Origin of the sequence: Lysinibacillus sp. FN11, from assembly GCF_024628845.1 — a bacterium.
Taxonomy (GTDB): Bacteria; Bacillota; Bacilli; order Bacillales_A; family Planococcaceae; genus Lysinibacillus; species Lysinibacillus capsici.
Genome location: NZ_CP102383.1, coordinates 865071 through 1095756, shown reverse-complemented (window position 1 = coordinate 1095756; position 230686 = coordinate 865071). Strand labels below are relative to the sequence as shown.

At 33.2% G+C, this 230686-nt stretch carries 302 protein-coding genes and 8 pseudogenes (2 of these 310 only partly in view); 79 read left to right on the top strand and 231 right to left on the bottom strand.

The window, feature by feature from the left end:
• The 41 genes from NP781_RS05685 to NP781_RS05485 all read right to left on the bottom strand — a co-directional run.
• Window positions 1-1043, bottom strand: the start of a protein-coding gene (locus NP781_RS05685; protein ID WP_257521703.1) for a tape measure protein. Its footprint begins 1141 nt before the window's first position; the window shows 1043 of its 2184 coding nt (coding positions 1-1043); the start codon lies at window positions 1041-1043; the stop codon falls past the left edge of the window.
• Window positions 1044-1090: 47 nt separating this feature from the next.
• Window positions 1091-1282, bottom strand: a complete 192-nt coding sequence (locus tag NP781_RS05680) for a hypothetical protein (protein ID WP_257521702.1) — start codon at window positions 1280-1282, stop codon at window positions 1091-1093.
• A gap of 77 nt (window positions 1283-1359) precedes the next feature.
• On the bottom strand, window positions 1360-1524 hold the full coding sequence (locus NP781_RS05675; protein ID WP_257521701.1) for a hypothetical protein: 165 nt from the start codon (window positions 1522-1524) through the stop codon (window positions 1360-1362).
• A 29-nt stretch (window positions 1525-1553) separates the two neighbouring features.
• Window positions 1554-1988: a phage tail assembly chaperone gene (locus NP781_RS05670; RefSeq protein WP_257521700.1), complete on the bottom strand. Its 435-nt coding sequence runs from the start codon at window positions 1986-1988 to the stop codon at window positions 1554-1556.
• Between the two features lie 43 nt (window positions 1989-2031).
• Window positions 2032-2841 (bottom strand): hypothetical protein, encoded by an 810-nt coding sequence (locus NP781_RS05665; protein ID WP_257521699.1) that lies wholly within the window; start codon window positions 2839-2841, stop codon window positions 2032-2034.
• A gap of 80 nt (window positions 2842-2921) precedes the next feature.
• On the bottom strand, window positions 2922-3437 hold the full coding sequence (locus NP781_RS05660) for a phage tail tube protein (RefSeq protein ID WP_257521698.1): 516 nt from the start codon (window positions 3435-3437) through the stop codon (window positions 2922-2924).
• Between the two features lie 13 nt (window positions 3438-3450).
• Window positions 3451-4779, bottom strand: a complete 1329-nt coding sequence (locus NP781_RS05655) for a phage tail sheath subtilisin-like domain-containing protein (protein WP_257521697.1) — start codon at window positions 4777-4779, stop codon at window positions 3451-3453.
• On the bottom strand, window positions 4779-4976 hold the full coding sequence (locus NP781_RS05650; protein WP_257521696.1) for a hypothetical protein: 198 nt from the start codon (window positions 4974-4976) through the stop codon (window positions 4779-4781). The genes NP781_RS05655 and NP781_RS05650 overlap by 1 nt, the downstream gene beginning before the upstream one ends.
• Entirely contained in the window at window positions 4963-5406 is a 444-nt protein-coding gene (locus NP781_RS05645; protein WP_257521695.1) for a phage tail terminator family protein, read from the bottom strand. The genes NP781_RS05650 and NP781_RS05645 overlap by 14 nt, the downstream gene beginning before the upstream one ends.
• Window positions 5396-5854, bottom strand: a complete 459-nt coding sequence (locus NP781_RS05640; RefSeq protein WP_257521694.1) for an HK97 gp10 family phage protein — start codon at window positions 5852-5854, stop codon at window positions 5396-5398. Before NP781_RS05640 ends, NP781_RS05645 begins: the two co-directional genes overlap by 11 nt.
• Complete coding sequence (locus NP781_RS05635) at window positions 5854-6219, bottom strand: hypothetical protein (protein WP_257521693.1); 366 nt, start codon at window positions 6217-6219, stop codon at window positions 5854-5856. The genes NP781_RS05640 and NP781_RS05635 overlap by 1 nt, the downstream gene beginning before the upstream one ends.
• Window positions 6213-6608 (bottom strand): hypothetical protein, encoded by a 396-nt coding sequence (locus NP781_RS05630; protein WP_257521692.1) that lies wholly within the window; start codon window positions 6606-6608, stop codon window positions 6213-6215. Before NP781_RS05630 ends, NP781_RS05635 begins: the two co-directional genes overlap by 7 nt.
• A 5-nt stretch (window positions 6609-6613) precedes the next feature.
• Entirely contained in the window at window positions 6614-6970 is a 357-nt protein-coding gene (locus NP781_RS05625; RefSeq protein ID WP_257521691.1) for a Rho termination factor N-terminal domain-containing protein, read from the bottom strand.
• A gap of 13 nt (window positions 6971-6983) precedes the next feature.
• On the bottom strand, window positions 6984-7937 hold the full coding sequence (locus NP781_RS05620; protein WP_257521690.1) for a major capsid protein: 954 nt from the start codon (window positions 7935-7937) through the stop codon (window positions 6984-6986).
• Window positions 7938-7959: 22 nt separating this feature from the next.
• Complete coding sequence (locus NP781_RS05615; RefSeq protein WP_257521689.1) at window positions 7960-8538, bottom strand: phage scaffolding protein; 579 nt, start codon at window positions 8536-8538, stop codon at window positions 7960-7962.
• Between the two features lie 101 nt (window positions 8539-8639).
• Window positions 8640-8972: a minor capsid protein gene (locus NP781_RS05610; RefSeq protein WP_257522499.1), complete on the bottom strand. Its 333-nt coding sequence runs from the start codon at window positions 8970-8972 to the stop codon at window positions 8640-8642.
• Window positions 8924-9688, bottom strand: coding sequence for a hypothetical protein (locus tag NP781_RS05605; protein ID WP_257521688.1), 765 nt, complete (start codon window positions 9686-9688; stop codon window positions 8924-8926). The genes NP781_RS05610 and NP781_RS05605 overlap by 49 nt, the downstream gene beginning before the upstream one ends.
• Window positions 9675-11180 carry a phage portal protein gene (locus NP781_RS05600; RefSeq protein ID WP_257521686.1) on the bottom strand — a complete coding sequence of 502 codons (1506 nt, stop codon included), beginning with the start codon at window positions 11178-11180 and terminating at the stop codon, window positions 9675-9677. Before NP781_RS05600 ends, NP781_RS05605 begins: the two co-directional genes overlap by 14 nt.
• 11 nt (window positions 11181-11191) lie before the next feature.
• Complete coding sequence (locus NP781_RS05595; protein ID WP_257521685.1) at window positions 11192-12442, bottom strand: PBSX family phage terminase large subunit; 1251 nt, start codon at window positions 12440-12442, stop codon at window positions 11192-11194.
• A complete protein-coding gene (locus NP781_RS05590; protein ID WP_257522498.1) occupies window positions 12435-12860 on the bottom strand; it encodes a terminase small subunit in 426 nt (141 codons plus the stop codon). The genes NP781_RS05595 and NP781_RS05590 overlap by 8 nt, the downstream gene beginning before the upstream one ends.
• A 179-nt stretch (window positions 12861-13039) precedes the next feature.
• Window positions 13040-13438, bottom strand: a complete 399-nt coding sequence (locus NP781_RS05585; RefSeq protein WP_257521683.1) for a sigma factor-like helix-turn-helix DNA-binding protein — start codon at window positions 13436-13438, stop codon at window positions 13040-13042.
• A 154-nt stretch (window positions 13439-13592) separates the two neighbouring features.
• Window positions 13593-14138, bottom strand: a complete 546-nt coding sequence (locus tag NP781_RS05580; RefSeq protein ID WP_257521682.1) for a site-specific integrase — start codon at window positions 14136-14138, stop codon at window positions 13593-13595.
• 6 nt (window positions 14139-14144) lie between these two features.
• A complete protein-coding gene (locus NP781_RS05575) occupies window positions 14145-14321 on the bottom strand; it encodes a hypothetical protein (RefSeq protein WP_257521680.1) in 177 nt (58 codons plus the stop codon).
• Window positions 14322-14455: 134 nt separating this feature from the next.
• Window positions 14456-14617 (bottom strand): hypothetical protein, encoded by a 162-nt coding sequence (locus NP781_RS05570; protein WP_257521679.1) that lies wholly within the window; start codon window positions 14615-14617, stop codon window positions 14456-14458.
• A 29-nt stretch (window positions 14618-14646) separates the two neighbouring features.
• The gene (locus tag NP781_RS05565; RefSeq protein ID WP_257521678.1) at window positions 14647-14829 is read right to left on the bottom strand and encodes a hypothetical protein; all 183 of its coding nucleotides are present in this window, start codon (window positions 14827-14829) and stop codon (window positions 14647-14649) included.
• Between the two features lie 46 nt (window positions 14830-14875).
• On the bottom strand, window positions 14876-15127 hold the full coding sequence (locus tag NP781_RS05560; protein WP_257521677.1) for a hypothetical protein: 252 nt from the start codon (window positions 15125-15127) through the stop codon (window positions 14876-14878).
• 33 nt (window positions 15128-15160) lie between these two features.
• The gene (locus NP781_RS05555; RefSeq protein ID WP_257521675.1) at window positions 15161-15544 is read right to left on the bottom strand and encodes a hypothetical protein; all 384 of its coding nucleotides are present in this window, start codon (window positions 15542-15544) and stop codon (window positions 15161-15163) included.
• A 28-nt stretch (window positions 15545-15572) separates the two neighbouring features.
• The gene (locus NP781_RS05550) at window positions 15573-15875 is read right to left on the bottom strand and encodes a hypothetical protein (protein ID WP_257521674.1); all 303 of its coding nucleotides are present in this window, start codon (window positions 15873-15875) and stop codon (window positions 15573-15575) included.
• Window positions 15876-15933: 58 nt separating this feature from the next.
• Window positions 15934-16335, bottom strand: a complete 402-nt coding sequence (locus NP781_RS05545; protein ID WP_257521673.1) for a hypothetical protein — start codon at window positions 16333-16335, stop codon at window positions 15934-15936.
• A 12-nt stretch (window positions 16336-16347) separates the two neighbouring features.
• The gene (locus NP781_RS05540; protein WP_257521672.1) at window positions 16348-16596 is read right to left on the bottom strand and encodes a DUF3310 domain-containing protein; all 249 of its coding nucleotides are present in this window, start codon (window positions 16594-16596) and stop codon (window positions 16348-16350) included.
• Between the two features lie 37 nt (window positions 16597-16633).
• A complete protein-coding gene (locus NP781_RS05535) occupies window positions 16634-16804 on the bottom strand; it encodes a hypothetical protein (protein WP_216486625.1) in 171 nt (56 codons plus the stop codon).
• 27 nt (window positions 16805-16831) lie between these two features.
• Window positions 16832-17008: a hypothetical protein gene (locus NP781_RS05530; protein ID WP_257521671.1), complete on the bottom strand. Its 177-nt coding sequence runs from the start codon at window positions 17006-17008 to the stop codon at window positions 16832-16834.
• A gap of 81 nt (window positions 17009-17089) precedes the next feature.
• Window positions 17090-17341, bottom strand: a complete 252-nt coding sequence (locus NP781_RS05525) for a hypothetical protein (RefSeq protein ID WP_257521670.1) — start codon at window positions 17339-17341, stop codon at window positions 17090-17092.
• A 32-nt stretch (window positions 17342-17373) separates the two neighbouring features.
• Window positions 17374-17514 (bottom strand): hypothetical protein, encoded by a 141-nt coding sequence (locus tag NP781_RS05520; protein ID WP_216486631.1) that lies wholly within the window; start codon window positions 17512-17514, stop codon window positions 17374-17376.
• A 2-nt stretch (window positions 17515-17516) separates the two neighbouring features.
• The gene (locus NP781_RS05515; RefSeq protein WP_257521669.1) at window positions 17517-17981 is read right to left on the bottom strand and encodes a hypothetical protein; all 465 of its coding nucleotides are present in this window, start codon (window positions 17979-17981) and stop codon (window positions 17517-17519) included.
• Window positions 17978-19264, bottom strand: coding sequence for a replicative DNA helicase (locus NP781_RS05510; protein WP_257521668.1), 1287 nt, complete (start codon window positions 19262-19264; stop codon window positions 17978-17980). Before NP781_RS05510 ends, NP781_RS05515 begins: the two co-directional genes overlap by 4 nt.
• Complete coding sequence (locus NP781_RS05505) at window positions 19261-19980, bottom strand: conserved phage C-terminal domain-containing protein (RefSeq protein ID WP_257521667.1); 720 nt, start codon at window positions 19978-19980, stop codon at window positions 19261-19263. Before NP781_RS05505 ends, NP781_RS05510 begins: the two co-directional genes overlap by 4 nt.
• A 3-nt stretch (window positions 19981-19983) precedes the next feature.
• Complete coding sequence (locus tag NP781_RS05500; RefSeq protein WP_257521666.1) at window positions 19984-20634, bottom strand: ORF6N domain-containing protein; 651 nt, start codon at window positions 20632-20634, stop codon at window positions 19984-19986.
• Window positions 20635-21189: 555 nt separating this feature from the next.
• Window positions 21190-21471: a helix-turn-helix domain-containing protein gene (locus tag NP781_RS05495; protein WP_257521665.1), complete on the bottom strand. Its 282-nt coding sequence runs from the start codon at window positions 21469-21471 to the stop codon at window positions 21190-21192.
• Between the two features lie 171 nt (window positions 21472-21642).
• Window positions 21643-21963 (bottom strand): hypothetical protein, encoded by a 321-nt coding sequence (locus tag NP781_RS05490; protein WP_257521664.1) that lies wholly within the window; start codon window positions 21961-21963, stop codon window positions 21643-21645.
• A 119-nt stretch (window positions 21964-22082) separates the two neighbouring features.
• A complete protein-coding gene (locus NP781_RS05485; protein ID WP_257521663.1) occupies window positions 22083-22289 on the bottom strand; it encodes a helix-turn-helix domain-containing protein in 207 nt (68 codons plus the stop codon).
• A gap of 176 nt (window positions 22290-22465) precedes the next feature.
• Here NP781_RS05485 and NP781_RS05480 point away from each other — a divergent pair, with 176 nt between their 5' ends.
• The 4 genes from NP781_RS05480 (at window position 22466) to NP781_RS05465 (ending at window position 25316) form a co-directional block, all read left to right on the top strand.
• Window positions 22466-22831 (top strand): helix-turn-helix domain-containing protein, encoded by a 366-nt coding sequence (locus NP781_RS05480; protein WP_257521662.1) that lies wholly within the window; start codon window positions 22466-22468, stop codon window positions 22829-22831.
• A gap of 103 nt (window positions 22832-22934) precedes the next feature.
• A complete protein-coding gene (locus NP781_RS05475; protein ID WP_257521661.1) occupies window positions 22935-23399 on the top strand; it encodes a hypothetical protein in 465 nt (154 codons plus the stop codon).
• A gap of 144 nt (window positions 23400-23543) precedes the next feature.
• Complete coding sequence (locus NP781_RS05470) at window positions 23544-24032, top strand: ImmA/IrrE family metallo-endopeptidase (protein WP_257521660.1); 489 nt, start codon at window positions 23544-23546, stop codon at window positions 24030-24032.
• Between the two features lie 105 nt (window positions 24033-24137).
• Window positions 24138-25316 (top strand): tyrosine-type recombinase/integrase, encoded by a 1179-nt coding sequence (locus NP781_RS05465; RefSeq protein WP_257521659.1) that lies wholly within the window; start codon window positions 24138-24140, stop codon window positions 25314-25316.
• A gap of 69 nt (window positions 25317-25385) precedes the next feature.
• Here the strand turns inward: NP781_RS05465 and NP781_RS05460 are convergent, their stop codons facing one another.
• A complete protein-coding gene (locus NP781_RS05460; RefSeq protein ID WP_373880538.1) occupies window positions 25386-25883 on the bottom strand; it encodes a CocE/NonD family hydrolase in 498 nt (165 codons plus the stop codon).
• A gap of 323 nt (window positions 25884-26206) precedes the next feature.
• Between NP781_RS05460 and NP781_RS05455 the strand changes: the two genes are divergently transcribed.
• Window positions 26207-26866 carry a TetR/AcrR family transcriptional regulator gene (locus NP781_RS05455; RefSeq protein WP_373880548.1) on the top strand — a complete coding sequence of 220 codons (660 nt, stop codon included), beginning with the start codon at window positions 26207-26209 and terminating at the stop codon, window positions 26864-26866.
• Window positions 26867-26937: 71 nt separating this feature from the next.
• Here the strand turns inward: NP781_RS05455 and dinG are convergent.
• From dinG to panB, 5 genes and pseudogenes are all read right to left on the bottom strand, one after another.
• Window positions 26938-29707: pseudogene (dinG, locus tag NP781_RS05450) on the bottom strand (ATP-dependent DNA helicase DinG).
• Between the two features lie 179 nt (window positions 29708-29886).
• On the bottom strand, window positions 29887-32013 hold the full coding sequence (locus tag NP781_RS05445) for a 5'-nucleotidase C-terminal domain-containing protein (RefSeq protein WP_257521656.1): 2127 nt from the start codon (window positions 32011-32013) through the stop codon (window positions 29887-29889).
• Window positions 32014-32240: 227 nt separating this feature from the next.
• Complete coding sequence (panD, locus tag NP781_RS05440; RefSeq protein WP_009370842.1) at window positions 32241-32624, bottom strand: aspartate 1-decarboxylase; 384 nt, start codon at window positions 32622-32624, stop codon at window positions 32241-32243.
• Between the two features lies 1 nt (window position 32625).
• Window positions 32626-33480 carry a pantoate--beta-alanine ligase gene (gene panC / locus NP781_RS05435; protein WP_221680878.1) on the bottom strand — a complete coding sequence of 285 codons (855 nt, stop codon included), beginning with the start codon at window positions 33478-33480 and terminating at the stop codon, window positions 32626-32628.
• A complete protein-coding gene (gene panB / locus NP781_RS05430; RefSeq protein ID WP_221680628.1) occupies window positions 33480-34316 on the bottom strand; it encodes a 3-methyl-2-oxobutanoate hydroxymethyltransferase in 837 nt (278 codons plus the stop codon). Before panB ends, panC begins: the two co-directional genes overlap by 1 nt.
• A 426-nt stretch (window positions 34317-34742) precedes the next feature.
• Here panB and NP781_RS05425 point away from each other — a divergent pair, with 426 nt between their 5' ends.
• From NP781_RS05425 to NP781_RS05415, 3 genes are read left to right on the top strand one after another with little or no spacing between them, the layout of a single operon-like run.
• The gene (locus NP781_RS05425; protein ID WP_004232706.1) at window positions 34743-35063 is read left to right on the top strand and encodes a PadR family transcriptional regulator; all 321 of its coding nucleotides are present in this window, start codon (window positions 34743-34745) and stop codon (window positions 35061-35063) included.
• Window positions 35056-35661 (top strand): DUF1700 domain-containing protein, encoded by a 606-nt coding sequence (locus NP781_RS05420; protein WP_066037628.1) that lies wholly within the window; start codon window positions 35056-35058, stop codon window positions 35659-35661. Before NP781_RS05425 ends, NP781_RS05420 begins: the two co-directional genes overlap by 8 nt.
• On the top strand, window positions 35662-36498 hold the full coding sequence (locus NP781_RS05415; RefSeq protein WP_257521655.1) for a DUF4097 family beta strand repeat-containing protein: 837 nt from the start codon (window positions 35662-35664) through the stop codon (window positions 36496-36498). It abuts the gene before it with no gap.
• Window positions 36499-37153: 655 nt separating this feature from the next.
• On the opposite strand, the pseudogene NP781_RS05410 reads toward NP781_RS05415, so the two are convergent.
• From NP781_RS05410 to NP781_RS05385, 6 genes and pseudogenes are all read right to left on the bottom strand, one after another.
• Window positions 37154-38136, bottom strand: a pseudogene (locus NP781_RS05410) (biotin--[acetyl-CoA-carboxylase] ligase).
• 155 nt (window positions 38137-38291) lie between these two features.
• The gene (locus NP781_RS05405) at window positions 38292-39464 is read right to left on the bottom strand and encodes a CCA tRNA nucleotidyltransferase (RefSeq protein ID WP_257521654.1); all 1173 of its coding nucleotides are present in this window, start codon (window positions 39462-39464) and stop codon (window positions 38292-38294) included.
• A complete protein-coding gene (bshA, locus tag NP781_RS05400) occupies window positions 39451-40596 on the bottom strand; it encodes an N-acetyl-alpha-D-glucosaminyl L-malate synthase BshA (protein ID WP_221680623.1) in 1146 nt (381 codons plus the stop codon). Before bshA ends, NP781_RS05405 begins: the two co-directional genes overlap by 14 nt.
• A gap of 33 nt (window positions 40597-40629) precedes the next feature.
• Window positions 40630-41034: a methylglyoxal synthase gene (gene mgsA, locus NP781_RS05395; protein ID WP_221680622.1), complete on the bottom strand. Its 405-nt coding sequence runs from the start codon at window positions 41032-41034 to the stop codon at window positions 40630-40632.
• 19 nt (window positions 41035-41053) lie between these two features.
• On the bottom strand, window positions 41054-41851 hold the full coding sequence (gene dapB, locus NP781_RS05390; protein WP_004232679.1) for a 4-hydroxy-tetrahydrodipicolinate reductase: 798 nt from the start codon (window positions 41849-41851) through the stop codon (window positions 41054-41056).
• Window positions 41851-42186, bottom strand: coding sequence for a nucleotide pyrophosphohydrolase (locus tag NP781_RS05385; RefSeq protein ID WP_054550714.1), 336 nt, complete (start codon window positions 42184-42186; stop codon window positions 41851-41853). Before NP781_RS05385 ends, dapB begins: the two co-directional genes overlap by 1 nt.
• A gap of 115 nt (window positions 42187-42301) precedes the next feature.
• Between NP781_RS05385 and NP781_RS05380 the strand changes: the two genes are divergently transcribed.
• On the top strand, window positions 42302-43171 hold the full coding sequence (locus NP781_RS05380) for a YitT family protein (protein WP_004232676.1): 870 nt from the start codon (window positions 42302-42304) through the stop codon (window positions 43169-43171).
• Window positions 43172-43226: 55 nt separating this feature from the next.
• Here the strand turns inward: NP781_RS05380 and NP781_RS05375 are convergent, their stop codons facing one another.
• From NP781_RS05375 to NP781_RS05220, 32 genes and pseudogenes are all read right to left on the bottom strand, one after another.
• Window positions 43227-43901, bottom strand: coding sequence for a zinc metallopeptidase (locus NP781_RS05375; RefSeq protein WP_036077718.1), 675 nt, complete (start codon window positions 43899-43901; stop codon window positions 43227-43229).
• Window positions 43902-43961: 60 nt separating this feature from the next.
• Window positions 43962-44558, bottom strand: coding sequence for a lipoprotein heptaprenylglyceryl N-acetyltransferase LhaT (locus NP781_RS05370; RefSeq protein ID WP_257521653.1), 597 nt, complete (start codon window positions 44556-44558; stop codon window positions 43962-43964).
• Window positions 44559-44826: 268 nt separating this feature from the next.
• A complete protein-coding gene (locus tag NP781_RS05365; RefSeq protein WP_004232669.1) occupies window positions 44827-45594 on the bottom strand; it encodes a menaquinol-cytochrome c reductase cytochrome b/c subunit in 768 nt (255 codons plus the stop codon).
• A 41-nt stretch (window positions 45595-45635) separates the two neighbouring features.
• On the bottom strand, window positions 45636-46310 hold the full coding sequence (qcrB, locus tag NP781_RS05360) for a menaquinol-cytochrome c reductase cytochrome b subunit (protein WP_004232663.1): 675 nt from the start codon (window positions 46308-46310) through the stop codon (window positions 45636-45638).
• A 19-nt stretch (window positions 46311-46329) separates the two neighbouring features.
• On the bottom strand, window positions 46330-46836 hold the full coding sequence (locus tag NP781_RS05355) for a QcrA and Rieske domain-containing protein (RefSeq protein WP_004232660.1): 507 nt from the start codon (window positions 46834-46836) through the stop codon (window positions 46330-46332).
• A 153-nt stretch (window positions 46837-46989) separates the two neighbouring features.
• On the bottom strand, window positions 46990-47439 hold the full coding sequence (locus NP781_RS05350) for a DUF2487 family protein (RefSeq protein ID WP_004232658.1): 450 nt from the start codon (window positions 47437-47439) through the stop codon (window positions 46990-46992).
• A gap of 141 nt (window positions 47440-47580) precedes the next feature.
• Window positions 47581-48138, bottom strand: coding sequence for a ReoY family proteolytic degradation factor (locus NP781_RS05345; RefSeq protein ID WP_004232655.1), 558 nt, complete (start codon window positions 48136-48138; stop codon window positions 47581-47583).
• Window positions 48139-48152: 14 nt separating this feature from the next.
• The gene (locus NP781_RS05340; RefSeq protein WP_004232654.1) at window positions 48153-49421 is read right to left on the bottom strand and encodes a tetratricopeptide repeat protein; all 1269 of its coding nucleotides are present in this window, start codon (window positions 49419-49421) and stop codon (window positions 48153-48155) included.
• Between the two features lie 96 nt (window positions 49422-49517).
• Window positions 49518-50804, bottom strand: a complete 1287-nt coding sequence (gene aroA, locus NP781_RS05335) for a 3-phosphoshikimate 1-carboxyvinyltransferase (RefSeq protein ID WP_257521652.1) — start codon at window positions 50802-50804, stop codon at window positions 49518-49520.
• 59 nt (window positions 50805-50863) lie between these two features.
• Window positions 50864-51961 (bottom strand): prephenate dehydrogenase, encoded by a 1098-nt coding sequence (locus NP781_RS05330; protein WP_257521651.1) that lies wholly within the window; start codon window positions 51959-51961, stop codon window positions 50864-50866.
• Window positions 51958-53058, bottom strand: a complete 1101-nt coding sequence (hisC, locus tag NP781_RS05325) for a histidinol-phosphate transaminase (protein ID WP_257521650.1) — start codon at window positions 53056-53058, stop codon at window positions 51958-51960. Before hisC ends, NP781_RS05330 begins: the two co-directional genes overlap by 4 nt.
• An 18-nt stretch (window positions 53059-53076) precedes the next feature.
• Complete coding sequence (gene aroH, locus NP781_RS05320) at window positions 53077-53445, bottom strand: chorismate mutase (protein WP_202341471.1); 369 nt, start codon at window positions 53443-53445, stop codon at window positions 53077-53079.
• Window positions 53442-54533: a 3-dehydroquinate synthase gene (aroB, locus tag NP781_RS05315; protein WP_257521649.1), complete on the bottom strand. Its 1092-nt coding sequence runs from the start codon at window positions 54531-54533 to the stop codon at window positions 53442-53444. The genes aroH and aroB overlap by 4 nt, the downstream gene beginning before the upstream one ends.
• Window positions 54534-54536: 3 nt before the next feature.
• Entirely contained in the window at window positions 54537-55718 is a 1182-nt protein-coding gene (gene aroC, locus NP781_RS05310; RefSeq protein ID WP_257521648.1) for a chorismate synthase, read from the bottom strand.
• Between the two features lie 281 nt (window positions 55719-55999).
• The gene (locus NP781_RS05305) at window positions 56000-56773 is read right to left on the bottom strand and encodes a CheR family methyltransferase (RefSeq protein WP_004232643.1); all 774 of its coding nucleotides are present in this window, start codon (window positions 56771-56773) and stop codon (window positions 56000-56002) included.
• A gap of 84 nt (window positions 56774-56857) precedes the next feature.
• On the bottom strand, window positions 56858-57088 hold the full coding sequence (locus NP781_RS05300) for a hypothetical protein (RefSeq protein WP_004232641.1): 231 nt from the start codon (window positions 57086-57088) through the stop codon (window positions 56858-56860).
• Between the two features lie 125 nt (window positions 57089-57213).
• Window positions 57214-58839, bottom strand: a complete 1626-nt coding sequence (locus NP781_RS05295) for a long-chain fatty acid--CoA ligase (RefSeq protein WP_257521647.1) — start codon at window positions 58837-58839, stop codon at window positions 57214-57216.
• 70 nt (window positions 58840-58909) lie between these two features.
• Window positions 58910-59677 (bottom strand): 3-hydroxyacyl-CoA dehydrogenase, encoded by a 768-nt coding sequence (locus NP781_RS05290; protein WP_257521646.1) that lies wholly within the window; start codon window positions 59675-59677, stop codon window positions 58910-58912.
• 15 nt (window positions 59678-59692) lie between these two features.
• The gene (locus tag NP781_RS05285; protein ID WP_257521645.1) at window positions 59693-60841 is read right to left on the bottom strand and encodes a thiolase family protein; all 1149 of its coding nucleotides are present in this window, start codon (window positions 60839-60841) and stop codon (window positions 59693-59695) included.
• Window positions 60842-61066: 225 nt separating this feature from the next.
• A pseudogene (locus NP781_RS25595) lies at window positions 61067-61189 on the bottom strand (nucleoside-diphosphate kinase); the annotation flags it as partial.
• A gap of 265 nt (window positions 61190-61454) precedes the next feature.
• Window positions 61455-62507 (bottom strand): HNH endonuclease domain-containing protein, encoded by a 1053-nt coding sequence (locus tag NP781_RS05275; protein WP_257521644.1) that lies wholly within the window; start codon window positions 62505-62507, stop codon window positions 61455-61457.
• A gap of 23 nt (window positions 62508-62530) precedes the next feature.
• Window positions 62531-62857 (bottom strand): nucleoside triphosphate pyrophosphohydrolase, encoded by a 327-nt coding sequence (locus tag NP781_RS05270; protein ID WP_257521643.1) that lies wholly within the window; start codon window positions 62855-62857, stop codon window positions 62531-62533.
• A 165-nt stretch (window positions 62858-63022) separates the two neighbouring features.
• Window positions 63023-63451 (bottom strand): hypothetical protein, encoded by a 429-nt coding sequence (locus NP781_RS05265; RefSeq protein ID WP_257521642.1) that lies wholly within the window; start codon window positions 63449-63451, stop codon window positions 63023-63025.
• A gap of 73 nt (window positions 63452-63524) precedes the next feature.
• Window positions 63525-65009: an FRG domain-containing protein gene (locus NP781_RS05260; RefSeq protein ID WP_257521641.1), complete on the bottom strand. Its 1485-nt coding sequence runs from the start codon at window positions 65007-65009 to the stop codon at window positions 63525-63527.
• Window positions 65010-65181: 172 nt separating this feature from the next.
• Complete coding sequence (locus tag NP781_RS05255) at window positions 65182-66102, bottom strand: HNH endonuclease (RefSeq protein ID WP_257521640.1); 921 nt, start codon at window positions 66100-66102, stop codon at window positions 65182-65184.
• Window positions 66103-66252: 150 nt separating this feature from the next.
• Window positions 66253-67173 carry a rhoptry family protein gene (locus NP781_RS05250; protein WP_257521639.1) on the bottom strand — a complete coding sequence of 307 codons (921 nt, stop codon included), beginning with the start codon at window positions 67171-67173 and terminating at the stop codon, window positions 66253-66255.
• Window positions 67174-67600: 427 nt separating this feature from the next.
• Entirely contained in the window at window positions 67601-68797 is a 1197-nt protein-coding gene (locus NP781_RS05245; RefSeq protein WP_257521638.1) for a hypothetical protein, read from the bottom strand.
• 932 nt (window positions 68798-69729) lie between these two features.
• Window positions 69730-70901, bottom strand: a pseudogene (locus tag NP781_RS05240) (IS256-like element IS256 family transposase).
• Window positions 70902-71360: 459 nt separating this feature from the next.
• Window positions 71361-71747 (bottom strand): toxin C-terminal domain-containing protein, encoded by a 387-nt coding sequence (locus tag NP781_RS05235; RefSeq protein WP_257521637.1) that lies wholly within the window; start codon window positions 71745-71747, stop codon window positions 71361-71363.
• 59 nt (window positions 71748-71806) lie between these two features.
• A complete protein-coding gene (locus tag NP781_RS05230) occupies window positions 71807-72682 on the bottom strand; it encodes a hypothetical protein (protein WP_257521636.1) in 876 nt (291 codons plus the stop codon).
• A gap of 496 nt (window positions 72683-73178) precedes the next feature.
• On the bottom strand, window positions 73179-73775 hold the full coding sequence (locus NP781_RS05225; protein WP_257521635.1) for a hypothetical protein: 597 nt from the start codon (window positions 73773-73775) through the stop codon (window positions 73179-73181).
• Between the two features lie 85 nt (window positions 73776-73860).
• Window positions 73861-74028, bottom strand: a complete 168-nt coding sequence (locus tag NP781_RS05220) for a hypothetical protein (protein ID WP_257521634.1) — start codon at window positions 74026-74028, stop codon at window positions 73861-73863.
• 136 nt (window positions 74029-74164) lie between these two features.
• On the opposite strand from NP781_RS05220, the gene NP781_RS05215 reads away from it, so the two are divergent.
• Window positions 74165-74509: a helix-turn-helix transcriptional regulator gene (locus NP781_RS05215; RefSeq protein WP_257521633.1), complete on the top strand. Its 345-nt coding sequence runs from the start codon at window positions 74165-74167 to the stop codon at window positions 74507-74509.
• Window positions 74510-74660: 151 nt separating this feature from the next.
• On the opposite strand, the gene NP781_RS05210 is transcribed toward NP781_RS05215, so the two are convergent.
• From NP781_RS05210 to prsW, 20 genes are all read right to left on the bottom strand, one after another.
• Entirely contained in the window at window positions 74661-75698 is a 1038-nt protein-coding gene (locus NP781_RS05210; protein WP_257521632.1) for a tyrosine-type recombinase/integrase, read from the bottom strand.
• 116 nt (window positions 75699-75814) lie between these two features.
• Window positions 75815-76231 (bottom strand): nucleoside-diphosphate kinase, encoded by a 417-nt coding sequence (gene ndk / locus NP781_RS05205; protein ID WP_004232627.1) that lies wholly within the window; start codon window positions 76229-76231, stop codon window positions 75815-75817.
• An 86-nt stretch (window positions 76232-76317) separates the two neighbouring features.
• A complete protein-coding gene (gene hepT / locus NP781_RS05200; RefSeq protein WP_221680600.1) occupies window positions 76318-77292 on the bottom strand; it encodes a heptaprenyl diphosphate synthase component II in 975 nt (324 codons plus the stop codon).
• Window positions 77293-77311: 19 nt separating this feature from the next.
• The gene (locus NP781_RS05195) at window positions 77312-78016 is read right to left on the bottom strand and encodes a demethylmenaquinone methyltransferase (RefSeq protein WP_004232623.1); all 705 of its coding nucleotides are present in this window, start codon (window positions 78014-78016) and stop codon (window positions 77312-77314) included.
• Between the two features lie 15 nt (window positions 78017-78031).
• A complete protein-coding gene (locus NP781_RS05190) occupies window positions 78032-78799 on the bottom strand; it encodes a heptaprenyl diphosphate synthase component 1 (RefSeq protein ID WP_221680599.1) in 768 nt (255 codons plus the stop codon).
• A gap of 263 nt (window positions 78800-79062) precedes the next feature.
• Entirely contained in the window at window positions 79063-79281 is a 219-nt protein-coding gene (gene mtrB / locus NP781_RS05185; protein WP_004232621.1) for a trp RNA-binding attenuation protein MtrB, read from the bottom strand.
• Between the two features lie 62 nt (window positions 79282-79343).
• Window positions 79344-79913: a GTP cyclohydrolase I FolE gene (gene folE, locus NP781_RS05180; protein ID WP_009370809.1), complete on the bottom strand. Its 570-nt coding sequence runs from the start codon at window positions 79911-79913 to the stop codon at window positions 79344-79346.
• A gap of 220 nt (window positions 79914-80133) precedes the next feature.
• Window positions 80134-80406 (bottom strand): HU family DNA-binding protein, encoded by a 273-nt coding sequence (locus tag NP781_RS05175; protein ID WP_004232618.1) that lies wholly within the window; start codon window positions 80404-80406, stop codon window positions 80134-80136.
• A gap of 198 nt (window positions 80407-80604) precedes the next feature.
• The gene (gene spoIVA / locus NP781_RS05170; protein ID WP_004232609.1) at window positions 80605-82083 is read right to left on the bottom strand and encodes a stage IV sporulation protein A; all 1479 of its coding nucleotides are present in this window, start codon (window positions 82081-82083) and stop codon (window positions 80605-80607) included.
• 92 nt (window positions 82084-82175) lie between these two features.
• Window positions 82176-82958, bottom strand: a complete 783-nt coding sequence (locus NP781_RS05165; RefSeq protein WP_257521631.1) for a YphF family lipoprotein — start codon at window positions 82956-82958, stop codon at window positions 82176-82178.
• Between the two features lie 22 nt (window positions 82959-82980).
• The gene (locus tag NP781_RS05160; RefSeq protein WP_004232605.1) at window positions 82981-83193 is read right to left on the bottom strand and encodes a DUF2768 domain-containing protein; all 213 of its coding nucleotides are present in this window, start codon (window positions 83191-83193) and stop codon (window positions 82981-82983) included.
• Between the two features lie 223 nt (window positions 83194-83416).
• Entirely contained in the window at window positions 83417-84433 is a 1017-nt protein-coding gene (locus tag NP781_RS05155) for an NAD(P)H-dependent glycerol-3-phosphate dehydrogenase (protein ID WP_009370805.1), read from the bottom strand.
• 110 nt (window positions 84434-84543) lie between these two features.
• Entirely contained in the window at window positions 84544-85854 is a 1311-nt protein-coding gene (der, locus tag NP781_RS05150) for a ribosome biogenesis GTPase Der (RefSeq protein WP_004232601.1), read from the bottom strand.
• A gap of 322 nt (window positions 85855-86176) precedes the next feature.
• Window positions 86177-86317 carry a hypothetical protein gene (locus NP781_RS05145; protein WP_257521630.1) on the bottom strand — a complete coding sequence of 47 codons (141 nt, stop codon included), beginning with the start codon at window positions 86315-86317 and terminating at the stop codon, window positions 86177-86179.
• Between the two features lie 97 nt (window positions 86318-86414).
• On the bottom strand, window positions 86415-87551 hold the full coding sequence (rpsA, locus tag NP781_RS05140) for a 30S ribosomal protein S1 (protein ID WP_048389803.1): 1137 nt from the start codon (window positions 87549-87551) through the stop codon (window positions 86415-86417).
• Between the two features lie 102 nt (window positions 87552-87653).
• The gene (gene cmk / locus NP781_RS05135; protein ID WP_004232599.1) at window positions 87654-88328 is read right to left on the bottom strand and encodes a (d)CMP kinase; all 675 of its coding nucleotides are present in this window, start codon (window positions 88326-88328) and stop codon (window positions 87654-87656) included.
• Between the two features lie 95 nt (window positions 88329-88423).
• A complete protein-coding gene (locus NP781_RS05130) occupies window positions 88424-89083 on the bottom strand; it encodes a flagellar brake protein (protein ID WP_066037612.1) in 660 nt (219 codons plus the stop codon).
• Between the two features lie 114 nt (window positions 89084-89197).
• Window positions 89198-90481 (bottom strand): PepSY1/2 domain-containing protein, encoded by a 1284-nt coding sequence (locus NP781_RS05125; protein WP_004232596.1) that lies wholly within the window; start codon window positions 90479-90481, stop codon window positions 89198-89200.
• A 15-nt stretch (window positions 90482-90496) separates the two neighbouring features.
• Window positions 90497-91312, bottom strand: coding sequence for a spore cortex-lytic enzyme (gene sleB, locus NP781_RS05120; protein WP_004232594.1), 816 nt, complete (start codon window positions 91310-91312; stop codon window positions 90497-90499).
• Window positions 91313-91408: 96 nt separating this feature from the next.
• Window positions 91409-92083, bottom strand: coding sequence for a glutamic-type intramembrane protease PrsW (gene prsW / locus NP781_RS05115; RefSeq protein ID WP_004232588.1), 675 nt, complete (start codon window positions 92081-92083; stop codon window positions 91409-91411).
• A gap of 83 nt (window positions 92084-92166) precedes the next feature.
• Between prsW and NP781_RS05110 the strand changes: the two are divergent.
• Window positions 92167-92667: pseudogene (locus NP781_RS05110) on the top strand (asparaginase domain-containing protein); the annotation flags it as partial.
• A 90-nt stretch (window positions 92668-92757) separates the two neighbouring features.
• On the opposite strand, the gene NP781_RS05105 reads toward NP781_RS05110, so the two are convergent.
• The 95 genes and pseudogenes from NP781_RS05105 to NP781_RS04635 form a co-directional block, all read right to left on the bottom strand.
• On the bottom strand, window positions 92758-94254 hold the full coding sequence (locus NP781_RS05105; protein ID WP_257521629.1) for a recombinase family protein: 1497 nt from the start codon (window positions 94252-94254) through the stop codon (window positions 92758-92760).
• Window positions 94255-94265: 11 nt separating this feature from the next.
• Complete coding sequence (locus NP781_RS05100; protein ID WP_257521628.1) at window positions 94266-94697, bottom strand: hypothetical protein; 432 nt, start codon at window positions 94695-94697, stop codon at window positions 94266-94268.
• An 87-nt stretch (window positions 94698-94784) separates the two neighbouring features.
• Window positions 94785-94946 carry a hypothetical protein gene (locus NP781_RS05095; RefSeq protein ID WP_257521627.1) on the bottom strand — a complete coding sequence of 54 codons (162 nt, stop codon included), beginning with the start codon at window positions 94944-94946 and terminating at the stop codon, window positions 94785-94787.
• Window positions 94946-95464: a dihydrofolate reductase gene (locus tag NP781_RS05090; RefSeq protein ID WP_257521626.1), complete on the bottom strand. Its 519-nt coding sequence runs from the start codon at window positions 95462-95464 to the stop codon at window positions 94946-94948. The genes NP781_RS05095 and NP781_RS05090 overlap by 1 nt, the downstream gene beginning before the upstream one ends.
• Before the next feature lie 146 nt (window positions 95465-95610).
• The gene (thyA, locus tag NP781_RS05085) at window positions 95611-96501 is read right to left on the bottom strand and encodes a thymidylate synthase (RefSeq protein ID WP_257521625.1); all 891 of its coding nucleotides are present in this window, start codon (window positions 96499-96501) and stop codon (window positions 95611-95613) included.
• Between the two features lie 70 nt (window positions 96502-96571).
• Window positions 96572-96715, bottom strand: a complete 144-nt coding sequence (locus tag NP781_RS05080; RefSeq protein ID WP_257521624.1) for a hypothetical protein — start codon at window positions 96713-96715, stop codon at window positions 96572-96574.
• Complete coding sequence (locus tag NP781_RS05075) at window positions 96690-96887, bottom strand: hypothetical protein (protein WP_257521622.1); 198 nt, start codon at window positions 96885-96887, stop codon at window positions 96690-96692. Before NP781_RS05075 ends, NP781_RS05080 begins: the two co-directional genes overlap by 26 nt.
• 122 nt (window positions 96888-97009) lie before the next feature.
• A complete protein-coding gene (locus tag NP781_RS05070; protein WP_373880537.1) occupies window positions 97010-97639 on the bottom strand; it encodes a hypothetical protein in 630 nt (209 codons plus the stop codon).
• A gap of 68 nt (window positions 97640-97707) precedes the next feature.
• Window positions 97708-99384: a ribonucleoside-diphosphate reductase subunit alpha gene (locus NP781_RS05065; protein ID WP_257521621.1), complete on the bottom strand. Its 1677-nt coding sequence runs from the start codon at window positions 99382-99384 to the stop codon at window positions 97708-97710.
• A gap of 69 nt (window positions 99385-99453) precedes the next feature.
• Window positions 99454-100725 (bottom strand): ribonucleotide-diphosphate reductase subunit beta, encoded by a 1272-nt coding sequence (locus NP781_RS05060; RefSeq protein WP_257521620.1) that lies wholly within the window; start codon window positions 100723-100725, stop codon window positions 99454-99456.
• Between the two features lie 58 nt (window positions 100726-100783).
• Entirely contained in the window at window positions 100784-101029 is a 246-nt protein-coding gene (locus tag NP781_RS05055) for a glutaredoxin family protein (protein ID WP_257521619.1), read from the bottom strand.
• 44 nt (window positions 101030-101073) lie between these two features.
• Window positions 101074-101355, bottom strand: coding sequence for a nucleoside/nucleotide kinase family protein (locus NP781_RS25490; RefSeq protein ID WP_306830444.1), 282 nt, complete (start codon window positions 101353-101355; stop codon window positions 101074-101076).
• Window positions 101356-101585: 230 nt separating this feature from the next.
• Window positions 101586-102008 (bottom strand): hypothetical protein, encoded by a 423-nt coding sequence (locus NP781_RS05045; protein WP_257521618.1) that lies wholly within the window; start codon window positions 102006-102008, stop codon window positions 101586-101588.
• Between the two features lie 209 nt (window positions 102009-102217).
• Complete coding sequence (locus NP781_RS05040) at window positions 102218-102598, bottom strand: hypothetical protein (RefSeq protein ID WP_257521617.1); 381 nt, start codon at window positions 102596-102598, stop codon at window positions 102218-102220.
• Between the two features lie 67 nt (window positions 102599-102665).
• The gene (locus tag NP781_RS05035; protein WP_257521616.1) at window positions 102666-103433 is read right to left on the bottom strand and encodes an RlpA-like double-psi beta-barrel domain-containing protein; all 768 of its coding nucleotides are present in this window, start codon (window positions 103431-103433) and stop codon (window positions 102666-102668) included.
• A 122-nt stretch (window positions 103434-103555) separates the two neighbouring features.
• Complete coding sequence (locus NP781_RS05030) at window positions 103556-103990, bottom strand: hypothetical protein (RefSeq protein WP_257521615.1); 435 nt, start codon at window positions 103988-103990, stop codon at window positions 103556-103558.
• A 44-nt stretch (window positions 103991-104034) separates the two neighbouring features.
• On the bottom strand, window positions 104035-104241 hold the full coding sequence (locus tag NP781_RS05025) for a hypothetical protein (protein WP_257521614.1): 207 nt from the start codon (window positions 104239-104241) through the stop codon (window positions 104035-104037).
• Window positions 104242-104325: 84 nt separating this feature from the next.
• A complete protein-coding gene (locus NP781_RS05020) occupies window positions 104326-104499 on the bottom strand; it encodes a hypothetical protein (RefSeq protein WP_257521613.1) in 174 nt (57 codons plus the stop codon).
• 106 nt (window positions 104500-104605) lie between these two features.
• Window positions 104606-105085, bottom strand: a complete 480-nt coding sequence (locus tag NP781_RS05015) for a hypothetical protein (protein ID WP_257521612.1) — start codon at window positions 105083-105085, stop codon at window positions 104606-104608.
• Between the two features lie 37 nt (window positions 105086-105122).
• Window positions 105123-105278, bottom strand: coding sequence for a hypothetical protein (locus NP781_RS05010; protein ID WP_257521611.1), 156 nt, complete (start codon window positions 105276-105278; stop codon window positions 105123-105125).
• Between the two features lie 13 nt (window positions 105279-105291).
• Window positions 105292-105501, bottom strand: coding sequence for a hypothetical protein (locus NP781_RS05005; protein ID WP_257521610.1), 210 nt, complete (start codon window positions 105499-105501; stop codon window positions 105292-105294).
• Window positions 105502-105601: 100 nt separating this feature from the next.
• Window positions 105602-105985, bottom strand: a complete 384-nt coding sequence (locus tag NP781_RS05000) for a hypothetical protein (protein ID WP_257521609.1) — start codon at window positions 105983-105985, stop codon at window positions 105602-105604.
• A gap of 379 nt (window positions 105986-106364) precedes the next feature.
• Complete coding sequence (locus NP781_RS04995) at window positions 106365-106649, bottom strand: hypothetical protein (protein WP_257521608.1); 285 nt, start codon at window positions 106647-106649, stop codon at window positions 106365-106367.
• 44 nt (window positions 106650-106693) lie between these two features.
• Window positions 106694-107197 (bottom strand): hypothetical protein, encoded by a 504-nt coding sequence (locus NP781_RS04990; RefSeq protein WP_257521607.1) that lies wholly within the window; start codon window positions 107195-107197, stop codon window positions 106694-106696.
• Between the two features lie 57 nt (window positions 107198-107254).
• The gene (locus NP781_RS04985; protein WP_257521606.1) at window positions 107255-107401 is read right to left on the bottom strand and encodes a hypothetical protein; all 147 of its coding nucleotides are present in this window, start codon (window positions 107399-107401) and stop codon (window positions 107255-107257) included.
• A gap of 31 nt (window positions 107402-107432) precedes the next feature.
• Complete coding sequence (locus tag NP781_RS04980; protein WP_257521605.1) at window positions 107433-107651, bottom strand: hypothetical protein; 219 nt, start codon at window positions 107649-107651, stop codon at window positions 107433-107435.
• Window positions 107652-107694: 43 nt separating this feature from the next.
• Window positions 107695-108486, bottom strand: coding sequence for a DNA adenine methylase (locus NP781_RS04975; RefSeq protein ID WP_257521604.1), 792 nt, complete (start codon window positions 108484-108486; stop codon window positions 107695-107697).
• 64 nt (window positions 108487-108550) lie between these two features.
• The gene (locus NP781_RS04970; protein WP_257521603.1) at window positions 108551-111829 is read right to left on the bottom strand and encodes a PHP domain-containing protein; all 3279 of its coding nucleotides are present in this window, start codon (window positions 111827-111829) and stop codon (window positions 108551-108553) included.
• A gap of 13 nt (window positions 111830-111842) precedes the next feature.
• Window positions 111843-113516: a DHH family phosphoesterase gene (locus tag NP781_RS04965; protein ID WP_257521602.1), complete on the bottom strand. Its 1674-nt coding sequence runs from the start codon at window positions 113514-113516 to the stop codon at window positions 111843-111845.
• Window positions 113517-114554 (bottom strand): hypothetical protein, encoded by a 1038-nt coding sequence (locus tag NP781_RS04960; RefSeq protein ID WP_257521601.1) that lies wholly within the window; start codon window positions 114552-114554, stop codon window positions 113517-113519.
• Window positions 114555-114580: 26 nt separating this feature from the next.
• On the bottom strand, window positions 114581-116035 hold the full coding sequence (locus NP781_RS04955) for a hypothetical protein (protein WP_257521600.1): 1455 nt from the start codon (window positions 116033-116035) through the stop codon (window positions 114581-114583).
• A gap of 10 nt (window positions 116036-116045) precedes the next feature.
• On the bottom strand, window positions 116046-116726 hold the full coding sequence (locus tag NP781_RS04950; RefSeq protein WP_257521599.1) for a hypothetical protein: 681 nt from the start codon (window positions 116724-116726) through the stop codon (window positions 116046-116048).
• A 66-nt stretch (window positions 116727-116792) separates the two neighbouring features.
• The gene (locus NP781_RS04945) at window positions 116793-117935 is read right to left on the bottom strand and encodes a P-loop NTPase family protein (protein ID WP_257521598.1); all 1143 of its coding nucleotides are present in this window, start codon (window positions 117933-117935) and stop codon (window positions 116793-116795) included.
• Window positions 117936-117986: 51 nt separating this feature from the next.
• Window positions 117987-118742 (bottom strand): hypothetical protein, encoded by a 756-nt coding sequence (locus tag NP781_RS04940; protein WP_257521597.1) that lies wholly within the window; start codon window positions 118740-118742, stop codon window positions 117987-117989.
• Window positions 118736-119755: a hypothetical protein gene (locus tag NP781_RS04935; RefSeq protein WP_257521596.1), complete on the bottom strand. Its 1020-nt coding sequence runs from the start codon at window positions 119753-119755 to the stop codon at window positions 118736-118738. The genes NP781_RS04940 and NP781_RS04935 overlap by 7 nt, the downstream gene beginning before the upstream one ends.
• A 217-nt stretch (window positions 119756-119972) precedes the next feature.
• Window positions 119973-120605: a hypothetical protein gene (locus NP781_RS04930; RefSeq protein WP_257521595.1), complete on the bottom strand. Its 633-nt coding sequence runs from the start codon at window positions 120603-120605 to the stop codon at window positions 119973-119975.
• Window positions 120602-121036: a hypothetical protein gene (locus NP781_RS04925; RefSeq protein ID WP_257521594.1), complete on the bottom strand. Its 435-nt coding sequence runs from the start codon at window positions 121034-121036 to the stop codon at window positions 120602-120604. The genes NP781_RS04930 and NP781_RS04925 overlap by 4 nt, the downstream gene beginning before the upstream one ends.
• 16 nt (window positions 121037-121052) lie before the next feature.
• Entirely contained in the window at window positions 121053-121229 is a 177-nt protein-coding gene (locus tag NP781_RS04920) for a hypothetical protein (protein ID WP_257521593.1), read from the bottom strand.
• 81 nt (window positions 121230-121310) lie between these two features.
• Entirely contained in the window at window positions 121311-121877 is a 567-nt protein-coding gene (locus NP781_RS04915) for a hypothetical protein (protein ID WP_257521592.1), read from the bottom strand.
• Window positions 121878-121984: 107 nt separating this feature from the next.
• A pseudogene (locus NP781_RS04910) lies at window positions 121985-123156 on the bottom strand (IS256-like element IS256 family transposase).
• Between the two features lie 99 nt (window positions 123157-123255).
• The gene (locus tag NP781_RS04905) at window positions 123256-123654 is read right to left on the bottom strand and encodes a hypothetical protein (RefSeq protein ID WP_257521591.1); all 399 of its coding nucleotides are present in this window, start codon (window positions 123652-123654) and stop codon (window positions 123256-123258) included.
• Between the two features lie 303 nt (window positions 123655-123957).
• Window positions 123958-125274, bottom strand: a complete 1317-nt coding sequence (locus tag NP781_RS04900; RefSeq protein ID WP_257521590.1) for a Gabija anti-defense Gad2 family protein — start codon at window positions 125272-125274, stop codon at window positions 123958-123960.
• 26 nt (window positions 125275-125300) lie between these two features.
• Entirely contained in the window at window positions 125301-125879 is a 579-nt protein-coding gene (locus tag NP781_RS04895; protein ID WP_257521589.1) for a hypothetical protein, read from the bottom strand.
• Between the two features lie 11 nt (window positions 125880-125890).
• Window positions 125891-126157 (bottom strand): hypothetical protein, encoded by a 267-nt coding sequence (locus tag NP781_RS04890; RefSeq protein ID WP_257521588.1) that lies wholly within the window; start codon window positions 126155-126157, stop codon window positions 125891-125893.
• A gap of 128 nt (window positions 126158-126285) precedes the next feature.
• The gene (locus NP781_RS04885; RefSeq protein ID WP_257521587.1) at window positions 126286-126456 is read right to left on the bottom strand and encodes a hypothetical protein; all 171 of its coding nucleotides are present in this window, start codon (window positions 126454-126456) and stop codon (window positions 126286-126288) included.
• A 58-nt stretch (window positions 126457-126514) separates the two neighbouring features.
• Entirely contained in the window at window positions 126515-127075 is a 561-nt protein-coding gene (locus NP781_RS04880) for an HNH endonuclease (RefSeq protein WP_257521586.1), read from the bottom strand.
• 115 nt (window positions 127076-127190) lie between these two features.
• A complete protein-coding gene (locus NP781_RS04875) occupies window positions 127191-127361 on the bottom strand; it encodes a hypothetical protein (RefSeq protein ID WP_257521585.1) in 171 nt (56 codons plus the stop codon).
• A 16-nt stretch (window positions 127362-127377) separates the two neighbouring features.
• On the bottom strand, window positions 127378-127608 hold the full coding sequence (locus tag NP781_RS04870; protein WP_257521584.1) for a hypothetical protein: 231 nt from the start codon (window positions 127606-127608) through the stop codon (window positions 127378-127380).
• Window positions 127609-127648: 40 nt separating this feature from the next.
• Window positions 127649-128275, bottom strand: a complete 627-nt coding sequence (locus NP781_RS04865; protein ID WP_257521583.1) for a sigma factor — start codon at window positions 128273-128275, stop codon at window positions 127649-127651.
• Window positions 128276-128288: 13 nt separating this feature from the next.
• Window positions 128289-129389 (bottom strand): DNA polymerase III subunit beta, encoded by a 1101-nt coding sequence (gene dnaN, locus NP781_RS04860; RefSeq protein ID WP_257521582.1) that lies wholly within the window; start codon window positions 129387-129389, stop codon window positions 128289-128291.
• Between the two features lie 48 nt (window positions 129390-129437).
• A complete protein-coding gene (locus NP781_RS04855) occupies window positions 129438-129707 on the bottom strand; it encodes a hypothetical protein (protein WP_257521581.1) in 270 nt (89 codons plus the stop codon).
• A gap of 2 nt (window positions 129708-129709) precedes the next feature.
• Complete coding sequence (locus NP781_RS04850; RefSeq protein ID WP_257521580.1) at window positions 129710-130267, bottom strand: hypothetical protein; 558 nt, start codon at window positions 130265-130267, stop codon at window positions 129710-129712.
• 4 nt (window positions 130268-130271) lie between these two features.
• Window positions 130272-130460, bottom strand: coding sequence for an antitoxin (locus NP781_RS04845; protein WP_257521579.1), 189 nt, complete (start codon window positions 130458-130460; stop codon window positions 130272-130274).
• A gap of 190 nt (window positions 130461-130650) precedes the next feature.
• On the bottom strand, window positions 130651-131289 hold the full coding sequence (locus NP781_RS04840; protein ID WP_257521578.1) for a hypothetical protein: 639 nt from the start codon (window positions 131287-131289) through the stop codon (window positions 130651-130653).
• 38 nt (window positions 131290-131327) lie between these two features.
• A complete protein-coding gene (locus NP781_RS04835; protein ID WP_257521577.1) occupies window positions 131328-131594 on the bottom strand; it encodes a Lar family restriction alleviation protein in 267 nt (88 codons plus the stop codon).
• A gap of 40 nt (window positions 131595-131634) precedes the next feature.
• Window positions 131635-131976, bottom strand: coding sequence for a hypothetical protein (locus NP781_RS04830; protein ID WP_257521576.1), 342 nt, complete (start codon window positions 131974-131976; stop codon window positions 131635-131637).
• Between the two features lie 40 nt (window positions 131977-132016).
• The gene (locus tag NP781_RS04825; protein ID WP_257521575.1) at window positions 132017-132190 is read right to left on the bottom strand and encodes a hypothetical protein; all 174 of its coding nucleotides are present in this window, start codon (window positions 132188-132190) and stop codon (window positions 132017-132019) included.
• 234 nt (window positions 132191-132424) lie between these two features.
• The gene (locus NP781_RS04820) at window positions 132425-132664 is read right to left on the bottom strand and encodes a hypothetical protein (RefSeq protein ID WP_257521574.1); all 240 of its coding nucleotides are present in this window, start codon (window positions 132662-132664) and stop codon (window positions 132425-132427) included.
• Between the two features lie 29 nt (window positions 132665-132693).
• A complete protein-coding gene (locus NP781_RS04815) occupies window positions 132694-133086 on the bottom strand; it encodes a ribonuclease H family protein (protein ID WP_257521573.1) in 393 nt (130 codons plus the stop codon).
• Between the two features lie 342 nt (window positions 133087-133428).
• On the bottom strand, window positions 133429-133878 hold the full coding sequence (locus tag NP781_RS04810; protein ID WP_257521572.1) for a hypothetical protein: 450 nt from the start codon (window positions 133876-133878) through the stop codon (window positions 133429-133431).
• A gap of 264 nt (window positions 133879-134142) precedes the next feature.
• Entirely contained in the window at window positions 134143-135126 is a 984-nt protein-coding gene (locus tag NP781_RS04805; RefSeq protein WP_257521571.1) for a phage lytic cycle repressor MrpR family protein, read from the bottom strand.
• A 2-nt stretch (window positions 135127-135128) separates the two neighbouring features.
• Window positions 135129-136469 (bottom strand): hypothetical protein, encoded by a 1341-nt coding sequence (locus NP781_RS04800; protein ID WP_257521570.1) that lies wholly within the window; start codon window positions 136467-136469, stop codon window positions 135129-135131.
• Window positions 136470-136532: 63 nt separating this feature from the next.
• Entirely contained in the window at window positions 136533-137597 is a 1065-nt protein-coding gene (locus NP781_RS04795; RefSeq protein ID WP_257521569.1) for a tyrosine-type recombinase/integrase, read from the bottom strand.
• Window positions 137598-137729: 132 nt separating this feature from the next.
• A complete protein-coding gene (locus NP781_RS04790; protein ID WP_257521568.1) occupies window positions 137730-137981 on the bottom strand; it encodes a hypothetical protein in 252 nt (83 codons plus the stop codon).
• 37 nt (window positions 137982-138018) lie between these two features.
• Complete coding sequence (locus tag NP781_RS04785) at window positions 138019-138501, bottom strand: hypothetical protein (protein ID WP_257521567.1); 483 nt, start codon at window positions 138499-138501, stop codon at window positions 138019-138021.
• Window positions 138502-138557: 56 nt separating this feature from the next.
• Window positions 138558-139253 (bottom strand): hypothetical protein, encoded by a 696-nt coding sequence (locus tag NP781_RS04780; RefSeq protein ID WP_257521566.1) that lies wholly within the window; start codon window positions 139251-139253, stop codon window positions 138558-138560.
• A 43-nt stretch (window positions 139254-139296) separates the two neighbouring features.
• A complete protein-coding gene (locus NP781_RS04775; RefSeq protein ID WP_257521565.1) occupies window positions 139297-139479 on the bottom strand; it encodes a hypothetical protein in 183 nt (60 codons plus the stop codon).
• A 157-nt stretch (window positions 139480-139636) separates the two neighbouring features.
• Window positions 139637-139999: a hypothetical protein gene (locus NP781_RS04770; RefSeq protein WP_257521564.1), complete on the bottom strand. Its 363-nt coding sequence runs from the start codon at window positions 139997-139999 to the stop codon at window positions 139637-139639.
• Window positions 140000-140055: 56 nt separating this feature from the next.
• The gene (locus NP781_RS04765; RefSeq protein ID WP_257521563.1) at window positions 140056-140262 is read right to left on the bottom strand and encodes a hypothetical protein; all 207 of its coding nucleotides are present in this window, start codon (window positions 140260-140262) and stop codon (window positions 140056-140058) included.
• 12 nt (window positions 140263-140274) lie between these two features.
• Complete coding sequence (locus NP781_RS04760; protein WP_257521562.1) at window positions 140275-140448, bottom strand: hypothetical protein; 174 nt, start codon at window positions 140446-140448, stop codon at window positions 140275-140277.
• A gap of 18 nt (window positions 140449-140466) precedes the next feature.
• Window positions 140467-140808: a hypothetical protein gene (locus tag NP781_RS04755; protein WP_257521561.1), complete on the bottom strand. Its 342-nt coding sequence runs from the start codon at window positions 140806-140808 to the stop codon at window positions 140467-140469.
• The gene (locus tag NP781_RS04750) at window positions 140808-141005 is read right to left on the bottom strand and encodes a hypothetical protein (protein ID WP_257521560.1); all 198 of its coding nucleotides are present in this window, start codon (window positions 141003-141005) and stop codon (window positions 140808-140810) included. Before NP781_RS04750 ends, NP781_RS04755 begins: the two co-directional genes overlap by 1 nt.
• 50 nt (window positions 141006-141055) lie before the next feature.
• A complete protein-coding gene (locus NP781_RS04745) occupies window positions 141056-141556 on the bottom strand; it encodes a hypothetical protein (protein WP_257521559.1) in 501 nt (166 codons plus the stop codon).
• Between the two features lie 50 nt (window positions 141557-141606).
• Window positions 141607-141858, bottom strand: a complete 252-nt coding sequence (locus NP781_RS04740) for a hypothetical protein (RefSeq protein WP_257521558.1) — start codon at window positions 141856-141858, stop codon at window positions 141607-141609.
• A gap of 20 nt (window positions 141859-141878) precedes the next feature.
• Entirely contained in the window at window positions 141879-142400 is a 522-nt protein-coding gene (locus tag NP781_RS04735; protein WP_257521557.1) for a transcriptional regulator, read from the bottom strand.
• 39 nt (window positions 142401-142439) lie between these two features.
• On the bottom strand, window positions 142440-143087 hold the full coding sequence (locus tag NP781_RS04730; protein ID WP_257521556.1) for an HNH endonuclease: 648 nt from the start codon (window positions 143085-143087) through the stop codon (window positions 142440-142442).
• Window positions 143088-143119: 32 nt separating this feature from the next.
• Window positions 143120-143434, bottom strand: coding sequence for a hypothetical protein (locus NP781_RS04725; protein WP_257521555.1), 315 nt, complete (start codon window positions 143432-143434; stop codon window positions 143120-143122).
• Window positions 143435-143486: 52 nt separating this feature from the next.
• On the bottom strand, window positions 143487-143666 hold the full coding sequence (locus NP781_RS04720; RefSeq protein WP_257521554.1) for a hypothetical protein: 180 nt from the start codon (window positions 143664-143666) through the stop codon (window positions 143487-143489).
• Window positions 143667-143707: 41 nt separating this feature from the next.
• Window positions 143708-143890: a hypothetical protein gene (locus NP781_RS04715; protein WP_257521553.1), complete on the bottom strand. Its 183-nt coding sequence runs from the start codon at window positions 143888-143890 to the stop codon at window positions 143708-143710.
• Window positions 143891-143926: 36 nt separating this feature from the next.
• Window positions 143927-144652 carry an HNH endonuclease gene (locus tag NP781_RS04710; RefSeq protein ID WP_257521552.1) on the bottom strand — a complete coding sequence of 242 codons (726 nt, stop codon included), beginning with the start codon at window positions 144650-144652 and terminating at the stop codon, window positions 143927-143929.
• Window positions 144653-144698: 46 nt separating this feature from the next.
• Entirely contained in the window at window positions 144699-144914 is a 216-nt protein-coding gene (locus NP781_RS04705; RefSeq protein WP_257521551.1) for a hypothetical protein, read from the bottom strand.
• Window positions 144915-144927: 13 nt separating this feature from the next.
• On the bottom strand, window positions 144928-145131 hold the full coding sequence (locus tag NP781_RS04700) for a hypothetical protein (RefSeq protein WP_257521550.1): 204 nt from the start codon (window positions 145129-145131) through the stop codon (window positions 144928-144930).
• 34 nt (window positions 145132-145165) lie between these two features.
• On the bottom strand, window positions 145166-145399 hold the full coding sequence (locus NP781_RS04695) for a hypothetical protein (protein WP_257521549.1): 234 nt from the start codon (window positions 145397-145399) through the stop codon (window positions 145166-145168).
• Window positions 145400-145677: 278 nt separating this feature from the next.
• Window positions 145678-146496 (bottom strand): BRO family protein, encoded by an 819-nt coding sequence (locus NP781_RS04690; protein ID WP_257521548.1) that lies wholly within the window; start codon window positions 146494-146496, stop codon window positions 145678-145680.
• A gap of 58 nt (window positions 146497-146554) precedes the next feature.
• On the bottom strand, window positions 146555-147124 hold the full coding sequence (locus NP781_RS04685) for a metallophosphoesterase family protein (protein WP_257521547.1): 570 nt from the start codon (window positions 147122-147124) through the stop codon (window positions 146555-146557).
• Between the two features lie 14 nt (window positions 147125-147138).
• Window positions 147139-147480, bottom strand: a complete 342-nt coding sequence (locus NP781_RS04680) for a hypothetical protein (RefSeq protein WP_257521546.1) — start codon at window positions 147478-147480, stop codon at window positions 147139-147141.
• 14 nt (window positions 147481-147494) lie between these two features.
• Entirely contained in the window at window positions 147495-147647 is a 153-nt protein-coding gene (locus NP781_RS04675) for a hypothetical protein (RefSeq protein ID WP_257521545.1), read from the bottom strand.
• A complete protein-coding gene (locus NP781_RS04670) occupies window positions 147647-147838 on the bottom strand; it encodes a hypothetical protein (RefSeq protein ID WP_257521544.1) in 192 nt (63 codons plus the stop codon). Before NP781_RS04670 ends, NP781_RS04675 begins: the two co-directional genes overlap by 1 nt.
• A 35-nt stretch (window positions 147839-147873) precedes the next feature.
• Window positions 147874-148152: a hypothetical protein gene (locus tag NP781_RS04665; RefSeq protein WP_257521543.1), complete on the bottom strand. Its 279-nt coding sequence runs from the start codon at window positions 148150-148152 to the stop codon at window positions 147874-147876.
• 36 nt (window positions 148153-148188) lie between these two features.
• Complete coding sequence (locus tag NP781_RS04660; RefSeq protein ID WP_257521542.1) at window positions 148189-148971, bottom strand: phage antirepressor KilAC domain-containing protein; 783 nt, start codon at window positions 148969-148971, stop codon at window positions 148189-148191.
• Between the two features lie 42 nt (window positions 148972-149013).
• A complete protein-coding gene (locus tag NP781_RS04655; protein WP_257521541.1) occupies window positions 149014-149238 on the bottom strand; it encodes a hypothetical protein in 225 nt (74 codons plus the stop codon).
• A 249-nt stretch (window positions 149239-149487) separates the two neighbouring features.
• A complete protein-coding gene (locus tag NP781_RS04650; RefSeq protein ID WP_257521540.1) occupies window positions 149488-150072 on the bottom strand; it encodes a hypothetical protein in 585 nt (194 codons plus the stop codon).
• 36 nt (window positions 150073-150108) lie between these two features.
• The gene (locus NP781_RS04645) at window positions 150109-150600 is read right to left on the bottom strand and encodes a hypothetical protein (RefSeq protein ID WP_257521539.1); all 492 of its coding nucleotides are present in this window, start codon (window positions 150598-150600) and stop codon (window positions 150109-150111) included.
• 21 nt (window positions 150601-150621) lie between these two features.
• The gene (locus tag NP781_RS04640) at window positions 150622-151443 is read right to left on the bottom strand and encodes a metallophosphoesterase family protein (RefSeq protein WP_257521538.1); all 822 of its coding nucleotides are present in this window, start codon (window positions 151441-151443) and stop codon (window positions 150622-150624) included.
• Between the two features lie 311 nt (window positions 151444-151754).
• Window positions 151755-151943, bottom strand: a complete 189-nt coding sequence (locus NP781_RS04635) for a hypothetical protein (RefSeq protein ID WP_257521537.1) — start codon at window positions 151941-151943, stop codon at window positions 151755-151757.
• A gap of 43 nt (window positions 151944-151986) precedes the next feature.
• On the opposite strand from NP781_RS04635, the gene NP781_RS04630 reads away from it, so the two are divergent.
• Window positions 151987-152313: a helix-turn-helix domain-containing protein gene (locus NP781_RS04630; protein WP_257521536.1), complete on the top strand. Its 327-nt coding sequence runs from the start codon at window positions 151987-151989 to the stop codon at window positions 152311-152313.
• Between the two features lie 597 nt (window positions 152314-152910).
• On the opposite strand, the gene NP781_RS04625 is transcribed toward NP781_RS04630, so the two are convergent.
• From NP781_RS04625 to NP781_RS04555, 15 genes are all read right to left on the bottom strand, one after another.
• A complete protein-coding gene (locus NP781_RS04625) occupies window positions 152911-153165 on the bottom strand; it encodes a hypothetical protein (RefSeq protein ID WP_257521535.1) in 255 nt (84 codons plus the stop codon).
• 37 nt (window positions 153166-153202) lie between these two features.
• Window positions 153203-153400, bottom strand: a complete 198-nt coding sequence (locus NP781_RS04620; protein WP_257521534.1) for a hypothetical protein — start codon at window positions 153398-153400, stop codon at window positions 153203-153205.
• Between the two features lie 129 nt (window positions 153401-153529).
• Complete coding sequence (locus NP781_RS04615) at window positions 153530-155065, bottom strand: DUF4942 domain-containing protein (RefSeq protein ID WP_257521533.1); 1536 nt, start codon at window positions 155063-155065, stop codon at window positions 153530-153532.
• A 44-nt stretch (window positions 155066-155109) separates the two neighbouring features.
• A complete protein-coding gene (locus tag NP781_RS04610; protein WP_257521532.1) occupies window positions 155110-155358 on the bottom strand; it encodes a hypothetical protein in 249 nt (82 codons plus the stop codon).
• Window positions 155359-155405: 47 nt separating this feature from the next.
• The gene (locus NP781_RS04605) at window positions 155406-155627 is read right to left on the bottom strand and encodes a hypothetical protein (protein ID WP_257521531.1); all 222 of its coding nucleotides are present in this window, start codon (window positions 155625-155627) and stop codon (window positions 155406-155408) included.
• Window positions 155620-156117, bottom strand: a complete 498-nt coding sequence (locus NP781_RS04600; RefSeq protein WP_257521530.1) for a hypothetical protein — start codon at window positions 156115-156117, stop codon at window positions 155620-155622. Before NP781_RS04600 ends, NP781_RS04605 begins: the two co-directional genes overlap by 8 nt.
• 61 nt (window positions 156118-156178) lie before the next feature.
• Window positions 156179-156559, bottom strand: coding sequence for a zinc-finger-containing protein (locus NP781_RS04595; RefSeq protein WP_257521529.1), 381 nt, complete (start codon window positions 156557-156559; stop codon window positions 156179-156181).
• Window positions 156560-156893: 334 nt separating this feature from the next.
• On the bottom strand, window positions 156894-157514 hold the full coding sequence (locus tag NP781_RS04590; RefSeq protein WP_257521528.1) for a hypothetical protein: 621 nt from the start codon (window positions 157512-157514) through the stop codon (window positions 156894-156896).
• A gap of 107 nt (window positions 157515-157621) precedes the next feature.
• Window positions 157622-157891 carry a stage V sporulation protein S gene (locus NP781_RS04585; protein ID WP_257521527.1) on the bottom strand — a complete coding sequence of 90 codons (270 nt, stop codon included), beginning with the start codon at window positions 157889-157891 and terminating at the stop codon, window positions 157622-157624.
• Between the two features lie 136 nt (window positions 157892-158027).
• Window positions 158028-158183, bottom strand: a complete 156-nt coding sequence (locus NP781_RS04580) for a hypothetical protein (protein ID WP_257521526.1) — start codon at window positions 158181-158183, stop codon at window positions 158028-158030.
• A gap of 112 nt (window positions 158184-158295) precedes the next feature.
• Window positions 158296-158514: a hypothetical protein gene (locus tag NP781_RS04575; protein WP_257521525.1), complete on the bottom strand. Its 219-nt coding sequence runs from the start codon at window positions 158512-158514 to the stop codon at window positions 158296-158298.
• A gap of 41 nt (window positions 158515-158555) precedes the next feature.
• A complete protein-coding gene (locus NP781_RS04570) occupies window positions 158556-158783 on the bottom strand; it encodes a hypothetical protein (RefSeq protein WP_257521524.1) in 228 nt (75 codons plus the stop codon).
• Between the two features lie 89 nt (window positions 158784-158872).
• Window positions 158873-159235, bottom strand: a complete 363-nt coding sequence (locus NP781_RS04565) for a hypothetical protein (protein WP_257521523.1) — start codon at window positions 159233-159235, stop codon at window positions 158873-158875.
• A gap of 47 nt (window positions 159236-159282) precedes the next feature.
• Window positions 159283-159516, bottom strand: coding sequence for a hypothetical protein (locus NP781_RS04560; RefSeq protein ID WP_257521522.1), 234 nt, complete (start codon window positions 159514-159516; stop codon window positions 159283-159285).
• Between the two features lie 590 nt (window positions 159517-160106).
• Window positions 160107-160433 (bottom strand): hypothetical protein, encoded by a 327-nt coding sequence (locus NP781_RS04555; protein ID WP_257521521.1) that lies wholly within the window; start codon window positions 160431-160433, stop codon window positions 160107-160109.
• 663 nt (window positions 160434-161096) lie between these two features.
• Between NP781_RS04555 and NP781_RS04550 the strand changes: the two genes are divergently transcribed.
• The 13 genes from NP781_RS04550 (at window position 161097) to NP781_RS04490 (ending at window position 167126) form a co-directional block, all read left to right on the top strand.
• Complete coding sequence (locus tag NP781_RS04550; RefSeq protein WP_257521520.1) at window positions 161097-161555, top strand: hypothetical protein; 459 nt, start codon at window positions 161097-161099, stop codon at window positions 161553-161555.
• Between the two features lie 46 nt (window positions 161556-161601).
• Window positions 161602-161850: a hypothetical protein gene (locus NP781_RS04545; RefSeq protein ID WP_257521519.1), complete on the top strand. Its 249-nt coding sequence runs from the start codon at window positions 161602-161604 to the stop codon at window positions 161848-161850.
• A gap of 36 nt (window positions 161851-161886) precedes the next feature.
• Window positions 161887-162048: a hypothetical protein gene (locus tag NP781_RS04540; RefSeq protein ID WP_257521518.1), complete on the top strand. Its 162-nt coding sequence runs from the start codon at window positions 161887-161889 to the stop codon at window positions 162046-162048.
• A gap of 84 nt (window positions 162049-162132) precedes the next feature.
• Window positions 162133-163227 (top strand): DNA polymerase III subunit beta, encoded by a 1095-nt coding sequence (gene dnaN / locus NP781_RS04535; protein ID WP_257521517.1) that lies wholly within the window; start codon window positions 162133-162135, stop codon window positions 163225-163227.
• 65 nt (window positions 163228-163292) lie between these two features.
• Window positions 163293-163658 carry a hypothetical protein gene (locus NP781_RS04530; protein WP_257521516.1) on the top strand — a complete coding sequence of 122 codons (366 nt, stop codon included), beginning with the start codon at window positions 163293-163295 and terminating at the stop codon, window positions 163656-163658.
• A gap of 53 nt (window positions 163659-163711) precedes the next feature.
• Complete coding sequence (locus NP781_RS04525; RefSeq protein ID WP_257521515.1) at window positions 163712-163861, top strand: hypothetical protein; 150 nt, start codon at window positions 163712-163714, stop codon at window positions 163859-163861.
• A 121-nt stretch (window positions 163862-163982) separates the two neighbouring features.
• Window positions 163983-164138 carry a hypothetical protein gene (locus NP781_RS04520; protein WP_257521514.1) on the top strand — a complete coding sequence of 52 codons (156 nt, stop codon included), beginning with the start codon at window positions 163983-163985 and terminating at the stop codon, window positions 164136-164138.
• 185 nt (window positions 164139-164323) lie between these two features.
• The gene (locus tag NP781_RS04515; protein WP_257521513.1) at window positions 164324-164803 is read left to right on the top strand and encodes a hypothetical protein; all 480 of its coding nucleotides are present in this window, start codon (window positions 164324-164326) and stop codon (window positions 164801-164803) included.
• A 93-nt stretch (window positions 164804-164896) separates the two neighbouring features.
• Window positions 164897-165289: a hypothetical protein gene (locus tag NP781_RS04510; protein ID WP_257521512.1), complete on the top strand. Its 393-nt coding sequence runs from the start codon at window positions 164897-164899 to the stop codon at window positions 165287-165289.
• Window positions 165290-165295: 6 nt separating this feature from the next.
• Entirely contained in the window at window positions 165296-165787 is a 492-nt protein-coding gene (locus tag NP781_RS04505) for a hypothetical protein (RefSeq protein ID WP_257521511.1), read from the top strand.
• Window positions 165788-165895: 108 nt separating this feature from the next.
• Complete coding sequence (locus NP781_RS04500; RefSeq protein WP_257521510.1) at window positions 165896-166441, top strand: hypothetical protein; 546 nt, start codon at window positions 165896-165898, stop codon at window positions 166439-166441.
• Between the two features lie 165 nt (window positions 166442-166606).
• The gene (locus NP781_RS04495; protein WP_257521509.1) at window positions 166607-166798 is read left to right on the top strand and encodes a hypothetical protein; all 192 of its coding nucleotides are present in this window, start codon (window positions 166607-166609) and stop codon (window positions 166796-166798) included.
• Between the two features lie 124 nt (window positions 166799-166922).
• On the top strand, window positions 166923-167126 hold the full coding sequence (locus NP781_RS04490) for a hypothetical protein (protein WP_257521508.1): 204 nt from the start codon (window positions 166923-166925) through the stop codon (window positions 167124-167126).
• On the opposite strand, the gene NP781_RS04485 is transcribed toward NP781_RS04490, so the two are convergent.
• Window positions 167123-167356 (bottom strand): DUF5983 family protein, encoded by a 234-nt coding sequence (locus NP781_RS04485; protein ID WP_257521507.1) that lies wholly within the window; start codon window positions 167354-167356, stop codon window positions 167123-167125. The two genes, NP781_RS04490 and NP781_RS04485, sit on opposite strands and share 4 nt — an antisense overlap.
• Window positions 167357-168011: 655 nt before the next feature.
• On the opposite strand from NP781_RS04485, the gene NP781_RS04480 reads away from it, so the two are divergent.
• Both NP781_RS04480 and NP781_RS04475 read left to right on the top strand, forming a co-directional pair.
• On the top strand, window positions 168012-169007 hold the full coding sequence (locus NP781_RS04480) for a hypothetical protein (protein WP_257521506.1): 996 nt from the start codon (window positions 168012-168014) through the stop codon (window positions 169005-169007).
• A gap of 123 nt (window positions 169008-169130) precedes the next feature.
• Window positions 169131-169814 (top strand): hypothetical protein, encoded by a 684-nt coding sequence (locus NP781_RS04475; protein WP_257521505.1) that lies wholly within the window; start codon window positions 169131-169133, stop codon window positions 169812-169814.
• 932 nt (window positions 169815-170746) lie between these two features.
• Here NP781_RS04475 and NP781_RS04470 read toward each other — a convergent pair.
• Window positions 170747-170947, bottom strand: a complete 201-nt coding sequence (locus tag NP781_RS04470) for a hypothetical protein (protein WP_257521504.1) — start codon at window positions 170945-170947, stop codon at window positions 170747-170749.
• Window positions 170948-171294: 347 nt separating this feature from the next.
• On the opposite strand from NP781_RS04470, the gene NP781_RS04465 reads away from it, so the two are divergent.
• The 22 genes and pseudogenes from NP781_RS04465 (at window position 171295) to NP781_RS04355 (ending at window position 191078) form a co-directional block, all read left to right on the top strand.
• Window positions 171295-171477, top strand: coding sequence for a hypothetical protein (locus NP781_RS04465; RefSeq protein WP_257521503.1), 183 nt, complete (start codon window positions 171295-171297; stop codon window positions 171475-171477).
• 52 nt (window positions 171478-171529) lie between these two features.
• A complete protein-coding gene (locus tag NP781_RS04460; protein ID WP_257521502.1) occupies window positions 171530-174085 on the top strand; it encodes an RNA dependent RNA polymerase in 2556 nt (851 codons plus the stop codon).
• Between the two features lie 220 nt (window positions 174086-174305).
• Entirely contained in the window at window positions 174306-174605 is a 300-nt protein-coding gene (locus tag NP781_RS04455) for an HU family DNA-binding protein (RefSeq protein ID WP_257521501.1), read from the top strand.
• A 128-nt stretch (window positions 174606-174733) separates the two neighbouring features.
• Entirely contained in the window at window positions 174734-174931 is a 198-nt protein-coding gene (locus NP781_RS04450; protein ID WP_257521500.1) for a YonK family protein, read from the top strand.
• Window positions 174932-174942: 11 nt separating this feature from the next.
• Window positions 174943-176127 (top strand): metallophosphoesterase, encoded by a 1185-nt coding sequence (locus tag NP781_RS04445; RefSeq protein WP_257521499.1) that lies wholly within the window; start codon window positions 174943-174945, stop codon window positions 176125-176127.
• 142 nt (window positions 176128-176269) lie between these two features.
• Window positions 176270-177199: a hypothetical protein gene (locus tag NP781_RS04440; RefSeq protein ID WP_257521498.1), complete on the top strand. Its 930-nt coding sequence runs from the start codon at window positions 176270-176272 to the stop codon at window positions 177197-177199.
• Window positions 177192-178982 (top strand): hypothetical protein, encoded by a 1791-nt coding sequence (locus NP781_RS04435; protein WP_257521497.1) that lies wholly within the window; start codon window positions 177192-177194, stop codon window positions 178980-178982. Before NP781_RS04440 ends, NP781_RS04435 begins: the two co-directional genes overlap by 8 nt.
• A 48-nt stretch (window positions 178983-179030) precedes the next feature.
• Window positions 179031-180553 (top strand): annotated as a pseudogene (locus NP781_RS04430) (hypothetical protein).
• Window positions 180554-180589: 36 nt separating this feature from the next.
• On the top strand, window positions 180590-182059 hold the full coding sequence (locus NP781_RS04420; protein WP_257521494.1) for a DUF8531 domain-containing protein: 1470 nt from the start codon (window positions 180590-180592) through the stop codon (window positions 182057-182059).
• Between the two features lie 31 nt (window positions 182060-182090).
• Window positions 182091-182627 carry a hypothetical protein gene (locus NP781_RS04415; RefSeq protein WP_257521493.1) on the top strand — a complete coding sequence of 179 codons (537 nt, stop codon included), beginning with the start codon at window positions 182091-182093 and terminating at the stop codon, window positions 182625-182627.
• A gap of 40 nt (window positions 182628-182667) precedes the next feature.
• Window positions 182668-183681: a hypothetical protein gene (locus NP781_RS04410; protein ID WP_257521492.1), complete on the top strand. Its 1014-nt coding sequence runs from the start codon at window positions 182668-182670 to the stop codon at window positions 183679-183681.
• A 77-nt stretch (window positions 183682-183758) separates the two neighbouring features.
• On the top strand, window positions 183759-184223 hold the full coding sequence (locus tag NP781_RS04405) for a hypothetical protein (protein WP_257521491.1): 465 nt from the start codon (window positions 183759-183761) through the stop codon (window positions 184221-184223).
• Between the two features lie 12 nt (window positions 184224-184235).
• Window positions 184236-184634: a hypothetical protein gene (locus NP781_RS04400; protein ID WP_257521490.1), complete on the top strand. Its 399-nt coding sequence runs from the start codon at window positions 184236-184238 to the stop codon at window positions 184632-184634.
• Window positions 184631-184885 (top strand): hypothetical protein, encoded by a 255-nt coding sequence (locus NP781_RS04395; RefSeq protein WP_257521489.1) that lies wholly within the window; start codon window positions 184631-184633, stop codon window positions 184883-184885. Before NP781_RS04400 ends, NP781_RS04395 begins: the two co-directional genes overlap by 4 nt.
• Window positions 184872-185528, top strand: coding sequence for a hypothetical protein (locus NP781_RS04390; RefSeq protein ID WP_257521488.1), 657 nt, complete (start codon window positions 184872-184874; stop codon window positions 185526-185528). Before NP781_RS04395 ends, NP781_RS04390 begins: the two co-directional genes overlap by 14 nt.
• On the top strand, window positions 185528-186049 hold the full coding sequence (locus NP781_RS04385) for a hypothetical protein (RefSeq protein ID WP_257521487.1): 522 nt from the start codon (window positions 185528-185530) through the stop codon (window positions 186047-186049). The genes NP781_RS04390 and NP781_RS04385 overlap by 1 nt, the downstream gene beginning before the upstream one ends.
• A gap of 12 nt (window positions 186050-186061) precedes the next feature.
• Window positions 186062-186820, top strand: coding sequence for a hypothetical protein (locus tag NP781_RS04380; RefSeq protein WP_257521486.1), 759 nt, complete (start codon window positions 186062-186064; stop codon window positions 186818-186820).
• Between the two features lie 32 nt (window positions 186821-186852).
• The gene (locus NP781_RS04375; protein ID WP_257521485.1) at window positions 186853-187818 is read left to right on the top strand and encodes a hypothetical protein; all 966 of its coding nucleotides are present in this window, start codon (window positions 186853-186855) and stop codon (window positions 187816-187818) included.
• Window positions 187819-187895: 77 nt separating this feature from the next.
• Entirely contained in the window at window positions 187896-188381 is a 486-nt protein-coding gene (locus NP781_RS04370) for a basic helix-loop-helix domain-containing protein (RefSeq protein WP_257521484.1), read from the top strand.
• Between the two features lie 2 nt (window positions 188382-188383).
• On the top strand, window positions 188384-188881 hold the full coding sequence (locus NP781_RS04365; protein WP_257521483.1) for a hypothetical protein: 498 nt from the start codon (window positions 188384-188386) through the stop codon (window positions 188879-188881).
• Window positions 188882-188955: 74 nt separating this feature from the next.
• Window positions 188956-189957 (top strand): tyrosine-type recombinase/integrase, encoded by a 1002-nt coding sequence (locus tag NP781_RS04360; RefSeq protein ID WP_257522495.1) that lies wholly within the window; start codon window positions 188956-188958, stop codon window positions 189955-189957.
• Between the two features lie 197 nt (window positions 189958-190154).
• Window positions 190155-191078 (top strand): phage antirepressor KilAC domain-containing protein, encoded by a 924-nt coding sequence (locus NP781_RS04355; protein WP_257521482.1) that lies wholly within the window; start codon window positions 190155-190157, stop codon window positions 191076-191078.
• A gap of 62 nt (window positions 191079-191140) precedes the next feature.
• Here the strand turns inward: NP781_RS04355 and NP781_RS04350 are convergent, their stop codons facing one another.
• Window positions 191141-191581, bottom strand: coding sequence for a hypothetical protein (locus NP781_RS04350; RefSeq protein WP_257521481.1), 441 nt, complete (start codon window positions 191579-191581; stop codon window positions 191141-191143).
• Window positions 191582-191735: 154 nt separating this feature from the next.
• On the opposite strand from NP781_RS04350, the gene NP781_RS04345 reads away from it, so the two are divergent.
• From NP781_RS04345 to NP781_RS04240, 22 genes are all read left to right on the top strand, one after another.
• Window positions 191736-191945, top strand: coding sequence for a helix-turn-helix domain-containing protein (locus tag NP781_RS04345; protein ID WP_257521480.1), 210 nt, complete (start codon window positions 191736-191738; stop codon window positions 191943-191945).
• A 228-nt stretch (window positions 191946-192173) separates the two neighbouring features.
• Window positions 192174-192401 carry a helix-turn-helix domain-containing protein gene (locus NP781_RS04340; protein WP_257521479.1) on the top strand — a complete coding sequence of 76 codons (228 nt, stop codon included), beginning with the start codon at window positions 192174-192176 and terminating at the stop codon, window positions 192399-192401.
• A gap of 136 nt (window positions 192402-192537) precedes the next feature.
• Window positions 192538-193227, top strand: coding sequence for a hypothetical protein (locus NP781_RS04335; RefSeq protein ID WP_257521478.1), 690 nt, complete (start codon window positions 192538-192540; stop codon window positions 193225-193227).
• 70 nt (window positions 193228-193297) lie between these two features.
• Complete coding sequence (locus NP781_RS04330) at window positions 193298-193825, top strand: hypothetical protein (RefSeq protein ID WP_257521477.1); 528 nt, start codon at window positions 193298-193300, stop codon at window positions 193823-193825.
• Window positions 193826-194015: 190 nt separating this feature from the next.
• Complete coding sequence (locus tag NP781_RS04325) at window positions 194016-195464, top strand: zinc-ribbon domain-containing protein (RefSeq protein ID WP_257521476.1); 1449 nt, start codon at window positions 194016-194018, stop codon at window positions 195462-195464.
• Between the two features lie 165 nt (window positions 195465-195629).
• Window positions 195630-195833: a hypothetical protein gene (locus NP781_RS04320; protein WP_257521475.1), complete on the top strand. Its 204-nt coding sequence runs from the start codon at window positions 195630-195632 to the stop codon at window positions 195831-195833.
• Window positions 195834-195840: 7 nt separating this feature from the next.
• Window positions 195841-196200: a type II toxin-antitoxin system PemK/MazF family toxin gene (locus NP781_RS04315; protein WP_257521474.1), complete on the top strand. Its 360-nt coding sequence runs from the start codon at window positions 195841-195843 to the stop codon at window positions 196198-196200.
• A 160-nt stretch (window positions 196201-196360) separates the two neighbouring features.
• Window positions 196361-202198 carry a phage tail tape measure protein gene (locus NP781_RS04310; RefSeq protein WP_257521473.1) on the top strand — a complete coding sequence of 1946 codons (5838 nt, stop codon included), beginning with the start codon at window positions 196361-196363 and terminating at the stop codon, window positions 202196-202198.
• A 1045-nt stretch (window positions 202199-203243) separates the two neighbouring features.
• The gene (locus NP781_RS04305) at window positions 203244-204011 is read left to right on the top strand and encodes a phage tail domain-containing protein (protein WP_257521472.1); all 768 of its coding nucleotides are present in this window, start codon (window positions 203244-203246) and stop codon (window positions 204009-204011) included.
• A 58-nt stretch (window positions 204012-204069) separates the two neighbouring features.
• Window positions 204070-206832 (top strand): phage tail spike protein, encoded by a 2763-nt coding sequence (locus NP781_RS04300; RefSeq protein WP_257521471.1) that lies wholly within the window; start codon window positions 204070-204072, stop codon window positions 206830-206832.
• A gap of 127 nt (window positions 206833-206959) precedes the next feature.
• The gene (locus NP781_RS04295; RefSeq protein ID WP_257521470.1) at window positions 206960-207133 is read left to right on the top strand and encodes a hypothetical protein; all 174 of its coding nucleotides are present in this window, start codon (window positions 206960-206962) and stop codon (window positions 207131-207133) included.
• 51 nt (window positions 207134-207184) lie between these two features.
• On the top strand, window positions 207185-209263 hold the full coding sequence (locus NP781_RS04290; protein ID WP_257521469.1) for a hypothetical protein: 2079 nt from the start codon (window positions 207185-207187) through the stop codon (window positions 209261-209263).
• 15 nt (window positions 209264-209278) lie between these two features.
• Window positions 209279-209548 carry a hypothetical protein gene (locus NP781_RS04285; protein WP_257520563.1) on the top strand — a complete coding sequence of 90 codons (270 nt, stop codon included), beginning with the start codon at window positions 209279-209281 and terminating at the stop codon, window positions 209546-209548.
• Complete coding sequence (locus NP781_RS04280; protein WP_257520562.1) at window positions 209548-209706, top strand: hypothetical protein; 159 nt, start codon at window positions 209548-209550, stop codon at window positions 209704-209706. The genes NP781_RS04285 and NP781_RS04280 overlap by 1 nt, the downstream gene beginning before the upstream one ends.
• A 100-nt stretch (window positions 209707-209806) precedes the next feature.
• Window positions 209807-210004: a hypothetical protein gene (locus tag NP781_RS04275; RefSeq protein WP_257521468.1), complete on the top strand. Its 198-nt coding sequence runs from the start codon at window positions 209807-209809 to the stop codon at window positions 210002-210004.
• A 32-nt stretch (window positions 210005-210036) separates the two neighbouring features.
• Window positions 210037-210396: a hypothetical protein gene (locus tag NP781_RS04270; protein WP_257521467.1), complete on the top strand. Its 360-nt coding sequence runs from the start codon at window positions 210037-210039 to the stop codon at window positions 210394-210396.
• Window positions 210397-210484: 88 nt separating this feature from the next.
• Window positions 210485-210697, top strand: coding sequence for a hypothetical protein (locus tag NP781_RS04265; RefSeq protein WP_257521466.1), 213 nt, complete (start codon window positions 210485-210487; stop codon window positions 210695-210697).
• Window positions 210698-210840: 143 nt separating this feature from the next.
• On the top strand, window positions 210841-211335 hold the full coding sequence (locus NP781_RS04260; protein ID WP_257521465.1) for a hypothetical protein: 495 nt from the start codon (window positions 210841-210843) through the stop codon (window positions 211333-211335).
• A gap of 27 nt (window positions 211336-211362) precedes the next feature.
• Window positions 211363-211548, top strand: a complete 186-nt coding sequence (locus tag NP781_RS04255) for a hypothetical protein (protein ID WP_257521464.1) — start codon at window positions 211363-211365, stop codon at window positions 211546-211548.
• Entirely contained in the window at window positions 211548-212300 is a 753-nt protein-coding gene (locus tag NP781_RS25485; RefSeq protein ID WP_306830293.1) for a peptidoglycan recognition protein family protein, read from the top strand. Before NP781_RS04255 ends, NP781_RS25485 begins: the two co-directional genes overlap by 1 nt.
• A gap of 96 nt (window positions 212301-212396) precedes the next feature.
• A complete protein-coding gene (locus NP781_RS04245; protein ID WP_257521463.1) occupies window positions 212397-212588 on the top strand; it encodes a hypothetical protein in 192 nt (63 codons plus the stop codon).
• Window positions 212589-212609: 21 nt separating this feature from the next.
• Window positions 212610-213518, top strand: a complete 909-nt coding sequence (locus NP781_RS04240; RefSeq protein ID WP_257521462.1) for a zinc-ribbon domain-containing protein — start codon at window positions 212610-212612, stop codon at window positions 213516-213518.
• 298 nt (window positions 213519-213816) lie between these two features.
• Here NP781_RS04240 and NP781_RS04235 read toward each other — a convergent pair whose 3' ends face one another.
• The 4 genes from NP781_RS04235 to NP781_RS04220 are packed head-to-tail and all read right to left on the bottom strand — an operon-like array spanning window position 213817 to window position 217757.
• Window positions 213817-216096, bottom strand: a complete 2280-nt coding sequence (locus NP781_RS04235; RefSeq protein ID WP_257521461.1) for an FtsK/SpoIIIE domain-containing protein — start codon at window positions 216094-216096, stop codon at window positions 213817-213819.
• The gene (locus NP781_RS04230; RefSeq protein ID WP_257521460.1) at window positions 216093-217106 is read right to left on the bottom strand and encodes a hypothetical protein; all 1014 of its coding nucleotides are present in this window, start codon (window positions 217104-217106) and stop codon (window positions 216093-216095) included. The genes NP781_RS04235 and NP781_RS04230 overlap by 4 nt, the downstream gene beginning before the upstream one ends.
• The gene (locus NP781_RS04225) at window positions 217106-217651 is read right to left on the bottom strand and encodes a hypothetical protein (protein ID WP_257521459.1); all 546 of its coding nucleotides are present in this window, start codon (window positions 217649-217651) and stop codon (window positions 217106-217108) included. The genes NP781_RS04230 and NP781_RS04225 overlap by 1 nt, the downstream gene beginning before the upstream one ends.
• Complete coding sequence (locus tag NP781_RS04220; RefSeq protein ID WP_257521458.1) at window positions 217620-217757, bottom strand: hypothetical protein; 138 nt, start codon at window positions 217755-217757, stop codon at window positions 217620-217622. The genes NP781_RS04225 and NP781_RS04220 overlap by 32 nt, the downstream gene beginning before the upstream one ends.
• An 80-nt stretch (window positions 217758-217837) precedes the next feature.
• Here NP781_RS04220 and NP781_RS04215 point away from each other — a divergent pair, with 80 nt between their 5' ends.
• The 4 genes from NP781_RS04215 to NP781_RS04200 all read left to right on the top strand — a co-directional run bounded on the left by NP781_RS04215 (window position 217838) and on the right by NP781_RS04200 (window position 219967).
• Window positions 217838-218014, top strand: a complete 177-nt coding sequence (locus NP781_RS04215) for a hypothetical protein (protein ID WP_257521457.1) — start codon at window positions 217838-217840, stop codon at window positions 218012-218014.
• 366 nt (window positions 218015-218380) lie between these two features.
• Entirely contained in the window at window positions 218381-218590 is a 210-nt protein-coding gene (locus tag NP781_RS04210; protein ID WP_257521456.1) for a hypothetical protein, read from the top strand.
• Between the two features lie 257 nt (window positions 218591-218847).
• On the top strand, window positions 218848-219684 hold the full coding sequence (locus NP781_RS04205) for a ParM/StbA family protein (RefSeq protein ID WP_257521455.1): 837 nt from the start codon (window positions 218848-218850) through the stop codon (window positions 219682-219684).
• Window positions 219671-219967, top strand: coding sequence for a hypothetical protein (locus tag NP781_RS04200; RefSeq protein ID WP_257521454.1), 297 nt, complete (start codon window positions 219671-219673; stop codon window positions 219965-219967). Before NP781_RS04205 ends, NP781_RS04200 begins: the two co-directional genes overlap by 14 nt.
• A 152-nt stretch (window positions 219968-220119) precedes the next feature.
• Here the strand turns inward: NP781_RS04200 and NP781_RS04195 are convergent, their stop codons facing one another.
• On the bottom strand, window positions 220120-221085 hold the full coding sequence (locus tag NP781_RS04195) for an asparaginase (protein WP_257521453.1): 966 nt from the start codon (window positions 221083-221085) through the stop codon (window positions 220120-220122).
• A gap of 174 nt (window positions 221086-221259) precedes the next feature.
• On the opposite strand from NP781_RS04195, the pseudogene NP781_RS04190 reads away from it, so the two are divergent.
• Window positions 221260-221739, top strand: a pseudogene (locus NP781_RS04190) (asparaginase); the annotation flags it as partial.
• Window positions 221740-221748: 9 nt separating this feature from the next.
• Here NP781_RS04190 and NP781_RS04185 read toward each other — a convergent pair.
• From NP781_RS04185 to NP781_RS04150, 8 genes are all read right to left on the bottom strand, one after another.
• Window positions 221749-223110: an aminotransferase class V-fold PLP-dependent enzyme gene (locus tag NP781_RS04185; protein ID WP_257521451.1), complete on the bottom strand. Its 1362-nt coding sequence runs from the start codon at window positions 223108-223110 to the stop codon at window positions 221749-221751.
• Between the two features lie 5 nt (window positions 223111-223115).
• On the bottom strand, window positions 223116-223289 hold the full coding sequence (locus NP781_RS04180) for a hypothetical protein (RefSeq protein WP_257521450.1): 174 nt from the start codon (window positions 223287-223289) through the stop codon (window positions 223116-223118).
• Window positions 223290-223294: 5 nt separating this feature from the next.
• The gene (locus tag NP781_RS04175; RefSeq protein ID WP_257521449.1) at window positions 223295-223855 is read right to left on the bottom strand and encodes a glycerol-3-phosphate acyltransferase; all 561 of its coding nucleotides are present in this window, start codon (window positions 223853-223855) and stop codon (window positions 223295-223297) included.
• Window positions 223856-223913: 58 nt separating this feature from the next.
• The gene (locus tag NP781_RS04170) at window positions 223914-224879 is read right to left on the bottom strand and encodes a YpdA family putative bacillithiol disulfide reductase (protein ID WP_257521448.1); all 966 of its coding nucleotides are present in this window, start codon (window positions 224877-224879) and stop codon (window positions 223914-223916) included.
• A gap of 113 nt (window positions 224880-224992) precedes the next feature.
• On the bottom strand, window positions 224993-225751 hold the full coding sequence (locus tag NP781_RS04165; RefSeq protein ID WP_257521447.1) for a metallophosphoesterase: 759 nt from the start codon (window positions 225749-225751) through the stop codon (window positions 224993-224995).
• A 144-nt stretch (window positions 225752-225895) separates the two neighbouring features.
• Window positions 225896-226627 (bottom strand): LysM peptidoglycan-binding domain-containing protein, encoded by a 732-nt coding sequence (locus NP781_RS04160; RefSeq protein WP_257521446.1) that lies wholly within the window; start codon window positions 226625-226627, stop codon window positions 225896-225898.
• A gap of 86 nt (window positions 226628-226713) precedes the next feature.
• Entirely contained in the window at window positions 226714-228156 is a 1443-nt protein-coding gene (locus tag NP781_RS04155; RefSeq protein ID WP_257521445.1) for a RecQ family ATP-dependent DNA helicase, read from the bottom strand.
• A complete protein-coding gene (locus NP781_RS04150; RefSeq protein WP_257521444.1) occupies window positions 228157-229188 on the bottom strand; it encodes a YpbB family protein in 1032 nt (343 codons plus the stop codon).
• A gap of 106 nt (window positions 229189-229294) precedes the next feature.
• Here NP781_RS04150 and NP781_RS04145 point away from each other — a divergent pair, with 106 nt between their 5' ends.
• The 3 genes from NP781_RS04145 to NP781_RS04135 form a co-directional block, all read left to right on the top strand.
• Complete coding sequence (locus tag NP781_RS04145) at window positions 229295-229543, top strand: ferredoxin (protein WP_004232564.1); 249 nt, start codon at window positions 229295-229297, stop codon at window positions 229541-229543.
• Window positions 229544-229679: 136 nt separating this feature from the next.
• The gene (locus NP781_RS04140) at window positions 229680-230273 is read left to right on the top strand and encodes a hypothetical protein (protein WP_221680589.1); all 594 of its coding nucleotides are present in this window, start codon (window positions 229680-229682) and stop codon (window positions 230271-230273) included.
• A gap of 164 nt (window positions 230274-230437) precedes the next feature.
• Window positions 230438-230686, top strand: the beginning of a protein-coding gene (locus NP781_RS04135; protein WP_004232559.1) for an enoyl-ACP reductase FabI. The gene runs 534 nt beyond the window's last position; the window shows 249 of its 783 coding nt (coding positions 1-249); its start codon is at window positions 230438-230440; the stop codon falls past the right edge of the window.

Here is a 230686-nt window from a genome sequence, read left to right as displayed (position 1 = left end):
ATAACTCCAGCTATTAAATACAAAGCTTGCGTTGCGCTAGAAACAAATTCTTTAAATCTCTCACTATTTGCAACGTCATTTATTTGTTTTAAGACTGGACCAAATGCACGCAAGGCTTCATTTTGAAAATAAGTCCACATTTGCGACCAAGTTACTGGCATACTGTCAAACTTTTTATTTATTTCATCAGTTGCCGCAAACATTGCATTTTTTACAATATCTGCTGTAATCATTCCATCTGCAGCTAAGTCCCGAATCGCCCCTAGAGGTTCACCCATATAGTCAGCGATAGTAGATATTAAGTTTGGTGCTTGTTCAAATATCGAGTTAAGTTCGTCACCACGTAAAACTCCCGAAGCTAAAGCTTGAGATAACTGAATAGTTGCATTACTTGCTTCAACTGCACTTGCTCCAGCAATACCAAATTGCTTTTGTACTAGCTCTGTAAATGCTACCACTTCACCCAAACTTCCAAATGAATCACGAGCATTAGTACCAATTCTCGAAACCATGTCAGCGGTATCCTTAAATGAAGAAAATGATCGTTGTGCGGCATCGTGTATTAGTTGCTGCGCAATTTCAATATCGCTCATATCTCCGAGGCCGAAATCGACTTTAGCTAATTGATCTGGAATTACAGGCATTTCCTCTACAAGTAGTTGCACACGTGCCTTGGTATTTGTCAATTCGTCAGAAATCTCAATTAATTGACCCAAACCACGTAAAGATAAATAAGCGCCTATTAAAGTCATCACTTTACTGAGTAAACCATTCATCGCATCTGTACCATCACGTATACGATTGTTTAGCCCACCTTGCGCGTTATTAGCTGCATGAATTTCTCGTTCAATCTGATTCATTGAGTTAGCTGCATTAGCTAAATTTCTTCGCATCAACTCAATAGAAGAACTATCGAACATATCGCCAGAAGCTACATTCATATGCTCCATTTGGTTAACCATCATTGAAATAGCATTATGCATAGCTCGAATGGGTTGGCTTAAACGATCTTCAATTTGAATTGCGGTACGTATTGTAGCCATAACTACACCTCTTTTCAGGCATAAGAAAAAGCACTCATAATTGAGTGCTACTCTTTCGTAATATATGTTCCATCTGGCTGTTTGTAATGCTTAGTATGACAGAATGGACATTTTACTTTATTACCAAGCATTTTGAATTTCTTACCGCATTTATGACATTCTGATGATTTTGACATCCCGACTTTTATTAATGCGAATAAAAACATAATTACCACCAAAATAATTATGAGTGCTAACATCTGTACCCCTCCTCCTACACAAATATACATAACAAAGAGGGATTTCACTATAGCTATTTAGCATAATTAGCTAATTCCTATCGCTTCTTTCCTTTTCTGGAACCTCGTTTTGCTTCACGCTCTTGCTTTTTATCTTCTTCAATCTTGATCTGTAGCGAAGCAATAACACAAGCCTTATCTGCTAAAGATAGAGACATATATTCGGACGGTAGGCGACGCATTTTATGAACCCACCAATGCATGATATTAGCGTCACCATCACCGTCCTCAATTAGTTTTTTACTTCTTCAACCATATCCTCCAAATCGGCTTCATAACCGTTGGCTTCTTGTGCCGCAGCTGATGCATCTGCAATTTCACCGATTGTCAGCATCTTACCAAGTAGTGCATCTGCACCCATTGCATTATAAGAATCTTGTAACTCTTTGTCGTTTAGATTTGGAAATACAATAGATTCAACTGTTAATAAACGTTGGTATTTAAAATGGTCAAAGTCCGTGTTAAATTGTCCTTTACGTTTTCCTTGTGTAATCATAGAACGTTTTGTACATTCAGACTTTAATTCAGCATCACGCTCTGGCGAAACTGGCGCAAACTCCCATTCAATAGGTTTCCCTTGTTCATCCACAAAACTTTTAGAAACAGCTCTCTTAATATTTCCATTTTGCTTTTTATTGTGTGCAAAGAATGCAGTTAAGTTTGTCATTTATAATCACCTTTTCCTTATTATTTTTGTAATAAAAAAGAGACTAGATTTTTCTAGTCTCGAAAGCTCTATCAATATCCCAACCTCTTTTTACTATTCTTCCGTATAAGGTTGAATATTTTATATTCAACTCTTCTGACCACTGCTTTAACGTTTTCTCTTGTCCTTTATAAACTATATTTAAATTGTTCCGTTTATTATTATTTTGTACTTTCATAGTAACCCAACGACAATTCAAAGGTTCATAGTCTCCATTGACATCAATCCGATCAATGGTTAGATGTTCTTCATAACCGTTGTTATAGGCCCAGTTTTTAAACTTTTCAAAAGTAGACCATATATCATGAATTTTGATTCCACGACCACCATAATACTGAAAGCTTTTACTATTAGGGTTGTCACATCGTTCCTTCATTTTAGCATATGCCTTGTATAAACGAGTATTTGTCATACCATGTGTAATCGTTCTTTTAGTAGTTAGTTCAATTGCTAAACATCCACAACTATTTGTATCACCTTTTGATAAAGCTGCTGTCGTAACAACCGAATAATTCCCGCAATCACATTGGCAATACCATAAATTATGACTGTATTTATTCTTACCATAATGATACTTTACTGTAAGCCTACCGCATCGTTCTCCTGTTAAATCTTTAAACCGTTTATTTGTACCCTTCCATCCGGGAGAACAACCACAATGTGGTACTTTAGTGTTCTTTAGATTCCCTTCGGCCCTAATAACTATATTTCCACATTCACAACGGCACAGCCATTGCTTTTTGCTATGTTTATTTCTTCCTTGAAATTCTACTATGGTTAACTTTCCGACCACTTCACCTACCGCAAATTTCATAGGCTTATCCCACTTTCTTCAAAGTATAATATTTCCAATATATCATTTCTGAAAAGTGAAGTATAGTTTACAAATATAAATTATAACATTTCTGGCAACATATTGAAGGAAGTAGGCATTTCGAATCGTTCGAAAGTGAAGTCGAAAGAATCCTCTAAATATTCGGCATCAGCATCCAATGCCGCAACAATGCCTCCATCTATATTGCAATCAATCAAAATAGTTGTTTGACTACCAGCTTGAGAGGAACCATCTTCATTTGTCACTTGAATGTCAAAATAAGTGTCTTCTCCAGTATCTTGATAGTGTTTCAGCATTTTTCTAAAGATCGATGTGTTGAAGTAAAATGTTGCACTACCTGTATATTCAATACCGGTAGCCTTATTCCCCTTTGCCACTTGTCCCATAATGGGAATTTGGGTTTTCGTTTTGTCTGCTCTAGCCTCTATATTGATCAATTGAGCGAATTTATAACGATTCCCATCGATTGTCACCCACGCTACCCCTTGAGCACCATGAATAGCATCACGAGCATGCATGGTAGCATCTGCAAAATATTGTAGATTTAAAGGAATTAATACTTTGTTTTTATCCAATTACTTCTCCTCCTTACGCTACCATCGTCGTCACGTAAAGTTGTGACATCGTTAGTGTATTTATTACTTCCTCTTGTACAACAACTGCTCGTTTCGATTCACCTTGTCCTACCAATAGCTTTTCTTTATCGTAATTTTGGATTGCTCGAATACGTTGCATTTCTCCACGATGTTTACCAATATCATTCCACAATGAAATACGGCCATCTGCATCATTTGGCACTTTACCAAGATAGCGAGTATTGAATAGATGAGCTGTATCGATTGCAAGCTGATCTAGAACCCGAATCGTTTGGTTATATGAGAAGTCCTCATTTTTATCTGTGCTGAATGATGTAAATGTATTTACATCTTCTAACACATTAAAGTCATCACCCACTCGATGGAAAACGTATTTTCCTGCATTAAGTAATAGTGTTAATTGTGGTTGAGTCTTTGTTTCTGACATATCAAGCTCATGTTCACCATCATACGTACGATTTGTATTTGATTGATTAACAGCTACTCCTGCTTGTACACCTGTAACCCAATATACAGCTCCAAAAACTTCCTCATCAGCTCCAATTGCATCGTTTTGAATATCTATAATACCTTCATGATCTGCTTTTCCAAGTTTATGTCCGATTAATTGGAACTTACCACCGACCTCATCTCGAATACGCTTTGTATACTCCATATATAGCGATTTAATTATTGAATCCTCTGATAGACAGCCCAGAGTGTTGAAACCATATGCCTCTAATTCATCTAAGGCCATTTGGTGAGGTGTCCCTGCTGTTAGTGCAGTTGCTCCGTTATTTCCGCCTGTTAGTTTTGTCCCTGCTGTTGCTGCTAGGGTAGCATCCTTTTTAAAATAAACGAAATCATTATTTTTTAAATCAGCAGCAGTTGAAACAGCATTTTGTTCATCAATTAATGTTCCATCAATAAGAGTTTTCACGTCCCACTTTGACGGTTCGTCAACATTTGCTTGAATAACGATTGTAATATCGTTTCCACGTTCACCTTTGTATTTCGCTGTAGCAAAAGCATTAGTTGCCTTTGCCCCTCCGAGGTTTAGTTTGCAGAAGAAAACTGTAAGGGCTCCTTTGAATAGATCTCTAATACCTTTTAGCTTTGGATGAGTGTAATCGTAGCCAAAGATTTTTAAAGAGTCTTTTTGCATGTCCTCCTTAGTGACAGTCATTACTGCATCGTCTACTCCCCAATCAAGAGCAATTGGCAATGCTGCATAACCTCGATCAGATAAATTGAGGAATGCTCGTGCCTTACTAATAAAATTGTGATACGTACCTGGTAACACTTTGTTTTGTGTTAACCAAAAGCCTCCACCTAATGCCATTAAGCTTTCCCTCCTTCTTCAAACTGTTTTAAAATGCCATCCACCTCGGCAAATGAGTATAATTTATTGTCCTCTAGCAACGCATTTAAAGCATCACGTCGATGAACATATTTTTTACTTTTAACTAGTTGTTCTTTTGTGAAAGTTGGCAAATCATTTTTTACAGCATCTTTTCCCTGTACTTTAGTTGTCGCCATTCGGAATCACCCTTTGCTTATTGATGTATTGCTCTAATGAGCCCATGAAAATCTTTTCTTCAACCTCCTGCAAGAAGAAATTGAAATGAATGAAGTTATGACCAATACCGTCAACAACTTCGCTGTTTGCTCCTGTACCAAGCATTAGAGAACCATTTAACAGCGTTATTTCTTTTATGGCTTGCTGTATTTTCAAAGTCATATTAGACGCCTCAGACAAGCCATTTTTAGGGAAATATTGAACATCAAATAATGTTGTTACTTTCCACCGTTTACCGATTTGTCTGATCTGTTCTAGGTTTAAAAATTGAATAAAAAAAGCAGGAGTCACGAACCCCTGCGGTACTTCATCTATATATTTTTTGTAATCTGCTCCAAAAGCATCGTGGAGCTTAACAGATATAGCTTTTTGAATATCATTAATCTCCATCAATAGCCTCCTTTAACATGTTGAATAGCTTTCGTTCAAGAATAGCTGGCGCCTGCTGTTCTAGCTCATCTGCCGAAATTGTCATCATGAATCGGCCATTAACCCACCCAATATTACCTTGCAATCGGTGTCCAAATTCAACATAAGATGAATATGAAACTGGATTGATAATCTCAATCTCATACATATTTCCAACAACTTTAATACTTAATTCTTCTGCAAAGCTTACAGCACTTTTTCTACCGCTAGATTCGGCCTCTTGTTCACTTTTAGAAGTCCATCCACGTCTTAAAACACCGTCGTCAACTGGTGTGCGTTTAATTACTTTAGCTAATAATCTAGCTGCAAGTTCTTTAGCGCATGCTTCGCAAAACTTTTGATAATCAGCAGTTGCTAATTTAGCTAACTTTCTCTCAAATCTTTTTAACTGTTGGTAATTAACGCTCATTATGCGTACCCCTTAAATAACTCTAGGACAATTTCTTGATGATCCATAAAGATACCAGGTTTGCCCGAACGAGTGTATTCTTCTGTTACATTATCTTGTGTCACGATAATTTTACATCCAGCAGGTATTTCAAATTCGTTACCTAAGGATAACTTGATTTGTTCAGATATTTTTGCTGGCCCATCATTTGTTGAAGCGCTCGTTAACTTTTCATGAGACAACTTACATTTAAGGTCATCCTCATACAGTGCTACTTCTTTATGCGTTGTGACATGGGTTATTGGGTCTTCTACTTCTTTCCACACCTTAACTGTGCAATTGCCCCTCCAAAGCCGTTCCAATGCCTTGCGTCTTGCACTTACCATGTCAGTACCCTGTATTTTATAAAATCAGTTTTGTCGTGACGTAAATACTCTACAAAGGCATTAAATTGAGCTTCTGGAGTAGTATCTGCTTCAATAGCAAATACAGTATTGGTATCGCCATCTTGTACCTGTTTAGAAATCAAATCAAAATCTAAAGTGTCTATAGATAGGGCACCCATTGACTTCTTAGCATATAAAAATTCCCCAACGACCATATCCACTGCAATTTCATGGAGTCCTAGGGGAATTTCAGATAGATTTGTTTGATTATTAATGTGGTTTGTTACTTTATTGATACAAAAAAACAGCATCATTTCATCAGGGCTGTTAGGTTCACTTGAAATACTAACACCGAGTGAATTCAAACGAGATTTCACATCTTCATTCATATAACTCACTCACTTTCTATCTCTTGTAAGGCTTCAATCAATTGAGGTCGAAGCATAGAACTGTAACCTTTAATTTTATGTTTTTTAGCTATTTCTTTTAATTCATCAACATTTAATCCATCGTATTTATTTGTTGATTCAGCAGCTGTTTCTTGTTCAGAAATACTATCAGTTGTTTCTTCAGAGATAGTGGTAATTTCCTCCTGTGGTGACTCTTCATCTTTTACTTCATCAACGTGGTACCCCTTACGAGTAAACCATTTAAGTAACTTTGGATTTTCTGTCTCGCCTTCGCCATTAATAAAGCGCACAGTGGCTGTAATACCATTGTACGCCTTATTAGGAGCATAAATCTTTGCCATGAAAAGCCCTCCCTTATTGCACTTTGATTTTACGCATTACACCTGCCGCCTTTGTAGCTTTTAATGCCACACCAGCAACCATTTCTACTTCGCCTGTTTTTACTGCACCTGCTGTTTTATAGTCAGGTAGCCACGTATTGACAGGCGATTGACCTGCCATTGAAATAGCATGGAAACCATCTAAGCCTAGACGGGCCACATACAAAGAAGTCGTGCCATCTGCTTCAATATCAACTACGTTGGCATTTGAACCAGGTTTTGCTCCAAAGTCTACTAAAGGAATACCGTTGTATGACTCAACGTTTTGCCCAAATTCATTTTGAACGATTTGATACATACCAGCACGTCTAGCAGCTGCACGAATCTTAGCGATTAGTTTCAAGTTACCACCAATAAAGTTTGGCTTACCATCTAAGCCCATAAGAAACTCATCTAATTCATCAAGGAATCTAGCATAGTTTGTTGTTACTAAATCAGATGTAGATAAATCGATAATGGATGATGGTTCATATTCTGTTGATGAACCTGTCAAAGCCTTTTCTAAACCATCGAAGCCATTCGCTTCAATGCCCGTGTCCCCATTAATAACAGTATCGTTGAATAAAGCAGATGCAGCCTTAATTTTTTGTTGCATTTGAAGTGTAACTTCATCAACAATCCCACCCATATTAGCAATAATGCGGTCAATTTTGAACGAACCACCGAATACAGCTAAATCCGTAGTGATACGCTCTTTCTCTACTTCACTTGAAGTGTATTCGCTGTTAACAGCACGGAATGCAGCTGTTGGTTGTGTTTTCAAACGTGTATATCCATAAGTAAGGGTTGCACCTCCACCAGTAGGAGAAACAACATCATCGAATGTTAGGGCATTGAATAGGAAATTTGATTTCGCAAATTCATCGATAACACCCATCTGTAAATCATCTTGTACGTTTAACTTGGCTTGAGCTAATGTTACTGCCATTTAAATTACCACCTTTTCATATTTATTGATTTTGTGTGAAATGAGACTGTACCGCATCAGCTAATGAAGTTGGCGCAGATTCCTGTCCACCTCTTTCGCCTTTTTCCCCTGGCTTAAAGCCTCTATACTGTTGCTGTTTATCATTTGTAGAACTTTCAAAAAGGAATTTAGAATCTTCTCCTTCTTGTAATGCTTTAATCTGATCTGCTAAGCCTTTTACATCTTCACCGTCTAATTCTGCATTCTCTAAATCTAACAATGCTTTAACGGCTTTGATATTTTTAGCTTTGGCACCTGTAAGAGCACGTTCAACAGCACTAGATAGTTTTAATTGTTTTACTTCGGCCTCATACTTTTCTTTTGCAGCTGTGTTTTCACCTTGTAACTTTTCTATCTCTGCTTTTAGGTCATCAGTGGCACCCGCAGATTTTTTAAGTTCTTCTAATTGTTCATCTCGATCAGCAACATCTTTTTCTAGTTGTTTCTTGGCATCGTTTACCTCATCAAAACGACTCTTCGGAATCATTGTTCCAAAACCTTCAATAATATTTGTTGCTTGTTCTTCACTTAATCCTAATGCCATTAATTGTTCTTTAGTCATCTTTATTCCTCCATTTCGCATTCTCGTAGTACGCACGATAGAGTGTTTGCTCTATTAGCTTTTTACGTCTGTTTGAGCATTTGACGAATTATTCTCAAGTTTTATTTTTGCTTAACACCATACACACGGAACCATTCTTCGTACTTCATATTCGAAGGAACATAGTAAACATCGTCAGGATCACTACTATTCCCTCTACTCGCTGCTCGTTCTCCATAATTGTCATCAAAGTAAGGAACTGTAACTGTCCTACACCAAGCATGAAATGGTGGTGCTGTAATGCCTGGTGCATAGTCACTCATAGTTAATACCTTGCCATCTAACTGTCTGCAAATAGCACTTGTACGATGATCTAATGCTGATACAATTTCATATTGTTCTACACCTAAATTCTTATAAGCCTGTTGTTGTCCAGCAGACGCAAAAAAGCTGATTCCGTCATTACTAGACGACCAGCTTTCTTAGTAGAAACATCAAATTGTTTACTTATTTTCGCAATTAAGTTATTGAGAGACTCACCACGGATAGTTGCTTGTGTAAGTTCTCTGTGTAGTACATTTACTAATTCATCTTTAGCACGCCATATACGAGTACTAAAGGTTGCTCCATCCGTTGTCCAAGGTTTTGACACCATTAACTTTAATTGATTAGCATCAATAGAATGCAAACTATAACCTACCCCATATCCAGCTTGTACTTCAAAAGCTGTGTGGTAATAGGCTGAATGATAAACCTCTTTAGCTAAGCGTTCAACACCTTCAATTTGGCTACCATATAGTGCTTCAATATGTTGTTGAGTTTGTAATTTTATAGCTTCTAATCTGGAAATATGAACGCGTGCAGAGGCATTTTCTAATTCTTTTGCCCAAGCTGCATTGATGCCGTATTCCTCACCTCGGCGAATATACTCATGGACATCCCACTTGAACTCTTCTAAATCAGCACCTTTAATCCACTTCTTAGCTTCGGTAAATGTTATTTCATTATTATCCGCAAATCGAAGATACCAATATGTTATGTCTTTTTCGATGGATTTTAATGTTTCTTTGTAAATACGTTCTAAATCCTTGTAATAAGCTTCACCTTTGCTCATTTCTGCATTTGCAAGCATTTCAAAACGTTTCTGCCAATAAGTTCTACTCTTTGCCATCTGTTTTACCACCTACCAATTGATTTGGGAAGTTTTTTCGGTAATCATCGTATTCTTGCTGCTCCTTTTGATACTCTTTTTCTTTACGTTCCATTTCAAGTTGTGGATTCTTTGTCCAAGGATGCTGTGCAATAATACTTTCCATCGATAAGATTGGCATGGAATCAACTGCATTCTTTATGGCTTCACTTTCATTGATTAAAATGTCACGATTGAATATGACATTGACTTGTTCATCTTCAAAATCACCTTTTCCATTATTAACAAGATGGACATTCACAAACCATAGTAAATCCTCAAAGCTTGCTTGATATTCGGTTTCTATTCCATTGGCATCTAGATCAATATCACTGTACATACTTTGAATATTCATCTGATTTGGATTATTACTCATTCGTTCATCCTTAGCATCGTATCCACGGCCATTTTCAATCATTGCCTTTTTAAATAGTGCAATGATTGCCTTATAGTTATCTGCGTTCACCTCGATTGTTAGTGTACGTAAATCCCCTCTGGAACCTTCTGAACTACGAACTTTTACCGCAGCATATTGCGCTAGATTTCGTCTAAACTCACCTAAGTTCTGACCATCATAGTTCTCTAATACAAGAATAGTATTATGTGCATTTTCTTGCATATTGTTTTCAAAATCAGAAAGCATAATGTTAATACCATCTTGAAGTGATTTAACACGTTTGATGAGTGGTATTTCTTTATTGTTATACTTAAAGCCAACCAACGGAACGCGTTCCCAATTGAATACTAATGTTTCACCAGTTTCTTCATCTGTAGTTGATATATAATTTGTCTTAATATGTTCAACGTCAGGAATAAGACTATTATTTTGCCAAATAAAATGTGCAATACCATCAGTGGTGTACATTTCGACTTTATGAATAATAACTTCTTTATCCCCTTCATAAGCAGAAACAGGATACAATCGAATAGCAAACTCTAATTCTGTATGGTCCGCATCCTTCCAAAAAGGTAATATTTCATATGGAGGGAAACGTTTAAATGCTAATTTCCCACGTTCATCATAAAAGATATATAACCACGCTATGCCTCCATTTAAAGAATCCTCACCAAGATTACGAAAGGTTCTATGGAATTTCGCGTTAAAAACCAAATTAAGTTCTTCAAGATATTTTTCATCCTGTGTTTCAAATGTTAAAGGTTTTGCTAAGAGATAATTTACCTTTTGATCTACTAATTTTGCATATTGATTATCAACTATCCTGTTATTAGGTAAATTTTCAACTTCAACTAATTTTCCATCATCACCTATAACCTCACGTTTGCGCTCTAATATCTCATGTTCACCTATATAATAGGCCTCACCTAATTGCATTAATTTACGTTTAGGAGAATCAAGCCATTTCTTTATTTCCTTCTCCAACACATTCTTATTGGATATAGCCGTCTTTGCTCCAGTCTCTATAATCTTCTTAAACCTCATTCGATCTGTTACTTCTCCTAGAAATTCAAACATCTACTCACATCCTAATCAAAGCTAAATAAATCGCCTTTTAATTCTTCTAATGCATATCTCATGGCATCCATCAAATGGTTAAAGTCATCAACTGGCTTATTGAGCTTCTTACCAAACTTGTCTTGGTCCCAAGTATAGTTAGTGATTTCTGTCAAAAAATTAACGCATGATGGATGAATAATGATTTTGTAGTCTTGAATAGTTTGGATGCCGTTATTTATACTATCAGGACCTTTACGTGCCTTTTTAATGTTATACATACCCATGTTATACAAATCATCTATGGACTTTGGTTCTGCACTATCTGCACGTATTCGCTCTTTAATATAGCCCTTGCGTTTCACTTCTTCAAAAATCATACTGTTACTCATTCCTGTTTGGTAAATCTCATCAAAAACGTATATTTCTTTCGCTGTTTCATCTACTAAGGCAGCAAAGAAAGCTGTAGGGTCGTTGGTATACCCAAAATCTAGACCAAACATAGCTTTTATCCTTGGACGGTCTTTAATAAGCTTGTCCTTATCAAAGGCACTCTCTATCCAATTTTCAAACACAAGGCCATCAACAATGCCCCAATTTCCTAATCCAGCAACTTGGTAACGACGTGGGTTATCACGTTTCATTCGTTCAAACACCCTTTTGTCTGCGTCATCTAAAAACTCATTACATAAGTAATTGGTTGACTTTGCTAAAATATCATCATCTCTTTTTGCATCAAAAAAACGCTTCTTTATCCAGTGGCGTTCATTCCACGGATTGAGCGTTAGAGTAATTTGTTTAAATAGGTGTCCTGGTGCTGAACCACGAATTGATTCGTCCAACATATTAAAATCATCCTCATTTAGCAACTCGTATGCCTCCTCTATCCACATCCAACATAAGACACCTGTTTTAACAGTAATGGATGTTACCTTTAATGGATCATCAAGACCCCGAAAGTAAATTTTCTGTCCAGTAGGTAAATAGGTTAACTCTAAAGGTGATTCTTTCACTTGCCAGTACTTTTCAACATCTAATTGCGTAATCGCCCACTGTAATTCAGCAAAGCAAGAATCTTTTAGTGTGCGGTATGTTTTACGTATAACTAATAGGTTTGCAGCTGGATGCTTCATTATTTGAGTAATAAAGTAAATAGCTGTAGTTTTGGACTTTTTAGAAGCACGCGAACCCTTACAAACTCGATAACGGCCTTTAAAATTCCAGTAGTCAGCATACCCTTTACCAATTAGCTTTTGGATAGATATACGCTTTGCTTTACTCACTTACATCATCCTCAATGATAATTGGAATAGCACCTTCATGCTTTAATTTATCTGTCCACATGCCGTAGCGCCTTCCTAGAAGTTCAGCAGCCTTTATCCTGTCTTTGGCACTTACATCAATATCATCAATCGTTTGAGCGCCTTCTCCAATACCACGAAGTACTTCTTCTTGCTGTTCACCTCGCATAATTGATGATAAATACTCTAATACTTCTTGCTGATTTGCAACACGTTCTGATTTCAGTTCTTCCATACGGTTTTCTATATATGTTTTTATGCCGACATTTGCCAACAATTTATAAGATTGGCCTCTAGCATACGCTTTACTGTAACCAGCTCGAAGTGCAGCTTCTTCTGCGTTTCCTAATTCAATAAAGTAATCTGCGAATTCCTGTTGTCTTGGATTTAATTTTCTCACTTTCAATGGCATCACCTCATTGTGCTAATTGCTATTAAATAATAAAAAACCACACCTCTATAGATGTGGCTTTGCTGTGTTGACGTATCCGCAAACGTCTATTTAGTTGTTTTTGCCTGTTACTTCATCTATGAATATATCTCAACGTGTCAATAAATAATGTGGCATCGGTGTGGCATTCAAATTATTGAAGCTTCTCTCTTCCTACTCTTACTGGCAACTCGACGAATATGATCATGGGTATAGCCTAGCTCATCGGCAATCTCTTGATAAGTCATACCATCAATAAATCGTAGTTTTGCAATTTTATATTCTAAGCCCTCCAACTTCTCAACGTTTTCACGAATCTCTTTTTCAATAGCTTGATAATGCTCTAATTTAGTTTCTAATGATGAAATACGACCATTTAAACGATCTGTTCTCTGCGATGCAACATCAAGTCCATATTTTTCGGCACCAATCGAAGCAAATGGCAATTGTTCATTCTTACCTAACCAATATTCTCTGTCTACTTCTAACATTTCAATCTCTGCTTTTACAATATCTATAATACGTAATAAATCTGCGTAATTTTTCATGATTTCCATACCTCTTTTTGCCCCTTTCAGTTCACTTCAATGCGTATTCTGTTGAACTCGCCAATATATTATTTGCCTAGTACTCACAAGGCTTTACGCTTTATTCATAAAATCAGTTCACCATTGTATTTTTAAAGAGAACTGATTAGAAAAGTTAAATTCTAAAGTCTTTCATTGCTTTATCTATTTGATCTTGGTTTATGCCGATATACCGCAATGTGATTTTAGGTGATGAATGATTTAATATTTCCTGTAATAATGCAACGTCCTTTGTCTGCTTGTAAAAATGATACCCAAATGTTTTACGTAAAGTATGTGTCCCTATATTTTCATCAAGGCCAACTTCTACTGCTGCTTTATTTAATATCTTGTAGGCAGAACTACGACTAATCGGTTTATTAACTCCTTCACGGCTCTTAAATAAGTATTCATATTCTTCTTTCCCCTCAACATACTGCTTTAATTCCCGTTTTAATTGTGGTGTCATTTCAATACGTCTAGGTTTTTTTGTTTTTTTCTCTTTAACATTGAAATAGTCTCGCTTAGTATCAGATACTTTAAGCTGGAGAATATCTGATATACGAAGTCCACTGTTAATACCAAGAATAAACAGCATGTAATTTCTATAATTCCAATCAAACAAATACTTCTTAATAGCACGAATGTATTCTGGATCACGAATAGGTTGAACAAAATTCACCTGCTATCATCCTTTCTGTCTATATGCACCTTTTACTCGTTTGTAGGTACTGCGATTGACTCCCATTAGTTCTTCTATTTCTCTTCGACTCATCTGTTTTTTAGGTTGACGTCTTTTTGACGTTTGCCCTTTTGTTTCTTTTCTTAACCCCTTTTGTACCAACTCAGTTTGTATTGTTCTCATATTCTCCACCCCTTTAATAAAATAAAAAGAGGCACCAACAAAACAGGCCATTATCCTGTCTGTTAGTGCCTCCGGTATTTTCCGTAAAGGCTGTTATTTATTTAAAAACTTAATCCTCATATTGTGCAGTACAATTACTCTTGATTACTTTCAAACAAATCTCTGCAAGCACTTTTGAATAAATCTATCGTGATGCAAAAGTCTTTGAATGATTCAGAAGCATAAAAACACTCTCCATGATTTACTTCTGCTGCTATATTCGCAAATAGTTCTTTCATTTCTTCTCTTGGACTCATTAACAACATTCCTTTCGTGTTCAAATTGTTCAGTAACCTTTTAGCTTTAAATAATTATCATAAGTTGTAGGTTTTGGACATTCTTCTTTAGGTTTTGCCCCTACGTTAATAACCTTTTCTACAGTTTTTTGCTCCACTTTATAGCCCAAGTCACAATGAAAATAACCCCTATTGTTCTCTAATGCTCGACAACCGTTGCATGTCCTTTTCATATATTCTCCCTCTCTGTGTTACTGCACAATATCTTTCGAATGTCTGCTAATTAATGATTTCAATTTCTTCTGCACTTACAAAGTCGTCTACATCAAAGTACGGTGAATAACCTGTCACATTCCCGTCTGAATGAAGCACACCGTCATATACTCGACCAGCTACAAAAACTCGTCTCATATGCCCCCAATCTTCCCAGTAGATGTTTTTCTTCGCTTTGAAACGAATTGGTTTATCTGAACGTTTTTCATCACCTAAAGCTCTATCGTTTGCATGTGAATCCGTTTGATAACGTGCCATTTCACTCGCTCCCTTCGTATTGAACAATATCTTTCAATTCTGTTCTTTCAATTTTTCTACCTTAGACCGTTCAACCCATTCGTCATTTCTTCTATGGCTAACTATCGGGAAATAAACAGAATTATCGTTTGCCAATAACTTTAAAACTTCTAAAAAGACATCTGTTTTTGTATTGCCGTAAACTACCCAACAATCCCAAGAACCTCTATAGTGCATTTTTTTACTTCCAACAGGGCAGTACTTCTTCGTGTCATGTTTGCAATAAGGATACTTGTCAAATCCTTCTTTGCTATGTTCAATTTTCAATTGGTGATTCCCTAATACTACTAAAACTAATTTCTCGATTTCCTTTTGAACTTCTGCTTTTAGTGTTTTGTCAGCAAACACTCTTGCTTTCCAATGGATGTTTTCACTCATAAGCTACCTCCTGTACAATATTTATCGACTATTCCTCGTCCTCTTCTGGATACTTAATAAAATCTTCTGCACCTTCGAATATTTCTTCAAATACTTGTTCAATTACTTCCATCATTGGGCTTTCTCCAGTATCAGGATTACTGCCATCAACCAAATGTTGAGCCAAGTATTTTGCAAAATCTTGCCTATAACCACGTTTTACCTTTACTTCATCAAAGTTGTTAGGGCTTGCCTCAAATCCCTTAACCAAATTAGAGATAGGAATTTCTACTTTTAATTTTTGTTTTGTTACAGTTGCTGTAAATCCTAATGATTCATATTTTTCAGGCATTATTTCTCATCCCTTCTGTACAATATCTTTCAATTACTAAATACTTTTCTCGGAATGATTAGTAATCTTTTTTTAGTAAAGACATATCATATCCCGATTCCACGAATTTAATTGTCAGTGTTCGATTCACACAATTCCCTATTGGACCATAAATCGTGTCCATATCTTCTCTAGTGAAATTCGTACCTAACAATCTATTAAAATGACGTAACACATTATTTGCTGCTCGTGGGTGTAACCCTTTGCATATCGGTCTTGATAACCATTCAAACATTTTGCACTTGAAGATTAGTTCCGATTCACATTCATCTAATCTAAAAAAGCAATTGTATTTTGGCACTAAAATAATTTCTTTCGAACGATTAATAAACGCTCCTGGGAATGTATTCAACGCTCGATTAATGATACTTTTCAAAGCGATTTCTTGATTAAGTTTTTCTAATTCTTGTACTTGCTCCATACAAGCTCCTCCTCAACAATTTCTTTCATTTCTGATTTCCTTCATTTCGGATTGGTTCAATTCGATTAGTTTTTGTATATAGGTAATTGCCTTTTCTAAATCTCGAACGTTATAGCCATTCTTTTTCCCATACCGAGTTAAATATTTAATAGCATTAATTCTGTGAAAACCGATACATTCATCTAACTTGAAGTTTTCATCAGCAAACGCCCACACATCAATTTTGCCTTCATGGTAGTGCTCTGAATCTGGTCTATTCATTTTGCTTTAACCCTCTTCCAATATTGAAAAGTACTTACTATAGACTTAAACGTTGTTCTTCTTTCTCATCAAAGCTTTCAATTTTATTAATAATGTGATGCCATTGCTTGATTTCTGTTGCGTTTAAAATTCGTATAAGTTCAGCATGTTGAATGATGGTCTTTTTGTTAGAGCGTGTCAGTACCCTATGTTTATTACGACTAGCCATACACATTCGCCTCCACTGTATAAAATCTTATTTTTTTTTGCCTACACGTCTACGTTTGCTTTCGCTTACTTCAAACACCTTGCCATGTTGCCACTGGATAGAGTCTTGTCCATACTCTTTAGGCTCTAGAACCTCTACAATTGCTCCTTGCTGAATGATGTAAACTCCATCTCCTAATGCCCCTAAATTAACTGTGTTGCTCATGTAAGCCCCTCCCTGTTATAATTGCTATAGTGTATTAAACAAGAAGGTTTAAATGTGTAGGGTTACGGTTGCAGCCGCACCCTACGCTATCCATTCCAATTCACAAGCCTCGCATGGAATGATTTCTCCACTAATTTGCACCATTATTGTATTACCTCTCACTTCAATGACCGTTCCCATTTTTCCGATGAGTTGTTCAAAATAATGTTTTCGATAATTATAGATTTCAAAGTTAAATGTTTCTTCTACAAGCTGTAGTTTTACTTTGTCATGAACTTGAAAAATATTATTCCTATGGACTAGATCATCAAAGAGTGTTAATTGTTCCTGCATACATTATTCAGTCCTTTCATGAACTAACTATCTCAGCTATAAATTGCTTTGCTCATTTGTTCGTCATAGACTAACCACAATTCAGCATCTGTCATATTTTCAAAAAAGGACTCTGCTTTCCCAGTCAGTAGGCTGCATGTAAAAATCAGTTCTGAACGTTCTACTTGGCTCATTTTCACACCCCCAATCGATACAGGACATTCTCTTTTGCCTTGGCATGTCCCAAATATGCAGGAAATTGAACTATCTTTTTTCTATACTCGAACAAGGTCATTTCTAACCCTGTATCTGCAAAGAGCATTTTGTTTGGTAAAAGTCGAGTAGCATTAATGACCTTTTCACATTTACCAAATTTGTCATTGTGAAGTATGGTTGCGTCAAGCGATTGTTCAGCTAAATAAAATGCATATAAATCAGAATTAGGCGCTTTGACGACAAACAACTTTATTCGTCCAATACCAAGTGTATTATTCGAAACTAATTCTTTAATTGCATCACTGTTCACAGGAATGTTTTTTAGCATATCTACATCATCTTGAAGCTTTATGCCTTGCTGTGTAATTGCCCACCATGCATGATGCGCTACACCACTCATATCGCATTCGACTGCCAAATCTAATAATTCTTTTACTGTTGTCACTTTGAACCCCCCTGCCCCCAAACTACATTAGCAAGTCGCCCTGTCTCTTTAATGTAAACAGCCATTACAGTACCAGTTGGACCATTTCTATGCTTTGCAATGATGAATTCTAGCATATTTTTACTCTCTGATTCTTTGTCATAGTAGTCATCTCTGTAGAGGAACATAATTACATCTGCATCTTGCTCGATATTCCCTGAATCACGTAAGTCACTCATCATCGGACGTTTATCTTGCCTAGCTTCAACACTCCGATTTAACTGTGATAAACATACAACTGGGCAATCAAATTCTTTTGCCATTTGCTTTAAATCCCAACTGATTTGCCCAATAATTTGTGTTTGATTATCTTTAGGATTCGCCCCACGAATTATTTGTAGATAGTCGATAAAAATGATTGGCTGTCTGTTTGGGTTGGCCTTTATAATCTTTCTAGCGCTTGCACGTATTTGTGCAACCGTTAATCCTGCTCGGTCATCGATTTCAATTTTTGTATTGCTTAAATGTGTCAATGTTGGTAGCCAATTATTCTTTTGTTCCTCTGAAAAATGCTCGTACGGATTACGCATTTTTAATCGGTTAAAGTTACCTGCTGCTGCTATTAATCTGTTAAGTAATGTTTCTCGGCTCATTTCTAACGAAAAGATAATTGGTAAGTACCCTGCCCATCCAGCTGCCATTGCAAAATGATCAAGTGTGTCCGTTTTCCCCATTGAAGGACGAGCAGCAACTATAGTTAACTCTTTTCGTTGAAACCCATTTAACATTTTGTCTAAATCACTTAATCCAGAAGTTACACCTTTTCTGACAGCACTTTTTTTATATGGGGTATCTCCTAGTTCAACGAGATCGATCATGATACTTGTGTTTTGCTCTGTATCACTTCCTTGAATATCATCTAGAGCTTTTTGAATGTTATCAATTGTCCAAGCTTCTTGTTGTGCTTGTTGAAGAATAAAGGCTTTTTTTCGCTCTCTCCAATGGGCTACTAGAATTTCACGATAATTATCAAACTTTACTGTATTTGCAAAGTTACTTAGTTCTGCTAGATAATTGGCTCCACCCAATTCCATTGGCTCACGCATCGTCATTAGCGTGATATAATCAATGGTTTTCCCTGCTGATGCTAGTTCTTGCATACAAGAAAAAATGTTACGGTGTATTTGACTTGTAAAATGTTCTGAATCTAAACCACTATCAGAAATTAAGTAGTTTTCTACTAGCATTATTCCTAGTAAGCTTTTTTCTGCTAATTCAATACTTAGCTCATGCGTGTGGATCATCCGAAATCTTCTCCTTCGTTAAAATTCAACTCCACTGGCTTTGCAACAGGTGTTGCTACTTTTTGTTTAGGTGAAGTATTTTCGTTCAGGTAGTTTTCAAAATTTTTCGGAGCAAATAAAGTGCTCGGTCTTAAGTAGGCATTCATATCTGGGTTGTTTAGCCATTGGGCAACCTTTATATCAATAACTCTCTTAAAGTCATCCACTGTATATCCTTCTGCCAATCGACCATTAATAAATTTTTTTGTAGAGCCAGTAGATGCCTTGAAGTTTTTAGAAGCACTGATGTTTAAATACTCGATGATTAACTCGATATTCTTTTTATCATTACTTAGTAAAGAATCAGTAATTAGTAGTGCTTCCTTTCGTACATCTTCATTACCTACTTGTACATTTTGGGAAAGTAGAGAGCCCTCTTGCGTTTGTGGTACTTCAAAAACTACAGTTTCCCAATGATCTATTTTTTTATCTTTGTAGACTGGAAATCGTTTAACATAACCATGTGTTTTCAACTCATTAAAGCCAGAACGAAAGGACTTTTCTCCGTCTGTAGAATGCTTCATAAGCTCATTCAAATGGAAAACCCAATTGTCTGGCATCGATAACATATACGCTATGATTCCTTTTGCTTTCCAACTAAGACGGGTATCCTTTAGTGCTGCTTTATGAAGGACTGTGTAGTTACTATTTTTCTCAACCCTAACTATTCCTTGCATTTTCTAGCCCTCCCATGTTGCAACAAACTTCAATGCATCCTGCAACTCATGCTGTTTAACGTCACGATAGGACCCTACTTGATAGCGCTCTTTAATAGCAGAATAGATTGCTCTGAACAACGCTGGACGTGCGCGTTTATCTTTCGCTAAAGCATGAACACGCTCTCCTACGGCTGCTCGTAATCGGCTTTGCTCACCTGAATGCAATGTAACCTGTTGTTTTAGCATGTCCTCCAATGTAGTCACCCTGCTTTCTAATTGCTGATAGGCTTCTAGAGTAATAGCCAATGGAGCTTGTCCCTGTTGCATAATTGGTTGTGGTGGTGCTTCTAGAATGCTGTAGTAGCTGTCCACAAGTGCTGTAAAGGCTTCTTTTGCACGTTTTCCTTTGAGAAAGCTAGAGTGAAGCCATGCACCTTTTTCTGTCCACAAATTCAATGAAGACGCAAATTTAAGGCTAGCGTCATCTGGACGCTCGGCTTTAAATGCCTTTAATGTCTCGCCAGACAGTTGAAAGTAATGTTCACCTTCAATAAATTGGTCTTGGTTTCGACTGAAATTCCGATTGATAATCTTGGCGTTTGTGTTGTAGGATTCTGCAAGTTGTACACTTGTTAGAACTCTTGTGCCGCCATGTACAATAAGTTTTGACATTCATTGACCTCCCTTGTCAGCAGACGTACTAATTGCTATAATTTTGGTAATGTATTTTTTCATGTAGCTTACTCGCATGCCAGTGCTTGTAAGCTTTTTTTGTATCCTGATAGGCTGACGTCTCACAGACGCTTACCTTCTGCCCTCCTTCCTAGTGTAGAACCACCAATCTATTTACAAAGTGGTCTTGGCAACTTGGGCCACAATAGGGCTGTCGCTCGCCCAAAAGGTCATGGCGTACTGTGCTCGGCTTTATAAATAGATTGCTAGTCCTATTAAATTGATAAACTCATGTTCTCATGATGTGAAAATAATTATGTATTAAATGAAGTCCCATCAAGCAGTTCACAACAGGCAAAGCGCACCGATAAGGGGAGGAACGGTAGTTGTAAACTGCTGGATGAGAGCGAGGTCTATCTCGCTCAAATTCCTACTTAATTTGACTTTTCTAGAATGATTGTCCATAATAAGGTGTATACTCAAATGTCCAGAACTGATCTCCGTCAAGATTAGTTCAGAAATGCAGGTGCTGATGCGCTTGCATTTTTTATTTTTCTACAGGCCATACAATCCTCCTATCCCCCACATGATAATCATGGGTACTGTTTGTAAAAATTGAATAGCAGCATCTGAACTAAATAATGTTGCTACTACTACATCTTGAGAATTAGTAATCGCTGCTGCCCTTGCTAAAAACTTTGCCTCTACTGCCACAATATTTTTCTCAATACGACTAATTGTCGATTGTGTAGTGTGCATCAAATCAGCAAACGCCTCTTGTGATAATTTAGCCTTCTTACGGCACTTCTTAATTAATCCGCCAATATTAATGTCCATTTTGATTCCCGCCTTTACTATGCAAATAGTGCATATTATGCATGGATTGCATAGTTAAAAATTTCATTTATTACTAAAATATAGATGAGGTTACTGCCCAACCTCTTAGCCCATAACTCTTGCTAATCTAAATTCCTAAAACATACCTGCCTGGTGTTTTGTTTTTAGTTTTTAGATGTCCCAGTTATTCATGATGTAATCAACCATGAATTTCGATGTTGGCTCATATAACCAGATTCTTTTTCCATTTGGCCCACTACGGCGCTGATATTGTCTCCAACGTGGGTCCTGTTTAATAATTTTCTCTTCAATGGTTTTTTCACAGAAAGGAATATATTGAGTCATTTCTTCTAGGTCCCAAAACAGTAATTTTCTACGAGCATGCTCTCTTATGAAATCGTCTAGCTTTTGAATAACAAATTCTTCGGTGATTCCTGCCATTTCAAAAAGTGTTTTAACTAGGGTGCTTTCATTAACTTGAGTAGGTATCATCATGAACCTCCTTTTTAAGTTTATATACATACAAAATAACGAAATAGAGACAAACAATAATAAAGAATTCAAAATCTCTGATTGCTCAGATTAAAATTGCCAAAACGGCAAATCATTGTTTAAAAAAGTTTATCAATTGGTACCGCTAGAATCGAAGATATTTTTGCTATATCTTCAGCACTCATTTTTCGTACACCATTTTCTTTATAGTAGTAACCTTGATAACCTTTATAGCCCATTGCTGTTGACATTTCTTCTATAGAAATATTCTTTTGATTTCTAATTTGTTTGATTAGATTAAGGTCAACTACTGGATGTTTGATCAATATAGACACCTCCTAAAGAATTACCTTTTCGGTAACTTTAATTAAAATATATATTACCATTAAGGCAAAGTCAATACTCAAATTACCTTTTTGGTAATTTATTTTTTACCGTTGTGGTAAATGACTATATAATGATAAAATTATTTAAATAAATACATAAAAGAAGGTGCATTTTGGTGGAGACGTTAGGAAAGCGAATTAAGTATTTAAGAGAAAGAAGCAAAATTTCTCAAATAGATTTTGCTAAAAAAATCGGCGTTTCCAATGCTGTGTTGTCTAGGTATGAATCAGGTGATAGAAAACCTGATTATGATACATTACAGTTAATAGCTGATTTTTTTGAAGTCAGCACCGACTACCTTCTAGGTCGCACAGATACTCCTCTTTCACCAGTAGAGCAAGATGAAGCTGATTTTCAAACTTTTAAAGATAATCCAAAGTTAAATGTATTTTATAAAGAATTACCTGAATCTGAAGAAGAAGCTGTAGAACGACTACGTGAGATTTGGGAAATTATCAAACATGACTACAAGAAGAAATAGGACATGCATAATTGCATGTCCTTATTAACATCCAGTATTGTAAATATAATGAATTAATGTATTATTACTATATAAAAAAGAAAATTAATGAAGGTGAAAACAGATGAAAAAAATTAAATATTTAGCCTTGGTTTTATTTGCATTTTTTTTAGTTGCCTGTAATGACACAGAATCTAGTGAACCAAAAAAGGCATCTAGTGAATCAGGTAATGAAGAAAAGACAGAAAAAGGATTACCTAACCCTTATTATTATGCTGATAAAATAAGAGGTACATGGGAAGGAGTTATTGTCGAACAAAATTCTGAAAATGGAGAACATAAAGATGAAGAAATACCAGGTATTATTGAATTTGATTTCGATTACATGACATTGAGCCCTGTAGAAAGTAACGATATGGAAGAAGAAATTGTAGAATACGGAATTGTTGATTTTTTATTTCGTGTAAAAGACGATGACTCTGACTATGCGTATTATGAGATCATCCTAAAAGGTGATAACAAATTCCATTTTAGATCATTAAAAGAAAACCGTGTAGTATTAAAGTTAAACAAAAAGATTAGTGAGTAACTAACAACCTACAAAACTTTCTAATGCATAGTTGCATATTATTTTAAATAATATCTACTCACACCCCTACTTTTCAATTAGTAGGGTTTTATTGTACACTTGAACGGAACGCACGTTCTTATTATTGCAAATGGGGCTGTTTTAATGACTTATACTACTTATACTGAAGATTTTATAAAAAAAATGTACTACCAAATCGGAATCACGAAACCACATCAATTGCAAATATCAAGAATTGCTAATGCTTTAGACATCAAAGTATTTTATTGGAAGCGAACAAGCCAAGCGTTGTTTGAAGGACATTATGTATATATTTTTTTAGATGAAAGATTATCAGAATCTGAATTATGGCAAGATTTTTGTCATGAACTATCTCATATACTTCAACACAATGGACATCAGGGATATCGTGGTAAGATGCCGATTTTATGGGTAGAGTATCAAGAGTATAAAGCTAATAACTTTATGTATCATGCTTGTATGCCTAGTTTTATGTTAGATATGTTAAATATCACTGACTATACATTCCCCACCATATTGGTACTGCAAAGACTTTTTAATGTTGAATATGATTTTGCTTTAAAAAGAACCATGCAATATCTTAATAACAGAAAGCTGTTTTATTGGAGTTAATTCTACTAAACTATATTCTAGATTGAAAGGAGTGATGTACAAGCTTCCCTACACTCAAAGTTCCTAAAACATACCTGCCTGGTAAAAATAAAAGGACGTGAGTATATGGCTAGACCAAAATTGACGAAAACAAGAAGAAATAATATCTATAGTTACGTAGATTCGAATAAAAAGAAAAAGTATGCCTATCGCTACAAATACTATGACTCATTAGGCAAGCGTAAAGAGTTGTATAAACAAGGTTTTGATTCTGATCGTGATGCTGAGGTTGCATTAGCAAAATTGATCGCTAAAACTGAAAGTTATTTAAAATCCATTGAAAATAAAAATATGACAGTATCCCAGTGGATGGATATCTGGTTTGAAGCAAGACAAACCGATTGGGCTATCACTACAAAAACTTTAAACAAGCAGATGATTAGACTTCATATTAAACCAATTTTAGGTCATTTTAAAATTTCTAGTTTAGATTATTTGACTTATAAAAACCTCTTCGTTGATGCATTGTTAAAAACCAAAAGCGTCAATACTGTTAAATGTGCTCATAGAGTATTTAATAATGCCATGAATTTAGCTGTTAGAAATGAAATACTATCCAAAAATCGTTTTACATCTATGAATATTTCAAAGGAAAAAGTGACAAAGAAAGAGGGCTTTAATGAAGAAGAACAATTGAATTTCCTCAATGAAGTTGATTTAAAAAGGTTACTCAATTATCTAAAAAAGGCAGACGATATGACCCATACTGTGTTAATCTGGACCATCGCATTAACGGGGATGAGGAAAGGTGAAGCAGCTGCTCTACAATGGAAAGATATTGATTTAAAAAAATGTACAATCAATATTTATGAAACGAGAGACCCCTTAGGTCATCGTGAAGCCAAAACGAAAAATAGTTATCGGATTGTTGAAGTTGATCCAGAATTATGTGAATTACTAGAAGCTTATCGTAAGAAAACTATCGAAATGAAATTAGCGATAGGAAGGCAACATGTTACAAATGATTATGTATTTGTGAATCTTGATACACAAAATCCGATAGGTACAAATTTAGCAGGAAGAATATTGAAAAGGGCATATGAAGATAAGATTATTTCTAAACAAATATCGCCTCATGGACTTCGTCACTCATACGCTACAATTATGTGTGCTCAAGGAGTTCCGATTCCTGTCGTTGCTAAAATGATTGGCGATACTCCAAATACGGTGATGGCATATTATGCCCACTCCCTGAAAGAAAAAGAAAAGGAAGCTGTTCAACTATTATCTAAGGTCCTCCTTTAAACAGATTTGGGGAACTTTCTGGGGAACCGTTCCTTAAAAGGCATGAAAACCCTTATACTTAAAGGGTTTTCATGCCACTACGTATATATCATTATTATAACGATCATCTGTAAAGCCTACTGTAATAATCGCCTTTAACGCCTTTGGTCGACGAGCTGCTACTTGTAGAGAATTAAATCCGCCCCACGATTTCCCCATCATCCCGATATTGCCATCACACCAGCTTTGGTTAGCAATCCATTCAATGACTTCAAGAGCATCATCCTGCTCTTGCTTTAGATATTCATCTTTTAATAAACCGTCTGACTCACCTGAACCGCGCATATCTACTCGCACAACAGCATAGCCATGTCCTGCAAAATAACCGTGCATAGGTTCATCTCTCGCTCTTGTCCCATCTGTTTTACGATAAGGAATATACTCTAAAATGGCTGGTACTTTCTCTCCTGATTTCACTGTCGGAAGCCAAATACGACTAGAAAGCTTTGTGCCGTCTGCTAATTCGATCCATGTGTTTTCGATTGTTTCATATGTACACTCAAATTGTGTCACAATTTTTTTACTCATTGCATTATCCTCCCCTTGTGTCTAAGCACATGATTCTTTGTTCCAACATCCTCTTCGTCAAATTATTCAGAATCTTGATTATTTAGTAATCATGATTATAAAATAATTGTGATTAGTATATCACCTGAAATTCTAATGCACAACTCTTAAAATGACAAAAGCTAATGCTATAATGAAAGAAGATAAATAAAATTGTTATGCTATAATAAGTTTAAATTAGCTACAACAAGGTAAATATATACATTTAATTAATGATTTTACAGTAATTATTTGTTCGTTAGGGGGATACTACTTTGAAGAAAAAGGAAATACAAAGGAGTCGTATGTGGAAATACTTTGTAGATGCCACTGCGGAAATCATCGAAGAAGAAGGGCTGGAAAATGTCACGATCCGAAAGGTTGCTGATAAGGCGGGTTACAACAGCGCTACTATCTACAATTATTTTTCAGAAATCTCGCATCTTCTATTTTTTGCATCGATGAGATGCATGCAAGACTATACCAACGAAGTCGCTCGCTACATAGAAAGAGGCAAAGATCCTATTGAGAAATACTTATTGGCTTGGGAGTGCTTTTGCCAATATTCCTTCAAACAACCTCAGATTTTTCACGCAGTCTTTATCATGGATTTAGGGGAAACACCAGAGGCACTATTGGAGAATTATTATAATTTTTACCCCAATGATTTAATCAATATCCCTGAGGATTTAAAAACCATTTTATTTCAACACAGTCTAACGAAACGAGGGCGTTCTATGTTAGAGATCGCTTTAAAAGAAGGCTACTTAACAGAAGGGAATGTTGATGCCATCAATGAAATCACACTATTAATTTGGCAAGGCATGTTTACGAACCTATTGAATAATCGCAAAAGTTATGATGCCGAACAAGCAACGGCAATCACTATGAAATATATTACAGAAATCGTTCGTAATGCTAATCTTTTTGATGAGCAAAATAAAAACAAGCAACGAGAATCATAAACATCGCCACTCTTTTATGACTTCAACAATATGTAAAAAACCCCTTCTAGCAATGCTAAAAGGGGTTTCTATTATTTTTGCCAATGATTTAGTTCCTTTAACAATTCGGGTAGCTGCAATTTCTTGACATCGATAGGTGGCAATGCCTTAATAAACTCTTTCCCATATGACTTACTAGTAATTCGTCGGTCTAGGACAATAAAAGCTCCTTTATCCTGCGAAGAACGTATTAATCGACCAAAGCCTTGCTTAAACCTCATGATCGCTTCTGGTAGGGAAAGCTCAGTAAAGGAATTGCGGCCTTGAGTAGTTAGGTGCTTTGCCCTCGCCTTAAAAACAGGCTCTTCTGGTGAAGAAAATGGTAATCGTACGACAATGACAGAGGCCAGTGCATCTCCTGGAACATCTACACCCTCCCAAAAACTGTTTGTACCAAATAGAACGGCATGACTAAATTTTTGGAATGATTTTAGAATGCGCATACGGCTACCACCTGTTACACCTTGAGCAAATAGCATGTAATCATCTAATAGTTCACTATCTTGGATAAGCTCGACTGTTTTTCGTAGCATATCCTGTGCTGTAAAGAGTACAAAGCAACGCCCTTCTGTCATTCGAACAGTCCTCGTAATTGCATGGGCAACAGCCTCAATGTATTCTTCTTGGCTGACATGCTGAATATCTGGCATATCGGTGACGATAAATGCCTTAGCTCCAGCATAATAGGCTGGCGGAGCTTGTAGTTTCAAGACTTCAACATCATCAGAAATGCCCAACTGGCGTGTAACAAAGCGCTCATTGCCTGGTACCGTTAATGTGCCTGATGTCCAAACAATACTTGCTTGCTGACGTAATGGTGCTAATACTTGTTCAATTATCGGCGTTACATTGACAGGCTTCTTAAAGACATGGAGACTGCCTGGGACACTTCGTACATCAAATTCTAACCAAATAGAATTGCCTTCCTGTGGGGACAGAAAAATATCGTCCCATTCTGCAATTTTTATCTTCACTTCGCGAATCCAATATTGCCATTCAGATAATACATATTGATCGTTTTTATCTAGCTGCTCAATCGCATTTTCGAACGACTGTGTAATGGTAGTAGCGAGATCCAGCCATTGCTGGGTTAGTTTGCTTACTTGTGCAAACGATTCTTTCGCAAGTGAAACATCCTCTAAAAACAAGGTACATTTGCTACCTGCTTGTTTCCCTTTCATTTGCTGTTGCAATTTTTGAATTGTTCTCTGGATTGTATCATCAAATGTCCGCTGCAAACGTATAAATTGTGCATCAAGATGCTGTAAATTTCGCATGGCTACTCGCTGTTTTTTCTTCGCTGCCTGGCAAAACTGCTGAAATAAAGCCGTATCCTCCATCGTACCAATTTGTCCAAAAATATACTTCCATTGTGTGTAGGAGAAGACTACTTCATCCTGCTGCATAGCAGCCTGAATAAATTGATGCGCCTCGTCAATAATCCAGCCATCTATTTCTGTAAAGAGTGGTGTTTGACGCACTAAATCACTTAAAACCATGGCGTGATTCGTTACAATACAGTCAGCAACTGCACTGTTCTTTAAAGCTTGCTCATAGAAATCAAAGCCCTTTGAAGGCTTGTCATTCGGTATTTTTCGGATTTTTTCTAAAAACAGTTGTCCGCCACCAGAAACATTGAGCTCGCTCAACACACCTGTCTCTGTTTTGGTCAACCACACAAGTATTTGTAAAATAGTAAATGTATCATCATAGGATTCATCAGCATATGCCATACATTGCTCAAAGCGATCGAGATCAATATAATGCTGCATTCCCTTCAGCACACACAAATTCACCTTTGTCCCAAGGATTTTTCGATCTTTGGTAGCTCTTCTTCTACAAGCTGTTCTTGTAAATAGGAAGTATACGTACTGATGGCAATCTTTTTATTGACAGCACGGGCAAATAAGATGGCTGGAAGTAAATAGCCAGCAGTTTTACCAATACCTGTAGAAGCTTCAATCACGCACTCCTGTTGTTCATGTAATGCCCGCCAAATCGTGTCCATCATGTCAAATTGTGCAGGACGTTCCTCAAAATTTGGCAGTGCCTTTGCCATTAAAGTTATTTTCTCATCTACTGATTGAGGGTAGGCAATCGTTTCTGTCACATGCTCATGCTTATTTCGGCCATTACCAATGGCAAAATTACGGTAATAATGTACATTTTCGCGGCCCGTCGTATGCTGGCGCTTAATTTGCAACGCCTCAAAAAAAGCTGAGAAATATTTGATTTCAAGCGAAATGAACGCTTATGCATCTGTTCAAGTGTAAGCTGCGGTAAACTTAGTAGCTCCTTCCAGCAATGCTTGAATAGCTCAGCTGTCGCGCGTGCATCGTCATCCGCTCGATGTGCATTTGCTAACTCTATATTTAAATCGGCCGCTAAATCCCCTAGCTTAAAACCAAGTGACATAGGGAACAAAATTTTAGCTAGCTCCACCGTATCCATTTTTTTACCTTGCCATTTCGGTAGTCCAGCACGTTTAAACTCTGCTTGTAAAAAGGTTAAGTCAAAATCTGCATTATGTGCAACAAATACACAGTCAGCCAGTAGCTCATATATGTAATCCGCATGCGCTTCAAATGGGAAGGCATCCTTTACATCCTCATTTGTTATATGCGTTAAATCTTGAATGAAAGTTGGAATAGCTTTCCCTGGATTAATGAACTTCGTATAGGTACGCTCAATTTCCCAATCCTTCATAATAACAATGGCAATTTGAATCATCCGGTCCCCATTGGCTGGTGAATGACCAGTTGTCTCCAAATCTACAATTGCATATTTTTGACTTTCCATCATACATCTCAACTCACAGTTCACATTAGATAAGTTGAATTTTATCATATTATTGGCTCTGCGGCATCCTTTCTCCTCTTTGTTGAATCACCGCATCCATACAAAAACGCAACCTTAGAGAAATCCCCTAAGGTTGCGTTGTGGAATCGCTTATTGAGAACTTACTCAAACAAACATTAAGCTTATTGTTTTTTTGCTACATCAACAATACGGCCTTCAGTTGTTGTTTTCACTTCTTTTAATGATAATAAGTGTTCTTGGAAGTTTTCCCAGTCAGATAAACCTAAATCTGTTACACGGCCTTCTTCATAAATTTTTCTAAATACGTCATAGCCATCCCCACCTTGCTTAGCAGTAAATGCGTTTGTTGCTACTGTATATGTTTTATTATCTTCAAATGCTACATACTTACCTGTTGCTTGATCTAAATATTCAAACGATACAATGCGAGATCCTACTTCTTTTGAAGAATCATATTGTAATTTTGCACCTGCGATTTGTAGGAAGCCGCCAAATTGATTTGGTGCTTGTCCCACAGATAGTTCAAATGCTTCTTTTAATTGTGCACCCGTTATATCCATAAGTGCTAATGTGTTACCAAAAGGTAGTACTGTCATAACATGACCTACAGTAATTTCACCTGCTGGAATCGTCTCGCGAATGCCACCACCATTTGTAAAGGCCATCACAACTTTTTTATCTGTATATTGTTGTGATTTTGCTAACATACCATCTGTAATGATATTACCTAATGCCGCTTCTTGTGTACGTACTAATTCACGTGATCCATCTAATGCTTCATTAAGTTTTACACCAATCTCTTGTTTCATGATTGCATCTACTTTTTCTTTAAACGGTGCAAGTTTTTCTAATGCCGCTTTGTCCTCCGCTACTTTACCAAGGTCGATTAATTCTCCATCATATTCAGTCACAACACCATTTCCATCAAATGTTACATCTAGTGTACCTAGATACTTTACATACTCATTAGCTTGTACAATTAATGTAGCCTCTTTAGCTTCTCCAGCTGTATTTGTATCTACGATAAATGGTTTGTCTAGTTTTGTATGATCGTGTGCGCCTACAATAATATCAATACCATCTACATTTTTTGCTAATAATTGGTCATTATCAATATTGGCATTATCTTCAAATCCAATATGTGTTAAGGCGATAATTTTGTTAACACCCATACCTTCAAAAGCTGCTACTGCTTTTTTGGCCTCTTCAATGTAGTTTGAGAATGTTACTTTATCTGGAGATGCTACAGCTTTTGTTTCTTCTGTTGTTAAACCAAAAATACCAACTTTTTCTCCATCAATTTCTTTCACAATACCAGAGTAAATTTTACCATTTTCAGGTTCACTTGAAATTAAGTCTGTAAATAAACCAGTGAATTTATCATCTGCTGAAAAATCTGTATTGGCATCCACAAATGGGAATTTAGCACCTTTAATAAAATCTGCTAATGCTTGATGGCCTTCTGCTGATGCACCTAAATCAAATTCATGATTACCAAATACCATTGCGTCAAAGCCAATTTCATTTAATAGCGCTAAATCTGCTTGTCCATGGAATTCATTGAAATATAATGTACCATTAAATGCATCGCCAGCATGTAATGTTAATGTATTTTTCTTAACAGCACGCTGTTCCTTTACTGCTGTAGCTAATTTAGGTAAATTATCTGCATGAGCATGTGTATCATTCACATGTAAAATCGATAATGTGAAGGCATCTTCTGGTGTTTCAGGAGTCTCTGGAGTTACTGGTGTTTCTGGGTTTGACTTTGTTAGAGCCTCTGCAATGAATGTCGCCAGTTGTCCACGTGTAACTTTTTCACTAGCCTCATGATTTTTTGCACTTTCTAGCTCCGGTAATGTTGGAATAGATGCTAAGATTTTTGCTAAATCGCCATGTGTAATTGTTTGGTTTGGACGGAAAGTATTATCTCCATAGCCTGTAATGACATTTAATCCTACTAGAGCTGCAATCGAGCCATAATAAGGATTTGATGCACTAATATCCGTAAATTTTGGATCCTCTACTTCTTTTGTATCCAATTTTAATGCGCCTGCAATCATTTTTGTCGCTTGTCCACGTGTGACATTAGTATCTGGTTTGAATGTACCATCTGGGTAACCACTAATAATCCCTGCTGCATAAAGTGTAGAAATGCCTTCAAAATCTGCATGACTTTCCTTTACATCCGAAAAAGGGCTTGCTGCTGATGCTGGTACTACCGCTACCGCTGTTACAGCCAATGCTGCTGCAGTTACTGTTAAAAATTTGTTACGTTTATTTTCCATGACAAATGATACCTCCACTAGTAAAATGATGTACTAACAACTAAATTCTACATAAATATGACGCAAAATACTAGAACATTTGTAAAATTATAATTTTATAAACTAGTTTAATAGTAATAAAAGCAAAATTTTACCAGTTACTTTTATAACAAATTCAATCATAAAAAAGGAGGATTGGCTATGCTTTGCCATCCTCCTCTCTAGTATTAAGTTATACGATTGCTGAATTACATCACAGTTGCTTCTGGCTCGTGTGCAATCATTTCCTTAATTGTATTGCCCTCTCCCATGATGGCTACAGTTGGTTGATGGTCTTTAGCCTCATGATTATCCACATACACATAGGAAATAATGATGACAATATCACCACGCTGCACAAGTCTTGCTGCTGCGCCATTAACACAAATGACACCTGATCCTCGTTCACCAGCTATAATATATGTTTCAAAACGAGCGCCATTATTGTTATTCACAACATGTACTTTTTCGTTTGCCAGCATACCTACTGCATCTAAAATATCTTCATCTATTGTTATGGAGCCTACATAGTTTAAATCTGCCTGTGTCACTGTTGCACGGTGAATTTTACTATTCATCATCATACGTAACATACTATATTCCCTCTTTCACGGTAAAAATACAATTATCTATTAAACGTGTCTTACCTATATAAACAGCTGCTGCCAACAGTACTTGCTGAGTTGTAGCTGTCACTGGTGTTAAATCTGGATATGCTAATAATTCAATATAATCAATGCGGCCATGTGTTCTTGCATGAATATGAGCTTTTGCTTTAGCAAGTGCGCTATCAGCATCACCATTCACTAAAAAGCTATCGCGAGCCAACTGTAATGCTTCATTGATCGCTGGAGCCTCTTGTCGCTCTGACTTGCTTAAATAGACATTACGAGAAGATTTCGCCAAACCGTCCTCCTCGCGTACAATTGGGACAACACGCATTTCTAAAGGGAAATTAAAATCACGTACCATTGTCGCAATAATCGCAACCTGCTGTGCATCTTTTTGACCGAAATAAGCTCTTGTTGGCAGTGTTAAATGAAATAATTTAGAGACGACCTGTAAAACACCATCAAAATGACCAGGACGACTCGCACCACAAAGAATGGTAGCCTGCTCGCCTGCATGTAGACGAATGCCTCCATCTTGAGGATACATTTCCTCCACACTTGGTGCGAACACAATATCAACGCCCACAGATTCAGCTAATGCAGTATCTCTAGGCAAATCACGAGGATAACTTTCAAAATCCTCATTTGGCCCAAATTGTGTTGGGTTGACAAATATACTCATCACAACGACATCATTTTCTACACGAGCTGTTTGTGCTAATGTTAAATGACCTTCATGTAAATAGCCCATTGTCGGAACAAGTCCAATCGTTTTTTGAGCATGCTTAGCTGCTTGAATTTCTGTGGCTAATGCCTGTATGGTCGTGATGACTTTCATCATTTAACGCCTCCATATAGCTGATCTAATGCTTCCTCTTTCATTGTGAAGAAATGCTTTGGAGCTGGGAAAGTACCCGCTTTCACTGCTTCTACGTAACCCATCATCCCCGCGCTTGCTTCTTTGCCCATATCAGCAAATTGTTGAACAAATTTCGGTACATGGTGCGAACCGTAGCTTAGCATGTCATGATACACCAGCACTTGTCCATCAGCCTCAATACCAGCGCCTATGCCAATCGTTGGAATAACAAGACTAGCTGAAACAAGCTCTGTCAGCTGATGAGGGATACATTCCAACACGACTGCACATGCTCCAGCCGCTTCACACTGTTTTGCTTCTTCAAGCAGTGTAGCAGCCTGTTCAGCTGTTTTTCCTTGTACCTTATAACCACCAAGCACTCCAGCTGATTGAGGCAACAAGCCTAAGTGAGCTACTACTGGAATACCAGCTGACGTTAATTTACGAATGACAGGTATAACTTCACCTGCCCCCTCAACTTTTAAAGCATCTGCTCCTGTTTGTTGCATCATCGCAATGGCTGTTTTGAGTGTCTCATTGACATCGCCATGATAAGAACCAAAGGGCATATCAACAACAATAAACGTATCCTTTGCCCCTCGTCTTACTGCTTTTGCATGATGAACCATATCCGTTACAGTTACAGGCATTGTAGAATCATAGCCAAGCACGACCATTCCAAGTGAATCCCCGACTAGTATCATCTCAACACCAGCTTCTTCCGCGAATTTAGCAGCTGGATAATCATAGGCCGTCACCATCACGATTTTTTCGCCTGCCGCTTTCATCTTTAAAAAATCTGTTGTCGTTTTCATTTTGTAGTCCTCCTTTTTTAAAGGAAGAAAACAGAAAAACCCTTCTGGCCGAAAATAGACAGAAGGGTAGTGTGTCGTTCAATGATAAAAAGACCCCTTAAAGAGGCAATAGCTTGCAAAATGAAAGCTATATTTGAACGTATCGTTTTCTTCCGTCCCTGTCTAAAAGATCAAGGCAGATATTTGGTAGTATAGTCTATTGCGTTTTGAAGGTGCCGTTCACAATGGATACTGCCCTTCGCACATACTATAACAGATTTCCCTATTAATCTTCAAATATTATTTTCTTACAATATCTTCGTCTAACAACATTGGAAAAAATTTTCTTTTAGAATTGACAATCAATGTTATACGTCATATACTATCCACATACTATATGCCATATAATATAAAATGAAGTATAGGTATTACATGTGAGGTGAAAAGATGACATTTCAGCTTGGTTCAGCTTTACTTGATGCTTGTGTACTGGCTATTGTCGAGAAAGAGGACGCCTACGGTTATTCTTTAACACAGCAGGTACAATCAGTCATGGAGATTTCAGAGTCTACACTGTATCCTGTATTACGTCGCTTACAAAAAGCGCATTACTTAACAACGTACGATCAGCCTTATCAAGGTAGAAATAGACGCTATTATCAAATTACAGAGCAAGGACGTATACGATTATTAGAGCTATTAAAAGAATGGCAAATGTATAAGGAAAAGGTTGATTGTGTACTTTTAGGAGGGAATTTAGATGGATAGAGCAAGCTATTTGAAACAGCTACGAGGAAAATTACGTCGGCTTCCTGCGCATGAGTTAGACGCTGCGCTTGCCTATTATGAAGAATACTTTGAGGAAGCTGGAGAGGAAAATGAACATCAGGTTATTTCACAACTTGGCTCTCCTTCACATGTCGCCTCACAAATATTAGCTGATTTCGCATTAAAGGATTTAGAAACCTCCTCGGCAAAATCAACAAAAAAGAATATGTCTGCTATTTGGCTCATTATTCTAGCTATACTGTCTGCGCCCCTTTCATTGCCATTACTTGCAACAGCCATTGCACTCATTTTTTCATTTGGCGCAGTCATTATCAGCTTAATCTTTGCTATTGTCGCAACTGTAATTAGTATTTTTGCCGGTGGCGTTGTGGCAATCATATCAGGTTTCTTAATTTTAACAGAGCATTGGCCGACTGCCCTGCTCTTTATGGGTGTCGGGTTAATCGTAACAGGCTTGGGAGTCCTACTGTTCCCAGTTGTTGCTCGTGTTATCAAGAAAACCGTTGTTGTCTCTGTTGAAACATTAGGCAGACTATTCCACAAAATGACAAAGAAGCAAAAAAAGGGGGACTTCTAAATGACGTCAAAAAATACCCTTATTGCCATGACAATGATTGCATTAGGCATTCTACTCGCATTGATTGGCTATTTTTCAGGGGGGCGCTGGCTGATTCTAAAAGATTCAGAGGGTCTTTATGTCCCAAGTAATACTAAATTAGTAACTCAGTCTTATGCTTTAGATGCATTCACAAGTATTAATATCGTAAATGATTATGGAGATGTGGAGATTGTTGCAAGTGGTCGTGACTTTAAATTAGACACAAAGGTCCTTGAGCAAGCAGATGTAACATATCATATTGATAACGGAACTTTAACCATCGAAACAATGGCAAAGAAAAAGGATGGTTTTCAATTTGGCTTCGGGAACCTCTCTTCCCCTTCAATCAAACTCTATGTCCCAAAAGATACAAAAATAGAGGCGATTGTGATAGACAGTAATTTTGGCGATACAGCCATTCATGGGCTACAGTATCAGCAGCTTAATCTCATCCAGGATTATGGAGATATTACTTTCAACAACACGACTGGTGACAGAACAGAGATTAGGCAGTCCTTTGGTGATTTAACGCTTCAGCAACTTACTAGCAACGGCTTCACTATTGAGAGCGAGCATGGAGATATCGATATAGATGGCACATTAAATGGCCAATCAACCATTACCTCTAGTTTTGGCGATACAACGCTCCACTTACAAAACAAACAAAGTGATGTAGGCTATGATCTCAAAACAGACTTCGGTGATGTAACCATTAATGATGAAGAACAAAGTGGCACCGTGACACAAGTAATTAAGGGTGAGCACCAACTGAATGTTTCCTTATCACATGGTGATATAGATGTGTCATTAAAATAAAGAATAGACAATAAAAGAAGCTGCAAGTACAGGACGTTACTTGCAGCTTCTCATATTGTTGAAAAACAAAACCATTAATAGAATTTTTGTGAAAGGTGAAAATGGTTTCCGTTGCAGACTACTTTCTTTCCTGTAGGCGAGCGCCGAATCACTTCCTCCGCAACCGCTCCGTTTAGAGTTTTGGCTGTCTCGTGATCCCACGGGAGTCAAGTACCCTTCCACTTCAACCTACAAAAGTGTTACCTTTTAGCAAAGGTTTTCAAATAAAGTGAAGGTGTTCACGGCTCTTTATGAAGAGGTGCTGTTACGCATGACTTACCCACATTGAAAATAAGAGTCTATCGATTCTCTAATAATACTAATAATGGATTATTTTGTTCGCTACGGCCAGTATGAAAGATAAAGCAAAGACTCTTTTGCAGAATGGTTGATTGGAGTGGAGCCAGCGTCACTCCTAGGGGATTTAGCGTCACAGATGAGACCCTGGAGCGAACGTAAGTGAGTGAAGCGGCTCATCGGACGCCCCCTGGAAAGGACGCTGGCGGAACGGAAATCAACCCCTCACCTTGCAAAGTTGCTTTTTCTGCCGTTGACATCATCTTTTTGCAACAACATGAGAAGCCGCAAGTATAGGACATTACTTGCAGCTTCTTGTTTATAATATTTTGATGTCTCCCGCATAGATCGTGCGAATCGTTCCATCATCCTGTGTCAGTTGCAGAACACCATCGTCTGTAATGCCACTGGCAACCCCTTCAAAACGTTCACGTATCGTCGTTACCTCTATACGTTGACCAATTGTACAGGACAATTGCTGCCATAGTGTCTTTAGACTCGCAAAACCCTCTTTGACGTATAATTCTGTAAATTGTTCTAAATAGTGTAAGATAGAGGCAACAAGTGCTGCACGATTGATTTCTTCCCCTGCTTCTAATCGTAATGAAGTGGCAATATCCGCAATATCAGGTGAAAAGTCAGCTGTTGCTTGGTTCGCATTTATGCCAATTCCAACAAGTAAAGCTTGCACAAGATCCGCCTCTGCCTGCATTTCCGTTAAAATCCCTGTACATTTTTTGCCATTAATCAATAAATCATTGGGCCATTTAATGGCTGGCTCTACATGTTTATATAATGTTTTAATAGCCATTGTGACAGCTACTGCCACCACAAGTGTATAGGATGAGGCCTGCTGGGGTGTAACATCTGGCCGAACGATAACGGTCATCCAAATACCTGTCCCATGGGCAGACTCCCAAGGACGAGCCATACGACCTCGCCCCGCTGTTTGCTCCTCACCAATAATAATTGTACCGTGTGGAGCTCCTTCCTGTGCAAGCTTATGCGCAATCGTTTGTGTTGAATCAACTACATCGTAATAATGGATCTCACGTCCAAAATGCTCTGTCTTTAAAAAAGCTCAATCTGTGTGGGGCTCAAGCTATTTGGTACACCTGTCAATACATACCCCTTTTTCTTAATAGTTTCGAATGTATATCCTTCCTCTTGTAATGTTTGCATATGCTTCCAAACAGCGGTTCTTGAGACACCAAGAGAATTTGCTAATTCCTGACCTGAAACCGCTTCTCCATCAGCAGCCAATATTCTTTTTAAAATTTCGTCCTTCATGGAAATTGTCATCTTCACATCCATCCTTTAGTTAACTGTACTCTTGTTATGTAACTTATTTTGTCTTAATCATACTGTAAATTAACGTAAATGACCACCAACGATAGGAATTTAATAAAACCGCCTCCCGAAATGGGAGACGGCTTTTGACTATCATGTATTGGGCTTTAAGTAAGATCCTGCTGCTCAACCCAGCTTTTAATCTGTTGTCGATCATTTTGAAGTTCATGATGAAGAATGGCTGTCAGCAGATCCTCCAATGCGGCTTTTACCCACGGCCCACCCTTTTTGCCAGACCATTTCAGTAAATCAGCCCCATTCACCACTAATTCTTGCTTATGTTGAATCGGTAATTTTGCCTGTAATTCTCGAATAGATTGTTGAGGTATCGAAGCGTCTAATTGGCGAAGTTGGGCAAAATATTGTGCAGCCACTAGTTCTTGCTCTGTGTAGTTAAAATAATGGCGATTTGTCCAACCATCTTTTAAATCGTCATAAGCTGTTAAAACGGATTTAATAAACGCCATTTCCTTATTAGATAATCGATAATCGCGCACTACCTCACGCCATGCTGTTCCTTGCAGTAAAGCAAAGTATGCCCAGCCAAGAAGGGCATCCTTTGTTTGAAAATTACGCCATTGTGAAGCTTGAAAATCACCCGTTAAATAGGCCGTTAACCCACAGTCCTCTAGTTTTTGTATACCCCCAAAAACTGTTTGTCCTATCCAAAGCTTATCAAGCTCTGCTTTAATGCGTTCTTTTGCAATAAAGCTCAGATCAGCAGCCCTTTGCTGGATGGCTGTTATTGTATTCGCCTCGATTGTAAAATCAAGCTGTGCGGAGAAGCGAATTGCTCGCAGCATTCTTAGAGCATCTTCTGCAAACCGTTTTTCTGCCTCTCCTACCGCTCGTATAACGCGCTTTTCAATATCTTGTCGTCCACCATAATAATCTACAAAAGAGCCATCATGACGCATGGCAATGGCGTTCATCGTAAAATCTCGGCGTTGTAAATCCTCTTTTAGAGATCGAACAAAATGGACATTCTGTGGTCTTCGATGATCTGTATATTCCCCATCTGTCCGATAGGTAGTCACTTCCACAGGTCCAGCGGGTACGATAACAAGTACCGTCCCATGCTGAATCCCAATATCTACAGTCTTTTGAAACACAGTTTTTACTTCTTCAGGCAAGGCATTTGTAGCCACATCTACATCATGGGCAGGACGATTGAGTAAAGCATCTCTTACAGCTCCACCAACAATAACTGCTTCAAATCCCGCCTGTTCTAATTGTTCAATGACTGAATAGGCTGCTTGCCATTCTTTATTGTTTTGCATGATTTCTTTCCGCAACCTTCTCGTACAGATTTTCATATTGTTCCACAATTTTGGATGAGTGGAATTTTTCACTTACTGCACGGATGGCCGCTTCTCGGAAGCGCAGTAATTGTTCCTCATCTTGCAATAAATGGGTTGCATACGCCGCAACTGCCTCTGTATCACCTAATTCCACGATATAACCGTCTACACCGTGCTCAATGACTTCTGGAATACCACCTACATTTGTTCCAATACAAGGTACACCACAAGCCATTGCCTCTAGTAACACCAGTCCAAACGATTCTTGCTGTGATAATAATAGCTTTAGGTCACTAATCGCATACAGTTCAGCTAAGTTTTCTTGTTTCCCTAAAAATAAAACATCCTTCATATAAGGACTTCCTTTTACTTGATCCATGACACGATGCTTTTCTGGGCCATCACCTACTAATAAGAGCTTTGCTTTCATGTTGGCACGGATTTTCATAAAGGCGTCTACAATGTGTGGAAGGTTCTTTATTTTACGGAAGTTTGATACATGAATGAGGACTTTTTCATCTTCTTGAATACCAAATTGCTCTTTTAAGTTTCCTAAATTTCGTGGGAAGTATTCGCGTTCGTCCACAAAGTTATAAATCGTTTCAATTGGTTTTACTGTATCAATCAGTTCATAGGTTTGTTCTTTTAATGCCTGTGACACGGTTGTCACAATATCAGATTTATCAATCCCATACTTAATGGCCTGTGAGAGCGTAGAATCTTGCCCAAGCACCGATATATCTGTGCCATGAAGGGTTGTAACGATGCCAATGTCTCGGCCGCTCATTTCACGTGCTAGCACCGCACATACTGCATGTGGGATGGCATAATGCACATGTAGCACATCCAACTCTTCATCCTTGATGACGTCTGCCATTTTACTCGCTAATGCAATATCGTAGGGAGAATATTGAAATACTGAATAATTATTAACTTCGACTTCATGGAAAAAGACGGTTGGATAAATTTTATTCAATCGAAATGGTACGCTTGAGGTGATGAAGTGAATTTCATGTCCTCTTTCTGCAAGCATTTTGCCTAATTCTGTTGCAATGACACCAGAGCCACCAACTGTAGGATAACAGGTAATGCCTATTTTTAGCTTTTTCATTCGATGATCATCCTTTCTGAATCACGTCTTTTGTTAATTGCGTCTTTCTTGTATCAGTCTCCAATCCACAAAGCCTTCCTCGAGGCCTTTTAGTAATATTTCTGCTGTTCCCATATTGGTTGCCAGTGGCACTTGGTAAACATCACAAAGACGGATTAGTGCAGAAACATCTGGCTCATGTGGCTGTGCTGTTAAAGGATCACGGAAAAATATCACCATGTCCATATCATTATTGGCAATCATTGCGCCAATTTGTTGATCGCCACCAAGTGGCCCTGAACGAAAACGTGTAACTTCCAAACCAGTAGCTTCGATGACACGTTGTCCTGTTGTGCCGGTAGCATATAGTGTGTGTTCTTGTAAAATATTTTGGTAAGCAATAGCAAACTGTACTAAATTATCTTTTTTACGATCATGTGCAATCAATGCGATTTTCATATAGCTTCCATCCCAATCTTTAGATGATGTTTTCTAAACCATAAACAAGCTGATCCATTTTCATAACCTCTTCTATGCAAAATGCAACACCCGACATAAAAGAATTACGGTTTAATGAATCATGGCGAATCGTTAGTAGCTGCCCATCCCCTCCAAATAATACTTGCTGGTGTGCCACTAAACCAGGTAAACGTACGGAATGAATGCGCATACCGTCAAAGTCTCCACCTCTTGCACCTTTAATGGTTTCTTTCTCTTCTAGATGTCCTTGTGCCTTAGGCGTACGGACCTCTTGTATTAACTGAGCCGTTTTCACCGCTGTCCCAGATGGTGCATCAAGCTTCTGATCATGGTGCATTTCTATAATCTCTACATCTGGTAAGTATTTGGCTGCTTCTTTTGCAAACTTCATCATTAGGATAGCACCAATCGCAAAGTTTGGTGCAATAATGCAACCTAACTCTTTTTCTTTGGCCATGGCTGATAATTCCTCTAGTTGTGCATCTGTAAATCCTGTTGTACCAATTACAGGTCGTACATTTAAATTCAGTGCTTCCTTTGTATGTTTGTAGACTGCATGTGGATTAGTTAAATCCACTAGTACATCTGGTGCAGTTGCTTCTACAAGATCATGCATTTCTGTAAATATAGGCACTGTATAGCTTGCTGGAAACATATCTAAATCAGCTAAAGTTTTTCCTACTTCCTTATAATCTAGTACAGCTACTAATTCCATTTTGTCATGTTTCATGACCGTATGTACAGCCTCAGCTCCCATTTTTCCTCTTGCTCCCGCAATAGCTACACGAATCGACATCATTCTTCATCCTTTCTAGTCCAACGATCCTTATCTCTAGTTTCAAATTTATGTATGACGCGTAAAAGTGCTTCATCTAGTTTTATACCTTGAGCATTTGCAAAACAGACTAGTACAAAGAAAAAGTCTCCTAGTTCCTCTTCAATACTATTTATATCCTCAGTACTCTTTTTCTTTTTCTGTCCATAGACATCCTGAACTTCGCGTGATAGTTCACCTAATTCTTCTGTTAGACGTGCAAGTAATTCAAATGGTGGAAAATAGCCTTCTTTAAATTGTCCTATATAGTCATCGACACGCTGTTGTAAAGCTTGCATTGTTAGTTGATCTGCCATAAAAATCACACTCCTATTTACCATCGTATAAAATTTACACCATTGTTGTCAAAACCAATAAAATGTCAGATAATAGATAACACTACTTCATTTGTTTGGAACTACAGGAGGTCAAATGCTAAAACAGATTAAAATTCGTAATATTATCGCAATTATGCTCGGAGCAGCAGTTTTCAGCTTCGGCTTTGTTCACTTCAACATCCAAAATCAACTGGGTGAAGGTGGACTAAGTGGGATTACCCTCATACTATATTTTACATTAGGATGGGACCCCGCCTTAATGAACCTGTTATTAAATATTCCCATGTTTATCATAGGTTATCGATTACTTGGAAAAAAATCATTTGTCTATACGCTTGTCGGCACTTTATCTGTATCTCTTTTTCTAAAAATTTTTCAAAAATATCAATTTACCATCCATTTAGAGGATGACATGTTGCTTGTGGCACTTTTTGCTGGTGTCTTTGTTGGATTGGGACTTGGGATTGTCTTTCGTTTCGGTGGCACTACAGGTGGTGTCGATATTTTGGCCCGACTCGGACATAAATATTTTGGCTGGAGTATGGGGAAAACCATGTTTGTCTTCGATGCCATCGTCATCATCCTTTCTTGGCTGACGTTCTTGGATGCTCGTTCCATGATGTATACATTAGTAGCCGTATTTGTTGGAGCCCGTGTCATTGACTTTGTACAAGAAGGTGCTTATGCGGCTCGTGGTGCGCTTATCATATCAGAAAAGTCTGGAGCCATTGCTGAAACAATCGCTCTTCGAATGGAGCGTGGTATCACCATTTTAGAAGGACATGGTCATTTTACGAAACAACCTAAGGAGGTTATTTATTGTGTAATTGGCCGCAATGAAGTTGTACGGTTAAAATCTATTGTGCATGAAGTTGATCCGCACGCATTTGTTTCCATCATTGAAGTACGAGATGTGGCAGGAGAAGGCTTCACACTAGACGATCAAAAGCAACCCCTTCATTAAGCATACGAAGATAAAAAACTTGTTACAGTGGTGTACCACTATAACAAGTTTTTTCTTAGTCGTCGCTACGCATATTGGTAAAAATTAAAATTAAACGTAATAACTCTAGTACTGCTACCGCTGCCGCTGCTACATATGTTAATGCTGCAGCACTTAATACTTTTCGTGCTGGTCGTTCTTCTTCATTTGTAATAATGCCAAGTGAATTCATTTGAACTAATGCTCGCTTTGAGGCATCAAACTCCACCGGAAGTGTCACTAATTGGAAAACAACACCTGCTGCTAATAATATGATACCTAATAGCAAGAAATTCGTACTACTTGCAAAAATACCAATCATTACGAAAATCCAAGACGCATTAGAAGAAATATTTGCTACTGGGACTAGCTTACTACGTAATGTAAGCATGGAATAAGCTTCTTTATGTTGGATGGCGTGACCTACCTCATGGGCAGCAACCGCAGCACCTGCAACACTTGCTTCATAAAAGTTACTTTCTGATAAAGCCACTGTTTTGGTTGCTGGATTATAATGATCAGACAACACACCTTGTGTTGGCACAACTCGTACATCATATAAGCCGTTTGCATCTAAAATCGCACGCGCTACCTCTGCACCAGTTTGCCCCTTCATTGTACGTTGCTTTGCAAATTTATTATACGTACCCTTTACCTTCATTTGAGCATAAAGTGGAAGCAGCATAATAATCACAAAATAAACAATATACATGCTCGTTGACAATTTTCTAACCCCTTTCTACCTCGATACTATAATTCTATAATTTATACCCTAATTCGGCAAATATTTGCGCCACCTAATTGAGAAAATGGCAAGTAAAATACATGCAATTGATAACCAGAATGTAAAGTAACCTATATAGCTTGTGTAATTGGCTAAATCCCGATACATCGGCATTTGCCCAAATACATAGTCAATGACATCATTATGCAGTGTCCAAACAGCTGCTATCACAACATGCCAATAAGTGAAGACATATTTCTTCATATATAGTACAGCTTGTACAGCCATGGCAAAATGTGAACCAACTAGCATCCATCCCTGCCAGCCAATAGAACCTGTTTCAATTAATGTCCAAATATTCATCACATCTGCCCATAAGCCATATTTCACCAACGTAACAAGGGCAAGTACTTCCATCAGTGGCCAGCTTTTCCCCATAATCCAAGCAATTAACACAAAACAAAAGAATAAACTGGCTGTCGGACTATCTGGAACAAAAATATAAAAAATAGGCTCTGTGATGGCAAGCTGCCACCCATACCAATAATAGCCATAAATTGTACCTAGTAGATTAATAATTAGCAGCACTATCAAGAATGATTTATGGGTCAGAAGGTACCAAATATTTGCTTTTGTTAGTTGCACGATGTTAACTCCTTCCGATAAAAACAATCCATTATTTATGTATAGTTCTGAAATTCTAGAGCTTTACACTACCTTTCAATTCAATTGTATCTCACCATCAATATGTGTTATTTTATTGTTTTAATTCGCTTACTTGTTTCAAGAATAAATGTTTTTTCGACATCTTTCGCTAAAATCCTTTATACAAGGGAACCTTTTTGTATGGCTTCCAGTCCCAATAGTATAACAAGGTAGAAAAAAAAGAGCCAGTTTCCTGACTCTTTTACTATTACTCTGCTTTTAAGCTTTCGATGAATTCAGCAAGTTTTTGAAGATCTTCATCTGAACCTGTCCATAATCCTGGTGGCATGTTACCGCGACCATTATGAGCAATGTCCTTAATCTCATCAGCTGTTAATCCAGTGTTCATTAGAGATGGTGCACCTGCTCCACCTTCTAAGCCTTCACCGTGACATGTAATACAAGCTGAACCAGCGTATAGTTTATAACCTTCTGATTCTTTATCGAATTCAACTGTTTCTACGATTGCACCCATAGCTTTTTGAGCTTCCCAGTCGTGGTTAACAACTGACTCCCAAGTTAGGTAGAACATAGCAGCTAAAGTTAATAACATAAACGCTGTTGGCAATGGACGTTTAGATGGACGACGTTCTGGACCCTTGTCTAAAAATGGCATTAATAATAGCGCTCCAAATGCAAGACCTGGAATTACAATAGCTCCGATTACATTGTATGGACCAGAAGCAAATGAGTATTTTAAAAGTTGATACATAAATAAGAAGTACCAGTCCGGTAGTGGTGTATATGCTCTAGTTGGATCTGCCGGCCCTTCAAGTGGTGACGGGTGAGCGACAGTTAATAATAAGTATCCAATTAAAAATACAGCACCTACCATCCATTCCTTCAGTAAGAAGTTTGGCCAGAAAGCTTCCGTCTTACCTGGATATTCGGAATAATCCTTTGGAACGTTCGGCATTCTGTGATTCGCTTTAATACGAGAATCGCCGACAAATTTCATTCCTTTTCCGCGATGCATAGTGTCCCCTCCTTTTAAAGATCATCGAACCGTCAAGACAATCACAACGGTCCTGAAATTCCTTGACGACGAATCATGATAAAGTGCGCTGCAAGTAACCCAAACAATACTGCAGGTAAGAAGAATACATGAATCGCAAAGAATCGAGTTAACGTTTGAGCACCGAGAATCGTTGTGTCACCCGCTAATAATACTTTAATCATCCCACCGATAAACGGTACAGATGCTGCAATTTCGATACCTACTTTAGTAGCGAATAATGCTTTCATATCCCATGGTAATAAGTATCCTGTAAATCCAAGACCCATCATTACACCAAAAATACCTACACCAACCATCCAGTTTAATTCACGAGGTTTTTTATAAGAACCTGTGAAGAATACACGAAGTGTATGTAAGAACATCATTACGATAACTAATGAAGCTCCCCAGTGGTGCATACCGCGTACGATTTCACCAAATGCTACTTCGTTTTGTAAATAATAAACTGATTTCCATGCATTCACAACGTCTGGTACATAGTACATTGTTAGGAACATACCAGATAGAATTTGAATTACTGTGATGAAGAATGTTAATCCACCAAAGCAGTAAACGAATGCTGAAAAATGATGTGCAGGGTTAACGTGCTCTGGCACTTCGTGGTCGGCAATATCACGCCAAATCGGTGTAATATCTAGGCGTTCATCGACCCAATCATAAATTTTATTTAGCACTGTTGTCGTACCCCCTTACTTATTTAACTAGAGAATTTGCTTTAGCTGGACCAATCATTAAATAGCCATCTTGTTCTTGTACTTCAAATTCATCCAACGGACCTAGAGGCGGTGTACCTGCAATGTTTTTCCCGTTTTTCTCATAACGTCCTGCGTGGCATGGACAGAAGAATTGACCTGGGTGTGCAGAATCTCCATTCCAGTCAACCATACATCCTAAATGCTTACAAACAGGTGAAAGGGCAATGATTTGATCGCCACTTTTATAAACCCAAGCTACATCTGTAACCTGTGATTTATACCATGCATCCACTTGTTCATATGAAAAGTCCACTTTTACAGGCTCTTCAGTCAAGTCAGCGATTTTATGCTCTGTTTTTACAAAATCTCCACCCTCATGCTTTTGTAGCACAGGATCAATTGCAAAGCGAAGCATTGGCATTAGCATACCTGCCGCCATAAATCCACCTACACCAGTAAGAGTATAACTTAGAAATTGACGACGTGAAACTCGATTATTACTCATTATTTTCCCCCTCTAACTTAAAGGTCAGTCCAACGGACATACTTTTACAAATAGTAATACTAGGACATATATATGATATATCAAGTCCATAGCTTGGTCAATATAGCATTCTGTGGAAAGCTGGAGAATGTGAACATTTATTGAAACTAATTGTTAAATCTGTGCCCATTTAGTCGAAAGCATTGGAATCACTTGTCGCAACTGATCTTCTAGAATGGATTTTTTCACACTAGCATCCATACTTTCTAATGGAATCGCTGGTAACCAAATCATATTGACTATCTCTCCACTTTTTGTCCAATAATGGTCACAAGTAATGAAGAACACATGCCTAAATCCAGCATTATGTAATTGTGCTTCTAATTGCTGTGGTAAATCATCGTTTTTTAAAGTTGTCATATAAGAAAATGGTGGCATGACTAGTAGACGACCTTTAAACTGCTGCTCTATAAAAGAAGTTAAAGACATGACAAAATCTACCTCGGCGCCACTTTGTTTCATTTTTTCAGAAGAGAGATCAATGGATACAAGTGGAACTATCGCGGTATCAATAAAATCTTTTTGTGCCATAAACGATGTTACATCGTTTGCATTAAAATACATTCAACAAACCTCCTTTTATCGCAAAATAAAAATGTCCTTTTCCACTCTTCGATAGGATACCCAATTAAAAGTGAAAACAATCATTCACTAGTAATGTTACCATATTGAAATGGATAAAGGACATTCAATTTTTACCTATAATTAACGTAAATTAGCCGTTTCCTTCAATGCTTGTAACAAATTAGACAATTCATAAAATCGCGCTTCATCTCCCTGGTCGAGGGCTTCATCAATTTGTGCGAGTAATTTCTCTTCTTGGAATACGAGTAAGCTATTGGAAAGCAGCTCTTCTGCCAGTATACGATCTTTTTCACTGACGAGCAGTGTTTCTGGCATATAAGGGTTTTCTTCAAGAACTGCTAAGTATTGTGCACTTGGTGGTATATTAGGAAAATTCAATTGTATATACATATCTTCTTGTTCATGTAAGCGTAAATCATGGAAAGACTTCTCAGCATCTGCCGTCATCACATTGCCTTTATAGAAACGAAAAGGCACACCTGTTGAGTCTACTGTCGACATCACCATTGCCCTAGGACAATAGTGAGCTTCTTCCACAAAACGGATTCTTTTTAACAAGTCATCATTACTTAATAGGTAATTTAAAATCCATACACACTCACGACGTTTCAATTGATAATTTTTTAAAAACCATCGAACAAATGCTTTTTTATCAACAACTGATACAGAAGCAGTCATACCCACTCCCTCCTTTACTCAAATTCTAAGGTTTCTAACTTCTCCTGCCACTCTGGTTCACCCGGTTGAATGTTGATTAATTGTCCAAGAACCTCTTTTGCCTCTGAACGCTTTCCTTCTTCTAATAAGAAGTAAACATATTTTTCTAAAAATGTTGCGTCTTCCTTAAAATCATTATATGCCAAACGGTAAAATTCGTATGCACGGTCGTACAATTCTAAATTTTCATATGCCTCTGCCGCAAATGGATATAAAGTGCTCCATTCAAAATCATTTTGCTGTAATGTCTCAAATAACTCGATCACATCCTCATGGCGCTCCTGTTGTCCAAACACTGAAATAAGCGCCAGTACGGCTTCCATATATTCAGGATCGAGTGCTATAGCTTCTCTCAGATGTTGCTCAGCTTCTTCTGGCAAACCATTCTTCAATGCCATCTTACCAGCAAATAAATAAAGCGATTTATCATATTCATCACGCTTTAACCCCTCTTGAATGGCAGCATAAGCTTTTTGATTATCCTCTGTCATTGCATAGCTTTCCGCAAGCAATAAATAGGCTGAGAAGTAATCAGGATCTAATTCTTTCAATTCCTCTAGTTGTTTAATAGCCATCTCGTATTTTTGTGACTGGAAAGCTGAATAAGCAGCTCCAAATAAAATATCGGGCTTTACTTCATCTTCAAGAGCTTTGACATAATAATCGAATGCCGTCTCATAGGCTGCACCTGCACGATAAACCTCTGCTAGTCGTTCGACAAGTTGAATACCAGCAAATTCATTTTGCTGCTCATATAAGTCCTCATACAGTCTTGCTGCCTCTAAAAAACGACCTGTTTCAAATAAAAGTTCTGCTTTCGCAAAATGTAATAATGGCTCGTCTGGTAAAATCGCTAATGCTTCATTTATACGCTTTTCTGCAACCTCAAATAACCCTTGCATTTGATAATAATCAGCTAAAACCAATAACGCTTGTGGATATTCTGGTGAGGTTTCTTCAATTTCTAATAATAAATCTAATGCTTCATCTTCATTTCCAAGCTCCATTAGGACATTGGCACGATCTATTTTTAACTGTGCTTCTTCTGGGAATAAAAATTGTAAATGCTCCAGCACTCGGTCAGCTTCCTTCATGTACCCATACTGCATAAAAATTTCAGCAAGTGCGTAGATCTCCTCGGGTAACTCCTTCATTAAAAATGATTCTAGTAGCTGATCGATTAATGCTAAATCCCCTTGTTCAAGTGCTTGCATCATTTCAGTCATCGCATTGTTCACAGTCATTCACCTATTCTTTCGTTGATACCTTTATGCTACAAAACATTTACCTCTGAAACAAGAAAAAACTCCCCAAAAGCTTGGAGAGCCTCTCTTTAATTGTTACTTCACTGCCTCAATATGCTCAAAGAACGATGGGTAGGATACAGCAATACATTGTGCATCATCTAGTGTAACAGCGCCGTCTGTTAGTAAAGCTGCAACAGCACCCATCATGCCGATACGATGATCGCCATAAGTTTGAAGGTTTGCTCCTTTTAAAGGCGTTGGTCCCTCAATAATCATACCATCATCTGTTGCTTCGATCTGGGCACCAAGTTTCTTCAATTCAGTCACAACAGCTGTGATACGGTCAGTCTCCTTCACCTTTAGCTCTTCTGCATCTTTAATGATCGTTTGACCATGTGCTTGCGTAGCAAGTAATGCAAGAATTGGAATTTCATCAATTAAACGAGGAATAATGTCTCCCTCAATTATTGTACCAGTTAAAGAAGATGTAGCGATCTGGATTATTGCTGTTGGTTCAGCTTGATTATCATCATTTGGCGTTACTGTCATCGTGGCACCCATTTTTTGCAGCACCTCAATAATGCCATCACGTGTTGGATTAATGCCAACATTATTTAGTGTTAGCTGACTATTTTTGCAAATGGCTCCTGCCACTAAGAAAAAGGCAGCGGATGATATATCTCCTGGCACAGAAACATGCGTCCCATTGAGCGCTTGTCCTCCTTCAATGGATACTACGCCATTATCTACTTCTACCTGTGCACCAAATTGACGCAGCATTCGCTCTGTATGATCTCTCGAAACATCCATTTCTCTAACAATAGTTGTTCCTTCAGCACGCAAGCCCGCTAGTAAAATAGCAGATTTCACCTGTGCACTTGCTACAGGCATTTTGTAATCAATGGCTTGTAATTTTGTACCTTGAATGGCTAGTGGTGTATATTGCCCGTCTGCACGCCCTGTAATTCGTGCCCCCATCTGACGAAGTGGATCTATAACACGGCGCATTGGTCGTTTTCCAATGGATGCATCTCCTGTCATGACAGAATGGACAGTAGAACCAGCTAAAATGCCTAGCATTAAGCGTGTTGTTGTACCAGAGTTACCCGTATATAACACTTCTGTCGGCTCCTGCCAGCCATCCATCCCTGGACTATGAATGGTTACATTTGTTCCTTCCACCTCAATCTGAACGCCAAGTTTCTGGAAGCAATCAATTGTACTTAAACAATCTTCACCTAGTAAAAAGCCCTCTACGGTTGTTGTTCCACTAGCAATGGCGCCAAACATCACAGAGCGATGAGATACAGACTTATCGCCTGGAACAGTTAAAGAGCCCTGTAGAGAAGGCTTGTTGTATTGCAATACTTTTTCACTCATGAACTTTATTCCCTCCAATATGAAGATAGAAAGCGCCGAAATGCCGACGCTTTCTTATGCTAAGAAATATACGTTTCAAAATTTGCCCGTTTTTGAATACAGGCTGCAGCACGTTCGCGATCATTTTCACTTTGGAAGCTAATGACTAGAATACCGAAAACATCTTCTCTTGATTCAACAATGCGTAGATTTGTAATACTAATTGCTTCATCTGCTAAAAAGCCCGTCACTTCAGAAATAACACCTGGATAGTCAGGAACATCAACATATAGGTCAAATGGTGTATACATAGCCCCTGCACTAATCGGTAATTCATCTCTCAGTTCTTTGGCAACAGCAAAATAGTTTTCAATTTCCTGTGAAGAACCCTCCATCAGCAGTTCCTTAATGCGCGTCATTTCTTTTTCCCAACCATCTAATTGCGTGAGGAGCTCCTCGCGATTTTGCAGCGTAATATCTCGCCATAAGATGGGATTCGAAGAGGCGATTCGTGTCACATCACGAAACCCTCCTGCTGCAAGAGAACGTGTCATCGGGTATTCCCCATTTTCGCCACCTAATTGATGGACAAGTGATGCCGCAATAACATGTGGAAAATGACTCACCACCGCTGTCATATGATCATGCTCACTGGCAGATACACTGACTACTTTTGCATGGGTAAATTTCAGCAAACTTTCAAGCTGTGCCATATGAACAATTTCTTCCCCAGCAAGTGGCGTAAGCATGTAATATGCGTTTTCAAAAAGATGGGCCTTAGCAGCCAGCACACCACTTTTATGAGACCCCGCCATTGGATGTCCACCAATAAACGTTATGCCAAGTTCCCGTAATTCGCTGGCTTTTTGCATAATTAATTTCTTTGTACTCCCTGTATCTGTTACGATAACTTTATTTTTCAATGGCCATGATTTTAATTGCTCCATCCAATCCAGTGTTGCATTAACGGGCGTACCGAAGATAATAACATCAATCTCAGCCGCAACAGCCTGTGGATCTGGAACAATATCATGCACAATATTTAATGTTTTCGCATGCTCACGTGTTTGTGCGTCCATGTCATAGCCAATAATTTTTGTTTCAGGTGCTTTTTGCAAAGCAAGGGCAATAGAACCACCGATCAATCCCAGCCCTATAACGAGTACTTTGCGTGTCATGCAAATACCCCTTGTTGTTTTAACACTTCATCAAGTTGGCTAAGCAAAGCTGCATTTTGAGCCTCTGTTCCAATTGTCACACGGATAAATCCTGGTAATCCTAATGCATTACCACTGCGCACAATAAAGCCTCTTTTCATCAGCTCTTGGAAAACAACATCACTATCAGCATGGGTATCAAAGAAAATAAAGTTTGTATCAGATGGGAAGTATTTTAAATTATGCTTTTCACAAAATTCTACATATTGTTTTTTGCCTTTTTCATTGGCTTCACGGCATGCTTCAATATAATCTTGGTCACTAAGCGCAATGACAGCAACAGCTTGACTTAAGATTGTATTATTGAATGGTGCACGCACAGGATCGAGCTTAGCAATAACATCAGGTTGGCCAATTGCATAGCCAACGCGGAACGAGGCTAAGCCATATGCTTTAGAGAATGTACGCAGTAAAAGAACATTCGGATATTCGTCAATGATTGGTAACGTACCCTTGTGGTCTGGATGTGTAACATATTCAATGTATGCCTCATCAAGTACGACAAGGACATCGCTTGGAACCTTTGCAAGAAAGGCACGCAATGCAGCATCAGGAATGACAACTCCTGTAGGATTATTTGGACTACATACCCAAACAATAGAAGTTTGGTCATCAATTGCAGCCAACATCGCCTCTAAATCATGTGCTCCCTCTTGACAAGGAACTTTACGTACTTCAGCACCTTCAATTTCTGCATTGTGCCAGTATTGAGAGAAGGAAGGGTCGGCCATAACCGTGTTTACCCCTGGATACAACAGAGCACGAGTAATAATCGCAATGATGTCATCAGAGCCGTTACCAAAAAGAAGCTGTGTCTCTTTCACACCTAGATGATTTGCCACAGCAGTACGTAGGTTTTGTGCATAGCCATCTGGATAAAGTGCATGATTCACTGCATTATTTTGTAAATAAGCTGTTACCTTAGGTGAGCACCCGAATGGATTTTCATTCGATGCCAATTTAATAACTTCCTTTAAGCCATATTCACGTTGTACTTCTTCAATTGGTTTACCTGGCTTATATGCTTGCATACCGTCCAATTGTTGTTTCCACTTCATCTAAAACATCTCCTCTACTTATTTAGCCTGAGCCAAATCTGGTCTTAATTTCACTGCATCATTGAGATACAAGTGCTTTACATCTTTTTGTGCTACCTCTATGTTTGCATGTATTAATACACGAATGCATAACGGTAGCGCTTCTGGCACATCCATTTCATGTGTACACATTACAGGGACATATTGCCAGCCATCCATCAAGCGTACTGCACGAGCAGGAAATGCTGAGGTAATATCTGGCGTTGTTGAAATAAGGATTGATGCGATATCATCAATGTCCACATTATTTGCTGCCACAACCTCACGCACTAATCTTGCTGTCTCATCCCATACAAGCTCTGGCTTGTCAGATTCAATTGTTATTGCTCCTCTAAGTCCACGAATCATACAAGCACCTCCGCTAATAACTGTCTATATTCAGCATCTATTTCTTGACATTCTTCTATATCAATAGCTTTGACAAAAGGATTTCCAATTTTCCCCAAAAGAACAAACTGTAAAATGCCATATTCCGCTTTTTTATCTTTCATTAGGTAGCTAGATAATTGTTCAAATGAATAATCACCCACAGCCTCAAAAGGATAGCCGTTTTTTATCGCAAACTGTAAAAAGGATTGGGTGAACGTTCGATCAAGTTCTCCATATCGTTCACTCAATAGAAGACAATAGACGAGTCCAATCATAACCGCCTCACCATGAGCCACTTTGCCATAACCCGCAGCTGCTTCTATGGCATGTCCGTATGTATGGCCTAGGTTTAAAAATTTTCGAACGGATTGCTCTGTTTCGTCCTCAGCAACAATTTGTGCTTTCACTTCAATTCCTTTTTTTAGTTGCTTTGCTAGTTCATTTTGATTAAAATGGATCACCGAATCTCCTGTCATTAATTCCTCCAGCCAGTTCGGGTCAGAAATCATGGCATGCTTAATTAACTCTGCTGTTCCTGAACGTACCTCACGCTCTGATAAACTTTCTAAAAGAGCTGTATCATATATCACGCCTTCTGGCTGATAAAATGCGCCAATCATATTTTTTCCTAGTGGATGATTAATGGCAGTTTTTCCACCAACTGCGGAATCATGCGCTAGAATAGTCGTTGGAATTTGAATAAACGGAATCCCTCGCATATAGGTTGCCGCAACAAAACCTGTTAAATCGCCAACTGCTCCTCCTCCAAAAGCAAAAATGAAGGATTTTCGGGAGCATTTTTGCTCTAATAAAAATGTTTGAGCAGCGTTGTATTGATCAAAGGTTTTGCACGCTTCTCCACCTGGCAAAATAAAGGCCTCAAAATGGTACGGGAAATTTGCTTTGAAATACTCTCCCTGTGCTGCCCAAACATTGACATCTGTAAACACAAAGAGCTTATCCGCTTTTTGAAGTTTATCAGCAAATGCCTCCACAGCTTCAGCTAGAAATTGATGCCCAAGAACAACTTCATATTGATGCGATTTTGTTGCTACTGGTACACGCATAACTTAGAACCCCTTTGTATATTGACGATGCTCGTCAATTTGAGCTTGTAATTGTGGTAGTTGATCACTATGGAATTGCTCTAAAATTGCATTCGCTATTTCCCAGGCAATAACATGTTCTGCAACTACAGACGCTGCTGGTACTGCACAGCTATCAGAGCGCTCAACACTCGCTTTAAACGGCTCTTTTGTTTCAATATCTACACTTTGTAATGGTTTATATAAAGTAGGAATTGGCTTCATCACACCACGTACAACAATTGGCATACCTGTTGACATACCGCCTTCTAAGCCACCAAGTCGATTGGTTGCACGAGTATAACCTTCTTCTTCAGACCAGATGATTTCATCGTGTACTTCAGAACCTTTTCGACGTGCCATTTCAAAGCCAAGTCCAAATTCTACTCCTTTAAATGCATTAATGGATAGCATAGCAGCAGCAAGTTTCGCATCCAACTTGCGATCATAATGTACATAAGACCCTACACCTGCTGGCATGCCTTCTACAATGACTTCTACAACACCACCGATCGAATCGCCGGCTTTTTTCGCTTCATCAATTGCCTCAACCATTTTCGCAGAGGCGATTGGATCTACACAGTAGCAAGGATCTGCTTCGACAATTGCACGAATTTCTTCCGTTGTTTTTCCTTCTATTAAAGATGTATCGGCTTTAATTCCCACTATCTCTGTAACATGCGCAACCATGGAAATGCCTAGTTCATTAAGTAACGCCTTTGCTACGGACCCAACTGCTACACGAACAGTTGTTTCACGCGCAGAGGAGCGCTCTAATACATTCCTTAAATCTCGGTGACCATATTTCATGCCTCCGACTAAATCTGCATGACCTGGTCGAGGACGTGAGATTTGACGCTTGATATCTTCAGGATTGATATCATCAGCTAGTGGCTCTGCTCCCATAATTTTAGTCCAGTGCTTCCAGTCATCATTTGTGACAACGAGTGCAACAGGAGATCCAAGTGTCTGACCATGACGAACACCAGCTACAATCTCCACTGTATCTGTTTCGATTTGCATGCGGCGCCCACGTCCATGACCTCCTTGGCGACGTTTTAAATCGTGATTAATTTTTTCTGCTGTAATGGGTAAGAGTGACGGTAAACCCTCAATAATTGTCGTTAATTGAGGTCCGTGTGACTCACCTGCTGTTAAGTAACGCATAAACACTTTCTCCCTTCAACTCGCTAAAGTATGTATTTTTCACTATAACATATATTCTTTAAAAAAACAGTCCTTTTACGAATGTCTTTTAAGTAGTTACCATTTTCATAGATCTAAATGTGAATATTCTGAATGAAAGTTATAAAAAACACCTAGCTAAATTTTATAAAAAATACGCCTTTGCTTATGATAAGCGAAAAGCGTATGAATTATCTATGTTTAATGCTTGGTCAACTTTATGTACAATTGTGTCATTTGTACAAGGCTTTTCATCCATATTATTAATTATTTTTACGATAGAAGAATGTGTCTTCTACATCAAATTCATAACGTGCTGGATTAAAAATTTGCTCTGTCGATCCAACAAATAAAACGCCATCCTTACGCAGTGCTTTACTAAAATTATTATAAATTTGATCTTTCGCTTCTTCTGTAAAATAAATCATGACATTGCGACAAACAATTAAATCATAATTGCTGTCATAAGAGTCATTCAATAAATTATGTTTCTTAAAGGTTACACAACGCTTAATCTCATCCTTCACGCGATAGAAGGAGCCTTCTTGTTCAAAATACTTTGCTTTAATATCACTTGGCACCTCTGCTAAAGAGCGTTCAGGGTAGACACCTAACTTCGCCTTTTGTATTACATTCTCATCTAAATCAGTGGCAATAATTTGAATTTGAGATAAAGGCACCAATTGAGATAATACCATTACTAATGAATATGGTTCTTCTCCTGTCGAACAAGCAGCACTCCAAATTTTTAAACGCTTATTAGTTTGTAAAAGTTTCGGAAATATTTTCTTTTGTAATACTTCCCAGCGCTTTCCGTTGCGATAAAATTCAGAAACATTGATCGTCATACGATCTAAGAATTCATTCATTAAATCTCGATCTTGTTCGAGTGCCTTTAGAAAGTCTACAAAATTACGATAGCCCTTTTTCTCATAAAGAGAGGTTAATCGTCTTTTCATTTGCGCTTCTTTATATAACGCTAAATCTATTCCTGTTTTGCGCTTAATACCTTCTATAAACTGTTCATAATCAGACATATGGTCATCTTCCCCTCTAGCGTCGTATTACCATTATAGCGGAAAAGTCCCAATCCTGAAATAGTCTTTCTCATGCATACAAATCTACTTGCTTGCGTTTTGTTTTTCCTCTAAAAGTAATACTTTCGACTGTTCTAATTCAAGTCTCATTTTTTCTGTTTCAATCGTATAAGTTTCTAACCTAAGCTTTTCTAATTCTACTTCTTTTTCAACAGCTTTCAGTTTTATTTTTTGTTGTCTAGTATGAGCGTCTGTAAAAATTCCAGCTAGAGAAATAATAACGCCTCCAATTATCGCTACAATGGCAATTGACAATCCGTTCACTTCCTTTCGTTATTACGATTATACGGCAAAATGGAAAAAATAGTTTCATTTTTCAGGAATTTATTCCAATAAAAAATGAAGGTAGATTTTCACCACCCTCATTCTATCCATTATCGTTAGACTTGTATGCTATACTCTTTTAAATCTTCTCGTAATTTAGCCTTTAAGAATTTACCTACAGACGTTTTTGGTACTTCGTCAATGAAGATAATATCATCAGGAACCCATGTTTTATGGAATTGGTGCTGTAGACTCTCTAGTAACTCTTCTTTAGTAATCGAATCCTTAAACTCTGGCTTTGCTACGACACAAGCTAATGGTCGCTCCAACCACTTTTCATGTGGAATGGCAATAACAGCCGCCTCAAAGACCTTTGGATGTGACATTAATGCATTTTCAAGCTCTACTGAAGAAATCCATTCGCCACCACTCTTAATTAAATCCTTTGTACGGTCAGTGATTTTTATATAGCCATCTGTTGTCATCACAGCAATATCGCCTGTATAGAGCCAGCCGTCTTTAAAGGCCTCTTCCGTTCGTTCATCCTGATAATACTCGTTGGCAATCCATGGACCTCTAATCGTAAGCTCTCCCATCGTTTTGCCATCCCAAGGTACTTCACCATTTTCATTGACAATCCTTGTATCAATAAGAGGCATTGTCATACCTTGTGTAATCCGAACATTCATTTTTTCATCAGCCGTATAGTCCTGCATATGTGTTAAATACGTGGATAGGCTTACAAGTGGTGAGGTTTCTGTCATACCGTAACCTGTCATGTACGGGATATTAAGTTCTCGCTCAAAGCCTCGAACAAGACCAATTGGTGAAGCAGAACCTCCACAAACAATTAATCGCATAGACGATAGGTCACGAGGATTTTGACGCTGCTCCTGTAGAACGCCTAGCCATATAGTCGGTACCCCTGCTGTCAATGTAACTTTATATACATCAAATAATTCAAGCAATAGCTGTGGTGTAAACATAGGTCCCGGTAAGACCTGTGTAGAACCAAATGCGACACTGGCAAATGGTAATCCCCATGCATTCGCATGGAACATTGGTACAACAGGTAACACCACATCCGACTCACAAATCGCAATACTGTCAGCGAGACCAGCTGTTAAACTATGAAGTACAATACTGCGATGTGTATAGACTACTCCCTTTGGCATGCCCGTCGTTGCACTTGTATAGCACATGCCTGCGGGTGTATTTTCATCTAGATCTTCTGGGAATGTGAAATGTTCATCTGCCTCCGTAAGTAGCGATTCATAGGAAAGAGCATTTGGAATCGGTAAAGTTTCTACTGCAACAGCATCACCCATAATAATAAAATGCTTTACCGTTTTCAGCTGAGATACGATCGGTGCAATTAATGGCACCAGATTATCATCTATTAATAATATTTCATCCTCGGCATGATTGATGACATAGGCAATATGCTCGGGGGATAATCGAATATTAATCATATGCAATACTGCTCCTGCACATGGTACAGCAAAATAGGCTTCCAAATGGCGATGGTGGTTCCAAGCAAATGTGCCAACCTTCATTCCTTGCTCCATTCCTAGTTTCGTCAAAGCATCAGCTAATCGGCGAGTCCGTTTCACATATTCTTTATACGTAAATTCGTGAATAGTAGTGGCACTTGTTCGAGAATAGATTTTCTTTGAGTGAAAAAATCGTTCTGCGCGATTCAAAAAACTTGTTAATAATAAAGGTGTATCCATCATATGCATGATACCGCTTCCCTTCATCTACGATTTTAGAAACAATCAAAACAAAAACTATTTGAACTAGATTTTGACGCTACCTCGGTTGCATTCGAATGGCACCATCTAGTCGAATGACCTCTCCATTTAATAAGCCATTGTGGATAATACTTTCAACCAAAAGAGCATATTCCGAAGGTTTACCAAGTCGTTTAGGGAATGGTGTCATTTGAGCAAGAGCTGTTCGTGCAGGCTCAGGTAACGAAGCAAACATTGGTGTTTCAATTAATCCTGGCGCTATGGTCATCACTCGGACACCGATTTCCGCAAGCTCTCTTGCAATGGGCAACGTCATTGCTGCTACGCCCCCTTTTGACGCGCTATAAGCAGCTTGTCCGATTTGCCCATCAAATGCTGCCACAGACGCGGTATTAATAATGACACCACGCTGTCCATCTTCATTTGGCTCATTATGTTGCATTTTATCTGCCACTAGACGGATGACATTAAACGTGCCAACTAAATTAACAGCAATCACTTTTTCAAATAACCCAAGGGCATGTATACCACCCTTCGAAATAACTTTACTCGCATCTGCTATACCAGCACAGTTCACTGCGACATTGATCTTGCCAAAAGCTGAAATAGCCTGCTCAAGGCCCGTCGCCACGTCTTCTTCCTTTGTGACGTCCACTCGTGCATAAAGGACATTTTGACCTAATTCCTCCACTAGAGCTTGTCCACGCTCATCATTGACATCAAAAATAATTGCTTTGCCACCCTGCCCTACCAATTTCCGAACGGTTGCCTCTCCTAAACCAGAGGCACCCCCTGTTACGACTGCCACCACTTCATGTTCTTTCATCAGACATATCCCCTTTTACATTTTTTCAATGATCGTGGCATTGGCCATTCCCATTCCCTCACAAATCGCCAACAAGCCGTAACGATAATTCTCTCGCTCCATTCGATAGAGCATGGTCGTTAACAATTTCGTACCTGTTGCCCCTAATGGATGTCCCAGTGCAATGGCTCCACCATCAGGATTGAGCTTCTGTGGGTCTCCTCCTATTTCATGCAGCCATACGAGCGGTACAGGTGCAAAAGCTTCATTTACCTCATATGTGTCGATATCCTCAATGTTGAGACCTGACCGTTTTAATGCTTTTTTAGTAGCTTCGATTGGCCCAGTTAGCATTAATGTCGGATCAGAGCCCACGACCACTCTTGTCACAATTTTAGCGAGTGGTTGAATGCCTAGTTCTCTCGCTTTATCCAAAGCCATCACAACTACAGCTGAGGCCCCATCACTCATTTGGCTCGCATTGCCCGCAGTAATCGCACCATTCTCTTGAAAGACGGTTTTTAATCCATTTAAAATATCAACGGTAGTTTCTGCACGAGGACCCTCATCTACCGCAAATGTTGTCACTGAGCCATCCTCTTGTGGAACTTGAATGGGTAGTATTTCAGCTTGGAAATGACCCGCTCTAATGGCGGAAATCGCCCGTTGATGGCTTTGATAAGCATAGCTATTTAGCTGTTCTTTCGATAAAGACCATTGGGAAGCGATTTTCTCTGCTGATAATCCTTGATGGATAATATCATAATTTTCCTGTAAGCGGTTACTAGCATGGGCATGTTGCATGTTTGAGCCCATTGGTACTCTTGACATACTTTCTACCCCACCAGCAATGACAATGTCCATATCCCCCGCTAAAATTGCCTGTGCTGCGAAGTGCACCGCTTGTTGGCTTGAACCACACTGACGATCAATGGTTACTCCTGGCACACTCTCTGGGAAACCAGCCATTAATAAAGAGGTCCTCGCAATATTTGCGCCTTGTTCAGCTGTTTGCGTCACACACCCCAAAATGACATCGTCTACTTGTTCCTTACCAATGCCTGCACGCTTTACAACCTCCTGTAATACATCAGCTGCTAAATCATCTGCTCGAACTTGACTTAATGCGCCCTTACTTCTACCTACAGCAGTTCTCACAGCTGCTACAATCACCACTTCTCTCATGTCCATTACCCCTTTTCCTCGTCATCCTCATAGTTTATTGACGAGTCTACTCAACTATTCCTAACTTAATTATCAGAATATTACATTATTTATTGTACATGAGTAAGAAGTTTTTAACAATTCTATATGTATCTAGTAAGAAATTATTCGTCAGAATGATCCCTCTCCTTTTTTGCGCAATAAAAAAGCAATCTCAAAAAATGAGATTGCTTGATCTATTCGACATTAAACTAAATCTTCACCGAAGAATAAGCCGATTTCGCGCTCTGCAGAAGCAAGAGAGTCAGAACCGTGGATGATGTTGTGAGAAACAGTTGTTGCGTAGTCACCACGGATTGTACCTGGGTTACTACCAAGAAAATAGTCTTTAACTATTGTCTCTGAAATCACTAATATCATGGGTTCTCTGAAATAAACGAAAAAAACTAAATTAGAACCGAGCTTTTACCTTCTATTAATTAGTAACTATACATTACTTTTAGCCATGTTAGCAAGTAGAAGTGGAAAAATCCCCCCTATAATAAAGTCATCTATTTGCAAGTAAACTTTTAGACTCTTTACATTTTTATAAAGGCAGTACCATACCATCCTGTATATTTTTCATTGCTCTATTTTAAAATCCAATGTCATACTCTAATTTAGGTTTCCACTTTGCTCTACTTATGGTCTCCGCAAGTCTATACATTAGTTTTAAAAAATCTGCTCTTTGCTGTGGATTTTTACCTGTTCGCATAATAATCGTTTCTTTTAGCGGATGATTGCTTTCAATTAGATACTCATTACGCTTATACAATCGTTGTAAAAGAGGGTCTTCAGGTAGTCTAGCAAACTTCCCATTAGCTTCACCTCTATTGCAATCCTGACAGCTTAGAACTAGATTCCAAACACAATTTAAGTCTAAATCATGTGTACTGTTGAACTGTGTTGATAGCGGTACGAAATGGTCTATGTCACAAGTATTCAATTGGTTACTTTCAATTGAAATCGGTTTGTAGCAATAGAAGCATTTTCCCTTTTGATATCCGTTTAATGGCTTTCTAGCAGAAGTTAGATTTATTCTTTCATGAGACAACATGAACTGCTGTGGTGTCATAGGCTTTATAAAGAAAAACTGCTCAAGGTCTGTATCAAACTGAACTTCTAGTTTTGGATTTCGTTCAGTCCATGCGTTTTCAACTAAGTTCCATCTACCTTCAATTTCATTTAATATATTTATTTTTTGGGCGCTTCCGTTCAACAAAAATATACTATCAGTCAACGTAATTCCTAAAGTCTTTCCTTGTATGGACTTCTCATAAAAATTTTTATCAAGTTCACCATTAGGAATGTTATGAAAGGCATCTATCACATTGTTAAACCCTACTTTTTCAGTAACTTCAAGTAATTGTTCCCACGTAATTTGGTTTTGATGAAATAAATTCAAGGCACTAATAAACTTAGATGACTGACTTGTTATTTGTCGTTTCCCGTCCCTAATATGCTCTAACATGTACTTTGCAAATATAGGGGATAATTCTTCTAAACTCACAAAACTTTTATTACTCTCACCTAATTCAAGTAATGTTTTAGCAAACGCAAATTTATAAGTTGCAACATTTCTACCAAATAAGTATATCGAGCGAAAATTCGATTCCAAAGTATTATCATTGTCTAAGTAATTATTCATCTAAACACTCCATTGAAAATAGGTTACTTATCCTCTACATCAATTAAATAAATCGCCTTTTCAAATCCTCCACGTTTAGCCTTCTTCTGTCCTCTAATCGCTTCCAGTTCATCATAACTTACACCTAATGCATTAATAGCTGTATGTACTAATTCTAAAATATCTGCTAATTCTTCAATACTTTCTTGTACATTATCTGTTCCATGAAACTCTTTAGCTTCCTCGATCATTTTTGATTTTACTTCTACTAGAAGCTCCTGTGGTTCTAAAATTCTTGCATTATACTTTAATCCATCCGCTTCAATAATCTCTAAAATCTTATCTCGTACTAACTTATTATATACAGGCATTGTCATTCTCCTTTATAGTGGAATACACATTCTTCTCATTATACTAAATTACAAACTAATTCATAGCTCTTTTCAGAAGTTAACCATAGAAAAAGGCGCTTACTTGAACCTTTTAATAAGCACCTTTTTTATTAATCTACAAAAAAAAATATCACTACTAAAGTTTTAATTAGTCCCATAAGCATCCTTTAGATAACTAGCAATGTTTTCAAAATCAGGATAAATTACCGATTCATCCATGCTAAGATCACGTAACCATTTTTTTATTATTTTTTTCTTGCCAGAGGGTATAATATATTTCGTAATTACCTTATTAAAGCTGATATGTTTTTTTAAAGATTGTTTAAACTCATCATCTAGCAAGTTTAAAATATTATCTACATTTGATTGATAACCCTCGCCAGCGACACGATACATATCATTTCCATTACCATTATTAAATAAACCATTTACTATGAAAGCTCCTTGTTGCCTAATTATTCTATTATTATTTAATACAGGTTTAACAAAGCAGGCATCTAATAAATCTATTGGATTAATTTCCTTTAATACTATTTGTGTTTGCTTTTGAATTTCATGACTCAATTTCTTCACTATGGATTTTTCATTAAATTGAATTATTATAAGATTCATTTCTTCTAATAAATTTTTCAGAAAAGCTTTCTCGTTATTTTTTTGATTTAGGAAAAGAATTTACAATTAGTTTAATACTTGCTTCTATAGTATCTTGAAGTAAATTCTGTTTATCAGAATAACTTAAAGTTGATAGAGCTGATAACATTTCCACTGTATCACTATCAAAATACTTCAACTCATTCTTATAAAGATTATAAATTATCAATTCTCCGTCAATTTCAAAATTCCGTTCAACAGCAAAAAATAATGCTACCATCACGCTTGATGTAACGTCTAGTAATCTAGTTGGAAGAGAATAATGTTGCATACTGGTTAATTTTTCTAAATAACTTTTGGAATTAACCATTTCTGTTGAACATCTTACTTGTATCTCATGAAACATTATATGCTCATTTTCAATAAATCCTTGATTCCTGAATACGCTTGGAATAGACAAATAGTTAGAATCAGTATGCCCTCGGAAAAATAGCAGTGATTCATCCCTATTCTTATTATTTAATGACCTATTAATAGCAACTCGATAATACTCTAAAAATTTTTCTAATATCGGGGTAATCGTTTGATAATTATTGTATTTATATTTAAAGGGAAATTTTAAATAACCCTCCATTATACTAATATTAGTTAATAATTCCTCAAACAATTTCTCGTTAGTTCTTGAATCGTTATAATTGTTTACTTTATTTACATTTTCAATAATCTCATGTATTTTTCTAGTCTCTTCGATAAATATTAATTTGTATTTGAAAACATTATGAATATATAACTTCCCAGAATATATCGTGATCCTAAATATTATATAATTCAACAATTCTGTCATAGAATCACTAATTAATTTTTTATTTATATCAGCTCTTACTTTTTCTTGAGAAAGTATCGCAGTTAATCTACTCTCTTCTTCAATATAAATTTCTCTAGTATCTCTTAATTCATTTAATTTTTCCGTTAAATCATTTATTTGAGAATGATGTAATTCAATTTTCATTTGTAAATCATCTATTTGTGAAAGAATATCATTGAGTTCTGAATTTAAACTTTCAATTTCTTTATATCTTTCCTCAAGTCGTTCAACTTCATTTTTTCTGTATAATCTGTCTTTTCTTTTTTCAATTTCTTGATGTACATCTTCCAAGAAAAATCTTCTAAAATTATTTTCATTTAACTCTTTGTGCATATTTTCTAATTTTTGGGTAATATTCTGGCAATCAAAATCTAGGTTTACTAACTTTCTTTTGATTGAAATAAGTTTCTCTTCATTAATACTTGTTTGACTCTTCGTATATTTATTTTTCAAATCTTTATATTTATCAATAAAACTAAGCAACATATTTTTATTATATGCATCACTATCTCTATACTTTCTAATCAATTCTTCTTTTATTATATTTTTTATCTCTATTGATTCAGAAGAAATAAAATCATCCACACAAATATATCCATTTTTATATAATAAGATCTCTATTTCATTGCAGATCTTACTTACATCTTTCTCACTATTAACGTAAAATCTATTCATTACAATATACCTCAATCCTATTATTATAGCACAATAAATCTTCCTAATAATTTTCAAATAACCAATAATTATACTTCCAATTATAACAACTTAAAATGATTCTTCAAATAGTTATATATCTAATGACATACAAAAAGAGAAGCATATTAATTTCACTTCTCTTTTTGTATTATTACAAGATGAACACATTCTTCTTATGCCACTTAAAATACTTCTTATTTTCCTCATAGCGATTTACAAACATTTTTGGGTGAATACCATATTTCACATAATCCACTTCATTAATTCGCTTTGAGATATGAATCTTACCTGTACCATCAAATGCAATATAGCCTTTGTCATATAACGCGTCGTGGTTACAACATAGCAACAAACCATTATAAGCATCTAATCTTTCTTCATGTATGCTATCTTTCCACGGCTTTGAATGACTTGCTCTAAGCATTGCAGGTAAATCAATACCACATAATGCACATTGATGATTCCATAAAGGAGCTAACGCTTCTTTAAATTTCTGCTGACCTTTACGAATTTTTACTTTTGCTTCTGCTTCTGTCTCAGCTAGGATTGGTACAAGTTTATTACTTTTTCTACTTACAACAGAACCAATTGCAAACTCTAATTGCTCCTGATTTTCTTCATAAATATTTAAATCACTAGTCAATTCTAATAACTTAATTGCGAGTGTTTCATTACATGGGTATAAATAACCCTGATTTCCCTTTCCATCTTGCTGGAAAGGAGAATACTTTAAAGGTAGAAGCGGTAAAATCACATCAAAATTTGCTTTTATATTTAGCGGAATGTCTAACTCATGATATTTTAAGTCTACTAAATAACCTGCATCTTCCCATTGTAAATAACTTTGCATTTCTCCTGGTTTTGAAGCTTCATAATAATTTGACTGTGCGATACTAATAGCAACTAAGTCTCCACGTACATAATGAAATATACAATCCCCTTTTAATATTTCTTTCATTCGATCCCATGAGTGTGGTACTTTACCAGATTTATCTTTTTGCGGTGACCAAATAATGCCCGCTTCTTTCTCTTCTAAATAGGTGCGCCCTTGCATTACAATATAATAATTCATCTAATTATCCTTCCGGTTTGTTCTGCACTATTTTAAGTTAATCTTATTAAAGCTTACAGGAGTTGTACTGCTACCAAGTATTAGAAGAAACTTTATGGATTTAATACTATTAATAAGTCCATCATTGCTCTATATGTATACAAGGTAAAATTAGTTTAAAATTTCGCTTACAGTTAAGTATATATTTCCAGTTTGAGAAGCATGGCGTCTCTTTCTTACCATTAACGTTTTAAGATCTATTTGATTTTCTAATACCGCTAAGAGATCCCTTCCATCCATTAATAATATAGAGCTTCTTCCAGAAGAATATATCTTTACTGCCTCCTCCGAAAAACCATTTATAGATAGAAACAAACCTAATGTATTATCTAATTTTCTTCCAATCTTCCCTGAAAAAGCATCCAAATCTGATGCATTTACATAATAACTTTGCCATTTTGCTTCAAATAAATAATCTGTACCCTCCAGCGTAAATGCACCATCAATTTGCTCACCAATGTTTCTAAAGGAGGCCTTAGGATCAAGGTCGAACAATGCAAAGATGTCATAAAGTATTTTCTCTAACTCAAAACCTCTCTTTTGATATTCTTTTGAAATAACTAACTTTGAATATCTGCTTTTAATTTCATCTAACTGTGTTATTATTGCTTTTTTCTCTCTAATCTTCGCATGATTTATAATTCGATTATTTACAATCTCTTTTTCTTTCTTTAACTTTTTATCATGTTCTTCAATCAAGTTCTTTAGATCTGATACAGCTATTCTTGCCTTATCTGCTTTTTTCTTACCATCTTCAAGTTGTTCTAGATGTCTAAAATTATCCATATTAGATACTTCATAAAGTAATTTCCTAATCGATCCTAAATGCTTCTCTTGGTCAACCATAAGCTCATCTATAATATCAGAAACTGTTTGTCTTTTAGGATTATTCTCCCAATTCACCATATGTACAATAGATCTCTCAGATATACAATTTGCAAGAAAACTTTTTAGATCACTTTTAAACCAATAGATGTTACAAAGTGCTTCTTTTAAAGCCTGAATAGCTAAAACTGATACTTTAATTTCCATATAAAGAACTCCTTCAAACTTTTTTTGCTATAAACGCTAATTCTCATTATTCTTCTTAACTATATTATAACTTTAATCCAATATAATGCCATTTTATTAATTTAATACATTGCTCCATATGTTGGTACATATCATTTTATCAAAACCCCTATTATATTTTTACATGTATATCACACGACATATCATACTTGAAAAACACCTCTACTGAGAGGATTTATTAGCACATTCACACGTAGCTAACTATTTAACCTGATCGTGTAGATAGTAGACCTTCAATTTAAAGAAACCCCATTATATTATAAATGAGGTTTCACTTTTCTTACTTTTTGTTGAAATGCTTGATTTACATTATATGTTTTTGTGTTTTATATAAGGTTAATCAAAAATTACAAGACCTCATATTTTTGTTCTACACGATACAATCATTTTATTTAAAAGTGTGTCCATAGTATTCCTGTAATTCTTTAATTCGTTGTGTGTACAATCTATCAAAGTATAAAGCATAATATTTTTCATCATATGTATAATCTTGTCTTTTGTTATAATATTTTACTTCTCTCGTATTTGAATCGTAGATTTCCTTAACAGATTTGTCTAATTCAATTACTTTTATTTTTTCACTTAGAAAATTGTCTTCTCTCTTTTGTGCTTCACTCACAACATAATCATGTCTATTTTTATGAAACTTATTTTCATTTTCTTCTATAAATACTTGCGTGTCTTTTTTGAATTGCTCAATAACACCCATATTGTATTTTTCTAAATAATGTATAATTTTCTTCTTTCGCGCTTTTAAAATAATTGCGTATGTCTTATACCAATAACTTAGGCCAATAATATTCTCATTTTCATCTGTGATTAGCGCTAACCCTTTTTTCCATTCATCGCGATATTCCCGAGATCTTGATGAATTGTAAAATGTATTTAAATACCAATCGCTTACATTATAGCGTTCCATCAACTCTCTTTGAAGTGTTAGTATTTTCTTAACTGTACTTTCATGCAAATTGATTGTTTTATCATCTTCTTCAACATATCCTTTTGGTACAGAGTAATATTCGATTAGATTAGCTTTCTGCATTCTTTTCAATGTACCTGCTAATTGACTTTGTAAAGTTTTTAATTGATATATAAAATCGTTTAATATTCTATCTTCACCTTCACTAATAATGTTGTTTTCCTTTAATTCTTGTAAACATTGTTCTTTAAAATGTTGATTGTATTTAGCAGGTAATAATTCATATATCTTTAAAGATATTAATCCAAAATCAAAGCACCATTTACTCAAAGTTTGCGCTGTTTCTTCTACTAACCCTTGTTCTAAAACAGAAACAACCATAATATCCATGTTCTTTATGTATGGATTGCTCCATGCACCATTGCTTATTCTTCCATCTTCTTTTGGTGTAGGTTCATCTTTCTCGCCACTAAGCTCATAAACATAACCACGACCTTTTGCTGGTTTTACACTCTCAACTGTATCGTAATATCTTTTCATTTCATTAATTAAGGATATTTCAATATCCTTGTTTGTGAATTTTCCATATTTCAAAAAATGTCTCTTGCAATCCTCCGACCCGAATAATTCTACTGCTTCCTTTTTCGCTAAAACTAATTTTACCATTTCTCCATTCTCCTTTAACCATTAAGGTAAAGATAATTACGCATAATATAATTATTATTTTATTATTGGTGAATACCTTTACCTTAATTAACATACGTACTTTTTATCACCATCCTTTAACAAGCAAAAACCGCTTGTTAAAGCCTCGCCGAAAAAGTACCAAAACGGCGTAATTAAAATTGGTGTTTGGTGTTTGGTGTTTGGTGTTTGGTGTTTGGTGTTTGGTGTTTGGTGTTTGGTGTTTGGTGTTTGGTGTTTGGTGTTTTTAGCATGTAATCAATATCTTGATTACTATATTATTATATCACTTTTTTATACTTTATTCCAACTTAGTATGCTACATACATTATAAATTGAGAGTAAAATACCTTAATATAAAGTAATAAAAAAACCGCTTTATTAGCAGTTTTTTCAATAACCTTTATTATTCATTTTTTCTAAAATGAATTTCCCCTTTATTGATAAAATTACAATTTTATTTACTAACTGGCGAAGGAAATGCATCGACTGTAAGAAGCATCTGGGACATTAAATTATACATTGACCCTTTAAAGAACATTTATGTACGTACTTATAGGATAATTAACCAAATAGCATATACACAATATATAGACCCATTATTCATTTATTAAGTAGTCTTCACATTATTTCTCAATATTAAATTTTATTTATATCATTCTGTCCAAACTCATCTTCTAAATATGGTGACTTATAATCTTCCACGAATAACTGTGTCTTCTCTTCAATCCAATTAATTACAGGAGTGCAATTTTCATTTGAACCGATGTACATGTAATAATCAAAACCAAAATGAACAAATAATTTTGTGTCAGAGACTAATTTACACCATATAATATCCCGAAGAATTAGTCTACTAACTAAAGTCAAGTCCAGACTCCTGTGTAAAATGCTATACAATGTTTTTACCATTTCTACTTATCAAAATTGATGTATTTTCTTGAAGAATAAATCCATTCATCATGTAGGTCCATAAGAACGGCTCCAATTAAGCGATTGGCTGATGTTTGATTGGGGAAGATGCGAATAATCTTTTCTCTTCTGCGTACTTCTTGATTCAGTCGTTCAATTAGATTGGTACTCTTTAGTCGATTGTGGGAATTTCCTTGTACGGTATATTGAAAGGCGTCTTCGAATCCATCATCCAATGATGCGCAAGCTTTTGAATATTTTGGTTGATCGATATAATCATGAATCAATCGATTTTTAGCCTCACGCGCTAAGTTAATATCTGTGAACTTAAAAATTCCTTTAACAGCTTCTCTGAAAGATTTTGAATTTTTTTAGGAATGGTGGTAAAGATATTTCTTAGGAAGTGAACTTGGCATCTTTGCCAACTTACGTTGGTGAAGGATTTTCTAATGGCAGAGACTAATCCTTTGTGCGCATCAGAAATAACGAGTTCCGTACCTTGTAAACCGCGTTCTTTTAGGTATTCAAAAAATGTTGTCCAGGTCTCTTCGCTTTCGCCACTTTGAATCATGAAGCCGATAATTTCACGGTCGCCATCTTTGGTTATTCCAATCGCTATATGACAGCTTTTTGAGAGTACTCGATTTTCTTCTCGTACTTTTATATAGAGTACATCGGTCATTAAGTAAGGATAATTTTTTTCTGATAATAAACGATTCTGCCACTCGTTAACCATAGGTTCTAGCTGTTCTGTTAAGCTAGAAACGAAGGACTTAGAGACGGATTTACCACAAAGTTCTTCCACAATTTTTGATACTTTACGAGTTGAAACGCCTGATACATACATTTCCAACATTGAAGCCATGAGGGCTTTTTCGTTTCGTTGATAACGTTCAAACACTGTGGGTGAAAAATGGCCATCACGTGTTCTGGGTACTTTTAATTCTAGCGTGCCTACACGTGTCGTAAAGCTGCGCTCATAATAGCCATTTCGTTGACTTTGTCGGTTTTCTGTTCGTTCATATTCTTTTGCTTGAATATATTCTGTTCGTTGATTTTCCATTAGTTGATTAAATACCGTTGTTAAAATATTTTTAGAAACGTCATCCTTTACAGAATATTCAATAATGCTTTGAATCTCTTCGCTTTTCAGTGTAAAATGTACTTGGGTCATGTAAAAGTCCTCCTGGGTATGTTTTTGTCGTTAAAAACATTGTACCGTAAAAGGACTGTTATATGGCCTTTTTACTTTTACACAATTATACGGACTTTATCCTAACTAAACGCACTTTATTATTTGAAAGTTTCATCCCTTCATTTAGGGATTCTACAATTTCATATATATAATCATTTCTTTGTATATAAGGAAATCGATTATAATATATTTCTGGATTATCTAGAAAGGAAATATCGTTTTTTTCTAAGTCTTCCACTTTTAGATGCGATAAACTTAAGTACTCCATAAATTTTGATATTACATTTACGTACATACTCTCTACAGCTAAATACTCTCTAAAAGTTACAGATTTATAGAGATCAGAAAATGATGTCCATTCGTTATTTGAATAGTCACCACACCTGTTTCTAAAATTAGGATTATACTTTGTAATTCTCCATGTATATTTAATAATACTCAATCTCCCATCAAAGTTAATAAAGGGTCATACGTACCTAATCTCGTTTTTTTACTTCGTAAATCATCAGGAGTCCTAGCCATCTTCCAAACACCCCCTATATGAGAATCTAGATCATGTACAATGAAAAACCTCCCATCAGTATATACAAATTGCCCTTTTACCTTCTCATTAGTTCTTGTAAACCCTAAGTATTTTGCTAAATCATTTATTTCCTGATTTCTTAGAGATTGTGTAGTTTCTTTAACTTGAGGTTGTAATATAGTAGTGAATAGCAACTTGTTAAAAAGAAATTTTAACCTTGTAATTTTAATTAAGAAAACATCTAAAATTTTTGAAATTTTAATTATGCTATTTAGCACTTTATTAATTGGTTGATGATACATTTGCTTTTTAATTCTCTCCCTTCAAGCAAAAAAAATCTTCATTTTATAATTTTCTTCGTCTAGTGATACAATTTAATTGGTTCATATTTTATAGCATCTAAAGCCAACCTTAATAGTACAAATAATTTCATACAATCTTCTTTAGTTACACTTTCATAATCATGACTTCCATGCATGATGCTATTCCTGTTTAATCTCCGCTCTTTCTCTGTAGGATCAGGATTAAATAATATAGGATACGCCATAGCAATAGTAAATCTGGTTGAATCATCAAGATTTAAAGTCTGAATTGGATGATATTTGTCTTGAATTTTCCTTAATTTCCCTCCCAATGCTTTTACAAATATTTTATCGAAATTATTATATTCCTCAACTTTTCCCTTAATCCATCTTGTGAATAAATTATCAAAAGATGCAAAAAGAGGAAATAAAACTAAACTATAATTCTGGCACTTATAGAGTCTTACTGCTTCGTCAAGAATACTCTTTTGACCACTAAAAATAGCTGAATTTATAATTGGTTCTATGTACGTATCAAAATTTTCATTAATGTATTTGATGACAAATTTCTCATCAAATACAAACTTTTCATTAATACTGTATAAATCTAATAAATTTAATAAGATTTCTTCATCTATAAACCATAAATTATCTATACCTGAACCAATCAAATTGCACATATTTTCAATATATGTTTTTTCAAGCCCTTCTATTTTATCTAATTCTAATTGAGTTTTAATTAAAGCATTAGATATTTCAGATAAATTATCCCTCAACAGTTTTAAATTACTGTTATCAACCTCTGAGATCATGTTAGTTAACGAAGAGATATCAATCATCATTTCATTAACAAATTCCCTAAAGGAGCTTTGAAATTCCAACAGTTCATTTAGTTCATATTGCTTGAATAGTTTTTTATTACGTTCCTTCCCCATCTTATTCACACCTCAATTCTCTCAAATATAAGATTAATTTTATTTAAATTATAAAAAATATCTAAACAACTTACAATAAAATACCATCTATAAAATGGTAAAGATTCATTTATTCTAACTTTTTGTTATTTTCACTCCCTTAAAGGGCTGTGACTAAGATTACACATTGTAAAATAAAAGAAGCATCAAATACAAGAAAATGTACTTTGACGCTTTAATCTTGCTAACTATGTGTAGGGGCGGATGTGCTACCGTGTCTTTTGATATATAAATCAACGTATTTGGTCATTAATAACCCCGTACTACTCACACGCATAAAATATCTCTATTAACATTACTTATTCAATATCGCACGTGACGTATTTTTCATACATTTGCGTGGCTGACAGACTCTTTTTTCAGCTTACAGATGAGCTTAAACTTTGTTTATTTGAAAAGCACAGAGTATCATATCGCTTTATAATTAAATTGAATTACAGCTAGATTATAAAAGTTATTACTTAGAAACTCTAACTAGTTCGTTGGACGCTTCATTATAGAGTTTTATAGCTATAACAAAGTTTTCTAAGGATTCACCAACTAGTTCTGATTTACCATTTAAGATACCATCCTCGAACAGCTTTGCACCTTTACTATATTCTTCTAGTGAGCCTAACATTAGTGAATGATAGGTTTTAAACGCATCTGGAGGTGTAGTTTCTACTACAATCAAATGAACCTTGTTCATTACATCCACTAATTCACTAACAGTAGTTCTAAATTTACTGTCGTTGATAATTTGTGGGTTTTCATTAATACTCTTACTCATATTAGTTATTGTTTCTTCATTAACAAGAATAGATTCTGTTACTTCTTTCATAAAATCTATATAACTTAATGTATAATCGACACTATTATAATCTATAGCTGTTTGTGTTATTGTATCAATGGTTTCAGTATTCGCCTTATCTTCTCTTTCACCTTCTGGCACAACCGTATAATCATTTTCTTTCTCGGCAACCTCGATAATATTACTATCTTCATCAATAGTCGCACCTTCACACCCTGTTAATGTCGCACCTAGTAATAATAGAACTCCTAATTTTTTTAACATTATTCCCCTCCTGTAATTTTCATTATTGAAAACCCTATGACCCGCTTCAATTAAGACAAACACTCATATAGCTGTATATGTACCATCAATCTTCTTTCTCGCCATCTTTTTTCTTAGGCTTGGTTACACCCACAACTTGATTCGTTTGGGCAAACTCTAGTGCCTGTAAAATACCAAGTATATAACGCTTTCCTTCTTCATCTAACCTTTTAAAGCTGGACTCTAGTTGCTTGTATTGGTCTTCGTTTTCCATGAAACCCCTCCCATTCATCACGCCTTATGAGAGTATTATATAATTACATAGAGAGTAATTCAACTTCATTTTATTTATATTTACTTTCAATGTGAGTGAATATATGATATTTTGAATACTAACGAGGTGATATCTATTGTCTATTACTATCAATCAACGTGTTAAACAAGTACGAACTGAACTGAATTTATCGCAAGCCAAATTTGCTAAAGCTATTTCAATATCCAATAGTCATATAGCAGGCATTGAATTAGAGCATCGAAAGGTAAATGACCGCATCATCAGATTGATTTGTATCACTTTCAATGTGAATGAAAATTGGCTAAACACTGGTGAAGGTGAGATGTTTAAAAGCCCTGCTGATACTAAATTTGAAATGGCTATGACAATTTTCAAAGAGTTAAATCCTGAGTATCAAGAATTTGTGTTAAAACAAATTGATGAGCTACTGAAAATCCAAAATAATAGGAAAAATAAATAAACCAAGGAATAGGGCTATCATTAGTAGCCCTATTTTTCATCTCATTTAGACACATATATAAGTAGTTTTAGAAGCGGGCTTTGTAAACATAAACTTTTAGCTATCATTGGCTTGTATACGACTTTTAACTAAATCTGAGAAGAAGTATCGGTTATAAAAAATCACGTAAATTTTTTGCTACTGTATCAACATCTAACCCTAAATACCTTGTAGTTGTCGATAAATCAGAATGTGCTAAAGCATGAGATACTAAGTTTATATCCGCTCCACGTTTCACCAAATTCTGGGCATACAATCTTCTAATAGAGTGAGGGTTAATGTTCTTTAAATTCCACTTTTTACTGTACACCCATAAATTTTTTGCAATTAAATTGGACGGTGAAACTGTATTTGAAATTGGTATGCCTATGTTTGAAAGAAAAATATAATCATTCTTTTCTCTATGCTCCTTCCTGACATCATCGTTTATTGAAATCAATTCTCTTAATAAAGTACACATTTCATCATCTAAAGGGAGAATCAATGGTCTATGCGATTTCATTATCTCTCCTTGTAATTTCAAAAGCATATTTTCAAAATCAATATTCTGTTCTCTCAACGCTCCCAATGTTTTAATTCGAATACCTGTTTTGTATAAAAGTAAAATTCCTATACTATCACGTAATCCCGAATACGTTGATTTATCCAAAAGTGATAACAAAAGTGCCAGTTCTCTTTCCGTAGTAGCTTCCTTAACGCTTGTATTTACTTTTATTTTGATGTTTGTCCAAAACTTTGAGTTATACCAACCATTATCGTGACACTTGCTTAAAACGGCTTTAATTTGCTTTAAACGACCATGTAGAGATGTGTCCTTTGCATTTTTGAAACTTGATAAATATTGATAAATTTTTTCATTGTTGATTTCATGGAGATATTCAACTTTAGTAACTTCAACAAATCGCTTAAAATTATAGTTGTAACTATCAATTGTCCTTGGTCTTAATCCGTTTAGTCGCCATTGTTTATTTAAAATTTGTATGGCGTGTTTAATGGCAATATTTCTGTTGTCCAATTCATCATAAGTATCCATTTTAACTATTGAGTTATTGATTTTTGTCACCATTTCTTTCTTTGGTTCTTTTTCAGTTTTGATAGTCAATAAGCTTAAATCAATGTTTGTGTTAACTTTATTGAATGATTTTGACAAATAAAAAACCCCCTAACATTTTTTGTTAGAAGGTAAAAGTTACATCGGAAAAATAGATGATTTTTTTATTGAGTTCTATTCGTAGTTATTTTCGCTACGCTTCTTGTATTCACGAATTAAACTAAATCTTCACCGAAGAATAAGCCGATTTCGCGCTCTGCAGAAGCAAGAGAGTCAGAACCGTGGATGATGTTGTGAGAAACAGTTGTTGCGTAGTCACCACGGATTGTACCTGGGTTAGATTCTTCAGGTTTTGTTGCACCCATCATTGTACGAGCAAGCTTGATTACGTTCTCGCCTTCCCATACCATAGCGAATACAGGACCAGAAGTGATGAAATCAACTAATTCACCGAAGAATGGACGCTCAGCATGCTCAGCATAGTGCTTTTCTGCTAATTCTTTAGGAATTACCATTAATTTAGCACCTTTCATTACAAAACCGCGACGTTCGAAACGATCAACGATGTCTCCAATTACTTGACGTTCAACGCCGTCAGGCTTAACCATTAAAAAAGTTTGTTCAATTGCCATGTTTAAAACACTCCTTAAATTCGTCTAACAGGTTTTACACCTACCGATAAATATTAACAAAAAATGAGCTTTTGTACAACAAAAAGCTAGAATTTGCGCTTACCCATGAACAATGCTACATCACGTAATTTTTTCTTAACGGGATGTTTTGGTAAAGCATCAATTTCCTGTAAGGCTTTTTTCAAATATTTATCACTCATACGATTAGCTTGCTCAATTGCATGGGATTTACGCACATATTGCAACATATTTTGACGTTCCGATTCTGTTAACGTGCCTGCAAACACTTTAACTAAGTATGGTTGCATCTCGGGATCATCTTTCAATAATAAAATCGGTAAAGTAATATTCCCCTGTAGTAAGTCACTACCTGCCGGCTTCCCTAGTTCTTTATCGGTTGCCATAATATCTAAAACATCATCGATAATTTGAAAGCTCATGCCTACAAAGTAGCCGAAGCGCTTTAAATGCCGAACTGTTTTACTATCAACCCCCGCTGCCACAGCTCCTAGCTCACAGCTTGAGGAAATAAGTAATGCTGTTTTGCGTTTGATTCTTCTAAAATAATCTTTTAAACCTTGATCTAATCTAAATTTATCTTCAATTTGAATGACTTCACCGTTACAAATCTCCACCATCGTACGGGCTAAAATTTGATGTACAAGTGGGTCTTCTAACTTTGTTATATATTCCAGCGCACGTGCGAAAATAAAATCGCCTGTGTACATTGCTACCCTGTTATTCCACTGTGATTTGACAGTCGGGCGCCCTCTTCGCATATTGGAGTCGTCAATGACATCATCATGTACAAGCGATGCCATATGAATGAGTTCTAAAGGTACTGCTACATCCTTCATCTTCTCAATGTCATAATCACCAAATTTTGCGCCTAGTAACACAAAAATTGGTCTTATCCGTTTGCCACCAGCTTGTAATAAATGGAGAGAAGCATCGTTGATCAAATATGAAGACGAGTCCACCGCTTTTTCTAACTCTTGTTCAATGATTTCGATATCTGATTTCAAATCGGAATAGAGTAGTTTTAACTTCATTTTTTCCACGTGTGAAAACCTTCCCCCATTAACGTATCTTTTTAAAGCCCATATGCATTGCCGCAGCCCCGCCACTGTATGCTTTGTACGTTACTTTTTCTAATCCTGCCTGCTCAAACAATGCCGCTAACCTTTTCATACCTGGGAAATCATTCGCAGATTCTTGAAGCCAAGAATACTCCTTATAGCTTTTCGCAAATATTTTACCAAATATCGGCATTATATATTTAAAATAAAAACGGAACAACTGACGATAACCAGGAATTTCAGATTGAGATGTTTCTAAACAAACCACCATTCCACCTGGTTTAACAACACGATGCATTTCCTTCAAAACTTGTAAATAATCAGGTACATTGCGAAGACCAAAGCCGATTGTCACATAATCAAACGTATCATCTGGAAAAGGCAACTCCATCGCATTTCCATGAACTAGTTCAATTTGTGGGTATGGCTCTACCTTTTTTTCGCCAACTTTCAGCATGTTTTGACTAAAGTCTAGCCCTTTTACTTCTCCACTTTCACCAACAGCCTCTGCCAATGCGATTGTCCAGTCTGCGGTGCCACAGCATACATCAAGTGCTTTTGATCCAGGTTTTACAGCCATGTGCTTCATCGTATCGTTACGCCAGCCAACATGCATCTGGAAACTAATTACACCATTCATTTTATCGTAGTTTTCCGAAATACTTTCAAATACTTCGTGAACGTGTTCTTCTTTCGTTTTAGCCATTTTGAAAAACCTCTCTTATCCGTTAGTAGAAGCAATGGATGCCTCTACATGTGCATGTAAAGCTTGTTTGATATCACTTTGTAAAAAGGATGCCTGATTAATGATCTGTGATAGCTCTGTTTTTAAATGCACAATTTTCCCTTGGATGACGCTATTAAAGGTTGCGCCATTACGTCTGACACTTTCTTCTAGTGCCTTACCCATTAAAGACATTTGCCCACGTTGATAAGCTGTCCATTCTTTTTCTAAACGCAAGATTAATAAGCTTTTTTCTATAAGTGGTATATATTCACCGAAAGAATAAAGATCAAAAAATTGAGCAATTAACCCTGATTCTATCGTACTCATCGACGTATACCACTGTTCCATTGTTCGTTGTTTATTTTCATAAACTTTAATTTGGTTTTCACATCGTGCCACAATACCTTGTGACAAGTTTCGAATCAATGCGACATTCCCTGACATTGCTAATATTTCATAATAACGACCACTATAAAAATCCCCAGCTAAAACGGTAAGCTGCTGTTCTTTTGATGTTGCGTCTAATTCTTTTATATGATCGTGAGCCGCTAATGCTGCGTACACTATGCCAACAGTAATTGCAGCCTCTTGTTGCTCTTGTTGCCACTCTTCACCATTCAAAAACGGGATTAACAAATAAAACAGTTGATTTTCATCTAGCACAGGTACACCTGTGTATTTTTGCAAAGTTCTATGACGAACATCCATGAAAATCTCTGTTTTTAACTGTGCAATTGAATTTTGAATGTATGTTGCATTCATAGACCTTACTCCATTTCACTTTCAGATACGTTAGCCCTGTACAAGGCTAAACGCTTGCTTACTGAGTCATTATAGCATACGCAACGATGCGGAATAAAAAAAATTTGCTTTCTTCATAGCACAGGCAGTAAAGCTCTCCCAAAATTGAATGTTGGAATGCTAACTGCCCATAGACCTTATACTCAGTTTTTCACATCTAGTGTTTTTATATGTGCTGTAGAACGTTGAACAGCATTAAAACCTATCGTCAGAAACAAAGTCTCTTATTTTTTCGCTTCGCTATTAATCACGCCATGTGCTGTATGAATTTGCGCTTTACCGCGTATTTTCATGGCAGATGTGTGTTCTGTAAATTGAGCAATCATTACTTCGCCGGCATCTAATTTCTCTGAATGATGGAATTTCGTATCTGTTCCACGTGTTAATCCAATGACATGTACACCATCTTCTTCTGCTTGAATAACAATATAATCTTGTGACATCTTTGTACACTCCTTAAATCCGACAAATTCTTAGTTCATCATAACATAATTAGACACGCAATTTAAGACATTTGAATAAATGACAGCACTTCTCTACGTTTCACTTCATCTTCCTCATAAATACCACGTGCAACAGATGTCACCGTTTTGGAACCAGGTTTTTTCAATCCACGCATTGTCATACACATATGCTCTGCCTCGATCACAACATAAACACCTTTTGGCGAAAGCATCTCCATAATTGTGTCCGCTACTGAAGAGGTAATACGCTCTTGTAGTTGTGGTCTGCGGGCAATCGTCTCCACTGCACGTCCTAACTTACTCAGTCCTGCAACAACGCCGTCATTTGGTATGTATGCAACATGTGCTTTGCCATAGAAAGGTACTAGATGATGCTCACACATCGAATAAAAAGGTATATCTTTGACAAGCACCAGTTCTTCATGATCTTCATGAAACACCGTTTTAAAGTAATCTTTAGCATCCTCATGCAAGCCGCTGAACATTTCTGCATACATTTTTGCTACACGCTTCGGCGTATCCAATAAACCTTCACGATTAACATCTTCACCTACCGCTTCTAAAATCATTTTTACCGCTTCCTCTATTTTCAATAAATCAATATTCGACATCAAAAAAACCTCCTGCATATCAAAACATTACACATTTCCCTATGCATCGTAGCACATCCAAAAGGTAAGCGCAAAATGACTTACCTGATTCATCAGAAATTCGCTTCTAGATAAGCAAATCACTGTATATTATTATGTAAAATACAAATTTTGAAGCTAAAAAGAGCAGCCTTCATGTTCGTTAACATGAAGACTGCTCTATGTAACTACTAGACGTGTATTATTTTACCGCGTCTTTAAGCGCTTTACCTGGTTTGAAAGCAGGCACCTTGCTAGCAGCGATTTCGATTTCTTTACCAGTTTGTGGGTTACGACCTTTACGAGCCGCACGTTCACGTACTTCAAAGTTACCAAAACCAATTAATTGTACTTTGTCACCCTTTGCAAGAGCATCTTGAATTGTATCAAATACAGCTTCAACTGCTTTAGAAGCGTCTTTCTTAGAAAGACCTGCAGCTTCAGCAACAGAGTTTACTAATTCTGTTTTATTCACACCATTCACCTCCTCTCAAAGGGTCATGAACCAATTCTGTAAAAAGAGTAACACATAGAAAACCGCTACGCAACTGTATTCATACATGATTATAACCAAAAAATCAGTTTTTCACCCAAAAAACAAAAATAAAAGGACTTTTCGCATAAAAACGAAAAGCCCTGCGTATATTTTTTGCATTTTTTCTGAATTTTATTACTATAAAATAAATGTTACTAAACCACGATCCCCTTCATTAACCATACGTTCAATCGTCTGACGCATACGTTTTTTAGCAGTATGTGGAACTGCATCCATTTTATAGCGAATCCCCTCTTTTAATACTTCGTGCAATGGTGTGCCAAATAATTGTGTATTCCATAAGGCATCACGATCATGTAAATAAGCATGATTTAAATCTTTTAAAAGTTGCTGACTATGGAACTCTGAGCCAATTAACGGTGCAAATTCTGACTCCATATCAACCCGGATAATATGATAGGATGGTGCTTTTGCCTTCATTCGTACACCAAAGAAATTATTCTGTTTAATGAGCTCTGGGGCTGTTGGCTCAAATTCCTGCATCATTGGCAATGTCACCCCATATCCTGTCGTATCAGCATCGTGAATAGCACTTTTAAAGCGTTTTTGGGCCTCTTTTGCCTCTGCCGCCTCTTTGATAAAGAGTAACCAATCTTTTTTCGTTTCAATTGGTTCTTCTAGCCATTCATTACAAACTGATTTATACAATTCACCCTGTAGGGATACACGGATTACAGCTGTTCCTACACCTGCATCTACATGAACAACCTCACTTTGGTCAATAAAGTCAATCGCTTTGAAGGCATCTGACGCCTGTTGCACATCTCGAATTTTCATCACAGAAGATAGGACTTCCTCCATCGAATCAATCAATGCAACATTTAATGGATGTGTAGCATCTAATACATCCAGCCAGTCTGGTTTTTCCACTTCAATGGTACGAATTGGGAATTCAAATAACGCCTCTTGTAAAATATATTGAATATCCGCTTCTCTCATTTGATCAATGGACATCGCAATAACAGGTACATTGTAACGTTCAAACAATTCATTGCGAAGCTGAACCGTTTCTTCTCTCGCAGGCATTTGGCAATTGAGTAAGATGACAAATGGTTTGCCGATTTCTTTTAATTGCTCTACAATTTCCTCTTCTGCCTTCTCTGCTGCTCGTCGACTGATTCCGTTCACTGTACCATCAGTTGTTACGACAATACCAATATTCGCATGATCGCGAATCACCTTATCTGTGCCAATTTTAGCGGCTTCCTGAAATGGAATTGGCTCCGTATGCCAAGGAGTATGAACAAATTTAGGTCCATTTTCATCTTCATAGCCTTTTGTCCCATCAATAATATAACCCACACAATCTGCTAATCGAATTTGAAATGGCATTTCATCGTCACCGACCACAATACGGGTTGCTTGGGCAGGCACAAACTTCGGCTCAGCAGTCATAATGACTGGCCCCGGAGAACTTTGTGGCAACTCATCTTGTGCTCGCATTCTTTCCGTTTCATCCACAATGTTTGGTAACACGACTGATTCCATTACCTTTTTTACAAATGTTGATTTACCTACACGTACTGGACCGACAACACCAATATAAACATCGCCATTTGTGCGCTCTGCAATTTCTCTAAATACTGCTTCACTCAAGGTTTCTGCCTCCTTTATCTACGCTTTTTCACTATATGCGAGCCTGTAGACAAATATGAAAAAGCCCCTCACAAATGTAAGGAGCTTGTTTGCTATTTTTCTTTTTTCTCGGCGGCTTCTGCCTCTTGTTTTTGTTGTTCTTTCGCCTTTCTGACATCCGCATTATATGTTTTCATATCATAGATAGGCTCTCCATTCTCGTCCACTGTATAGGGAATAGAATAGGCAGGGACCACTGGAAATTTGTCGACAAGCAGTTGGCGAATATCATCGCCTGGCTTTACATTTGGCTTATCTTCTTTTAATAGCTGTCCTAAATCCACAGCATAGTCTACATGTAATTCACCATCACCAGTCATGAAAAGTGGTAACTCGACGCCAGAATAGGGACTTTTTACAGTTACCTCTGTTTTATAACCCAAATCTTTATAGTTGATCTGATAAACATTATCTGAAATTGACCCTTTTATTGGTAAATACTGTGTAGATAGTTTACGAATACCTATTTCACGTATACGCTCTGCCGCATTTAAATCTACTAATTTGACGGTTGCCTCATTTTCAGGGTCCCAAATGATATATTGATATATACCACCTTTTTCATAGGCATTTCCAGGGATTGTCGCCAAATACTTCGGCATAAGTTTTTCAAAATCGATTAAATATTTGATATAGATATCCGTATCTAGCTCGCTATTTTTAATTGGTACTAGTCCACCTGTTGCTTCACGATATTCATCCACGGCACGTTGAACTGCAGCTAGTTGATCGACATCAGGTGTGACCTTAGCCCTTTTTTCGTCTTCTGGGTACGCACATCCTACTAACAGTATGGCGGTTGCAAATACCAACAGCAAAGCACTTAGTTTTTTCATGTTACTGACACCTCATTATTTTTTATGCTGGCCAAGTGGCAACTACAAGTACCATTAAAAATGTGCCAAGTCCAAACAGTATGTATGCACATAAATTTACGACTGTTCGTAAAAATACATTTGAAATCTTATTTCGCGCTAAATAAATTAAGCCGACTGATATAATCATAAATGCGATGCAATAAAACGACACCCACATTACATCAAGCGCAGGCATATGAGCTAACGGGCCCATTTCAAAAAACCACCTTTCTTTGAATGTCAAGACACAATCAAAGTATATTATACTATGTGCTTTTGCTAAAAAGAAATAGTTGTCCTATAACTATCAAGAAATGGACAACTCTTTTAGCATGTATTTCTATTCAACTAGTGGCACACAATAAGGCGTCTCAACAGATTCGTTGAGACACCTTATTTATGTCCATTTTATGACAAGTCTAATCAAAAAATTAATATTAATGCTTCATATCGTCTATTTCTCGTTTTTTCATACGCATCATTAAGGCATCTACTGCCACTTTCGGTTCAACATCATTAAATAGCACACTATAGAGCTCTGTGGAAATCGGCATGGCGACACCATATTTCTCTGCTAATTGATAGGCTGCCTTCGTAGTACGGACACCTTCAACGACCATGCCCATTTGATCCAGCACTTCTTGTAGCTTCATACCTTGCCCTAACATATTTCCTGCACGCCAGTTCCGCGAGTGAACACTTGTACAGGTTACAATTAAATCCCCCATACCTGTAAGCCCTGAGAACGTAAATGGATTACCGCCCATTTTTACACCTAACCGTGAAATTTCTGCAAGACCTCGCGTGATAAGTGCCGCTTTCGCATTGTCTCCATAATTTAAGCCATCAGTAATACCTGCCGCTAAAGCGATAACGTTTTTCAACGCTCCTCCTATTTCCACACCAATGATATCTTCATTTGTATAGACGCGAAAGAACTGATTCATAAATAAATCCTGTACCTTTTCAGCAGCATCAATATTGGCACAAGCTGCCGTAACCGTAGTAGGATGATGCAGCACCACTTCTTCTGCATGACTTGGCCCAGAAAGAACAACAATTTCTTCCACATACATAGCTGGTAAGCTCTCTGCTAAAATTTCAGATATTCGTTTTAATGAGTCAGGCTCAATTCCTTTCGAAACATGGACAAACAACACTTTTTTTGTTAATTCAGCCGTTAGTTTCTCGCATACTTCACGAATCGCTTTGGTTGGAACAGCCACAACAATGGTTTCTGCATGAGTAGCTACCTTCGCCATATCACTCGTCGCATGTAAATTTACAGGTAGAATGGTTTCTGGTAAATATTTTTTATTCGTATGCAGTTGATTGATTTCTTCTGCCTGCTCAGCTCTATGTGTCCATACAAGCGTATCATGTCCATTTTCCGCTAGTACCATTGCCAGTGCAGTACCCCATGAGCCTGCCCCTAACACACAAACTTTTTCCATAACAAAATCCTCCCTTTGCTGGGTTGTCTATTAAGTAAGTTCTTTCTTGTAAAAAGACGCCACCCAACAATAATGTCGGGTTGGCGTATTGTATGTGTATAGCTATTGCCTTAAGCACGCGCACGTGTAATTAAACGAATTGGCGTCCCTTCAAAGTCAAATGTTTCGCGAATACGATTTTCTAAGAAGCGTTCGTATGAGAAATGCATAAGCTCAGGTTCATTCACAAAAATAACGAATGTTGGTGGCTTAATCGCTACCTGAGTAGCATAGTAAATACGTAAACGACGACCTTTATCTGTCGGTGCAGGATTACGAGCCACTGAGTCCTCAATCACTTCATTTAAAATAGAGGACTGAATACGCATCGCATGATTCTCGCTGACACGTTGGATAATCGGTAAAATTTGATGCACACGCTGTTTTGTATTCGCCGATACAAAAATAATTGGGGCATAATCTAAAAATAGGAAATGCTCACGAATTTGCTGTGTAAAGACATTCATTGTTTTTTCATCTTTTTCAATGGCATCCCATTTATTCACAACAATGATCACAGCTTTTCCAGCCTCATGTGCATAGCCAGCGATTTTTTTATCTTGCTCCTGAATACCTTCTTCTGCATTCAGCACTACTAAAACAACGTCTGAGCGTTCAATAGCACGTAGCGCACGTAACACAGAATATTTCTCGGTTGTTTCATAGATCTTTCCTTTTTTACGCATACCCGCCGTATCAATAATGACATATTCCTGTCCATCATATGCATAAGGCGTATCAATCGCATCACGTGTTGTCCCTGCAATATTACTAACTATAACACGTTCTTGCCCTAGGAAAGCATTCACTAAAGAGGATTTTCCAACATTCGGACGACCAATTAAAGAGAATTTAATGACATCATCACCATATTGCTCTTCATCTTCTTTCGGGAAATGTTTTGCACATTCGTCCAATAAATCCCCTAAACCTAAACCGTGGGAACCTGAGATTGGCCAAGGTTCACCGAAGCCAAGTGCATAAAAATCATAAATCATTTCACGCATATCAGGATTATCAATTTTATTAACCGCTAATACGACTGGTTTTTTTGTTTTGTATAGAATTTTAGCAACTTGCTCATCTGCTGCTGTTACCCCTTCACGACCATTTGTCATGAAAATAATAACGTCCGCTTCATCAATGGCAATTTCAGCTTGTTGACGAATCTGTTCTAAAAACGGCTCGTCCCCTATTTCAATGCCACCTGTATCAATAATATTAAAATCGTGTGTTAACCACTCTGCCGAACTATAAATACGGTCCCGTGTTACGCCTGGGATATCCTCCACAATCGAAACGCGTTCTCCAACGATACGATTAAAAATCGTCGACTTACCTACGTTCGGACGACCTACGATGGCTACTACTGGTTTCGTCATCTGTACTTCATCCTTCCAACTTCTTGTCTTTCGCTATTATACACGAAAAATGCCATTATATCATATCATATCCATAATGTAGAATGCTATGTATGGTGATAAACGGTGTTACCTCATTTTTTAAGCGTGCTATCAGATGTCATAAAGATTTTATCGCCTTTTTAATTAACTATCCTTTATTTTGAAAATCTTACCCGCTGCTGCTAAAATCTTATCCTTTAATTCAAATATTTCACATTTCTTAGTCGCTATCCTTCACTTTAAGATTCTTATCCGCTACTTTTAGAGTTTTATCCTTCATTTCAATGATTTTATCCATTTCTTAATTGCTATCCTTCACTTTAGAATTCTTATCCGCTACTTTTAAAGTTGTATCTTTCATTTCAAAGATTCTATCCTCTTTATAATTGCTATCCTTCACTTTAGGATTCTTATCTGCTACTTTTAGAGTTTTATCCTTCATTTCAAAGATTTTATCCTCTTCTTAAAATCCTTCACTTTCATAATCCTATCAACCACAAAAATAGCGAGGATACATTTATGCATCCTCGCTGTATACATTATTTAAAGTTTTTTAGTTTATCGCCAATGACATCACCGAATGAGAAGCCTGTATTCTCTTCAGGTAATTCATAGTCGATTACTTCTTCTGCTTCTGGATTTTCTAGTAATTCTTTAATACTTAGGGCTAGACGGCCTTCGTCAGCATTGACATCAAGGACCTTCACCTGTACTTCTTGTCCCTCTTTCAATGCTTCATGAGGCGTGTTAATGTGCTTATGCGCAATTTGCGATATATGCACTAAACCCTCCACGCCTGGGAATACTTCCACAAATGCGCCAAATGAAGTAAGTCGCTTCACTCTACCGTCTAAAATAGTGCCTTTTGCGGCACGTTCTTCAATATTGGACCATGGTCCAGGAATAGTTTCCTTAATAGATAAAGAAATTCGTTCATTTTCTGGGTCCACTGATAGAACTTTTACTTTTACATCTTGTCCTTCAGCTAAAACCTCACTCACATCACTCACATGCTCATGTGATACTTGCGAGATGTGTACAAGACCGTCAATACCACCTAGGTCGATAAATGCACCAAATGACGCGAGACGCTGTACTTTACCATCCAATACATCGCCAGCTTTTATTTGATTAATCACATTTTTCTTTTGTGAAGCTTTCTCTGCTTCAACCACTGCTCGATGAGATAAAATAAGGCGATTCTTATCCTTATCAAGCTCAACAATTTTAAAGCTTAATGTTTGCCCTTTATAGCCTTCAAAATCATCAACGAAATAGTCCTCTACAAGCGATGCTGGTACAAAGCCACGTACACCTAAATCTACGACAAGACCACCTTTAACAATATCCTTTACTTCCGCTTCAAAAATTTCCTCAGCGGCAAATTGCTGCTCCAGTGTATCCCATGCTTTTAAAGCATCCACTTTACGTTTTGATAGGACAAAGTTTTCTTCTTCAACCTTTGTAATCATCAACTCTAATTCATCTCCAACTGAGATGACATCAGACGCTTTCTCAATGTGTAAGCTTGATAATTCACTAATCGGTACAATACCATCAAACGGTGCACCTGGAATTGATACAGATACTGCCTTTTCATCAACTTGCGCGGCAATGCCTTTGACGATATCACCCTCGTTAAACGTTTGTTCTGCATAGTTCATTTCTTCAGACATATGTAACCCTCCTTCGCATCTTCCCTTACTATTTTATTCGATATTGAAGACAAAGACAAAAATAAATCCTTTAAATTCAAAAAATGTCTGAAATTTTAGGATTTATAGCATTTTTTCTTCTGCTAATTTTAAAATAGCTTGTGCTGCATCATCAATGGACAATGCTGTTGTATCTAAAAAGATCGCATCTTCAGCTTGAATCAGTGGCGATGCTTCACGCTCGCTATCCTTTTTATCACGTAGTGCAATTTCTTCCTGAAGTTTTTCAAGAGAGGAGTCAATTCCTCTTTTTTGATTATCAATCAAGCGTCGTCTAGCACGCTCCTCTACTGTTGCAGACATGAAAATCTTTAGTTCTGCATCCTTTAAGACATGTGTAGCAATATCGCGGCCATCCATGACAACACCACCATTAGCTGCAAGTTTTTGCTGTTGGGCAACTAATAGTTCACGAACCTTCGCATGGGCAGCTACTTGTGAGACTGATGAAGTGACCTCGTTAGAGCGTATTTCCGCTGACACATTGTGACCATCTAAAAAAACAAGCTGTCCCTGAGGTGACGGTTTTAATTCAATTGTGCTTACTTCAAGCATCTCTGCTAATTTTGCTTCATCATCTAAATGTATGTTTTGTTGCATCGCTTTATACGTAACTGCTCGATACATTGCGCCTGTGTCAATGTATGTAAAGCCAAGTGCTTCAGCAACAATTTTCGCGATTGTACTTTTGCCAGCACCAGCAGGCCCATCTATCGCAATTTGAATGTTTTTCTTCATATTCTTCCCTACTTTCTGCACCTCTTATTGTATCATATAACCTCAAAAAAGCCCTCTACTAGGAGAGGGCTTCATCAAAATATTCATAAAGGAAATTAAACATTAAAAGGGTTCATTTCTTTACGACGATTGACTAATTGACGTTCAAAGCAAAAACGGACGATATGCTGTTGATCGACGTCATCTGTATCTGTTAGTTGGATTGTTGCAATGCGTTTATCCTCTTTTTCAAAAATACGTACGATCAGCGCTTCTGTAATGACATACTTGACATCTCCATTGGCAAATGGCAATACAATGGTTAGTTTTACTTCATCACCCTCAGTGAAAGCTACTTGACCTTTCAACATGACAGCTAGGCCTCCTGCACTAATATCCACAGTCACAAGTTGATATTTATAGTCTTTCAACTGAATAGCAACGTCTACTTGTGTCTCTACACGAACATATTCTCGTCGCTGAATTTTTATAAACTCCTCTGGTGTTGGACAATGCAACATAATCATTGGTATATTACCTGCTTTACGGCCAACTACCTCTGTATTAAAGGCAAAGGATTGCTTATCCTCAGTACGAAAAGTTGCTCTAAATTCTGAGCCATCTATTAAAAATGCCGTTTTCTTTGTTACCATATTAACCGGATAATCAATATAAAGAATATTATCTTTTTGCTCTACAACTTTACAGCGGAATTTCTCCAACCGTTCTGTATAAGTTGGTTCAAGTTGTAATTGTGTACCAATTTTTATTTCCATGAGCATCTCCCCGTGCGAAAAATATAGTTTAATTATCTCATGAGAAGCTTATTTTGGCTATAAAAATTGGTAGTATTTTCATGTCAAGTTCATACAGAGCGGAGGCATCATTGATTAAGTTAGATATTCCACTTTTAATACATTATGGTTTTCCGCATCAATTACAATTCTAAATGTTTCCTGCGTATTACCATCACGCAATGCAATGACCTCATAGCAAAGACGTTGTTCAAATTGTCCATTATCTGTGTAGATATTTTTTACCTCTTGTACTTGAATATCGTCTTGGAAGAACGTTTTCCAATCAATCGGCTTAGCTGTTTGCTTTTTAATATTTTCTTCTTGAATATATTCCATTGCATTTGCACCTAACAGCTCACCTGTATCTTTCGCTACTTTCAATTGAACACCATCAGCGTAGATTAACGCATTATCTCCAGGATGGACACGAGCAAATGTCACATGCCAAGCTTGATGATTTTCGCGTGATTCCACATAGGCTACATCTTTCATGCCTAATTTCTTCACATATTCCTGCGCTTTTTTCATAACTTCCTCTTGTGATAACTTGGCTTCATCCACAGGACGTTCTACTAAATAGGATAATAAATGTCCACCCTTTTCTGTTAGATCAACATACCCTAATCGAATCCCTTGGTGGAATTGGATATGATAAAAAGGATATGGTGCTGTATCACTACTTTTTGTAACTGTAAATGTAGCATCTTTAATGACTGGGAATAAGTATTTCACTTTTTCTAGTGCTTCTTTTTCGGTAATAACCGCATCCTGTAATGCCTTTAACTCAATTTTTTTCTGCCAATCAGATTCAGATAAAGTTAACGGGAAATCCTTTTCGCCGTAGCCCTTTAATGTATCTTTTACAGTATCAAATTGGCTATTTGGATTTTTATTGTCCACTTGCTGTAGCCAAACATCCATTTTTCCATCATGCTTATAGAAATCGACGGTTGCAGCTGTCCATTCATCGGAAAGAGATTGTAAATTTGTTGAAACCTGGGGCATTTTTTCACGCCAAGCTTCATAATCCCCTGTTTTCGCTGTCCTTTTTGCTTCATCGCCAAGTCGACCTAGATAGTTCATCCATTCGCTTGATAGCTCTTGTCCTATTGGAATATTCGCAATAGAAGAACGAACTTCTGAGCTTAAACGCCAAACCGAATCTAGTTCATTGTGAATCGCCTGCTCATCTTGAAACAACAGGGATTGTGATACCGAGCGTTGAAGATGGGAAAGTTTTTCAGATGCATCCGTTAACTTATCTGTATATTGTGCTAGCACGGTACGTTGTAAATCTTCTTTATCTCCATGCAAATCAATGCTGTAAGCCCCTAACCCAATAACGGCAATCGTTAAGACCACGAGCCAAGTTTTCATCTAGGTTCCTCCTTTCTATGAACAGAAAATATGCTCTCCAATTTGTTTGATTTGTGGACGTGACCAAATCCATTTGCTCGTTGCAGTTTTTGGATTGAAATAATACAATGCATTTTCTGAAGGGTCCCAGCCGTTCATGGCATCAATAACCGCTTCTTTTGCTCGCTCATTTGGCTCAAGCCAAATTTGTCCATCTGCAACGGCCGTAAATGCTAACGGTTGGAAAATGATCCCTGAAATAGTATTCGGGAAATCTGGGCTTTCCAAACGATTCAAAATAACTGCAGCAACTGCTACTTGTCCTTCATATGGTTCTCCCCTTGCCTCTCCATATACCGCATTCGCCATTAGTTGTAAATCACGCTCTGTATATTTGGGAGGAACTTGTGTCTGTGTTCCATTATTATTACTACTTCCACTACTATTGCTAGTGCCACCACTAGTATTCTTTTTCACTTGCTGATCAAGTGGCTTCCCACCATAATAAGTAAATTGATTCCCTGCATTTAATTGAGCTTTCACCCATTTTTCATCATAATCTGAATTGCCCGTTAATGCTTTCTTTGTCTTAGCGCCTGCAATTCCGTCTACTGGTAACCCATAATTTTCTTGGAAATTACGTAAAGCCCAGTATGTGTTGTAGCCAAATTTTCCATCAATTTTACTCTTATAAAAACCTAAGTATTGTAGCCTCGCTTGCAATTCAACGACATCATCTCCATAGGCACCCCGAGTAATTTGCTGATCGCTAAATGCATTGGCATCATTTTGAGGAATCGCAATTATACTAATTCCTAATATCAAAGCAAAAAGTATGCTTACTAAACGCACTTTTATCACTCCTTTTTTATAGCTTGAAACAAAAGGAGTAATTTATACATGATAAAAATGAAATAAAGCGTAGAAATCTTTGACGATTTCTACGCTTTATATTTTCTTTTGCATATGCAAATGCTGCACCAGATGATAATGTGCAAGCTTCACTTTGCGCAAGCCAAACCACCATAAAAACAACATAAAAGGAATCATTAAATAAACCCAGTGACCTTTGAATGATAATATTGTATTGTATAGAATGTGAAGTACGACTGGTGCACAAAGCGCCATAGCAATCATTTCTTTTGTCTTAACAAGTTTCGAAAACTTAGCCCGTCCATAATAATAGCCCATTACGACACCGAACAAAGCATGACTTGATACTGGTAATAAGGCTCGCATAAATGCCGTGTCTAAGCCAAATGAAAGTAGATAAAGAACATTTTCAATCGTAGCAAAGCCGAGCGAAATGCTTGCCCCATACAATATACCATCGTAAGGGTCATCAAATTCTATATGATTATAGATGGCAATTAATAGCACAAACCATTTAAAAAATTCTTCAATGACACTTGAAAATAGTACGTCTTGAAGATAAAGATATCGAAAAACCCCTTCCTCTGTTAATACATACTGTAAAAACATGATTGGGAACGTTAAAAATGCGCCGTATAAAAACGTTTGTAGTAAAGTTCTTCTTGGCTCCGTAGCCATCTGATTGCGCAAATAGAAATAACTAAAAAGCGCTAGACCGGGAGCAATGGCAGCAGATAATAAAATGATCATGATGCCGGCTCCTTTCAACAATAGACTGCTATTATTATACCATGTAATGACAAAAAAACTTTTTAAAAGGAGATTTATTTTTTATGAAAAAAACAATTTTATTAATTCATACTGGCGGCACAATCTCCATGGCAATGAGTGCTGAAGGAGCGGTCATGCCAAATAAGGAAAATCCTCTAATGATGGAAAGTAATAAACTCGCTTCACTAGCAAGCATTATAGAAATAGAAGCTTTTAACCTTCCTTCTCCACATATTACGCCGAAAGAGATGCTTTTATTGCGTAACTTGATTTTGGAACAAATTGACGCACAGCCAATTGACGGCGTGGTCATCACACATGGTACAGATACATTGGAAGAAACCGCCTATTTCTTAGAGCTAACAACGAATTTAGCCATTCCTATTGTGCTAACAGGAGCTATGCGTTCATCTAACGAACTTGGAGCAGATGGGATTTATAATTTAGTGGAGGCAGTCCGAGTAGCTGTTGATGAAGAAGCACGTGATAAAGGTGTGCTTGTTGTGATGAATGATGAGGTTCATCTTGCTGTAAATACAACAAAAACAAGCACATTGAATGTTTTATTGTATTGTTCTTAATTACACAATATGTCCCTTATTTTCATATGTATTTTATTCCAACATACAGTATCTATTTTACAGTCTATCCCCTTAAAGAAAATTTACCGTTACCTCTATTTCATCCCATTCGGTTCGCTTCCATATTATTTCTGATATAATATTTTTAATGTAAGTATTCTGTTTGGCTTTATCGTTTTCATCACTACTTTTTTTCATGCGCTCAATAAATTCATCTATTCTTTTAATTCTGTCAGTGTTAGTCATATTAGAAAATGATTCAAACTTTTCTCTTTTCTTCCTAACAATATTTTCTAACTCATATACTTTCTCTTCTCTTTCTTTGATTTTTGATTTAGCTTTATCCGAAGAATATCTACCTTCTTCAAACCACAACTCAATATTCTCAATCGCTTTATATTGAGTATCTAATTTAGCATCTAACTTTTCTATCTCTTTAAGTAACATTGTCTTTTCTTTATCTTTTAGCTGGTCATTTTCTATATCCTTTAAAGCTCCTTTTATTGTGGCAGCAGATTTAAAAATAGAATTCATTACTATTTCAGCTCTACCACCTTTACATTGTTTACACTTAGAACAATTCGATATTTCATCTCTCCCGTCATGACTCGCCTTTCTTATTGTTAGAGTTGAATTACAATTGTAACATTTTACCATACCTGATAATACATTAACATTATTTTTTCTTGTATGAGTATTATTTTCATTTATTGTCTTTAAAATTCTTTCGTGTTCTTCCTGCGTTTTTATTGCTGGATGTGCATTATATACAGTTTTCCATTCGCTTTTAGGTACATACTCAAATTTCTTTTTTATAGTAGATTTTGATTTCCGATTACCTTTTGTTTTGTTGTAAACGATATGCCCAAGAGTAACTTCTGCTTTTAATTGTTGTAATATTGTTGCACCAGTCCACAATGTATTTTTAGGGGATGGTATCTGTTGTTTGTTTAATGACCATGCAATATCATTACTAGACATATTCTCGTTTAAATACATATCGTAAATCATTCTTAAAACTTTAGCTTGTTCATCATTCACATCTAATTTCTTAGTTTTTCTATTGTAATCATATCCATAAGGCGGGGATGAAAAAACCCATCTTCCCATCTCTACTGCCATTTTTCTTCCATGAGTCAACTTTTTGTTGATATTCTTATAATCTCGCCTTGCCATAAATTGTTTAAAAGCCAACATTTCTTCAGAAGCTTCATCCTCCATGTTGTAAATAGTGAATGGAGTAGTCTCTATAATCAACGTACTACTGTTTAAAAATACATTTGTAATTATGTCTTGATCTGTTCCACTACCTCTACCAAGTCTGTCATAATAAGTTACAACTACTGCATCATACAATCCTATTCCAACATCATCTAATAGTTCACACATTAATGGTCTAGCCTCAATAGAATCACCTGAACCAATTTCTTTATAAACTGTATAACTCCAGCCATATTTTTCACACACTTGGATAGAACTACGCTCATGTTTTATTAAATCCTCTGACTCTTCACCTCTTGAACGTCTGAGATAAATTGCTACATTTTTTATATCCTTTAATTCTTTCAATTTTCATACACCTACTGTCCCTTATAAATAATTTTTACTGAAAATATATCATCATCGTTAATTGTTATAGCTTGTGGATTCCAAAACAAATCTTTCTGAATTCTACATATTTTATACTTGTTGGCTTGTGAAATTATAGACTGTATACTTCTTTCTTTTTCTAGTTTCTTTTGCACTCCTATTGCACCTTCATGTGGATACACTTCTGATAATATTTTCAATTCCTCATCCGTCCATAAGTCTTGACGTTGTATTATCTTGTTTTGTTCACGAGATTCCTTTGCTACTAAAGGATCTTTCTTTAACCCTAATCTCTTAGCTCTCCTTAATATTTGAGTATTTGTATAATGAGGAAATATCTCAGCCAATTGATTGGCTGTCTTATATTTATAAACTTTTTTCAACAAATCACTCTCTTCTTGAGACCATCTGATACGACTCAAACTCATCACTCCTAAATATCAATATCACATAAAGATATAATAGCAAAAAACACTGACGCAATACAACATCAGTGCTAGTTGCTAATCCTAATCACAACTCATATAAGATTCAATTTCTAACAATCTTTCTACAGGTAAAGATTTTAAATACTTTAATAAAGCATCGTGGAATATCTTATCTATTTCTTCATTTGGGATAATGCAGCTTGAGTATTCTTTATTGTTTTTTTCAGTGTTTAATTTCTTCATCAAATATCATCCTTTCTTTCATAATTAATAAATTCAAACCTCAATCCATTTTCTTCATGTTCTTCACTATGTACTTTCTTAAATTGTTGCTTTACTTGTTGATAAGGAAAATATGTATCACCCTTTTTATTGTCGTGTATGTAAGTAATAAAAACTTTATCAGCATATGGTAATGCTTGCTCATATAAAGACTGCCCTCCACAAATCCATATATCCTTATCTTGATCACCTGATTCTATATAATGATTAATCACTTTATCAAATGATGATTCTATAACGACTTCCTTATGAGCTTTATACTTCTTATTAGTGGTTAAAACTACATTTAAACGTTTGTCTAACGGTTTTGGTAATTCCTCAAATGTTTTCTTCCCCATTAAACATATATTAGGATGACCACTATTACTTTGAGTAAGTTGCTTAAACCGTTGCAAATCTTTCTTAATCCTATATAGTAATTGTCCATTCTTACCTATTGAGTGTGTTTCATTTATTGCTGCGATAATATTTATACTCATTGAATCCTCCTGCTTAAAATTGACTGTTATGTACTTGAATTGTAAAATGTAATTGTGACTAGACCGCATCTTCCTTTTGATTTAGGAAGTCACTTCCATAGTTCTTTATTTAAGTGAGTGCTTAATTTGCATTCACTCTTTTTTGTTTAAAAAGCCTGTGGTGCTTTAATAGTTGGATGTGGATTGTAATTTAACAATTCGATATCATCAAAATCAATCTCTCCAATATCTCTAAATTGTTTAACACGTTTGCTCAATTTTAAGGTAGGTAATTCTTTAGGTTCACGTTCAGTTTGTTCTTTCAATGCATCTAAATGAGTAGAGTAGATGTGGGTGTCTCCCAATTGACCAATTAATCTTCCAACTTTTAAACCTGTCATTTCAGAGATGATATGAGTAATTAATGAATAACTAGCAACATTAAAGCTCCAACCATGAAAAACATCTGAACTTCTCATTTGGAATAAACAATCAAGATGTCCATTTCTTATATAGAATTGAAATGCATCATGACATGGTGGTAATGTTTGAGTATGAGCAACCGAGGGGTTAGCTGAATACACCTTTAATCTACGACTATCTGGATTATCTTTTATTTCATTAATCACATTCATTAATTGATCAGTTCCATCATTATTAAAATCACGCCAAATACTACCGTAAATTTTCCCTAAATCATAACCGTTTACTTTTGCATCTTCACGAAATTCATCTAATGTAAAGGTAGGAGTGTGAGAATGCTCATTCATTTCTTTTAAATATTTCTTATACGCATCACGAGTCCAAATATCTACATTCTGATCAAGTAAAAATTTCAAATTTGTAATGCCTTTTAAGAACATAATTGTCTCAGCTACTACACCTTTCCAATATACTCGTTTAGTTGTTAGTAGTGGAAATCCGTCCTGTAAATCAATTTCAATTTGATTACCAAATAAACTAATTGTACCTGTACCAGTTCTATCTCCTTTAATTACACCCTCTTCTAACACTTTAAATACTAAATCCTTATATACTAAATCAACATGTTTACCCAATGACATTCTCCTTTATGTAAAGTAACGAGAGTAGAAATTAATCCACTCTCGTATGTAATTATGTATTTTCTTATTTATTAAAAAGTTTCTTCAGTGCCTTTTTTAACTTACCCTTTTTCTTCTTTTTCTTAGGGGCTTCTTTAACTGTTTCACTTAAAGCTTCAACTACCTCAACTTTTTCTTCTTCATTACTTAGTAGACCTTCTGGAAGCAATAACTTGATCTTCAACTTTCTTATCAAATTTCACAAACTTATTATTAAATCGTTCTGAACCTGATCCATAGAAATCTTCAGAAGAAATTACCCCATTTCCGTTGTGTTGAGGTACAAATGGTAATCCCTTTTGTTTAGCTTCTAATTTACGTTGTTTACGTGATTTCTTCATTAAATCAATCTCCTCTTTAATTATGTATTTTTAATAATATCCATGATTTATTGAAAGTTAATTATACAAATTTGTTATTTATAGCATCATTCTGTTAGTTACATCAATTTATTGTTATAAAATTATAGTGCATCTACGACAAACTTAGACCAACTTTCCAATCTCTCATAATTTTCTTTTAATTCATTAATCGAGTACCATTTACCCTCTAATTGATCAGTTTCTGCAACTTCTACTTTAGCATCTTCTGATAACTCAATAGTAGCAAGTAGTCCAATGTGAACTCGACCAACCTCATTTTCATCATCATTAATTAATCCTACAACTTTGATTTCTAATTTCTCTGAATCAATCTCTAATTCTTCATTAAGCTCTCGATTTAAATTTTCCATTAGAAGTTCATTAAAATTGTCTAATCCTTCAATTACATTCATATGACCACCTATACCTAATGAAATACTACCGTGTAAACGTGTCTCCCCACCTCCAGATAAACGAGTATAACCAAAGTAACGATCACCTTTTTTGATTACTGCATATGGAATTGGTTGTTTGTATGTAACATCTTCTTCTGCATCTCCACGACGCATTGTACTAATATTGCTACTTAGATTATTTACAATTGAGTTAACTGTTTCAGGATTATCTTTAGCATTTAATACTCCTTGAAATAATAACTCTTCATTAGTAAATAATGATTTACGTTCAGTAACTAGAATGATTTCATCCATCTTGTTAATTGTCTTTGTCATAATTATTTATTTCCCCTTTTATTATTCTATTTATTTGTTTATGTATTTAAAAATTTATTTCTATCAAATTATGCTTCACAACTACTACATAGTTTATCTTTACTGAATTGTTGAGCTGCATTTGTACTATGTTGGTAATAAAGAGTTTTAATTTCATTTTTCCATGCAAAGATATGTAAATCATTAATTTCCTTTGCTGACATTTTAGGATTAACCATAATATTTAATGATTGTCCTTGGTCAATAAATTTTTGACGCATTGCAGCTTGTTCTAATACTACATATTGGTCAATCTCAGCGAAAGTTTTAAACACTTCTTTCTCATGCTCAGATAAGAAATCTAGATGTTGAACAGAACCATCATTACTACGAATACTATTCCAAGTTTCTTTATTATCTTTTCCATGCGATTTTAATGCTTCTTTAAGATATGGATTACGAATAGTCACTTTTGCTTTGGCTACATCTTTTACATAAATATTAGACCAAATCGGCTCAATTGATTGTGAAACTTGCCCTAAGATAAATGCAGAACTTGTAGTTGGAGCAATGGCTAGTAAGGTGCTGTTACGTCTACCATATCCCTTTAACACTTCAGGTTCTCCAAATAAAACACCTAATTCTTTAGAGGCTTTAATGGATTTCTTTTGAATAAATTTAGAGATGCGAACGTTTAATTGAGAAGCTTCAACACTTTCAAATGAAATCAATTTAGATTGTAAATATGAATGATATCCAAGTGTACCTAAACCTAATGCACGATGTTCTTTAGCAAAATTATATGCTCTTTCCATATAAGTGAATGCGTTTCTTTTTTCTGCTTCTTCAGAATCTCGCATTTCTTCTAGGTCACTAATAAATTCAGAAATAACTGCATCTAAGAAGTAAATCATTGTCTCTACTGCATCAGTATCTTTCCATTCATCAAAATGTAAAAGGTTCATAGAAGATAAGCAACATACAAATGAATATCTATTATTGTTTGGTAAAGCAATTTCTGAACATAAGTTTGAGTGATTAATTTTCATTCCTTTATCTTTATATGCGTCTACAGTATTATTGTTTACAGTATCAGTGAAGAAAATATATGGGTATCCAATTTCTACACGACTTTGAATAACTTTAGCCCAAATAGAACGTTTTTTACTATCGCCATCAATCATTTCTTTCATCCATTTATCAGTAACAGTTACTCCATGAGTCATTTTTTGAATAGGATTTCCTTCACTTCCTATTTGTAAGAATTCTTCAATGTCTGGGTGGTCGATAGGTAAGTATGGAGAAAAAGCACCTCTACGCATACTACCTTGACTAGCTACATCAATAAGAGTTTCAAACATATTCATAAAATGAACTGCACCTGAAGATTTACCATTATCAGAAATTGGTGCTCCACGATGACGTAAATTCCCGAAATAACCAGAAGTTCCTCCACCAAACTTACTCATCATACCAACTTCTCCATGAGTATATAAAATATTTGCCATATTATCATCAATTGATGATCCAAAACATGAGATACTTAAACCCTTTTTATTCCCAAAATTAGACCAAACTGGAGAAGATAATGAATAGTAGCCTTTACTTAAATATGTATAAAACTTATAAGAGAATCCTTCAATTCCTAAAATTTTCTCAGCATGGTCAGATATTTCTTTTAATCGTTGTTCAGCACTAACTCCTTCTTTTAAATATCCACCTTTTAAAAAGTTTCTACTATTTTCGTTTAACCATTCAAATGTCATAAGTTTATTAGACTCCCTTTTAATAATAAAATTTGGCAGTTTTATAACATACCAAGGTTCTATTATTAATTAAAACAAATCATCTGCTCCTATGCTTTTAGTTCTCTTTGTATAATTAACTGAACGTTTATCAAAGAAATCTACATGCTTCGTACTTTCTAATTCATCTGTAAACCAATCTGTCTGATCTACTAATTCTTCATTGATTTCAAAAATAGGCTCAAATCCAGTACTCTTTAATGAATTATTCAATCTATTTTTAATAAACTCTATAACTACTACTTTAGGTAAGAAATCTAAATCTCCATCTTCATAAATCCAATCCACTACAGACACTTCTGATTCAAACGTATTCTTACAAGCTTCATAAACTTTATTACTCAATTCTTCATCGAACCATTCGGGATTTTCATTTCTAATAATACCAACTAATTCAATACCGAACATTCCGTGTAATTGTTCTTCTTTGGATGTAGCTTCAATAGCATTAGATATACCTTTAAATAGATTCTTATACTTATTGAACGACATGATAATTAAGAACTGAGAGAATAGGGATACGTGTTCAATAAATAACGAAAATAGAATAAGTGATAATGTAAAATCTTTATTACTCTCAGTTTTAAGATATTTCACGGCACTCGTTAAACTATTAACTCTCTTAGATAGAGCAGGAATGTCTTGAATTTTATCAAACTCATTATTTAATCCTAAAATTTCTAATAGGTGAGAATAAGCATCACTATGTCGTACTTCTGATTCCGAGAAAGTAGCTCCTACTGCTCCTACTTCAGGTTTAGGCATACGATTATGCAAATCTCCCCAAAAGTTTTTAACTGCAACTTCTACCTGTGAAATAGCTAACATTGCATTCTTAATCGCATTACGTTCTTTGTCACTAATATTAACCTTATAGTCATGAATATCCGAAGTGTAATTAAACTCAGTATGCAGCCAGTATGAATGTTGGATCGCCTCTTTATATTCATTTAAGTGCGGATATTCATAAGGTTTTAAATTTATTCGACTCTTAAAAATATCTGGTTTTCGTTCTTGTGAGCGTTTTTCCCGATAAAGGATATACGCCTTAGCTGTTGCTTTATACTTAGAATTAAGAAGAACCATTTCTACAATATCTTGAACATACTCAACTGACAATTCATTTTCTTCATTATTTGATTTACCCAATGCTTCTAATACATCTTGAGCAAGTGCCTCTGACTCTTCACTGTCAAACTCCCCAGTTTCCTTCCCTGCTTTGCTAATAGCATTAATAACCTTCTCTAGTTTAAATTCGACTATGGAGTTATCTCTCTTTTTAATAGTTTTTGTTAATGTCAAATTATTTCCTCCTTGTTTATGTATCTGACTGATTCACTTTAATAGAAATTGTTATTTGTTATTCTTCAAGGAGTTCTTTGATAACTTCAATCGGCTGAATTCCATTTAATTTTAATTGTCCTTCATCACTATCTATTAGGATTACTGGTACACTTGATAAATTATACTTCTCAATCGCATCAATATCTTTAGCAATGTCTATTGTATTGAATGGAATACCCTCTCCTTCTAAGATGATTTGCATTTTATTGCAATCTGGACACATTGGTGTTGAACGTTTGATTAATGTTAATTTATTTTTCATAAATACTTCCTCTTTCTGCTTTTTTATTTTAATTTATGTATTTATTAATAATTAAGTAATATCTGCTCCACAATTTCTTTTGTAGTCATCTTACCTGTATCAAATTTTACTACTTCTAAATGTTCAACTTTATGTAATGCTTCTTCATATTTACCTTTAGCATATTTCAATTTCTCTAATGATACATAATCATCACCACGAGAATTAAATCGATTCTCTAATACTTCATCATCTGCATATAAGTAAATAACAATTGCATTACCTTTCATTTCTTGTTCAATGAATCTACGTTGTTCATCAGATAACATTGCAAAGTCATCATACATAGGTGCATATATCTCATTGCAAATATGAAATCTATCAAATATTACACTATCCATCTTAGTAAACTCTAGAAACTTTTCAAATAATTCATCTTGCGAACACTGACTGTGCTGAAATGAGCTGCCTTTCACTACTTTAAACTCTGTAATGTCAGATAGCATATCAACTAAACTTGTCTTACCACTACAATCAGTTCCTACTACAATATAATTTATATTAATCACCGCAATCCCTATGTATTTGTATATGTATTGTTACTTCCATATGTAATGTCTGTCAGTTCTCTAGGCTTATACTTCCTATTCTTTTGCTTATTAATAATTCCTCTTACATCACCTAATGTATTATTAAAAATACTTATGTTTGGAAGCTTTGGTTTTAACTTGTCATATGCACTCTTCATGACATCCAACATATCCTTGGCTTTCCTGCGTTCATTTCTAACTATATGTAATTTACGATCCGCTTCATATCCTTTATTAGCAGGTAAAGTTTCGAACTCAATATGATGTAATAAGTCTTCTTGTTCACGCTGCTTCTGATCAACTAATTGTGATAAATATTCAACCTCTTTAGGTAGCTTATCTAAAAAGTCTCTAACAAAAGCTAAATCCTTTTCAAACTGAATGACTTCTTTTAAAGTATCTTTGGTCAAATTAATCACCTAACTCTCGTTTGAGGTATTCCTCGAAAGTAATACCTTTAGTTTCACGAATTTTACTATTAACAAATTTATAGCCATAATATTCTAATGCTGAATCACTAATTTTCATATTCTCATCTCCTTTTTTTGTTGGTATGTGATTATTATAACATCACATTTCATAATTACAAGTATAAATTATGTATTTATTAATATTATTTTTAGTATCCATCCATATATGCTACTTCAAAATATAATCCATAATCATCTTCACCATAAATAAATTGGAGATCAGAGTATTTACTAATCTTTTCGCTAATGTAATTCTTTGTGAATATGAAAATTGTTTCTAAATATCTTGAATCAAACGGAGAACAATGTACTTTGTGATATAGTTCAATTTCAAATTTAAACGATTCATCACGCAATGTATTTGCGTCCATATAATATCTAATGGCAGTTTTATTGTTGTAAGCAAATTCATCTTTAATGTGCTGATATAAATGTTTGTAAAATGGTTTCTTAAAGCATAAATCCTTTAATTTAACTTTTAGTTTCATCGTCTTTTTTATCCACTTGATTCTTTTTCTAAACTTCAACAATTATTCACCTTCCTTGATAGTTGAGCAGAGAAAGAGTATTATCAATCTCTACTCAATAATTATATATTTATTTTAAACTCCCAATTACTCTATATTGACCATTGATTCTTCCAAATTGCTTAGCTTTAGATTCACTAGAAACTAGTACATCTAAAATTCCTGTATGAGATATTGCTCCACCTCTGTCCAAGATTACTGCATTTTCTGTTGTACCATTAGGGTATTTTAATTCTAATAAAGTGTATAGTGGAAGTCCTTTATAGCTTGCCACAACTCTATAACCTTGATAGTATTCAGAGTTACCTATGAAGACACCACTAGCAGATGTACCAGTACAGCCCTCTGGACAATATGCAGTGTAAGCTGTGAATTCAGCATTAATCCACCCTGATTGAGTACCAGTATCCACTTGTTTATTACTATTAACATTTTGTACTTGCTGCTTTTTATTTTCATTTGCTAATCGCACCTGTTCAGCCTTTTTAACTTCCTCAATTCTCTTGGCTTCAGCTAATTGTCTTTCTTTTTCAATCCTAGTCAATGTTTCTTGTTCGAGTTTAGCTTGTCTCTCCTTCTCTAAGCGTTGGCGTTCTAACTCCTCCAACCTTTTTCTTTCCTCTTCTTTTAAGCGTTCGTATTCTTTTTTAATATTGTCGAAAAGTGGTATAAATCGGTAAGCAGCTAACCTTTTCTCAACTTCATCAGAAGTGTATTTATGTACATTACTACTCTCTTCCTTATGATTCTCTTGTATAGCTTTAGATGCAAATACTCCCCAACCAAGGGTGCATACGATAATAGTTGGAACTGTCACAGACTTTTTAAGCTTTTTCATTTATTCGCTTATTCTCTACAAACACTTCTCATTCGAATCTCATATGACAATTATGTAATTGTGCGATTCTCTTGCAGAAATAAACTTCCCTACTTTCTAATTTTATGTATTTTCACTTATAATTAATTTAATTTTTCATGGATTGTAATAAATGTATTATCATTAGTAATTTTAGATGAAATGACATACCCACTCTTCAATAGTAAATTTTGTATAGTTTCAGCATCATACTCATCAATAATTTCTAGTGTGAATTGTCCTAGCATATTTTCAACTTCTTTTTCTAAAGTAGCATAACAAATGTCATCATTATTAATAACAAGAACATCTCCATTTTCCGATAATTCATATCCATTATCATACAGTATCTTTGTAAATGACTTTGTATAAACATTTTCTGAACCAAAGATAATCTTAGAAGGTAAATCTGATTTAAAGCGTGAATAGAGTTCTTCTGGAATATTTTCATGATAATTATAATACTTTACTGAAACATTCTTGATTTCTACTTTTACATTGGACAAGTCATCTGCTGTTAAAATTGTCATTACTGTCATACGATCAGCCCTTTCTAGTAATTCCTTTTCGTAAAATATGGTTTTTATTTAACTTTATAGCCTAATACAGTACCAATTAAACTAGGTGCTTCATAGCTATCCTTAACTTTTTGTAGCAATTTGACACATTGATCTAGTGCTTTGTATTCTCCTGTAAATTCAGGATGATATCTATTTTCCCAATAGACAGTCTCTCCAACTTCGAAACCTTCTCCAAATAAATACTTCTTTATTGCTTTTAATATTTTCATATTCACTTGCCTCGTTTTCTTTTATAAAATCAAAATATTATTTAATTATTCATTTTCTTCTCTTTCAAATTCACAGTCCATTCATTAGATACATCTACCCTCTAATATCCTTATGATCGTTTCAAGAACATCTATTTGATCATATAATTCTCTCTTCTTTTTTCTATTGTACCTAAGATAAGGGTCTTCAGCTTCATCCAGCAAAATACTAATCTGATTAGATAATTCTTTAATACGTTTATCTATATATGGAAACATAATTACCCTCCTGATTTTCCAATAATATTGTCATTTTATCTAAATTTCATATTAGGAATATGATAATAAAGTAATATTTTCACCATATTCCTAATATATTTACTAATTATTTTTCAATCAATTCTAATTCAAAGCTATTTCCGTCCTTATCCACATGAATGCTAAATACATGAGTGTATTCGTTAATATCAACGTTACTAAATTCAAATTCTAAACCAGATGTTAATACTGAATTATTGATTACTACTTTAAAATCATGAGATGGATCTCCAAGGTTATTGTATAAGATACCTTCAGCAATCAACTTAAACTGCTTCGCATTTTCATGGTTATATAGTGGTTTAAATTTAATTTTAGTTGATTTAGGAGTTAATTCTTTTTCGAAGTCAGTTAAGGTTTCAGTATTGTTAACTTCTCCAATAGCTTTTATCATATCGATATTAAAGTCTGTAATATTAATTGCGAAATACGATGCTTGATCAGTATGTACTAATATACCTTTTGTAGCAGTGTCTAACTTTGTGATAAATTTACCTTTATCATCAAACACTTTTAAATCCATTACATCCATTAAGAAATTCTTCATATTAATTGTTCTCCTCTAGCGTAAGTCGCCACCTATTTTATTTTTCAATAATTACTTTAACACCGATAAATTTATTATCTGGTAGTAATTTACTTACATCTTCATCTACTAATTCAAGATATTGATTCATCTCTACTTCATCACGATCAAAAATACCTGTCTCACATTTAATATTAATTTTTACACTTTCCATCTAATTTTCCTCCTTATTTTCTTCTAATTGTATTCTTGTACTTAGGTTTACGATTTTCAGTAAACTTTTCATACTTGCCTTTCCATGCACTAATCACACGTTTAAGCTGCTTAATTTGCCTATTCTTATTAATGAGTTGTTTCTTGAGGTGAAAGTTTTCTGCTTCCACCTTTTTATAATGTTCCCATACATTCTGTTCGGTTAATGTTTTCCCATCTTGCATAAGACTCAACTCCAATTATGTATTTGATAATACTAATCTTTTATGAAAATTTAAGTATTCCAATATCCAGTGTTTACAATGATTTTAAGATTATGTATTTTCAATATAAAAGCAATCTAGGTTCATAATGTCCTTCCAATCTATATTCCTCTTTCATATTGTAATCAACTGTAGAAGTTAGAATTCGATTATTTAAAAATTCCATGCCACGATCATCACTTAATGAGTATTTATCAATAAATGAATAATGATGTTTATTACCCCGTGTAGAATCGCTCATTGGTAGAGTTTTCAATACTACCTCATATCCATTTTTATCAATAATGACTTCACGATAGTCTCTACTTTTACGTTCTCGAACGACATTTTCATACTTTAATAACTCATCAATTAATTCTGAAGCTTTTTCAAAGTTAATGTAATAAATTGCAACTCCAATATGCTTATCTTCTTCGACTATTTTTGTATTTACGAAATTCAACATCAATCTTCCCCCTTATTTAAATATCTTGCTTTGCTTATTTCTTAATTCTAAATACTCTTTGTTATTCTTTGAATCAAATGCTTTGATCTCCAGATTAGGTAATTGAGCAATAAGCTTATCTTTAAAATACAATTCATATTTGTAATGGTAAACATAAGGAATTTTAGATACCCTATTTGTTATGTATTGAATTTCATCTTCAGTTTTTTTAACCCTAAATTTTGATAGTAGACTTGAATTAGCTAATTTCTTATAAGGATACTTCTTATAAATATTCTGTCTAATGTAACCTAACATAAATCCTGTTGTCTCATTATCGAAAACCATACGATATTTATTTAAAATATCAATCTCTCCATTCTTTTATAATAGTGTGATTTTATTTAGCCTCAGTACCATGAACATTACCCCATAAATAAGCTTCAACAATATCTCTATTTACACATCTATATAAGTGTTGTCGTTCACCATTCCCCATATCTACAAATACCTCGTACCAATTATATTTTCTTGATGATAAGAAATGTTTCTTAAAATGAAACTCTTGTCTTACTACGATAGGATATGTACGGTTCTTATTGATTATCTCTAAATACTCTATTAACACTTTGTCATCTTGAATATTTGTCTTTTCAGTATAATTTCCATAAGAGTAAATTCCCAAAGGTATTGATCATCCTTTCATTAATATGCGTGTATTATGGAACTCTAATAGAATACTCCATATCCAACTTGGTGATTTAACTCTTTATTCCAATATCCAACGATAGGTTCTGCATCAAGAGTTACTTGTTTGTATTCGAAATCGCTTGGCATACTATATTTTATAAACCACATGAATAAATCGAAAACTCCTTCTGAACTAAAATATGCTTCTTGAACTAAGTAATTATCATTTTCATCTGTCTCTCCGTCTACTCGACTGAATTCAAATCCATGATTCAGTAGAATTTCAACAGCTTCTTCACAAATACTTGACTGTTCATATTCAGATAGTAAGTATCTCCAATTATTATATCTCTCCATATTCTTAATTCCTGTATAATCCTCACCGTAATGTAATTGTAATCCAATCTTTTTACATGTATCTTTATACGCTTGTCTCATTTCAATTGCTGAATAGTTAGCTTCAACATAGTAATTCTCACATTTTCCATGTCCATCATCTGACCAATCCCCTACTGGCACTTTAAATAATTTTTCGTTTGTCATATTAGTTCATTCTCCATTCCGTTTTTTGTATTTATTTAAATAAAAGATGAATATCATTTAATCTAATTTTTCATCAATACATCTGTCCTTCGCTCTTTCTCGATACTTCTCATATTCACATTGAAATTCTTCAGTTATATCAACTGGTTCCAACTCTACCTCTATGCCATTCCTTAACCTTTCAATCATACTGTCGAATACCATTAGATCGCCTACTTTCAACAATATATTCCTTTTATTTAATTTGTTTATCTTTCAAATACACTTTGAAGCCTTTAATATTTCTTATGTACATGAATGCTCTAATATAGAATTCCTCATCATCCCATCCGTACATTCTACCATACCTATCATAACGTCTAGGAAGTACTCTCATAACTCCCTCTGCCGTAAATTCATCATTGACGAAATTATTATCTAAAATCTTTTGAATCATAGACTCTTTGGTTTCCATATCATCAACCCTTTCATAATAGGTTTCTTTTATTTTAATTCACTTATGTAATTTTATAATTTGTAATAATTAATTCTTTAAAATTAATTCGACCTGCATTCTGTTTCGAAATACCATAATAAACTTCGTGATTAACGATATTAAAGCCTTTAAATAATTCTTTTATGTATTCATCATCGTTTATAGTTAAAAGGAATTTTCCTTTAATATTGAAACAGCAATCTCGTAAATCCTTATACATGGTGTCAGTAAACTCGCCTACTGGATATGACGCTCTAGCAGTAGCTCGATACGGTGGATCTAAATAGAAAAATGAATCTTCTGAATCAAATGAGTTAATAATATCTTTAAAATCACGATTTTCAATTGTTACTTTCTTTAATCTCATATAAGCCTCATTTATGTCTTTTCCTATATCTTCTAATCTCAATCTACTATTATCTTTCGCTATACCAAAACCGCACCCACCTCCATCTGGTAAACTAGCGCCAACACCTGCTTTGAGCAGATAGTATAAAATATGTGCCTGATGCATACTATCTTTATAGTGTTTATTTTTATAGATTTGTTTATATTCATTAAATGTTTTTCTACTAACTAACGTATATTCAAAACTAGATATAAACTCATCTTTATTATTTTTAATTACTTCCCACAGATTCATTAAATTATTATCTAAATCATTTAACACTTCCCACTTGGATTTTTCTTTACCAAATAATAACCAACCTGCACCACCAAAAACTTCAACATACCCTTTATGTTCTGGAATCAAAGGTAATAAAACTTTGAGTAGTTTACTTTTGCCACCTACCCATTTAATAGGACTCTTCATCGAAACACCTTACTTTCAATAATATTTAATTTTTATTTAAACTTTTATGTATTTTGTTAATTTTTTATACTTTCTGAATTATTTCCCACGAAGATAACCAATTCTGCATAATATTTGAAGCAACCCAACTACCATCAATTTTTTGCATTTTTGGCTTCGCTTCAACCTTGATAACCTTTATCAGATCACCAACTTTCAATAGTGTGTCGCCACTACCATCATAAAATAAACCTTTATTAATCTTTAACTCTACCTCTAAGCCACTGCTAACTACATACAATTTTAATGTTGGTGAATATCTAGCATTGATATCTGTAATTATTACATTAGATTTATGGAATGTGTTATCAATGGTTTGTGCATAGCCCAATATATCCAACTCATACAAGATTTTTTCGCTAATTGAATAATCCTCAACATTAATTAATGCTTTATCATATTCAGCAATCTCTGTCAGCCTTTGGAGTTTAGTTTTTAATTTATGTGTCTTCTTAAAACGTTCGTGAAACTTAACAAGCAACATTTCAAGATGCTTAGTATTACCAAATTCACTAAAGAATCCTAATCGAATTAGAATTTTTGTTTGATTTGTATTTACTGAGGTATTAGTCGTAATGTCTTCAAGCAATGCAATAAAATTCAAATAACAATTATTGATTGATAAATCATATAGTTCATCTGCAACCTTATCATTCATATACGAAATTGATTTTAATCCTTTATATATTTTACCGTCAGATTTATCGTATACGTATTTAGTTTTTGATTTGCCAAACTTTATTGGCTCAATGTGTATACCTTTATTTTTGGCATAATTTATTACGCTTGCACTCTTATCTTTATCATCCTCAAATACGTTTAATGCCGTTGCAATAAATTCTTTAGGATAATAATATCGTAAATATGCCCCGACGTAACCAATGTACGAGTAAGGTTGACTATGATTTAAAGAGAATCCATAATCACTTGCTGATTTAATTACTTCTAAGAACTGTTGTAAGATTCTTTCTGAATATTCTTCGGATTCATTATACTTATCCTTCATTAGTTGCAAGAATCCTTCTCTGATTTTAGGTAAAAATTGTTCTGTTCCTTCTTTTTTTGCTAATCCTCGACGAACACTGTCACTTTCTGAACCTGTATGATTGCAGAAGTCTGTGAGGAAGCGCATAATATCCTCTTGAAAAATCAAATATCCTAAATTAGATTTTAAAAACTCATTCAATGCTTCGTGTCCATTATCATTCACATATCCATTTGCCAATTGAGAACGATAAGAATCTCCTGCTGGACGGATAGCACCGTTAGCCATAGATAGTAAACTGATATAATCAATATCACCAACATTAGACTTTATTCTATTTAAAGAACTATTACTAAACAGTTTTTTAACATAATCGAAAGCAGATGGGGATTCAAACTGGAATACGCCTACAGTCGAATCTGTTAATGATTTCCACACTTCTACATCGTCAGCTTTCACGTTATCAGGAGTTAACCGTTCGATTCCTGCCATTTCACAAGCATCGTTAATCAGTTCTATATTATCTAAACCTAAGATATCTAATTTGACATAATTTAAGCCATCTAATTCCTTCATATTAATAGAAGTAACAGGATATTTACTCTTCTCTGTATAAATAGTTGAAATGTTTTCTTCTAACGGCGTTGGTGAAACAATAAATCCTGATGGGTGACTCCCCATTGATTTAATAGTCCCTTTGATTAAATCCACATACTCAAATAGTTCATGGTATTTATTTCTGTATCGATCTATCCCACCGTTATCTACTGATTTGGCTATTTCGTCAATAATATCATTCGGCATTTTTAATGCTCTACCAACATCTCGTATAGTTCCTTTTTCTGCTATCGTATTAAAAGTGATGATTTCTGCAAAGTATATCTTTCCTTTATATTGCTCTGCCAAAGATGCTACATAATCAATAACTTCTTGTCGTCTAGATGGTGGAAAGTCTATATCGATATCAGCTAAGCTTATACGTTCTGGATTGAGGAAACGGAAGAAGTTGAGGTTATGTTTGATGCTGTCCATCTCAGTAACGCCTAATAAATAGGCAATCAATGAACCATTTACAGATCCTCGTCCATAACCTTGATAGATCCCCTCTTTGTGACACCATTGAATGATATTGTCCTGCAATAACATATAGTTGATTGCGTCTAATTTCTCATATGTATCGTATTCTTCTCGCACTCGATCTAAGTACACTTTTCTCTCTTCTTTCGGTAATTTTACCAGTTCACGATTTATGAAACCTTCATTGATTCGTTCTTTGAAACGACTCTCTGGGTTGTCATATAACTCAGGATACTTAGCGGAGTAATCTAAATCAAACTCTTCTACCATTTCAGCCATGACATTTGTGTTATGGATAGCTTCCAAATAAACATCTCGACTTAATGCTCCTTGAATTTCAAACATATCAACTAGCTCTTTGTAAGATTTCATTGTTAAATCAAACTTATCTTCATCTCCATAACTAGCACCTTTAGAGTCTAATAGGATTTGTCTACCTTTTGCATGTTGTTTGTTTAAACAATGCGTATCAGTCCCTGCAATCAATGGTATCCCTGTCTCTTTTGATAATTGATACAACATCTTATTAAATTTAATCTGTTCTGGATGAGTGTGATACTGAACTTCAAAAAACATTCTATGCTTATTGTTTACAAAAAATTGCATTAAATCCTCATATTCTTCATGAAGACGTTGATCTTTTATATGTAAAATACCATTTATCTTTTCATATGCATTATTATAGAGCCTCCATATCGGAGAAGCTAAACATGCAGATGTCATTAATATGTTGTCTGATGTATTTTTTAATTCGTCAAAAAGCATACGAGGATTATAATAATTGTGCCCATCTGTTTTATCAAAAGATCCAGATGTGAGTTTATTTAATTCTTTTACTCCTGCCTCATTCTTAGCAATAGTCATGAAATGATAATTATCTCGTTCTCTGACTAACTTAACTTTTTCTCGATCAAATTTTATTTCGCTATGAAATCTATTAATATAGTTTTCAATTTCTGACACAGAACTGAACTCCTCATCAATCTTTGGGTAAGCATAATTAACTTTCTTTGTAAGATAAATTTCATTTGCATGAATGTATTTTAGTCCTCGTTTTTCTGTCTCTTGTTTCTTTTTAACCCAATTCATAACACTGCCATGTTCGGAAAATGCAATAGCAGACATACCATATTCTTGTGCCAAGTCTAGATAATCATCAAACCTTGTAATACTGTCTGCTCCTGTCCCTGCTGTTAAATTTGATAGCATAGAATGAAGGTGGTAGATAGTATAGTTGTCCAAGTTATAACCTCCATTACTTAATAATATTTATATCATCAATAATAAATTGATATTGCTTGATCTCCTTATACTTATTAACACTACATGTTCCAACAATCTCAATTTCTTTTGTATTTTTTAATTTTAAAATAACATCTTCATTCTGTTTGAACATTATGTACGTAATATTTCCACGCTGCATTTGAATTGTATCTAATTTAGAACCAATGATTTCTAGGTTCACATCATTTAATTTAAAATCATTAATTACAATCTTTGGCTCAGATATATCTTTACCCCAAACAGGAGAAAGCTCACTAATTTCTTCGATAATAGATGAATTCATTGATTTTAAAGGTATTAAAAAATCAACTTTATACTTCTTACTAAAATCAACATTAGACATCATATCATTTAAATGTGTTGAAACACCTTCAATATTTTCCTTGCTGATTCCTATTCCAAATGCTGATCCATGACCCTTAGCGTATTCAATGTGTTCACTATCATTTAATATGTCCCTTAATTCATCAAATCCTCCGTAACTACGACCACTACCAGTATACAAATCTTCTTTTTTATTGTAGTCTACGATAATAATAGGTTTCATAAATTTGCTTGCTAATTGATTTGCAATTAAACCTTTCGAACCGTTATCAATTTGCATGTCTTTTAGCAATACAATCTTGTCATCCTCATTAACATTTACGTTCTCGATAATATTATCAACCATCTTGTTTTTTGCTCGATCTTGTCGAGACTTTATATTTACACATTGTCTTGCGAAATCACTTATAAATGGAACTAATTCTGACTTATTTTTTCCTCTAGGCTTATATTCCACAAGCTCTTTATGTTCAATAAATGCCTTAAACATATCTTCTCTTTCCTTGATAGTACCTATACGAGTAACGGCATTAATAAGTGGTGCAATATAAAAACCTATTGTAGTTGGATTTAATTTACTCTTCATTGAGTAATCTTGTTTGGCTATTAATGCTTGCAAAAAGGAGTTATTAATATTTAATAAACCTTCATTAATTAAATAGCGTGTCTCTAATTCTTTTAGAGACATCATATCTGCAATATTCCCAACTGCCACCAAATCTAAGAAGTGGTCTGCAAAATCAGTACCATAATGGTCATCTAATGCCTGACATACTTTATATGCAATTCCTGCGCCACTTAACGATAGGTTACCTTCGTTGTTTAAATATGGATTAACAATCGTTGCATATTTACTTTCTTTACAATCAATTTCATGATGATCGATTACTACTACATCTATGCCTTTTTCATAAAATCGCTTATGTTCTTCTTCTTCATTTGATGAGGCATCTGGTACTAGTAGTAAATCTATTTCTAAATCATCGCTTACATTAGAAATTCCATGTGTTTTTTTATCGTGTATATGATAAGTAATGTTTAATTCTTCATTTTGTAATTTTAAGTATTGATACAATATTGATGCACTGGTGTAACCATCTGCATCTGCATCAACAACTATATGTATATTTGAATCATTATCGATATGTTTAGCAATTGTATTTTTAACATTATGTATATTCTTTAATATTTTCCAATCCTGAGTAACCGATTTATCTAAATCAAGATAGTCGTGAAGGTTTGATACATTTCTGTTTTGTGAAAGAGTACCAACAATATCAAATATGTAATCATTGTCTCCGATTAATTCGTATTTAAACAATCAACCACGCACCTTTCTTTTTGCTTTATAAAGCTTCTTCCAATTATCAAAATTATCACTAGGGCTTTCCTTGTCTTTTAATAGGTTCTCTGTATCATAAATACAATACAATTCTTGACTCTTCATAAACTTATCAAATTCATCACGATAAAAACTCTTATCTATGAGTCCATCTCTTCCTATTTCTACTCCTTTATCATATGCTATTACAATTCTCACACCTAACAAAGTTAGTTTCTTTACTTGTGTTTTTGATAATTTATGACCGCCAATAGCAACTGCATTTCTTATCCCCTTATCCCATAACTGCTGAACACTTTTTTCAGCCTCCAATACTATTACCTCTTTTTGCTTTAATATGTAATGTTTCGCTTTGTCTAAACCATAAAGAATTTTAGTCTTAGCGCAAGGGTGTAGATATATGTATTTGTTTTCATGTGGTAGAACAACTTCGCTATTCAACCTTCCTTTAACCCCTACTAAATTCCCTAATTCATCTCGAATCGGTATAGTAATCATGTTTGATTCAATATCATAACCCAATTCAAATTCTTCTTGTGTGTGATAACCTATTCCATCATTTTTAAATAAATCAGTCACATATAAACCGTAATAACTTAAAATTTCTTCATCTATAGGCTCAAGATGTTCGTCGACAGATTCTCTTTCTCTATTCTTCACTCTTATCATATCTCTTGTCCATGCTGCTAATTTTGACTTAGGTTGCTGTTTTTCATAGTAATTGTATCCACAAACATCGCATATCCACTTTAAACTGTCTGAAAAATATGATTCATTTATGTATGATACTAATGAAATAATATCGCTGTTCCCATAAGCATCTTTTATATTTCTTGTATATGCATCAACCTTTAAATTGTCTTTGTATACTACGGTGGAATTTTGATTATCACCGTCAGGCATACCACAAGAATAATACCTACTATTAGATTCAATTGAATGCATTCCCAATTCTTCTAGGATTAATCTAACTTTATCATCATCTATAATCCTTTCTTTTAGATCTAAAGCATCCAAAGTATTCACCTCAATTACATATAAAGTTATTTATCGTTCTTCGGTTTAAACACCTTGGTTAGAAACCCTACTTCATACCATGTATTCCTATCTAGATTTACCTCAGTTACTAAGACAGTTCCCTTACCTGTACCTCGGTTTTTTGCTATTTTTTGACCGTAGTATGTTTTGTTTTTATCTAATTCATATGTACCCCATTCATTAGTAATTCTGTATTTATGATAATCGTTTGGATTTAATCGTTTCTCCAAAATCATGTGATCAACTACGTGATAGAGCTGCTTGGCATTTGCAATGTTGTTCGAGTTTAAATCAAAAATGTCGATATTGTGTGTCTCGTCGGTTAATTGGATTGTACAGTACCCTGCAACATTCATTTCACCACAAACATTTTTTATCATTGTCGTTGTCTGCTTTACTGTTTCCCACTGATCGCCCTTGTATCCTTTTAATGTATCGTAATAGATTACTTCTACACCTAACCCTAATACATGCTTTTTTATTTCACGTTGTAAATCTTCGTCTGAATATTTATTTAGCTCTAAAAAGTAAACTCTTGTATTTTCTTTAATCCACTCACCAACAATTTCAGTAATTAAGCGATATTGATCTTCTGATTCGTAAACACCATTTAATATATCTGATTCAGTGATATTAGTTAGTGACTCTTTATTATCTGGATTTGAATTTAAGAAATTAAACTCATGATTATTACAGATTGTTGATGCCTGCATGGCATACCATTCATCTTCATCTTGCTCATTAACTAAGACTAAAACAGGAATTCGTTTTAATACACCAATAAAATTAACAACCTTCGCCATACGTCTACTTTTACCTTCATTTGATAACATACCATCAACCAGTACTTTCTTTTTACGTAACCCTCTAAAGTACTCATCCCACTTAGGAAAAGGTAGTGGGTGTCCGATATCTGGAGTCTGTTTCCATGATTCTAATTTATCTTTAAATTTACTACCTAACAGCGTTGCTTGCTTACCTCCACCGATTACAGTGTTGATATTATCTACCGCATAACGCATTGTGCTAATAATGTCCTCTGCTTTCATTTGAGGGAACTTAGGATGCTGCAACATCTTATCTGTTGGGAAGTTTTTTCTAGCGAATTCACGTATTAGTGAGTACTTTTTCACTGTGTCAAAATATTTATCGACATCTTTATCATCAGCTAGGCTCATTTGATATTCTATTGTTCGCCAACCGCCTATATCTTTATATCTCTTTGCTCGCTCATTATCCTGATTCATAAAAATTGTAAACTTCGATTCATTCATTTCTTGAGAGAATGTCATATAAAACAGTTCAAACATATCGTACAAATATCTAAGCTCTTCATCATAAAAATCGTACTTTGATTTAATTAAATCTGCATATTCTATGTATAAATCTACATTCTTATATAATGAACCGACCAGTAATGCTTCAGAAGCATAGTCATTATCTTTTCTTTTTTCAACCATTTGTTTCCTCCTAAATCAATTCATCGTGAATGTCTGCCACTCTGAAATCTTCTGCATCTTTTCTAGCTTTTTCAACCACTTGATTAAACTTGTTAGATGATTCAATTTTAGACTTAATGTCAACTACTTGATAATTTTTCTCTTCTAACTTTTCTTTGTAATTCTTATAGTCCTCATATTTACTAATAACAATAGCTAACTCATAATTCATTCTCTGGGAAGTGTTTTTGAATTTTTTATTTAATGTTTGCTTTGCTAGGTAATTGACTAACATAGAGTACATTTCTAGAAATTCATCATAGGAAATCGAACCATAAACCCTCTCATCTCTCCCTTGTGTGATCTTATCAATCCTCATACAATAATAATTGGGCAATGTAACTTGATAATGCTCTTTTATCCATTCATAAAATCTATTTTTAGATATGGCTAACAATTTGTCTTTACGTTGTTCTAATTGACAGCCAATAATCATGTTATCTATTTCCTCCTTGCTCATCTTACCTTTCTTAATTAATTCATTTCTAAAACACTCCTCATGGTAATACCTTCCGTTTATTTTTAAGTATGAATCCTTTTCAGTATCAATTGATTGTAATCTAATCGACTTTCCATCTTTATCTTTATCTAATCCTTGTAATTTTAATTCTTTTAGCTTTTTTGTATCACATGAATGGCACTTGTATTTCATAGCAGCTACACCTCATTTTAAAAAATAAGGGGAAAGAGAAAGCTCAATCCCCTATTGTTGTATGTATTATTCTTTAACTAATTTTAGGAATTTCTCCAAATCTGAAATAGCTTCAATTTGATTAAAATCGATATCTAAGCCAGATGCCTTAACTTTTGCACCTAATGACTTCTTTTTCAACGGAGTTAACGTAGAAATTAATTTTCCAATCTCATTACGTAAACCATCTACAGTTACATCCGAAGTAGTTTCTTCCTCTTGCACTTTCTCTTTTTTGTTTGTCATTGATTCAGACAGTAAGTCTTCATCTTTTTTGATAGAGTCTGACATACTATTTCCTACAATATTTGATTTTTTACCTTTATTTTTATCAATTACCTCTTGCCATAATAGAGGTGAAGGATCGTCAATTACAACATTCTGAGCATAAACTTGTGTTCGGTCTTTACGCATTACCTGTGCTTTGATTTGACCCATATCATCTTCAAAGTGTCGTAGTACTGTAAAGAATTCATATTCAACTCCATCCCACGTATCAGGAACTTTACCAACCTCAACTAACTGCATTTTTCCATCAACATCAACCATCTGCTTTTTAGTTTTCTCACGAGAAGTTACTACTACATATTTATCTGTACCAGTAATAAGGCTACGTAATAAATTTTTACCTTTCATTTTGATTTTATCGTGATCTTTAAACTCTAACCCTGCTGTAGATTCAGCTACAAATTGCTCTGTTGCTGTTTTATCTTGAGATTTAGCTTTTAACTTTGCACGTTTTTCGGATACATTAATTGCTGCAAACTTTACATTATCACTAATTACAGTAATACCATCTACTACAATTACATCTGCAACGAATGGATTTCCGTCTGCGTCAAGCACTTCTTCTAAATTGCCATCATCATCTTCTATGTAAAGCGTTTCTTCTTGCATTGCTTTTTGTGCCCACTCTTCAACTTCTGAGTAAGATGTTGTATATACAAGTAAAAGGTTGTCTAGGTTAATACCTTGCTCTTCAAGTGATTCAAGATAGTTATCTACACTACCTGCTTCACAATCGATATACAATACACGTAACGGTTTTCCGTTTTCACTTTTCATCTTCATGAAGTCTAATGCAAATGTAGATTTCCAAGTTCCTGCTTCACCAAAATTAAAGAATTTTAAACCTTTTTTTACTGTACTGCCACGTTTAGCTTTTGCCATGAATAAATTACACTCCTATTAATTATGTATTTTTTACTTTAATTAAAAATGTTATGACTGTTTTATTAAATCCCACTTATCTTTATACACGTCATATTTACTTCTCATTCCTACACTAAAATTATAAGATCGTAGTTCCTTAGAAGGAATAATTAAAGTTTTAAATATTTCCTCATCAAGAACGCAATGTGCTATATAATAATCGCAATTATGCTTTTTGCTCCAAATATTAAACTTGAAGAACGAACCAGTTTTAGTGTTATGCAAATTAGATGTCTTAACATCAATTTTAGTTTCTTTATTTACTAATAAATCGTATGGATGCTTAACACTCATTTTTTCAACTTCAAAACCTTTATTTAATAACATGTCTAGTGTTTTAAATTCATAATCTATTCCAAAATTGGTTTCAGAAGTTTGTAAATCTAAGTTTAATAAGTTAGCGTAGTATCTATAGCCGTTACCTTTAGAGATTAATCCTGTTATGCTGCAACCGTTCTCTAAAGTTGTTCTAATTTGACTATATGTTGGCATACAGTTTATCTTTAATATTTCCTGAACCTGTTTAATGCCTCTGATTATCTCTTCTTCTTTTGTCAAACTGGTATCTATATATATCTTTTTCTTTGTGGGCAAATTTAATTTTTTCGCCCACAAAGTCATACCACCATTAGAATATATCATTCTTTCCAATTCACGATAATTTGAGTTCCTTATTTCTTCAATTGTTGGCATTCTATCAATATTTAATTCATCCATTATGTATAAAGTAATATTTTTTATATCTTCCGTAATGTCTGTTACCAAGGTAATAAGTCTTCCTCAATCTCAACTTCCTCTTTTTTGCCTTTACCCCAAGTATCAGTTGATTTTTGTTGACCTTCAGCATTCAATTTCTCTAATGCTTCATCTACAATTGATTGAGTATAAGTTTCAACATCAATTGTTTCTGGGTTAGCACCTTCGATTACATATTCGCGAGTATACGATGTATTAGCTCTGTCAAATGAGTTTGTTTTTCCCCAAGAATCAGTTTCTTTTACTTCTTCTACGTCAGCCTTATTAATGATCTTTCCACTAACGGCAATAGCTGTGTATGGCTTTAGATTCTTTTTAATCATATTTGCTAAAGATTTCTCATAAATTACAAACTCAGCATTCTCGATTGAATTTTGAGTAATAATCTTTGCTTCAACTAGGAACTTATCTACATTTTCTGCTTTTTCAATTCCAATAAACACAATGGTCTGTTTGAAATCTGATAATGATTCAAAACCTTCCTCTTCAAAGTCAATATCTTTAGAATTTAAGAACACTGCATCAGCAAGCAGTTTTTTATTACGAATTGCATCACCTTCACGATTTTTAAATGAAGAGTATTCGATTTGACCTTGCACATAAATAGAGGTGTCATCGCTTAAACCGCCAATTACTTCTTCTGCTGCATCATATTGTGCAAATGTAGAAATGATGTTCTTACCTTTATCATCTTTTTCTAATCCTAAACGAGTACCGATAACTTTAAATCCTTCTTCTTCGTAGTTATATCGATCATCCCAAGGTACAACTTTTTGTTGTGACTTCTCTCCTTTAACTTCTGACTGTTTGAACAAATAAGCATTCTTACTTTTAAAACCTTCTACATTAACAAAGATGATTGATTCTTGGTCTACCTTTACACCAAATTTTGCTGTATTCTTTTCAGCTCCAGATGGGAATGTCTGTGGTTTAAGTGCGTCTTCCTTTTTTAATCCTGTTGCTAGTCCTCGTAATCGGAAGAACCCTTTTGTTTCTGGTAAACCATGAGTTGTTTTAGCCATATTAATAAATCTCTCCATTTCAATTATGTATTTTCTTTTTTTAATTATCGAACCAATCACAATATACCTAACTAAAGTTTAAATAATATTAGGAATTTATTGAGAACATTTTAAATTTGAGAACATGTGTTATTTTATATATTACCTAACAATAGATAAATTTTAATTATTTACATCGTTCATGGTTCGATAGTTTAACTAGTTTATGTATCATATCTTACTTATCTTCAATAAGACAATCCTTTTCTTCTAAACCTTCACGTTTAAAGTAATACTTACTCCTTTTATTCATCCAAGGAGGAGGTTTAACTTCTTTCCATTGCTCTTTGTTCAAAATACTATTTTTAACTATTTTCACTACTTGTTTCTCATACTCTCTTAATCCAACATATTCATTACCTTGATCAATGGCTTTAGCAATCTCTGACAATATAAATGCATCAGTAACATTATCGCTTGGATGTTTAAATCCCCATCGTCTTTCTATTGGTGCTACCATTGTCTTTTTAGAAGAGTTTCCATTTCCAGTTGCAAACTTCTTTAATGTTTTTGGAGCTACATCGTAATAAGAGAATCCTGCCTTATGAAGATGTTCTCTTATAATCCAGCCTACACCGTACTGATAATCAATTCCTTGTCCTAATGAGTTATAACTAAAATTTTCGATACAAATAATATCAGTATTTATGTTTAGCTTTTTAATTATTTCCTCGGCAATGTAAATCATTCTTTCAGGGTCTTTTTTATATGTATAGAATAAATCAGTTTCAACTATAATCTTACCTAATTCGTCTTGTATGAAGAATCCTGTCATTGAAGATGGGTCAATTCCAACATAACGCTTCGTCAATCAGCATCACCGTCATTAACTTCATCTTCTAAAACCTCAATACCTTTTACCTTCTTGCGTCCTCGACCACTTGTAGATTCACCTAAATCAATAATAACTTTATCGTTTATGTATTCATACATTTCATTAGCAACTTTATTGATATGGTCAGATGCCTTGTCTAACGCTGCAATAAATTTATCAACACTCGATATATCCTCGGTAGTTAAGCCTTCTCTAAATTCTTCTTCTAATAAACGATGTGTCAATGTCTTAAAGTTTCCGAAGTGTTTCTCATTACCGTATGCGTACTCCTCGATTAAAGGAGCATTTTTTCCTTTTCCACCACGCTTTTGATACTTAAAGCTAAGTGTTTTATTATAACGATCAAAGCTGATTCTATGCTGTGATGTTAACTGTACTTGATTGGATTCTAATGGAGGTTCAATCATTATATCACCTTACTTTCTATGTATTTTCTTTATTTATAATATCATTTCTCATAAAATGTAATTCTAGTAGCAGCTTTTTGATTATCTTACTACACCAAACAGCATTTTCACGATTAAATTCTGTCTGATCATTTATGTAATCCAATCCGTTTAAAATTCCCTGTTCTTCTTCATAAGTTAATCTACTGACCATAGTCCTCACTCCCTTTCTTAACTATACTCTTATTATAACATCACCATTTTTTATTTCAAGCATTTTTATGTATTTATTTAATTAATTTTTAATATCAGATTTTACAGCAGCTAATTCTTTTTGTAACTGCTCGATTTGAGCTTCTAAATTACTAACCTTTTCTAATTTCTTCTTATGTAGTATTTCTTTTTCATAATCAGTAAGCCATTTTTCTTCTAATTCCCATAGATCACATTCATATCCCTGAAACTCATGATTAATCACTTTAACTTCTTTAATAATAGATACTTTAGGTAAATGTGCATCGCAAAGAATCCCACAGCAACCTTTATTAGAGTTGTAACCTTCGTCATCAGGATTGCATTGACAATAATGACCTTTCATTTCACCAATATCTAATTCAATCGTAAATGAGGTAGAATCATTGTGACTGTAAATTTCTAACCAACCATTAGAATGCCAATCATTCTCTTCAGCATCATTATAGTCAATCGTATACTCTTTTTTCTGATAAGTATCTAATAGCTCTTTCATTTCTTGATAATTACTGAGTTGAAATAACGTTTCATAGTAAGGAATCAAAGTCTTTTTATTCAACTCATCTTGATTAAGGATCAGTTCTTTTAAATCCTCATAAAATTTATGCATCTATCTTCCTCCAATTTTTTATAAAATGTGATTATTATTTAAGATAAGAAATTAACAAGTCAAGTCCAGACTCCTGTGTAAAATGCTATACAATGTTTTTACCATTTCTACTTATCAAAATTGATGTATTTTCTTGAAGAATAAATCCATTCATCATGTAGGTCCATAAGAACGGCTCCAATTAAGCGATTGGCTGATGTTTGATTGGGGAAGATGCGAATAATCTTTTCTCTTCTGCGTACTTCTTGATTCAGTCGTTCAATTAGATTGGTACTCTTTAGTCGATTGTGGGAATTTCCTTGTACGGTATATTGAAAGGCGTCTTCGAATCCATCATCCAATGATGCGCAAGCTTTTGAATATTTTGGTTGATCGATATAATCATGAATCAATCGATTTTTAGCCTCACGCGCTAAGTTAATATCTGTGAACTTAAAAATTCCTTTAACAGCTTCTCTGAAAGATTTTGAATTTTTTTAGGAATGGTGGTAAAGATATTTCTTAGGAAGTGAACTTGGCATCTTTGCCAACTTACGTTGGTGAAGGATTTTCTAATGGCAGAGACTAATCCTTTGTGCGCATCAGAAATAACGAGTTCCGTACCTTGTAAACCGCGTTCTTTTAGGTATTCAAAAAATGTTGTCCAGGTCTCTTCGCTTTCGCCACTTTGAATCATGAAGCCGATAATTTCACGGTCGCCATCTTTGGTTATTCCAATCGCTATATGACAGCTTTTTGAGAGTACTCGATTTTCTTCTCGTACTTTTATATAGAGTACATCGGTCATTAAGTAAGGATAATTTTTTTCTGATAATAAACGATTCTGCCACTCGTTAACCATAGGTTCTAGCTGTTCTGTTAAGCTAGAAACGAAGGACTTAGAGACGGATTTACCACAAAGTTCTTCCACAATTTTTGATACTTTACGAGTTGAAACGCCTGATACATACATTTCCAACATTGAAGCCATGAGGGCTTTTTCGTTTCGTTGATAACGTTCAAACACTGTGGGTGAAAAATGGCCATCACGTGTTCTGGGTACTTTTAATTCTAGCGTGCCTACACGTGTCGTAAAGCTGCGCTCATAATAGCCATTTCGTTGACTTTGTCGGTTTTCTGTTCGTTCATATTCTTTTGCTTGAATATATTCTGTTCGTTGATTTTCCATTAGTTGATTAAATACCGTTGTTAAAATATTTTTAGAAACGTCATCCTTTACAGAATATTCAATAATGCTTTGAATCTCTTCGCTTTTCAGTGTAAAATGTACTTGGGTCATGTAAAAGTCCTCCTGGGTATGTTTTTGTCGTTAAAAACATTGTACCGTAAAAGGACTGTTATATGGCCTTTTTACTTTTACACAATTATACGGACTTTATCAATTAACAATATCGCTAATCTGTTCTTTAGACAGTTCTTTAATGTACACATCACCACTGTATTCATGGATTGAAATGTTAACACTATCATCTGTTTTATATAGAACTATTTCTTTACCAGTATCGATTTTTAATTTAATTTCATTATCAAAACAAATACATTTTCTTCCATCATATAAATCAATTAATCCCTCACTAAAACCTAAGGACAAGATGCAGAATGTTTCTTCATCACCATATTGATTGATCGTATCACTTGAAATACCTACTTCATTTAGTATTTCATGATTTTCTTTACTATTTTCAACTAGTACGTATGCACAATCTCCTCCACTAGCTTCAATAACCTCTAGACTATTTAACGCATTGACAACTTCCTTTTTGTTTAACTTATTCATAATATTATTCTCCCTCTTTCAATTTAGGTTTATAAACATCTGGTCGTGTATCTTTATACCACTTGATAAATTGTTTCTTATATCTGATGAACTGAACAAAATAAGATACACCTTTAATACGTTTATATAACCAGAAGTTAAATACGTACCAAATAGGATATAAAAGTAAACTAATTACTACTAGACATCCTAAAACTATAATTAATACTGTTGATATGTATGTACTAACTGATAAGATATTGATTACATAGTCATTCAAGCTATATCACTCTCCTCTTTTAATAAAACTGAAATATTATCTAATTAGTAAGGAAAATCTTCTACATCTACTACTTCCACGCTAGGCTCATCCTTAATTCCAAGCCACTCTTTCCATTCTGCATCTGGTACTTCTCTAACAACCTTACATTTAGTAGCAGTGATTTCATTCGAGCTATCTTCAATCACATTTGCTCCATCAATTTCAACTTCAATTAATACCTTATCAGTATTACTAAAATATGTTGAACTCTTTAATTCGTATTTATGATTGAAGAATAATTTGCCGTGAGCACCGTATGAATTATTAGGATATTCTTTTTCAGCAGTCACTTCTTCTCCAATTACATATTTAAATGTGGAACGGAAGAAACTCTGTAATGATTCTCCTGATTTTTGAACAAACTTATAGAATTTCTTATCTTTATAAAACTCTTGAACATCAACTTCAGTTGCTTCCTTTTCTGATGAATATTCTCCAATTACTTCACCATTAATAACTCTGTATTCATTACCATCCTTTAATTTAACAACGAATCTTTCACCCTTATCTAAATCATCTAAAATGTCATCAATATCATAATCGATAGGTCGGTACTCTTTGAAGTAGGATTCTGATTTAGAGAAGTTTGCAATACGATCAATAGCTACTTGTAAATCAAACTTTTCATCCTTTACATCATCGAATAGTCGATCATAAGATTCACCATACATACCACCTAGTTGTTCTTTTAGCTCATCATAAGATTTAATATCCAATGTCATACAAGTCATTAGAATACGGAAATATTCTGCCTTTGTGATTTTATAGCCTTTATCTTCATACTTTTGTGTACGAATAGCTGAAATTAATGGATAGCTAGTGTTTGAATTAAATCGTAAAATACGTTGTGAATTATGCTTTAAGAACTCTGGATGTAGAATGAATTCTTCAATTTCAAAATCATAAGCACCCATACAAACTGTAAAATCATATGTATCAAAAATATCTTCAACTTTTCCATATGTGCGATAATGAATGATCTGTACTAAAATTTGATTATCTAAGTATTTCTTAATAAATTGTGTAGCTTTATTTGTGTGTGAGACTACATGACTCCCTGATAAAGTTTGTTCAGCAAATAAATAAAGTGAATTATAATCACGGAAATATACATCTACATCATTAATTTCTTTATTAGTAAATAAGCTTGAAATCATACCTCCTGCAATGATAGCTTTTGATTTCTTTAGTGAGCTGTATAAGTCTTCTCCTAAATATGCTTTCAGTTTATTCTTCTCAAATGTAAAATCGAATTGACTATTTAAAATATCTTTTTTAATTTCATTGTATTGATCTTTAGTTAAAGTAAATTGCACCATACACCATTCCTTTTTATGTATTTTATTTAATTAAGAGGATTAAAATTATTAACCCCATCCAACTTATTGTATTCAGCAATAATTATTTCGACTTGTTTTCTAAACTTCTCTGGGAATCTATCATTCTTACCATAGTTCTTACTTGAATATCTAAAATCACTTTCTACTTTCTTATGAAACTCAGCTTCAGTAAAAATTCTATCTCCATACTTATCGTTACCTAATACACTTACTGTAAGTCTGGTATGTTTATTCTCATTTTCTTTTATGTACGCATATGCCCATTGATGAAATGATCCATCTTTATCTTCTTTATAATTAGTTGGGATTACATATAGATCACTATCTATTAATTTATATTGGTACTCCTCACCAAGACCATTCATAAATTCAGGTATTACAATTTCTACCCCATCAATAATCTTAGTTTTTAATCTATGTCTATTCCGACTATCGTGTTCTTCATTCCAAATTTTATCCTTAACTACCCTTACTACTTTTGATAATTCATTATGTAAATACTTATCTTCTGTACTTGATGTTTTATATGTATTACGAAAAATCATAATATTGTCCAGTTGCTCTTTTAGATACTCTGTATTCAAATTTACACCTCCTAATCAAAATGTCCATGTCTCTTCATAACATTAATAATTTCATTAATATAAGGTTCATCTGTATTAATTACTATATAAGAGTTATAAGGCTTCTTACCATCTTTTTCACGACCATCCTCAATATTTCCTAAAATTCTATCCAATACAATCGCTAAATCCTGTCGTTCACTGATACTTAAATATTTTTCAACATCACGCTCATTAATTATTGTATAACGTCTTTCTTTTCCCTCTAAAACAGTACCTTCAAATGCTTGTTCTGCCATTTCACATATCTCCTTTTTACTTTTTATTATTACGAGTCATTATCTTTTAATTTACAAATTTCCAATTTGACACTAAATAATGATACCCTCTACCATATGTACCATCTAGATAATCTGCTTCAAAGTCATTACTTCCATTTTTTTAATTTTGTAACTTTAGCTTCCTTTCTGGCATCTAAGTCAAAAATAATCGTACCAATTGTTAACTTAGATTTAATTTCGTTCAATCTTGCTTCTTTGTCTTCTAATTCTTTAACTCTTGCTTTTAACTTTGGCAGATTGTAATAAAAATCATTCATTAAGATATCTCCTCATTTTTTATATTTTTGATAATACGTGTATTTTATTATTTTTTATTTATGTATTTTCTGTATTAAAATTATTTAACCATTTATATATCTTGTCCTGTCTTGATTTATCATATATTTCATTTCCATCGTTATACCATTCCTCTAATTTATATGTCCATTTATTACTGTTGCACATTTTACAAGATGGAACACAATTTTCTATTCCGTTACTTCCATTATGATCAACATGTTCTTTATGGAAATCAGACCATTTAAGTTCTCCCCCATATCTATTGAAGTGATTGTCAATATGTAATCCACAATAAGCACACTTGTTATTAAAGAACTCTTTGCATACTTTCCATTCCTCGTTAGTAATTGTGTGAGTCTTATGTTGTTGTCTTTTTAATCGATAACTGGTAAGTTTATCCTTATTATTCATTTGCCATTTTTTAAATGTACCATCATTTAAATACTCAGTATTCTTCTTTTTCCTTCTCAATTTACTATTCTCTTTTGCATTGTCTCTTTTTATATATTCTTTTCTTTTTTCTGGATTATTCTTTACCCATGCAGCAGTCCTTTTCTTAGCACAGTCTTTACATTCTCTATGATAAGAAATAGTCACATTCCCGTCTTTCCTCTTGTATTTTTGAGAATAATAGTAGTTTAAATCTTTAGTTTCACCACATGTATAGCACTTCTTAATTCTTATCTCTCCTTTCTTTCATAAAAGTGAATTATTATTTAACTTCGTTCTTCTCATACAATTCTAATTCATCAAGAATTTCATTTAAAAATACAAACCTATTGAACTCTTCTGATGATTTAGCAACAAAATTACTCTTCTCTGACTGTTTATAAAGAGTATCGATTTCTCTCAATACATGGGACTTAAAACCATCTAAGCTCATGAGTGTCACCTCTTAATTAATATTTATCATTTTCAATTGCATTTAACATATAATCGATATCTACATATGTGCAATTTCCAACCTTCTTCATCTGAACTAAATCTTTATGTATTTTACCTAATTTGTTTAATAATTTCGGAACATTAAATGCCATGCTCGTATGGGTATCGATGTCCATATAATCACTTTCACCAAATTCTGTCTCATATTTATTCCATTGCTTCTTAATTATTTCTAATTTATTCATTATCAGTTTCCTTTCGATAATACTTATTTTTTATTTAAATTTAAGAAACGATCTCACCACTTGAGTAATGGTAAATAAACTCACGTACATGTTCTCTAAACATTGTTGTTGTATAATGTACTGTTCTTGGACTGACTCCAATGAATGGCGCTACTTCATTTGTAGTTGTTTCTCTGAACATTAAAGGTAGTAAGTAAGGATGATACTTTTCATGTATCCAAGATTTCGCATATTCAACTGCATTATGTAAGTATGTAAAGTCTTTCTTATGTAAAACATCTTTATCTGACACATCTAATATTTCTATTAATAAAGAATTTTTATTATCACCTGACACTTCTATGTCTAAAGATGAAATAGTTAAATTTGTATCATCATTTTTCTTATACTGATAATGCTGCAAACATCTACAAATTTCATTTTTCATAGAGTTATAGCAATATGTAGTAAATTTAATTCCTTTTGATATATCAAATAATTTGATAGCATTTGAAAATCCATAATACGCTGCACTTTCAATATCTTCTTTACTCAACCTGCATTTGTTGTTAAATTTTAAAATAACGTCATATACTAATCCTTTATTCCTGTTAAACAATTCGTTCCCAGCATCGTTAGATCCATTGTTAAACAATTCTACTAATTCTTCATTTGTCAATTTATCCATTGCATTACCTCTCTTAAAATGTACGTACTGGTAGTACTAATTGTAGTGCCTTGTTGCTTTCTTCAGTTATTACAAATGGTCTCATTGCTCCATTAATTGAAAGTTTAATACTGTTACTATTCAACGCTTTAATTGCCTCTTTGAGATATGCGTTATTAAATGAAATCTCAATGTTTTCTCCATTAAACTCGCCTTTTAAATCGGCACTCATATTTCCTAATTCTATATTGCTCGCAGATAATTTAATACCTTTGTCATTGCCACTTAAACGAACAACACTATTTCTATCTTCTTTACTTATGTATTCTAACTGGGATAAACTTTCTAATGTTTGTTTTGAATCTAATTCAATATATGTATTAAAGTCTTCGGGAATTAAGCGTGTTGTATCTGGATAATTACCTTCAATATTCTTAACAATTAATTCACTGTCATCAAATGATAGTTTACTGTAATTTTCATCAATGTTGAAGTTAATTTCTTTTGTATTCTTATCCATCATTTTTAATGACTTTTTAAGACTTTTACCATCAATGGCTTTGCGGATATCACCATCCACTTCAACATTGAAATTATATAATCCTAAACGATGCGAATTAGTTGCTACAAATTTAACTAAATTCTTACTTACTTCAATATTTACGCCTTTTAGGATTGGACGTGAATCTGATTTAGCTACTGCGAACGATGTATTTTTAATTCCTGTTGTATACTCATCTTTATTGATCTTAAACTGAGTTCCAATGATTTCAGGCATTATTGGATAATTGTCATGACACTCATGTAAAGTATAATTAACATTACCTGCTTTTACGTTTACTTTGTTTTCATCCAATTTTTCAATATTAACCATATTAGCTTTAGATTTGTTGATGAAATTAAACAGTTGCTTAAAATTGATTAACAGTGAATTATTTGATTTAATTTCAATGTTTTCATCTTTTACTGTAGTAATTAAGAATTTATCACCATCTCCACCTGTCAATTTCAAACTACTTGAATCGATACTCATATTTACATTATCGTAAATTGGATTACTAGCTTTATTATTCATTACCTGTCCAATCTTTTTTAAACCTTCTAATAATTCGATTCGAGATACTTCAATACTCAATTTTCATCATCCTTTTTATGTATTTTTTTAAATAAAAACATCCTATTATTAAACGTCATCATTTATATCACATTCTTTAACCTTGTCCCATAGTAGTCCTCCGTATGATTCATCATCTCTCTTATTGAATGCTAAACATACTCCGTTACTTTGATAATGGTTAGCTTTATCAACTCTCCAGAATGGACAGTATTTAATGTCACCGCCTTCTCCTACCCACTCATAACAATATAGTCCTTTTGGTATTAATGTTTTTTTATTTTTAAATTTACGTCTCTTGCCTCTAAGTTTCATTTTTGTTCTATGGTAGTTTTTCATATTTATTTACCTACCAAATCAAAATAATCATTTAAATAATGGTATTTTCTTTTGTTTTTAGTGAATTTCTTAGCGAGATCATTCTTTTTTATATGTACAATTTTATTACCTATCACACGTATCTCCATCGACCCGTAATTAAATACATGTCTTCTATTGAATACTTTTGGTCTTCCTTGACCAAAATTCCTTGATAAAATAATGTTACGAGTTAACTTCTTTTTAGCCACTTCTAATGAAGTGTTTTCGTTATTTAAAAAAGTCTCGCAGTAATATTTGTAAGCATCTTCTGAAAGATTAAGTGGATGTTTTAATATATATTCTTCAACAATTTTCCAATATTCTTTTCTTTCTTCAAGTGTTGCTCGACGAACAACACTTTTTGTGGGTTTATATTTTTTATTATTACTGTATTCTACAAAATTAGCGAGCTGGTGTTTACCTTGACTATCTACTAAGATTACATCACCTCTTTTTAAATTCTTAATGTCAGTATTAAAATAATAGATTACTCCCTTATCTTGTCCACTTATTAAATTAAAAGTTACTTCTACAATCATATCACTATTCCCCTTTCCAAATACCTTCATTAATTGATTCAGCCTCATTTTCAACACTGTACCACTCATTAACTATATCTAGATTAATTTTAGCCATTTCTTGATATCCGATTTCCATTTGCTTGATCCATGCTTCTCGAAGCTTGTCCTGTATTCTAGAATCTTCACTTAGCTGCTTTATTTCTTCAATCATTCCACCCATCTCCATTCATTATTATGTATTTATTTAGTTAATCACCGACAATTTGCTACATAACAACTTTACTACTGATTGAGAATGGATTTACATTCCTATATTTCTACTAGAATATGTATACCTTACTATATTAAGTTTAAATAATCAATAGTTTTATGTATTTATTTATATAAAATTCCACTATTATTCAATCTTCTTTGTACTCTGGATGTTCTTCTAACCATTCAAGATATCTTGGTAAATCATAAGAATTATAACCTTCTATGCTTGCTTCCATAAATGACTCTGCAACTTTTTTCAATTTTAATAAATCATTCTTAGTCATACATATTTTAATAGAAGTTTTTACATTCTCTGATTTATCTCTCCATCTATTCATTATCATCTTTGGTTCAGAGATAGTCATATAGTAGTAATCAAATGTTTGATATTCTGTTTCAAAATGTTGTTTGACTATACATCTTTCTACTTCAAATACATACCCATACTCCATCTCGAAATGATCTTCATGTTTAACTCTTTTATAATAATCCTTAGCATGGAATCCAAATTCTACACCTCTTTCATTCTCTAACATGAATCCTTTATCTGATAATAAATAATCAATTGTATTAGCCAATGAATTAATTTTAGGGAAATCGTGAGTGTGACTATGCATTACTAGATTCCCTTTATATAGAATATCTATGTTGTAATAAAAATACATTATTTCATTATCTTTATTTACTAATCTTCCCTCTCTAAATGGTTGGATTGATGGCTTTGAGTATGTAATTATTAAATCATCTTTAATAAATGTACTTCTTATTGTTTTTTCTCTCATCATAATTACTCATCTCCTTTTTTAATAATAGAGTGGTTTTATTAAATTCCTTTGTGTATATTCCAAGCCTGTATAGCTTCATCCCTACTTTCATAAAGATATACTCCAATTGTTGCGTCATCTACATCATAAGTGGCAATTGGACAGCCTTCATTTTCTTCGTGAACATGCCGTATTTTAAATGATAAACCTGACCACGGATCTTTCTCATATTCCTCGTCACGCAGATTTCCTTCGTCATCGCTAACAACAAGTTGAGCTTGTCCACCGCAAAACGGACACGGTTTAAGCTTATTGATATTACTCATCTCGATTACTCCTTTGTTAAAAATTTTTCATTCTAAAAATCTAGCCTATATAAACATCTTCAAATACTACTCTTTCATTAGATAGTTTCATATTAAAATCTTTAATCTTCTTAGTTAATGTATACTTTTTACACTCTCCGCACCAAGCATATGGATATGTACTATTAACTTTATTTCCCAATTTATGTTCTATGTATTTGTTAAACTTATCAATGTCATGTTTTCGCCAAAAGAAAATCTTATTACACTCGTATTGCTCTTCAAAGCTTTTATCATATTTAACTTCCATATCGGTACAAGTATCAACAGATCCTCCATAAATTTCAAAACTCTCTTGGGGATGCGATTCGCTTACCCAGATATCGCCTAGCTTTAATTTCATACAAATAACCCCTTCCAGTGTATGTGTATGGCATGTATTGTTAAAATCCTACGTACTTCATTAATATCTGAAATGGACGGTAATCGTTAGATATGTATCGCATATTACTACCTACTTGCCATCCATTTTTATTGCATTCTACAATGTTTTCATAAAGCTCAATTTCATTACTTGCTTTAAGAATCTTCTTTCCGTTAAATTTATTGAATTCCATATTTGTATCCTCTTTTATGTATAATTAATTTTTAATAAAATCTATATATTATGTTATTATGTATTTATTTAATATCTAACTTCTTTTACTGCTCCAACACTCAGCATGTATTTTGTATAACAAATTGAATCACAGTATAAATTTGAATCATCAATAAGGTATTCATCTTTTCTGGTTAACTCATTAGAACAATCCTTATTCGCACAACAACCAATCACATTAATATCGTGATATTTATTCAGATTCTTCACCCTCTCCAACTTTGTTATTTTCTTGGAGTGGATTGTATTCCCTTTGTAGCTCAAAATACTTGAATCCTGCCCCTACTTTAATGTCAACCATCTGTTTAACAAACCATTCACATTTAGCAATCCAAGTCTTCATACTGTCATCATTTTTAAACATTGATCCATTATCATAGTCATCGATAATATAATCAAATGTATTTCGTAAATTTACAATATCTTTATTCATTTTAATCTCACCTTTATGTATATGTATTTTTAGATTACTACTCTTCTAAGTTTTGTTTGCATCATCTTTCGACATTCTGTATCAGCAATTTTAATTCTATAATGCTTTCTGTTCTTCCACATAATATTTGATTTTGTCACCTTGAGTAAATGTGCTATGTATCGATAATCCTCATTACTAAACTTTCCATGTTTTACTCCAAATACTGTAACTAATGAATCTGTATAGATCGTCACCCCTTCCCAATCTTTCTTTAAAACCATTTGTAACGCTTTAATAATTGTAGTTGCTTCTGCTTTTGTAGAGGAAGAATCAAAACCTATAAAAGTTCTTCGCTTGATTTTATTATTTCCTTTCATTACAAAATAGTGATGAGTTGATACACCGTCTTTGTAACTACTGTCTGTATAAATTTTTAACATATGATTACTCACCTTCCTTATTTAAAATTTAAATCCATTAACACTCAATATATGTATTTTGATCTAACTTCGAATTACTTAATAAATCATTTATGTATAATATCCAATCGTTTGCAGCCTTTATTGAATTGTATGTTTTTTCATAAACATAACCACTTTCATCTCTAATTTTGTATCCCTCTCCACAAATATTGGAGATAACGAAGAGATTATTTTTAACAGATGTACACAACATTTTAAAACCACCTTTATGTATTTATTTTAATTATATATTTATTGATGTGATATTGGCGCTCTGTACCATTACCACATCAGTTTTTCACAAAGACAACATAATAAGTCTCACCCCTTGATTTTCCTTAGCACCTCATAACTTGGATAGTTAACATTTAAGTATTTTTTTATCTCATCTATGTTAGATGCACCATCAGTTTCAATTGTAGTTAAATCTTCTGTATTATACAAAAAAATATTACTATGCATCAATATTAAAGTATAATCTCCTTTTCCATCAATTCTTATCATATCTGTCATGTCAAACAACTTATTATTAGATAGATAGTATTTTACTTCTGGTGTCCGTTTAAGAATACTAATTACATCTCCATCTTCAGTTATTTCTGCGATTTCAACAAAATGAAAATCTGTACAGTCAGAGATTAACTTATTCCCTTTTACATTTGTTACGCTTAATCCATTAGTAGGTATTAAACCATCATAAAGCGCTAATAACTCTTCTGGGCTATTGTTCTGAATTACTACATCAGATTGAATCTTTGCTACTATTGTCATAATCATATACTCCCCCTTTTGGCTTATACATAGTATAAATAGTTACTTTATTAATACAATTTTACCAATTGTCTAAAATAATGTCAATCTAAAAATGAAAACATTTGTTCGTATTTTTGTTCGATATTTTTTAAGAACATTTAAATAGTTATTTTCTTTCTCATAATTTATATCCTCTTAAAAAGCATCGAATATCATTAATATATTTATATATTTATATGTATAAGAGAGCTGAATGATAATTTCATTCAGTCTTTCTATTCTTTATATCTTAACCTCAAAATGCCCATATTCATCTTGCATGAAATCAAAATCCATTGTTTCTCTGATTCGTTGAAGTTGAGGATATTCTTTATTATTAGATATTATAGTACTCAAATTGTATTTTTTAACTAACTCTTCTACAATGTTTAAATCAAAAACACGTTCGCCTTTTTTATTCATCCATTCATTTGCATAATACATCATTCCAGAAATCTCAATAGTTGTTGCAGTTACGTTACTGTCCTCAAATGTATCTTTTATTCTCTGCATAATTATTGTACTAATCATGGATGCTGTAATACGAATATCATTGTCTTTTCCCAATCTATTCTTTCTAAATACATATTCGCCATCAACTAATCGAGCCATTTTTCCACTTGGACTTTTAATTTCTGTAGTATTATAAGTTTTAATTAATAAATCATAAAGGTCTTTAGATACTTCAATTTGTCTACTATCTAAGTTTATTTCATCTGAAAGTACATTTAAAAAATATTTATCATCTTTTGTAGTAATGTCATCAATTCTTAAATTTCTTATTTCAGAAAAAGATGATCCTACTATTCCTTCAAACAATAAAAGCACAATAGCCTTATCCCTATTATTATCTAGTAATTCAATTTTATTAAGAAGTTCTTCTCTTGTGTAATAATGTTTACCTGCATTCCAAACATAAGTAGAAACATACTCATCATTAATTACATCAACAATTGGATGTGTTGGAGAAGCGCTATGACCATTATCGATAGCCCATGTTATATAATTTTTTATAGTATTAATAAATATAATTGCAGATCTCTTTGTCTGTCTTTTTGCTTGTCTAAATAATAAATCTAACATGGAGTTATCCATATCGTATAAATCTGTTTCATGTTTTCTTTCAAATGATTCAGTACGATTAAAGATTGAGTAATATGTTTTCTTAGATGAATCTGATAAATTTAATGTTTCAAGAAATGATTTCTTGTATTCCTCGTTATACATAATCACTTCACGCCTTTCTTATACATATCTGTAAATATCTTTATCAAAGCTTTTCTATCTTTAACATTTAACTTCATTTTTCCACTAACTATCTTACTTAACTTAGATTCTGATTTATGGAATTCATTTATGTCAATAATATCTTCTATTTTTTCAAATGGAATTTCATTATCCTTCATTAATTTAATTAAATGTAGGTGTCCTTCAAATACATCAGCGTCAAACAGTAGACTGTAATCACTTACCATATAGTTTTTATAAATACCAAATAGATATACTAAATATTCATTTATAGCTTTTGCAAGTTTTCTTGCATCTAATATACTATCTAATTTAAATACATTGTTTATTTGAGTATTAATTATTTTATAAGTTGTAAAGTCGCTACCTTTTATAGAGGATTTAGCATCACTAGCTGATGTTATTCGATTCTTTAATTGTCCTTCTACTTTTAAAATATTCACAACTTCATTTGAGTATGATTTATTGTCTAATTCTTCTACTCGACTTCTTGATAATGGAGTATGTTTATCTAAATCAACTTGATATCTCTTAACTTCTGCATCTGATTTATTAGAAATTGTTATTGGGAAAGAACCTTTAATATTAGAGTCTTTATTATAAGCACTGTAATTACCTAATAGTCTATGCATTCCATCAACAATATCTAAAACAGTGCCTTCATTTATTTTTAGAGTATGATTTTTATCATCGTATACAAGTTCTACCCCTTCTAGAGCAGTCATTTGATGTGCATTAAGTGTAATTGTAGTTGGTCTTAAAACACCTTTTAAAATCTCATTTCTAATCTGTGTAATTTTACTTTGATAAATAATAGGCTTCTCTATTTCTACACCAAAACGAACAACTTTCTTCATACCACGTTGAACATTAGCGTTGTAATCTAATTTTCCTGATTTATATAATCTAGCTAATTCTTTTCTTGTTAGGGTTGCATTATAATAACCGTCACCTAAGTCAGTTACATTATGAATTGTCATTGGGAAATCAATAATATCTGTTGATGAAGATCCTACAAATTGATATCCGCCAATTTCTTTTTGTTCACGATCAGTAAACCATTCATTCATCCATTCACTCTGGTTCATTCCTAATTTAACGACTAATTGCTGCCCAAATAATGCAATCTCTTCAAATTCTAACTTACTTACATTATTAACATTGTTAAATAAGGAATAAATCTTAGCACTTTCAATACCATGTTTCATATTTAGGTGTTCAACAATTAAATCTACTTCATCTTTGTCTACATTAGATGAGAAAGCATTTATTAAACTTTTAACTTCAATCTCTAATTGTTCATTATCTTTACCTAATTTCATTAATTTCCCTCCCTTAATTACAAGAGATATTTTATCATCTAGTAATTAATTTTTCATTAAATATTACATATTATTTTTCTTATTTTTTATTTTATTATTTAAAAGTAGAAGCATTTCTGGACGCATTTCACTTAATGCTTCTAAAAGTAATCCGTGTGATACTGTTTTATAAATATCTTCATCAGTACTCATTTTTGCTGAAATAATACCTGTAACATTTAAATTAGTTAATCTTAAATACCTCATTGTTGTATTAACATTACTATGTCTAGCCTTCTTCTTTGCTGAATCTATACAGTTTCCATTATTAAGATAGCACATTGTTACAGCTAGTTTTTTAAATGAGTGGAAACTGTAGTCTATCCCTGTTTTATTTAATAATTTATTTCCTCTTTCCATCATACCTACTAATTGTTTATATGTTAGAGTAAATAATTTTTTATCATTTCCAATTGTTTTTAATTGTAAGAGTTCATTGTATAACTCTTTACTTATCTTATCAATCCATTCTTGATTACCTTTACCCTTGTTAAAACCATAGGATTTTAGAATAACTCCATCCTCAACCTCTATAAAATTTGACCATTCAACTGACAATAACTCACTTGCTCTCATGCCTGTTTCAGCAGCTAAGTTTATTATTAATGATTTTTCTAATCCTTGATCTTCTTTTCCAAAGTAATCAGCATATTCCATTGCTAAATCAAAAGGAATCATTTCTATTTCTTCACTTGTATCAGGTAATGATTTTATCACTGATAAATCATTTAAATCGTATTTAATTACTTTTCTACCTCTTAAGTGTTCAATAAGAGATTTGATTGCCGACTGACGATTATTTATAGTTTGATTTGAATATTTTCTTTTTCCATCCTCTTTTTCAAGGTAAAACAGATCATCGAAATATTCAAATAAAACATCTGAGTTTAATCCATTTTCAATATCACTTACTGTTATATATTTATAATCACTTTTAAACAATATGTCTTTAAAAACCCTATTCAATGCAGAACGATAAGTTTTTTCTGTATTTATTGATTTTTTACCCTTAAATTTTAAAAAATCTTCAATGTGAGAACCTATATAATTATCTATATATGTTGTCGTTGCATAATCAGTCATAGCCATTCATTACAACTCCTTCTCATGTTATATGTATTAATGCTATTATACATAATCGATTCTACAATTTCAAGTATTTTATGTATTTATTTTAATTACAACATGAGAAGGATGTTTTTTATAATGTGTTCCAATTATTTAAAGTCGCTCATTAATCATTTGATTTGATACTTTGGTATGTAACTCAACAACACTTTCCAATCCATATAGTACATTATATTGCTTTTCAATATTGTCGTCATTCCAAAGTAACGTTTCCCAACCCCAAGCTTCAAAATTAGGATTAGAGAACTTTCTGTAAATACTAGAGATTCTATAATTCGTATTTATTCTGGTATTAATACTTGTGCTACAATAACCGTATTCTTCAGCAAAATCTTTATAATACATCACTACATTCCCCCTTTCCGTAAAAGTTAAATATTATTCAATCCCGATACATTGTCCAATGAAAATCATCATCATCTTCAATTTTATCCTTAAATATTTCTTTAACTGTTTCAGTTTTATGTATAACAATAAACAACGATCCATTTACCTTACTAACAATGGATGTTTGAGCTTCATTATTATACTCATCCTCCCCTTCCCAGTTTGGATAGAAAACCTCAGAAGTATTATCTTCAAAGTTTAATACTAATTGAGCAATATCGTTATATGCTAATACTCGATCAAACGGAAGCCCAGAATCTATAAAGTTAATATTTCTATTCTCATTTGTATTAGCGTCTTTATGTATTTCAATATAAAATTTATTAGCTGATTCAATATCACTAATTGAATTACATGCGATTCTAGAGTAGCTTTTCTCAAATTCTCCTAAATAGAAGTCACCTATTTCATTTTTATACACAGTGAAGTCATCACAATTCTCAAATGCTAACATAATACTTACTAACTCTTTACTCATTAATTATCCACTCTCCTTTTCCATAATACTTACCTATTATATAATTTTATATTTATTTACTTTTCAAAAATTGTACGACTATATAACTTTCCACTACCTGTATATAAATATGTATGCATAAATAACAGTGAAGCGTAATCTAAATATTCTTGTTCATCATCTATATAGAAAATAATCTTGCCAAAATTCTTGTATGCAATGTCTTTTAATTTACTGATCTTTTTTTTCTTGCCTTTATTTGCGCAAATTAAATTCGGACGTTTTAATTCATGTTTGTCTAAATAATTATGTATTGTTTCTAATGATGGGTTAGCACTATTGATAATTACTCTATACCTTTCATTCATCAAATACTTATACAATGAATGGAATTTCGGATTAGTAATTGTCTTATCAAAATCTAAAACAACAATCGGTTGGGTACCTTTATATATATCCAAATTCTTGCAGAAACTACCTCTATTCTGCTTTACAATTTTATCCACATCATCCACTTCATATTCTCTAGGTAGTTTGTAAATACCTCTTAATTTATTGGTTGCAAACGCAAAGTAATCGAACATTGATTTGAATTGTAACCTCTCTAATTTTTTATTTAATTCTTCTTCATTACCATATACGAATATATTCTTCATTACGTGTTTCATGAATATTGTTTCTCGTCTAGTTAATAACGTTTTACTTAACCCGAATTCATTTAGAATATCTGTGGGCATACCTGTTAAGTATGTACTATCAATTGTGGTTGTCATATTTTTTCTCCTTCTTTGTATTTATTGCAATAATATTTAGTTATTATTTAATGTTAAAATAATCACTTCCTTGATGAAAGTTAATCACCATACCGACTTCTCCATACATTTTTACTGACTTCCCATTATTATATGGTACACCTTTGTAATGCTTATCTTTTTCAAAATAAATTCCACTGTCTACTTTCCAATCTTTAATACATAGATATTGTTGACTTTTAGACATTAAGCATTACCTCCCTGTTTTAGCTGTTCCTTAATCCAATATAATCATTTATAGCAAACAACAATCTATCCAATTCTCTTTTAGAACGTCTATTTGACAGTGTTCCATTTAAATTGATATTCAACTTACCTTCTTTTCTCATGATTACTCCTATTCTTTAATTAATTTCTTTTATTTTGATGTTTAACATGTCCATTACATATAACATTCCTTCAACGTATTCATCCCACCCCTTCGACTTCATCAATTTGAGTTGTTTAAAAATCATTTCTTCTGGTTTTTCATCATTATACTCTTCTGAACTCTTCTCTAGTTCACATTTTGAAATACATCTTACCTGATCAGGCTGCACCCTAGTACTTTCTGCACGCCAAACTACAGTACCTTGTTTAGATATTTTATCAAAATGCATTATGTATTCTTTATCGAAAGTATCATAATCAGTAATTTGACCTGTTCTTCCGAAATGTTGATGATTTGTGTATGTAATTCTAACGAAACTAAATAATCCTACCTTCATGTTTATCTCTCTCTTTCGTAATATATCTCTTTTATTTAATGCGTTTTATTCGAATTTTATTTGATTCTTGTTATAGTAACTTCTCTACCAATATCGTCTTCTACAATCATTGGATTATTTAAATTTAATCTCATCATAGAGAAATGTAATCCTGTCTCTTCTGCAAATTCAGCAAGTAGGACATACTTAGTTTGTAGAAAAGCTATACATTCGTAAAGCGATCCTTCATAATTATAAGATTCTGATTTTATACTAAACTCCACTTTATTACCTCCTCAGCAATTTGAATTTTTCTTCATATGTCTAGCTAAATCAAACCAACTTTGCATACTCTTAATATCTTTTTCACAAGCTCTCAACTGAATTTCTTCGCCACCCACTACAGATTTCATAACAATTTCATTTGTTTCATAATCCATTGTAAATGACCAGTGTTTAATTTTTATCAACAAATCAACTCCTCAACCTTATAATCTTTCTTCAGTTAAATTATCTACTACTTCATATGTATTTTTTAATATGCACAACCTGCTAACATAGTACAATCCATTTCTCCATTCTACGTAATACTCACCATGAGCATACTGGATCACACCCGTACCTAACCTGTGTTTGATGACATCATTTAGAAATACTTCTTTCCCATTCTTATCTGTTTCACCAATTGAAGATTCTGGTTTTCCAACCATAACTACTCCATCCCCATCTTCATCGCCTATATACCACCAAATCGAGTGGTCTTTTTCATCTTGTATAAATGCCGTTCCATAAATCCAGTCTCCACCGTCATAAGCTCTATGTAATTGCATCAATGTTTCTCCTTTTTAATCAGATTACCGTCTGTTCTTTGTTGATATTGATTGTATGACTCCATAAACTCAGAAGTGATCTCAGGTTCAGGAGGCATGCCATCAGAAACGCTCTTGATGAATGATTCATCTTTTAGATTATCAATCATTTTACCAAAAACGTTCACTTTAGCTTCCGTTACTTCTATTGACTTCATTACTACATTCCACCTTTTAGATAATACATCTGCTTTATGTAACTTTCTTTTTAAAAACTAATTACTTTAACGTCATTTTCTTGTACTTTACGATTGTAGAAGCTGCTTATTTCATCCAATTTATTTCTAGCTACTTTTTTGTCTTTAAATATTAATCTACTCATAATATTTAACACCTGCATATTAGGATGATATTTACCTTCTTTTATCTCATTAATTAATTCTAAATCGTTTCTGTACCATGCATATGCTATTGCAATGGCAGGACTTCTACTAACACCTGCATGACAATGTATAACTAGCTCATCAAACTGATCAATTTCATCAAATAATTTTATAAGCATTTTTCCATCGCTCATATTAAACCAGTTCCAATTAGAAGGTAAGCCTACTCTCGGTTCAATATCATAAAAAACCATAGATAAAACAATCTGATATGGATAGTTCAAGCTTTCTAATTCATATCCTCCATCCGATACCCTGACAATTGCTGATTTACCTTGTGGTACATAATTTTGTGCTTGGCTCATACTTAAAATAGTAACTTTCATATTCAATTTCACTCCTTTTGATTTCATAATAGACGGCTTTTATTTAATTTCTACATCTTATCTAAGTAATACTGAAACAAGACACTGCCATACATACCCATACCAAGCTTTCTACCATATTTAAATATTTCTTCATCTGTAGGATTATTATATTTAAATTTATAAACCTTTTTACACTCATCCATATTTGAAAGTAATAATTTATCAAGTCTTTCAAAAAGATCACAAATTAGTTTGTATCCTTTATCTGGACGCATTTTGAAAGCGTGTAGAGTTACACCTACATAATTACTATGCAACATTTCATCTTGTCTCCTATGTATTAAATTTGAATTCCTAAAACATCATTTAATCCATCAAAATTCTTATCATCTAAATATTTGTTAATTAAATTCTCTTTATTGTAGTTCATCATTTCTGTAATCAATTTATTTGTTTCAGGTTTGAATTTATCTGGAATACCATACTCCCACTTTCTTGACCCTTGTGTTTCTAAATCAAACTTCTCTGTATTTACCTCAATAATAATCAGATCTAAATTGTAGCCTTGTCTCTTCATTTCATTATGTATTATCGGATTAATAAACTCATATGTATTAGAGATTTCAAAGAACTGTCTCAACGACAATCTTACAAACTTATTGCCACTTTGAAAAACAAAAGTGTCAGAAGGATTTTCTAGTTGCTGCGTGTTGAGATTTATTATTATTTCTTTATCTTCTGTAGGGATGAAATGATAAATTAAACTATCTCTCAAGATTGATAAATATTGATGTGCAAATACAATTCTTAATTTATCTCCAGTTACCTTTGTATAAAATGGTTTCATATATTGAACTTGCATAATCTCATCTCCCTTTGTTTTAATAAGATTAAATGACAATTATTTACAATTACCTTTCAAATTCTTAATTTCATGACTATCAAAGTTTATCCATTTTAATATTCTATCGAGTTTATTTTTCTCAAATAATTCATTATCGACATTATACCATTCGTGTAATTTCTGTTTCCTCTTTCTACTATTGCAACTTTTACAAGATGGTACACAATTAGTTACATCGTTCAATCCATCGTGTTGAACATGTTCTTTATGTAATCTTTGTTTATAAAATTCTTTATGTTCTTCTTCAGTCATCCCACAATATGCACAAGAGTAACTAAAGTATCTTTTACATTCTTCCCACTCAAATTCTGTTATCTCATGATTCCTGTGGTTCTCTGCCCACTCTTTAAATTTATCTATATTATCCTTTCTGTATTGCTTATACCATCCTTCGGCGTATTTCTTTTTATTGTATTCTAACCTCTTCTTTTTAGAATGTTCTCTACTATCCCTTATTCTTGCAGCCTCACGATGTCTTTCTCTGTTATTCCTAATCCAATCAGCAGTTCTCTTTCGTTGACACTCTTTACATTCCGAACTATAAATTTGTTTCTTTTCTTCTTTTTTATTTTTATAATTTATTGTGTAAAATAGATCTACACTTTTGTTGTCTTTACATGTTTTACATATTTTGTTCAACTGCAATTGATCTCCCTTCTTTTAATAATCTGCGACTATCATTTAATCTTTGTAGTAAAAAACCTCTTTAACCAATCATCATTATCCTCATTATTAACATCTTCTGTAGTCAAAAAGTTATTTAACGAAGACTTAACTAATGAATTCATATGATTCAATTCAGTTTCTATTTTAATAAACTTCTCATAATTATCTTCATATTGTTTTTGCATCTCTTTAGCTACCCATTCAACATTAGAAATTAAATCTTCAATTCTCCAATTTTCAGATTTAGCAGCACTTATGAAGGTCAATAATTGGTCTGAAGAGTCTTTAACATTGTACTTAAATATTCTACTTATCTTTTTATCCATCAAAAACACCTCTTATGTATTTGTTTATATAAAATGAAATTATTATTAAATCTTATAAACTACCCCAATAATCCAAATCAATAGCATCTTTAATATCCTGAATTAAATCACCATTTTCACTTTTATCTTCCAATACTTTTTCCTCCACTGAAGAACCGCATAAAGTGCATCTTGTTACTGGTCTAACCATAGTGTGATATTCTACTTTAGAACATTGCCAAACTTTCATCATAACTCTTCATCCTTTCGTAAAAGTAATCTATTATTTAAGCTTTAATCTAACTTTCCATTTCTTTTCAGCCATTTAATTTCTAATAGCAAATCTGGAATAGTATGTTTAACGAATGTCTCAACATAGTCAATGTCTTCAAGCTTTTCGATGACACTTGTTTCATTTATACATTTTAATTGATATTCTGCTCGTTTAACTAATTCGTCAAATAAATTCGTTGTCATAAAAACATCTCCTTTGGCTTTCATAAAAGCGTTCTATTATTTAATAATATTCAACTTTGCTTTCTCGCCTTTTAATTCAATTGCACCTTTGTTATAAGCTATCGCAGCTTCATTTTCACAATCATATGTACCCATGTTAACATTTCTTTTGCTATTATTATCCCAAACCTGCGCTAACCACTTACCATTAAAGAAACTGACTCCTCTATAAGCAGATGTTGTTTTTCTTCTTGATATGTAAGATTCCCATTCTTCTACATCCATAAGTGGACAATCATTCAGTTGAGAGAACTCTCCGAACATTTTTTCAGCGTAATAATTATAACAATTAGCGGCGGCGATCTCATTTGTGTAACCGCCTTTATTGCTGTATTTTTCGCCATCTGTTATTTTTACAATCCATAATTTTCTAACCTTATCCCAAACCACTCCTTTATATTTAGACGTTGTTGGTTTGTTTTTGTACATTCTATGAGGTTTCTTATTCCTCATATTCTCTTGATGACTACAGATTCGTAAATTTTCACGCCTATTATCTAGTTTATCACCATTTATATGGTCAATATGAACTCCTTTTTCTCTCGAAGGATTCATTAATATCCTATGTAAATTATCGTATGGTAATTTCAAACTTTTATCAATCGGAGTACAATATACGTATCCATCTTTATATATCTTACATGTATATTTATCATTTATTAAATTAAAATCTTCATTAGATACTAAAAATAATGTTCCATCAGTAGTCATAATTTCTTTCAATTTACCATCTCCTACTACACTGTATTATTTACGTGATATCAACTTATTATAAAACTTCTAATTCTAAAGCACTGAATTGACGAGGTGTATCAGTGATTAATTTATTCAAGTTAGGATCATCTAACTTCACAATGTATGGGAAAATAAAACTGTTAATCTCTGAAATAACACCTGTAGCACCTTGAATCTTCTCATCGATACCCATACCATTTGTTGCAAAATCACCGATATTCACCTTTACTTTTTGATCAACTTTTAACATAAAAACAACTCCTTTATACTAAGTCTGAATCAGTCAAAATATTTATCGTTTCTATTTCAAGAAACTCTGCACCTAACGATAATCCATCTGTAGTAACTTTGTGTATAACAATACCATCATTACCTAGAGCGTTTTTCCTAGCATATAATTTCAATCCGTTTTTCTTAGTTCCGATTAACTTGAAACCATCATCTAATAAGTCATTCTCTGTCACCATAAACATTTCCTCCTCTCTCATTAAAATACGAATATTATTCAATTATTCTTATTACCGTTAATGGTCTACTATTTAAATCAAAAGCCTTAGTTATTGCTAATATAAATGATTCACTTTCAGTTTGAGCACCTACCCTACTCCAATTTACTTCATACCATCTGCCGTTTCTCCTACCTTCAATTGGAAGATCGCCTAATATAATTATTCCATATTCTTCAGTATCAACAATTTTAGCTACATGTTCATGTTTATAAAATGGATTAATCATTACTTCCCCTCCTAATATTTAGTAATGTCGATTTCTTAACCTAAGTATAATTGAATAAATACATAAAATCAACAATTAAATATGTATTTATATAATTAATTTTATAAAAGGGAAATATTATAAGAAAGAGTTTGTAGAATGAATTTTCAATACCACTACAAATAATAGGTATAATTCTGCTCAATTCCACAAACTCTTTCATTTTATGTATTTATCATTTTTACAAAACTAACAATGAAAGCCCTCTTACTGCTGCTATGTATAAAATCTTGATCGGATTAGTTCAATTGGAATCCATCTAATACTAATTCTTCATAAATCATATCAATACCAGAAGATTTCACTCGTGTTTGTGATTTACTGAAATCATCATTTACATTACGTGAAACTACATCAAAATATTCCTCATATGGTTGATTCGGTAAATTTGTATAAGATTTTCCTGATTTAGTTTTACTTAGTATGCCTTTTTCACGTAAATATTTAGTCAGTGCAATTCCACTAATTTTAAACTTATTACCATATTCTTCATCTGCTTTAGTTGATAGCATCTTGCTTACTTCAACAAAGTTATACGTGCTGTCGATATTTAAAAACTTATCATGTTTATCCGCTTTTACTTTTAATTTTTCATTATTATTTTGCAACTCTTTAAATACTTGCAGTTTTAACTCATCACTTAACCCATAGAAATATTTATCAACTACCTCTTGCTCACGATCCTTTTCGATATAAGCACCTGTCTCACGTAATGTCGGAATCACCTCATTAGTAATCCAGCGTTTGAACTCTCGTGACAACGTATAACGCTCTGCGTCTTTCTTTGTAATAGAACCTACAACCTGATATAACCCACCTTCATTTATGAAAGTTACATGATTACCACCCTTAGTATTCAAGTTACCCAAGTTCGGTAAGTTGCTTCTTGGAATCTTAACAATATCATCATCATCCACTTTGTCAGTTACTTTTTGTGTCGTTGTGTATTTTAATACTTGTGAGACATCTTTCGCTACAAACCAAATAATTTTATTTTCTTTAATTGCTCGCACTTCTCCAAATTTTTCACTTAAAAACTGTTCAATTTTGTTTGTCATTATAAGTTTTCTCCATTCTTTTTAAATTTTATGCATTTACTATAATAGATAACTATTATTAGATTGCTCGCATTTCTAAAAACTTCTGTTCAATCTCTGGTGTTCGTTCATCCATAACCTTAAATAATTCATCGATATGTATAAGCTCTCCAAATGGTTTATGTGAAAATATTGGACTGTCTACTCCAACATTAAGTTGATTTAAATAGGTGTTAGGCTCACTATGAATATGTCCAGATATACTCCACTTTCTTGGGCGCAATCCTATTTCCATAGGATAATGAGTTAACCACATTGAATGCTTATTGTATTTAATTTCAATTCCAACTTCATGATACTCATCAACTAAATGCAATTTATTAATTTTAGACCATGTTTTAGAGTAATCATGGTTGCCTTTAATCAATCGAATTTTACCGTTTAAACGCTGCAGAATATTTACTGTCTGTTCATAGTTACCTAGACAGAAATCGCCTAGGTGGTAGACAATATCGTTATAATTGATTTGATTATTCCATTTATTGATCATATCCTCTGTCATCTCATCTACAGTAGAATAAGGTCGATTTTCAAAATCTAAAATTTTCTTATGATGAAAGTGTGTATCACTTGTAAACCACGTGTTCATTACATTGTCCTCCTTTATTTCATCATTGAAATACTTGTACCTGCTTTCACGTCTCCACCAACATTACCACAGCTTACTGAAGTTCCTGCATTAACTGAACCATTAATATTTTGGCATGTAATTGATGTCCCACTCTTAACATCGCCTAATACGTCACCTTTAATTGTTGCAGAAGTTCCTGTTTCTAATTTATTTATATTCCCATCTACAATTATATGTACGTCTCCTGATAATTCACCTGTTTTAATAATGTTGCTGTCAACATAAATTTTATTATTAATTACTGAAATATTATTACCTTTTACATTTATTGTTTTACCGTTAATTGTTACTGAATTAAATGATTTTCCAAACATTATTTCACTCCTTATTATTTTTCACAAACAATATCCTCATATGCTTCTGGATTTGTTGTTATTGAATATCCAGTAAGGAATACTCCACCTATAAACGATAATAGTGAAACTAAAAGAAATGCTGAAATAAGCCCAACACTTATCCATGCTTTTACAAATTTACTCATTATGTATTTTCTCCTTTATCAATGTCACGCTTGATTCTTTCTAAAAAACTCAAAACAGTACTGTATGCCTCTTTAGCTCCAATACCATAGCCAAACAAATCATTATCAATTTCTATCACATAATTCTCTTTATCAATTTTTCGTTGTATGAAACTTATAAGTAAATCTATTTCCACTAAATATTTATTCATTACATACCTCCAAACTGTTTTATAATATTCTCATTTTACTTAATGTTAACTCTTGTAAAGTTATTACCAGTACCATTCTTTTCAATAAGTCTCATGTGGATTTCTTTAGAAGCAATAGACACTTCAAATTGATTGGTTGTAAATATGGTAGATCCATATTCAATAGTTTTAACTTCTACTTCTGAAATAGGAACATCATATTCTAATGATAAGTCATATTTAATTTCGTCAACCAAATGCTTCCCTTCATCTCCACATCCTGATAATAATGCTAATGTAGTAAAACCGATTAAGAACAATTTTGTCTTTTTCATCGCATATTCCAACCTTTCATAATAGGCTCGTTTTATCTAAACTGCTACCTCATTTTTCTTTTTCATTAATTTTTCAATGTATGTAATTCCCTTTGGCGTAACAAATGTTTGACTATGTACTTTAACAAATGAACCTTTAGTTATGGTATTTTCTTTAACTACAAAATAACCTGAATCAATAAATCGTTGATATGGAATATTATCTGATTTCAAAATTTTATTATCACGTAAAAATTCATACATTTTATTTCTACCTTTACCCAATAGTTTACCTGTCTTTTCAATGTTATGATATCCGTCAGCATCGATAAATGTATCAAACGATTCTACTTTAGGCTGTTGAATTTGTAATTGTTCTTCTAACTTTTCTTTCTCTTCAATATTCTCAATTAGCGCTAATAGAGCTTCTTTGTATGTAGTTGGAACTGTTTGTTTAACGCCTCTGATAAATGCATCTGCTAGTACATCTTTAGCTTTCAGTTGATATTCAATTAAATTATTGACAACATTTGGTGACTCGCTTTGCATCTTTGGAGTGATAGAAATTTTAGCCAACCAAAGTGGAAGCACTTCTAATTCAATACATATAATATCTCTACCCTGCCCCTTAAATTTGAGGGGAAGCTTTTTAACTCCACTTTTCAAAACTAAATCTTCTTGAATTTTCTTTACTTGTGCATCCTTTTGTTTTTCTGTCAACCCTATACCGTCACAAACCCAACTAACCGCAACGTAAATCTTTTCATCATTAATGCTCTGTACCGCCATCAGTGTTGATCCTTGAAAATCCACTTCTTTCACTGTTAATTCATTGTTCATCAATTTATCTCCTTTTATTTATTTTTTTATAATACTTTGTTTTTATTCAATGTCATTTCTATTAAAAACAACATCAACCATTCTAGTTTCTGTAATAGCAATAGGTGACCCGTCTTTGTCAGTGACATGTAGTTTTATAGTGTCATACCTCTTTAAATATTTGTTATTTGGTGTCTCAACAACATTTGCACCTTTCATTAACTTAAATTTCAAGTCACCTTTTAGAATCATTTCTTTAACTACTTTCCTTATGTACCATTTAATCATTATTATATATTCCTTTCGTTTTATGACTTAGTACTGTTCCTGATTTATTAGTAGATGTATGAGTAGTAAATTCATAATCCGCATACCCGTTGCATTGCTCACATTTAGAATTACCTAAATCAAACTCTACTACATTGCTTGTATGTACGTATCTATTACTACATTTGCTGCACGTTCTTATTTCTTCAATCGGAAATAAAGACATTTAGACACTTCCTCCATTCTTATTTAATAAAATGACTGTATTAATTAATCCCAACCATACTTTTCACCTTGACTAATAAACCACTGTTCTCCTTTTACTTTTTCTGGAGTGTCTTGATTTTTCCACATTTCAATAAACTCTCCTACAACCTCTTTATAGTTTGAAAAATCGTATTCAATTTTTGGTTGATTTCCATATGTATAACCACTAATTTCTTTATGATGACCTCGAATATTAATACCCCCTGCACTCACATCACAGAAATCAATCCCTTCAAAATTAGGATAATCTAATAGTCCTTCAGTAATACTTTTTTCAATTTCTAATAACTTATTTATATTATTCGAAAGTAATTCTTCATTTAAAAAAGGCTTATATTTAAATAATTCATAGTAAATCTTATTTAGATATTTAGCTCTCTTTTCTGCTTTGTCTAACTCTTTGAATAAATTTTTGCTGTTGCAATTTCTGCTGAAATTCTCTAGTTCTCCATTCTCTTTTAATGGTCTAAAGAAATAATATGAATTAGCTAAAATACCTTTTGTTATTTTACTACCGTAATTTTCAACAAGGTAATACCATTCTTTCTTCTCTACTTGTTCTTCCCATTCTTTCTTTGATATCTTCATACAGTAGTCCTCCCTTATTAAAATAAAAATCCAATATTATTTAACGTCAAACTTAAATCCTGTACCTTCAATAATGTTCAACAGCTTCGTATATTGTTTAATATTTATAAGTTTTCCATTTTTCATTACTAAATCAGTATTACCTCTATTTTTATAGTGAACGATTAAGAATTGATCAAACTTCCAATTTGTACTCTCATCACCATTGTAACCATACCAGTGAGTTGTAATTTGTATGTAATTGTAATCTTCTTGATATGAGTGAGTAGCTAAAAATCTTCCTTCATATCCACTACTTTTGCTTGTATTAACAGCAAACTCTTTTGACTCCTTACCATCTTCAACTTCATGAATAAGGTAACCTGTATACTGACGAATAATATCATCTCCACCATTCCAGTTACGCTCATTGAATTTACCATCTTCATTAAACATTGGTATTGTATTTGAACCGTAGCCTTCTTTTCTTGACTTAGATATCTCTAAACGATCTTCTGCACGTTTGCGTAAATGTTTTACTTTAATCATTGAACTCACTCCTGTTACGTATTATTTAACTTCAAATGACTTAATCGTATTCCACTTTGAAGCAAATTTCTGACGTTCTTCCTTGCTGTACTCAAGTGGATTCATGTGATTCGCCCATTCATTCGGATAGCTTAAAGCATTAATGTAGAATTTAATTCCTGCTTTATCGTACACGCTTTGTTCGTGACAATGACCGAATATATTATGCTTTGCCTTTATCTGCTTTAATTCATTTAAATAGCACGATGAGTTACCATATTTATGATGGCTATTAATCAATATAGAAGGTACGTGTGTGATTAATACATCTACTTCTTCCATATTTTCATATGCTAAACCTTCATGATAATTTTCGTTTCCAATATTCATTCCATAAATTAAGCGTGAATCATTTGATGCTGTATTGAAGAAATTGACAACATTAAATTCCGTCAAAGGATACCACGAAGTTGATCCAGAAAATTTTAAACCTTTATAAATGAAAGGCTTAAAATTATATAACATAGTTACATTCGTTAAATGGAATATTAAACTTTGCAATTCATACTCACGTGCTTTACTATTCTTCTTATATTTATCACGCTGCCCATTTGAAACTAAGTAGTAATCATGATTTCCTAATACAAAGAATACATGCTCATACTGTTTAGAAAAGTACTCTAAACACCATTTCGATTGAATGTTATAGTGCGATAAATCACCCGCAATAACTAGTACTTCTCCCTTAGTGTCTGGTGACAACTTTTCTAAGAATAACTGAGTTTTATTCTCCCATTTTTCATAATTCCCATTATGCTTTATATGAAAATCTAAGTGTAAATCTGAAATGTAATCAATTTTCACTTTATCAATCCTTTAATATGTATTTTTAATAATAAATCTAGTTATTTAATCTTTATAATTCAGAATCCAATGAATTACTTCATCAAAAACTTTACCGACCCTACTAACGCACCAGATTATAATCAAACTCCAAATAATTAAAATACCTACAGTAAGTGTTCCAGTGAAGAAGCTTATTCCATCATTCTTTATAACTCCTATAAAAATTGATATTGGAAATATATAAACAGTAATCCCTAGCAAATACAATAGTATTTTTGTTAATTTGAATATAATAAGATCATACTCCTTTCAATAATAAGTCTCTTTCATTAAAACGGACTAAAATTCCCATTCTTCAGTATAGACTTATATTCTTCTTCGCTAACATCTTGAATTGTATACCCATCGTCTATAAATCGTTGAATCATTTTACTTTCATCGTCTGCAACATTTTTATCAATTACAACTGCTGCTTTACCTTTTAAATTAAAAATAATTGTATATGGTTTATTCATCACCAATTCTCCTTTACATGTTATAATTTTTTAGAGGTGAAGTAATATGTCATTCCATTCAAGATTAAGAAAATGTAGAGAATCACAAGGATTTTCTCAAATCGAATTTGCACAAAAATTAGAAGTGTCAAACACAGTATTATCTAGGTATGAATCTGGTGACAGAGAACCTAATTTTGACATGTTAATAAAAATTTCAAGTATTTTAAATGTTAGTGTTGATTATTTGCTTTTTGGAAGTACTAATAATAAAGCATTGTTTCATAGTGAATCCTCTGTAACCAAATTGAAGAATTTTCATAAAGAATTAGTTCATGCAGATGAAGAATTACTGGATAAAATCATCACTATTTGGAATGTTATTAAAAAGTAGCATTCCTTTTCATACCATTCGTCACTCTATTTTTTATGAATCATTATTATGTTTAGTCTTTGGCTCGAATGAATAATTCCAACACCCACTCGGTACGTCTATTAATTCATATCCAAGCTTAAACATTAAATCTACACTTGATTCGGTCACATTTATCATTCCCTGAATAAGACCATGACCACAGCATGAACCTGTTGTAACAACTCCATTTTCCCATAGTTGTTTGATTTCGTTAACTAAACAACAGTCCACTTGACAACCGACTTTATTCGTATAATACCCACCGTTTTCTTTTAACATGTGATCAGGAAACCTTAGTTCTATCATAGAATCATATATTCCGAATTCATTTGGACAGTTCAACATCAATCATCCTTTCATAAAAGTTTAGTATTATGTAATGTTTAATTTAGTCTGAGTGTCTAGTTAAATAACATTCCCATCTCCACAATAATCACAAATTCCTTCATAAGCTTGATCTTCATCCGTTAACGGCTCTTTGCAAATTTCGCAGTATTCAATTTCATCTACTTCAACCATATAGTTCACCTCATTTACCTTTCAACTTGTTTCAACCGTTTCCATAAAAGCATGATTTTACTGAATCCAAAAAGTAGTATGTGTGTTATTGAACGATACTCCATCTCCTGCAATTTGTTTAATCATGTCTATACATTGTTTAGATAAATTGATTAGATGATATTCAGTATTAATAAATGAGTTCGGCTTAATCTTAATATTATAAACATCTCCAACATATTGACTTTCATCATGAACAATCATAAGGATACCTCCATCTGCATCAAAATTATTCTGAATCTTTTCTAACTGTGAAATTGATAATTTAGCCATTCTCCGTTCCTCCTATTTTTTCTTTAAAATATTGGTTTCATTTAATTGCTTCTTTATATGCATCAGCTAAATGTTTTTCCTGTCCCTCTGAATATGTAGGATTAAATTCATTTGCAACTTTCTCTAACCTTCCTGCAATATCAATTAAAAATTTTATATCCTGATGATTGATCTCATGTGTTAATCCATTATCTGATAATCCTTTTATGTATTTAATTCTATCTCGTTCATTCATTTTGAATCACTCCTTATCTTATCTACCTAAATATTACCACAACAATAATGCAAATACAACTATTATTATGTATTTATTTAATTAAAAGACGTAAGAAATTTAATCCTACGTCTCAGTTGTTTATTTTATCTATATAGCATTACTCAGTAAGTTTTCTGTATTAATATTACCAAATTCCTTCATTACAAATTCTTTAGCTTTAGGATCATTCATTTCTTCCTCTTGTGGCAACCAATTGAAATGTTGACCACATACATAGTTAAATTTTGAGAGAGTGTCTAAATCTTTGAACCAAATATGTATTGTGCCTTTTTTGAATATCTTAAATTTCAACCAATCGGTTTCAAATTCATTATTACCATCTGTTTCGAATTCATTATTGATTTCAGAATTAAATAACTGCATCATTCTCACAATATCATCTATTAAACTTTTAATCTTATAATCAATTTTATTATACGAATCCTTAATCCAAGCCCCAAACATAAGATCAAACCCTCCGTAATTAATAGGAATGATTATCTTAGGATTAACTTTGAATGCATTATTAGTTTTCCATCCATTGTAATAATGTAGGTTCTTGCTATACTCATTCATATGATATCTTGTAATACGTTCAAACAAAGCAACGCAGCTATCTATCAATAAATCCTTTTGATTGTATTGCAATGACATAATTAACATTTCAATATTCACCATGTTAATTTCCATATTTTCAGCCATAGCAATTTGCTTTTCTAATTTCTCAATACCTCCATTAGTTAGGATGTCTCTAATCTTCTTTGTATTTAAAATTTTTCTCCAATACAATGATCGTAATGAGTGTATTTCTTGATTCAATAATGCATATGTATATTCTAATTTATTTACACCTAACATACTGTGATCAAATTTGTTAACACTTTCTAAATAATTCAGAAATTGTTTTCGTTCATGCATCTGAACATAGGATGATTTAATTAATTTTACAGCTTGTTCATATTCATTTACATATCTTTCAATGTCATCTAACCGTTGCTGTAGTTCCTGTGAATGCACTTGTGTAGAAAGTCCACGTTCTATGTTTGTGGTGTCTTTCTTTTTAAAACCCTTCATTATTCGATCATATAAATCACAACCTTTAGTGAGTGTGTCAACATTTAAGTATATCAATGCTACTTCTACGTCTGTTTTACGCTCGCTGTCAGAAAAAGCATTATGTCTATATTCAATTTTAGCATTGTATAATTCTAATTTATTCACTAACAATTTTCTTTCATTTGAAAATGGATTCTTAATTGTTTCAGCATTTACAATCGCAAATACTTGGCAATTTGTACTGATTTGTTTTTCTGCTACCTCTATCGCTTTTAATAAGTGTTTAGCGCCTTCATCAAAAGGTGGATTCATGATAATGTCAGTATACTCCTTATGTGATTCAAATGTAAGAAAATCCTCCCATATCACATTATATCCTGAACCAAATAACAAATTTCGTAATTCTGGATCAGTTTCAATAACATCAATTTTGTAAGTTTGATAATGACGTTTTCGTGATATTATGTATTTTACGATATCACCCTTACCTGCTGATGGTTCTAGAATATTACTTCCTATACTTCCACCTAATGAAAGTAGATCTCTACATACATCATCAGGCGTAGGATAAAAGTTTTTATTAAACATTTGAATTCTCCTTTTATGTATTTATATTTATTAAAACAAATATTTTATAAAACCTTGATTACAAACTGACCGTCGAACACTTCGGCTACTTCAACTTCTAATCCTTGTTGCTTTAATTCAGATTGATGATAACGTGCTACAGTACTTTTGAACAGAACTTCATTAGATACATAGTTTACAATCTTCACATTCGTTCGATATGAAAAGTCCGTTAGTAAATCATTCAGCTTACGACGATTCATGTAATCTAACCCACTCTCGATAGTATCTGCATTTTTTAGTTCTAGTGTCATTTATTAATCCTCCGTTTTTTTGTATTTTCTTTGATAATACGTGACTATTATTTAAACAATTCATGTGTTAATTCGGATATATCTAAACCTATTTCTTCATTTGAATAATACTTATTTAGAACTCTACTTACTTTATTAATGCACTTTTTCTTTGAAATATCTCCATCTATGTAATATCTATGCCACACTTCCGATATTTCATGAATATATCCTCTCAGAACTTTTATTTCATCAGCTAATTCTTCTCTGGAAGGCTTTAATTCATTCATCCAAACAGTCCTCCTTATTTTTATTAACAAACTCTGTATAATTTTTAATTGCTTTAGTTACATCCTCTTGAGTAAGTTCTTTAGGACAATCAGGAATATCGCCTATGTAAAGTTCATTTTGAAATATCATTTCATCTAATAATTTATCAGCTTCTCTAGCTTTTATAATATTGTCTGAAATATGAGATCCACTCCACCACATATAAAATTCTTTATCTTTGTAATACCATTTACAATAATATTCATTACTTTTAAAATAGCAACCTAAAGACTCCCACTTTTCAGTAAGTTTTATATATTCTATTGCATCCAGTTCCCATTGAGGAATGGTTTTTGGCTTTGTTAGCTTCTTTATTTGACGCTCTAACGCTCTTATTTTCATATCAAAATCATAAAAGTTGTCTAAACCTTTATAATGATTTAAAAGGAATTCACACTCTGCTAAATCACAACTATATGGACTTTTATTGACTAATTCTAAAATATTCAAAATACATTATTCTCCTTTTTGTTATGTATTTTACTTTATAATATTCAGCTATTATATAAGTCTACTTTATCTCTCGAAACCATTGTGGGTTCAACATAATATGTATAGCTTTCATTAGCATTGGAATATCGAAATAATCAAAATGACATTGATTCTGTTCGATTCCTAATAAGATTGACATTCTTCGATAAACCTCGCTACGTCCTAATAATTTCTTCTTCCAGACAATATCAAATAGATCGTGACAAGCAGTTTTTAGTACTTTCATTTCTTTAGTCGCTAATACTCCTAATGGCTTACCATTGTCATGACAGCCTACACTCGCTTTACAGTTTCTACATAAATAACATTTTCCATTACCATACTCTTTCCCATATAGCTCTTTATTTGAAGTAAATACAATATCGTGGTTACAGTAAGGACATTGCTTTGGTACTTCCAATATGATTCTTCCTCTCTTTTGTTAATATCTATCTTTCATTTAACTTTTAATATTGATTCCAATTGATTTTAGACGTTTTAATACTTTTAAGCACACTTTGTATACTATTCAGACAAAAGCTCTCTAAAGACTTGATAGCACCTAAATTCATTAATAAAGCCAATTACCACTATTGCTAATTGAAATGCAACATCTCTCAAAGTTAATTACCATTAAAGGTTGCAAAATTCTTTGTGTATAAAGAAGAATATTTAATAATCATTAATAACCAGTATATACGATTTAAAATTTCACCTTTTCAGGTAAAATTCCAATCGTGAAATTTTTCCACTTTCTATATCATATGTAAATTTACACTGTAATGATTATTGAATCTTTCTAATCCACCATCTCCAAATGGATCATACTCTACTTTATGTTTTGTAATAGTAATTAGTTTTTCTTTTACTAATAGTTTATTATATTTCGTTACAGAAAAATTACTTATACCTAAATCCTCTTGAATAGTTTCGTAACTAGGGTAACAAAATTGTTTAGTTACATTCTCTCTGTTAATAAACGACTCATAATAATACATCAATCTAAATCCAATTACACCAATGGTATCTAATGATTTTAGTAAATTTAAAGGTATTTGCGTAAAGTAGTTTTCTTTATATGGTTTTAACATTTTAAAATGTATTGGATTATTAATTGGTAAACTATCAAAATCAACCCTAATTAAGTCTTGATCACTTAAAATTGAAAAACACTTCTTCACGGTTCTGTTATCTGTAATCCCTGTCACAAATTTTATATCTTTAAGTAAAACATCTATTTCGCCATTATTGTAAGCTTGAAACCTTTTGAAAAGTAAAAATGCATAAATAGCAAATGACTTTTCATCGATATTAAATCCCGTGTTGCGTATTATTTCATTTGGTATCTGTAACCATATTCTTTTCTCCTTACTCATATTAATTAAATCCTTTTATGTATTTTCATATTTATATTTTCCTTTATTTCACCTTTATATAGACTAGATGATACTTCACCTCCTTCACAATTTAAATTTTGAATAATTTAATACATCTTTCTCTTTTCTATTCTCAATCTTATAGAAGTCCTACCTTCTCCTTCAATTGTGATATTTTCGAAGTATGGAATACAGACCAATTCATTACCTTCAGGTCTTACAAAACCTTCACCGACAGCGATAGCTTTTATTGCTTGATTAATTGCACCAGCACCAACACCAGCTATTTCTATACTAGGATTTTCTCTTAAAGTTGCTACAATTGCTCCGGCTAATGAATTTGGATTTGATTTACTTGATACTTTTAATGTTGTCATCTATATTTCTCCTCTATGTGCTAATTAGTTATTTACGTTGATTTTAAAGCCATTTATAGTGTGCTTGATATATTTTATCATCTTTTAAAGAAAATGAGCTTATACGTAATGGAAATAATTAAAATCGCTATCCTATTTAACCATCTTTCCAATGAGTCAACTCATATTCAACTTTCTCCAATAAATCTTTAGAGAAAATTCTGACTTCTAAAGATGTGTGTCGCAAACTTGCCCATCTTAGTTCTTGCAAAATTGTGAAAATGATGATGTTATTTTTAATCTTTTTATCCATACAAACACCCCTAATTAATTATTCATCAATAAATGATGTATGTAGCTTATGGGCATTGTACCACGTAACTAGTATATAGTTAGTGTTAATATTGAGTAAAAGATGTGTTTTATTAAACCTGTACGGGTCTGGATATATTCACATCACCTTGTAAATAAAAATCAATAGCCTTATCTACACTATCTATTAGTGATACTTCATCTTCTTTCATTTGCCAATTAAATTTATTAGCTACTGCCTTATGCATTGCAAATATTTCATTTTCTGCTTCAATTATCACAACCTCAATATCCTCTTCAAAACTACAAAGTCCAATCGCATACCTTTTCATATTATCGCTCCTTTTAAATAATAGTTCTATTTTAATAATTTTTATTTTCTATTTAACTCTTTGTAAATTTCTTCAAGATCGCCTTTTATTGTATAAGTTTCACCATTGGTCAGTCTTAATTTTAAAAGTCCATGACTTATTTTCTCAATGGCTAATAAGTCGCTTTTGGTAAATGCTTTATGTTCATTTAATGGATAAAGAAAAAGTGGAATAACATTACTTGAAATCCACATATCCTCACCGTTTATCTTTACAGCTTTCAAATTCATATTTACCATCCTTTCAATAATAACTTCATTTTACATAACTCAAAGGATATTGATTTATTTATTCTTCCTTCGAGCTATGTAGATTATATTTACAAAGTATAATTATGATATCTCCCATCTTCAAAATCATAAAGGTTAATATTGTTACCTCTCACAGTTCCATTGTAAAATTGTCCAGATGAAAAATCATATCCTTTAAATTTATCGCCATCTATTGTCAAATCTATAAAATTACCAATTGAGTGGTGATATAGTTTAAAGGTATTTCCACTTTTATTTCCTGTAATATAATTATTTAATTGATTATCATACACATTGACTCTTTCAGCAGATAACTGTCCAGAAAATTGAATGTAGTTACCATTATCATACGAATATATTGAAGTTTTTTTCTTATTAGATATAATGCTCCCTGCTACATATGAAACAACGTCCCTAAGTTCTTTTTTCATTTGTTTTACCCCTTTTTTAAAATATTTGCAATAGACTTATTTGATTATCACCATCGTTTTCTTAATACTGAATCATCTAGCCACAATCCTTTGTTATCCTTTACCAATCCATTACAGTCATGTAAAAGATCTTCGTCTTCATCGTCAAAATCAAATCGAACAGCGTATAACTCATCTTCTTCGTTATAACCCATTATCATGCCTGTTTCGCCTTCTAACAGATCGTAGTCTTTTAAATCCTTGTTTAATTCTACTTTGTCATATTTCTCAAATTTAACCATTTAAAACATCTCCATTTCTTCTCTCATAAAATGCTGATATTAATTATTATGATTTCTTAACAATTGTTACTTCTTGTTTAACACCTAAAATTTCAATTACATGCACTTCAGTCGTTACTTTCTTCATTTCTAACACTCCTTCTTTTTAGATAATATTATACTTTTATAGATCAATTTTACTTGATGCTGAAATGGTATACAACTTCCAACTACAAATATTAATTTGTACTTATAATTAGTTGCTGCCTCCATTTATACTTAACCTGATATTACCATACGTCTAAAATTAAAGTCAAATACAATTATGTATTTTTATATTTAATTTTAGTGTGGTTAAAGTAAATCAAAAATTCTATACGATTGACGTTTCAAAATCATACAATTAATAAATCAAGATTTTGTCTATCTCTATATTCGTATTAAACATTCTACATATCCTAATTCTCTAAATGTAAAATTCTACGATTTTGATTTTTTAATTCTACAGTTTTGATTTTTCAAATACTGCCATCTTTGAATGATTAACTAAGCGTTGGCTCACATTGATCAAACAACTATTGTAATTTAGAAATGACTACTGCTTATATATATTAATTAGCTAATAACTTCATGTACCCCTTTTGCAGCTCTTTCATTTGATCCTTATAATAATCAACTTCTTCCTTTGTAAAATTTGGTGTAAATAGTGCTGGAACTTCAACTTCTACATCTGAGTTATTTACTGAGATTTCATAACGAGCAAAATCATATTTATCCACTAATTCAAAACCATACTCTTTATTTATATTGTTAATACACTCTTCTCTAACCTCATTACTCATTTGTAATAAAGCATTATATACTTCGTACTTATTATAACTAACCCCAGTAGTGTAATCTGCTGCATTATTAACAACTAATTTTAATTGATCCATCATGTTTTATATCTCCTTTATCATTTTAAGTATTTATTCATACAAATTATATCACAACAACTTAACTTGTTTCTTTGTAAGATTAGCTCATTTTAATATCAATATTCCAATTATCAATAAAAAATTACATTTTTATGTATTTTATATTTTTAATAAACTAAAGAATAATCGAGTTGAAATAGCTTTAACCTTACTCTAAGTAGATTATTGGAACTCTAACCGAAATTTATCTTACTTGTAAGCTATAAGTAAATTATATATAAGATACCAGTAAGATACAAGTGTTTTTTATATTTATTTTTGTATATTTTGGAAGTATTAATTATTCTTGACTACTTCCTTCTTATTTATTCACATGTATTTGAATTAATTTGAATTAGTTGTTTGTTGATCCAGTTTTAATTCTCTTTTTTTCTAATTAGATTTATTCTGGCAAATTGATCTGGTGATTAAATAAGAAGACCATTATCTTTGCAGCTATAATTAAAAATTGCTTTTAATAGGTAGAAACTAAATATTTTATTGAAATAATCCTTGTGGAACTAGATAATCAAACTTTTTATTTAAATAAATATATAAATTATGTTGACGGAGATATTTTAAAGTGATAAGATAAACTCAAGTTAAACAAATAAATACATAAATAAACTTTAGGAGGAAATAAAAATGAAATTACAAAACAAAATCAGCGCACTATCTGGTATGACAGCTAAGGAATTACAAATAGCAGCAAACAAAGAAGGCTTAGCGTGGTACAACCGTGAGGAAAAGCGAAAAATGCATAAAGATGAAATTGTTACTTTGTTAACTGAACACTACTCAAACTTAATTGAACAGGATCAAATCAAGGATTTAGAAATAGAAAATTCAACAACTGTACAGTTAGTTACGCACTTTAAAGAATTAGCTTCTAATGCAATAACTGTAGCTAAAGAAGACTATAATCAAGCAGCGCAACAATTAAGGGATGTTAAAGAACTACTATCAGATGCATTAATAAAGTTACATGATAAGCTTACAGACAAGAAAAACAAATTACTGGCTCGTAATTGGGCTTTAACAATTAATAATATCAAATGTATTGTGAATACAGCAGAACGAAAAATAAACGCTGTAGGAGCTTAAATAAAAATACTATTTTATAAAATATAAAACGAATGGAGAAATAAGAATGGCAAACAAAATAAATGTATTACTTCATACTAACAATATACAACACAATGGAAAATATGAAGAATATTCTTATAATGAATTAAGATTGAATGAAACAAGTGGTAAACGACTATATTTCTCAGCAATTAAAAACGGTATGAAAATGATTACAATAATTAAAAATATGCAATTCATGGATGGTAAGGTGTATGTGTCGTTTGGAAAAGTAAAATATGAAATAGGATCGTATGAGGAGGTTTCAATATGAAGATAGAGCAATATTTTTAAGTAAGGAAGTATTAAAATGAATAAATATAAAATCGAATTAATTGCACAATCTTTTTCATTTTATTATGAAAGTACAGAAATGGTTCATGCTGACAACTTGCTTGAAGCTGAGAAAAAAGCAATTAAACAATTTTCTGAAAGAATGGGTATCGATAAATATTTAATTAGAGTTGTTTAAATAAAAAGTAAATATTATCTAATTAAAATTATATTCAAAATAAATTAATTAATAAAATACATAAACTAAAGGAGAATGTTAATTATGAAAACAACAATTAATCGCATCGAATTATTAGAAGGTCTTAAAAAGTTAGGTCATATTATTGACGGTAAGACTAGTATACCTATCTTAACTGGAGTAAAGATTTCGACTTCAACAGATGGTAAATTACAACTTATCGGAGGAAGTACAATAGCAATTGCAAGCGTTGAAATAGAAACTATTCATACTGAAACAAATGGATCGCTAGTATTAAGTTATAAAAAGTTTACCGACTTTTTAAAGAAGTCAAAGGCAAACAACATCGAGATTGAAACACTAGACAATAACCAGTCAAGTATTAAGGCAGGAAATATTGATTATAAGTTAATGTACGATGACTCAAGTAACTACCCTCTTTTACCTAAAGCACAATTCGAATACATGAATTTAGATGTAAATGAATATAAGCGCATTATCAGCAATACAGCATTTACAGTAGCTAAAAGCGACTCAAGACCAGTTTTAAAAGGTATTAGTATTCGTACAGATAGCAACAAACTTAACTTTGTAGGTACTGACTCGCACCGTTTAGGACGTTACACAATTGATACCGAATTAGAAAACATCGATGTTGTACCTGACGGTAAAATGTTAGAAAAATCTATTAAGATGCTCAATAAGAACACTAAATCAATAACTATTGGAATCGATGAGAATTATACTTTAATACAATTTGATGATGTGAATTTATTTATTAAAAATATTGAAGGTAACTACCCTGATGTTAACCGGCTAATTCCTGACAACTATACGACAGAAATTAAAATTGATAGCAAACAAACAATTGAGTCCGTATCAATGCTATCCACAATAGCAAAAGAAGATCGTAACAATGTAATTCGTATGGAACTAAACGGTAAAATTGAAATGTATACAAATAGTCCTGAAATAGGATCAATGACTGCTAAATTAGAAGGAGAAAAACAAGGAGAAGATTTGAAAATCTCTATGAATGCGGTATATCTTGATGAGGCAATTAAAGCGATTAATGAGCCTAAAACTTCTATGAGATTTAGTGGAAGCATGAGACCGTTTGTAGCGTTATCAAATGACTATAAAGCTATGCAATTAATTTTGCCAGTACGTACTTATTAAAAAATGGAGGGTTCTTCCCTCCTCTCTTCTTAAAATAATAAAATACAAAAGGATGGTAATTAATAATGAATATCAAAAACATTTTACTTTCAATCGTTACGGCTTTTACACTTTTCACTGGATTAATTACAAGTACAGATGTTTCAGCTAAAGAAGTAAGTAATGCTTCAAATAAATGCTCACAGGTGCAATCAAACAACTTAAAAGTCAACCAAACTGAATTATTCTATATGTACAGCAATAAAGAAGGACATTTCTTCCTTGATCCAAAAGCCGAAACAGAAAATGTTATCTTTGTTGGATTGAATGATTTTAAGACAGATAAGAATTTTACAATTGATACAACTACCTTGCATCATGGTAAAAAGTTTATTGGAACATTTGCAGATGATGGTTTATGGGAATTGATAAAGATAGAAGAAGTTAAATGATTACTAAGAGTAAAGTATCTCTACCCTATTCATAAAGTGAGGTGAAAAGTAACTTGATGCAAAAATGTATAGCTGTAATTGACAATTATTTTTGGACACCAGAAGATGATTCACATGACAAAGTATCGTTTTATAAGGTAGCTTTATCAGTCAATGCACTAGCAATTTTGATGTTTGTATTTATTCTTTCGAAAATTAATTAAATAAATACATAAAAACTATTGTGTTTTATTTATAGTAGTGTATAATAAGAATTAAGAAAAAGAAATAAAACGTGTATAATAATTATAATATAATTACATAAAATAATTGGAGGTTTTACAATTGATAAACTACTACGAAATCGAAACTTTTACAAATGAAACTAAATATGAAGAAGCATTACATGATATTAATGAGTTCATGATTATGGATGGATTTGAAAGTAAAGCAGTTTCTACAAGTAAATACACTGGAGTAGTTACAGTAGTATACTTCTAAATAAATAAATACATATAAAATAATTTTGTTTTATGTGTACTAGTGTATAAAAAGAATTAAGAAAAAGATTTATTAAAATTTAATCAGAGTAAATAAGCCAGATATAAACCTACATTGTTTATTGTGATTAAATTTTAAATACGGTAATAGTAAAGCTACATATTAAATTTTAGGAGGATTTAAAAATGACAAATACAATCGATTTAAAATCAATTTTTCGCACGGAATTGGAACAACGCTTACTTGAAAACTTATCGGAAGAATGTGTAGAAGTGATCAATGATAATTTTAAAGATTTATTAGAAGATTATGACGCTTCTGAATTAGATATCGAAACTGCACTGTATAGTCCAATATTTATTAGTATTATCGAAGTCATCAAAGAAGGCAATAAACAATTACAAAATAATCCTCATTACAAAAAACTATTAAATGTAGATGAAATTAATGATTCTTTTGCAGATGACTTTACAATAAAGCTATCTGAATCCGATGGAATGTTCTCTGGAGGAGTTAAATTAGAAATCAATATTCTATTAAAACCTGACGTAACTAATGTATTACTAGCTTTTGGTTTAATTAATGAACTACATGTTAAAATCCAAGAAGAAAATATTTACTGTGCTGAAGTTTATGTAAATGGCGCATTAGCTGAAAAGTTCTAAAATAACATCAAGGGAGCTAATACCTCCCTTCTATTTTTTGTAATATATGCTTTTTATCTAAAAAATTAAACATAAAGGATGATTATGAAGACAATGTTAAAATCTGATTTAATAAAGCATTTAGAAAGTAATTTAAATAAGTATGGTGACAGTGAAATTCAGGTTGAATTATTGAATGATCTAGGTTCGAATGGAAAAGTGTATGATATTATTGATGTGGTAAATGTAACAGGCCTTGATTTTGAAGCAGATTATATTGCTGTATTTGATTACAGTAAGAATAGTATAGATTCAAAAAAGTTAATATCCTTTTTAAATAAATCAAGAGAGTCATTTTTACAGTCTCAGGAAAATAGTAAATTTGAAGACACTAAAGAGTATTATAGTGGACTAGCAGATGGAATGCTAAATGTATTGGAGTTTATACAAGATAACGTTAAAGAATCAAAAGGTGAATTTTTAGATATCAAAATACATAAGGAGTGAACGATAATGAGTTTGCCAAATATCAAAGAATTAATTTTAACAAATGAACAATTAACGGTACATACTTCTTATGGCATGATATACATTAATCATAAGAAGATAATCAAACATGATTTAAAAAAGTTAATAAAACTTCATGCTGAAATCGTTAAATTGTGCAAGGAAAATAAAATTAAAGTCTCTTACAAAGATAAATCAAAAGCCTATTTAACTGAAGTATTGAAAAATGGTGAATTTGAAAAGACTTATGAAGAATACAATAAGATATATGAACAATTACTTGAAGGATGGAAAGATAAACTATACAGTAGTGATTATGATGGTTTTATAGAAGATGATTTTTACAAAGAATTCCTTCAAGGTAAAAAATTTGCAATTGATAAAATGTTTTATAGAGATACAGTCTTAGATAAAATAAATTCTATATCTCATAATTTAAATGAGTTAAAGAACAGCCTAGAATCATATCCAGATGAATATCTATGCGTTATGATCTAACCACCATTATTGGTGGTTTTATTTTATTAAATACATAAAATACATTGTATTACATGTTGGATTTTTGTATAATATATGTAGAAAGAATTTATAAGGAGTGAATAGAACATGACAAATACAGCAATTTGTGATCGTTGCAAAGGTTCTGGAAAAGTAAAATACAAACATATTGCAGACGGTGTTTGTTTCCAATGCGAAGGTTTAGGAAAGATTAAAGTATCTAATGAGTTGTATAAAAATGTTCAAAAAGAAAAAACAATTGACACATACATTAAATTTTATAAAGGTACAATAACTGACGTTTTAACTTCATTAGAAGTAGTTGAACCTGATAAAGAAAACGGTGACAACATAATGTATGAGCATCTTAAAATCGGAAACAATGTTGTTTTATTTAAAACTAAATGGAATAGTTTCACAAAGAAAAATGAAGTTTATAGTGCATCTTTTAAAGTTATCGACTATGATAATACGTTAGAAGTAGTTACTCGTTTAATTACTTGTCATTACAAGGACGAATTAAGCCTATGGAAAACGTTTGAAGCTACAGGCAAAGAATTAAATCAAGAAATATTGGAAGCTTTAAATAACAAACTCTTAAACGCTGAGAACGAAGCAATTGAACAGCTTAAAAAGTTTAACCTGACTAGCTGATATAGTTAGTCTTTTTTTTTACTTCCCTTCCCTATTTCCTCACTACTTAACAATTAATAACATAATTATAAAAATATATTGTTTAGATTTATTTTTCGTGGTAAACTATATTTAAGTAAGTAAATACATAAACCACTAAAAGTTATAAACTAGGAGGAAATATAAATGAGTACAGATATTAACACAATGGTTGCTGAGTTTTTGCGTTTGGAGACTTTAGAAAATGAATTAGATGATCAAATGCAATTCGAAAAGGCTCAAGACACAAACGAAAAGAAGTGGAAAATTAAAAAGTTAGCACGTAGCTATAATGTCGAAAAAGAATTTTCAGAAGCTTTAAAATCGGCACGTAAATAATAATTACAACTGCTTTCCTTAATAGTAAGGCTTTTAAATTTATTAATGAAAAAATAAATATATAAATAAAAGTAGATGCTTCAACTGGTCTCCTTCCTTATCTAAAAAAGGAGGAATATGAAATATGCTAAAATCAGAATTAATCAAGCACCTGCAAAGTAATTTAAATAAACATGGAGATGGAGAAATACAGATTGAATTAGTGGATCACTTAAGTGAAATTGGTAAGGTATATGAAATTAAAAATGTAACTGATGCAGTGGGATTAAATTTTGAAGTTGATTACATTACTATATTTGATGTAAATAAAAATAAAAAGCCCTATTAGGACTCTCTATTTAATATACTATTCGATACCTCTTCTGCTATCGTTCGATCATATACAGTAAAAAGAACATCATCTTCTGGAGGATAATCATCATCTAATTCTAAGTAGTAACAATTGTGCATATGAGCTAAACGTAAAAGATACAATAAATCATTTGGAATCTTAGAGTTGTCTGTTTTCTCAAGACCAACCATAATAAAATAACCATGTTCATCTTTTGGATATATCAATAAATCTAAATTTTCAATGTGATTTTTTAATATAAATCTTGTGCTGGATGATATGTGTAGTGTGGATAATGTTAATATGTTTCGACTTAAAATTTTAACCATTCCTTTCGTTAATTCAGAAAAGTATTTTATCATTTTGTTTTCAAATAATCAATATTATCTCATTATTGATAATAATATTACCATACTCACTTAAAATATGCTAAAGAAAATCGGTTATCTAAATTTATTTTTTATCTTATTCATGCCGTTCTTGATGTATCAATGGATTGATTTTAAAAATTTAAACGCATTTGATTGGGTTGTAATTGTATTGTATGGAATGCTTGTGATTGTATTTATAGTTAGAATTGTAATTACGATGATTGGATCAAGGGAAAGTTAAATATGAAAGTTACGATACTTTGAGCAGCTAATTTAATTTTGAGCTGCTCTCTTTTTGCCGTTACTGTTAGTTATGAGTTATTTCTATTATAATTAAGTATATAAATACATAACAAAGGAATGATTTTGATTGAATATGATTAGAGCTGATACATTGCACATTCTCTTCCCTACTCTGCTACGCAAATAAAATTGAAAAGGATGATTAGATATTAAATTAGAAAACATTAAAGCTGGAGACGTAATTAAGAATTATAAGGAATTATGTAAGTTGTTAGAGGTTAAAGCTAGCACTGGAAACAGTAAAGTGTATCAAATGATTGACTTTGAAAGATACTTCAGTTGGAATAAGGATGGATACAAATTTATAATTACAGAAGTATTTGAAGAAACTAAAACTAAAATTGATAATAGAGGAAAGCATAATCAATTACCATTCATTGAAGAGATGGAGTTACTCCTAATAGATATGATGATTAAGGATAAAGACTTGGTTATTTCAGATAGTAGATTGATGTTAGAGTTGTGTATGATCAATCCTAATTATCATAAGTACTTCATGGACAATGAAAAATTATCAGAACTATTGAATATGGATTTAGAATACATAGTTGACTTCTACGATACTACAAACGGAACATTTAAAGGTGCAATTGAAACGGTTATTAAAAAATTAGAGATAAAGAAGTTAATGCTTCATCAAAGTGTTTATATGGTTAATCATATCAGTATGCCAGATATAGATAATGTAAGTGAGTTATTTGATTATGATGAGTGTACAGGATTACTCAAAGGTAAAGCAATAAAACCTATAATAACTCATAGACAAGCAACTAAAGAGGAATCAGAAGCTATCCTAGGTATAGAAAGAAGAACATTAGTGGATGAATTCAATTGTGATAATGTTGGTCAAGTAATACGTAAAGGCATGGGAAATCAATACTATACAAGAGTAAATAAGTTAATACTGGATCATTTGAGTATCGTTAAATTTTATCAGGCTAATAAATTTATATATAATATTCATGAGTTAGCTAGACAAAAATATAAAGTATTAAACCAACACAAGGTAAAAGAGATACAAGATTTACTTAACTTAAAAGTAATGATTCGTATTGATAAGAATGCCACTAACAGGTACGAGAAAGCTATAGGTTTATTGAAGGAATATGACGATAAGATTCACAGGATAGATGATGACTACATAGATAATATTAATACTCTTAGTAACAACTTAATAGATATACATAACATAGATGGAATTTAAGATGTAAAAGTTTGTCCGTTCTTGTTCACTATAGTTATTATTAAGTGGGTAAGAACGGACAATATTAATAAGATAAATACATAATAGATTAAAATATATTACAATTACAAAGGAGACAATTATATGACTAAAGCTAGAGAATATAAGGGATTAAAGTTTGGAGATTATACAGTAATCGAAAGGACGGAAGCACCAGATTATGTTAAAAATAAAAGAAGTGCATTCTGGTTAATTAAATGTGATAAATGCGAAGACGAGAAAGTAACTACTTCTTCTCGCCTAACAAATGGAGATATTAATGTATGTAGAAAGTGTAAAGTTGAGAATAATAAAATAGAACGTGAAAAATGGAAAAAGGATAATATAGAATTAGTTAGATTCAAAAGAATTTGGTATGGAATTAAAGAAAGATGTAAACCTGAATGGGCAGAATCTCAGTGGTACTATGATAAAGGTATTAAAGTGTGCGATAGATGGTTTGAATTTGAAAACTTTAAGGAAGATATGTTTAAGGACTACATAGAATTTGAAAAAGAACATGGTGAAAATTCAGCAACAATAGATAGAATTGATTCCGACAAAGGTTATTCCACAGACAATTGTAAATGGGCAACGTATACCGAACAAGCTAGAAATAGAAGCAGTAATATTAAAATCGAATTGAATGGGATTAAATATAATACTCTTACTGAATTAGGAGAAGCATATGGAATAAAACAAAGTGTTATTATAAGTAGATACGGAAGAGGTAAAAGAGGATTAGATTTAGTTAAAACTCCGAGAAAGTCTCCTACAAAAAAACAATAATACATAAGTTTTAACATTTTCAAATAGATAATTAAGTACTTAACTTTATAACAGATAAAACACAATATTATTTAACCGTACTAGTTTCCCCTAAAAATTATAAGACTAGTGCGGTTATTTTTTAGATTAATTAATTAATAAAGAAATGTGAATATATAATTGTATCACTTAGAGCTTTCTGTCCATGTTATACAACGATTAGAACAGTTTAAAATTTGCATAGTTTTAGATTATACATTATTGATTTTGGAACATTCGTTTGCTTTTATTCATCTTATTTGGTGCTGACTATACTGTAAATAAGTGGGTATTATAGGTAAAATAATATACATTATATCCTTATCACCATTGAATATAGGGGGGTATGTTTACATTTTAAAGTTTACTAACTGCTCCAGTATCACCCCTACCTCTTCCATCCACACAGCATGTATAATTTTATTACTTAATACCTAACCACTACCCTACTCATACTCGTTTTTGTAATCGTACTTTACCTTCAATTCCCTTATAATCATTGAATATTAGCCTATAGTACTTTTGTCACTTTTTACTCATTTCCCCTTCTTTTCACCTTCCAATAAGCACAAAACCCTTATGAACATTGAGAATTACGATTAATTTCTAACGACTAATATTCTAGCGATCCTCTACCCGCACAGAAATCCCTTATAAACATTGAATATTCTCCTACTTTTAATGTAAATCAGCAGAAAATAAAATAACTCGAAAAATAACGATAAATCATCTCAAATCCCTTATAAACACTACACATTAGTTGCAGGATTTCGTTAGTCAAACGACTAAAGATGAAATTATTGAATATCGTCTTTTCGAGTTCAAAAAGTACCTATTATTTTATTGTTAAGTATCCATACAAATTAACTTATGATATTTATTTGTTGTTATAAATATAAATTTGACAATATAAACTAACTTAATAATCTCCCATTCTCTACAATATCAATTGCATACTTTAATACACTTTTCTTAGGGAGATCATCTTTGGCGCACATTGCCAATAACCTTAATGACTCTTCAGGTTGAGTTATAGATAATTTACTTATAATTAATAATAGTGCAGAATCTACTGAATCATTTTCACTTAAATCAATAGTTTTTATTTCTTTCATATATACTACTCCACCTTTCTATAGTTTTAATTATTGGTATAACTTCTATAAATTACAAGAAAAATACACGTCATTTCATTTATTATACAAACAAACATTAATCTTACAGTTTAAATAATACACCATAATACCTATCAAAGCTATTCAGATATTACATAATTCTACATAATTCGACAAAAAATCGATACAAATTTTGCCAACATATAGATTTTAACGGTTTTAACGAATTAATACTACTCATATAGTGAATATTAAAAAATAATTTTTAAGTTTGACTGTCACTTCTCCAAATTTTACATTATAATATTAATAAATACATAAAAAAATAAATTTAAAGGAGATTTTATATGACTACAAAATTTAACAAAGAGGACGTTTTATTTTATTTAGAGGAAATGGTGCAAATGGAGATGGCTACTTCTATTGAGGAAGATGTCTACTATTCACTTAAACAAGATACAAAGATTTCTAGAGACCAATTAAGAACTGTATTAAAGCGTATGAATAAATGGTATAATACTAAATTTTAATTACATAAATACATAATAAAACAATTTGTATTTTTAAAGGAGAGTTGATTAATTGGTAAGTGCTTTAGAAAAACAGGTTTATATCTATAGTATTGGTACAGAAAGCTTTTATACTGACAAGGAACATGAAATACATAAAAAATTAGTTAGGTTATACATATTAAGAGGAAAATTAGATAAAGCAATTAAGAAGAAAAAAGACAATCGTAAAACACGTAAAGAACGACTAATTAAAACTAAAAAAAATATTAATAAGATTATACATAATTATAAAAAAGAACTGACTTCACTTCTTAATGATTTTAAAGGTATAAGGGATTTACGAATTGATTCTTTAACAGACAATAGAATTATCGGAATGTTTGATTCAGCTTTAACTAGAACAGTTGGAATGAAGGTAGATAGTTTATCCACCGATTTATTTATTGTGAGAGCTTTTTACTTCAGTGTACTTAACAATATTATGAAAGATGGATTTACTTACAATGGTGAGAAATATATTTACTTTTCATCTAGTGCAGGTCAAATAAGAACTAAAAAGGTGGTCTTTATAAAAGAATCACTATGGGACAAGTATGAAGGATCTTTAACCTGTGGATTGAGTATAGATGAGATAAATAGTAAAGGTGGCTGCAATGTTAATAAATTACTAGCTTATAAAGCTTTAACTGCTTCAGCAAGTATAAAATGGAATGGCTTTGATATAGATAAAACCATTGTCGTTCCTGATTTAGAGACTAAAGTTAATTCCATCTTTGATTACATTGATCGAGATACCTATGAGATTACTCGTAAAGCAATGGATGTACCAATTGAACACACTGATGGTTGCGGAATGATACTTCCTAGAAAATCAAAAAAAGCTTTTATGACTAGGCTACCCTATGTAAAAGGTTTATTAGTCCCCTTTCCATTTGACGAGTTTGCTAAATTACATGGCAATACTAAAGTGAAGGACATATATGGTAAGGAATGGGATGTCATTGAAGATGATATCCAAGTCATATTCACTAAATCTCAATTTAAAATGAAAGCATATTATGATGATTGGGACGATTATAAAAGAAGATTTAAAGATAATAATTGTCAAGCTGTAAAGTTAAATGAAGAAGATATTGGTGAGAACGCCACGTTAAATTATCAAATGCTACAGACATTAACTGATGTATCGAATCAGGAATTAAAAGAGATATCTCAAGCTACTAGTGAAGACATCTTGAAAATCGGAAATGATAAAGAAACAATGTTGAGAATTTTAGGTGCTACTGAAACAAATAAAAAGAAAAATCATTTTCAAATAGCACTTACCCTCTATCCAGAATTATTGAATGATGAGCACTCTAAAAAGGTTATAAAAGATAAGAAAAAATCAATGGTTAATGATGCAAGAGCAGGTAAATTAAGAATAAATGGACGTTATCTTTATCTGATTCCAGACCTATATGCATTTTGTCAAAGACTATTCTTAGGTAAAGTTAAACCAACAGGATTATTATCAAATGGTGATGTATTTTGTAATGTATATGCTGAAGGTAAAGTAGATATTTTACGAAGCCCTCACTTATATAAAGAACATTGTGTACGTAATGTCATAAAGGAAGATAAAATGAATAAATGGTTTATTACTAATGGTATTTACACTAGCATTCATGATCCAATTTCTAAAATTCTACAGTTTGATAACGATGGTGATAAAGCTCTTGTTATTCAAGATGAATTATTTGTATCGATTGCAGAAAGAAATATGAAGGATATCTACCCTCTTTATTATGAAATGGGTTCTGCTGAACCTGAAATAATTGATAATACAAGGATTTATGACAGTCTACTGTTAGCATTTAAAGCTAATATAGGTGAAGTTAGTAATAATATCACTAAGATATTTAATTCTGAAAAAGAGATTGATTTAGATGTTGTTAAATGGCTTACTGCTGAAAACAATTACATAATTGATTATGCCAAAACATTGTATATGCCTAAACGTCCAGAGGAAGTAGAAGAAAAAATTAAAGAGAGTATAAAAGGTAAAGTTCCCTACTTCTTTATTGAAGCTAAAAATAAAGATAAAGACAATGTTTCTGACATTACACAAAGTACTGTTAATAGACTAAGAAAGATAATCCCTAATAGAAATATTAAATTCGAAGCAATTGCAGGTGAATTTGATTATAAAATGTTAATGAGTAATAATATTATCTATATTAATCGAAAGATTATAGAAACATATCGTAAATTAGATCGTTCTAAGAAATTTCTCATTAGGGATACAAATATCAAAGATAGAAATGAAGGTTTATTGTATGTAAACAAATACATAATAAACGAATTATCAAAGATTGAATCTAATAAAGATAAAATCGTAAACGTTCTAGTTAAGGAACTCTATGGTAATTCTAAATCATCTAACAAATCAACGTTATGGGATTGCTATGGTGATATCTTGGTGTCAAACATTCGTCAAAATTTAAAAGGCACTAAACAATGCGAATCTTGCGGTATTAGAATCGAAGCAGTTAATAACAGAGTTAAGTTTTGTGCTGAATGTGCCACAAATATTAATAGAGAAAAAACAAGAGAAAGAATGCGAAAATCAAGGGGAAATGTTTGAGATAGAAACTCTCATAAACATTGAAATATTAAGAAGTTTGTTCAATTTAGAAACATGCATTACCGTTAAAACCTTGATAAATCAGCGTTTATAAGCACTTTTCAAGAATGTTCTCTAAAGGAATAAAAAACTAAAGTACAAAGAAAAATGGTTCGCACCCCCCCTTTTTTTAAATAAAAAAATACATAAAATTTATAATAATATAAGGAGAGTATAATTTATGACAGTATTAAACTTAACAGAATTAGGAAAGCTAACAAAAGATGCTTTAGGAGTAAAAGGTATTGAATTGGATTCCAAAGAATCTAAAACTACAGTAGAGACTGTTTTTGAGGTTATTCGTGATCGCTTGCTTGCAGGTGATGATATTGATATCTATGGATTTGGAAAACTGGAAAACAAATCTCGTGCAGCACGTAAAGGAAGAAATCCTCAGACGGGTGTAGAAATTGATATTGAAGAAAAACGTACTGTAGGTCTTAAACTTAAACCTAAATTTAAAGAACAGTTAAACAGCTAATTTTAATACATTGCAAATTAATACAGACGTTTTAACATTTGGATAGAGTTAGAGTCAGGGTTCTCCCCTTCTCTACTCTATCCTTTTAATTTTAATTAAAAATCATTATATGGAGAAAAGGTGAGATTGTGGAGAAGTTAACAAAAAACTATAAATTTAAAAATGCAGAGGTTAATTTAGAAGATGGATTAATTTATGAATATGGTAAAACCGATGATGAAATACAAACTCATTCATTAAATGAAGTTCTAAAAGAATTAGCTTCTCGTGGACGTACCAATTTTTCCATTAATACAACAACTATTCCTACTCCAATTGAAGATTAAGGAGTGATCATATGCTAACTAAACTCCCTAACGAGACTAATCAAGAATGGAAATTTCGGTTAATTGAAGAAAAACTAACTGGAACTATTAATGATGATTGGCAAGATATTGTTGAAGCTTTAAATCTGAATGTACATCGTGATACTTTACGTAAAGGCTCAGTATTCTTCTTAGAAATCAAAGAGTATTTTGAAAAGAAACTCAAAGATGGTATGACAAATGAACAATTAGATGAAATGAAGCAATTAGAAAAGGAATTGTTCAAACTTAAAGTTCAATTATCTGATGAACGTAGAGAAATACGTAAGTATATGACTCATGAGGCACGTCTGGACAACTTGCTTCGTAAGTTACTAGATGAAATTAAAGATGATATACATATTAATAAGCCTTTACAATGGGTTAAACCCCTTCCCTCCTCTTCTACAAAAGGAGCGTTGACTTTATTATTAAGCGATTTACATAAAGGTATGGTAACAGATAACTATTGGAACAAATATAATGATGAAATCTTTTATGAACGTCTGAATCAGGTTAGAAATGAAGTACTTGAATATAAAGAGTTGTTAAATGTAAAAGAAATTCATGTATTTGAACTTGGTGATGTTATTAGTGGATGTATTCATCGTTTGACAAAGTTAAGTGAGACAGAAAATGCTGTTACTTCTACTCAAAAAGTGGCTGAAGCTTTAAGTGAATTAGTATCGGTTTTAGCAAACAATTTCGAAACAGTTCATTATTATAACGTTAAAGGTAATCACGATCGTGTCGCAGCTCGTAAAGAAGAGGAAGTTCGTACAGAGTCATTCCACAGCTTTATTATGTGGTACATGGAAATGAGATTAGAGAAATTTGAAAATGTTATATTCCATAAAAATGATATTGATAGCGAAATTATTGTTGCCGAAATTTTAGGGAACAAATACTACGGTGTACATGGTCATTTAGATAGTGTGAATACAGTTATAAATAATCTTTCATTGATGTTAGACAAGAAACCAAAAGCAATTTTTGCAGGACACATACATAAGAATTTTGAAAATGAAGTACATGGTGTTGATTTAATTGTTAACGGATCATTTGGAGGCGTTGATGATTACGCAAAAGATGGTCGAATGACAGGTAAAGCACATCAAAAACTACTTTGGATTACTGAAAAAGGTCGTAAAGGTACATTCTTTATAGAATTTAATTAGGTGAAACATATGAGAAATCTAATATTCGAAGTTAGATTTAAAGTTTATTTTTACATACTTAAATTTAAGAATTACTTAAAACTGTTATTTTATTCAAATTAATACATATGAAAATTAATAAATGGAATGAGGTGAATTATATTTGCCTACTCTATTAGATAAGGATAAATATAAGAACTGTTCCATGTGTGGCGACAACAAAAGGTTAACTGATTATTATAAGTCATATAGTCCATTAGATAAAATAGATGAGCGTCTAAGGGTTTGTAAAGTTTGTCTTAAAAAAGAGTCTGATATTAATAATGTAGATAGTGTAAAAAATATTTTAAGGATGGTAGATAAACCATTCAATATTTTACTATGGGAGTCTGCATTAACTAAACCAGATGTTATCGGAGAGTATTTTAAACTTATTAATGCTAAAGACTATAGACATGAAACATGGGAACAGAGCATTTTCGAGAAACAAGATGATCGTAAAAGTGAAATAGAACAACAGGACAATTTATCAATAGAGAATATAGATGATGCTTTGTTAGGCGAATTAAAAGAAAAGTATGGTTATGGTTATCCTGATGAAGAATACATACTGTTTGAAAAGAAATTTATTAACTTAAAACCTAGCTTTCAACTTCCTACTACAATGCATGAAGAGTACTTACGTGAATATTGTGTTAACAAAGTTAAGGAGACCATCGCTAAAGCTAAAGGTGAATTTAAAGAAGCTAAAGAATGGGCTGCAATGGCAAAAGAATCGGCTGAGGCAGGAAAACTAAAACCAAGTCAGATGAGTAAAGCAGATTTATCACAGGGATTAGATGGATTTGGACAACTTGCTCGTATGGTAGAAGAACATCAAGACATAATCCCCTTACTACCTAAGTTCGTTCAGCAGCCTAAAGATAAAGTTGATATTACTCTATGGATGTATATTAACTATGTTCGTGATTTAAAAGGAATGCCTGACGCAAAGTATGAAGATTTGTATGAATTCTATGAAGAAAGAAGAAAAGATTACGAAAATCAGGAGTTAGACGAAACAGAACTAAAAGAGGATAACGGAGATGGCTAGTTATAAAAACTTTCAAGATGACAATTTCAAATATAGTAAAGATAGCTCTCGTTCATTCGATAATCCTTCTTTTAATTCACAAGTAAAAATAAATGATTTAAAAAAGAACTCATTTGAAGATAGTTTTGATAAATGGCTAGAATTTGTTCAATGGGCTAGATGGTTTCCAGATCTATTCTACGATTTAATTAAACCTGAAACTGGTGGAATGAGATTAGATTTAGACCAGCGTATGTTTTTAAGGTGTATGAGTAGATTTATAAGTACATATGGTGTTTTCCCTCGTGGTTTTGGTAAAACAATGTTGGAATTAATGTCAATATATCACACTTGCATATTCTTCCCAGATATCACCATCGCAATGTCAGCTCAAACAAAAGAAAACGCAGCCTCTATTAGTGAGGAAAAACATAATGAAATAATGAAATGGTTTCCATTGATGAAAAATGAATTGGCGAAACCACCAAGCTTCACTAAAGACAGTGTAGAAGTTGAATTTAAATCAGGTGCTACTTATTCTATTTTAGCTAATTCACAAACTAGTAAAGGACAACGGAGACGCAGATTAAATGTAGAAGAAAGTGCATTATTGGACAATTTTCTATTCAAAGATGCTTTAGAGCCTGTAGTCAATGTACCAAGAAGGACTATTGGAAAATTAGCTACTATAAATCCATTTGAGCTAAATGGTATGATTAATTATTTGACTACATCAGGATATAGAGGGTCTGACGAATTTAATAGAATACTAAACATGCTTGATGAAATGGCTGATTTAAAAGGAAAAATTGTATTGGGGGCTAGTTGGGAATTACCTTGTCATTATGGACGTGGAGAAACTAGAAATCAATTATTAGCAAAGAAGAACGACCCTACCACTTCTGCTACTGCGTTTGCTATGAATTATGAATCTAAGTGGGTTGGCGCAACGGACGGAGCATTAGTTAACATTACTAAATTACTTAATTTAAGAACGCTACCAAAAGTAGAACTAGGATGTCCAAAAGACAGTCGAGGGAATTTTGAACTTACTGAATATGTCATAGGAGTTGACGTTGCACGTTCTTCTGCACAAAGTAATAATAAAACAGCTATAGTAATTCTTAAAATCATAAGAAATCCTAAAGGATTAATTAGACAAATACAGTTAGTGAACTTAATAGAACCTCCGAACGGTCTAAATTTCAAAGAACAGAGTATAATTGTTAAAAGATTGTTCAAAAAGTATGGTGGCAATGAGAACTTAGATAAATCTCGAGTTAAAGCAATAGTTATTGATGGAAACGTTATTGGTAAAGGGTTAATAGATAGACTTTTAGAGGATGTTACCGACCCAGATACTAATGAAGAGCTTGGTTGTTTTGACACGATAAATACAGACCAAAAACCAGACCATGAAAAAGCTATAAAAATAGTTTATGATTTAACCTCCACAGGTATTAATGATGAGATTATACGTACATTTATTGATTATGTGGAAACTGAAAAGTTGAAATTACTTAAAATAAATGATGAAATTAAAAAGACTTCAGTATACGGTGATGATAGTTTGGTTGAAGAAGAAAGAGCTAGACTACATACTCAATATTTAATTGATGAGGTCTCAAATCTTAAACTAAAAAAAACAAAGAATTCAATAACAGTTGAACAAGTTCAAAAGAAAATTGATAAGGATAGGTATTCTGCATTAGCATATGCACTATATTATATCTTTTTATTTTTGGAAAAAGAAGCAGAAGAAACGAGTGTATATGAAGAAGATGATGAATTAATTTATTTCTAAAGATAAAAAAATACATAATGCTAATTCAACCGTATCGGAGGTGAATAAATGTCAGAAATTGTAAAATTAGATACAGAGACAGAAGAATACAAAAGAATGGTGAACGATTATAACGACTATATTAGCACTTTTGTTTCTGGTTTTGTTACCAATTTATTCTCACAAGGAATAATTGAAGAAGTGGATGCAGAAACACTAAAAAAGTATTTTTCTAATCCTGATACTTTTCAAAAAGAAATTGAGGATTTAGCACAGTATTATTATATTTCTTCAGGTGAAATACATCAATTATTCGAATTAATCGAAGCACTTCCCTCTTTAAATTACAAAATAGATTCGTTCGATAAGAATAAACATACAGATAAATATATCGGAATAATTAACAAAGCACTCCACAAAATTAAACATAAACGTTTGACTCGTGATTTACTTAAACAAACATCAGCATCTGGAACGTTAGTTGGAATTTGGCTAGGTGATAAAAATAATGTTTATCCTTATGTGTTTGATGATGTGAGAATGGCATTTCCTGCTTATAGAAAAAATGGTGAGTGGCAATGTGTTATAGACATGGAGTATTTCTCAAAATTACAAGATGATTTTCGTAATGAACAATTTAACAACATGTCTCCTTACTTAACAATAGAAGATTTTGAGAAATATCAAACCGATACTTCAAAACACAAATATAAAGAGTTACCACAAGATAGAACCTTTGTATTGAGAACTGGAACATTAAAAAGAAATCAAGGGTTAGGTACATCATTAGTTACCTCTGGATTATATGACGTATTACATAAGAAGAAATTGAAAGATGTAGAATATTCTATTGCTAATAAAATCATCAATGCTGTAGCTGTACTAACAGTTGGTGTAAATGGTGATGAAAAGTATGACACAATGACAAACTTGAAATTACCTAAAGCTGTGAAACAAAAAGTTCACTCTGGAGTTAAACAAGCATTAGAAAAAAGTAATACTAAAGGGGTAACTGTAGTAACAATACCAGACTTCGCCAAGTTAGATTTTCCTGATGTTTCTACGGATGGATTAGGTGACAAGAAGTATGGAAATGTTAATTCAGATATTAAGACAGCGTATGGTATATCTGGAGCTTTGTTAAATGGTGACGGTGGTAACTTTAGCGCATCTAAACTTAATCTTGATACTTTATACAAGAGACTTGGAGTTATGTTAGAAGACATTGAACAAGAATGTTATCAGAAATTAATTAACCTAATCCTCCCTCTTCACAAAAAGACAATTTTGTAATGGAATATGACAAGTCGACTCCACTTACTCATAAAGAGAAAGTGGATATTTTAATGAGATTGAATGACAAAGGATGGTCAATCAAGCATGTGGTAGATCAACTAGATGGAGTTTCATGGGAGAGTTTCTTTGAACAGACTATATATGAAACTGAAGAACTTCATTTACAAGACCGAATTCGTCCTTATCAAAGCACTTATACTATGACTAGCGATAAAGGCGGAAGACCTGAAATGGATTCCAATAACGACAATACCGTTAAATCAAAGACAAGTAATGGTAATGATTTACCTGAATAAGTAGAATTTGTCTTTCAAAGGAGGTGAAATATTAATTTGGTCAAAAAACAAACATTAAATTTAGTTTTAAATGAAATAAAACAAAGTGATGACCCAACTATTCTTCCTTGCACTTTTATAATAATGGACTTCGAAAAGTCAGGAAATAATGTTGTAGTTGCAGAAGACGTAGTACTTGAAGGTGGTAAATCCCTTTTAAACAAGCCTATAGTTGCTGCATACAAAGATGTTGTAGAAGCAAATACCAAAACAGATAACTTCGAGGGTCATAATCAATATATCAGTGAAGATAGGTATGGTAATCAAATAATTAAATCTAATACAGTTCCCATCGGGGTATTTACAACTGAGGGGTATAAACTTTCTGTAAATATTGATGGTGAACAAAAAGATGTGATGGCTTGTGATGCTGTACTTTGGAAAACTAGATTTCCAGATGCTTGCGATTTGTTATTAGAGTGGTATGAAAGTGGTATTAAAATCAATACAAGTTGCGAATATTTGTATTCAAACTATTCTTATCAAGATGGCATTGAATATCATTACTCCCCTATTTATTTTGAAGGTCATGCTATTTTAGCAAGTGAAAATCGAGGTGATCAAGATATAGTATTACCTGCCTATGAGTCATCAAAATTGTTAAGTTTTAATGAAATAAATAAATTTAATAAATTAGTTGCACAAGCGATTAATCAGAAAGACGAGGAGGAAAAAGAAAATATGAAATTCTTTAAGAAAGTATACGAATTATCTCACAGTGATGTTCGTTCCCTACTTTATACACAACTTGAAACATTCTTAGATAAAAAAGAATACTCTTATATTTCAGACGTGTATGAGACGTACTTTGTAGTTAATACATATAAATATGATGAGGATGACAATTTAGAATATGATAAATACTTTAAGTTCAATTATTCTAAAGGCGAAAACGACACAATTACTATTGATGGTGATTCAAAAGTAGAGGTTACTATTAAACGTGATTGGGTAGAAGTTAGTCAATTTGAGTCAATTCAAAATGAAGTGAAAGATTTAACTAATCAGTTAAACGAGAAAGAATTAAAATTAACTGAATTAGAACAACAATTAAATACTATTTCATCAGACAAGAAAAATATTGAAGAAAAATTCAATACTGCGTCTGAAACAATCATTCAATTAAATTCTAAAGTGGATGAACTTACACCATTTAAAGATCAGTTTGAACAGCAAGAGTTAGAAAAGGCTTTAAATGAGAAGAAAGAATTTTATAGTGGTAAATTTGAAGCATTAAACGCTAAAGAAAAATTCGAATCTGAAGAAGTACAAGAACTAATTGATAAAACAATTTATAAAAATGAAGAAGGTTCTAAAGCAATTCTTCAGTTAAATTCGATATTGGTTGATATGGTTGTATCAAACAAAGAAGCGAATTCGGAAAAACCTACAATCAGAGAAGTTTCTAGTAAACGTGAAAATCTAATTCCGACTAGTGACGATTTTGATAGTAGATATTCATTATAAAAAAATACATAATAATTGGAGGAATTCAAAAATGGCAAGTGATATTTTAAAAGCATTAACACAAGTAGGTACACATTCTGTAGGTAATTTGAACAGCCTAAAAATTAAAACAATAGCACATGGGGCTATTGTCGAAGGAGCAGATATTGATAATTTTACATTGGGAGAATTAGGTTTTAATGCAGAAGGAGAACGTACAGTAAAACAACTATCAGCAAATGACAAAAAAGCTGTATTAGTAGCTTCTCCTGAAACACGTTATCTTGGTGAGGAAATCACAAAATTCTACAACGCAGTTGGAGAACGTGTTCGATGTGTAATTTTAGAGGAAGGTTATACTCGTTTTGAAACTTCTGCATTTACTAAAAATTCAGGTGTTAGCGAAATTAAAAATGGACAGGTTGCTCACTTTGATGTAATTTCTAAAAAGTTCATTGTTTCTGATGCAGCTTCAGCACATGCTGATTATACTTCTGCTTCAGCTCAATTCTTAGTTGTGAATAATGAAGAAGACATGCAATATACATTAGGAAAACCAATGATTCGTCTTGAAGTAATTAAGTCTTAATATTAAAAATACATAACGTACATTAAAGGAGATTAAAATAATGGCATTAGACAATACAAAATTAAAAGGTTTATTTAATCGTGTAATTAACAATAAAATGGAAGAAACGGATTCAACTGATATTAAAGCGTATATCACAAAAGTATTTGGTGACGGTGGCGCTAACCCAGACCCAACGATGTTACACCAATTCAATCAATTAGTTGTTGAGACAGCAGATCAAATTGCAAAACCAATGGTATCCGATTTACTATCGCTATTTGCAAATACTCAAACTCGACAACGTGGCGATTTAGTTGAGTTACGAATTCCACAAAAAAATAAAGCAAAAGTAGTTTGGTCTGCAACTGGTTCAGGAGTAGACTTAGTGCGTGTAGAAGGTCGCAAATCAATTATTGCCGTACCTGCTCACTTTTCTACTGGTTTTTATTATGAACCCCTTGATTTAGTGAAAGAGTCTGAAGAATATTTCCGCAAATTAGTAAATGAAGTAGCTAATGCAAAAGTAAAATTATTCCTTGATAAAATTAATGAAATAACTTCTTCTGCTATCACTTCTGGTAAAATTCCAGCAGCGAATGTTGTTACTGGTACTAATTTAACTTTAGCACAGTATAATAAGGCTGCTTCTGTACTCCAACGTTACGGAGGTCGTCCAGTATTTGTTGCAGATTCATTGCTTATTGACCATTTTGCATTCCAACAAGCTTCTGACACAACTGTTAAAGAATTACTTACTGAAGGTGTTAAAGAGGAATTACTTACTTCTCTTAACCCTACTACTATTCAACGTACAACTGCTGTAAACCTTGTGAATCCATTTACTGACGAGACTAACTCTAAAGTTGAATTACCAGTAAACAAAGGTTATATGTTTGCAGGTAGTGTTACGCAAAAACCGTTCTCTATTGTAGAATACGGTGGTCTACGTCAAATGACTGAACAGGATATTGAAGATGAACGAATTAAAGTTAAAATCACTCAAGATGCAGCAATTAACCTTGTATTCGGTGAAGCAATTGCAGTAATTGAAGATGATAGTATTACTTTATAAAAAATACATAAACCTATAAGGTGACTGCTAAATGTAGTCACCTTTTATTTAAAGGATTATAGGAGGAAAATATAAAAATGAATGAGACTGTTAAATTAGCACGTTATCGCAATACTTCTTATTTCGTAAAATACACTGGAAACGGACAAGAAAGACAATATACTTGGAGTGGAAGTAAGAAGGGTCGCCCAGATATTATAACAGTTCCTCGTGAAGTAGTGGATTGGTTAACTATGAATACTTCATGCTTTGATAAAGGACAATTAGTGATTCTTGAAGATGAAGTGGTTGTAAAAGAAATAAAAGATACTATTACTGAAGTAGATGCGTATGAAAATAACACTCATACAAAGGATGAGATTGAAAAACTATTGGGCGGTAACATCAACAAACTTAAAGCTGAATTAAAGAAAATCACGGTTGATTCTGAAAAACAATTTGTAATTGACACAGCTTCTGATATGAAAGATGACTTGACGAAAGGTAAATTAGACGCTCTAGCTGAATGGATGGGAGTTAGTGCAGATATTCTATTCGATTAAGGGGTGGTGTAAATGAATACCACTTTCGATGATGTATGGAGTTGTTTCTTGAATAACTGTAAAGTATCCGATATAGATTTGCCTAATACTAATGAAAAAATTCACGAAACGATTAAAAATGCAACTATGTATTTTAACAATAGAATGCGAACATCAATTCAATGTGATACAAGTATTGAAACTTTTAGTGAAGAATTATCAGAAGATTTCCTTTTAATTCTAGCTAATTTTATCAGGTTAGCATTTTTAATTAATCAACGTACATATTTTGAATCATTATGGCAACCATTTGCTTCGGATGTTGGATTAAGAAATTTCGGCACTCAACTGAACTCTTTAAAAGCATCTGTTCAAGAGCAAGAAAAGAAAATTGATAATTTGATTATTAATACAATGGAGGACTTTCTATGACTGATATTAAAGTAAAATCCTCTCATATTAATAGTGATTTTGAAGATGAAAATGTTTATTCTTATTGTTCTAAATTGGGTAAAAGAAACAATGCGATTCTCTACTTACTTGAAACATATCTAAATACAAAGCTACTTAGTGACAGCGAATTAGCTGAAATTAGAGGTATCATTTTGACAGTTAGTGCTGACATAGTAAGGTTACCTTCCCTACTGTATGTTGAGAGTGGTGATAAAAATGAAAGATTATAGTAATTATCATAATATCAATACTGGAGATAAAATTACTCATGATGCATTACTGTTACTTAATAAAACACTAGATAGTTACGCATCGTATGAAGTTGTAGTTAATTATGATAAATCTACAAAGATTTTAATGAATCAGAAGTGGGATGCAGATGGTGAGGCAGTTAAAATAATTGGACATATTGCAGATATCGAAAGAGGAAACTTAATTGAGCATAATGGTGAATATTGGTTAGTAGTAACTAAACCAGAGGATAATAGGATCTATCGAAAAGCTGAAGCAAGGTTATGTAGTGCAGAATTTCCTGTAAAGTATGCTGATCAAAAAGTAGAAATCAGTAAGGATGATTTAGGTAGACCTGTTTATAAAATTATTGAAGGTGAAGTTAAGATGCTTCCATGTGTTCCTAAGATGAATGATGCTTCCACTTCTATTGCTGATACAAATAATCCAATAAATCTTTTAGACAATCAAGTAATGATTACTATCCCCTACACTGAAGCCCCGTCGATCAAGTACAATGAGAAATTTAAACTGTTCAATGATACATACCGAATTATCCGTATCGATCCTTCTAAATCAATCAATAAAGTTGGCGTTCTTAGAATTACTGGAGAACGAGTTGAAAGTGTTGGTGATAGTTAATGGGTTTAAGAGGAAGTCTTAAGAAATTATTTATCACATTGTCCTCTAATGAAAATTTACTACGCTTGCTTCATTACATACCTGAGAATGCACTAGACAACCCACTAGATACAAAGAAGCCTAATATCAATTCACTGCCTGACAAGTATGACATTGTTGAAAAGGTATTAATGCCTTCTGACAAAAAATATGATTTAGATTTAAAGTCTGAGTTATGCAGGATTTGTTTCTATACAGGAACTAGGAAACCTCAAGAAAGCTACAACCCTGCTGCACGTAGACAACAAGATAATGTTTACGTTGCAGACCAAGTATATAATTTTGATGTTTATGTACATGTAGATATCGACATTAAAGATTTCAGAATGGCTTGGATTTGTGATACGTTGAACGAAATTCTAGACAAGAAGAATGTAACAGATATAGGTGAGTTTAGATTGGCATTTTCATCCCCTATTAACAATACTCCTGATGGTTTCATTGGCTATAAAATGGCATATGTTACAAACTCAGTTCAGTGAGGTGAGTTTTTTGTGAATATTGATTTAGATAACGTATGGGGAGATCCTAAGTTTATAAATGGAGTTCCTATATATCCAGTCCTTATGAAAGACATACTTAATCTCTATGAAGCAAGCACTTGTCTTTTGATACCTAAAAATTCTATGAGTGACCCCAAGATAATTAAAATGTCATACCTGTCATTTTTAATTGAACAAGGACGTTATAAAGAAAATGAACATTTACTAGATAAACTAGATAACCTTCTTAAACTAGTAACTAGAGCAGACTTCATTGATTATGATATTGACGAAAAGAAAAAGCTGATAATTTTAGTAGATGGCAAGGATTTAATCAGGGACAGGGATTTTGAAATACTTCGAGAAATTATAAGTGCTCAAAATTTAATTGAAACTAAAGATGACTCATTAGGTAGTGATTTTGATAAAGCAAAAGCAAATGCCAAAGCTTATTTGTCAAAACGTAATGGACGTATGGCTGATTTAGAACAACAAATCATTGCGTATAGATGTGTTCAAAAGTTACCTTATGACGAAATAAAAAATATGACAATCTATCAATTCAGAAAAGAGTTGGAAAGAATTGATTTAATCAAATCAGCAGATGTTTTACAAAATGCACAGTATTCTGGGATGGTTTCATTCAAAGATGGTACTGCAATTCCTCATTGGCTTGATTATATTAAAGACAAAAATCCTGATGATGGTGTAGTATTGACTGGCGAACAACTGAAACAGATAAATAAGAAAAATGGTTTAGTAAACAAATAAAAATACATAAAAAAGAAAGAGGTTATTTTATTATGGAAGAACTTTATGCTGTATCAACCGCAGATGCTTTATTACTCGACCCATCTAATGATACGTTGGTTATTAAAGCAACAGCACTATTAAACTCAAGTATGGAACAAACGATGCAACAAACAGAGCTTAATGCAGGTCGAGGTTCAAAATTAAAATTCATTTATAACTATCAAAAGGTCTTAGCTTTTCAAATTGAAGCTGCCGATTTCTCCCCTGTTTATTTAGCTTTACAAACTGGTTCAGAAATTAAGAATAAAATGAGTAAATACTTTACCGAAGAGACTGTTAAATTTGACTCAACTGGTAAAGGCACTTTATCACAAACACCTATTGGTAACGTGTATGTAGAATCCCCTGCAAACCATGTCACTAAAACACCTACTGGATCAGTAATTACAGACATTGCTTATGCAGATAAAGAGTTAAAAGTTGTGTATCAGTACAATGCACAAGTTGACGAGCTTACAATCGGTGCAAATGATTTCCCTAAAGCATATAAGCTTGTTTTAACTTCAGACATCTTTAATGCGGATGGAGACAAAGCTTATGAGCAACAAATTGAAGTACCTCGTTACAAACTAGATGGAGCTTTAAATGTAAATTTAGCTCATGACAGCGTAGCTCAATTTGCATTGAATGGTAAAGCATTAACAGACGATGATATGTACGCAACAGTTAAATGGATACCTGTAAATGGTACGGTTATTAAATTAGCTTCATTGGCTACCGATGTTGCAGAAGTTACTCTAGGAGTTGGAGAAAAACAGAAAGTAATCACATATGGGGTTCGAGGTGCAGGATATGGTAACGTATTAATGAATAATACCAAACTTACTTTCACTTCTGATGATGAAGCCGTTGCAACTTTTGTAAATGGTGAAATTACTGGTATTGGTGCAGGAGAAACTAATGTAAAAGTTTCCGATGGTACTTATACGGATGTAATTGAAGTTGTGGTATCTTAATCTAATAAATACATATTAATGAGTAGGGTTAACCCCCTACTCTATTTTATTATACTGGAGAAAAGGAGTATTTCAATATGGGACAACTAAAGTTATCTGATATTCAAAAACAAGTAGCAGAGTTAGATAATAAAAAGAAGTTTTATCTAGATAAAGAAAATGACCATTTCATTTACTATTATCCCAAGTTCGCTGAAGATAAGATTAATGAAATTTTTGAAGAATTAATTTCAACTGGTGAGTATTGCAAAGAAAACAAATTAGATAAATTAAGCACTTATGATAAAGCAATGGAATATCTTCAGTTCCTAATCATTAAACACTTTACTTCTCTTAAAGATGAACTAGAAAATGAGACATTTGATACTCACTACAAAACAATGAAAGCTTTAGAAAAGAAAGGTCTTCATCGTGTGTTCTTAGACCATATGTTTGATTCTGCTGAAGTTATCAAAGTTTTAGAACGGAAAAATGGAGTAGAAAAATTAGGTGAATTAGTGATGATTGAACTTGAAAAAGATGAGAGAAATAAGAATAGACAATTACATGTTTTAGGTAAGTAAAAATGCAATTTAAAGATTTAGATCATTTACAAAGATATTTAGAGCGTAATTCAAATCAAGTTTTTAAAGATAAAAATATTGAAAAAGTGTTAGCTTCTACAATGTCTCAAGCTGTATACGATGTTGTTTATAGAAGATATGTACCTGTCGAATACAAGCGTAGACGTAATGACGGTGGGTTATCTGACGTTCGTAACATGAAGATTACAAAAGTTGAAGTGAAGAACGGAAAAATTGTTGTGTTATTCGAAAACTTAACACTAGGACAAGGACACTTCTCCCCTATTTATGAACAAAGTCATGATTCAATGTATGGACAATTTATTACAGATGTAATTAATGATGGAGAAACTGATGGTAGCAGTTGGTACAGACATGGTAAATGGAGTGAGGCTAGACCGTTTATTCAAGAAACCATAGCTAGAATCGAAGCTAATCCTTACTATTTAATAAATGCAATCAAGAATGCTTATAAAAAATTAGGATTTGAAGTTAAATGACTTCGAGTCTTTTTTCATTCTTTTGAAAGGAGAATGATGAATTGATTGAAAAAGAACTAGAAATTAATAAAAACATGCTACGTGAAAGAGCAAAGAAGCTTCCAGAAGTAACTGATAAAATGTGGGAGCAAGTGAACAAAGAATATAGAAATCTGATTGACGAGTATATTTCTTCTCAATCACATTCCCCTCAAACTAAAAAACAATATAGATCAATGCTACGTCAATTTGGATGGTTTATTTATGAGTCACTTAACAATAAACCTATTTATAAAATTAAAAAGCGTGATATAATTCGATATTTGTCTTACCTACGAGATGATAGAAAAATGTCTCCTTCGGCTATTGGTACTCGAAAAGCAGTTATTTCAAGTTTATGTAATTATATTGAAAATGTCGTTATGGATGATTTTGATGAAGATGAGATCAACCCATATAAAAACTTCAGAAACTTTACTCGTGGATTACCTGCTATTCCTAAAAGCTCTGTATACGAAAAGGTTAAAGTAACAAAAGACGAGTATCTTGAGATGATGAAGGTCTTAGAAGATGATGAGAATTATTTAGGTATGGCTTGGTTAGCTGTAGCATTTAATGTTGGAGCTAGGCGTAATGAGATTATACAGTTTAAATCTGAAATTGTAGAATACAAAGTTGATGAAGAAGCTACATATATTATGAGTCATAACGTTCGGTTAAAAGGTCGTGGAGAAGACGGTAAAATTGAACCTTATATGATTAATTTTGAAGCATTAAAATACATAAAGTTATGGCTTGAAAAGCGTGGATACGAGCATGAATATATTTTTACTAAAAAATATGGTAATGAAATTAAAGTTGTCGAAGAAGGTTGGGCAAATTACTTCTGTTCAAGCGTACTTTCACACATACTTGAGAGACGTATAAACCCACATTTATTCAAAGCAAGTGCTGTTACCTACTTATTAGAACAAGGAGTGCCTTTAGAATTAGTAAGTAAATTTATTGCTCACCATGAAAATGTGGCTACCACAATCGCTCATTATGACCTTAGAGATCATGCAGAAGAAAAGAATAATATCTTCGGTAATATGTAATAAATAATTGAAATACTCCCCTACTTTAATTTAGGGGATTACTTGAGTTATTTAATCAAATAAGAATTTTATTTAAATTAATACATAAAATAAACTTGAAAAAAATTTCTCCTCATGTTAGTATTTAGACATAGAGATAAATCAGTAATTGATTTTATTCTTTATAATAATAAATACATAAAATAAGGAGAGGTTAAATGAAAAGTGTTGAATTGTTTCAAAGTGGCATCGTAAAAAGTAAAGACAGAGAATTTACACGTTTAGTTGGTGGATTCGGTAATGATAGTCCGATTATTACAACTAAGCAAATTGCTGAATTAATGGGATATGAGAACAGTATAGTTAATAGAACGATAAAGAGAAACTTTGATTCATTTGAAGAGAATGTTGATATTTTAGACTTAAAATCCGCTATGCCTGAGTGGCAGAACGAAATTGGGTATACAAAGAACGCATATAATGCTAGTAAGAACGTTTATATCTTATCAAAATCAGGATTTCTACTCTACCTAAAGTTTGCTGAAGGCGATAAGGCTGTTGAGATTTATAAAGACTTCTTAGAAGATTACTTCCAGACTAAAGCTGAAAATGAACATATGAAATCAGGCATTCAAGAACAAATTGAAAAGTGGAAAGAAAAGAAGGCTTTCGCATTCGGTATGAGCATCATGTCTCAATCAGATGATGATAAGGTTAAATATTTAAATGAAGTAGAAGAAGCTAACGCTCAAATTTTAGAATTGGAGAAGATTGTTTCTAAAGAAGAAGTAGTTAAAAGTTTACAGTCTAAAATTCATATGAGTGAACTGATTGAAAATACTGATGGTCATTTTGATATTGGAAACTTTGCTAAAATAATCGGAGTTGAAGGATTAGGTAGAAATAATTTATTCAAATGGCTACGTGAACAAAAGATTCTACAAAGTAATAATATCCCCTATCAAAAGTATATGGATTACTTTAAAGTCATTCCAGTTGTAAATCAGTTTGGAAAAACAAATGATAAACCTCTACTTAAATCAAAAGGTGTAGACTTCTTAGTCAAAAGATTAATTAAGGATGATAAAATTGTAACCAAGTCTGTTAGTCAAATACTTAATGAATTACCTCAAGCAAATTAATATAAATACATAATAAGAGGTGAGAATAACCACTCACCTCCCCTATTATTAATCAATATAACTTAAAGAAAATCACCTACTTCTACACTTACAATTTTAGTTACAGTCATACAGGAGTCAAAGAAATAACAGTCATCCTTGAAGATAAATGTATCAATTGTAAGGTTAGCTGGAGTTACGAGTGAGTCAATATCGTCGACTAGATCATCTGATACATTTTCAATCAATACACATAATTCAAATTCTACCTCACCTTCTGATAATACATTGAATGTAAAGTAATCGGTAAATCTGTATGTACAATCTGAGATGTTGGGTATAGACATGTTGAAATTTTCAATACTGTAGTCTAGACTGTTTACTTCTTGATAGTTGTAAGGTTGATGAATAATCTCGAATGATATTAATTTACCATTTTCGTAGATCGGTTGTCCTAACACTTCAACTTGTGATGGGATGTCCCCTTTTGCAATAAGCTTGATTGATGTGATTAGTGTATTCATGACCATTCTCCCCTTCTTTGTATATTATAGTGGTGTTTTTGCACATCGAAGTGTGCTTTATGAGTTAAATAATATACACTACAATGTGCATTGTCAACCTTAAATTGTAAAAATGCACTCCTCAGTGTAAAATAAGCTATAGAGGTGAATCATAATGATAAAAGTACACTTATCACGATTATTAGGTGAACGTAAAATGAAAGTTTCAGAACTTGCCGAAAAAACTGGACTACATCGTAATGGATTATCCAGACTTTACAACGAAGAAACTGATGGCATTAAATTTCAAACACTAGAATTAATTTGCAAAGCATTGGATTGTCAAATAACTGATTTGATTGAAATAGTAGAAGATCAAGACTAATATTATTTCAACATTTGTCATTAAAGGAATATTTTAGTAATTAAGAACTATTTTTATATCCTAAAAATTGAATACAAACACCCTCTTTTTACATTGAACAAAATAATTTCGTATCAAAAATATAACATAATTACAGAAATACGTAAATATGTAATAAATTGAAATCTATTCCTCTTGTGCATATAATGATTTTTAGTAGATTTTTATATACATTAGAGGTGTAGAATATTGATAAAATTGACAATTGATAAGGCAGCTAGTTCCAAGGGAATTAGTTCTCAAAAAGAGTTGAGGGAATTGATTATAGAAAAAACTGGAGTGGAATTAAGAGCAGCTACAATTTCAGATTTATACAGAAACAATAAAAATCAAATTAACAGAGAACACCTTTTTGTTGTAATGGAAGCATTAGAAATTACAGATTTTAACGAAGTCCTTACAATCAAGAGGAGATAATTTCTAAAATCTTTCATTAATTACATAATCATGTTATCATATAGTAAATATGTATTTGGAGGAATGGTGGCGAAATCTTTAGATTTCCTTAACATTCTAAACCATTTACCTCGTATAGATGAGGAGTGTTTACTGTATGAGCAATAACAAAACATTAAACTGGCTTGTACCTTTTGTAGTTCTTATCTTGGGCGTACTGTTATTGGTTTTGGCATTTAATTTTATTGATCAATCTGTAGAAATTGGAACCACCTTAGGAATAATAGGATTAATTGTATCTGCTGTAGCGATAGGTTTATTCTTTAGATTTAACGAAAATAATCCACAGTCAGTAAAGAAACTTAAAGATGAGATAAAATTTAAATACCAACTAGATGATATTTTAGTTTCAAATGACTTAAGTGGAGTCGTTGGGTTTTCAAAAGAAAGAAATACTTTGTACTTGATGACTAGAGCAGATATATCAACAGGAATAGAAATTTTAAATAATCACTATATGATTAATGCTTTTCCATTAGAAAGTGTTAACAATGTTAATATTATTGAAAATGATATCGTCATAGTAAACTCAACTAATAAAGCTTCAATAGACAAATCTGTTAGTGGCGGATTCGGTAATGAAGGAATCCAGAACAAAAAAGTAATATTTAAAGTTCGATTCCTAGCCTTAACGAAGGATGTTCTACATCCTTCTTCGGATGTCTTTTTATATAACAGCAACATTGGTCTTAAGCGTAATTCTAATGAACATTTGGAGTTATACAAATCAATAAATGAGTTTTTTGATAAGATGAAGATAGTTTTAAATAAACAAACGTCTTATTAAACACTTCCCACTTCGAAAGTGGGTTTAATTTTAAATAATATTATAATAAATACATAAAGGAGAATTGTATATGTCTAACAAAATAAATACAGTAGATACTTCATTTTTTACTCAAAGAGCTAAGAACGTTAATCGAAAAGAGGTTTATCATTTTGATGAAGAAAAAGGACATAGTATCACTTACTTCCCTGTATTCTCTAAATCTAAGAAAGATAAGCTAATCATAGAATTAATTGAAACTATTCAATATTGCAAAGACAATAATATTGACTATCTTAAAGATGATGCGGATATGGAACAATATCTTGGGTATCTAATCATTAAGCACTTCACTTCCCTATACGATACTTTATCCAAATGGTCTGTAGAAGATAATATTGCATACTTGAAAGGGTTATATGATAGCGGAGATTTTGAGTTGTTCTTTGATGAGATTTTTACTTTCGAAGAAGTAACGAAAGTTTTTGATCAACTAAGAAAAACAAACGAAATCGCAAATGTCTATAAGAAAGAATTAGATAAGCAAAAACAATTAATTGAGTCCAATGTAAAGAATGATAAGTTAAAAGAAAAAGCCTTAAATCAATTATCTAATTAAATGTGATATAGAATTAAAATAAATATAAATAAATACATAATAACTAGGTTGACATATAATTAATTTATGTTAAAATTTAACTATAGGGATAGAAAAGGAAGTAGCTAGCCTTCTCGACAAGTAGGATATCCCAAACCTACTTCCCTATTTAATTAATTTGGGATATTACTTTTTGGGAGATAATTAAAATATGTGTAAAACTACATATGTAAATATTCAAACAGGTGAAGTTTTGGATATGGAGAAAGTGTCAACCTTGAAAGATAACGCAATATTGAAAATAAGAGCTGAATTGTTTGTAGAATGGGATTTTGAAAAAAATAACGAGTTAGGTTTGAATATTTATAATGCAACTAAAGGTAGTCAAAAAAAGGTATGGTGGATTTGTCCCAAATGTGAGAGTAGTTATGATGCCAATTTTAATAATAGATTTAACAATAGTAAATGTCCTTATTGTACTGGTAAAAAGGCTAATCATACAAATTCCTTAGTTTCATTACGACCTGATTTAGCGAAACAGTGGCATCCTACTAAAAACGGTGAATTAACACCGTATGATGTTACTCATAGAAGTAATAAAAAAGTTTGGTGGATGGGTAAATGTGGACATGAGTGGGATACGATAGTTAGACATAGATCAAAAGGTACTAATTGCCCATATTGTTCTAATGTTTTAACATTAAAAGGATTCAATGATATGTGGACTACTAATCCAGAGTTAGCTTCCCTACTTGCTGACCCAGAAGATGGATATAAATATATGCAGAATAGTCATAAAAAACTAGATTGGAAATGTCCTAATTGTAAAGAAATAGTGAAAAATAAAGCTATCAGAAGCGTAAATAATCAAAGATTGTCTTGTTTAAAATGTGTAGATGGTAAAAGCTATCCAGAAAAAATATTAACAAATATATTAAATGAATTAGACATTGAATATGAAAATGAGAAAACATTCAATTGGAGTAAAGGTAAAAGGTTTGATTTTCTATTGTCGATAAACTCCTCTAGTATAATAATAGAAATTCATGGCGCACAACATTCAGTTGATAGAGGGTTCGAACGAACTGGCGGAAGAACTATTGAAGAAGAACAAGCGAATGACAAATTTAAAGAAGATCTGGCGAAAGAGAATGGAATTGAGCATTACATTGTTATTGATGCTAGATATAGTGATTTTGAATATATTAAGAATAATATTTTAAATAGCGAATTAAGCAAACTTATTAATCTTAATGAAATTAACTGGACTAAAATTAATAACCTATCTGAGTCTAGTAATGTTAAAATTGTTTGTGATATATGGAATGATGGGTTTAAGAATATAAAATTAATATGTGAAAAATCAAACTTAAATAGAAACACAGTATCAAGATATCTAAAAAGAGGTAGCGTGTTAGGTTGGTGTGACTATAAAATTATAAATGGAGCAGAGTATACAAAACGAAAAGTAATAAGAATATCTTTAGATGGAAATGTAGTAGTAAAATATAACAGTATAACAGATGCAAAAATAAAAAATAATTTTAAACACCATTCGGGCATAAGCAGAGTTTGTCGAGGAATAACAAAAAGTTATAAAAATTATCGCTGGATGTATCTCGAAGATTACGAAAAGCAGTATGGAAAAATAGATGAATAGTTTTCATATACATCTCCCCTACTCTAACTATTAACTCTTGTCGATAAAAAAGTTTACTTTCTTGATAATATGGCAATATATGCTATAATTCTATCTAATAAACTCTATCAAACTCTAATATACTAGATAGTATTAGATAGTTATCTATTATTAGGGAGTGATGAGATGAAAGAAAGGGATGATAAAGATATGTTAGGAGTTCTAAACGGTAACAGATATGAAGCAAAAAAGAAGAATACTCCACAATACAAACTTGATAGTAAACGTATTAAAGAACTTGTAGCAAGTAAAGATATTGTAAAAGTTAAGAATGGAGTAATTCAAATCGATCCTTCTCATCCTGATTATGATTTTTGGATGGAGGATTAATTGATTTATGAAAGCAAGAGAAATATATCGACTTAACCATCGTTACCAAGAAGGACATGGTGATAAAGTTCGCCCTGTCCTTGTCTTTATTTTAACTTCAACACCAAAAGAATTTATTGCATTAAAAATAACTAAAACACCAAGACCTCAAAATAGAGTTGAAATAGAACATTGGGAAAAAGCAAATTTAGACTATGTTTCCTATGTCCAATGTGATGTATTTACTGTGTTTTCTTTAGAAGGAGAAGCTGAATTAATAGGAACTCTAGAACAAAGTGACTATGATAAAGTTGTCTTGAAGTTTAATGAATTCTATCCTATTTTAATGATGCAAAAAGAGTATGAAGAAAGTTTAAAACGTCCATAGAAATTACATACATATCTCTATCCCCCTTCTGTGAATCAATGGAAGGGTTTTATTATTCTTATAGAATAATAAATACATAAAAAAATAAAAAGAAGAAGTTGAGTGATTATTTCGCTTACCTTCTTCTTTTTATTTTTTATAAATTATAAGGAGGATGCGAATGGCTACTAAAAATCCTATAGAATTATTGATTGCTTTGGGTGTTAATAACAGTACATCTCAACAAAATGTCAATCAATACATACAATCATTAAAGAAATATTACGACAGAAATCCACTACTCGTATCTCTTGGTATTAATAAAGGTAATTTAGAAAAAGAGTTAAATGAAGTCGCTAAATTAATAAGCAAAAAACAAAATGAGTTAAATGTTAATATTGGATCAAGTAATGCTTCTAAAGGCATGAAAGACTTAGAGGGTCAAATTGATAAAGTCATATTAAAATTAACAGAACTAGATAGAAAATTGAAATCCGTTGGATCTGGCTCAAGTAGTTCTAGCAATTTAAACAGTTTATCAACTACTTCCATAGGAAACTCTATATCTCAATTACAAGCATTTAATACTACTTCAAGTCAATCAGCAAATAATTTAAATAATTTACAACGAGCTGTAGGAAATGCTTCACAAGGATTATCTAATATTGGTAATAACGCTAACCAAGCAGCTAGATCAACAAATGAATTAGGCAATGCGTTCCAACAGGCTTTCACGAAGTTTCCGATTTGGTTAATCGCATCTTCGTCTGTATTCTTACCAATACAGGCTATAAGTGATATGACTGAACGAGTGGTGGAACTAGACACGGCTATGACAAATTTAAGGCGTGTCATGGACATACCTGAGTATAAATTTAATGAAATACTAGAGAAGTCTATAGAGAATACTGAGCGATTATCAGGGAAAGTAGAAGACTATCTTAGATTAGTTGGTGAATTCGGAAGAACTGGAAGAAACGACAAGGAATCACTTGATTTAGCTAATGTTTCAACTATCTTACAAAATATATCTGAATTAACAGCAGATGAAGCTGTAAATAGTTTAACTGCTGCTATGATTTCATTTGGAATTGCTGCTGAAGACAGTATAACTATTGCAAATAAATTAAATGAAGTAGACAATAACTATTCCATTACTACACGTGATTTGAGTTTATCCATGAATAAAGCAGCTAGTACTGCGCGAACATTTGGCGTAAGTCTTGATGAATTATTAGGATATACCACTGCTATTGGTGCTGCTACAAGAGAATCTGGTAACATTGTCGGTAATAGTTTAAAAACCATTTTCTCACGAATAACAACTAATAGTTCAGCAATTGGTGCGTTAAATGATATAGGTATTTCAATTGAAGATATGGAAGGAAAAGTTAAACCTGTCTCCAGTATAATACAAGAAATTGCTGGAAAGTGGAATCAATTATCTGATGCTGAGAGACAAAATACTGCTGTTAAAGTCGCAGGGACATATCAGTTATCGAGATTTAACGCTCTTATGCTTAATTATCAAATGGCACAATCAGCGACAGCTACCTCTATGGACTCATTTAACTCTGCTATGCGGGAACAGGAAGAGTATGGAAAGAGTTTGCAGGCTAGATTAAACCAACTCGACGCGGCCTGGTGGTCTTTTTCTAGCGCTGTTGGAGAAACCGTCCTTTATGACTCAATTATTGTGATAACTTCTGCCTTAGAAACAATGACAGATTCAGGTAATGGAGTTGTCTCAACTATTGGATTATTACCACCTGTAATTACAGTAGCTACAGTTGCTGTATATGCATTTAGTGGTAGTTTCAGAGCATTAGTTGCTTCTACATATGCTTCCACATCTGCAACTGTTGCTGCTACAGGTGCTACAGGTGTATTTTCTGGAGCTTTGGTTGGTCTCAGAACAGTAGCTGGATTAGCTACTGTAGCGCTAAAAGGTTTAGCTATTGCTACAGGTATAGGTATGGTGTTTGCAGTAGCAGGTGTTGCTATTGAGAAGTTGACAAATATAATATCAGAGAACATTCAAAAACAAGAAGAACTGGATTTGTATTTAGAAAAGAATACAACTGCACTATCGAGTAACAAAGAAGAAGTAGAAAAACTAATCACTCAATATAATTCTTTATCTGATGCTAAGGCAAACGACAGTTCTTGGGATTCAACTAAAGAAGAAGAATATTTAAAAGTACAACAAAAACTTGGTGAAATATTCCCTGCTTTAATCGCTAGTGTGGACTCTACTGGACAAACGCACTTAAAGAATAAAGATGCTATTGAACAAGAAATAAAAGCTACAGAAAAATTAATTGATGCTCAAAATAAAGTAACAGCAAACACAGCAATTGAAGAATTTGAAAAACTCAATGATGAAATTAATGGTTCATGGTATGATTCATTATCTAATTTCATTTATGGTAGTTTAGAATCTAGAATAAAACAACAAAAACAAATAATTGAATCAATGCAAAAAAATGGCGTTGATACATCTGTTCAAGAACTTGAGTTATTACAACTAGAACAACTATATCAACAAGCTAGTGAAAAAATTAAAGCAAAAATATTTGAAGTCGCAGATGCTCAATCTTCCTTAGAAATTGATTCCAATGTTTCTGAGTCCTTACAAAATTTTGTATCTTCATTAGATTTTTCTGGTTTTGATAATGCTCAATTAAAGGGTTTTGCAGATGAATTTGGTAGAATTCAAGAAAATATACAAAAAGCAATTAATACTAATGACGCAGATTTGTATGCAGATAGCATTAAGAGTTTAAATGATTTAGCTTCGACTAGTAGGGGTTTCGATAGGGATCTAAATTCATTCACATTGAGTTATGAAGAATTTACGAACGCAATTGAAAAAGGACAAATTAAAATTGTTGATGGCGAAGTTGTAATCGAAGATATGTCTAATTCAATGGGCAGTGCTGCAAATTCAGCTTCAGATTTAGCTTCAAAAATGAAGGATTTCAAAGACGTCACCGAATCTTTAGCAGGAGTATCTCAATCTGGCGTCGATGCTTTAGATGAATTAATTTTCCAGTATGATATGCTAACCAATCAATTAGCAGGATATACAGATCAACAATTACAAGACATATATACTAAAGAAAATTTAACTTCTAAAGAACGTGAAGTTAAAAAAGTTCTAGATGACCGTGTTGCAGTAATGAAGGAAATGTCTAGTCTTTATCCTGACTTATTTGGTAAGGATGGAAAAGCAATTGCTTTAACCTCAGAAAAAATTAACGCCATTAAAGCTGAAAATAAAGCAAATGAAACCTTACTTAAAGCTTATAAACTTGCTCGTGATGGAAAGCTAACTGCTGAACAACAAGCAACATTAGCTTCTGCAAGTGGTACTAAGGCACGTATAGAGAATTTGAAAACTGAGATTCGTATGCTTGATAAATATACAAAAGCCAACAATATAGCAGCTAAAGTAGCAGGTGCAATATCATTAGTAGCTGGCGTTGCCATGACTGCTCAACAAATTGCTGCTGAACAAGCATTATCAGGTTATAGAGCTGAGTTAGATGGTTTAATCGGAAGCCTAAATACAGACATTGGTAAAATTGATTCCTTCACTGATGCTATTGAAAATTCAGGCAAAGCTACTAAAGATAGTACCAACGCCCAAAAAGATAAAAACTCTACAACTAAAGATTCAATATACATAACTGATAAATATAAACAATCACTCGAAGCATTAACTCTAGAAATTGAGAAACAGCAAAAGTTACAAGCTAAGTATCCTGAGCATTCTAAAGAGTATCGTAAGCATCTTGAAGCACAAATTAAACTTGAAAAAGATAAATTAGCTTTACAAGAGAAGCAAGCTAAAGCGTTACAGTCCCAAATTGCATCAGGTAAAATTCAGCAAACTGGTTCGATATCAACTAACTCCTCCTCCACTTCTAATCAAAATTTAAGTGGTTGGAATGGTACTATTTCAAGTGGTTATGGTAATCGAACATTAAACGGTAAAAATGAATTCCATCGTGGCATTGATATTGCAATGGCTAAAGGTACTCGTTTAGATGCAAACATTGGCGGTAAAGTTGTAGCTAGTGGTGATGCTAAGAAAAATGGTATGAGTAGTACATATGGTAATGTAGTAGTTATTCAAGACACTAATGGTATGAAACATATCTACGCTCATTTAGATAAAGCTATAGCTAAACTTGGTGACACTATTACAGCAGGTATGCAGATTGGTACAATTGGCTCAACTGGTACTTCTACAGGTAATCATCTACATTACGAAATAAATAAAAACGGTAATCCTATCGATCCATCTAATTATTTAAATGATGCTAGAAATGGAAAAGTATCAGCCTCCTACTCATCTTCAAGTAGTCAACAAGCTGTTGTTTGGAATTACTTTAAAAATAAAGGATTAAACGATAAAGCAATTGCTGGAATCATGGGTAATATCCAACAAGAATCAGGCTTTAATTCTAGTGCTGTAAATAAATCTAGCGGTGCTTCAGGTATCTTCCAATGGTTAGGTGGACGCAAGAACGGATTACAAGACTACGCTAAATCGGTAGGTAAATCTTGGTCTGATTTACAGGTTCAATTGGATTATGCGTGGAAAGAGTTGCAGGGTTCAGAAAAGAAATCTTTAGCTTCCTTACAGCGAAATGACTTATCGGCTTCCCAACATGCATCTGAATTTGATAGACTATTTGAACGTTCTGGTGGTTCAGCAGTTGGAAAACGTCAAGATTATGCTAACCAATACTTCAATCAATTTCAAGGTACTAATGGTGGTTCAGGAATTGGTATTGATACTTCTCAGCAAGCTATCGATCAAGCTAAATCAGATTTTTACGGAGTACAAAATGATGCACTAAATACTAGAGAAATAATTGAAGATTTAAATGAAAAATTAGTCAAATCAAATATTGCTTATTATAATCATTTATCGGAAGGCGTAGATCGTTCGATTAAGAAATCGAACATTCTTGCTGACCAACAACTTGAACATTCCCAAGCTTACCGTGATGAGTTAGAAAAAGAAACTAAACACTTAGAATACAAGCAATCTTTATTACATAAAGAAGCAAACTTCATTCGTGAGCAACTTAAACGTACTGACCTCTCCCCTGCTTTCAAAGACGAATTAACAACTCAATTGAGTGAGTTATCTCTTTCTTGGTGGGATGTCGAAGAAAGCATCAAAAGTGTAAACGAGCAAATTGAAAATAGTAAAATAGCTGAATTTGATAAGAAAATTGAAAGTATGAATGATTCGATTTCTAAATCAAACAAGTTAATGGAGTTATACGCAAAAGGTTCAAAAGAATATAATGCAGAACAGAAAAATATTGTCACTACATTATACGAAAAGCAAAAAGCATACGAATCTGAAGCCGAAGCATTACGTAAATCTATTCAACTGGATAAATTATCAATTAGAGAAATTGAACGTAAAAAGAATCGTCTTAAAGAATTATCTTCAACTTGGTTAGAACTTCAGTCTGAAATTGTAAAAATTAATTCTGATATTGCTGATGAGTTAATTAACACAATGAAAGATGCATATGGTCAACAACGTGATTATGAATTAGCATTAAAAGACAAGCAAATTGAAGACTTAGAGGAATTACGCGATGCTAAATTAAATGCTCTTGACGAAGAAAGTAAAGCTTATGAAGAGTCAATCAAAGAGCAAATGGATTCTCTAGATAAAGCTCATAAAGACAAGTTGGATAAATTAGAAGAAGAGTCCAAAGCTTTTGAAGATGCTATTAATCGTCAACTTGAATTAATGAGAAAGCAACGTGATGAAGAAGACTTTAATAAGGATATTGGCAAACTTCAAAAGAAGAAGCTAATATTGTTGCTAAAATTAATGAATTATCAATGGATGATTCTAGAGAGGCTAAACTACAGCGTAAAAAACTTGAAGAAGAATTGGTTAATATTCGTGAACAGATTGCTGATAAACAAAACGATAGACAGTATGAGCTACGTGAGCAAAATCTTCAAGATGAACTAGACGCTTATAAATCACAACAAGATGCTAAGAAAGAAACTGAAGACAATAATTATAATACGTCTAAAGAAGCATTAGACAATCAGTTGGAGTTATATAAAAAGGAATTAGAAGCTAAGAAAAAGTTAGAAGAAGAAAAGTTTAAAGCAACTAAAGCACAATTAGAAAGAGAACGTAAAGACATTGTTAATCATTATGATCAATTAATCAACAATGAACAAGAATATGCTAATTTACGTGCTCAAATTATTAACGGAAACGTTGATGGAATGAGTGAAAAACTTTCAACTTTCTTAACTGACTTTAAGGGTATGAATAAGGATTTAATCAATGAATTAGGCATAAGTTGGCAAGAGTTAGAGAATAAAATTTACAGAATTACTCAAATGCAAGGTAATTTAGGTAATGTATCTGCTCCTAATCAAAACTTAGACTTAAATACTGGTTCAATTATTGATTCAAATTCAAGCTCTAATAATTCATCGTCTAATACTGTTAGAGATAACGCATGGCAACAATACTTAGCTAATAAAAAAGCATGGGAATCAGCGTCAGCAGCAGAAAAAGCACGTTTGAATAAAGAGAATGAGAAATTACGTAATCAATATGGTTTCCAAGATGGATCATACAATTCATTAAAGAATCTCAAAAAGTATCACGTTGGAGGAATTGTTGGTGGTAAAGGTAATAAATTAACTGAACTAGCTAACAGATTAGCTAACAATAAACCTAATGAACAAACTGTGATTGCTCTTAAACGTGAGTTATTTATTCCAGAGAATAATGTACCAAATATGTTTGCTAATATTCGTTCGGCAATGCCTGATTTCAAAGTAAATAACCCTCAAGGCGGTATGATTAAAATTGATAATTTACTTTCTATAGATAGCGTTTCTCAGAATGCTAATTTAGATATAGTTAGATTGACTAATCAAGTTATGGATACATTAATTGATAAAATGAGACCTTACGGATTCAATATACGATAAACAATTTGAGGTGGAGCTTAGTCTCCCCTCTTTTTATATTTAGGAGGTGGAATTATAAATTGAGTTCAATTCATTTTTACTATAATGGTAGGCATTCGTCAGAGATGGGCGTATGTATGGTAAACCTTGAAGGTGGAATGTCCAAATCAAATTACTTATCAAATAAGAAAATTGTATCTGAAGTAGTTGCAGGTAATCCTACGCCTTATGTATATGGTTCTGAATATGAGCCATTAGAATATAAGCTAACTTTAGCCTGTGTTGATGGTGAAAGATGGACTGATACAAAACGTAGAGAAATTGCTAGATGGTTAGATACAAATAATTTCGAAGAGTTTTATACAGATGATGAACCAGATAGATACTACTATCTTCAATATCAAGGATTAGTTGAACTAACCCATAATGATGCATGGGATGGTTATGTGGAAGTTTCGATGATAAATGACTCCCCTTTCATCTATTCTCCTATTCAAGAAAAACGATACGAGTTAACAACCATTACAACTCCTACAATTATCGAATTTAATAATATTGGTGATGATGTACTCTACCCTGAAATGTGGATTTATTTAATGAATGACGGTGATTTCCAGATTAGAAACTTAAGTAATGGTGGTAAGGATTTTAAATTTAAGAATCTAGTGAATGCTGAAACTATTTATGTAGATAATAAGAATCATTACATTGAATCTGATATTACACTCACCTACCGTTATGATAATTTTAATCACAATTACCTTGAATTAGTGAGAGGTATAAATAGATTAGAAGTAACAGGAGCATGTAGCTTAGCGTTTAGGTATCAACTAATTTTGAAAGGATAAGGAGGAAATTACACTGTTAGGAACAATTGATAGATATAAAAAGCCTGAAAAGTCTAGGTTGTATTTATGTAAACCAGATAGAACAACAATTGCAGAACTATCGGAAGCGTATAATAAAAATTTATCAACAAACTACAATGGTATTCATGAATTAACTTTTGACATCCCCTATTTAGTTAATCGTAATCACAAGTATGTTCGAAATAAAAATGTCGATTTGATACGTGGTCATTACCTAATTCGATATGAACGTGGACATGAAAAAGAATACTTTATTATTACTAATCCTAAAAATACTACTAATAATGGCGTAGAAGTTAAAAATGTTCAATGTTACCTACTCCCCTATGAATTGAATAAGAAGATCATTCGTGAATTTAGTGGTACGAAACCATTATATTCTGACGTTGGTTCAGAGGGCGTTTTAAATGAAACTTTACTTGTTAAATCTGATTGGACAGTTGGTTACATTGACGTAGATATTGCTAATAAGCATCGAACATTTGACGTTAGCGAACAAAGTTTAATTGAATTCATCGGTGAGTTATCTGATTTATATGATGCTGTAATTATATGGGATACGATTAATAAGAAAATCAACTTTTACAAGAATGAGAATATCGGTACAAATAAAGGATTATATATTGAACATGGAAAGTATTTAAAATCATTAGAGGAAAATCCTGACTTCGATTCAGTAGTTACGAGATTATATGTATATGGTAATGAAGGTATCTCTTTTGCAAGTGTAAATCCTACAGGGGTTCCGTTCATAGAGTCATTTGACTTCTATATGTACCCTTTCAAACGTGATGAAAATACAAGAGAAATAATCTCACACTCTAACTATATGACTGATTCACTATGTCATGCCATCCTTGACTACAATGCGTTGTTGGATAGTAAACAAGGTGAGTTTACAAATATGCTTGAACGTAAAAAACCTATCCAAGAAAATTTACAGACAAAGCAAAATGAATTATTTGTTTTGCAGACTCAACTACATACAATTGAAGATGAATTATCATCAGCAAATGCTGCACAATTACCTGTTGATGGATTAATTACACAAAAGATAAATAAATTAGCTGAAATCGCAAGTAAAAATAATGAAATTGACACTATCAAAGCCTCATTAAAGAGTATTGACGATGAGATTGTAGTATTAAAGAATACTATTTCAATTGAGAACAACTTTACTCATGAGCAAATTATTGAGCGTGAAAGATTTGTTAATGAATTAGTGTGGTCAAATACAAGTATTTTTGAAGTGGATGATTTGTACGAAGAAGGTAAAAAGGAATTATTGAAAGTTAGTCAACCTCGTATCTCCTACTCTATTGATGTTGTTGATTTTTTAAATGTATCTAGATGTCAAAGAGATTGGGATAAATTAGTGTTAGGTGACTTAGTTACTGTCAAATACCCTAACTTTGGCATTGATGTATTAGCTAAAATAATTTCAATTAAGCATGGTGAAGATAGTAACAATTTAAGCATTGAGATCGCTAATGCTCATGATATTAAGAATGGATTTATGACGCTTAAAGAGTTATTTAATCGTACTGTTTCAAGCTCTACTACTCTTGATATGTCTAAGTTTAAGTGGGATAAAACTACTGTGAATACTCATGAAATTGGTCAAATTTTGGAAAACGTTTGGGATGCTACGAAACGTGAAATTGAGGCAGGATATAATAATAAAATTTCAATAGACAGAAAAGGAATAGTTATCACAGACCCTAATGATCCATTAAGATTATTAGTCATGCAAAATGGCGTAATCGGAATGTCGTTGGACGGAGGTAGCCGATGGGCGACAGCAATAAATGCAGATGGAGTACATGCAGAAAGAATAATAGGCAAACTCCTTCTTGGTGAAAAATTAATTATTGGCGACAATAATGGTACATTCACTATCAATGGTAATCTTTTAACCATTAAAGACCTAAATGATAAACCACGAGTTAAATTAGGTGAATATTCTAAAGGTGTGTATGGTTTACAAGTATTCGATAAAACTGGAAATCAAACCATATTAGATGAAAATGGAATATTACAAACTTGGCAACAAAATTCAGTAGATAATGTGGATGGGTATAATCCTCTTACATTGGAAGTATTTATTCCATCAGAAACGCTATCAATAAAAAAGGTAATGTTACGTTTCAAACTGCTCCAATTTAGAGCATATAGTCAAACTACTGAAAGTGGGGGTGGTACATACTCGTCTACTGATGGAGGCGGTGGTGCTTATACGTCCACTGGATCTGGGGGTGGAACATATGGTTCTACAGATAGTGGTGGGGGAACATTTTCATCTACTGAAAGTGGAGGAAGTGCAATTGTAACCTCTGGTGATAGTGGTATTGATGTTATATATGGAACAGCTCAAACTGATCCAGCAGCAGGACACAGTCACACATTTAGAGATGTTATTGGTCATAAGCACAATATATCTCTACCATCACATACTCATTCATTTTCTGTACCATCTCACTCGCACATGCTTAGTGTCCCTTCTCACTCTCACATGGTGGACATACCTTCTCATTCACATTCATTTACTGTACCATCTCATTCTCACCCTATTCAACATGGTATTTATAAAAGTACATATGCTAGACAGCTATCTGTACATATCAATGGTGTGAATCGGGATTATGAATTGGGAGGAAAATTTGATGTTGACAGACATGATTTGAATATTACTCCCTACTTAGTTAAAGGTCAGTGGAATACTATTGATTTGTATAGTAGTCAACTAGGAAGAATAGATGCAACTGTATTTGTTCAAGCATTAATGGGATACAATAATTAATTTATTACATAAAATATAAATATTATTTAAAATTAATATTAGAATTTTATTATTTTTATAGCTATTTTAAAAATAATATCAAATAACCGATATTAAAAAATACATAATAATTGGAGGAATTAAAGTTATGGTTAGAATTAAGATTGTACTACAGAACAATAAAGATTTTGAAACGGATGTGGAGACTTATGACGCAGTTGAATTACATAAGGCTATCAAAGCGTGGGATGATACACTCGTTCCAATAGGTAATTTAGTGATCAACAAACATCACATTGAATGTATCTATGAGATTAAATAAAGTGTCTAGTTTTATACTAGATGCTTTTTATTTTATAAAGGAGGCGAATACATGAATAGATATGAAGGTAGTCCTGCCGTAATTATTGAAAGACGAAAAGGTACGCCTGACTCCCCTTTCAATAATATGAATGAATCACTGGTTGTTTCAAATGATGGTAAAGTAATACTATCAGAAATTCCCAATGAATTGAATCGAGTCATTATCACATCCGATGACGAAGCTACTTGGTTTGAAGTTGTAGAAGGACAAATACCTGAAAATGGATTTAAAGTAGATTACATTAACAAAATTGTAACCTTTAACACAATTAATGTAGGTAAGCAACTACACTTTAAATATTTAGGAGAAGGTAATCATTACTACAGTCCAAACTCTATTTATACAAAACTAAATGAAGGCACTGTTGTAGAGACTTTAGGTGGTTTAATTGAAAATAGTCATGAAGCTTTAGATGCTTTAGAGAGATTGGATGAAAAGTTAAACGAGGTAACACAAGCTACAAATAATGCAATTACAGCAACCAATGATACTAAAGAAGTAATTACTGAAGGTAATCAAGTCATCTCTACTTCCAATGAAAAGATAACTGAAATGGACAGTAAAATTAGCGAAGCTACCTCTAAAATGTCAGAGTTAGATACTAAATTAAATCAAGCAGAAAATACTATTTCAGACGTTCAGCAGAAATCCACTATGGTAGAAGCCATTATCAATGATGGACAAGAAGTAATTGATAATGCAGAACTGCTCATCAATGAAGTAAAATCAGCAGGAAAATTTAATTTATCTACACTTTATAAGAAAAATAATACCGTCCTAGATAACGGTTCAACTTGGATTGCATTACAAGATACACAAAATAATCCTTTACCTGTATTACCTATTGTAGAAAATACATATTGGAGATTAGCAGCATTACATGGTTCAAAAGGTGATAAAGGAGACACTGGTGCAGCATTAAGTATTTTAGGCAAATTGACAGACCCTTCACAGCTCCCTCCTACTGGTCAAGCAGGTCAGGCTTATACGGTTAATGGTGAACTATATGTATGGTCAGAGAATCTGGACACTTGGGAAAACGTAGGTAACATTAAAGGTGAGAAAGGCGATACAGGAGCTACTGGTGAAGATGGTAAATCTGCATATGAAGTAGCAGTTGTAAATGGTTTCATTGGTACTCAAGAACAATGGTTAGCTTCTCTAAAGGGTGAAAAAGGTGATAAGGGACAGGACGCTGACCTTACAGAAGTGAATCAAGAAATAACAAATTTACAGCAAACTGTAACAAACAATCAGCAAGTCGTTACTGAACATTTGGGACAAATGGCTACCACCGAAGTAGCAGGACATGTCATGTTAGTTAATGACCTTATAACAGGTGGAGCAGATAAGGCAGCTTCTGCAGATACTGTTAAAGCCCTTAAAACAAATCAAGACATGATTGAACAAACATTGGGTAGTAAATTTCATGTTGCTATAGACTATTTCAGTGGTGATTTAGATGTTTTAAAGAAAGATGGTTTCTATAAAGGATACAATTTCACCAATGGAGCAGAGATATCCATTAGTGTTATTTTAGTAAAGTCTTATTCGCCAGATTGGATTGTACAAATACAATACACAGTAGGTACTAGACCATTAATGTACATTCGTGCGTTTCATAGTGGGACTACATGGACTGCATGGAATCGAATTATGGATAAGATTGACTACGACCAACTTTTTACATCTGTCAGTAATGGTAAGGCAACAGTCAATCAGGCGGTTACTGACATGGGAGTTTACACTGCGCCTGACGCACCATTTGCGACGACTGCTGCAAACATTAAAGTTATACCTAAAGGAAAAACAGTACAAGAGAGCACTATGAACGTTCCATCTTTTTCAGGAACTGGTCAGGTTCAGGTGGACGTTACATTTGCAGGTGGGACAGTACGAAACGCTATGGTTCAATGTGGCGGTGTATTATTCATACACGGACTGTATTATGGAAACGCTCAAGTGTCAAGTGGGCTGTACGTCTCTAATATAGAGTTTATAGGCTCTACTGTACGTTTCACTTTCCGTTTGGGAAGTGGACTTGGAAATTGGGTAGGTGGTTCTATAAGGTATACGATAACTTCTTAAATTGGAGGGAAATGCATGTTCAATCGAATATTTTACGATAGAAGTACAGGTAAAATACTGTACCAGCATTTTATGGAAGAGCCTGAAGTAATAACAGATTTCGCTATTTTAGAGATACACGAGGGTGAAATTAACTATAATACTCATTTCATTGATTCTATCAATAGTGAAGGGGTTCCAGTAGTAAAAGCAAAAGAATTAACTCCAACGGAAATGGAGAATGAAAAACTGAAAGAAGATATTCTCTTATTACAAACAGATGCACAAGTAGGAGGGATTTTATAATGATTAATCAAATTGTTGTGCGAATTGCAGCAGAACGAATTATGTCGGGTGGTCTCAATCCAAAAACAGGACAAGTATATGTTCTAGATGATATTACGAATGAGGATTACCGTGTTGCTGTTGAGGACTACATTTTAGCAAATACAGAAGGCATTTAAGTGTATCTAATGACTACTGTATATTAATGTCGAATTAAAGAAGGAATCCTTTCCTTTTCGTCGAAAAATATTGTAGTACGGAAAGACGAAAGGAGTTTTTATGAATTCTGAAGAGTGGGTAACGGATTTAAAAGATCTTGTTGTACAAGGTGCTAGTTTAATGGGAGAATATACCCCTTTAATAAGCAAACTTGTAACGGGAGTTAGATTAAATAGGTTTGAAAATAGACTAAAGAAAAAACGAAAAAAACTAAATGAAATATTTTATTATCTAAAAATGATGTTGAATTTTTTGTAGATAAAGTAGGAGTTCCTGTTTTTGAAAAGATTATGCAGGATCAAGAAGATGATAAGGCAGAGTTCTTATTATTGGGATTTGAGAATTGTGTAAAGAATAACATTAAGAATGAAGATATAATCGTCTACTATTTTGATTTAATATCCGAAATGAGGGTTTTAGAATTAAAACGTTTTGTAACACTTTCAAGAAGAACCGAAGAAGGACCTATAATTCCGATTGTAGGATCTGATCAAGAAATACTTATAAATTCTGCAGACAATAAATTAAAAAGAGCTGGACTTATTTGTGCTAAAACTAGTTGGAGTTCTGAAAATGGTGAGTATATTAATCCTGGGACAATTACAATTAGTCAAAGTGGAAATAAATTATTAGATTTCTTAGGTTTTTGATAATATTTGTTCCATATTGTTCAGTAAGCGCTACTCACATCGAGTAGCGTATTTTTATTAAATTTGAATACCAGGAAGGAGCTTTATAATGGACGAACTAGTATTAAATGAATTAAAAAAAGTAAAAGAACTGCTCCAGGTTGTTATGAGTAGCCAAGAGCAGAATGAAAATCGCATTATTCAAATGTTATCAATTATAGAGGGACGCCTATATTCTATTGAGGAGAATACAATATGTATAAAAAATGGTGGTAGGTTTCTTGGTGATGCAAAAGGACATGCAGGTGTACCAGGATTATAGAGCAACTCTGAAATTTCGACTATAAATATTGAGTTTCATATTGTTCAATAAAAATATCGTTTATGTAATAGACATATATTATTTAAATTACATTGTATATTAATACAGAAATAATGAATAAAATATGCATAAGTACATAAAAATTGCATGAAAATACACATAACTTTAGAGTAGGTGTGAGTTTAATCTCCCCTACTCTTTTTATTATTTTAGAAAAGTCGGTGATTAAATTGAGTAATGAAATGTATGGAGAAAGATTAACTAGAGTTGAAGTCATCATAGAAGATCATAAAGATGAAATTAATCGATTAAAGGATGACAACGTTGCACTCCATCGTTTAACAGCAAATCAAGAAACCTTAATGGGTTTAGTTAAAGATAATCAATTGCAGATGAAAGAGTTCTCAAGTACTCTGACAAGTATTAATTCAAATTTAACAAATCTTAATACTTCTTCAGATGAAATGAGAGAAGATTTAAATAGTCTTGAGAATGAATTAAAAGATGTAAGAGAGAATAACAACCAAAATAGTAATAGAGGTAAATTTGATGTAATTGAATTTCTTTCAAAAGATGTGCCTAAATATATTGGAATAGCTATTTTAGCTGCTTTACTAGCTTATATAGGATTAAAGTAAATACATAAAAAGGAGTGACGAGAAAGTATGAAACAAAAATTTTCTGCATTGATTGAAGTTAGAAAACTAATTGCGCTATTAACAGTTTTATTATTTGTTACCCTTTCACTTATGGGAAATCTTGAAACTAATTTTATTCAAACCGTTGTCATTAGTGTGATTTCTTTCTATTTTGGTAAAACATCAAATGTAAATGAAAGAGGTGAAAAATAATGTCTTATGTATATAGAAAACAGTGGCTCCCTAATTCTAAATACTCAATTAAATGTCCTTACAACATGACTGCTGAATTTATAACAATTCACAATAGTTATAATGACGCTAGTGCAAGTAATGAGGCGAAGTATCATAATTCTAACAATAATCAAGTGTCGTTCCATATAGCCGTTGATGATATAGAAGCTATAGAGGTTGTTCCTTTAAATAGAAATGCTTGGCATTGTGGAGATGGTCAAGGAAATGGTAACAGAAAAAGTATTGGTATTGAAATTTGTTACTCTAAATCAGGTGGGATTAGATACATAAAAGCAGAAGAAAATGCAGTACAATTAACAGCTAAATTACTCTTTGAGCGTAAATGGGGTATTGAAAGAGTTAAAAAACATCAAGATTGGTCAGGAAAATACTGTCCTCATCGTATTCTCGACGAAGCTAGATGGAAGTCTTTCCTTAGTAGAGTTCAAACTGCATTGAATAATTTAAACAATGAAGAAAATGGAGGATTAACTATGTCTCAATATGAAGAGTTGTTAAATAAAATAACAAAACTTGAAGAAGCACTAGTAAATAAAATTGACAAGCAAGAATCACGAGAACCATTAAAATATCATGTAGATGATTGGCAATGGATGAAGGCTAATGGTATCACAGACGGTTCAAATCCACAGAATTACATTACTCGTGAACAGGTATCTACCCTACTTCACAATATGGATAAGTTTAATACAAAGAAATTCGGAAAATAATTACATAATAAATATAATCCCCTACTTCTTAATAGTTGTAGGGGATTTTTATGTGTACGGAAGATGATCAAAATTAATTTAAAGGCGGTAAATGATATGAAAAAATATTACATTGTTCAATCTGACAATTATGCTAAGACAATTCACTTTTTATCAGGTATTCCTTATTACACATTCCCTGACAAGAAAATCGAAGGTGGAATAGTGTATAGCTTTGAAAACAGTGAAAAGTTACAAGAAGTTTTATCACTAATTAATAAAACGATTAAAAAATACAGAACACAATAGAAATAAGGAGAATTAATCATTATGATGAATAAATTTAAACAGTTACAAGTAGGACAAGTTGTAAAGAATTATAAAGAAATGTGCAAAATTTTAGAACAGGAAGTTGTTAGCGGAAAATCTAAACAGTTACAAATTAAAGACTGGGAAAGATATATTAAATATACTAAACAAGGGCATAAATTCATTATAGAAGAAATATATGATGAAGAGATTATAAAAGCTGAAACTAGAGGAAGAAAACGAATAGTTATTCCTCTGTCTGAATCCAATCCGTTATTAAGTAGTGAGTGGAATGTAAGCAAGAATGGAGAATTAACAAATAATATAACTAGGACTACTGATAAAAAATATTGGTGGATATGTCATAAATGTAAAACTGATATTTATGAATTTCCTAACAACAGGTTTAATAAAAATAAAGCTCCTATATTTGGATTTACTGATGATTGTATTACTTGTCACTATTGTAACCTTTCTAAAGGGGCTAAAAAGATTCATGACTTACTTTCAAAATATGATATAGATTTTGTAATGGAATATACATATAAAGATTTACTTAGTGATAAAGGGAATTTGTTGCGCTTTGATTTTGCTATCATTAAAGATAATGAAGTTATTTCTTTAATTGAATACGATGGAGAATATCATGATTTTTCAGAAATAGTACAGTATCATGACAAAATCAAAGACGAATATTGCAAGGCGAACAATATTACACTATATAGAATACATCATACAGAAAATCCTCATAATCTTGCTTCTAAGTATCTACTGGAATTATGTTTAATTTCTAAAGATGATTACATAAATGAATACGATAACTCTGAAATTAATGACCTACTTAATGAATTGGAAATCCATAAAGCCAATATTGTTGAAATAGAATCTAAATTACGTTTACTAAAAAGTGAAGTAGATGTGATAATCTAGTGCATATAAATTAAAAAAATATACATTATTCAAGAATTATAAAGAAATGAGCATACAGTGAGAAACGGGAGTTAAAGTGAGCACTTATTTCACATCTATATTAATACAACAAATACATAATTATTGACAAGAATATAAAAGAGCAAAACTATATAAAAGTACAGTAATTCCCTTATAAATCAAGGGTTTTAAAGTAATTAATAGTAGTCAAATTTGACCATAGTTGTAGTTTATAAATGCTGATATATCAACATCAAAAAATTCAACAGTTGTCATTTTTGACTACTATTAGAATGATTTAATTCCTCCACTTACACAATTCATCTTCACCAACTATAAGTCTATAACCAGACTGCTTAGTTTTTGGCGATTCTAACCATCCTTCTTCAACCAATTCCTTCATCATATCATTCAATTTATTTATATTTATTTTCATAATTTCACGTAACTCTGCAATTTTTGTAGTGTTATGATTAGCAATTACTCTTTTTAATTTATCTAAATCGCTATCCTCATTCACAACCTTTACTACTGGTAATTCAAACTTACTCTCACCTGTTCCTATTGTATCAGCTATTCTTTTTATCAATTCAGATTCTATTCCTTCATCAAATGGATCATCGACAATTAAGCAACCTTGAAATCTAATATGATCTTCCATTTGCCCTTCAAAACTCATCACACCATCTCCATTACCTAATAGTTCAAAGTTTGGAGAAGTGTTTAAGAATGTTAGATAACTACGTTTATTAGCGCATCTAAATCCTATTTTACTTGGTAAGTTAGATTTAATAACTCCAGATATAATATCAACGGACGGTCTTTGTGTTGCAATTATTAAATGAATTCCACATGCTCGTGATAGCTGCGTTAATGATTGAATATAGTTATCTATGCCACTATTCCTATTTTTCAATTCTGCATATTCGTCAATAACAACTACAATGTATGGTAATTTGCTTTTAGCTTTCTTATTGTATAAAGCTATATTTTTAACATTAGCATTTTTGAATAAATCATATCGTCTATCCATTTCTTTAATTAATTGGTTCAATAGCTTTACTGCTTCATCTGCATCTGTTACTACTTTTTGTACTTGATTGAATATTGAAAATTGTACTAATTCAACTTGTTTAATATCAATCATAAACATTTGTAATTGTGTTGAATTCTTGAACATGAGTAATGTTAGAATTAATTGATTGAGCCATATAGACTTTCCACTTCCTGTTGAACCAGCTACAAGTAAGTGTTTTATTTTATTCATACAACCATAAATAGGATTACCTACTTCATCTACGCCAACAAGAAACGGTAGAGGATTGTTATTCGCAAATTCTATAAACTTGGAATCATTGACGAAATTGGCTAAGAATACTTTTTGTCTGCTTTCTAATGGCAATATAACATCTAATTCCCCTACATCTTCCCCTTGTTTAATCTGCAAATGTTTAATTCCCATTCTCATCTGAATATCATTTATTACATTGACTTTGATTATTTCGGATAACTTTAACTGTTTAGGTATTCTAAATGTAATTTTCATAGTGATTGAACCTGATTGATATTTCAACAGCTCCATTGTACCTTTGAATGGCTTTAACTCTTTTACTGCGTTAATGAATTTATTTGCTAATTCAGTTCCATCAAATTGCTCCAGATCGTCTCCTTTAGGTAGCAAATCAAATATAGTATTGTTGTTGGATTGTATAACTTCATCGCCTTTAGTTGATACAGATATACTTTCTAATTGACAGTTTTTCTCTATTGTGAGAAAAGGAAGTAATTCAGATTCACATAATGTATAATTCTTTGACTGATAATCTAATCGTCTTTGATTGAATGATTCTGAACCATACTTAAAGTCAATTTTATAATCAATTATCCACTCATTAGTGTATGAGAATTCATTTATCTTGTCTTTTATTTTGGTTATCGAATATTCCCTTTCTAATTTACTTCCTCCGATCAAAGCAAATTTGATATTAAATCTAAAACCATTCTCCTCTATTTTCTGTTTAACCTCATTTATATCTGAATGTTTTTGCTCCCATTTTAATATGCTGTCAACTTTTTCAGTAATTCCTCTTTGTAGCTTTCTAAATAATCCACTATTGGATGGACTTTGTACACCATTTAAGTAGTCGTGATACTGTTCTATTATCCTATCTTTCCAATTGTCTTGTCTGTATACAAGGAGTAACTGGTATTTAATATTAATGTGTGATGGAACAATTGAACATAGAATATCCCAAAACGATTCATTCGATTTCATATCAATTGGAAATACGGATGATTTAGAGGTAAACATATTGACGAATGTAGTATTATCTTTATTTGAATTTAAGTATTGTGCTGAATTATTAGTTATTATATTTAGGTTACACTTATAATTAGGTTGAGAAAAGAAGGTGAATAACTGGTCATTGAACACCCTTGATAATTCAATTCCAAATACACCATCAATAAATGATGATAATATTTCCTTCGATTGTTCTTGCGATATTGAGTTAACTAAATAATCGACATACTTTTCATTTTTGACAACGCTTGAATTAACCAGTCTATTCAATATCATTTTTTAGCCACCTTTAACTTTTTCTTTCTAAGTATACTTAAAGGTCTGATTACTTTACTAGCACCGTCCCACATAGTCTTAATATCTCCACCTCTGTCTATATTTCTACTTATAATCATCGGAGGAGAATTTAAACGCCATAACCCACCTATAACAATTCCAAGTTGAATTAAAATATCCCAACCACTGTTAGGTAGCTTTGTTCCGAATAGTAAAGTACCAATTACTAATAGGAATACTGCATATACAATTTGAACAGAAGCACATTTCTTAATATGTTCCCACCACATAGTAAATAAATGTTCATAAGCATTGAATACCCAACATGATAATGCTAAAGGTGTCATTGCTCCAAGTGTAAGTAAGTCAAACCATCGTCTGAAATTCTGTAACAGTATTGGTATTAATATTGAAATTAAAGCTATATCAAAGCCAATTAAACCTATGATTTGTAAAAGAGTGATGTCGTCTATATTTATATTCTGAATACCTTTATCCATCTGATGCTTACCGAAGTCAATAATTATGTTAGTGAGACCGTTTAGTCCTTTAAATGTGTAATAGAATAAGCTAGGTGCTAATGCTGAACCTATGACAACAAGAGGAAATCTTTTGATGATACGTCTTAAGTCAGTAACTTGCTTATTTTTAATTAACCCACCTGACATCCTTTGAAATCCTTCAAACATCGCTAATACAATTGACATAGCTATTGATAGTCCAGAAAATGTAACTATGTTATTTTTAAACCAATCAGAATCAAATAAAAAAGATGGAGTATGTAGAACTACTTTGGTCAGTGTTTCGTATGTCCATATCATAAGGTCAGTAGATATTTCAACCATATTTTCTTTTATATTCTTAAACCACAATATTACTTTTGTGAATGTATCTATGATGATACTTATCTTTTCTTGAGATTCAGGTGATATGGGATTAAATCTATCGTACCAAGCAGCAGAAGCCTTCATTTGATTTATTGAAAGTGTAGCAAAAGGTACTGAAAACATTAGAAGAACGCCTCTAAGCCATGAACGTTTTTGAATATTAAAGCTGTTAGAGTGGCTAGTATTAGAATGATTACTGGTGCTAATAACACTTGACCAAAACCCTTTATTATATCCACTGTCCACTCTCTCGCTTTTACCTTGTTCCCCACCATCCTGTACACCCCTGCTCCCATTAGAAAAAGTATCGCCAATGCTACTGAAATTGTTCCGCAAGCTAAAATTAATTGTTTCAGAATATCCACTATTTCTGGAGGAAGTAAGTCTGACTCTTTGTTGTTTAGTAATGGATAATTGCTCATTTGTTGAGCATGTGCTTTCTTTGTAGAATGAAGAATTGGAATTATTGAAAGAGAAACTACTTGAAGTGTTTTGTAAAACTTCTTCTGATTTTTCTTGGAAAGACAATTCACCTCCTTTGACAGTTTGTTTATAAAAGGAATAACGTCATCCACTTTATGATCGTTTAATTTAGAAATATACTTACCGTCTATAATCATCTTGCGAGTACCATCGTTATAAGTGAAGTTTATTATTGTTTTTGTCATTTTTCTTATCCCCTTCCTTATGATACCAACTCAATAAAGAAGCCATTCCTAAAAATCCACCCATGACAACTCCAATTTGACCAAATAAGTAAGCTATACCACTCATTATGTTCCTCCCTTTTTCATGTATAAAATAATTTAAAATGGACAGATTAACACCAATAAACCATTAAGGAGATTCGACAGATGATGAAATCCTTTTACGAATGGCTCCATCAACCTCAACCTGATTGGAAAATTAATTTAGACAATTGTGACTCAAGAGTTTTTCGTGAATTAAAAATGGAAAGAATACAAGTGGAAGAAATATTAGAAGTATTACATGAGTTCGGTGTATTTGAAAAAGTTGCTACAGATGATTAATTTACTCAAATTATCAAATGACATGTGTTTGAATGCTTAATTATTGGCTAATTATCGCTGATAATTTGATAAATGAATAATTAGAAATCGTGAAGTTGAACCATATTTAATGCCATATTATCTAAAATAAATTGAAAATATACCTTAATTTTTAAAAACAGTTTTGATGTTTGGTTAATGTAGCCTCATTGCTTAATTGCGATGAGTTTTTTTGTTTAAAATTATTTTAAATTGTTTTGAACTTACTCGTAATGTATGTGGGTATGTTAAAAATAATTCCTAATAATTTAAAATAATTTTAAAAAATTTCAAACATATCTCCTTCAAATTAGACATAAGTATTAAATATGGAGGGAGTGGTATGTCATGGCTATAGTCAGATCAGAACAAGAAGCTGAACGTATAATAGAAGAACTATTGAATAAAGGTAATGGAAAATACATCACTCAAAGTGTCCTTTTCAAGAAGGATAGTCCACAACAATTAGAACTGCTGAAGAATGTTTTAATGAGGTCAACTTCATTCGGTGAGTATGCGAGGAAGGCTTTAATTGAATACATTGAAACTGAAAAGTAAATAAAGGTAAGAAGCCATCTAATTTCACTAAGTTAAGTGATTGTAGGTGGTTTTTGTTCATTTTAGGCTAAATTTATCACTTTTGATAATATCCCCATTTTATTTAATTTTAAGGACTTTAAAACTCAATGTTTACAAGGGTTTTGCAAATCAAAAAAGTTTAAAACATCTCAAATATCTTTAAAATTATACTCATTTTTATAAATCGGAGTCATATGCTAAATTAACATCAACAAAATGAGCGAAAGGGGATTTTATTGAATAACACAGTTGTAGGCGTAGTTGCAATTGATGACGGAGGTAATTCAACATGCGTGGTTACGAAAGATGTGAAAGAAAGCTTCCCTAGCGTAAAAGGATACTATGGTAAAAGAAACTTAACCGAAATAACACATAAACATGATTTTATAGTTGATTATAAAGGACAGAAATATGTTGCAGGAATGTTAGCTAAGTATGATTGCACCATGCCTTTACAGATGCACACTGAAACAAAACAACATGATTTCTATGACTTGTCCGTATTAATTGCACTTCATCAGTATGGTTATCCTGCTAACAACATTGTGGTCTCAGTTCCAATAAAAAGCTATTCATTAGAAGAAAGAGATGGTCGATTACAAAGATTAAAAGGTTCACATACAATTTCTATAAATGGTGTAAGTAAAACCTTCTCGATTAATGATGTAAAAGTTGCACCTGAAACTGCTTCAGCATTTTTCATAAATGAACCTAATGGAAAGACACATTACATTGATTTTGGTTCAAGGACTATTGGGGCTGCGACAACTATAAAAGAAGGTGATGTAATCAGATTTATTGATACTGAAAGTGATACTTTCTTTGGTAAAGGTTTAGAAGCATTAGACGGTAGTTACAGCCCTAAAGGTTTAGCTGACTATGTATGTGGGATGTTATCTAAAATGTGGAACAAACATGATATTGTTTATCTTCTAGGTGGAGGAGCATTAGATACTCAATTAGTTACTTATGTTAAGGAATTTTTCCCAAATGCAGAAGTAATGGAAAATCCTAAAATGTGTAATGCTGTTGGAATGTACAACTCAGGGAGGTCAGCTTATGGGATATCTTAGATCAGAAGAAGAAGCCGAAGCAATGATTAATGAAATGAAGAGAAAATCTAAAGGTAAATATATAACTCAAGCTGTGACATTTAGTAAAGAAAGTGATCGTCAAATGGAGTTATTGAAATTTGCATTAATGCATTCAACATCTTTCAGTGGATTTGGAAAAGAGCTGATTGCTGAAAAGTACGAAAGCGAAACTAAGCATCAAACAAATAATAACTCTCCTTTACCTACTTTTAAGCATACAGAAATAGTTGAAAAGAAAAATACAGGGAACTTTCTTTTATAGATTTAAAATATGATAATAATTTAATTAAGTGTGGAATAATTATTTTAGAAATGTTATTATGACAGAGGTTTAACGGTTAACTTAACTGTAATACTAGGTCATAACCAATTTAAATCCCTATCCTGAAACATTTAGATAGGGATTTTCTTATTTTAATGCATAAATGTATCATACATATCATTATTATTTGCAAGCATAAGCATTAGCTTAATTCGTGCTTTCTTTGCATCATAATCCCCACCCATACTAACGCCAATCTCTTTAAGATTATTTGCGCTACCATAGTAATCATAAGATGGAAATACCCTTCCCTCTTCAGTGGAAGTTGTGAGTACGATTTTAACATTTTTCGCAATTAACTTTTCAATTGATTTTGTCATGCTTGGAGTTATTTGACCTCTACCAGATCCAACTAAAACTATACCATCTATATCAGAAGTATATAGTGCGTCTAATAAAAAACCTGTACATCCTAAATAAGCGTTAACGATTTCCACATTTGGATATGTTTGTTTTATGTCATAGCATTCTCTTTTAGTTGGCTTTTGATAAATTACAACCTCATCATTATCAATGAATCCCAATCTACCATAACCTATAGAGCCAAATCCATTTATACTTGAAGAGTGGATTTTCTTCACATATTTTGAATGGAAAATTTCATCATTGAAAACAACTACCGTACCAAAATTGTTTGCATTTTCATTTGATGCGACAAGAATAGAATTTCTCAAATTTGAATAAACGTCAGTTCCAATATCTTCAGGAGATTTTTGAGAACCTGTAACAACAATTGGTCTAGTGTCATTAGTTGTTAATTCTAAGAAATAGGCAGTCTCTTCTAATGAGTCAGTACCATGAGTAACCACTATACCATTCACTGATTCATCTTTTAATTGCTCATTTATAGTTTGTGTTAAAGTATTAAGATTGTCGAATGACATATGCATTGACGGTAAATGTAATAAGTCAATTAATACTATTTCAATATCATTTTCTAAATTACACATTGATAGAATTTCATTTCCATCCAATACTCCAGATTCTAATTTACCAGAAATGTTTCTTTTACTAGCTATCGTTCCTCCAGTTGTGATCAATACTACTTTTTTTGTCATTTTTATTTCACCTCACTTGTATTATATAGTATAAGTACTTCTATATCACCTTATATTTTATGTATTGTGGATAACTTTCTGAATGTTACCCACATCGTATAAACCCTTATATATCAACGTTTGTAGGGGATAGACCAACTGTACCTTTTTAAATACATATGAATTACCGTATATACAAGTTCAGTGAATACTTTCCAATCTCCACAATATGGACCGATTGGACTTATTACTAAATCCCGAATCTTATTCCATCACGCACCAATTCGTCGACAATATGTAGATGTTAACAATTTATCCAAGCGTGTCGCCATGCTAAAAGTGTATGCTGGTATGGAAGAAGATTTATTGGATGTCGTGCTTGCATGTAAATATGATGGTGTTGTGCTAGAAGGACTAGGTCAAGGGAATGTCCCACCATCTGTTGTAAAGGGAATTGAAAGCCTTATACAGCGAGACATCCCAGTTGTACTTGTTTCCCGCTGCTTTAATGGAATTGCAGAAGGTGTTTATGGCTATGTGGGTGGTGGTAAAATGCTAGAAGACTTAGGCGCCATATTCGCCACAGGTATTAATGGCCAAAAGGCACGTTTAAAATTATTAATAGGCCTTAACACAACTGGCTCGCCTTTAAATTTAAAGGACTTTTTCCTGTAATATTTTTCCTCACACCTCGATCACCTGTTCATAATAGCTCAGTATCTCGCTAAGTCGAGCAAAAGCTTCATCAAAATCTGGTTGTATCACAGAAAATTGAATGAAATTCTTTTGACGTAAATACTGGCTTTCACCATGAAGGAATAGTCCATTTAATGCTAAATCCATAAGTAGGTTAGCATAAGTATTAGGCAATTGAACCGTAATCAGCATCGGATATTGAATTGTTGGATATTGAAATTGCATGATTGGTAGCTGCAGTAGCGATTGAAAGCGTTGCTGTAGCTGCTCATAACGTGCTGGATAGGCTTGCAATGCCGTCTCCACATTGCTCAGTAATACAGCAGGTAATGTAAATGGTATGGCATCTTGCTGATAATTTGCTAAATCAAGATAAGCGGGTAGATCGGCAGATGAGGGTACAAGTGATTGCGAAAATACAAATGCTAGCCCACTTAATGCACCAATGGCCTTACCACTCACAGCCGTAGCTAAATAGCAGTCCTGTAAAGAAAACGGCATGGCACCGAACGAACTAATACAATCTATACATAACTTTACATTGTATTGTTTAGCAAGCTTTTTAAGAATATCTAAGTTATTACAAGTTCCCGTGGAAGTCTCCCCATGCACTGCCAACATCCACTGATAAGACCCCGTCTCAAGCTTTGAAGCCAGTTCTTTGTCATCAAATACCGTTCCCCACTCTTTTTCTACCACCTCAAACTGTAATGACCAACGAGCGGCTTGCTTCCGTAAACGCTCACCGAATTCTCCATTTGTTAGAATAAGCCCTTTTCCTAATTGCTGTGCCTTTAGTTGTGCAAGCATCACTTCATTTGCTAGCGTTCCCGTCCCTACAATTACACCAACATGATTGGCCTTCGATAATTGCAGCAACTTCTTCTGCACGCGTTCATAAAGCGCATAAAAAGCTAATGAACGATGTGATAATTCTGAATAAGCAATTGTCTCTAATTGCTTCACTGGTCCAGGATAAAATGTAGAGGGTTCCGTCGTTAGTCTATGTTGTAATGATTGTTCAAATTCATGCCTAGTGAGCACCATCGGTAAAAACATCGCCCCCTCTTCCCCGACAGCTGGCGCAAACTGCTTAAAACCCATCTGCTTATATAGTTTTTCCTCTCTCGTTGTACCTGAAATCACTGCCGCAGAATAGCCTTTTTCGTAGGCGAATGTAGTTAAGGCCTGAGTAAGCTTCAATAGAACTCGACCCGTTCGATAACCTTTCTTCACGGAAAGCAAACGAATTTCACAAAGCTTCTCACAATTTTCCTTCGATAAATACTGCTCGACCTTACCAATCTTTTCATCAATAGAAAATGGTCGTTGATCTCTAAACGCCACCATGCCAATTAATTCTGTTTGATTATAAACAACGACATAGGTATTCTCCTGATGAAATCGGTCAACTTTTTTCGCGATGCATTTACCTCATGCTGAGGAATTTCTTCTACAAATGTTTCATAATTCAATCGAGCAATCGCCTCAAATTCCTCATTTGTCTTGGCAATTTTACACCAATACATTTCCTTCACTTCCCTCTTTTCAATGATTCCTGAATATTAGACATATGCTTAATAAGCATACACACGATGGCCATGATTAAAAGTACATATGGCTCTAATTTCCCTGCTTGTATAATTGCGGCTATATAAAAAACAAAGCCACCAACCATGCCAAGTGTCAGACTTCTAGTAAATGCAGATATAAGTGCTGTACCAATGATCATCCATAAAAAAAGACTTGGTGATAAGGCGAGACCCACACCAATAAAAGTAGCTACACCTTTCCCTCCATTCCATTTCAGCCAGATCGGAAATAGATGCCCTATGATCACCCATGCAGCTCCGCCAATAACGACCCATTCATCCAGTTGCCACATGCGTCCTAATCCGACAACAAGTACACCTTTTAATGAATCGCCAAGAAGCGTCAAAATAAACGCTGTTTTCCCAATCACACTTCCTGCATTACGTGCGCCTAAATTTTTACTCCGCTCTTCCTGCAAATTGACACCGTATATCTTACCAACGAAATAAGCCGTCAAGATGTTTCCTATTAAATAACTCAAGAGCCAATACAAGCCAATCATTGAGTTGCCTCCTTGCTAAAAAGGCTGTATAAGCTACATGCCTATACAGCCTCGATCATTATTTTTTTCTCTGCTCAATAATTCGGGCGATACATTCGCCATGGAAACGACCATTTTCAATAAAAATTTCATTGGCATTATTTCCTGCAGCAATAACACCTGCAATGAATAGTCCTTCAACATTGGTTTCCATTGTTTCAGGCGTAACATAAGGGCGACCCGTTTCTTCCTCTATCTCCACTCCCATCGCTTTGATAAAGGAGTGGTCAGGATGATAGCCAGTCATAGCAAAAACGAAATCATTTTTTACTACTTTCTCTTGGCCCTCTACTTCTAAAACAACTTCATGCTCTCGTATTTCCAATACATTTGTATTAAAAAGCATGTCAACTTCTCCAGTTTTGACTACCCCTTCAAATTCGGGCAATACCCATGGCTTGATGCTTGAAGAGTATTCGCTACCACGATAGGCTACGGTTACACGAGCACCCGCTTTATTTAATTCTAACGCGGCATCAATCGCTGAATTTTTGCCACCTATAACTAGAACATCCGTATCAAAAAATTCATGGCCCTCTTTAAAGTAATGGAAAACTTTAGGCAACTGCTCACCATGGATATTTAAATAATTTGGATGATCATAATAACCTGTTGCAATGACAACATAGGGCGTTTCATACGTTTCCTTCTCGGAGGTAACAGTGAACAAATCATTATTTTTTACAACACTTTGTACTTTTTCGAAGCGATTAACTTGTATATTTTTTAAACGGACGACCTCTCGATAGTAGACAAGGGCTTGATTGCGTTTCGGCTTACGTCCTTCAATAATAAATGGTACATCACCAATGGCTAACCGTTCACTCGTACTAAAAAATGTTTGATGTGTAGGGTAATGATAGATGGCATTGACGATATTTCCTTTTTCAATCACAATAGGTTGTAAACCAATATTTTGCAAAGCTATTGCTGCTGCTAAGCCACATGGGCCTCCTCCAACAATAATTGCATCTGCTTGCTGCATTTCTTGACACTCCAATCGAATTTGAACAGCAACAATTGCTGCTCCATGCTTTCACATTATCATAGAATAGACGATACCTTTTTATTATACGCCTTCTCACACGTTTTGGTTGTTTATTTACTCGAAATATCAATATCAATTATATGACATTGGGGCTTTGCACCAAATCGAAAAGGTACTAATGTCGTCCCATAGCCATTGCTTACTAATGTCATGACACCATCACGCTGACGATAGGAACCATTTGGATGGACACCATATGGGCCGAATCGGATTTGCCCTCCGTGTAAATGTCCCCCCATCATTAAATCCGCACGGAACTTAGCCCGAACTTTCGCAAAAACCTCTGGATTATGAGCGATGAAAACAACGAAATCCTGATCTCCTATCTTTGCAAAAGCTTTTACAAAACTATATTCTTTTACTGTTGTATCCTCAATGGCACTTAACCAAAAGCTATTTTTAAGCGGCAGTTGTACAGCATCATTGACAATAATTTGAACATGGTATGCCTGTAAAATGTCCTTCAGTCTTTCTTCCCCAATTTCTCTGTCATTATTGCCCCAAATAAAATAGGTTGGTCCAAGGGACGTTAATAATGTTAAATTTCCATGAATGCGATCAATCGGTGTACGGCTATCCGCAAAATCACCGCCAATAATTACTGCATCAAAATGATGTCCCTGTAATTGTGCAATCATTTTCTTACTTATTTTACGTAAATGAACATCTGAAATAAAAAATAATCGTACCTTCTCCTGTTCACCCTGTAATGAAAGCTGGTGAGACAATACATTATTTTCATGTGCCACCTTCCACATATAAAGTAGAAGGGCGATGACTACCAAAAGAAATAGCCCTAAATATAGCATTTTCTCACTTCTCCTTACGACAGCAAAAAGGCGATTCTTCTTAAAAAACGAATCGCCTTTTTGCTAAATCAGACGTACGTTTTGGTGTGAACGTTTGTCTGTAGTTTTATACTAGAAAAACTATATAACGAAAGAAAAATTCTATTAAGGTAACTTAATGACTTGCCCCACCATTACAGTATTAGAGGACATCCCATTAGCAGCACGAATTTTAGCTAAAGTCGCTTCACTGCCATCGCCATAGTGATTTAATGCAATTCGGTATAAGTTCTCATTTGCTTTTACAGTATGTGTCGTTGCTTTAGCATTTTGTTTTGCTTCTTCCGCTTTTCTAGCCTCTTCTGCTTTTCTTGCTGCCTCTGCTTGTTGTTGAGCTATTCTTGCTTCTTCAGCTTTTCGAGCTTCTTCGGCTTTTTTTGCTTCCTCTGCCTTTTTCGCCTCTTGAGCCTTTTTCGCTTCTTCAGCAGCTTTTTGCTCCGCTGCTAATTTATCAGCATCTTTTTGAGATTGCTCTTGAGCCTTCTTATCCCCCTGAGCGTCTTGACCCTTATCATCTTTATCCTTATCTGACGCAGATGCTTCTGAAGGATCTAATTCGACAACCTGTTCAGCTGTATCCTTTTCGGCTTGTTCAATTGTTTTTCCAGGTTCATAAAATTTCCAAAAATAAATAAGAATTGTTAATGGTATCAAGATAAAAATAACAAAAAGAATCGTCATTAACGGTGTCTTACGTTTCGAATTTTTGGGCTTTTTGTCTTTATTACCGTTTTTATTCATTCTGGAAACTCTTGATAAGGATTGCTGTTCTTTTTGCTCATCTTCAAATGATTGACGATGCTCTTCTATTTTATCGCGATAATCTTCTTTATTCATTCGCCTTTCCCCCAACCTTACTACGCTTTCTATCATCTCTATTATGACGAATTTTAAGAAAAAAGTAAATGACCGTCAGTTTTAGTCTAATTACCCATTAATAGTTGTTGCAATCGACTTTCCCACGTTGCCATTTCTACTTTTTTTTTCTCTTTTAAGCGTACTTTCTTGATTACATCATAATGGATTCCACAATTTTCACAACAGTTTTCCGGCTTTTTCTGCAATTTTTGCCCAAAATACCCGACTAAATGTTCACGAATACAGTCTTTTGTCTGTATGATTTGAAGCATTTCATTCACTGCATTGTATTTCTCTAGTGCTAAATGATTTAATCGGACCTTCACTTGTTCCGAAGACTCTCGCTGCAGCCAATAGTCTAACACACGGAAGGCTGTCTCACTTAACTCCCCATTTTTCAGCATTTGGATTGGCTGTATTTGCTGATATAGCAGCTCCTGATAGCGGTCAACATGATGTAAAGTTGGTAAATCGCCTGTCACAACAAATTTAGCCAGCTCCTCATCACCTTCAGCATACAGTAAAATAGCAAGTGCAGAATGACCATCCCGTCCTGCACGTCCAATTTCCTGCATATAATTCGCTATATTGGCAGGCATTGATTCATGAATGACCTGCCGTATATCAAGCTTATTAATGCCCATGCCAAAAGCATTTGTTGCAACAATCCAATCAAGTTCACCAGCTATAAATTGCTGTTGAATAAATTGACGGTCCTCCACCCCATAGCCAGCATGATACGCAGCAACACGAACGCCCGCTTGTAATAAGGCTTCGCTATATTGTTGCGCCCGTTTACGTGAGGAAACATATAAAATACCAGGTCCTGCCGTTTCCGTAACATGGCGCATGAGCCATCTAGCTTTATCAGCCTTATCCTCCACTACTACACGACCAAGATGAATATTCGGGCGGTCAACATTATACATAAACTCGAATGGAGCTTTGAGAGATAGAGTTTCCCATATATCTCGAACAACCTTCTTTGTTGCTGTAGCAGATAATGCCAAAATTGGCGGACGATTTTCTCTCGATAGCCAGTCACCTATTCGTAAATAATCTGGTCGAAAATCAAAGCCCCATTGTGAGATACAATGTGCCTCATCTACTACGATTAAACCTAGCTTCATCTGCGTCAGTTTCTCTTGTACCTGTTGCTGGAGCAGCATCTCTGGGGAAGTAAAAATAAAACGATATTGCTCTAAATAATGTAATACATAACGTTTCTCTGTTAGCGATAAAAAGGAATTTAAAGCTACCACCCTTTTTTCCCCAAAACGCTTCAGCTCTTCTACTTGATCCTGCATTAATGAGAGTAATGGTGAAACAATTAGTACAGGCTTATCTAGTGTATAGGCTGGTAGCTGGTAGCAGAGTGATTTTCCCATTCCCGTTGGCAATAACGCAATAACATCTTGTTCTTGCAGTAAGGCCTCAATGACTTCTTTCTGTCCTGGTCGAAATGATGAATAACCAAAATGCTTATACAATAATTGTTCAAGTTCCATTTATACTTCTCCTTTCGCAAGGACAAGCCTTAATTGAAAATAGCTCATATCGTTTAAAGCTTCATGTAATATTTTCAATTTTTTTGTTTGATACTGCTTCGATGCCTGCCACACTTTTTGAGCTTCATCATAGGAGACGAATGGGCCAATAGAAAAGTTCGGTTCATACATAGCTAATTCCACAAAATGATCTTCAATTGTACTTTGCTTTAGTTTTCTCACATGAACAATTTGCTCCATCGAATAACCTTGTTCATATAATTGTGCGGTTTGTTGTGCAGAATCTGTTAGCAATATTTTAACTTTTAATCCTTCTGCCACATGCCCTAGTAATGGGTAATCATCGATTTTTGGATGCACTTCATTTAATAATATATGTAGGGTTTCAATAAAAGCTAATTGACTATCCATTACAGTTTCCTTCCGTTCATCTGCAAGTTGTTGCCATGTCCATCCTGGTAATTGATAACCACTTAAACGATACAGAACAAGCTGTTTGCTTGCATCTGACACAGGGAGAATAGTTAGCAAATGATTACATTCTGTCAATAATTGCTGCTGTAAATGACCTTCCTTATAGTGATGTGCCTGTAAAAAAGTTCGCACCCACGCTTGAATCATTGTATCTCTACTAATCGGTGAAAAGGTACGAACAGCTGCAGCTTGATGTGACAAACTTTGTACAATGAGAGAGAGCCTCGAAAAAAACACATGCTCATTTCCCCGATAGTGCCAACCATCAAAGAAAAAGGGTGGCGTTTGTTGTGCATGTTGTAATCCTAGCGTTTCCATGTAAAAATGACCAGATTCCTGCACATTTAACCAACTATTCTGCACAAATAAGTTTACAGCCTCATCAAATGTAGTACGAGATAGTTTTGGCAATAGGCCAAAATATTGATGCAGTTGAAAAAGGCCAATATCTTGAATCGTCTGGCCTGAACGCTTCCCTCTTAGGACATGATAGGCAGCCGAAATCGTCCGCTCTTTATTGAGTTTTTGAAAGATTTGCAATAAAATTTGATGAAACATTGACGCAAATTCCTCCAATTTAATAGTATTTAAGTTGAAATGTAAGATAAACATCTTTAAAATGAGTATGAAGCTTTATAGGAACATCGTTAAAGGAGAGAATAAAATGGCTAAATACACAATAGTTGATAAAGATACATGCATCGCTTGTGGCGCATGTGGAGCCGCAGCGCCAGACATTTATGATTATGATGATGAAGGCATTGCCTTCGTTATTTTAGATGATAACATGGGAACTGCTGAAGTTCCAGAGGATCTATTGGAAGATATGCAAGACGCTTTTGAAGGTTGTCCAACAGACTCTATCAAAGTAGCAGATGAAACATTCGATGGTGATTCATTAAAATTTGAATAGTCTTCAGTTGATGTATATCTTAAAAGGCATCCTTTAGGGGATGCCTTCTTATTGATTAAAAAATTGCTATCTTTTGCATCAAGATAATAGGTATATGGTCCATTGCTATACATACCAATCTATTGGAGGAATGTGAATGTTTGAGCAGTTACAAGTTGAGCATAGTTTATTTTATATTGATCAAGACCATATGAATAGATTTAAAAATCTTGCTGCAAAGTGGCAATCAATATTTCCCGATGTTTGTGCGAAATGTTTGAATACTGTGGACGCATGGGCAAACGTGTTAAATAACTGGGTTTTCTTAAAATCGCAGCAGACCGATGAGCTCATTCTCAATCCCTCTAAAGCCATCTATTATTCCATCAATACATTCTTATTAGATGAGCTTCAAAAAATTCAGATAATTCAAAAAATAAAAGAATGCGAGAATGATGATTTTCAGTATTTTGCGGCCTTCCACTTAGGAAATGCCATCGATTTATGGGTGTACAAAACACTTGAAAAAAGTGCAGAATCTGATTTGTTAAAACCACAAAACCGAATACCTTATTATCTTGCCTTTTTAGACGATGATTTTCAAACTGACAATGCTTTATTCCATAAAAATCAAACAAGAGCAATCAAAATATTGGCACAGGTCATTCGGTCACAAAATTGCTTTCGAATCACTGTCAGTAGTGCTGTTAATCGAGCAGTAGATTTGTATGATCATTGTGTAACAAAATAAAATAGCATACTTTTCAATTCGTCTCTACTGCAAAGAGATGAATTTTTTTTGCTCCCTAAACTACTTCTCTTTTCATCTTGTTATTGCAACGATATTTTATGTATGATAAGATTTTAGTAGTTGGTACTAATAACAGATATTATCTCACAAAGGAGTTCTTCATAATGATGGATAATTTATTACAATTAAAAGATAAGAACATTGTTGTCATGGGCGTAGCAAATGATCGCAGTATTGCTTGGGGCATTGCAAAACGTTTATTTGACGTTGGTGCAAATGTCATCTTTACGTATCGTCAAGAACGCTCATTAAAAAAATTACAAAAACAATTAGAAAATATCGGACAATCCGATTCTCTTGTTGTTCAATGTGATGTGAATAGTGACGACAGCACAAAAGCAGCCTTTGAAGAA

Coding starts and splice junctions, on each gene's coding strand:
- NP781_RS05255 (WP_257521640.1), bottom strand. CDS start 66,102: ATGAATTATTATATTGTAATGCAAGGGCGCACCTATTTAGAAGAGAAA.
- NP781_RS05525 (WP_257521670.1), bottom strand. CDS start 17,341: ATGCAGGAACAATTAACACTCTTTGATGATCTAGTCCATAGGAATAAT.
- NP781_RS04490 (WP_257521508.1), top strand. CDS start 166,923: ATGCTAAAATCAGAATTAATCAAGCACCTGCAAAGTAATTTAAATAAA.
- NP781_RS04395 (WP_257521489.1), top strand. CDS start 184,631: ATGACTGATATTAAAGTAAAATCCTCTCATATTAATAGTGATTTTGAA.
- NP781_RS04400 (WP_257521490.1), top strand. CDS start 184,236: ATGAATACCACTTTCGATGATGTATGGAGTTGTTTCTTGAATAACTGT.
- NP781_RS04715 (WP_257521553.1), bottom strand. CDS start 143,890: ATGACAACGAATTTATTTGACGAATTAGTTAAACGAGCAGAATATCAA.
- NP781_RS25490 (WP_306830444.1), bottom strand. CDS start 101,355: ATGTATGATGACTTTGCAATGTTATCTGATGAACAACGTAGATTCATT.
- NP781_RS04150 (WP_257521444.1), bottom strand. CDS start 229,188: ATGTTTCATCAAATTTTATTGCAAATCTTTCAAAAACTCAATAAAGAG.
- NP781_RS04585 (WP_257521527.1), bottom strand. CDS start 157,891: ATGACAACATTAAAAGTATCAAGTAAATCAAATCCAAATTCATTAGCC.
- NP781_RS04925 (WP_257521594.1), bottom strand. CDS start 121,036: ATGATTGAACCTCCATTAGAATCCAATCAAGTACAGTTAACATCACAG.
- NP781_RS05500 (WP_257521666.1), bottom strand. CDS start 20,634: ATGTCAAAACTTATTGTACATGGCGGCACAAGAGTTCTAACAAGTGTA.
- NP781_RS04920 (WP_257521593.1), bottom strand. CDS start 121,229: ATGGTCAGTAGATTAACTTATGAAGAAGAACAGGGAATTTTAAACGGA.
- NP781_RS04530 (WP_257521516.1), top strand. CDS start 163,293: ATGAATATCAAAAACATTTTACTTTCAATCGTTACGGCTTTTACACTT.
- NP781_RS05535 (WP_216486625.1), bottom strand. CDS start 16,804: ATGGCTAGTCGTAATAAACATAGGGTACTGACACGCTCTAACAAAAAG.
- NP781_RS04775 (WP_257521565.1), bottom strand. CDS start 139,479: ATGTCTAAAAGTCAACAATATCTATGTATTAAAGATTGGAAAGTAGAC.
- NP781_RS04825 (WP_257521575.1), bottom strand. CDS start 132,190: ATGGAATTCAATAAATTTAACGGAAAGAAGATTCTTAAAGCAAGTAAT.
- NP781_RS04950 (WP_257521599.1), bottom strand. CDS start 116,726: ATGAAATACAAGTGCCATTCATGTGATACAAAAAAGCTAAAAGAATTA.
- NP781_RS04820 (WP_257521574.1), bottom strand. CDS start 132,664: ATGAATAAAGATATTGTAAATTTACGAAATACATTTGATTATATTATC.
- NP781_RS04935 (WP_257521596.1), bottom strand. CDS start 119,755: ATGGCTAAAACAACTCATGGTTTACCAGAAACAAAAGGGTTCTTCCGA.
- NP781_RS04500 (WP_257521510.1), top strand. CDS start 165,896: ATGACAAATACAGCAATTTGTGATCGTTGCAAAGGTTCTGGAAAAGTA.
- NP781_RS04900 (WP_257521590.1), bottom strand. CDS start 125,274: ATGGTGCAATTTACTTTAACTAAAGATCAATACAATGAAATTAAAAAA.
- panC (WP_221680878.1), bottom strand. CDS start 33,480: ATGAAAGTCATCACGACCATACAGGCATTAGCCACAGAAATTCAAGCA.
- NP781_RS04875 (WP_257521585.1), bottom strand. CDS start 127,361: ATGAGCTTAGATGGTTTTAAGTCCCATGTATTGAGAGAAATCGATACT.
- NP781_RS04175 (WP_257521449.1), bottom strand. CDS start 223,855: ATGATTGGCTTGTATTGGCTCTTGAGTTATTTAATAGGAAACATCTTG.
- NP781_RS05260 (WP_257521641.1), bottom strand. CDS start 65,009: ATGAATAGATTTTACGTTAATAGTGAGAAAGATGTAAGTAAGATCTGC.
- NP781_RS04185 (WP_257521451.1), bottom strand. CDS start 223,110: ATGGTGGCGTTTAGAGATCAACGACCATTTTCTATTGATGAAAAGATT.
- NP781_RS05600 (WP_257521686.1), bottom strand. CDS start 11,180: ATGTTTGAATTTCTAGGAGAAGTAACAGATCGAATGAGGTTTAAGAAG.
- NP781_RS04645 (WP_257521539.1), bottom strand. CDS start 150,600: ATGATTAAAGTAAAACATTTACGCAAACGTGCAGAAGATCGTTTAGAG.
- NP781_RS04415 (WP_257521493.1), top strand. CDS start 182,091: ATGGCAAGTGATATTTTAAAAGCATTAACACAAGTAGGTACACATTCT.
- NP781_RS04550 (WP_257521520.1), top strand. CDS start 161,097: ATGAAATTACAAAACAAAATCAGCGCACTATCTGGTATGACAGCTAAG.
- mtrB (WP_004232621.1), bottom strand. CDS start 79,281: ATGTCACAAGATTATATTGTTATTCAAGCAGAAGAAGATGGTGTACAT.
- NP781_RS05550 (WP_257521674.1), bottom strand. CDS start 15,875: ATGCCTGAAAAATATGAATCATTAGGATTTACAGCAACTGTAACAAAA.
- NP781_RS04265 (WP_257521466.1), top strand. CDS start 210,485: ATGGACGAACTAGTATTAAATGAATTAAAAAAAGTAAAAGAACTGCTC.
- NP781_RS05340 (WP_004232654.1), bottom strand. CDS start 49,421: ATGACTGTGAACAATGCGATGACTGAAATGATGCAAGCACTTGAACAA.
- NP781_RS04770 (WP_257521564.1), bottom strand. CDS start 139,999: ATGAAGGTAGGATTATTTAGTTTCGTTAGAATTACATACACAAATCAT.
- NP781_RS04230 (WP_257521460.1), bottom strand. CDS start 217,106: ATGTTTTCAGTACCTTTTGCTACACTTTCAATAAATCAAATGAAGGCT.
- NP781_RS05055 (WP_257521619.1), bottom strand. CDS start 101,029: ATGAAAAATAAATTAACATTAATCAAACGTTCAACACCAATGTGTCCA.
- NP781_RS04660 (WP_257521542.1), bottom strand. CDS start 148,971: ATGAACAATGAATTAACAGTGAAAGAAGTGGATTTTCAAGGATCAACA.
- NP781_RS04810 (WP_257521572.1), bottom strand. CDS start 133,878: ATGACAATAGTAGCAAAGATTCAATCTGATGTAGTAATTCAGAACAAT.
- NP781_RS05285 (WP_257521645.1), bottom strand. CDS start 60,841: ATGAGAGAAGTGGTGATTGTAGCAGCTGTGAGAACTGCTGTAGGTAGA.
- NP781_RS05145 (WP_257521630.1), bottom strand. CDS start 86,317: ATGAAGGATAAAACTCTAAAAGTAGCAGATAAGAATCCTAAAGTGAAG.
- NP781_RS04830 (WP_257521576.1), bottom strand. CDS start 131,976: ATGAAATTAAAGCTAGGCGATATCTGGGTAAGCGAATCGCATCCCCAA.
- NP781_RS05505 (WP_257521667.1), bottom strand. CDS start 19,980: ATGCAAGGAATAGTTAGGGTTGAGAAAAATAGTAACTACACAGTCCTT.
- NP781_RS05295 (WP_257521647.1), bottom strand. CDS start 58,839: ATGCATATGATGGATACACCTTTATTATTAACAAGTTTTTTGAATCGC.
- NP781_RS04980 (WP_257521605.1), bottom strand. CDS start 107,651: ATGGAAACCAAAGAGTCTATGATTCAAAAGATTTTAGATAATAATTTC.
- NP781_RS05570 (WP_257521679.1), bottom strand. CDS start 14,617: ATGAGTCCAAGAGAAGAAATGAAAGAACTATTTGCGAATATAGCAGCA.
- NP781_RS05015 (WP_257521612.1), bottom strand. CDS start 105,085: ATGAAGAATTTCTTAATGGATGTAATGGATTTAAAAGTGTTTGATGAT.
- NP781_RS04785 (WP_257521567.1), bottom strand. CDS start 138,501: ATGAGTAAAGAGTTAGTAAGTATTATGTTAGCATTTGAGAATTGTGAT.
- NP781_RS05250 (WP_257521639.1), bottom strand. CDS start 67,173: ATGGAAATTAAAGTATCAGTTTTAGCTATTCAGGCTTTAAAAGAAGCA.
- NP781_RS04235 (WP_257521461.1), bottom strand. CDS start 216,096: ATGATATTGAATAGACTGGTTAATTCAAGCGTTGTCAAAAATGAAAAG.
- NP781_RS04350 (WP_257521481.1), bottom strand. CDS start 191,581: ATGAATACACTAATCACATCAATCAAGCTTATTGCAAAAGGGGACATC.
- NP781_RS05520 (WP_216486631.1), bottom strand. CDS start 17,514: ATGAGCCAAGTAGAACGTTCAGAACTGATTTTTACATGCAGCCTACTG.
- NP781_RS04690 (WP_257521548.1), bottom strand. CDS start 146,496: ATGACAAACAAAATTGAACAGTTTTTAAGTGAAAAATTTGGAGAAGTG.
- NP781_RS04560 (WP_257521522.1), bottom strand. CDS start 159,516: ATGGTTAAATTTGAGAAATATGACAAAGTAGAATTAAACAAGGATTTA.
- NP781_RS04670 (WP_257521544.1), bottom strand. CDS start 147,838: ATGAATAAATATTTAGTGGAAATAGATTTACTTATAAGTTTCATACAA.
- NP781_RS04890 (WP_257521588.1), bottom strand. CDS start 126,157: ATGGCAGAACAAGCATTTGAAGGTACTGTTTTAGAGGGAAAAGAAAGA.
- NP781_RS04700 (WP_257521550.1), bottom strand. CDS start 145,131: ATGGTGACAGAGAATGACTTATTAGATGATGGTTTCAAGTTAATCGGA.
- NP781_RS04630 (WP_257521536.1), top strand. CDS start 151,987: ATGTCATTCCATTCAAGATTAAGAAAATGTAGAGAATCACAAGGATTT.
- NP781_RS04945 (WP_257521598.1), bottom strand. CDS start 117,935: ATGGCAAAAGCTAAACGTGGCAGTACAGTAAAAAAAGGTTTAAAATTC.
- NP781_RS04610 (WP_257521532.1), bottom strand. CDS start 155,358: ATGACACTAGAACTAAAAAATGCAGATACTATCGAGAGTGGGTTAGAT.
- NP781_RS05225 (WP_257521635.1), bottom strand. CDS start 73,775: ATGTTAAAAAAATTAGGAGTTCTATTATTACTAGGTGCGACATTAACA.
- NP781_RS04865 (WP_257521583.1), bottom strand. CDS start 128,275: ATGGATAAATTGACAAATGAAGAATTAGTAGAATTGTTTAACAATGGA.
- NP781_RS04240 (WP_257521462.1), top strand. CDS start 212,610: ATGATGAATAAATTTAAACAGTTACAAGTAGGACAAGTTGTAAAGAAT.
- NP781_RS04465 (WP_257521503.1), top strand. CDS start 171,295: ATGACTACAAAATTTAACAAAGAGGACGTTTTATTTTATTTAGAGGAA.
- NP781_RS04360 (WP_257522495.1), top strand. CDS start 188,956: ATGCTACGTGAAAGAGCAAAGAAGCTTCCAGAAGTAACTGATAAAATG.
- NP781_RS04625 (WP_257521535.1), bottom strand. CDS start 153,165: ATGGCTAAATTATCAATTTCACAGTTAGAAAAGATTCAGAATAATTTT.
- aroA (WP_257521652.1), bottom strand. CDS start 50,804: ATGAGTGAAAAAGTATTGCAATACAACAAGCCTTCTCTACAGGGCTCT.
- NP781_RS04540 (WP_257521518.1), top strand. CDS start 161,887: ATGAATAAATATAAAATCGAATTAATTGCACAATCTTTTTCATTTTAT.
- NP781_RS04510 (WP_257521512.1), top strand. CDS start 164,897: ATGTTAAAATCTGATTTAATAAAGCATTTAGAAAGTAATTTAAATAAG.
- NP781_RS04290 (WP_257521469.1), top strand. CDS start 207,185: ATGAATAGATATGAAGGTAGTCCTGCCGTAATTATTGAAAGACGAAAA.
- NP781_RS05030 (WP_257521615.1), bottom strand. CDS start 103,990: ATGACAGTAATGACAATTTTAACAGCAGATGACTTGTCCAATGTAAAA.
- NP781_RS05565 (WP_257521678.1), bottom strand. CDS start 14,829: ATGAAAAGGACATGCAACGGTTGTCGAGCATTAGAGAACAATAGGGGT.
- NP781_RS05125 (WP_004232596.1), bottom strand. CDS start 90,481: ATGAAAACTTGGCTCGTGGTCTTAACGATTGCCGTTATTGGGTTAGGG.
- NP781_RS04295 (WP_257521470.1), top strand. CDS start 206,960: ATGGTTAGAATTAAGATTGTACTACAGAACAATAAAGATTTTGAAACG.
- NP781_RS05385 (WP_054550714.1), bottom strand. CDS start 42,186: ATGGCAGATCAACTAACAATGCAAGCTTTACAACAGCGTGTCGATGAC.
- NP781_RS05195 (WP_004232623.1), bottom strand. CDS start 78,016: ATGGCTAAAACGAAAGAAGAACACGTTCACGAAGTATTTGAAAGTATT.
- NP781_RS04695 (WP_257521549.1), bottom strand. CDS start 145,399: ATGATTAATCCATTTTATAAACATGAACATGTAGCTAAAATTGTTGAT.
- NP781_RS04225 (WP_257521459.1), bottom strand. CDS start 217,651: ATGACAAAAACAATAATAAACTTCACTTATAACGATGGTACTCGCAAG.
- NP781_RS04180 (WP_257521450.1), bottom strand. CDS start 223,289: ATGTATTGGTGTAAAATTGCCAAGACAAATGAGGAATTTGAGGCGATT.
- NP781_RS04445 (WP_257521499.1), top strand. CDS start 174,943: ATGCTAACTAAACTCCCTAACGAGACTAATCAAGAATGGAAATTTCGG.
- NP781_RS04985 (WP_257521606.1), bottom strand. CDS start 107,401: ATGGTATTCGACAGTATGATTGAAAGGTTAAGGAATGGCATAGAGGTA.
- bshA (WP_221680623.1), bottom strand. CDS start 40,596: ATGAAAAAGCTAAAAATAGGCATTACCTGTTATCCTACAGTTGGTGGC.
- NP781_RS04215 (WP_257521457.1), top strand. CDS start 217,838: ATGATGAAATCCTTTTACGAATGGCTCCATCAACCTCAACCTGATTGG.
- NP781_RS05235 (WP_257521637.1), bottom strand. CDS start 71,747: ATGTATCATCAACCAATTAATAAAGTGCTAAATAGCATAATTAAAATT.
- NP781_RS04345 (WP_257521480.1), top strand. CDS start 191,736: ATGATAAAAGTACACTTATCACGATTATTAGGTGAACGTAAAATGAAA.
- NP781_RS04720 (WP_257521554.1), bottom strand. CDS start 143,666: ATGATGAAAGTTTGGCAATGTTCTAAAGTAGAATATCACACTATGGTT.
- rpsA (WP_048389803.1), bottom strand. CDS start 87,551: ATGTCTGAAGAAATGAACTATGCAGAACAAACGTTTAACGAGGGTGAT.
- NP781_RS04815 (WP_257521573.1), bottom strand. CDS start 133,086: ATGTTAAAAATTTATACAGACAGTAGTTACAAAGACGGTGTATCAACT.
- NP781_RS04515 (WP_257521513.1), top strand. CDS start 164,324: ATGACAAATACAATCGATTTAAAATCAATTTTTCGCACGGAATTGGAA.
- panB (WP_221680628.1), bottom strand. CDS start 34,316: ATGAAAACGACAACAGATTTTTTAAAGATGAAAGCGGCAGGCGAAAAA.
- NP781_RS04870 (WP_257521584.1), bottom strand. CDS start 127,608: ATGAATAAATTAGAAATAATTAAGAAGCAATGGAATAAATATGAGACA.
- NP781_RS04680 (WP_257521546.1), bottom strand. CDS start 147,480: ATGTTTGGAAAATCATTTAATTCAGTAACAATTAACGGTAAAACAATA.
- NP781_RS05155 (WP_009370805.1), bottom strand. CDS start 84,433: ATGGAAAAAGTTTGTGTGTTAGGGGCAGGCTCATGGGGTACTGCACTG.
- NP781_RS05035 (WP_257521616.1), bottom strand. CDS start 103,433: ATGAAAAAGCTTAAAAAGTCTGTGACAGTTCCAACTATTATCGTATGC.
- NP781_RS05415 (WP_257521655.1), top strand. CDS start 35,662: ATGACGTCAAAAAATACCCTTATTGCCATGACAATGATTGCATTAGGC.
- NP781_RS05220 (WP_257521634.1), bottom strand. CDS start 74,028: ATGGAAAACGAAGACCAATACAAGCAACTAGAGTCCAGCTTTAAAAGG.
- NP781_RS05365 (WP_004232669.1), bottom strand. CDS start 45,594: ATGCATCGCGGAAAAGGAATGAAATTTGTCGGCGATTCTCGTATTAAA.
- NP781_RS04790 (WP_257521568.1), bottom strand. CDS start 137,981: ATGTATTATAAAGATTTTGCTGAAGAATACGGTTATTGTAGCACAAGT.
- NP781_RS05095 (WP_257521627.1), bottom strand. CDS start 94,946: ATGAAGAAATTAAACACTGAAAAAAACAATAAAGAATACTCAAGCTGC.
- NP781_RS05375 (WP_036077718.1), bottom strand. CDS start 43,901: ATGTATATTGTTTATTTTGTGATTATTATGCTGCTTCCACTTTATGCT.
- NP781_RS05000 (WP_257521609.1), bottom strand. CDS start 105,985: ATGTTGAATTTCGTAAATACAAAAATAGTCGAAGAAGATAAGCATATT.
- NP781_RS25485 (WP_306830293.1), top strand. CDS start 211,548: ATGTCTTATGTATATAGAAAACAGTGGCTCCCTAATTCTAAATACTCA.
- NP781_RS04470 (WP_257521504.1), bottom strand. CDS start 170,947: ATGAAAGAAATAAAAACTATTGATTTAAGTGAAAATGATTCAGTAGAT.
- NP781_RS04685 (WP_257521547.1), bottom strand. CDS start 147,124: ATGAACACGTGGTTTACAAGTGATACACACTTTCATCATAAGAAAATT.
- NP781_RS05665 (WP_257521699.1), bottom strand. CDS start 2,841: ATGAAATTTGCGGTAGGTGAAGTGGTCGGAAAGTTAACCATAGTAGAA.
- NP781_RS05585 (WP_257521683.1), bottom strand. CDS start 13,438: ATGAAAAATTACGCAGATTTATTACGTATTATAGATATTGTAAAAGCA.
- NP781_RS04140 (WP_221680589.1), top strand. CDS start 229,680: ATGTTTGAGCAGTTACAAGTTGAGCATAGTTTATTTTATATTGATCAA.
- NP781_RS04330 (WP_257521477.1), top strand. CDS start 193,298: ATGTCTAACAAAATAAATACAGTAGATACTTCATTTTTTACTCAAAGA.
- aroH (WP_202341471.1), bottom strand. CDS start 53,445: ATGATTCGTGGACTTAGAGGAGCAATAACAATTGAATCTGACAAGCCA.
- NP781_RS04565 (WP_257521523.1), bottom strand. CDS start 159,235: ATGAAAAAAGAACTTAGGGACGTTGTTTCATATGTAGCAGGGAGCATT.
- NP781_RS05670 (WP_257521700.1), bottom strand. CDS start 1,988: ATGACAAACTTAACTGCATTCTTTGCACACAATAAAAAGCAAAATGGA.
- NP781_RS04725 (WP_257521555.1), bottom strand. CDS start 143,434: ATGGATAAAAAGATAAGTAGAATATTTAAGTACAATGTTAAAGACTCT.
- aroB (WP_257521649.1), bottom strand. CDS start 54,533: ATGCGTGTACCAGTAGCAACAAAATCGCATCAATATGAAGTTGTTCTT.
- NP781_RS04855 (WP_257521581.1), bottom strand. CDS start 129,707: ATGAAAAACTACCATAGAACAAAAATGAAACTTAGAGGCAAGAGACGT.
- NP781_RS04845 (WP_257521579.1), bottom strand. CDS start 130,460: ATGATTGAAGAAATAAAGCAGCTAAGTGAAGATTCTAGAATACAGGAC.
- NP781_RS04705 (WP_257521551.1), bottom strand. CDS start 144,914: ATGTTAAAAGTTGATCAAAAAGTAAAGGTGAATATCGGTGATTTTGCA.
- NP781_RS05495 (WP_257521665.1), bottom strand. CDS start 21,471: ATGGACATTAATATTGGCGGATTAATTAAGAAGTGCCGTAAGAAGGCT.
- NP781_RS05490 (WP_257521664.1), bottom strand. CDS start 21,963: ATGATACCTACTCAAGTTAATGAAAGCACCCTAGTTAAAACACTTTTT.
- NP781_RS05630 (WP_257521692.1), bottom strand. CDS start 6,608: ATGAATGAAGATGTGAAATCTCGTTTGAATTCACTCGGTGTTAGTATT.
- NP781_RS04245 (WP_257521463.1), top strand. CDS start 212,397: ATGAAAAAATATTACATTGTTCAATCTGACAATTATGCTAAGACAATT.
- NP781_RS04145 (WP_004232564.1), top strand. CDS start 229,295: ATGGCTAAATACACAATAGTTGATAAAGATACATGCATCGCTTGTGGC.
- NP781_RS05230 (WP_257521636.1), bottom strand. CDS start 72,682: ATGGGGAAGGAACGTAATAAAAAACTATTCAAGCAATATGAACTAAAT.
- NP781_RS04365 (WP_257521483.1), top strand. CDS start 188,384: ATGCAATTTAAAGATTTAGATCATTTACAAAGATATTTAGAGCGTAAT.
- NP781_RS04160 (WP_257521446.1), bottom strand. CDS start 226,627: ATGAATAAAGAAGATTATCGCGATAAAATAGAAGAGCATCGTCAATCA.
- NP781_RS04325 (WP_257521476.1), top strand. CDS start 194,016: ATGTGTAAAACTACATATGTAAATATTCAAACAGGTGAAGTTTTGGAT.
- NP781_RS04755 (WP_257521561.1), bottom strand. CDS start 140,808: ATGCAATTACATAGAGCTTATGACGGTGGAGACTGGATTTATGGAACG.
- NP781_RS05620 (WP_257521690.1), bottom strand. CDS start 7,937: ATGGCAGTAACATTAGCTCAAGCCAAGTTAAACGTACAAGATGATTTA.
- NP781_RS04675 (WP_257521545.1), bottom strand. CDS start 147,647: ATGAGTAAATTTGTAAAAGCATGGATAAGTGTTGGGCTTATTTCAGCA.
- NP781_RS04955 (WP_257521600.1), bottom strand. CDS start 116,035: ATGGTTGAAAAAAGAAAAGATAATGACTATGCTTCTGAAGCATTACTG.
- NP781_RS05350 (WP_004232658.1), bottom strand. CDS start 47,439: ATGTATTTTAATGCAAACGATGTAACATCGTTTATGGCACAAAAAGAT.
- prsW (WP_004232588.1), bottom strand. CDS start 92,083: ATGATCATTTTATTATCTGCTGCCATTGCTCCCGGTCTAGCGCTTTTT.
- cmk (WP_004232599.1), bottom strand. CDS start 88,328: ATGAAGAAAAACATTCAAATTGCGATAGATGGGCCTGCTGGTGCTGGC.
- hisC (WP_257521650.1), bottom strand. CDS start 53,058: ATGAAGTGGAAACAACAATTGGACGGTATGCAAGCATATAAGCCAGGT.
- NP781_RS04850 (WP_257521580.1), bottom strand. CDS start 130,267: ATGATTGTAGAAGTAACTTTTAATTTAATAAGTGGACAAGATAAGGGA.
- NP781_RS04805 (WP_257521571.1), bottom strand. CDS start 135,126: ATGTATAACGAGGAATACAAGAAATCATTTCTTGAAACATTAAATTTA.
- NP781_RS05420 (WP_066037628.1), top strand. CDS start 35,056: ATGGATAGAGCAAGCTATTTGAAACAGCTACGAGGAAAATTACGTCGG.
- dnaN (WP_257521517.1), top strand. CDS start 162,133: ATGAAAACAACAATTAATCGCATCGAATTATTAGAAGGTCTTAAAAAG.
- folE (WP_009370809.1), bottom strand. CDS start 79,913: ATGTCGAATATTGATTTATTGAAAATAGAGGAAGCGGTAAAAATGATT.
- NP781_RS05305 (WP_004232643.1), bottom strand. CDS start 56,773: ATGTCTGATTATGAACAGTTTATAGAAGGTATTAAGCGCAAAACAGGA.
- NP781_RS05330 (WP_257521651.1), bottom strand. CDS start 51,961: ATGACACGCAAAGTACTCGTTATAGGGCTGGGATTGATCGGTGGTTCT.
- NP781_RS05130 (WP_066037612.1), bottom strand. CDS start 89,083: ATGGAAATAAAAATTGGTACACAATTACAACTTGAACCAACTTATACA.
- NP781_RS04370 (WP_257521484.1), top strand. CDS start 187,896: ATGGGACAACTAAAGTTATCTGATATTCAAAAACAAGTAGCAGAGTTA.
- NP781_RS04410 (WP_257521492.1), top strand. CDS start 182,668: ATGGCATTAGACAATACAAAATTAAAAGGTTTATTTAATCGTGTAATT.
- NP781_RS04650 (WP_257521540.1), bottom strand. CDS start 150,072: ATGAAGATATCAAAGAAAGAATGGGAAGAACAAGTAGAGAAGAAAGAA.
- NP781_RS05640 (WP_257521694.1), bottom strand. CDS start 5,854: ATGAGCGTTAATTACCAACAGTTAAAAAGATTTGAGAGAAAGTTAGCT.
- NP781_RS04170 (WP_257521448.1), bottom strand. CDS start 224,879: ATGCAGCAAGCAGATGCAATTATTGTTGGAGGAGGCCCATGTGGCTTA.
- NP781_RS04255 (WP_257521464.1), top strand. CDS start 211,363: ATGAAACAAAAATTTTCTGCATTGATTGAAGTTAGAAAACTAATTGCG.
- NP781_RS04155 (WP_257521445.1), bottom strand. CDS start 228,156: ATGGAACTTGAACAATTATTGTATAAGCATTTTGGTTATTCATCATTT.
- NP781_RS05560 (WP_257521677.1), bottom strand. CDS start 15,127: ATGGCACGTTATCAAACGGATTCACATGCAAACGATAGAGCTTTAGGT.
- NP781_RS05545 (WP_257521673.1), bottom strand. CDS start 16,335: ATGGAGCAAGTACAAGAATTAGAAAAACTTAATCAAGAAATCGCTTTG.
- NP781_RS04210 (WP_257521456.1), top strand. CDS start 218,381: ATGGCTATAGTCAGATCAGAACAAGAAGCTGAACGTATAATAGAAGAA.
- NP781_RS04915 (WP_257521592.1), bottom strand. CDS start 121,877: ATGCATAAATTTTATGAGGATTTAAAAGAACTGATCCTTAATCAAGAT.
- NP781_RS05635 (WP_257521693.1), bottom strand. CDS start 6,219: ATGGTAAGTGCAAGACGCAAGGCATTGGAACGGCTTTGGAGGGGCAAT.
- NP781_RS05090 (WP_257521626.1), bottom strand. CDS start 95,464: ATGAGTATAAATATTATCGCAGCAATAAATGAAACACACTCAATAGGT.
- NP781_RS04840 (WP_257521578.1), bottom strand. CDS start 131,289: ATGATGAGAGAAAAAACAATAAGAAGTACATTTATTAAAGATGATTTA.
- NP781_RS04375 (WP_257521485.1), top strand. CDS start 186,853: ATGGAAGAACTTTATGCTGTATCAACCGCAGATGCTTTATTACTCGAC.
- NP781_RS04280 (WP_257520562.1), top strand. CDS start 209,548: ATGATTAATCAAATTGTTGTGCGAATTGCAGCAGAACGAATTATGTCG.
- NP781_RS05380 (WP_004232676.1), top strand. CDS start 42,302: ATGCTAAAACAGATTAAAATTCGTAATATTATCGCAATTATGCTCGGA.
- NP781_RS05065 (WP_257521621.1), bottom strand. CDS start 99,384: ATGACATTTGAATGGTTAAACGAAAATAGTAGAAACTTTTTAAAAGGT.
- NP781_RS05530 (WP_257521671.1), bottom strand. CDS start 17,008: ATGAGCAACACAGTTAATTTAGGGGCATTAGGAGATGGAGTTTACATC.
- NP781_RS05290 (WP_257521646.1), bottom strand. CDS start 59,677: ATGAAAGAACATGAAGTGGTGGCAGTCGTAACAGGGGGTGCCTCTGGT.
- aroC (WP_257521648.1), bottom strand. CDS start 55,718: ATGCGTTACTTAACAGCAGGTGAGTCACACGGACCTCAATTAACGACA.
- NP781_RS05510 (WP_257521668.1), bottom strand. CDS start 19,264: ATGATCCACACGCATGAGCTAAGTATTGAATTAGCAGAAAAAAGCTTA.
- NP781_RS05460 (WP_373880538.1), bottom strand. CDS start 25,883: ATGAGTAAAAAAATTGTGACACAATTTGAGTGTACATATGAAACAATC.
- NP781_RS04590 (WP_257521528.1), bottom strand. CDS start 157,514: ATGAGTAAGGAGAAAAGAATATGGTTACAGATACCAAATGAAATAATA.
- NP781_RS04580 (WP_257521526.1), bottom strand. CDS start 158,183: ATGGATAAAAAGATTAAAAATAACATCATCATTTTCACAATTTTGCAA.
- NP781_RS05625 (WP_257521691.1), bottom strand. CDS start 6,970: ATGGCAAAGATTTATGCTCCTAATAAGGCGTACAATGGTATTACAGCC.
- NP781_RS04195 (WP_257521453.1), bottom strand. CDS start 221,085: ATGACAAAAAAAGTAGTATTGATCACAACTGGAGGAACGATAGCTAGT.
- NP781_RS04435 (WP_257521497.1), top strand. CDS start 177,192: ATGGCTAGTTATAAAAACTTTCAAGATGACAATTTCAAATATAGTAAA.
- NP781_RS04475 (WP_257521505.1), top strand. CDS start 169,131: ATGACTAAAGCTAGAGAATATAAGGGATTAAAGTTTGGAGATTATACA.
- NP781_RS04310 (WP_257521473.1), top strand. CDS start 196,361: ATGGCTACTAAAAATCCTATAGAATTATTGATTGCTTTGGGTGTTAAT.
- panD (WP_009370842.1), bottom strand. CDS start 32,624: ATGTTACGTATGATGATGAATAGTAAAATTCACCGTGCAACAGTGACA.
- NP781_RS04355 (WP_257521482.1), top strand. CDS start 190,155: ATGAAAAGTGTTGAATTGTTTCAAAGTGGCATCGTAAAAAGTAAAGAC.
- NP781_RS04165 (WP_257521447.1), bottom strand. CDS start 225,751: ATGCTATATTTAGGGCTATTTCTTTTGGTAGTCATCGCCCTTCTACTT.
- NP781_RS04315 (WP_257521474.1), top strand. CDS start 195,841: ATGAAAGCAAGAGAAATATATCGACTTAACCATCGTTACCAAGAAGGA.
- der (WP_004232601.1), bottom strand. CDS start 85,854: ATGACGAAACCAGTAGTAGCCATCGTAGGTCGTCCGAACGTAGGTAAG.
- NP781_RS04800 (WP_257521570.1), bottom strand. CDS start 136,469: ATGAAATTAGGTAAAGATAATGAACAATTAGAGATTGAAGTTAAAAGT.
- NP781_RS05405 (WP_257521654.1), bottom strand. CDS start 39,464: ATGCAAAACAATAAAGAATGGCAAGCAGCCTATTCAGTCATTGAACAA.
- NP781_RS05245 (WP_257521638.1), bottom strand. CDS start 68,797: ATGGTAAAATTAGTTTTAGCGAAAAAGGAAGCAGTAGAATTATTCGGG.
- NP781_RS05655 (WP_257521697.1), bottom strand. CDS start 4,779: ATGGCATTAGGTGGAGGCTTTTGGTTAACACAAAACAAAGTGTTACCA.
- NP781_RS05645 (WP_257521695.1), bottom strand. CDS start 5,406: ATGGAGATTAATGATATTCAAAAAGCTATATCTGTTAAGCTCCACGAT.
- NP781_RS04605 (WP_257521531.1), bottom strand. CDS start 155,627: ATGAATGAATTAAAGCCTTCCAGAGAAGAATTAGCTGATGAAATAAAA.
- NP781_RS04655 (WP_257521541.1), bottom strand. CDS start 149,238: ATGATTAAATGGTACATAAGGAAAGTAGTTAAAGAAATGATTCTAAAA.
- NP781_RS04220 (WP_257521458.1), bottom strand. CDS start 217,757: ATGAGTGGTATAGCTTACTTATTTGGTCAAATTGGAGTTGTCATGGGT.
- NP781_RS04320 (WP_257521475.1), top strand. CDS start 195,630: ATGAAAGAAAGGGATGATAAAGATATGTTAGGAGTTCTAAACGGTAAC.
- NP781_RS04390 (WP_257521488.1), top strand. CDS start 184,872: ATGAAAGATTATAGTAATTATCATAATATCAATACTGGAGATAAAATT.
- NP781_RS05470 (WP_257521660.1), top strand. CDS start 23,544: ATGACTTATACTACTTATACTGAAGATTTTATAAAAAAAATGTACTAC.
- NP781_RS04740 (WP_257521558.1), bottom strand. CDS start 141,858: ATGTTGCATAGTAATTATGTAGGTGTAACTCTACACGCTTTCAAAATG.
- NP781_RS05605 (WP_257521688.1), bottom strand. CDS start 9,688: ATGGCAAAGAGTAGAACTTATTGGCAGAAACGTTTTGAAATGCTTGCA.
- NP781_RS05575 (WP_257521680.1), bottom strand. CDS start 14,321: ATGAGAACAATACAAACTGAGTTGGTACAAAAGGGGTTAAGAAAAGAA.
- NP781_RS04615 (WP_257521533.1), bottom strand. CDS start 155,065: ATGTTTAATAAAAACTTTTATCCTACGCCTGATGATGTATGTAGAGAT.
- NP781_RS04285 (WP_257520563.1), top strand. CDS start 209,279: ATGTTCAATCGAATATTTTACGATAGAAGTACAGGTAAAATACTGTAC.
- NP781_RS04795 (WP_257521569.1), bottom strand. CDS start 137,597: ATGGCTATGACTGATTATGCAACGACAACATATATAGATAATTATATA.
- NP781_RS05275 (WP_257521644.1), bottom strand. CDS start 62,507: ATGAATAATTACTTAGACAATGATAATACTTTGGAATCGAATTTTCGC.
- NP781_RS04495 (WP_257521509.1), top strand. CDS start 166,607: ATGAGTACAGATATTAACACAATGGTTGCTGAGTTTTTGCGTTTGGAG.
- NP781_RS04975 (WP_257521604.1), bottom strand. CDS start 108,486: ATGAAGAGTCCTATTAAATGGGTAGGTGGCAAAAGTAAACTACTCAAA.
- NP781_RS05190 (WP_221680599.1), bottom strand. CDS start 78,799: ATGAATGCAACATACATTCAAAATTCAATTGCACAGTTAAAAACAGAG.
- NP781_RS05005 (WP_257521610.1), bottom strand. CDS start 105,501: ATGCAAGATGGGAAAACATTAACCGAACAGAATGTATGGGAACATTAT.
- NP781_RS05165 (WP_257521631.1), bottom strand. CDS start 82,958: ATGAAAAAACTAAGTGCTTTGCTGTTGGTATTTGCAACCGCCATACTG.
- NP781_RS05680 (WP_257521702.1), bottom strand. CDS start 1,282: ATGTTAGCACTCATAATTATTTTGGTGGTAATTATGTTTTTATTCGCA.
- NP781_RS05675 (WP_257521701.1), bottom strand. CDS start 1,524: ATGCATTGGTGGGTTCATAAAATGCGTCGCCTACCGTCCGAATATATG.
- NP781_RS04405 (WP_257521491.1), top strand. CDS start 183,759: ATGAATGAGACTGTTAAATTAGCACGTTATCGCAATACTTCTTATTTC.
- NP781_RS05270 (WP_257521643.1), bottom strand. CDS start 62,857: ATGCCTGTATATAATAAGTTAGTACGAGATAAGATTTTAGAGATTATT.
- NP781_RS05020 (WP_257521613.1), bottom strand. CDS start 104,499: ATGTTTCCATATATAGATAAACGTATTAAAGAATTATCTAATCAGATT.
- NP781_RS04885 (WP_257521587.1), bottom strand. CDS start 126,456: ATGAATGATTTTTATTACAATCTGCCAAAGTTAAAAGCAAGAGTTAAA.
- NP781_RS04200 (WP_257521454.1), top strand. CDS start 219,671: ATGGGATATCTTAGATCAGAAGAAGAAGCCGAAGCAATGATTAATGAA.
- ndk (WP_004232627.1), bottom strand. CDS start 76,231: ATGGCAATTGAACAAACTTTTTTAATGGTTAAGCCTGACGGCGTTGAA.
- NP781_RS05010 (WP_257521611.1), bottom strand. CDS start 105,278: ATGGAAAGTGTAAAAATTAATATTAAATGTGAGACAGGTATTTTTGAT.
- NP781_RS05455 (WP_373880548.1), top strand. CDS start 26,207: ATGTGGAAATACTTTGTAGATGCCACTGCGGAAATCATCGAAGAAGAA.
- NP781_RS05445 (WP_257521656.1), bottom strand. CDS start 32,013: ATGGAAAATAAACGTAACAAATTTTTAACAGTAACTGCAGCAGCATTG.
- NP781_RS04555 (WP_257521521.1), bottom strand. CDS start 160,433: ATGATGGATCAATTAAAATTAGTTGTTAATAATGCAGCAGATTACACT.
- NP781_RS04505 (WP_257521511.1), top strand. CDS start 165,296: ATGAGTTTGCCAAATATCAAAGAATTAATTTTAACAAATGAACAATTA.
- NP781_RS04275 (WP_257521468.1), top strand. CDS start 209,807: ATGAATTCTGAAGAGTGGGTAACGGATTTAAAAGATCTTGTTGTACAA.
- NP781_RS04620 (WP_257521534.1), bottom strand. CDS start 153,400: ATGAATGAACGAGATAGAATTAAATACATAAAAGGATTATCAGATAAT.
- NP781_RS04270 (WP_257521467.1), top strand. CDS start 210,037: ATGCAGGATCAAGAAGATGATAAGGCAGAGTTCTTATTATTGGGATTT.
- NP781_RS05475 (WP_257521661.1), top strand. CDS start 22,935: ATGAAAAAAATTAAATATTTAGCCTTGGTTTTATTTGCATTTTTTTTA.
- NP781_RS05160 (WP_004232605.1), bottom strand. CDS start 83,193: ATGGGCCCGTTAGCTCATATGCCTGCGCTTGATGTAATGTGGGTGTCG.
- NP781_RS05075 (WP_257521622.1), bottom strand. CDS start 96,887: ATGAAGAAATCACGTAAACAACGTAAATTAGAAGCTAAACAAAAGGGA.
- NP781_RS05345 (WP_004232655.1), bottom strand. CDS start 48,138: ATGACTGCTTCTGTATCAGTTGTTGATAAAAAAGCATTTGTTCGATGG.
- dapB (WP_004232679.1), bottom strand. CDS start 41,851: ATGTCGATTCGTGTAGCTATTGCGGGAGCAAGAGGAAAAATGGGAGCT.
- NP781_RS04735 (WP_257521557.1), bottom strand. CDS start 142,400: ATGCAAGTTCAATATATGAAACCATTTTATACAAAGGTAACTGGAGAT.
- NP781_RS04570 (WP_257521524.1), bottom strand. CDS start 158,783: ATGAATTTGAAAGCTGTAAAGATAAACGGTGAGGATATGTGGATTTCA.
- NP781_RS04575 (WP_257521525.1), bottom strand. CDS start 158,514: ATGAAAAGGTATGCGATTGGACTTTGTAGTTTTGAAGAGGATATTGAG.
- NP781_RS04750 (WP_257521560.1), bottom strand. CDS start 141,005: ATGAAGTCAATAGAAGTAACGGAAGCTAAAGTGAACGTTTTTGGTAAA.
- NP781_RS05355 (WP_004232660.1), bottom strand. CDS start 46,836: ATGAGTAATAATCGAGTTTCACGTCGTCAATTTCTAAGTTATACTCTT.
- NP781_RS04335 (WP_257521478.1), top strand. CDS start 192,538: ATGAGCAATAACAAAACATTAAACTGGCTTGTACCTTTTGTAGTTCTT.
- NP781_RS04905 (WP_257521591.1), bottom strand. CDS start 123,654: ATGAATAAGTTAAACAAAAAGGAAGTTGTCAATGCGTTAAATAGTCTA.
- NP781_RS04745 (WP_257521559.1), bottom strand. CDS start 141,556: ATGAAAGTTACTATTTTAAGTATGAGCCAAGCACAAAATTATGTACCA.
- NP781_RS04385 (WP_257521487.1), top strand. CDS start 185,528: ATGGGTTTAAGAGGAAGTCTTAAGAAATTATTTATCACATTGTCCTCT.
- NP781_RS04545 (WP_257521519.1), top strand. CDS start 161,602: ATGGCAAACAAAATAAATGTATTACTTCATACTAACAATATACAACAC.
- NP781_RS04665 (WP_257521543.1), bottom strand. CDS start 148,152: ATGAAAAAGACAAAATTGTTCTTAATCGGTTTTACTACATTAGCATTA.
- NP781_RS05555 (WP_257521675.1), bottom strand. CDS start 15,544: ATGAGTGAAAACATCCATTGGAAAGCAAGAGTGTTTGCTGACAAAACA.
- NP781_RS05465 (WP_257521659.1), top strand. CDS start 24,138: ATGGCTAGACCAAAATTGACGAAAACAAGAAGAAATAATATCTATAGT.
- NP781_RS04780 (WP_257521566.1), bottom strand. CDS start 139,253: ATGACAACCACAATTGATAGTACATACTTAACAGGTATGCCCACAGAT.
- NP781_RS04835 (WP_257521577.1), bottom strand. CDS start 131,594: ATGAGTAATATCAATAAGCTTAAACCGTGTCCGTTTTGCGGTGGACAA.
- NP781_RS05025 (WP_257521614.1), bottom strand. CDS start 104,241: ATGAAAATATTAAAAGCAATAAAGAAGTATTTATTTGGAGAAGGTTTC.
- mgsA (WP_221680622.1), bottom strand. CDS start 41,034: ATGAAAATCGCATTGATTGCACATGATCGTAAAAAAGATAATTTAGTA.
- NP781_RS05615 (WP_257521689.1), bottom strand. CDS start 8,538: ATGACTAAAGAACAATTAATGGCATTAGGATTAAGTGAAGAACAAGCA.
- NP781_RS05540 (WP_257521672.1), bottom strand. CDS start 16,596: ATGAATAGACCAGATTCAGAGCACTACCATGAAGGCAAAATTGATGTG.
- NP781_RS04990 (WP_257521607.1), bottom strand. CDS start 107,197: ATGACAAACGAAAAATTATTTAAAGTGCCAGTAGGGGATTGGTCAGAT.
- NP781_RS05070 (WP_373880537.1), bottom strand. CDS start 97,639: ATGACAAAGACAATTAACAAGATGGATGAAATCATTCTAGTTACTGAA.
- NP781_RS04455 (WP_257521501.1), top strand. CDS start 174,306: ATGACAGTATTAAACTTAACAGAATTAGGAAAGCTAACAAAAGATGCT.
- NP781_RS05425 (WP_004232706.1), top strand. CDS start 34,743: ATGACATTTCAGCTTGGTTCAGCTTTACTTGATGCTTGTGTACTGGCT.
- NP781_RS05650 (WP_257521696.1), bottom strand. CDS start 4,976: ATGGCGACAACTAAAGTACAGGGAAAAGATGCTGTAAAAAATGATTTG.